The sequence below is a fragment of the Methanolobus sp. WCC1 genome, assembly GCF_045690315.1.
Lineage (GTDB): Archaea > Halobacteriota > Methanosarcinia > Methanosarcinales > Methanosarcinaceae > Methanolobus > Methanolobus tindarius.
Map to the genome: position 1 here is coordinate 173,014 of NZ_CP146979.1, position 228,342 is coordinate 401,355.

Sequence of the window (228,342 nt, forward strand, 5' to 3'; positions counted from 1 at the left end):
TCAAATAGAAAACCTGAGTTATCGGTACCCAAGTGGCACACTGGCCCTTGATTCTATAACTCTGAACATCCGCAAAGGTGAATTTGTAGCCATTGCCGGAAAGAATGGTTGTGGTAAATCAACCCTGTTGAGACATATTAACGGACTTTTACTACCTACCGAAGGTTCCGTGTCAGTAAAAGAAATGGATACTTCAGATAAGTCAAAACTTCAGGATATTCGCAGGATAGCAGCAATGGTATTTCAGGATCCTCAATCCCAATTCATTGGAATGACAGTTGAGGATGATATCGCATTCGGTCCTGAAAACCTTAGTCTTCCATCTTCTGAGATCAAAAGACGTGTATCCACAGCACTTGAATCTGTTGGGATGTCAGCATATAGGCACAAAACTCCCAGGACTCTCAGTGGCGGTCAGAAACAGAAAGTTGCTCTTGCTTCAATTCTTGCAATGGAGCCGGAGGTAATACTTTTTGATGAAGTGACCTCCATGCTTGATTCTAAATCCAAAAAAGACATACTTTTCTTGTTAAAACAGTTGCATGAAGCAGGTTCTACTATAATCTATGTGACTCATCTTGTTGAGGAACTTGTCCTTGCAGACAGGCTGTTGCTAATGGAAAATGGTCACATAATCCAGAATGGAAATCCACGGGAGATTATCGCGAAGATAAGTTCTGGCAGTTTTGGTTTTGATGCTCCTCCAATTATTGAATTATCAAAAAAGCTCCTTGATGCCGGAATAATTCCTCCTTCCTTTTTACCTTTATCTAAAGATGAACTTCGGGAGGCTTTATGTCGATTGAAGTGAAAGATGTCAGTTTTTTCTATAACAAAGGTACATCCCTTGAAAAAAAGGCTCTTGATAAGGTAAGTTTCTCTATTGAAAAGGGTGAGTTTATCCTTATTACCGGAGAGGTAGGTTCAGGAAAATCAACTCTTATCCGTCATTTAAACGGGTTGGTAAAACCACAAGCCGGTTCTGTAAAAATAAACGGGCTTGATTCTACAAATAAAAAGCTGCGTTCAAAAATTGGCCTGTTAATGCAGTATCCACAAAGGCAGCTTTTTGGAAAAACCGTCTTTGAAGATGTTTCTTTCGGACCTTCAAATTTTGGTCTGAAAGGTGATGAGCTTAAAGAACGTGTAAATGAATCTCTCATCCTTGCAGGTCTCAGTCCGGATATCAAAGACCTTTCACCATTTTCCCTTAGTGGTGGCCAAATGCGTCTTGTCGCTCTTGCAGGTGTTCTTTCTATGAGGCCTGAATATCTTGTTCTTGATGAACCTACATCAGGTCTTGATCCTGATAACAGATCATCTCTTTTCTCAACTCTTAAAAAGCTTCATAGTTCAGGAATCTCAGTAATTGTAGTATCGCATCAGGTAGATGATTTTCTGCCATTTGCTGATAAGGTACTTCTTCTAAAGGACGGCTGCGTTGACTTTTGCGGAAGACCTGAGGATTACCTGAAGTCAGTGTCTTTTCCTATTCCTGATATAAGCTCCCTGATGAATGAATTACAGGAATGCGGGTTTGATGTAGCCAATAATATTTATTCTGTAGATGATGCTTTCAATGAGATTACAAGGTTTTTCAAATTAAAAGAGGTGCATGAGAATGAATGATCTTTTTCTCTCTTACGTGCCGGGCAAATCTTTCCTTCATGGGCTTGACCCGAGGACAAAGATCGTAGGACTGATGGCTATTAGTTTTTGTATTCTCAGAGTATCATCCGTTGAAATAATGGCATTACTGGCTGTTATTTTTGTAACAATCATAGTTGCTTGTCAGCTTCCTGTCATTCATTTCGTAAGGTCTGTGCGTCCAATGATTCCTTTTTTCTCATTCATATTTCTCATGCAGGTTCTGTTCACAGAAGGAACACCTGTTTTTGAATTCGGATTGCTGAAAGGCAGTTATGAAGGATTTCTCCATGGAAGCATCCTTTCTTTGAGATTTATTTTCCTGATCCTTTTTGCCGCTCTGGTAACAGCCACTACTTCACCTGCCGGAATTACTGCAGGTGTTGAAAGGCTTCTCAGGTCTTTGCCATTAAAATACATGGGAATATCCTCTCATGACCTTGCAATGATGATGTCACTATCTCTTTATTTTGTACCAATGTTGTTTGATAGTTTCAGGGATCTCAGGGACGCTCAAATCTCACGTGGATTGGATATAAAAAGGGAACCTGTAAAAGCCATCATGTCTCTGACCGTTCCGCTTGTGAAGATGTCTTTAAGGTCTGTTGATGAAGTTACTCTTGCCATGGAAAGCAGATGTTATACCGGTGTTTCACGCAGTTCCATGTATGTTCTGAAATTCAGTTTTATGGATTATGTATTGTTTATTTTCTATCTCGTCCTGTTATTTTTTATTTGTATTTGAAGAAGGGTCACATTGATATATGAACATGTGTTCATGTGTTCATGGACAATTCAGAACATGTTTGTGCAGATTCAACTTGCCTTGACGACAGAGTCAGGCACCTTCCTTCAGAAGATTCCATTTATTCAATGTGCAAAATATTCAATGCACTCCAATGCACAACCCGCCTGAAGATACTTTTTCTTCTGTTGCAGGGTGACCTTTGTGTAAAAGCAATTGAGGATTCTCTGGGACTCACCCAGTCTGCAATATCCCATAGTCTGAAAAACCTGAGGCAGCTTGATCTTGTAAGGGTCAGGAAAGAAGGACGGTTTGCTGTTTATTATCTTGCGGATCAGCATGTTGAATTACTGGTATCCATGTGTCGGGAACACGTTGAGGAGGTTAAAAAATGACGTTTATCGATTCTATTTTCTCTGTTGTGCTGGGAATTCTGTCAGAGTCATGGGGTCTGTTTGAAGAGGCTGCACCGTACCTTTTCTTTGGATTTGTAGTTGCAGGACTACTGCATGCGCTTGTTCCCGATGAGAAAATCCTCAAATATCTTGGTAAATCCGCAGGTAAGTTCAGATCAGCTTTGAATGCTTCCATTATTGGCATTCCACTGCCTCTTTGTTCATGTGGTGTAGTTCCAACCGCACTTTCACTAAAGAACAGGGGTGCAACAAAAGGAGCAACTCTTTCCTTTCTCATATCAACTCCTGAAACAGGTGTTGATTCGATTGCCATTACATACGCTCTTCTTGATCCCATTATGACAGTTTTCCGTCCAATTGCCAGTATGACAACGGCATTGTTTACAGGACTTGCAGAAAACATAATTGGTGAGAAAAGGGAGTCAAAGAAATCTCTCTTGTCATCGGAAAATGGTTCAATTGCTTTGATGCAGGCTCCTGCATGCAGTGATTCATCATGTTCATGCCACTCTGAAACAGATATTGATGAAAATGCTTCCATTCTTATCAAAATAAAAAAAGCTCTAAAATATTCCTTTGTAGAGCTTCTTGGTGATATTTCAGGTTGGCTTATGGTAGGTATCCTGATTGCCGGGATTATATCCTTTGCAATACCGGATGAAATGGTAGGCGATTATCTTGGAGGTGGAGTTTTCTCTATGATTCTCATGCTGGTAATAGGAATTCCACTTTACATTTGTGCAACGGCTTCAACTCCGCTTGCTGCTGCCCTTGTTTCAAAAGGAATGAGTCCAGGCACAGCATTTGTATTCCTGCTGGCTGGTCCGGCAACAAATGCAGCCACAATTACTATGGTAACAAGATTCCTGGGCAAAAGAAGTGCAGCATTGTATCTTTCAATGATTGCAGTATGTTCACTGGCTTTTGGATTGCTGCTTGACATGATTTATTTCAGACTGGGCATTGAAGCTTCATCTATTGTGGGAAATGCAAGTGAAGTGCTGGATCCAATGGTAAAAACAGCGTTTGCACTGTTGCTAATTCCTTTCATAGTCAATGGTATCTATAAACAAAGAAAATTGAAGAAAGGTAAGACTTCATCTTCTACGATGTAATTCTCTGGAGAGGACTTCTGTCATTTTCTCTTTGAATTCATCAATTACGATGTCAGCTTCTTCATCAAAGTTTTGTTTAGTATGCTTAGCTTTAATATCGTCGAAAACTTCCGGCTCTAAATCTTCCTGGGTGGGAATTGCCACAATTTTCCCCAGGGTGTCACCGTTTTTGATCTTGCCGTTCTCCCACGAAAAATCTCCTTTACTTTTCATGATTCCCGTCCCGAGTAAAACAACAAATATCAACAATTTGATTGTTATTCTTGTTTCTAACCAGAATAATATGTGTCTTAAAAGTATATACGGTTTTTGAAAGGTTAAATCTTAAATTTAAACCCTGATGTTCTCTGATTCCTGTTTTTGCTCTTTTCCGATAAGCACTTCCGTTGACTTGATTATTGCAAATACACTGTCTCCTTCTTCTATACCAAGTCTCTCTACAGCTTCGGAAGTTATAATTGAAGTAAGCGCAGATGGATCGATTTCCAGTTTCACTTTGGCAACAAGACCTTCTTTTTCAACACTTACGACCTTTGCAGGAATTTTATTACGAGCTGAAATGGTAAGACCCAGTTTTTCCCAGGACCCTTCATCTTCCATTGTATTGTTGATGAATTTCCTGTTCATCTCATATTCTTTTATAAGTCTGCGGCCTTCGTCTGTAAGAAAAGTTCCCTGGCTTTTTCCACCCCTCACAGTTGTTACTACATCCTTTCCAAGTCTCTCACTTATTTTATTGAGGACATTCCATGCATGCTTGTAGGATATATCCATTTTCATGCAGGCTTTTCGAAGTGATTTTTCTTCATCGATTGTCTTGAGAAGTTCTACTTTTCCACCGCCAATTATTGGTTTTCCATCCTCAGTAAGCCAGACTTTTGTTTTTGCTTCCATAGTTATCTCCAAGGTTATTTGAGATCAGATTCATCAAAGATGAACAGTTCATCTATTGTTGTCTCAAGAGTTATTGCGACTTTATATGCAAGTTTTAGTGAGGGATTATATTTCCCTTTTTCCAGAAAACCGATGGTTTCCCTTCTTACTCCAACTTTGTTTGCAAGGTCTTCCTGGGTAAGGTCATATCTGGCCCGGAGTTCCTTGATCCTTGTCTTCATCTTATCATCCTGCATTTGTGGATTTATTCTATATCTCCTTTCCTGAAAAGATACCATTGGATTCCTTTTGCAGTTACAAGCATTGTTATCATAAGTATTGCCAGTACTTGCTTGACCGTCAATTGTGTAATTTCAAATTCATCTATCCAGAATAGCAGGGATATCAGAACGAATGTTATGAGCCATGAATATGAAAGTCCGTAAGCACCGATTTTGATGGTTCTTTCATCTTTTACAGGGCCGTTGCGATATCTTCTTGCTTTTACGAATGTTATAAAAATAACAATTGTACCTATGTTTACAAGACTGATTCCTGTTTGCTGATACTCTTCAACCATTGCGATTAAAGATATTCCTGCGACAATAAGGACTAAGGCAAGGGCATAGGTTGTCTTTGTGTATTTTTCCAGCTTTTCCATAAATATCACTGTAGTAATTATGTCTAATTCTAACATTATGTTATGTATTACTCTTATTATGAGTACTATATCTAACATTACTTATTTATAACCTTGGTTTCAGTTGAAGCTGCCGAAAATTATTTGTACAGAGTAAATTCCATATTAAGGTTGTAGGTGGGAATAATGAAAATTAATGTTATTTTTTACAGTTTGTACGGGCACAACTACAGGATGGCTCAGGCTGTTGCCGAAGGAGTCAGGGAAGTTGAAGGCGCAGAAGTAGGACTTTTCCAGATTCAGGAAACTTTTACTGCTGAAATTCTCGAAAAAATGGGTGCTACTGAATCCAAAAAGAGCTTTGAGCACCTCCCGGTTGCAACAGTTGATAATCTTTCCGAAGCAGATGCCATCATCTTCGGAACTCCAACAAGATTTGGAATGATGGCCGCACAGATGCGAGCTTTCCTTGACAGGACAGGTGGCATCTGGTCCCAGGGTGCACTTATCGGTAAAGTGGGCAGTGTTTTCACATCCAGCAGCACTCAGCACGGTGGTCAGGAATCTACAATACTGAGTTTCCACACAACGCTGCTGCATCATGGAATGGTTATAGTAGGTGTTCCGTATTCAGAGACAAGACAGTCAACACTTGATGAGATTACAGGCGGAAGTCCTTATGGTGCTTCCACAATTGCAGGCAGCGGTCCCGATACCAGACATCCAAGTGAGAATGAGCTTGGAATTGCGAGGTTTCAGGGCAGGCACGTTGCGGAGATTACGAAGAAGCTGGTTGGTGAATAATACCAGACATTTTTATGGTTCATGTAATCATCAAACAACATCTTAACTATTATATTTTTTATAACTATTATCTGCAAAAGTTCATATTGATTCAAGTGTTTAATATGTTCTATGAAAGAAATGAAGATTAAGTCTATTTTGATCCTCTCTATTTTATTTTCACTGGTGCTGGTAGGCCTGATCTATGCTGGCGACTTCCTTAATGATTCCAATAAGCATGAAGCCAGCGATGATCCTTACTATACCTTTGGAGGATATGGGGAACTTTTTATCTCTGATAACGGGTCGGATGGACTTATTATAGGTTCAAACCCTGAAATGGAGTTCCTTAGCTATGAATATCTCACAGAGAATTCGAATGTGATTCTCATGGGTACTGTAAAAGAGATTCTCCCAAGTAAATGGAATACTGTAGATGGAAAAAGACCTCATGATTCTGTTGATGACTTCGAATGGTATGATATGATTTACACTGATGTTGTGATAACTGCTGATGAATATTTAAAAAACCCATTGCCTGAAGATGAAGTTATAGTTAGGGTTTTTACAGGAACAGTTGGCAATGATGTCAGTACTGCCGATTATGAAGCTTCATTTCAGCCGGATGAAAAGGTTTTTCTCTATTTGATCGAGGATGAGTGGGAGTACACAAAGGACCTTGGACCTGATCACTATTTTACTCTTGGCTCGATTCAAGGGAAATTAACGTTAACTGATGATGGAAACGCCGTAGGTGTACATGGAACTATAAGTCAGAAAGAATTAGTCGAAATGATTTCTTGATAGAAAAATCAGTATGTATGGAATAATTAAAGTGCAGTTAGCAGTATTTTTAGGGGCAGGTTGTTTATGGGAGCTTTTAATAAAACGCTATTTTTGTTCCTTGCTATTTTCCTCATATCATCTATCTATCACGTAACTCCGGTTGAAGTGGAAGGTGTGGTTGAACACAAAGTTATCAATGGATATTATGGAAACACCTGCGAGAGCATATTCAACGCACCACATCCTAGTGAACCATGGATACTTGTAGACAATAAAGACTTTGAACAGTTTTTCACTCAAGATGATAAGGATGTGTATGTAACTGGTTCACTGAAAGAGCTCTTGGTACGGAAATATTCGAATGTTGATTACTGCGTTGGTGTAAGGCTCATCTCTGATGACTCTGCAAATGATGTTTTTGAAGGTGAGGCATACACTTATTTAGTCAGTCTGGAAGATTTCAACAAAGTGAAGATTGGTGATGGAATAAAATACAAAGTATCACGGTATCGTTTTGCTAGAATTGACAAGATCACTGTTCTGTAGATTTAAAATGTGATATCTTTGGCTCTGTAGAAAACCTAATTCCTATTTTATTTTGACGTGATACTTTAAAAAGGATAAATCCCCTTAGCATTATCTGCTACCGAAAACACAAAGGGGATGATTGTGTTTTGTCTAATAAGTACTAAAGTTTGTTGATACAGCGTTAGCTGTATCAGGAAACTCACACCTCCAGATATATAGCTGTAAATATTCTAAAAGAAAATACACTCAGCATCAGCTCTTGACATTGGTTTTGTTGAAAGAGTATCTTGATGAAGATTATCGGGATATCGTAGAAATTGTAGAATTAATGGATAAAGTCAAAGAAAGAATTGGACTAAAACAGATTCCACATTTTACTACTCTCCACAAATTCATTACAAGACTAAAATCTATCTACTTCAGTGGACTATTGCACCAAACACTAAAGCTGTTCTATTCCCATGGAGAACAAATAGAGATCACTGCTATTGATTCAAGCGGATTTACTAGTGGACATTGTAGCTATTATTATTCCTGGAGGACGGGAAAGAAGCGAAGATCTTTCCTGAAAACAAGTATTTCTGTTGATACTGGGAAGTTCATAATTACTGGATTCAGGATATCAGGTAAACCAGTTCATGATGCAAAGCATGCAATGGCATTGCTGCGGCAATGCCATAAAACTCGTAGATCAAAGTACTATGTGATGGATAAAGGATACGATTCTGAAGATATACATTCACTAACAAGAGAACAACTGGAATCCATAGCCATGATTCCTTTGAGACAAAGAAAGAGGAAGAGAATAAAAGGAGGGTACCGCAGAAAAATGGTATGGGAATTTGATAAAGATTTGTATCATAACAGAAATCTGGTTGAAACAATGTTCTCTGTTCTGAAAAGGAAATATGGTGAGGAAATTAGGGCAAAAAGTATTGGAATCAACTGAAAGAAGTAAAATTCAAACTATTAGTGCATAACCTTGACAGATATGTCAAGGTTATACTTATTGTCAAAATAAGGATTTCTACAAAGCCTAAAAAATACTTATTCATATGACTTTTTACCAACTAATCTTTTCAGACAAATACCAGGTTGGTATAATTATTTTGCACACATTCAAAAGTATTATATCTGTTTATGTTTTATTGTCCATGGCACATTGTAAACATCAGATATTTCATTGCAAGGAATAGTAGGAATGTTCAACAAAATAATATCTAATAAATCAAAAATCTCTTTATTGCTGATATCACTTAGTTATTTATCTTTGTGGATTTTAGGATTCCTGTCCTTCTTTATAAGTCCATTAATACGGAATTCATTTATTTCTCCCGAGGCTCCCCGGTACATCTACCTCTCTATTTTTTATATTACGTCATTGTTCCTGCCGGCTGCAGGGCTTGTTTTATTTATTGAAAATATAAGATCAAGCTCTTCCAGATGGTATTTGGAAATACCACTTTTTGTTTCCATATTTTTGATAACTTTTCTAAGGGATAACATGTATATGTCATCAGTCTACAGTGTTTCATTCATACCTGCTTATGATAGCTTACATGTTCTGGATTCAAAGACTGTAATGGTCTTCGTTTCCATATTATTTTCCCTTTCATCTGTGATGTTCACATTGTCAGTGCCAGAAGAAAAAAGACTTCTCATGAAGGTACCACTTATAATTTCTATTGTTATGACCGCTTCTATTAGCATTTACTTCTTAGTGGATACTCTTTCAAAGACATATATATCTGAGAATCAGTTATTCGGTTTTCTGCACATACTGACTGTATTATTTTTTGGATTATCTCTTTTATGGGTGGCTGTCAAATATGAAAATTAAAAATAATGTTTTGTCTTCAAGATTATGAAAAAGATTACTTTAATATATGCTTTGATGCTAGCTGTTCTTCTGGCTGTGGGCATATTGCCGACAACCGCTACGAGTTCTGAAACCACGGAGCTGAACGACTGTGCTGTTAAGTCATATGGGGATATGAAATATGCATGCATCGCGGTAAATTATTCAACATATCTTTCATTGGATGATCTTGATACTATTAGAAATCAAGTGATCAGTGAATATAATACAGAGAAGGGAATTTCAATAATTTCCGCAATCTATTCTGTGCCTGAAATCCCGAAAGGTGGGGAAATCGTGGATTATTGTTTTAAGATTAATGATGATGGAACTACAAGTCAGTATGTGGGTGTTGCAGGAGATAATGAATCTGTTTCTGTAATTCATGAGGAAGCTAAAGAGTGGTATCATGATCAGGTAGTAGGTTTTGATGAAAACAAAAAAGTAAACTATGTAAATCAGGCCAGTGATTATTTGCTTTCTTCTGAAAGCAGAGAAGAATGGAGAAAATCGTTACATTCCTGCTCTTCTTATTACAAGAATCCATATGGAGGACTAACAAACAATTATGAGTTATATGTGCTTATGAATGATAGTAGTAGTACGTCAGATTGGTTTGCCATTGTTCAGGAATTTTCAATGGAACCCGGTTATAAAGCTTGGCCTGGGTCACCATGGAAAAATGATGTTGGCCGTCTTTTCCATAAATGGTCCAGTGGAACCCTTGGAAATGCACAGTTATTCGACTTCTTGCCCAACGGGCCATTCACGAGGAAAACAACAGAAACTAGTATAATCCCTGGAAGATTTCGTGATGTGTTAGCAGCATTCATGAGGGGATATTCTCAACCGGATGTCTCTACTCAGACTGACAGCAGTTCAATTACAGACATTGGTGAGTGGAAACTAACATGCAATAATAATGTTGCTAAAAAGTCTACTGTTGTTATACATTCGAAAAGCACTTGTAGTGCGGATCAGCATGGAAGTGGAACTTATAATATACTGGATGTAACAGCTACAGGTGTATTCAGGGAGAGCTTGTTTTCTTCGAAGGTCTTATCCACGACAAGTTCTCCTCGCATAAGTTATGATAATGACTCTCAAATGACATTATTGCTTAAGCAGTAATGTTTTTCAGTTGGATGGATGGCCATAATTAATTTAAGTAATGATCTAATTTTTATTGTATGATGATGCGAACTATTAGAATTGTTTTCTTTTAACATTGGCATTGATGATTGGAATGAACAAAATAACAAATCACTTGATCTTATGTTTTCTTTTATGCAGCTCACTCTTTTTTTCAGGTTGCATCGCAGATTCAACAGATGGTTACGTCATAGAATCAACCAATAATAAAAGTGCTATCGCAATTGCTGATCTCGATGGTTCTGGTATCACCAACATATCTGTCTTTAATGGGATGAGTGGTGATTCAGGCACAATAGAAGACAGGGCAACAATAGGGAAACTGATTTCTCATCTGGATCAATACTCCTTTGAAAAAATGGACGACCAAACTGACCGAGGTGGCTTCCGTTATTCTATGGATTTTTATGATGACTCCGGTAAGATTGCAGGAATAACTATTGTGGGGGAGGACATGGTTAATATCGATAATGTTTATTATCAGGTCGATGGCACTCCTATCAACATAATTTATGTTCAGGAACTTATTGAATCCGGAATAGTTTCAGATGAAGAAACTGTAAAGAAAACTAATCTCCATGTAAGTTCCCTCATAAATAATTCTTCTGACATTAATAAAATATCAATAAAAAACGGATTTAGTCTGGAATCAAGTGTTATAGAGAATTCAACAAAGATTAAAGATGTAATTTCCTACCTTGATGAATATCCACTAGAAGCCCCTTCAAATGACTTCCTTTTGAATGGATATCAGTACTTTATTTATTTTTATACAGTTAATGGCGATGTTTCCAGGGTTTGCATAGTAGACAATAACACAGTGCAAATTGATAGGGTTCTTTATGAAGTAGATAGTCAATCAATAGATTTAGCTGAGTTTGAAAAATTAATTTCTTCTTCTTCTAATTCTGCATTAACCCCGGGAAATGAAGGTTTGAATGTAGACATTTCGATATCAATGGAAGCTTTAAGCATCGAAGATTTAGTTTCCCAGTCAGACATCATAATTGCAGGAACCGTTACAGGTGCTTATCCCTCAAGATGGAATACGGCTAACGGGCAGAGACCTGACAAATCCAATGATGAATTGGATATTGGAACAGTGGATATGATCTATACTGATATTGGGGTGCATGTTAACAAATATCTTAAAAATCCCTTAGATACTGGAGATTTACAAGTTACAGTAGATGGGGGAACTGTAGATAATGATTTCATCTGGTTCGAAGATAGTCCTTCATTTGAATATGGTGAAAAAGTCCTGCTTTTTTTGAATTGGAAATCCGGAAGGAATGAAATGACCGTTACAAGCGGTTATCAGGGCAAATTCACAATGATAAACGATACAACAGCAGTAAGGGGCGATGGAGTGTCAGTGAGTATTACTGAAATGTATGATCATTGGGAAATAACAGAAATTTAACTTTTATTTTCCAATTTTCAAAATCCACCTGCGTCCCATAACATAACTTCAAACATCTTTGAAGTTTAAGCAAAGTATATACATTCCTATTCCCAAACTCTGTAATAAGAAACATAAGACTCTAAGTCTGGAGTGGTTAAAATTGAACTTAAAAGGGAAAAAAACAGGCTCGTTAATAATTATAGTATCGTTGTTTGCAGTGATAATTTCAGGTTGTGTCGGAAGTGATGATCTTTCTTCCAATATAGCCGGTCAGTGTGGTGGTCAGGTAGCTTCATCAGGTGATGAGTTCCTGATACTTGCACCAAAAATGCTCTTTTCAGGCGGTGAAAGCTCAGTCACCATGGCAGCTTTCTCAGACAATGAACCGGTTGAGCGGTGTGTTGAATATACTCTTACTGATGAGAACAACAACGAGATAAGTCTTGTACAGGCATCAACATCAGAATCTGGAAATGTCGTTGCTTCCTTTGAAGTGCCTGATGTTGAAGAAGGAACTTATACACTTACAGCAAAGCCCACAGGTTATGATACAGAATTTGAGGCAACAGTAACAGTGGTAAATAACAACCCTCTGTTCATCGAAACCGATAAACCGATCTACAAACCGGGGCAGACAATTCACGGAAGAATTGTTTCCCTGAACAACAACCTCGTACCTGTTCAGGAGGATATAACCGTTGAAATAACAGATGCAAAAGGTATCAAGGTCTTCAAGGAAGAATTAAACTCAAATGAGTATGGTGTTGTTTCCTTTGATCTGCCTCTTGCATCAGAATTGAACCTTGGTACGTGGAAAATAACTGCAAAAGCCGGTGACTCTTCTTCCATGGTTGACATCCAGGTGGACAAATATGTACTTCCTAAGTTTGATGTTTCGCTTGAAACTCCGCAGGAATGGTTCCTTGTATCTGATGAAATTACAGGCACCGTTTCAGCCAATTATTTCTTTGGAAAAGTAGTTGAAGGTGATGTTCTTGTGGAGGCTTCACGCTATGTTGGTAAGTGGGAACAATACGCAACTTTTTCCGGCACACTTGAGAACGGCTCAATTGAGTTTGAGCTTCCTGAAGTAGAATACGCAGCCGGGACATACGGTGCAGGTGGACAGGCAAGTCTCATGCTCAATGTGACTGTAACAGACACAGGCAATCACAGTGAATCCACAAACAAGCTTCTGACAATTGCAGAATCTCCGCTTGTTATCCAGCTTATTCCCGAATCAAGTACAATAAAACCCGGAATGCCTCTTCAGGTTCTTATTGTTACAAAAGATCCAGGAGGAAATCCTGTCGATTCTGAAGTAACAGTAGAGACCGGTTTGAGAAATGACACTTATGATTACACAAGTGACGAGTTCACCTTGAACACCGAAGGCGGTGTTTCAATGCTTGAACTGGATATTCCTGAAAATAGTACAAGTCTGGACATTTCAGCACATGCAGACGATGCCTGGGCTAGTGAGTATCTGTATGCCGCTTACTCCCCAAGTGCCAGTTTCATTCACATTACCCAGACAAGTGACGGAGTGCCGGAAGTTGGAGACACGATTTCATTCCATGTCTATTCCACAAATCCGGGAACTGTATTCTATGATGTGTTTGCCAATGGAAGAACAGTTTATTCAGCAACAAGCGATGAAGCTGATATTAGCATTCCAGTAACGCCGCAGATGAGCCCACAGGCAAAGGTTGTTGCTTACATGATAAACCCCAACAGCGAAGTTTCAGTGGATGTGCTTCCATTCGATGTAGAATTCTCTACTCAGGTTGACTTTTCCAGCTCATTCAGCAGTGAATTCGCTGAACCGGGGAATGATGTTACAGTTGATTTCGATACAGGCAGCAAATCAATGATTGGATTCTCCATAGTTGATGAGTCAGTCTATGCTCTCAGCGAAGGCAGGCTCAATCTCAAGCAGGTCTTCGATGAACTCGAAATTCGTTTCATGGAACCTCAGGCAGAATCACATCCAAGGTACATGATAGGTGCTTATGATGCTCTTTACAATGAGGGTGTGGTAGTTATGTCATCGCCGGGAATTGATGTTCCTGAATCTCGAGACGTTTATCAGTTAACTGGCCGCCAGGTTGAAGTCGATGCTGAGAAATTTGCAGGTTTCTTTATGGAAGTTGAAGAAGAAATGGTGATGGCTGATGCAGTTATGGAAGCAGATTCGGCAAAGAGCGTAACAGTGGCAGATAGTGCTGACGATGGCGAACTTGCTGAAGTGCAGCGTGTGCGTCAGTTCTTCCCTGAAACATGGGTTTGGATGCCTGAACTCCTCACCGATGAGGATGGTCTTGCAAGTGTTGACCTGAATGCACCGGACAGCATCACTACATGGAGATTGCATGCAGTTTCAACCGGACCGGAAGGAATTGGTATTTCTGAATCCAGCCTCACGGTTTTCCAGGACTTCTTCGTTGATCCGGATCTTCCATATTCTGTGACAAGGGGAGAAGAATTCCCTGTACAGGTACAGGTCTACAATTATCTTGATACTGAGCAGGATGTCAAGCTCACATTAAGCGGTGCCGACTGGTTCAAAATCATCGGTGATGATGTCCAGACGGTCACCGTGGATGGAAATGGTGTGGGATATATCAGCTTTACAATCAGTCCTACGAAAGTTGGAAAACAGATCGTTGAGATAACAGGCCAGACAACAGAAAGAGCCGATGCGGTGAGAAAGGACATCATTGTTGAAGCTGAAGGTGCAACCCGTGAGATTGTTGATAACGGAGTACTCAGTAATGGTTCTGTGGAGCTTGATACAACACTTCCGGCAGACATTGTTTCAGATTCAGAGAAGATTCTTGTGAGTTTCACTCCAAGTATTGTTGCCCAGAGCATAAGCGGTGTGGACGATCTGCTTGGTATGCCTTATGGGTGTGGTGAACAGAATATGATGCTATTCTCAACTGACGTTGAGGTATTGAGATACCTCAAAGCGACCGGACAGGATAATCCGGAAGTCCGTGCAAAGGCTGAGATGTACATAATAACAGGGTACCAGCGTGAACTTACATACCGCCACAGCGATGGTTCCTTCTCAGCATTCGGTGAAAGTGATGAAAACGGCAGTCTATGGCTAACTTCATTTGTGCTGTCCCAGTTCAGTGCTGCAAGGGATGTTACCACAATTGATGAGAATATTCTTTCTGAGGCTGCAGACTGGATAGAATCCTACCAGCAGGAAGATGGTTCATGGGAGCAGGTCGGTTTTGTGATTCATCAGGACATGATGGGTGGTGTTAGTGGCACTTATGCTCTTACAGCATACACAACCCTTGCACTGGAGGAATATGGTTCAGCAAACCCTGTTGTCATGTCAAAAGCCCAGCAGTACCTTGAAGATAATTTTGCAGGCCAGGATGATCCTTATGCTCTTGCAATCGGAACTCTTGCATTGCAGAAACTTGACAGTTCTATGGCTGATGAAGCTCTTATTGAGCTGCTGGCAATCTCAAAACAGGGTGAAGATGGTATGTACTGGGGATATGGTGACGGTGATGTCAGACTCCCATACGAACACGGTGGCTATGGATTTATAGCTCCTTCAAGCAAGAATGTGGAAACAACTGCATACGCCACCCTTGCCATCATCGAGGCAAATAACCCATCAGCAACATCATCACTGAAATGGATTGCTGCACAGCGTAATTCAAACGGTGGTTTCTCAAGTACCCAGGATACTGTCATGGCATTCAGAGCTTTGATGAGTGCAGCAGCATCTGCTGGGAGGGATATCAATGCAACAGTTCATGTGATTGCTGACGGTACAGAAATAAGTTCAGTTGAAGTGAACCAGCAGAACTTCGATGTTGTCCAGATAATTGAGATTCCTGACGATGTATCAACTGTCACGCTTTCACTTGAAGGCACAGGCGACCTGAACTATCAGCTTGTGAGGCGTTTCAATGTCATTCTCCCGGATATCGTTGAGCAGAATGAGATTGAACTTGATGTCGAATATGATTCAACTGATGTTTCAGTTAATGATATTGTAACAGTGAACGCTCACATCAAGTACAACGGAATCACCGGTATCGATGGCACTACAAGTTCAAGTGGTATGATGATAGTTGACCTTGCTGTCCCGACTGGCTTCAGCCCTGTAACATCAAGCCTTGAAGCAACAAAAGCATCAGAGGAAAAAATTACCAGATATGAGATTGCCGGAAGGAAAGTTATTTTCTACATCGATGACATGCAGGCCGGAGAAGAACTGAACTTCAGCATGCAGGTTCAAGCTCTCTTCCCCGTGAAAGCAGTTGTGTCAGAGAGCAAGGCTTACTCGTATTATAATCCGGAGGTTGTGGCTGAGGTGAAGGGAATGAATGTGACTGTAGTTTGATCGAAGAAAGGAAGGGATTTTTCTCTTCCTCCCATTTCTTTTTATAATTTATAATTGCATATTTATCCAGAGTAATTTCCTTCTAAAAGAGCTGGGTGAAATGGACTTCAGACTAATTTTCATTATTGGATTTGCAGGCTTTGTTGTTATAGTTATCCTGCTGGCAATTGTCATTAAAATTCTTAATGAGAAACGCAGAGCAAAAAACCTGATAAAACAGGCAAAAGAGATGGGACTTGAACCAGCTTCAAAAGAAATTGTTACGTCTCTTGGTTTTGAACAGACTCAGATTGGTAATAAACAAAAGGTGTACAATGTTTTCACAGGTACATTTGATGGCTTGCAGGTGATATTTTTTGATATTACCATAGTTATTGGTTATTTTATAACCGGTTCTGCAAGTTCTCATGGAGGTACTTTTAAGTCATCAGGTATTATTTTTAAGAAAAATGCTCCTGTTTTTGAGTTGCAGCCTCGTTCACCGCTCTCTAAAAATGCTTATAACAAATACTTCTCCTTGGACGGAGATTCTTCTTTTATGGATGAATCTCTGGCAGAGAAAATCGGGCGAAATTATACAATTGAATCCAACGGGACACATGTAATGTTCGTTCCTTCAGGAAAGCGTGTTGAAAATATCAGTGAGGAAGTAAAAGCTACTTACAGAATATTGCAGAATATAGTTTAGAAACATCAATTATTTATTTCTGTCAAACTCTGACCCGTGTCAGAAAAAATCACATTAAATATTTACAACTCAATTCTGTGTTGACCAAGATGAAATTCGATCGGATACCAATTGGAAAATTTTCCCTGATGACGCACCTGACGCAGAAAGCCCTTCGTCTCTATGACAAGAAAGGTCTTCTTGTACCTGAGGCAAAAGATGCATTCACCAATTACCGTTGCTACACCTATGATCAGATAGAAAGAGGAGTAAAGATACGAACTCTTTCCTGGATGGGATTCTCTCTTGATGAGATAGCTACCTTGCTGGATGCAGAGGAAAAAAGTGACAGTGCCACTATCAGTGTACTTATGCAGAAAAGATGCGCACACACAGAGAAGGAAATTCTCAGACTGCAGAGAGTACAACAGGTCTTGCTCAGACAAAAAGACACATTGGAGTTGTATAGTATGTCAGTATCAGAACCAGCAATTAAAGAAGTCCCGCAGATGCGTGTGTTAAGCAAAAAAGAGATTGGAAACTATGAAGTGACAATAGGGAAACTCATAGGAGAATTATTCGGGTTCGTAGAATCACAAAATAATCCCCGAAACAATCTCAGGTTGACAGGACCCTGTATGTTCATCTGCCATGATGAGGAATACAAAGAAACAGAAGCAAATATTGAAGTTGCTCTTCCGGTATCAGGTAGCATTACTACCGATAATTTTGACGTTGAAATGGTAACATTGCCGGCTGCTAATGTTGTATCGGCTATCCATAAGGGACCCTATGAGGAAGTGGGAGTAGCATATACCCGTCTTTTTGAATACATCAAAAATAACGATCTTAAGGCTGCAGGTCCTTCCAGATCATTATACCTGAACGATCCGAATGAAGTTTCCGAAGAGGAATTACTGACTGAGGTCCAGATTCCTGTAAAACCATTGTAATGTAACATTTTGCAGGAAATAGTTCAGAAACAGCAAGTATTTATTTCAGTCAAATCCAGATATTATAAACTATAAGCTGAAAGAGGATTCCAAATGAACAAATATCTCAAAATGGTCCTTTACGGACTGATAGTATGGCTGGTTCCTTTTATCATATCTTTTGCATTCGTGGACAGTCAGGGTAATTTCGTCATAGATGAGACATTCTTCAAATCTATCATGGTGGTAACCGGTGCTTTTATTGGTGTGATTCTTGCAGTGAGGTATTTCAGGGATGTTGAATATGATTATCGGAACGAGGGAATCGTTCTTGGCCTAATCTGGCTGCTTGTCAATCTTGCACTGGATCTCTCAATGGTGTACGGTGGATTTTTCCAGATGACTGTTATGCAGTATTTTACTGATATCGGAATGCGTTATCTTTCCATGCCGATTTACACTATAGGGATGGGATATGTGCTGATGCAGCGGGAAAATTGAAATATCTTCATCCCAACATCCATTTCAGACTTTCTATTCCGTAATAGGATAGAACCGTGACAATAACAGTCCAGACAAAAATACTCAGGGTGATCCACATTGTCACCATATATTTTTTTGATTTGAAACTAAGGGCAACAAATGTGGCAAAATGTGTGCCAACTGTCATAGGGGAAATAAAAGCAAGACCTGGCAAACCGTATTTGTTCCATATCTGAATTGCCTTCATTTTTCTCTTTGTAGGTGGCTTTTTGTTCTCACCTGATTTGCGTTTCTCAAATGCAGATGACAACTGATGATATGCAAAAATCAGTAAATAAACAGTTGTAAGATTTCCTGTGAAAGCAAGTATGGAAACTGCCAGAGGATTTAATCCAAGAGCTATTCCTGCCGGGATTACAACAAGTATTTCTATCCACGGTGTAGCTGCCAGCAAAAATACCAGCGCATAGGCAAACATACCTTCTGCAGAGTATAGTGATTCAATCCCAAACATTAATCCTAATTAATTTTGTAACCTATTATACTTTTGCACGATGTTTCTCTCAATGTTTCTCTTTTATATTATTCATCATATTCACCACATTTATGTGCCATAGAAACAATCATTTTTTCATGTCAGTCCATTATCAGAATGTGGTTCCATGGGGACGTTCTTTTCAGGAATATGTCGACATGTTCAGTCTTAATGATGAAGACCTGAATAAATCCATTCTGGGATGTGGTGATGGCCCTGCCAGTTTTAATTGCGAGATGAACAGGAAAGGTAAATCGGTTGTTTCAGTTGATCCTCTCTATGAGCTGGACAGGGAAACGATTCAAAAAAGGATTGATGAAACTTATTTGGAGGTGCTGGAGCAGACAAGGGCAAACCAGGACAAGTTCATCTGGAAGAACATATCCTCGGTTGAAGAATTGGGTAAAATCCGCATGAGTTCTATGAGCCTCTTCCTTGATGATTTTGAGAAAGGCAAAAAGCAGGGAAGGTATGTTGCTGGCGGGTTGCCTGAACTACCATTAGAAGATGCTTCTTTTGATTTGGTACTTGTATCACATTTGCTGTTCTTATACTCAGAGCAGCTATCTTATGATTTTCATGTAGAGGCAATTAATGAACTTTTAAGGGTTGCCGGAGAAGTCAGGATATTTCCACTGGTTGATTTGAATTCAAGAAAATCCATACATCTGGATGAAATCATAGGGGAACTAGTTTCACAGGGTTATGTTGTCAGTGAGGATAAAGTGGAATATGAGTTCCAGAAGGGCGGGAACACGATGTTGAAAATTCAGACTATCTGATTTCCAATTAGTTACAGAATAGTGTGCTTCCTCTTTCTTTCCTTTAGATATAGAAGAATTAATGCAAACAATGCATAAAATACTCCTATTGCAGCTACATTGTAATCTGGAAAATCTCTGAGAAATACCAGTACCCCATTGAAATATGCAATTCCAAGCAGGAATCCCGATAAGATTCTTAAGCTGTTGCTACTTTTATTGAATCCAAATGCAGTGATTGTCCAGTCAATGAGTGCAAATGCGGGAAGCAAAAATATCATAGAATAAGGCAGGCTTGTTTTCGAGATGTAAATATAATACAAACAATTAGCTGTCAGGCCAATATATATCCCAAGGCACCTGGAACAAAAATAATACGTTTTTTTGCTATACTCTAATTTCAGGCATTTGTAATACTCTTCACATGAGTGATGAGAAAGCAAATACTTTGAAGTTTCATTTAGTCCTTTGATTATTTCATCTTTTAGCAAATTAGTGCCGGACATTTTGAAATACTAGTTATATTTCATATCAAAATCTTCGTCAGACATTGTGAGGTATATTATTCCTTCCACAAGACCAATGATGGCAGGTATCATAGTCCAGCTAAAACATAGATATAGTATTCCCACTCCAACCTGGCCTAAATAGAATTTATGTGCTCCTAATCCTCCAAGAAGTATTCCAAGAACACCTGCCGCAACTTTATTCCTTGAGCCCGGAGTGCTGGATGCAGGTTGTCTGACACCACATTTTGGACAGATTACAGCTTCTTTGTTTATCACTGCACCACATTTAGTACAATATTTTTCGTTATCATCTACTATATTTGATTCCACAACATCACCCTTCTATTGAAAATCATGGAAAGTATTTTACTGAATTATAAATACTTTCTATCTATTCTAAGACTAATTTAGTAGATATATCTATTGTTTTTATTTTTGTGATGCAAAACACAAAAATACTAACAGCCAGATAATTTGCAGCACCAATTTTGTGTGAATCATCATGAGTAAAGTAACCCCTGCCATGCAACAGTATTATGCAGCAAAGGAAGAGCATAAGGACGCCCTCATATTCTTCAGAATGGGGGATTTTTACGAGTCCTTTGGAGAGGATGCTAAAACAATTGCTCAGGAACTTGAGATTACCCTGACAACCCGCGGTAAAAGTAAGGATGGGGAAAAGATGCCACTTGCAGGCATTCCTTATCATGCAATTGACAATTATCTTCCCCGGCTTATCAAAAAAGGCTATAAGGTTGCCATATGCGAGCAGCTTGAAGACCCGAAAAAGGCCAAAGGAGTTGTCAAAAGAGGAGTTGTAAGGGTTGTAACTCCGGGTACTGCTATGGACTCTTCCATGTTCTCGGATTCTTCTAATAACTATCTTGTGGCTCTGTATGCCGATAAAGGCGAATTTGGTTTGTCTTTCCTGGACATTTCTACGGGAGAATTTCTTGCAACCCAGCTTACGGATGAGCATCCATATGACCGCATCATAAGTGAACTTGCACGCATGGGTCCTTCAGAGTGCATTATGCCTCCGTCTCTGCTAAAAGATACTCACCTTAAAGAGAGAATAAAAGACCTGAGGATAATTATTCATGAGTTTGATGAGGATTTATTCGATAGTAAAATTGCTGAAAAAGTTCTCCTTGATCACTTTAAAGTGTCCACTTTAGAGGGCATGGGTTGCAGTGAACTACTGGCAGCAGTTTCATCTGCAGGTGCAGCATTGCGTTATGCGACAGACACCCAGATGAGGGAACTCTCCCAGGTTCAGACACTAAAGACATATTTTGATTCGGAGTTCATGGTTCTGGATGCCATAACCCTGAGGAATCTGGAAATTGTCAGAAATGTCAGGGGAGAAGGAAACGATGCTTCTCTTATCGGTGTTCTTGACGAAACAAAAACCCCGATGGGTAGAAGGCAGTTGCAGAAATGGCTCCTGAAACCACTGATTTCTGTGGATGCTATCAATGACCGTCTGGATGCTGTTTCATGGCTTCATGATAATACACTTGTTAGATTCGACATTCGTGCTCATCTTTCCTATGTAAAGGACATGGAACGTCTTGTTGGAAGGGTCATGTATGGAAACTCCAATGCAAGGGACCTTGTATCCCTGAAGAAATCCCTTGAATCCGTTCCTCTTTTGCTTGATTCTCTTCAGGGATGCAGAGACATAAAATTGCTTGAGAGCACTTCATCAAAGCTTTCATCATTTGCAGAACTTGATGAGCTTGCAAAACTAATTGACAGCGCAATTGTGGAGGAACCTCCTCTTAGCGTAAGGGATGGAGGAATGATAAAACCCGGTTACAATGAGCAGCTTGATGAACTGTTCGATCTTTCAAAGAACGGAAAACAATGGATTGCAAAGTTCCAGCAGAAAGAACGTGACAGGACCGGGATAAAGTCCCTGAAAGTAGGTTATAACAAGGTTTTTGGTTACTATCTTGAGGTTACAAAGGCCAACATCTCACAGGTTCCTGATGATTATATCAGGAAGCAGACAATGACCAATGCCGAGAGGTTCTATACTCCTGAACTGAAGGAACGTGAGAGTGCAATACTATCGGCAGATGAGAAAATGGTAGCTCTTGAATATGAACTTCTCAGCGAGCTAAATACTATAATTGCATCTCATTCCAGACAGTTGCAGGAAACTGCTGCTCTTATTGGCACACTGGACGTGCTTGCAAACCTTGCTGAAGTTGCAGCCAATAACAATTACGTAAGACCTGCTATAACTCCTGATTGCAGGTTGCTTATCCGGGATGGCAGGCATCCGGTTGTGGAGAATGCAGTTCCGGGTGGTTTTGTTCCAAATGATACCGAAATGGATTGCAGTGAAAACCAGTTCCAGCTCATAACCGGACCGAACATGGCCGGAAAATCCACATACATGAGGCAGATTGCTATGATAGTCATCATGGCGCAGTCCGGTTCTTTTGTACCTGCATCACATGCTTCCATCGGAATTGTTGACAGGGTTTTCACAAGGGTCGGTGCTTTTGATGACCTTGCAAGTGGGCAGAGTACCTTCATGGTTGAAATGGTGGAACTTGCCAATATCCTGAACAATGCGACACCTAAAAGCCTTGTACTGCTGGATGAGATCGGCAGGGGTACAAGTACTTACGATGGTTACAGCATCGCAAAGGCCGTTGTTGAGTACATTCACAACAAGGGACGTGTCGGTGTCAGGTCACTTTTCGCAACGCACTACCACCAGCTTACAGAAGTTGCTGCCAGTCTAAAGAGGGTTAAGAATTATCATATTGCCGTAAAGGAAGATGGCGATGACCTTGTTTTCCTTCGTAAAATCGTTCCGGGTGCAACAGACAGGAGCTATGGTATTCATGTAGCAAGGATAGCTGGCGTGCCCCATGCAGTAACTTCTAGGGCAAAGGAAATCCTTGAAGATATAGAGGATGAGTGTATGCTTAGTGAAGAGGACCGCAAGGGCAGTAAAAAGAAACAGCGCAGCAGTTCCAAATATACCCAGGTAATACTGTTTGATCAGGATGCATCATATGGTGAATCTACTCCGGATCCTGTTGTTGAAGAGTTGAAAAAACTGGATATTAATTCAATGACTCCAATTGAGGCTTTGAACAAACTGAATGAATTGAAGGGTAAATTGTCATAGGTGCAATCTGCACCTATCTTTTGATTCAGTTCTATAATCAGGTTCTGTCTGATTTTCAATTTGATTTTTACCTTAGTTTTCAGAACCAATTCCTCTTTTCTGCAAGAGCATCCATGCTGCAAAAACAATTACTCCGCACACAAGGGTGATTGTTCCAAGTATCTGCATGCGTTCCATCCATTCCTGTGATACCAGCCACATACCTACTGCACCCAGAGTGAAATATGTGAATATAAGAAGGGAAGATGCAGCTCCTGCATCCTTGTGTACCTGTTCAAGTACAAGGTGGTTGCTTGGAGGTCGGCTGATTCCTATGGAATAGGTTATGAGTGCCATTGGAAATGCAAATGCCCAGGGTCCATAATGTCCTACGGTGAGGATAAGTACGGCTCCGATTGCTATTCCTGCAAAGCCGGCTGTCATCAGGTGTTTTGGATTTATTCTGTCTGTGAGTTTCAGGCATGACATTGATCCTGCCATGAGTGCAAGGGCATTGAATGCGAAGAAATAACTGAAAGTCTGTTCAGTCATTCCGAATTTGTTGATGTAAAGGGCTGAAGACCCGGCAATAAAACTGTAAAGTGGCAACAGGCTGACGGACATTACAAGTACCATAATTATATAATTTGTATTGAGCAACAGTCCCCAATAAGAGTTCATAACCTTTGATATCGGAACTATTGTTTGCTCTTTTAATGTCTCTGGTGTTCTGATAACACCGAGCAATCCTATAAGTCCCATTGCACCCTGGGCAATGAAAATCCAGTGCCACGTTAGGTATGCCAGAATCCATCCACCGACAATTGGTGCGAACATAGGTGCAAGCGCCATTATGACTGCTATATATGCAAGTATTCTCTGTCTCTCGTTTCCTGCAAAAATGTCTTTTGTCATTGCCATTGACAGGGATGCACTGGCAGCAGCACCGGCAGCCTGCATTATCCTGAATATTATCAATGCGGTTGCACCGTTGGCTGTGGCACAGAGTATGCTGGCAATTATGTACAGAACGATACCTGCAATCAGCGGTTTCTTGCGTCCGTACCTGTCAGATATCGGGCCATAGAAAAGCAGTGAAAATCCATAGGTTACAAAGAAACCGATAAGTATGAGATTAACTACGGAAAGTGGTTTGTTCCAGAGTAGTGCCAGTGACGGTATCGCTGGCAGTATCATATCAGTAGAAAATGCTGGAAATGCTGTCAAAAGAGCTAATAAAGGAACTATATTTTTTAGTTTACCGGAATTGTCCATGTAAAGCCTTCTTAATTGATGTTGCTTTTTGATAGCATAAAACGATATAACTCTGTTGTTCGTTACTCATAATTTTTCATGGCTATTGAATTACGGTAGGAAGTGACCTGTAGTGATTGACTGGAACATTTTCCAATGAAAACACAAAAATACTAACAACAAGATATTTTTGCCTTGATGGGTTGGAGAGCAGAATTTATTGTCTTCATATTGTCTTTATTTATCGTTTAATTGTCTATACTTGCCGTGGACAGGAAGTGGAAAATGACTGAGAAATCGTGTGATATTAAAGGTTCCAGAATACAATTACTGGATGAATCCACCATCAATAAAATAGCAGCAGGAGAAGTAATTGAACGCCCTGCTTCAGTAGTAAAAGAGCTAATTGAAAACTCAATTGATGCACACGCTACCGATGTTCGAGTGGAAATAGGGGGGTATGGCACGAAAAGCATGTTAGTTATTGACAATGGCATAGGTATGAGTCATACGGATGCTTCAATGGCCTTTAAAAAGCATGCTACAAGTAAAATTAACAGAATCGAGGATCTTGATAGTATTCTCACCATGGGATTCAGGGGTGAGGCTCTTGCTTCCATTGCTTCCGTTGCACGTGTGGAACTGGTAACCAGACAGGAAGGGGATATTGAGGGCACCAAAGTTGTGGTTGACACAAGTGGAATCAAGAACATAACTTCAACCGGTGCTCCGGTTGGAACCAGTATACTTGTCAATGATCTCTTCTACAGCACACCTGCACGCAGGAAATATCTCAAGAGTGCCAGAACTGAACTGGCACATATTATTGATGTGGTCTCAAGAAACGCTTTGTCACATCCAGATGTTTCCTTTACTCTTGTTATAGACGGAAAAGTGAACCTGCGTTCTCCATCGTCTGTAAAGATGCTTGACAGCATAGTTCATTTGTATGGTGCTGATGTTGCACGTTCTCTTGTTCCACTGGAATATGAATCAGATCTCCTTACAATCTCCGGATATGTATCAAAACCGGAGTTTACAAGGAGTGGAAAGGATTTTCAGGTATTTTTCATTAATGGAAGGCCCATATATTCAAATCAGCTTAGTAATGCTGTAAGACTTGGTTATTATACGCTGCTTCCAAAAGGTAGGTATCCGGCAGCTTTCCTTAACTTTATTATCAATCCTGTGAACGTTGATGTGAACGTACATCCTGCAAAGAGAGAAGTCAGGCTAAGTCATGAAAAAGAAATTGGTGTCATGATTATAGCTGCTGTAGAGGAAGCACTTGCAAAGGAGTCTCTTGTTCCTGAAGTCCAGCTGGACAAAAAAGATGTTCCTGTCCAGTCACGTTTAAATATTTCAGGAACTAAAACAATTTCGTCTCCTTCTCCTTCTTCAAGTACTCCTGAAGACAAACAAGCAGCATATGGTTCTGTAGAATCCGGAAAACCTTCTGATGGATATGTTTCCTCTTCACAGTCCGCATCAATTTCTTCAGGATCATCAGTTTCATCTTATGATTACCGGGATTCTGATCTTACTCATAAAGAAGAAAAAGCTCCCAAAAAACCAACCTCTGAATTTGAGTCTGAAAGTTCATCTCCAATTATAATTTCAGATGAAGAACCAGTTGGAAAAACAAAAACGAATGTTGTAAAAGAGGAAAAAGAGCCTTATCATTATCCTGCTAAAGATACACATCGCCGTCTGAAAAGAAGCGAGAGGCTACAGACAAGTGTGAGTTCGGAAGGAGCAGCAGAGCTGGAAGAACTGAAAGCTTCATTTAATCCTTCGGGAGTGAAGGTATTCGGTCAGTATGCCGATCTTTATATTCTTACAGAAATGGATGGCAAGCTCGTTCTTATTGACCAGCATGCAGCACATGAACGTATCATGTATGAGCAGGTGTTAAGAATGCAGGATATGGGATGGCAGGAGCTAATAACTCCGATTACTCTTGATTTGAGCCAGAAAGAGATAGCAATTATTGAGGATTTCATTCCGCAGCTTGAGGAAATGGGTTTTTCTATTTCAGAATTCGGTCCGAAGAGTTATGTTGTGACCACAATTCCAAGTATATTTGGAAAGCTTGAGGATACTGATGTGATTCATGATATAATCTCAGACCTTCTTTCAGTCGGAAGGGTAAAGGAAGATACGGAACGCTATGACCTTTTGTGCAGTACCATGGCATGTCGTGCAGCTATCAAGGCAGGTGCCATATGTAACATTAAACAAATGGAAGAACTCATTCGTCAACTCATGAACTGCAACAACCCCTACACCTGTCCGCATGGCCGTCCAACTATGATTTCTTTTACTAAGGATGAACTGGCAAAGCTCTTCAAAAGGACCGGATAGAGTCGGTAGATTTTAAAAGTATTACTTACAATTGACCAGAGATGATTGACCCGGTAAACAAATCCAAGATTCCAGACGAATGGCTGGATCGTTCTAAAATGCCACGTGAAGAGCTTGAAGAAGGTATAAAGAACGGAACTCTTGTAGTTCTGAGCGATGGTTCTGTACTAAAGAGAGGATATACTACCGGAACCACTGCAGCAATGGCTGCAAAGGCAGCTGTTCTTTCCCTGGGTGGCGATGTGAAGCACATTTCAGTTCCAACATCTGTAGGACTAAGGGCAGAAATGGATGTTACAGGAAGCAAGGGACATGCTGTTGCAGTGAAAATGAATAACGATCACGAATCTGATATTACAAGGGGTCTTGAATTCGTTGCTGATGCAAGGGAAGCTGAAGGTATTAATGTCTACGCAGGTGAAGGAATTGGAATTGTTACCCGTAGTGGTCTTGAGTCCAAGAAAGGCCATCCTGCCATAAATCCTGGTCCAATGAAGCAGATTAAAGAATCCATCAAAGAGGCTGTGGATGAGCTTGGGCTTAAAGGTGCTGAAGTAACTATCTATCTTCCAAGAGGCAAGGAAATCGCAAAGCAGACACTGAACAGTCGTATTGGTATTGTTGACGGGATTTCTATTCTTGGCAGTACAGGATTTGTTGAGCCATGGAATGATCACCTTGGTGAGATGAAAGGTGATCTCATCAGATGTTCTGATAAAGTAGTACTCACCACAGGCAGAGTAGGTATTCGTTACTCAACCATGCTTTTCCCGGATCATACTGTTGTGCTTGCAGGAAGTCGAATATCTGAAGCTCTTGATTCAGCACATGGTGATGTGGTAATCTGCGGACTTCCAGGTCTTGTTTTGAAATGGGGAAATCCTGATATGCTCAAAGAAAGCGGCTTTGCCACTGTTGTTGAGATGATAGAACTTGATCCTGAGAATGAGCGCCTTAAACAGGCATTTAACATGGCTGTAGAGAAAGGCAATGGTGCACGTATTGTTGTTGTTGACAGGGACGGTACTGTTTTAATGGACAGCGGGGAATAATCAATGATAGTAGTGGGTGTTGGCGTTGGTCCGAATATGTTGACCCAGGAAGCCATAGAAGTTATCAGCAATGCTCCTGTTGTGTATGGTTCAAAACGTTCAATCGAGCTTGCAGAAGAGTTCATCAAATGTGATTCTCATATTATTAAAGATTATAAGAATCTTCATCTTCTGCCGGAAGATGCGGTTATACTTTCCACCGGTGACCCAATGTTTTCAGGACTTGGGAAATTTGCAACCGAAAAGGACAGGGTTGTTACAGGCGTTTCATCTGTTCAAGCCGCATGTTCACGTTTTCATGTAGATATGTCAACTCTTGCAATAATCACTGCTCATGGAAGGGATCCTGCTCCTGCAAAGGATGCTCTCATCAGGGAGGTTGGTCTTGGAAAAAATATTTTCATGTTACCCGCAGAGAATTTTGGTGTTAAAGAGGTTGGCGCACTACTTCGTGGAATGGGTGTAACCGGTAAGCTCTGTATCTATGAAGATATTGGTTATTCCTATGAACGTGCTGTATGTGGGACTATAGAAAAGCCACCTGAGAATAATTCTGATGTGTATTGCATCATGGTTGTGCAATAACTCTGTCATTGTTTTCTCTATTTTTTTTATATTAAATCAATTAATTCTGTTTTTGCTTAAACCCTAGTTCTGTCATTACATCTGCATTCTTTAACTGGTGGTTTAGATGATATTATTTAGATTGTTTGAGTACTAGTGTTTTTTAAAACCCTATGTTTGTTAGCTAACATGAAAACAGCATTAACCTCAAATGGGAATCGTTATGTTTAAGTACCATAACATATTACACTTTGTATCCAAATCAACTTTAGTTGTTTAATGTATTTGTTTAACATGGTTGATGGGGGTATGGTTCAATAGATCATTATAATTTAAAAATGGAAGGTGACAAATAATGCATATATTCGAGGGTTTCTTACCATCACCTTGGTGGCAGTTATGGTTTGTATTCTCTATTCCGGTAATACTGTATGGTATGTATAAATTGAATAAGCTTGTAAGCGAAAGAAGGGAAGTTGTTCCTCTGCTTGCAGTAGCAGGTGCTTTTATATTCGTTCTCTCATCTCTTAAACTTCCTTCAGTAACAGGAAGTTCTTCACATCCGACAGGCACGGGAATGGCAGCCATCCTCTTTGGTCCTGCAATTACAGCAGTTCTTGGTGTAATAGTTCTTCTTTATCAGGCTATTTTCCTGGCACACGGTGGTATAACCACACTTGGTGCAAACGCTGCATCCATGGCAATAATTGGTCCTTTTGTTGCGTACATATTCTATAAGGCAGCGTCAAAATCAGGTATGAACTTTTATCTGAACGTTTTCCTTGCAACAGCAATAGCGGATTGGGTCACTTATGTTGTGACATCTTTGCAACTGGCAGTAGCATTCCCTTCGGCAGAGGGTGGAATATTGGCATCATTCACAGCATTTGCCACAATATTCGCAGCAACCCAGGTTCCACTTGCGATTATGGAAGGAGCTCTTACAGCACTCATCATGAAGTATGTTGTTCAAATCAAGAGCGATGTTCTTGTTGATCTTAATGTGCTTACAACCTCTGCAGTTACAAAACTTAAGGAGGCAATGGAATGAAACTAGAATATATTGTAGGTTTAATTGTCATTCTTTTTGCTGCACAGTTCTTCTACGGAGCAGCAGCAAATCCGGATTCTGAATTTGGTGGTGCAGATGGTGCAGCAGGAGATTTTGTCGCAGAGAATTTCGGCTATGAACCTTTTACACCATGGTTCCAGAAGTATCTCTTTGAACCACCTGGAGGAGAAACAGAAAGTCTGCTCTTTGCACTTCAGGCTGCATTCGGTGCAATCGTGATAGGTTACACATTCGGATACTATAAGGGCAAAGGACAGAGTAACAAATAATTCTTAACGTGCTTCTTCTGGAAGCACACCATTTTTCTTTTCTTTTTAAAATTGATTTTTTGGAAACAATTTATTTTGATTTAATTTAGTAGTTTTCGATGTATCTTATGTAAATTGATTTATGTATTTCTTTTTTTATGAGTATGATTATTATCTTGGAACTTAATAACGAAATGCTTATGTATAAAGCTCTCTATCGTATTCCATTACACTTGTACAGCTAATATTTACACAATTTGAATTGTTTTATAATTGGTTGGATTTAAAAATGGCACATATACTTGATGACTATGCTGTCCTGAGCCCTCTCAGGTACAGGAACAACTGGCTTAAGATAGCCATTGTTACTTTTGGTCTTCTTGCAGGAGTCTCTTCAAATTCTCCGCTGGTTCCTTTTATAATAGCTATCTGTATGAGTTTTGCAACCATTTATTTTGGGAAGATACCAGCTTCTTTTTATTTAAGGATATTAGCTGCTCCGGCTGGTTTTGTTCTTGTAAGTGCTGTAATTATAGCATTTTTCTTTGGTGAAGGTGCCAAACTGTTTTCATTTGATATTTTCGGACTAACTTTCGGCGTAAGCCGTGCCGGTCTTAATATGGCTTTTCTGGTACTCGCACGTACACTGGGAGGTATGTCATGCCTGTTCTTCCTTTCTCTGACAACACCTATGATCGAATTATTCTCGGTTCTTAAAGCCACAAAACTTCCGGATTCATTCCTTGAGATAGCAATGATGATGTATCGCTACATCTTTGTTTTTTTAGATGTTGCAATAGGTGTAAGGTATGCCCAGTCAGTGAGGCTGGGGTATAAGGACTTCAGGACATCTTTCAGGTCCATGGTCATGCTTGGTACTAACCTTTTCATAAGGTCCTGGGAACAGGGTGAAAAGATATTCGTATCCATGAATTCACGATGTTATGATGGGAAGTTAATATTGCTGGATGAAAAAAGACCCATAAATATAGCAGAGGCCCTGCTAACAGTTATTTATTTTGCAGTTGTTATAGTGGCTTTTTACTTTACAAGGGATGCATCCATTTTTTGAGGTGAAATATTGGTTATATTAGAAACAAAAAATCTGAGTTTTTCCTATCCTGATGGGACTCTTGCTCTGGACAGCATTAGCGTTACCATTGAAAAAGGTAAAAAAATAGCTTTTGTCGGACGTAATGGTTCCGGAAAATCAACATTGTTTCTATCAATGAATGGAACTCACCGTCCAAAAAAGGGTGAAATCCTCTTTCATGGAAAGCCTATGAAATACGATTCAAAATCTCTCAGAGAAATCAGGAAGAATATTGGTATAGTTTTCCAGAATTCAGATGACCAGATATTCGCTCCTACTATTTACCAGGACGTTGCTTTCGGTCCAACAAACCTTGGCTACCCAAAAGATAAGGTAGAAGATATTGTTAATAAAACACTTGAATATGTGGGTCTGACACACCTGAAAGATAAACCACCTCATCATTTAAGTGGTGGCCAGAAAAAGAGGGTTGCAATTGCAGGAATTGTTGCAATGGATCCTGAAGTTATCATTCTGGATGAACCTCTTGCAAATCTGGATCCTGTAGGTGCAGATGAGGTAATGGATTTACTAAATGAATTGAATTATTTCGGGAAAACGATAATCATATCCACTCATGATGTGAATCTGGCATATGGCTGGGCAGACTATGTATTTCTGATGAATGAGCATAAAGTGATCAGTGAAGGTACACCTGAAGCTATTTTTATGCATGATGATAATCTTAAGGCTGCATATCTCAGACGACCTGTGACTCTTGAGATCTATGAAGAGATCAAACGCAGGGGTCTTGTAAAACCGCAATGCTGCCCCCGGGATATTCCAGATCTAGTTCATTCTTTGCGCTCACAGCAATTATTGTGGGCTAAAGTACCATCTGAGGTAAAAGAAGGGGACTACATCAATCTTGGTATATTATATGGTGATTATGCTCCGGATTCTGGCTATGAGGCTGCAAACTGTAAAGTTCTGCACATTCATGAGGATGGTCTTGCAATTGTCGAAATGGAAAGAAGGCCATACAGGGCAGGTTCTATTGGAATATATGATACTTCAAGATATTCAAAAGATGAGCTTTGTGATATAATACTCAGGGATGAAATTGAATGTATTGGGGCAATGGGCAAGAGAAGCAAAGTTCTGGCAGAAAGAGATGAGATTTATCTTCACGTCACTGCAGGTGTTGTGGACCGTTCAATCCTGAATTCTCTGGCAGGTCAGAGGTGTCTGATTCTTACAAATGGTGGTATGGTCTGCCATGCTCTTAAAAGAATAAAGGATTACATGGAAAAAAGCGGAATCAATATTCCTGTTACTGTTGTTAACCCTGATCAAAAAAAGTCAGAATCGGATAACATAAATAACTAATCATTTTTTTATAGAAATGATTTAGTTGGATCTCCTCAACATTGAGTGGGTAATTTAATATTCTGTTCATCCAATCCATATTGGATGGACGATAAACTCTTGATTCAAATGGCTCTGGGAATAACCCCTCCATGGTATGTGAAAGACATTGATCTTAATGTTTCTAAGAAAAGAATGGATATTTATCTAGATTTTACCAAGGGAACGAAGTTCCCTTGCCCAGTTTGCAACAAACTGTGTGATCTCCATGATACCAAAGAAAAAGTATGGAGACACCTTGATTTCTTCCATCATGAAACATACATTCATGCACGAGTTCCCCGAACAAAGTGTGATGGAGATGATGTAAAACTTGTAGAAGTTCCATGGACAAGACAAAATACTGGATTTACATTATTTTTCGAAGCACTAATCGTTGCAATGTCCAAAGAAATGAGTGTTTCTTCAATTGCTGAATTGATCAATATTCATGAAAATTCTGTATGGATAATTCTAGCTCATTATGTTGAAGAAGCCAGAGCAAAGATGGATCTCTCTGAGTTAGATACTATTGGAGTAGATGAAATATCTGTCAAAAAAGGTCACAGCTATGTGACCTTGTTCTATGATCTAAATCAATCAAGAGTAATTCATATTGAAAATGGAAAGAAAAGAAGTGTTTTCAAGAACTTCAGGGAAGTTCTTTCCAGAAAAATAGACCCTGATAATATCAAGTATATTTCAATGGACATGTATCCTGCTTTTAGGGGTGGAGCAAGGGAATATTTCCCAAATGCTAAGATCGTTTACGATAAGTTCCATATTGTCAAAATGATGAATGATGCAATTGATAAGGTTCGAAGAAAGGAGTATCAAACAAATAAAGATCTGGGTAAAACGAGATTCATGTGGTTGAAAAATCCTGAAAATCTATCGGATCGGGAAATAGCTAAGATTCGATCAATCAAAGATTTGGATACTAAAACAGCAAAAGCTTACAGATTTAAGCTTGGACTTCAACGTCTGTGGGATATAAAAAATATAGAGGTAGCGAGGGAATATCTTGACAAATGACATTATTGGGGAACACATAGCAACATCAAGGAAATTATCACATTGGCCAAGATGATTAAAAGAAATTCTCATGGGATATTGGAATCAATCAAACAAGGTATCAGCAACGGTGTTGTTGAAGGATTGAACAACAAAATTAAAACTGCTTTTAAGAGATCATATGGATTGAAGACTGAGAAGTGTAGGAATACAATGATATTCTTGATGGCGGGTAAACTTCGTTTACCCACACGATGTTAAAGAGAACCATTTAGTTTTAGTTTTCCATTATATTATTTATTGCGAATTGTTCAATCTCTTTTTTTTCGAGATTTAATCCTACAAGAAAAGTCCCTACATATAATTCCCTTTCACATGGGATTTTAGATTTGATGTATCCGTCGGTTAACCTCGAAGGTGATGCTATCAAAGCTTCAGATACAAAATTCATCTCTTCTGCTTTATCCCATGTTTTAGCACTGATTACCATCATTGGAGGTTCTGTTGTATTTCTCAGGTCTTTCATTTTATGGAAGTTGACTACAATATTGCCAAATACACAATATTTATTCGAGTTTGTATATTTCTTTATTTCCTCTGCATCGCTGATGTCCTTCCCAATGACTTCTCCCTGGTAGAGTATCTTCAGGTTGTCAGTTGGCCAGTCATAGTCTTGATTTGTAACAAAAGCTATCAGTATGTTTGCTCCCAGGGCTTTTTTGACTCCGATGTTGTGTTTCCTGCCAAGATTCAATGAATTCATTTGTTCATCTTTCTTTTCAAGTTTTATTATAGTCTTAATATCTTCAGCATCAAGGAGAATTGCTTTTTCTATTCCTTTGGTGTTGTGAAGCATTTCTATGGCTTTTTTAGCTATTAATGCATTCAAGATAATTCTCCTGCTGAATATAGTTTCAATACATTTGAATCAGGGAACTGATGGTCAACAGTAGATATTGTTCTATCAATGATCTCATGAATAACCTCAACTTCAGGTTCCACCAGGAATCTGGCTATATCAATTAGTTTGTAATTGAGATCAGTGTCTTTTTTGTAGATGTAAGTTTGCCAGAACAGTCCATTTTTGTGTGTTTCATAAGCCGCATTTTTGTATTTATCGATTTGTGGAGACATCTAAATACCTCTGTATTGTTGCAATGCGAAATAGATAATGTGTACTATCAATAGTACTAATAATAATTAGTTTTAATGTATAAATAGTTGTTCGGTAGACTTTAAATTCTGCCTTAAAAAAAGTGTGCAATGGCACTGTAGGATTATTTATCAGAAAATCAGTCTTCGATTTCAATATTGAGGCGCATTTTTGCAATAGGTTCTAGTTTCTTCCATGTAATTGTTACGTCATCAGATAATGTGCACTTCTGGACAGTCTGGTCACAGAGCTCTCCCTCTTTTTCATAAATGTAAAATCCTTCATCACCATTCACTGCGACCACCTGTTCTATTCCCTTTAGCTTCTTTGTTTCTACAATTGCAACTCTTTTCAGAGCATCAAGCAGACTGGTCCCTTTTTTCACCTTAATTGATTTGGTTGGTGCCAGGATGTCCAGTGAACTGGCAACATCTTTATTATTTATTTCCAGAACGTGGGTTTTTCCATATATGTGTCTTTCAATAAGACTGGCTTCTTCCAGGATGCTTACATGTTTTGAGGCAACGGGTATTGATAGTTCCTGTTCGCGCGCCAGCTCTGAAATATGTTTTTCATTCTTGTGCAGACTCTGTATCATCTTTAGTCTTGTTTTGCTATCAAGTGCATAAAATAATTTTAAGAATTGTGATTCTATGTCATTAGTATCATTATTCTCTTGACTCATGGTAGTTGGTAAATAGAAATACAAGTATATGTATTCTTCTTTTATCCTTCTTCATTTTTGTAAATAATCCTTACAATATATGAAAAATTTAAGCAAAAAAGCTCCTATACGATTAATCTGCATCAAAAAATGGTGTTCAGGGAATGAATGAACACTGTAAAATCTAAGTTAAAACATAGGATGTTTTTGTATTTGTAAAAAAAGTTAAAATTTAACCTTATACTTTTACTGCAACGAGTGAAAGCCCGAGTTCGCTTTCAACCTTCTCAATTGCTTCAAGGTCTGCAGATGTGAGTTCTGCATTCTTGATGTCCTGTCCGGAGAACGCAAGAAGGGTTACGCCCAGCTTCTTTTCAAGTTCTTCGATGGTCTTTACTTTTGCTTCGTCAATTTTTGAATAACTCCATAACATCTTAATTAACTCCTAACTGTTTGAGTACGGACAGACATCTCTTTTTTCGGTATAAAAGGATTACTTTCATTATTCTTTTATGATATGTTACGTTATCAGCATGGGTAATACTACTTCTTGTTTTTTATGGTGTATGTCAAAGCTTATGATAATATCATTAATTTTTTAAAATAAAGAATTCTTAGTTCTCATGATTCATTTTTCGGAATCCATCTTTTTTATGGGTGACTGTGGTGGGTATTTCGCGATGTTAACACCTTCCATTTCTCTATTGTGTGTCAAGAATACTATTATTTAAATCAAATTCAAATTATCCGTTAATATTGTTATAAATCTAATTAATGACTATATAATATTACTTTACTTAATATTCTTATGTTTTATTTATGTTATATTCTTCTAATCCTCTTAATTTGCTGCTTTTATATTTATCTCATTGAAATTGATACTTATTATGCTATATAGTGTCATATTATTCATAGAAAATCCCTCACAAATCCGCAATTGTACTTAGTATTTTGTCTTGTTATTCTGGGTTTTGTAGCTATTTATTTCTTTAAGTATTACTATAATAGGCATTTGTAACATATTTACTCATAATGCATTTATATAGTGATAACAAATTAGTATTACGAATAACAACTAACGTTTATTTGCAATTTAGAAATCAAATCGAAATGGAGTAATCATCATGGATATACTTTCAATTGGAGCAGATGGGCTTACTTCAGGTCTCAGCCTTTTTATAGTCATATCTGCATTCCTGCTCGGTGCACTACATGCACTGGAGCCGGGACACGGAAAATCTATAATGGCAGTTTTTGTAATGGGTACAGATGCAGATATTAAAGATGCACTTCTCCTTGGGATGACTATTGTTGTTTCTCATGTCGTAGTGGTATTGGCATTGGGTGTTGCATCAATATATCTGGTAGAAGCTTTGAATGTGGACATGACTCATGATATCATGAGTGTACTTGGAGGAACAATTCTCATAGCAGTAGGCATCTGGATCTTGAGAAAATTCTTCCATCCTCACGAACATGCAATTGATACTAAAAAAGGTGTAATTGCAATAGGCTTGTCAACAGGACTTATTCCATGTCCGGCTGCACTCGCAGTATTGCTGTTCAGCATTGCAAACAATCAGGTGTATAATGGTTTGATATATGTACTGATATTCAGTGCAGGTCTGGCAATAGCTATCACTTCACTATCAGTCATATTTGTTAAAGGAAAAGGCTTTATTGAGAGCTATGTAAGCAGCACGAAGATAAACAAACTTCCGCTTGTGAGTGGTTCTGTTATTGTAGTAATTGGCATCTTCACATTGCTGCATCCATTCCTAGAGCATGTGGCACCTTCACTTCACATCTAATAATATACGAGGGTCTACAAACCCTCATACGTTCTTTTTAATAACGCCGCATCACCTTCATTGTCAGGACTTTCACATATTAGCAGACCTTTTACCTTAAAGTCTTTAAGGGCACGTGTAAGTTCAGAATACTGCATGTCTGAGTCATCCAGATTCAGGTGATTCCGCTCCCCTTTTTCACCGTATTCAATACCTGAAACATGCATGTGCATATCATCAAGTCCTTCCCTGCCAAGTTCATTCTCAACAAGTTCCAGCGTTGCAGAGAACTCCTCATAGCTGTTCTCAGCACCATTACTCCGTGCATGCAGGTGCGCAAAATCAATACATGGGAGTACATTATCTATTTCTGCTCCAAGTTTCACGTTTTCCTGAAGACTGCCAAACTGTGTTCCTTTTCCTGTGGTTTCAGGCCTGAGTATTACTTCTATGCCTTCGTCATTCAGCCTTGAAACAAGTTGTTCCAGTAATGAAAACACCTTTTTGTAGACTTTTTCAGAACTTTCTTTGTGATAATATGCAGGATGAAACACAATGTTCCTTGCACCGCAGAGGCTGCCGATTCTTGATGATTTATAGATCCTTTCTATACTGGCATCTATTTTTTCAGGTTCCTGTGAATTCAGATTGATATAGTAAGGGCCATGAACGCTCAATGAAATATCTTCATCAAATGATTTCTCCCGGACGTTTGCGGCAGTGGATTCGCCCATTTTAACTCCACGGACAAACTCAAGTTCCATACAGTCAAGTCCGAGTTCCTTCACTCTTTCGATGCCCGATATGCTGTTTCTTTTTTTGGAACTTTTTGGTGTGCCTGCAGTTCCAAAAAGCAGTCTGGAAGGTTTCATTATGCCATTCCAAGCTTTGCTTTGAGTTCCTTCATTTTCTCGGCTGAGAGTTTCTCTTCAACCATTTCGATGAAGGTATCAACATCTTCTTCTTCAAGGGACCTGATGTCCTCTTTACCTTCAATGGCAAGCTGGAAAAGATATTCCATTTCTTCTGAGTCCAGCTTATCCATCCTCGCCCGAAAGTCATCAGCATCTACAGCTATCTTGTGTGATACAGGTCTGAGAATAAACGGATAGTTATGCCCTGCATTTGACATTGTGTTTCCGGCAAGTTCAGGTGCAAGCTTGTTAAAAATCTGATTGTCCATTTCGTTGAATACTCTTCCCATGGACAGTAGTTGTAAAAAAAGGTTTATAAAATTATGTTCTGGAAATCTGCACCTTGCCAATATCTTACTTCAGATGCCCGTGGATATCTATTTCACCGTGGGCTATTCTTGTAGAAGATATGGGTATTTTGTCGTCGGCAAGCACAAAATCAACCCTGACAACCTCAATTTCCTTCATATTCTTCTCACTTCTGAGCTGATTTATTTTCAGTGCAACAGGATGAGTTTCCGGTGAAACTACAATGTAATCATAGTCCACATTTAGTGTTTTCCCAAAAGGTTCATTGAGTTCCAGTATTGTATATTCCTGGCCTTCTGAAATTTCATTGATGTATTTAAGAAGATTCTTCTTCCTTGCATCATAATCCGGAACATGACGTGGACGTCTGTTTGCCATTTCATTGGATGTAAGTCCGATGTCAACAATTCCGCTGTTTCCGGCAAGTTCGAATGCTTTATGGATAAGTTCTTTGTGTCCGTCATGCAGGCATTCAAAAGTCCCGCCTACTACTACTCTGGCCATTGCTCCCTAAATGACACGTTTGAATGATAAGGTTTGTTGTACATTTTCTATAAACACTATAAATAATACTTTCACCCTGCTCTCTTCAGGTATATATACTCAAAAGTCAATTAGTAATCGAATTGTGCACCAGAAGAAAACATGTGCACCCAGGAGTTAAGATAAATGTCAGAAGTGTTATTGGAAGAACTGGACCATGTAGGTCCGGCGACCGCACAGAAATTAAAAGATGCAGGTTTTACAACCGTTGAAGCAATTGCTGTTTCCTCCCCGGCAGAACTCGCAACCGCAGCTGAAATTGGTGAATCCACCGCAGCAAAGATTATTCTTGCTGCCAGGCAGTCAGCTGATATTGGTGGCTTTGAAACGGGAGATATGGTAATGGAACGCAGGAAACTTGTGGGCAAGCTTACCACAGGATGTACTGAATTCGATGAAATGATGGGCGGTGGCATAGACACTCAGGCAATTACTGAACTCTATGGTGAATTTGGTTCCGGTAAAACACAGGTTGCACACCAGCTTGCTGTCAATGTCCAATTACCAAAGGAACAGGGGGGACTTAGTGGCTCCGTAGTTATTATCGATACTGAGAACACCTTCAGGCCTGAAAGAATCAAACAGATGGTTGAAGGTCTTTCTGAAAAATACGGTCAGGAATATGATCCTGAAGAGTTCCTGAAACACATACATGTAGCACGTGCATATAATTCCAATCACCAGATATTGCTTGTAGATTCTGCAATGGAACTTGCAAATGAGCTAAAAGACAGTGATATGCCAGTGAGACTTTTCATTGTGGACTCCCTGACAGCTCATTTCAGGGCGGAATATATCGGAAGGGGAACACTTGCAGACAGGCAGCAGAAACTTAACAAACACCTGCATGGTCTCCAGAAATGTGGTGACCTCTACAACGCATCTGTTATAGTTACAAACCAGGTTATGTCAAAACCAGATGCCTTCTTTGGTGATCCGACCAAGCCAATAGGAGGACACATAGTTGGCCACACGGCAACTTTCAGGCTTTACCTGCGTAAATCCAAGGGTGATAAGAGAATTGTCAAACTCGTAGACTCTCCAAACCTTCCTGACGGTGAAGCTATCATTTCTGTAACTACACCAGGTCTGCGTGATCCATAATATTGGGGTACAATAAATGATTCTCCTTCCTGGAGGATTCTTTCTTTTCCTTTTTTAAAACAAATTTAAAATCAAATATATTTTCTAAAATCAGATTGCATTCATTGTCTGGATTTTTATATCCTGAGAACACATAGTTCGTTTGATGAAAAGAATTTACCCAATTTTGTTGATAGGTCTGCTGTCAATGTTCTTTGCGGAGGTATTTTCAGGAGCTTCTACCATGTGGTTCCTTGATCCATGGGGTATATTTCTTACATTTCCACTTTACCTGTTCCACGTACTTTTTTTCCTGTGGGTAGCATTGGAATATGAAAAAACGAGTATTCAGCAACTATATTTATTTGGTGTAATATTTGCCCTTTATGAAGCATGGATAACTAAAGTTCTTTGGGTAGGTTACATAGATTCGGCAGGTCCGGGTCTTGGAACTTTCTTTGGAATTGCGATAGCCGAATATTCAATTCTCGTCTTTTTCTGGCATCCTGTTATGTCATTTTTAGTTCCGGTTCTTGTATTTCAGGTACTTACCGGAAGAGTGTTTTCCAAACATGCAACAATTCTTCTAAAAAGCCGTAGAAGTTTGATTTTTGTTGCAATAGCTATAGTAGTTCTCAGCAGTTTCATTGCTAATGGTAATTCATTCAATATTGTTACAGCAAATATTTCCGTAATAGGTACTCTGATTTTGATATTTCTTGCACGGAAGGTGTCAGTTAGCAGTGATATAACTTCCCTTCATCTGAAAAAGAAACATTTTTGCATCGTAACTGCTTACCTTCTGATTCTTTATGTTGTGACATTCTTCATTTTACTGCCGGAAAGAATTCCTGTAACCATCGCTCCCTATATTTTAATCATTCTGTCTTATGTTGTGATTGCGGCAATACTGGTGAAATCGAAGCCTTCTTATGATTTTGTAGAACCATTGTCTGAGGGATTTTATTCAGCAAAGGATGTTTTTTATTTCTCAGTATTATTGCTCTTAAGTGTCAACTTTGCATGCTTTCTTCCTTCTGTAAGTACTGCATTGCTTACGATAAGCTATCTTTTCCTGATGGTGTCAGGACCTTTTTTGTTCCTTAAAGTATGCCTGAGTATTATCAGGGAATCACGCCACTGAAAACACTTTTATTTTTCACTGCCTTCATAATGCTTATGAAATTCAAGGCCATTGTAATTGACATCGATGGAACCATTACTCACAGGGATCGTAAGCTCAGTCTGACTGCTGCTGCTAAATTGCGTGCACTTGATATTCCTGTTGTGATTGCCACAGGAAATGTTCTCTGTTATGCAAAAGCAACAGCTAAACTCGTGGGTGTATGCTGCAATATAATAGCAGAGAATGGTGGTGTTATTATCGATGGATTTGATAATGATCCAATAGTTTCTGATGTAATCCATGAGTGTGAGGAAGCCTACGAATTCCTCTCTTCTGAATTTAACATGGAGAAGCTGGACTCGGTTCACAGGAGAACTGAAATTGTCCTAAGAAGTAATTTTGATGTGGAAAAAGCACGTGAAGTCCTGGGAACACATTTCCCCAATGTTGAGATTATAGACACTCATTTTGCCATACACATCAAGAGTAAAAAAATAAACAAGGGAACAGGGCTTTTTAAAATGGCAGAGATGATGGGTCTTGAAACCACGGATTTCGTTGCCATAGGTGACTCTATCAATGATCTGGAAATGCTTCAGGAAGCAGGCTTTGCGGTTGCTGTAGGTAACGCTGATGATTTCCTGAAAGATATAGCAGACTATGTAAGTGAAGCAAGCTATGGTGATGGCACTGTGGAAGCAATAGATTATCTGATATCAAGCGGATTGATTTAATCAATCTTAAGCTAAGTTGAAATTGAAGCTAAAAAAGAAAATGAAAGGGCTGCAAGGCAATCTCTGCAGCCGGTGTGATTATATTTCTACAGGTTCAGGAGTTAAGCCGCGGGCTATATTCTTATCAACAACGATATAGTCCTTTATGGCTCTGACGGACTCAAAAGGCAGCAGTATGTACTGCTCGTCTGTCTTATATTTGGAAGTATCAAGACTCATGTCCGGTTTAACTATGAGGTCAATGAGGTCTCCTGATTTGATATCCATTACAATATTGTATAATATGCCAATTTCTGTTCCATCTGTTGCCATTACCTGTTTGCTCGAAAGGTTCTTTGCAAAGACATTTGCCATTTTCATTCGCCCCTGTATATAATAATTACATCTAAATTTTTCATATATTTATCTGTATCCTATATAAGAACTTGTTTCTTCCTTTTTGATGCCACCCTTGAACTGTGCCTGTATTTTCTCATAGTATTCCACAAGATTTTCGGACAGTGTTGGTCTGACTTTGTTAAGGGCTTCTTTGAAGTATTTCATGCTGACCTTATCAGAGTCAAAGTTTTCTCTCAATGCCAGCATTACAGCTTCTCTGCATACTGCTTCGATGTCAGCTCCGACAAATCCTTCAGTCATGGATGCAAGGTCATCGATTGTTACATCATCTCCAAGAGGAATGTTCTTTGAATGGATCTTGAATATCTGCTTTCTTCCTGAATAGGTAGATTGTCCCACAAGTACCATCCTGTCAAATCTTCCTGATCTTAAAAGTGCAGGGTCAATGATGTCCGGCCTGTTGGTTGCGGCAATAACTACTATTTCCTTCAACGGTTCAAGGCCGTCCAGTTCTGTCAGAAGCTGGTTTACAATTCTCTCTGAAACCTTTGAATCCTCGGATATAGCACTTCTCATAGGTGCAATTGAATCTATTTCATCAAAGAATACAATGCAAGGTGCCACCTGTCTGGCTTTCTTGAAAGTTTCCCGTATGGCTTTTTCAGATTCTCCTACCCATTTGGACAACATCTGTGGTCCTTTAACACTAATGAAATTGGCATTTGATTCATTTGCAACTGCCTGTGCTATCAGTGTTTTACCTGTCCCCGGCGGTCCGAAAAGCAAAACTCCCTTTGGTGGTTTTATTCCCATACTCACAAACCTGTCTGGTCTTGTAAGCGGCCATTCCACAGCTTCCTTGATTTCCTGCTTGGCTTTGTCCAGTCCACCAACGTCATTCCATCTGACATCAGGGACCTCTACAAGCACTTCTCTCATTGCAGAAGGTTCGATTTCCCTCAGTGCATTCTCAAAGTCGTCCTTGCAGACAACAATGCTTTCAAGAATTTCCTGTGGGATATCTTCATCTTCCAGATTAATATCTGGCAATGCTCTCCTTAGAGAGCGCATTGCAGCTTCCTGAACAAGTGCCAGAAGGTCTGCACCCACAAATGCCTGTGTGTGTTTTGCGATATAATCAAGGAATTCTTCGTCAACATCTTCTGCAAGAGGCACGCCACGAGTGTGAATCTGCATTATTTCAAGACGGTCATCGGTGTCAGGGACTCCTATTTCGATTTCCCTGTCAAACCTACCAGGTCTTCTAAGTGCAGGGTCGATTGCATCAACACGGTTTGTAGCACCAATTACAACAACCTGTCCTCTTTCTTCAAGGCCGTCCATCATTGTAAGCAACTGTGCTACAACTCTGCGCTCAACTTCTCCTGTGACGTTCTGTCTTTTTGGTGCAATTGAATCTATTTCATCAATAAATATGATTGAAGGAGCATCATCTTCTGCTTCTTCGAAGATCTTACGGATACGCTCTTCACTTTCTCCATAGTATTTACCCATGATTTCAGGGCCTGCAATATAGAGGAAATTTGCCCTGGATTCATTTGCAACTGCTTTTGCAATCAGTGTTTTTCCAGTTCCGGGTGGTCCGTAGAGGATAATTCCTTTTGGAGGCTCTATATTAAGTCTCTGGAATAGTTCCGGGTGCTTGAGTGGAAGTTCTATCATCTCCCTTACACGCTGTATCTCTGAACCGAGTCCTCCAATATCTTCGTAAGTAACTCCGCGGGTGGCACCGTCATAACCACGAACAGGTTTCTGACGAAGTTCGATTTCAGTGAACTCTCCGATTATGAGGATTTCTTCTTTAGGATCAGTTTCTACGGCAATAAGTGGTATCGCCTGCCCGCCACCTACCTGGCTGGTCATAGGCTGTGTCATTGAACTTATTATAGGGATGATGTCGCCTTCTACCAGTGGTCGCTTCATTATGTTACGTTTGATTATTTCACTGATATGATCTCCATATTCCATGGAAACCCCTTCAGGAGGTGCCAGGACTACTTTTGTAGCAGTAACAACTTCTGCTTTTCTTACAGTGATTCTCTCACCAATTCCTACACCTGCATTCTGCCTGATAAAACCGTCAATCCTGACAATTCCCTGGCCCCAGTCCTGCCTTTCAGCTCTCCATACCTTAGCTGCTGTCTTTCTTTTTCCTTCAATCTCAACTATGTCTCCGGGAGAGAGTTGGAGGCTTAAGAGTGTAGTAGGATCCAGACGTATAATTCCCCTTCCAAAATCATTAGGATGGGCTTTCTCTACTTTTATCTGAACTTCATCCATTGTTTTCATCCCTAAAATTACTCTGAACAAACTGTGAGCTTGTGATTTATAGCTATCTATTTTATTCTAAAGAATAAATAAGATATGGTTTCTACATTGACTCTGTTTTGTACAGAGAAGCTTTAAATATCTGTTATGTGTACTACTCGTTGTAAGATTTGATACAATTCTGAATTCATTGATATTACATTTTTATCGTGGTTTTTTCAGTATGGTTTCTTTTCTTAGTTTGAATTAAAGGACGTGTATTATTTTGTTTAATAACAATGACAGAGAATCAACAGCTCCAGTAGATGTTGGCGAGACATACGAAGTAACAATTGAAGACCTTGCAAGAGAAGGAGACGGCATCGCCAGAGTAGAGGGCTTTGTAATTTTTGTGCCAGACACTCAGGTTGGCGACACTGTAAACATTAAGATCACAAGAGTACTGCGCAAATTCGGATTTGCAGAAAAGGAAGAATAAAACCTATTAAGAATGGTTTTTTACCATTCTTCTTTACTTTTTACCCGGTTATTCCGGTCTTCTATTTTGAATTAATTTTTCATGTTTTTTTAAGAAAGCTATTTATCTACCATACTCACAATTTTCTGTATGGGGTTAAAAGCATTATTTCTGAATTGTACTTTGAAACGTTCTCCTGAAATCTCAAACACAAGGGCTCTTATTGACAAAGCAGTAAAGCTTTTCGAGGAACTTGGTGTTGAAAGTGAAGTTGTCAGGGTTGTAGATTATGACGTAAAGTTTGGTGTATCGTCTGATGAAGGTGAAGGTGATGAGTGGCCACTTATGCTGGACAAAATAAAATCCAGCGATATACTTGTAATCGGCTCTCCCATTTGGATGGGTGTGAGATCTTCTGTTGCACAGCTGGTTGTGGAAAGACTTGATGGGACTTATGCAGACAGTGATCCCGAAACAGGGCAGTTTCCTCTATACGGAAAAGTAGCAGGTGTGGTGATAACCGGCAATGAAGACGGGGCACACGATGTTGCAGCAACTACGTTGTTTAACCTGACTCATCTGGGTTGTACTGTTCCTCCAAACGTTGATAGCTACTGGGTAGGCGATGCAGGTCCGGGTCCAAGTTATATTGCTGCCGGCGGGGAAAGGCATCTCTATACAAACAAGACTGTCCGGTATATGGTGAATAATCTTGCATTCTTTGCAAAATTACTGAAGGACCATCCTATTCCTACGAATATAAACAAGCTTTATGAGGATGCCCTGAAGGAAAGTGACTAAAGTTTTCCTTATTCAAGATTATAAAAAAGTAATTGTTGATGATGGTTTATTCCATCATCAAATTCATGAGACTTTCTCTTGCCTCTTTTATCTCTTCCAGAGATAATTCTGTCTTAGAACCTCCAATCTGGATGCTCAGTTTGTTTCCACCAACAGTACCAATGACTGTACAAGGTACTTCTCCAATCATTTCCATTACAGCATCCGGTTCAGATGTTGTGATCAGCGCTCTGGCATATGATTCAGAGAACAGGATGTCATCAGTTCTAAGACCTTCTGCTACATTGCTAAGGTCAACTTCAGCACCAGTCTTTTCACACATTTCTGCAAGTGCCACGGCAATTCCACCAAGTGATACATCGTGTGAGGCAGTAATCTTCCCACTCTCTGCAAGACTGATAAGTGCATCAACAACAGCAGTTACATTTTCTGGAATCTGTGGTGCTTTACCATCATTCTTCTTTCCAATGATGTTATAGTACTCTGAACCTCCAAGTTCATCGGCTGTACTTCCAACCAGAATTATTGTGTCACCTTCATTTGAGAACACACCAGCTGGAGCTTTTGTCACATCTTTGATATAACCTGCAAGTCCGATTGACGGTGTCGGGACGATTGCCGTCTTAAATTCACCACTTTCATTATACAGGGATACATTTCCACCCACAACAGGTATTGATAAATCTCTTGCAGCATCTCCAAGTCCAAGGATTGCATGTTTGAACTGCCAGTAAATGTCAGGTCTCTCAGGGTTTCCGAAGTTAAGACAATCTACAATTGCTATTCCACGTGCACCTTTTACTGCAAGGTTCATTGCATTTTCAACAACGGTTCCTTTTCCACCTGAATATGGGTCAAGGAGTGTGTGTCTTGGGTTACAGCCACATGAAAGTGCGATTCCCTCATTTCCATCGATTCTAAGTATTCCTGCATCATCACCAGGTTTTGTAACAGTCCTTACCTGTACTTCATGGTCGTACTGCCTGTATATCCATCTCTTTGATGCTACATTGTGTGATGACAACACATCGATAATTGCCTGTTTGAGGTCTGCTGGAAGTTCCGGCTTATCTCCAATGTCACGCTCCTCCGGAGCAGTTGATGGGCGCTCAAATGTTGGTGCGCCTTCTGTCAGGAGTTTGACCGGAATGTCCGCTGCAATTTCTCCCTGGAACTGCACAGTATAATTAAGTTCCTCGGTAAGTTCTCCGATCATGCTTCCGTTGAGGTCGTATTTCTTTGCAATGTCAAGGACTGCATCAACGTTTTCAGGTTCAACTTCAAGGAGCATACGTTCCTGGGATTCTGCGATAAGTATTTCGTAAGGAGTCATACCACTTTCACGAAGAATAACATTGTCTGCAATGATCTTCATTCCAAGGTTACCCTTTGCTGCCATTTCTGAACTTGCACCGGCAAGTCCTGCTGCTCCGAGATCCCTGCACGATTTGACGTATCCTTTTCCAATGGCTTCAAGTGTTGCCTCGATAACAAGTTTCTCTGTAAACGGATCTCCAATCTGGATACTTGGCCTGTCTTCTGCTTCTGAATCTTCAGAAAGGTCTCTTGATGCGAAAGATGCTCCTCCAAGTCCGTCTCTTCCTGTGGTGGAACCCATCAGAACAAGCTTGTTACCTGCTTTCTGTGAGCATGCAGTCACAACATTCTCTTCGCGTGCAAGTCCTACAGCTACCACGTTTACAAGAGGATTTCCACTGTATGATTCGTCAAAGAATGCTTCTCCGCGTACTACAGGCACACCGATACAGTTTCCGTATCCTGCAATTCCTTCAATAATGTGCTCAAAAAGGTAGAGGTTTTTCGGGTTGTTAAGGGGACCGAAATAAAGAGGGTCCATAAGTGCTATTGGTCTTGCTCCCATGGAAATAATATCACGCACAATTCCGCCGACTCCGGTTGCTGCACCGTTGTAGGGGTCAACATATGATGGGTGGTTGTGGCTCTCCATTCCTATTGCAAGAACCCATCCGTTTCCAAAACTGATAATTGCTGCATCGTCACCAGGGCCGATTATGACCTTATCTCCGGTGGTTGTAAATGTTTTAAGCAGGGGTGCGCTTGAGCGATATGAGCAGTGTTCGCTCCACAGATTAAGGAAGCATCCCTGTTCTACAAGATTAGGTTCTCTTCCCATTTTCTCTGTTATGATCTTTAAGTCATCTTCAGGTAACATCTATGTTCCTCGGTAATTGAGTATTAATTATAATATGATGATTCTATCAGGGCTTTAAAGAACCCGGAATGTAATAAACATTTCTTTAAACAGGTTTTAACATCTGTCAGTATTTATATGTTCCATACAGTTATTATTGGTCTACTGACACTGATTCTCAAATTCAAATTTATCTCCCGGTTTAATCTTTAGTTTTTCAGATTTTCCGTGGGATGTTTCTATGATGTATTTTACCTTTCCTTCACAGGAGCAAGTACCAATCCATGCTTTCATACTGGATGTCTTAATGACCCGTTTCTTATCGTCAAGGAAAATAGCATCAATTGGATAATTAACAAATAACATGTGCAACGAAACTCGCTGGGTTTTCTTCATTACAAAGACTAAAGCATAGTTGTCAGGTATCCTCTTACTGAACATAAGTCCCTTGATATGCTTTAGGATGTTGCAGGCAAAATCAACGTCCGTTGCTACTTCTTTACCATTAGATTTTAATATCATCGAAGTTTTACTCTATTCATCTATTTAATTAAATGCATATGGAGTGTTTAAAATAGATAATAATGTCGGAGGAAATACCACAAGATGAGTTCAGAAATGTGTTCAGTCTGCGGATTGCCAAAAGAACTTTGCATTTGCGAAGAAGTGGCAAAAGAGCAGCAAAGAATAATCGTCAAAGTAAACAGAAGAAGATATGGTAAAGAAGTAACAGTTGTAGAGGGTTTTGATGCCCATGAAATTGATCTTCACGAACTATCTACTTACCTGAAATCTAAATTTGCATGCGGTGGAACTGTAAAAGGAAATTCTGTTGAGCTTCAGGGAAATCACCTGACCCGCATGAAAGATGTTCTTATTGCAAAAGGATTTTCTCCGGATCAGATTAAAGACTAAGACTAATAATTATTCTTGCATGTGTGTGCAGACACACACATTTTTTCAGCACTAGGCTGGCTATATTCTTTAGCATACATGCTGAAGGATATTTATTTATTGAAGGCCTTCTCTTCTTATTATGGGTACAATGAAAAGAATCTATATGGATCACAGTGCAACCACTCCGGTTGATCCTCTGGTTGTGGATGCAATGTTGCCTTTTTTTACTGATTTATTTGGTAACGCTTCCAGTCTTCATTCATTTGGAACCGAGGCTGCAGAAGCTCTTTTAAGAGCACGTAAACAGGTTGCAGATGCCATAGGAGCTCTTCCTGAGGAAATAATATTCACATCAGGAGGAACCGAGTCTGATAACCTTGCAATAAGGGGTGTTGTCCCATTTAATGCCGGAAAAAAGCACGTTATAACTTCTGTTATCGAGCATCCGGCAGTACTCAATACATGTGCTTTTCTTGAAAGTCTGGGGCATGAAGTCACATATGTTCCTGTAGATGCTGATGGTGTAGTTGATGTAAAAATACTTGAAAAATCAGTCAGGGAAAACACTGTTCTTATATCGGTAATGCATGCCAATAACGAAGTTGGCACCATCCAGCCCATTGAAAAAATATCCGAAATTGCAAAGAAGTACAATATTTACTTCCACACTGATGCTGTACAGAGCGTTGGAAAAATTCCAGTTAATGTAGACGATCTGGGTGTGGATATGCTCTCAATTTCATCCCATAAGATACACGGTCCAAAAGGAGTCGGAGTTCTTTATGTCCGCAAGGGGACTAATATCAGCCCGATTGTTTTTGGTGGAAACCATGAAATGGGAATGCGTTCCGGAACAGAAAATGTTTCCGGTATTGTGGGATTTGCAAAAGCAATGGAACTTGTAGCTCAACGCCAGGATGCAGATTCTATACACATGACACAGATGCGTGATTCACTTATTTCCAGAGTATTCGATTCGATATCTGATGTTCGCCTGAACGGTCATCCTTCCAGGCGCCTTCCAAATAACGTGAATATGAGTTTTAAATATGCTGAAGGCGAATCCATGCTTATGCTCCTGGATATGCAGGGAGTTGCAGTATCCACGGGTTCGGCATGTTCTTCAAAATCGCTTAAGGCTTCACATGTGCTTAGTGCACTTGAAATTGAGGATGATTTTATACATGGTTCCCTGAGGATAAGTCTTGGAAGGGAGAATACCATGGATGACATTGATTATGTTGTCGGGGCTTTGCAGGAAACAATTGCTAAATTAAGGGCAATGTCTCCGCTTGCTGACAGGTAACTATTGATTATTAAGGAGGAGTGATTTCTGTATTCTAAAAAAGTAATGGAAGAGTTCACTAACCCTGCAAATGTAGGGGTTGTTGAAGATGCCGATGGTGTGGGTGAGATTGGAAGCACAATAGATGGGGATATAATAAATATATCCATAAAGGTTAAAGACAATATACTGGAAGACGTTAAGTTCAAAACCTTCGGTTGTGTTGTAGCTATATCCACATCAAGTGCGGTTGCCAAACTGGCAAAGGGGAAAACAGTGGATGAAGCCATGTCGCTGACTAACGAAGATGTGATTAACTATCTCGATGGTCTTCCAGAAGGCAAGGATAGGTGCTCAGGTTTTGCTCTTGACGCTTTGAAAATGGCAATTGATGATTATATTCATAAAAGTAAATGACCATACTAACTAACAAAAAAGGTGACTTTCTGTGAAAACAACATGTGAGATCATGGTTCAACGTGTATTGCCTGCCATCCGTGCAGAACTTGCGAGATGTATGATATGGGAGCATGGGAAGAACCAGCAGGAAGTTGCAGAGATTCTTGAATTATCGAGGGCTGCAGTGTCTCAGTATTTGAACGATAAAAGAGGTGCTGAGGTAGATTTTTCCGGGGAAGCCCAGGAAGAGATACAGAGATTTGCATCAAGACTAATTGAAGGAATGAATAGCAGAGAACAGGTTGCAGGTATGTGCAATGTCTGTAAGTTCGTTCAGCGCTCAGGCTGGCTGAACAAAAACGAGCCAGACGCCGGATATTGTATCCTTTGCGGAGACGCTGAAGTCATTGACTCCTAATCTTTGCATAAAATGTAAGGGCAAAGGTCTCTGTGGAAGACCATATTGTCCTATTCTTGAAAAATTTAAATCAATTGAATCAGTTGTTCCAAAATCATCAGGAGAAATATCCATATTCGGAGCATCTCCACCATCTGTTTTTGTTGGCAGGTACAACTACCCCAATGTGATGGCAGGACCAATGATACCTCCGCAACTTTGCGGAGACGATGCAATGCAGCTTGAAGATCCTAAAGCATTGCTGAAAATGAACATACAGGATGTCATAGCTTCCCGCTCCCAGCTTGTAAGAGCAAACACCGGAATCAATGTTAAAAGGGCCCGTCTTCCAGATAATCCTCTTATCGAAAAATCCCAGGAACTTGCGCTCTCAAAAAATCCGGTGGATACTGAAGCATGGTTCAATAAACCGATAAGTGCAAAGCTGAAATTTGACAATGTGCTGACTCCCATGGGTCCATCAGGTGACCTTAAGAAGTTTGATATTACTGAGAATCCGAAGGTGCCCAAAAAAGTGGATTCTCTTGTCTATGATGATGATGCGCTGGCAAAGGATGCCATATCCGAACTATGGGATGGCAGTGTCCCTGCCGAACATATTTCCAGGCTGCTGTCAATCGGTCTTTTAGGTCAGGAAAGAAAACTTGTTCCTACACGCTGGTCGATAACTGCGGTTGATGATATGGTTGGAAAAGACCTTCTGGCTGAGATAAGGGATTACCAGCAGTTGAGCGAAGTAACTGTTTTCAGTGGCGGAGTTTTCGGAAACCATTTCGAGATAATCCTTATTCCCCGCATGTTCTCTTTTGAACTGATTGAAGTCTGGATGCCACGGACTGTATGGTCAGGTGGCAGCACATGGATAGAAGCAGATCACGAAGTTTTTGGAGGAAAGAAAAAATACTCCAACCTTGCAGGTGGATATTATGCAGCCCGACTTGGTGCCCTTGAATATTTAAAATCAGTTCGCAGACAGGCCACAGTTTTTATGGTAAGGGAGATCCGACCGGAATATTGGGCCCCGCTTGGAGTATGGGTTGTAAGGGAAGGTGTGCGAGAAGCTTTCAGCAAAGCGCCTGAAAAGTTTGCTTCGGCAGAACAGGCAATAGCAAATATTTCTACTCGTTTGAAAACGGATAAATCAAAGTGGATGGCTCAGGCAGCGATGTTGCCGGATGTCCGTTTCCAGCGAACTCTGGATTCCTTTTTTTAAAATTGCTATATATTCAATATAGCAGTATATAGTATATAGTAGGCACATTTATGTCCATGTTCTTAGTTAGGCCTATAAAATCTATATAGTGGAGAATATTGTCGATGAGTCTTTTTGATCCTCTCGTACTGTTACTGGTTGCAGCAGGTCTGTACATGGCATGGAATATTGGTGCCAATGACCTTGCAAATGCCATGGGAACGTCAGTAGGCAGCGGTGCGTTGTCTATAAAACAGGTAATTATCATCGCAGGTCTTTTTGAGTTCGGAGGCGCTGTACTTTTTGGAAAGCGGGTAACTTCAACCATTGCCAAGGGAATCGTTCCAATTGATTCCATTAGTGCAATAGACCCTCATATTGTGGCTATAGGTATGCTTGCAGCCATTCTTGCTGCAGGTTTCTGGATTACTCTTGCCACATTCTATAATCTGCCCGTCTCCACAACTCACTCAATAGTAGGAGCAGTTCTTGGTTTTGGTCTGATGGCAGGCTACTATGGAATGATAGGCTACAGTGAAATCAACTGGGCAGTTCTTACAAAAATAGTTGGAAGCTGGCTTGTATCCCCTCTTCTTGGTGCTGTAATTGCTTACATCATATTCACTCTTATCAGATATTTCATTCTTCAGAAAACCGATGATCCATACAATATTGAAAAGAAATTTGTCATTCTCCAGACAATGACTGCATGTTACATTGCCTTTGCACATGGTTCCAATGATGTTGCAAATGCAGTAGGCCCAATATATGCAGGACTTAATTCTCTTGAAATGGCAGGAATGACTGTTCCTCTCTGGGTGATGGTAATTGGAGGTATTGGAATGGTTGTCGGACTGGCTACATGGGGATACCGTGTAATTGAGACAATCGGTACACGTATAACAGAACTTACACCAACCCGTGGTTTTTCTGCAGAATTCGCAACAGCTTCAGTAGTTGTTCTTCATAGTTACAGTTCTTTACCAATATCAACCACACATACCCTTGTAGGTTCAGTAATTGGTGTAGGTCTTGCAGGCGGTCTTGCGGCGGTTGATTTAAGTGTAATCGGAAAGATAGTTGTTTCCTGGATAGTTACCGTACCTGTAGCAGCTCTTACGTGCGCACTGATATTTGCGGGACTGTTGGGAGTTGGAATATGATCAAGAAAGAGTATATTCGTTCCGTATTGAATGTATTTGCAAGTTCACCGTTTAAGCCTCTTGTAATGCATGCCAACAAAGGCGGGGATTGTGTAAGAAAGCTCAACGAATCTTTGCAGGCTTACTGTAATGGTGACATGGAAAAAGTCGAAGCCCTGAACAAAGAAATTGATGTAATAGAGCATGAGGCAGATGTCATTAAACAGACTATCCGTTCTGAATTATCTTCTTCTATTATGCTCCCTGTACATGCAAATGACCTGCTTAATTTCCTGAAACCACAGGATTCAATATCAGATGATTCCCAGGAAGTTGCATTCTGGCTTACAGTAAGAAAATTTGAGGCTCCGGATGATATACGTGCAGGTTTCTGCGATCTCATGAAAAAGACTCTTGAAACTGTGGAGCTTTATGAAAATCTTGTAGCAACATTGGGTGAACTTCTGGAGACATCTTTCAGTAAAAGGGATGTTGAAGACACTCTTCTACTTGTGACACAAGTGGAGGAAATGGAGCATCAGGTTGACATCATAGAAAAGGAACTTATCAAGCAGATATTCCGCAACGAGGATGTTATCGGTGCGCTTGGGGTCTATCACCTGGCTCGTCTTGTAAGGGGCATAGGCGACATTGCAGACAAGGCAGAACATGCAGCTGACAGATTAAGAACAATGGTTCTGAGAAGGTAATTACCTTCTCATACATTATTCTCCTTATTTGTGAAGACAGTTATCTTCATTCATCTTTTTCAGCAATTCCACAACAGAATAAGCTGCACGGGTTACACCCATACTTCTTTTATCAGTATCAGTTCCTGCTGCATATAATCCCTTGATAGGTGTTCTTACATCTGCAAAATAACCATTAATTGTGACCGCAGCTTTTTCAGGAATTGTTGTCTGATTATGTGTCATTTCAATATGATCTTCGATTTCCGGAATTGCCTTGTATATAGTATCATACGCCTTTTTGACCTGTGCTTCTTCATTATCATCAGCGTTGAGAATGAATGAGAATCCCACAAGCTGTTTTCCTTTAGGTGCCAGGGATGTATCGTAGTTGCTTATTGGCATTGCCCAGTATGGCGAATCCTTAAACCATATTTCAGAACCGATGTAGTTGAAATCATCCATCATGGAATCCAGTCCGGTCCACACGGTCAGGCTCTTTGTGTGTGCAACTCTCTTTAGATCCTGAATGTAAACATTTGGAAGACTTTCGATCATTTCTGGCAGGTCTGTGACAAATCCTGTGTAGATAACTTTGTCAGCCCTGTACACTTCATCAGCTTCAACACCAACAACTTTCCCTCTTTCAGTGATTATCTTCTTAACTTCACAACCAGTCTTAATCTCCACGGTATTTGGCAGGGAAAATAAAACTGCGTTAAGTATGGATTTTAATCCCTTTCTTGGATAACCCTGTGAATAGTTCACTTTGTTATTTGCCAGTCTTCCAAGTGATGTAAAAGGATTTGATACCTTGTTCAGTTTTGCCTGCAGTGAAGTATGTACATTTGGCGGAAGGAATGTCTTTGGCACCGGTTCAGGACTTATCTTTTCATTATGCTTCATTATGCTTTCAAGCTGCTCTTCCGGGACACTGTCCCTTACAAAACTACTGCCTGTGAGAATTCTCTGGGCAGATGTCTGCTTCATATCCTTTCCTGAAAGGAAATGGCAGATAGTATCAATGAAATCATATGTATCCGCTGTCAGGTTAGTTGGCATAAACTCATATACGGATTCTTTGGACAGGTCAGTTCCAAATGTAGAAAGAGTGAGTGCTTTGGTAATGGCCTGTGTCAGAACAATTCTGTCTTTACGCGGAAGAACATCGAATGTGACAAACTCCTTCACGTTGGAAGGCACTTTCATGAAATTATCTTTTGTTCTCACAAAGTAATTGCCATATTCCTCAAAGACAGGCTGGTAATCAAAATAATTGTCCATAAGCCTTCTAAGAGGACCTACTTCAAGATGTGTAATGGCGTGAGCACCTGTGTCTACCTGGAAACCATCAACCATGTAGCTGTTACAGTTGCCGCCAACAAATTTGCTTTTTTCAAGAACCAGTACTTTATTGCCATGTTTGGATAGGGTAAGTGCGGATAACAGTCCGCTTATACCGGCACCTACAACTATCACATCGTAATTTTCCATCATTTCCCCTCATTACGATATGGTTTTATTCGAATATCTCTGGTACTATACGCTTTGCTACTTCTTCGTATGCTTTTGAAAGGTCTCCCTTGTCAAAGCGGAAAATATCCTTGTCCATTGACTGGCCTGTGCTCTTGTCCCAGAGGCGACATGTATCACATGATATCTCATCTGCAACAACAATCTTGCCATCCACTCTGCCGAACTCAAGTTTGAAGTCAGGGAGCAGGAAGCCTTTCTCATCAAGGTATGTCTTCAGAATTTCATTGATCTTAAGAGCCATTTCTCTTATCTGTGCTATCTCTTCGTAGGTAGCAATCCCCAGTGCAACAGCAATATCCTCGTTTAACATAGGGTCGCCATGTTCGTCACTCTTGTAATCCATGACAAGTACAGGTTTCTTAAAAACAGTTCCTTCTTCGATTGGGTATTTGCGGGTAATGGAACCTGCTGCAATGTTTCTTGGAATGACTTCAATTAGTATTATTTCTACAGCACGGACCAGCATTTCATTGCCGGATTCCATTCCAATGTAGTGTGTTGGAATTCCTTCTTCCTCAAGCATCTCAAAGATTTTCCTGGATATCTGGGCGTTGTAATATCCTTTCTTTGCAGCTTCACTCTTCTTTTTTCCGTCAAATGCTGTAAGGCTGTCCCTGAAGACTGAAATCAGCTTTTCAGGGTCTTCGGTCTTGTAGATGGTCTTTGCTTTTCCAGAGTATAATTCTTCTTTTTTCATCTGCATCATCCTTTACATAGTGTTGTTAATGATTATTGTTATTGAATATTTATTATATACATGTCCTATAATTATTTATGTCTTAATTAATGTATCATTTATGTACTAGAAATGCATACTAAATGTTATTATAGCACTGTATTGATAACTACATTGTTTATTATATTTGATTATTTTATAGGTGAACTATATGGAACAGGAACTTATGCGTATTGGGGTATCGCTTCCCGAAAATCTTCTTACTAAATTTGATTCTATCATTGAACAGAGAGGTTATTCATCCCGTTCAGAAGGTATCAGAGATTCTATCAGGAATTACATTACCCATTATGAATGGATGAGTGACGTTAAAGGAAGACGTGTCGGTACGATAACATTGATCTACGACCATACCAAACGTGGCCTTTCAAGCGCTCTCACCGAGATACAGCATGATTACTCTCATATTATAAAGTCTTCCGTCCACATTCATCTTGACCACGATAACTGTCTTGAGGTCATAATACTTGACGGTGAAGGCGAGGAAGTAAAAGCAGTTGCAGAAAGGACAATGGCACTAAAAGGTGTCAATTATGTCAAACTTAATACAGCACTTCCTGCTGAGAAAATATAATAATTAAAGTACGGAATTTAAGATTTATATTCCTTTTTTGAATGAGGAGTCAATGCTCCTCAATAATTTATCTCCGGTTTCTGTGAGATAGTATATCTGGAAATTCTTGTCTCTTCTTGAATCCACAAGATCTGCTTCCTTCAGGAGTTTCAGGTGGTATGACAATGCCGAATGTTTATAATCTGTAGCTTCAACAAGCACACATACACAAAGTTCGGTTATCTGAAGCGCTTTAAGAATTCGAATTCTGACAGGATCTGACAGTACTTTGAAAACAGACACTAGGTTGTCTACATTCTCTTTCATAACTGAATGGACTTCCATTGAAGTTGCATCCGGGAGAATGTATGGTTCCTGAATTATGTTTATGTCCTGATCAGTCATATCTTGATTAATTACGTTAAAGTAATTAATATGTTTTGACTACGGATAAGCAAAAAAAGCTGAAAAAAGGGTTATTTAACACCTTTTTCTATGAAAAGAGCTGCATATTTCTTGTCAGTTCCCTGTATATGGCCAACAAGCCAGTCTTTGAGGAAGTTCAGGATCTCATAACTGATTCCTGCTTTTTCGTTCTCATAATCATTCTTGAAAGCAAGCACTTTGTCCACAAACTTTTCATGTTCCATTTTGTGCTCTTCATAATCCAGATAGCCAAAGCGTTTCATATATTTTTCTTCGGTTGAGAAATGGAATTTTGTATACTCCGCCATCTTATTTATTATTTCCAGAGAAACTTCCCGGCTCTTTGCATTCTTCATTGCGTCATGAAGATCGTTTATCATACCCACGAGAACTTTATGCTGGTCATCAATTTCCTTGATCTGAATACTGTATTTGTCTGACCATGTAATAAGTGCCATAAACTATCACCACTTAGTAATGGTAACTAAAATATAAATACATTATTATATTTAAATGGGCAAAAGATGAATTCCGGAACATTCATCTAAATTCAAACGATTACCTACTTTTCACCTACTGCTGCAGTCACCAGTTTCAGTCCCTCTGCAAAGAGGAATGTCACAAATGCCACAGCCACTGGCATTATCCATTCAGTTGGTGCTAGAGGAATCAACCCGAATGCAACATTCAGCTTTGGGATATACATGACCGACATTGTTGCAAAGAATGTAGCCGTAACCCCGGCTATCATTAAGCGGTTACTGAAGACTCCTATGCTGAATACTGATTTATCAAGTGACCTGAATGCCAGTGGTATGAACAGTATCATACTCACAACTGTAGCAAATGTCAGTGTCCTTGCCATGGTCGTATCAGCTACCGGATCACTCATTTTAAACACAAGATAAGATGCAATTCCCATTACAAATGCAAGTGTAACCACAAGGAACAGATTACGTTTCTTAAGGAAATTATCATTAGGATCTCTTGGAGGCATCGTCATTATTCCGGGGGTTGCCGGATCAAGTCCCAGGGATACGGCAGGCATTATCTCATTGAACATGTTGATGAAAAGTATCTGCAATGCAAGCAGCGGTATAAGATCAAATCCAAGGAAAGTTATTCCTGCCATAATCAGTATTATGAGCATGAAATTCCTTGAGATTAGATAGGTTATGAATTTCTCAATGTTATTGTAAATGGTCCTGCCGCCGCGGACAGCTTCCACAATGGATGCAAAATTATCATCCTGAAGTATCATGACACTGGATTCTTTCGCAACATCAGTTCCTTTAATTCCCATTGCAATACCAATATCTGCTTTTTTAAGGGCCGGTGCATCGTTCACACCATCTCCTGTCATGGCAACTATATGTCCCTTTTTCTGAAGGGCATTTACGATCCTGAGTTTCTGTTCCGGCATTGTCCTGGCGTAAACGTTTATGTTCTCAACAATAATGTCAAATTCTTCATCGTTGAGTTCTTCAAGTTCATCACCTGTAACCGCACAGTCCTCTGCTATACGACGAAGTTTATCATCTTCATAAACCCCGCAACCATCTTTACCATCAAAGAGGCCAATGTTCCTTCCAATAGCCTTTGCAGTCTCCTGATTGTCTCCGGTTATCATTATTACCTTAATACCGGCTTTCCGACACATTGCAACGGCTTCTTTTGCCTCAGTTCTGGGAGGGTCTATCATTGCCACAAGACCGAGGAATATCATGTCCTTTTCAAACTCATCGGTGTCATCACCGGCAGTCTCTTCCTTGCAGGCAACAGCCAGTACTCTATATGCCGAACTTGCAAATTCCAGATTCTTTTCCAGAATGAGTTCCCTGTCCTTTTCGGTAAGTGGAATGCTTTCTCCGTTCTTCTCAATAGCACTACATTGAGGGAGAACAAATTCAGGAGCACCTTTTGTAAAAGATATAAACCCACTTTCCGTCTTGTGGATAGTTGTCATTATCTTTCTTTCAGAGGTGAACACTATCTCCTCTTTCATCTCATAATCTTTATCCAGTTCATCTTTCCACAGATCAGCTTTTGCAGCGGCAACAGTAAGGGCAATTTCAGTGGGGTCGCCGACAACTTCCCATTTATCCCCTTTCTTTTCAATGGCAGAGTTGTTACAAAGGGTAATTCCCCTGAGAAGCTCAAGTGTAGTTCTGTCGTTAGTTACATCAACCCTGTTCCCACGTTTCAGGAAATCTCCTTTAGGAATGTACCCTGAACCGGTGATATCAACCTCAGTCTCGCTGACAAACAGTTTTTCCACTGTCATCTCATTACGGGTGAGTGTGCCGGTTTTGTCAGTACATATTATTGTGGTTGAACCAAGTGTCTCCACAGCAAGCATTTTTCGGATTATGGCATTGTGTCCAGCCATTTTTTTCATTCCGTATGCAAGGGTTATTGTTAGCGTGAGCGGCAGTCCTTCCGGCACAGCAGCCACAGCCAATGCAAGTGATATAAGGAGCATATCGGCAAACGGTGCTCCAATGTAAATTCCAATTGCAAATGTAATTGCAGAAGCAAGAACAGCGAGGAATGCAAGTGTCAGGGAGAGTTTTGTAATCTTAGCCTGAAGCGGTGTTACTTCGTCCCCGGTCTGGATTAATTTTGCAATTTGCCCTATCTTGGTGTTCATACCGGTTGAAGTTACAAGAGCCTTACATTTTCCATGTACTATTTGAGTTCCGGCAAAAATGTCCTCGTTTTCATTTTTACCAACAGGAACGCTTTCTCCTGTCAGGGAAGATTCATCTATTTTCAGGGCAACCGCTTCAAAGATAAAAGCATCTGCAGGAACTTTATCTCCCGTTTCAAGGACAAGAATGTCTCCGGGAACAACATTGACTGTGAGTATTTTTCTAAGGCGTTTATCTCTAAGCACTGTGGTTTCAGGCTGCACTATGCTTTTCAGGGCTTCCATAGCTTTTTCAGCCCTGTACTCCTGAACAAATCCCAGTATGATGACAACGGCAATAGTGAACATAATAACTGCGAAGTCAATGGTTTCACCAATTGCGAGGGAAATTATGGCCGCAGCAGCAAGCACCCAGACTATCAGGTTAACGAACTGTCCTGCAAAGACTTTAAGTGCCGTTGTTTTCTTCTTTTCAGTAAGTTCGTTCTTTCCGGAACTTACCAGTCTTTCCTGTGCCTCCTGCTCAGAAAGTCCATTTCCAGAACTTTTCATTTCAGTGAATAATTCATCAGGATTTCCATTTTCCTGTCCCACTTGTTTTTCTCCCCTTAAGTCACATAAATAACAAATTATAATCAGTAAATATATTCAGCTCTGTTAGTATATCTTTTTTAGCCTGTCTGCAAATTCAGGTGTTATATAGTTGTCAGCACTCATGCAAACGTGAGATGCAAATTCAATTGCAGTTTCTATAATCTCATCCCACTCAGTTTCAGAAATAGCATAGAGGTCTGTAACTTTCCTTTTGTGCAGCATATATGCGATACCTGCGTTGAAAGTATCTCCTGCCCCAACAGTGCTTACAGTTTCAATTTCAGGGGCAGTGTAGTGTTTAGAATAAGAAGGAGTTTTCAGGTAAACACCATGGGAATTTTTGGTGTAAATAAGAATGTCACATTCTCTTTCACAAACAAAATCATAAGCTTCGTCAGGATTATTGCAATCTCCTATTTTTTTCATATCCTCATTGGAAGCTCTTACTATATCTGCAAATTTTATGTTCTCAGAGATTAGTGGCCTGATATCAGCAAGTGAAGAAGAGAGCGAATCCCTGAAATTAGGATCATAAAACAAGGTTGTGCCATTACTTTTTGCAGTAATGATAATATTTTTAAGTTCTTTTCTGATTTCAGATTTTAAAGCCATAATTGAACCAAATATGAGTATGTCATCCGGTTCAAATTGTGGCATTTCAATATCAAGTCGTTTTTTTGGAAAATCTTCATAGAATTCATATTTTGCATCGTTGCGGTCATTTAGAAATGCAAGAGAAAGAGGCGACTTGCCATTATAAAGAAAAAGATGCTTGGTTGCAACTCCATTTTCACTGAGAAATTTTTTAATTAAACTGCCTACTTTGTCCTGTCCAAACTCGCTTATGAATGATACAGGAATCTTCAGTCTACCCAGGGTGATGGAGCTATTTAGCATGGCTCCGCCGGGACAGGAAGCTATTATGTTTCCTTCCTTAAAGAGGATGTCATAAAAAGTTTCACTGATGGTGTAAACATGGGATATGGTGTCACCGCCAGATTCCGGAATGTCAATTCCCGGTAATGTCAGTTATTATTCCTATTATGTAGGCTATACTTCCACTTTCATCACGTACGAATGTGGATTTATCCTCAACGGTTTTGACATGTTCCTTTTTAGTCTTTGCTCTGTATTTCTGTGATAGTCCGGCAGCACCTTCAAGTGCATTTTCTTTAAGTTCCAGAACTACTCTGTCAAGGTCATCAGGATGAATAAGTTCCTTGAAGTTCACTTTTCCCGATGTAAAATCTTCTGTTTTGTACCCGAATTCCTCAATTGATGAAGATATAAATTCCACTTTCCCATTTTCCTTGCGTATGAATGCTATTATTCCTGAATTATCAAGAAGCATTTCAAGGGCTTTAACACGAAGCTCCATTATCTCAAGAATGTCTTTTTGCTTCAGGGCACACTCCAGATCAGTGTTCTCCTTTTTTTTCATCTCACCCAGTTTGTCTTCTTTTCTGTCATAACTGCTGTAAGCAGCTTTTCCAAAATTTGTATCATTACTGATAACAACCCCTCCTATTATAGTTTCCAATCCCGTAATGAATTGCTGAATAAGTATCTTGTTCAATAATTTAAGTATTTATTGTCAAGTCAATATAGTTCCCACTAAGCAACAATGACTGAAAAGAAACAAAATAAAACAATAAAATAATTTCCTGGAGCAAAGTTGCTCCAGTTATGTTAAATAAATATTTGAAATTTATTTAATGTAAAGTCCGCACTTACATGAACCACGGGTTTCAACATCCCTTGTTCTTGCAGCGCATGGGCAGATGATCTTCTTATCCTGCTCCTTATCTCCGGTTCTCTTCTGGCAGAAGCAGTACCATTCACCAAACTCTTTCTTGTTGTTGGAAATGCCTTTTACAGCAGTTGTGATTACATCCCAGTCGGTGTTGAGCTTGTATCCTGTTGTTTCTGCGTTTTTCTTGGACCTTTCATAAAATTCTGCTTCTAGATCATTTTCGAATTTCATAGTAACACTCTCATATGTTGGAATAAACATTCATCTCCATTAATTTAAGAGTTTGCATTGTCTTTTGCAATTTCGGCAAGCTTATATCCGATTTCTCTGCAAGCTTTCTTATCTTCTTCGTAAGGTCTGAACTTAATTTGCATACTTTCCATGGCAAGCTCAAACTTTGCACTTTCCATCATCTTTTCCATTCCTTTGACTGCACCGCCTCCCCACCCGTATGAGCCGAACAGGAAGTACTTCTTTCCTTTAGGATGCAGTCCTGTAAGGTATGTCAAAAATCCGGCATTGGTGAAAAACATTCCATTATTCATAGTAGGTGAACCTATAGCAACCACCGGCGCATCCATGAGTTCCTTCATGGTCATGCTCCAGTCATTCTTCCTCAGATGCCTCAGGCGCACTTCAACACCTGCAGATCTTGCGCCTTCTACAATTTCCATTGCCATCTTTTCAGTGCTGCCCCACATGGTGTCATAAATAACAAGGACTTTTGGAACAGTTTCACCATGTGCCCATTTCAGGTATTGTGTCATCACCTTTGAAACATTATCTCTCCAGATTATTCCATGTGCAGGAGCTATCATTTCTGGGTGTACTTCCAGTCCTTTGAGCTTCTCAATATATTTGAGAACCTGTCCTCCAAAAGGCAAAAGGATATTAGCGTAGTAGATGCCGGCATCTTCCATTACGTCATCAACTTCATCATCAAAGCGTTTGGATGTAGCGATGTGCTGACCGAATGCATCGTTTGAGAATAGGAGTTTGTCTTCTTTCACATAGGTCTGCATGCTGTCAGGCCAGTGAAGCATTGTTGCTTCAATGAACATCAATGTCCTTTCACCAAGGCTTAACTCATCACCTGTTTTAACAACATTCAGATCCCAGTTATCAAAGCCTTCTTCTTTGTAATACTCTGAAAGACCGGTCTGGCCTTTTGACGATGCAAATACCTTTGCATTCGGTGCAAGTTCCAAAACCCTGGAAATGGAACTGGAGTGATCCATCTCAACGTGGTTTGATATAATGTAATCTATCTTAGAAGGATCGATTATCTGACTGATGCGCTTGATCATCTCTCCGGCAAAAGGAGCTTTTACCGTGTCAATGAGTGCAATTTTCTCATCGATTACGAGGTATGAATTATAACTTCCTCCCTTCGGTGTTTCATATCCGTGGAAGTCACGCAGATTCCAGTCAACCACACCTACCCAGTAGATTCCTTTTGCAATTTCAAGTGGCTTGTAATCGTCCATAATTATGCCTCTTTACTTTAAGTCTGCATCCTGAACTGGGTTGCATCATCAAGCAGCTCATCAATTATCATGTAGTGACCTCTTTCAGCTGCGGCAACCTGTTCAAAGAATACCTTTTGTTCTTCGCTTTCTGCCCTTTTGGCAAGCTCCATATAGAAATATTCACTCTTATGCTCAAATCTTAGGGCAGCAAGCAATATTCCTATTTCTTCAAGCTTTTCATCTGAGAATTCTTCGCTGAAGGATGCTTCAAACTTAGGATATGTGAACTCTACTTCAGGGATATTCTTGCTTTCCCTGTACTTCTGGAGATATCCTGCATGCTTTTTTTCTTCGTCTGCAAGGAACACATACAATTTGCTGGCAGTTGCGTTCTTCATTACCGATGCCTTTTCACTGTAATATGCCATTCCCTCTTCCTCAAGTTCTATTGCAAGAGCAATTGCCTCGTCAAGTGACTTAAGGTGGTCAAGCTCCTCTGCAATTTCCTGTAGTATATCTTTCATTTTAGAATCTCCTTTAGGAACTTATTCGCAAAATACAAGTTTGCCGTTCTCTGTCTGAACAAAAATAAAACCCACTGTATCAATTATTATCTGATTCTGGCTTAATATATCTTTCGAGCTTTATTCATTGTAATGGTGAATTTAGCTATGTTTTATGTGATATGGGCGACCATCCCATGTTTAGAAAACTTTTTATTTGTATCAATACATTAATTTGGTTATATTTCATCTGTTATTCATTTTGAACAAAATCACTTTCATAGAGGTAGATGAATGGACAAAATAAAAATCGCAATTGCGGGTATTGGCAATTGTGCAAGTTCCCTTATTCAGGGTATTGAATACTACAAAAACAAGAATGAGGACGATGCAATAGGTTTAATGCACTGGGATATCGGAGGATATAAGCCATCAGATATTGAAGTGGTAGCTGCTTTTGATATAGACAAGAGAAAAGTTGGTAAAGATGTCTCAGAAGCAATTTTTGCACCACCTAACTGTACAGCGGTTTTCTGTCCGGAAATTCCACCTACAGGCGCCATTGTAAAAATGGGTTCAATTCTTGATGGTGTTTCAGAACACATGGTTGACTATAGCGATAACAGGCGCTTCATTCCTTCTGATGAACAGGAATTATCAAAAGAGCAGGTAGTAAAAGAGCTACAGGATTGCGGAGCAGAGATACTGCTGAACTACATGCCTGTTGGTTCTGAGAATGCAACTCGCTTTTATGCAGAATGCGCTCTTGAGGCAGGAGTTGCATTTATCAACAACATGCCTGTTTTCATAGTAAGCAATCCGGAGTGGGCTGCAAAGTTTGAGGAAAAGGGCATTCCTATGATTGGTGACGACATAAAGGCACAACTTGGTGCAACAATCACCCACAGGATGCTTGCAGACCTTTTCCACAAACGTGGTGTAAAACTGGAAAGAACTTACCAGCTCAACACTGGTGGTAACACCGATTTCCTTAATATGCTCAACAGGAACAGACTTGCTTCCAAGAAAGAGTCTAAGACCGAAGCCGTTCAGTCAGTTGTCGGCCAGAGGATGGATGATGACAATATCCATGTAGGTCCAAGCGACTATGTTCCATGGCAGAACGATAACAAGTTATGCTTCCTGAGGATGGAAGGTAAGCTCTTTGGCGATGTTCCGATGAATATCGAGCTTCGCCTTTCAGTTGAAGATTCCCCTAACTCTGCCGGAGTTGTCATTGATGCGGTCCGGTGCTGTAAACTTGCGCTTGACAGGGGCATTGGCGGAATTCTTTACTCACCATCTTCATACTTCATGAAGCATCCGCCAAAGCAGTTCACTGATGATGAGGCACATGCGATGACGGATGCTTTCATCAAAGGTGAGCGCGACAATTGAGTTAAACTGACCTAAGGTAATATTCATGGACTTTGCCGCCACTGGAAAAAAGCGCCGTATATTCGGTGTTGATTTCAGTGGTGCAAAGGATGCAGGTCGCAAGATATGGATAAGTGAAGGCATCTCCAGTGGCGATAAACTCCATATTCAGAGCTGCTATCCTATTTTTGAAATTGTTTCTGATAAAAGTAAGCAACTTGATGCATGTCTTTCAGCTTTACGTGATCAGATATTGTCAGATAACAATGCTGTTTTTGGGATGGACTTCCCTTTTAGTCTTCCCGATAAACTAATGTCCGGGAAAGACTGGTCTTCTTTTGTATCTGATTTTCCCGACGAATATGAGTCTGCGGATGCCTTCCGTAAAAAAATGCAGTATATGGGTGGTAAGACTGAACTGAAACGCCTTACTGATGTTGAGGTGAAAGCACCATTCAGCATTTACAATCTCTGGGTATACAAGCAGACTTATTTTGGAATTCGTGATGTTCTGCGTCCTCTTGTTACAGAAGAAAGAGCATGTGCTATTCCCATGCAAACACCTGAATCCGGAAAACCCTGGCTTATGGAGATATGTCCGGCTTCAACTCTGAAAAGTGAAGACCTCTATATTGGATATAAAGGAAGGACAGAAAAGGAAGAGAATAAAAGGGAATACATTCTAAGCAAGTTAATTGAAAACGGTATAATCATCTCAGATGATGTTAAAGAAAAAATAATCAAAAACAAAGATGGAGATGCCCTTGACAGTTTCGTGGCTGCCTATGCCACTTATCGTTCCATCTTAAAAATGAATGATATTATCGGGAAACTTCCCGATATATATCTTCGCGAAGGTTATACTTTCTATTAATCCTTGCTCACGCCAACAATGTCGTAGATGTCATCCGGGCTGTTAATTACAGTTATGTTTTCCATTTGGGCGAGTTTCTTTGTATTGGATACGTCTACTTCACGCATTTTGAGTACCATCTCACGTCCTTCCGGGGAATATGTCGTAACAGTTCCCATTTCCCTGTCAACCGGGAGTATGTAAATTGGTGTACTGCCCTTTGCTGTCTGTGATACGACATTTGTGACAAGAGTGTCCCCTATTCCGCATACGATCTTTGCAACGCTGTTGGAAGTCATCGGAGCAATGATAAGTGCGTCATAGTATCCAACCTGAAGCGGTCCTGCGAGAAATGGCGAATTTGGTCCGCCTTCTGTCTTGAAATTAGGGAAATCCCTCTGTATATCATTCCACATGTGGTACCATTTCATAACGGTCTCTCCTTCCTTTGAAAGAAAAACCATTATCTCAAGATCGGTCTTGTTTTTGATATCCACCATTGTTTCATACGTTTCTTTGATAAGGTCGCCTGAACCTGTGATTCCCCATGCTATCCTTTTCATTATATGTGCCTTCTGTTCTTTTTTAGTATCCTATCAGTGATTCCTTGTTGATCTCACTGTCGGGTATTTTCATAGCCTGAAGTAGTTCCACCATTGCGTCAACCATGGGAGGCGGTCCGCATACGTAGAATGTTCTTTCAGAATAATCCGGTAATTCCCTTAGTATAAGATTCTCACAAATGCGCTCCCTGCATCCTGTCCAGTTTTCTGAGGCTCGTGTGAGGGTATTGAAAACCTTGAGGTTTGGGTTTTGCTTTTGCATTTCCCCAAGTTCTTCTGTGAATATCATGTCCTCTTCGGTTTTGTCACTGCATATCAGCATGATATCCGTATCAAGTTTCATATCAGTGCAGTATTTGCAGATACTGATCATTGGTGTGATTCCAATTCCGCCACTAAGAAGTGCAATCTTATCATGTTCACCCTCAAATGTCAGTTTACCAAATGGACCTTTAATAATTGCTTCGTCTCCCGGAACCATAGCATCAAGCATGTTTGAGAATTCATGCCCGGTGAGCTTTTTTGTAAATTCGATATGATCTTTTTCAGTTGGACTGCTGGAAAGTGTAAATGGTTTACCTATTTTTTTCTCTCCGTTGAACAGCTTGATAATCACATATTGTCCTGCTTTGTAATCAAAGTCATCCGGTCTCTTGAACCTGAAACTTTTTACGTTGTAAGTCCGCTTTATAATCTCTGTAACAGGTTCTTCAAATTCCAGATTTACTCCTCCTTGCGCAGGTCTTTTGTTGCTATGGCCGTTTTTATGAGTTTGTTCATTGTCCTGTGAAGGCTTCTGATGCCTTCTGAATCTTCTGCAGCACCTTCAGCACCTCTGTCCTGTGACCAGAAAGTTCCACCAAGGTTTGATCCGAATGATCCGCCTGCAACGGGTATCATTTCACTGATGACATAGAAATTGAGAATATTTTGTATGGCTGGCTCCTGTCCGCCCATCCGGTCTCCGCCAACGGCTGCAGCAGCGCCAACTTTGTTCATAAATGACTTTGGATTGCGTGCAACAACAGCGCGGCATCTGTCCATAATAGTTTTAGTCTGGGCACTTAAAGTACCCTGGTATACCGGAGTGCCGATAATCCATGCGTCTGCCCAGAGCATTTTATCGTAGAGTTCCACAAGATCATCTTTGTGAATACAGCCTTCTTTCTTGCGTACACAATAGTCACAGTGGATGCAGAATTTCATCTCTTTGCCTCTGGCAGAGAAATATTCAATCTCAACATCATACTTTTCCTGTGCAAATCTGAGAGCTTCATTTACAATATAATCTGTGGACTTCTTCCTGGGGCTTCCTGAGATACCCAGCAGGCGAATGCTTCTGTCTTCTGACATGGTGGCACTCCGTATTTGTTTATTCCAGTGTTATTGCTTCCTGTGGGCAGGCATCAACACAGTTTCCACATTCCACACAGTCGTCAGGACGTGCGATGACAGATTTTGGATTTCCATCCGCATCATCCTGTACTTCAATAACATCTGTTGGGCATGCCTGTGCACAGGCTCCTATTCCTTCACATTTATCTAAATCTACTTCTGGTGGCATTTTTGTATTCCTCCATTATTTTCTCTTTAAGACGTACATCGTAAATCCAAGAACCATTGCAGCAGTAACTACACCGAATCCCGGTGTACTTTCTGATTCTGGTTCGGGCTGGGTTCTTTCATTTGCAGGTGTTGACGGGTCATAAATTATTGCAGACATTTCGTTCATGTCAACAACCGGAACTTCTGTTTCTTCACCCAGAAGATGATCGATCATATCCTGTGGGGCTGACCTGTATTTCAGTGTACTTTCCACTGTAATAGGATAAACAGCATTCTCCGGAAGAACAAACGAGTGATGTTCGGTTACAGTTTCCTTTGGAGCTATTCTATTATCCTCAAGAATGCTTTCGGCAAGCCAGAAACTCTTTGTTTCTTCGCCGTTAGTGTCTCCAAGGACATTGTTGTACAGCATCTTTGCATCGATAATATTTCCGTCCGCATCAAGGCTACCTGCATCATATATGCTCTCACCGTTCGCATCTGTAGCTGTGACTTCAAGCCATATTTCCCTGATTTCAGATACCCCGGTAGGGATCTTATGTCCGGCTCCTGAGTTTGTAATGGCTACATCAATAGTGACTTCATCACCTGCTGATGCAATTTCAGGTGTTGTTAATTCAATTGTTGTGGCTTTTTCCAGTCTTTCAACTGCCATTTCAACTACGTTTTCAGCACCGAACATTGGTGGTATCAGGGTATTGGCACCTACAATGTCATGTGATGAGATATGATCTCTTTTCGGGACACTTGAACTGGCACGTCCGGGATTCGCCTTGAACTCAGTTATACCTTCTGTCATATGGCAGTCCTGACATACCACATTTTCTTCGGCATACTGACTTTCTTTCCAGGTGGAATATGTATCATCAATAACAAGTCCGTTCACAGGATTGATCACCTGATGGCACATCCCACAGTATTCTGACTGAGTATAAAGCTCGAGGTATTCAGACTTATGATAGGCATCTCTTGAATCATTGAACGGACCCCATTTCGTATCTCCCGGACTCACTGTGAAAGGAGCATTCCCTGTTCCGTTGCTTCCTGATACCACGTGACAGAAATCACACTGCACACCAAGTCTGGCAATATCGGACATTTCAGAACCGTCAATTGGTGGAATTTCACCGCTGACGACTCCTATGGGTGTGTGGCAACGTGAGCAGAACTCATCCAGCTCGCCATCTGTATCTTCGCTTGCTATCTTGACTTCTTCAAGGTAGAATGGGTCCAGATATGCGTTAAAGTGCATTGTTCCTTCCCAGTCAGCGTAAATTATTGCATGGCATTGTCTGCATCTGCTTTCATAGGCAAAGTCGTCTGAGCTGTATTCTCCAGCCTGGGTTGCAGGTGTTGCATTTGCAAAGTTTCCACTAACCAGTAGCAGAATAAAAATTGCAAAAAACAAACTACCTTTTACCAAAATCCCCCTCATGTCCTCTCCTCTAAGTATTCGATTTTCTATTTGGTGCTGAAGCACCGGTTTTTTCAGACCGGTGCAATGAGCAAAATTAATTCAGAGGAAACAAATCCTCTGCTCTGTTTCTCTGTTTATAATTACTTAAGCTGCTTTAGTGCATCTCTGCATGCAGCAACCGCAGGAGCTCCGGATGTGATGAAAATGACATCCATTACTTCCATGATCTCTTCTTTTGTTGCTCCACTCTTAAGTGCACTCTTCATCTGTGATATGACACAGCGCTCACACTGCTTGGATGCAACGATGGCAAGTGCCATGAGTATTTTTGTCTTTGCCGGAAGTGCACCATCTTTGAGAAGCCTGTGGTTACACATATTGTATTTCTGTAAAAACTCAGGCTCAAGTTCTCCAAGTGTTTCTAATATCTGTGGTGTGAATCCCAGCTTGTCGGACATATCATCAATTATTTCTCTGTGTCCGCCGCATCCTTTACCTCTTTCTCCGCACATTTTCTCTTCTCCTTTATTATCTATTGTCTTATAAAATCGGGGATGTTTCCATCCCGATTAATCGAATCCGTCTTCAATTGTCTGGTCAAAACAGTATTTGCAAAGAATCCTTGGCAGTCCCTTTGGCAGTCTCTGTACGTTAGGTGGCTGTCCAACAGTCACGGGAAGTTCAAGTTCTTTGCAGTGATCGCTACAGAGGCCCTTTCCGCAGGCAATGCAGACGCATGTTGCTTCTGTATCGTTTCCATCTTCCATGCAGTCATAACATTTCATCATGATATCACCTAGTAGTTCTCCTTCAGGGCTTCATGACATGGTATACAGAGCACTTTCTTCCAGTGCTGTACATCCTTGTAGTCACAGGAAATTCCCATTCCACATTTCAGCTTTATACTGTATTCACCTTCCCATACAGGTGTTTCTTCTCTTACAAGGTGGTCCTTGCAAACTCCTCTCCCGCAGATTATGCAGACAGCAACTGTATCACTGTCTTTTCCATTTTTTGCACATTCAAAGCATTTCATGACGATCACTCTGTCAATAAGTTGTTTGTTCGCAAATCTTTCTATTCGTCATTTCTGCAGATGCGAATATGTAGCATGATATTGGTATATACAGATGTAAGCACCGATATCCCCCCGCAGATATGAATAATAATTCTTCTAACGTTTACCGGATATATCTGTAACGGTAAATACTGGTCCTTTTTTTACCAAGTGTTTCTTTCCTGCAGTACTCTGTATGCTTAGTATTTATGAAAAATTATTTTTACTTACAATTAAATATTGCTTCTACTCTTTTGGTTATTTGTCTATACGATTTGTGCGATCAAACCAACAAAGTTTTAAATATGTATGGATACCTGAATAGGAACACACTTTACAGGAGGATTCAAATGACATTTGGAATTGAATTTGTACCAAGCGACCCGGTTTTAAAAATAGCTCACTATGCAAAACTTGCTGAACAGCAGGGCTTTGACAATGTATGGATCACAGACCACTACAACAACCGTGATGTCTATTCTACCTTAACCGTGCTTGCAATGAACACAAACAGTATCAAGCTCGGAACAGGTGTAACAAACCCATACACAAGAAATGCAGCTATCACAGCATCAAGCATCGGTTCACTTAATGAGATCTCAGGCGGCCGTGCAATTCTCGGTCTCGGTCCTGGAGACAAGGCAACCTTTGATGCAATGGGCATCTCATGGGACAAGCCACTCACAACAACAAAGGAAAGCATCGCTGCTATCCGTGGCTTCCTCGCTGGAGAGAAAGTAACCATGGATGGCGACATGATCAAATTCGGCGGCGCAAAGATGGCATTCAAGGCTGGCGATGTACCTATTTACATGGGTGCACAGGGTCCAAAGATGCTCGAGCTCGCAGGAGAGGTATCAGACGGTGTACTTATCAATGCATCACACCCAAAGGACTTCGAAGTAGCTGTTAAGCAGATCGCAGCAGGTGCAAAGAAGGCAGGCCGTGACCCTAAGGAAGTTGACGTAGCAGCATACGCATGCTTCTCAATTGACAAGGACGCAGCAAAGGCAAAGAGCGCAGCACAGATTGTAGTTGCATTTATCGTTGCAGGTTCCCCTGATATGGTACTTGAACGCCATGGAATTGACCCGGCAGCAAAGGCTGACATCGGCGGAGCAATCGCAAAGGGCGACTTCGGCGCACTCATGGGCGGCATGGTCACAGATAGCATGATGGACGCATTCTCTATCTGCGGAACACCAGATGACTGTAAGGCAAGAATCAACGAGCTTCTTGACATCGGTGTAACACAGATTGTTGCTGGTTCCCCAATCGGACCAAACAAAGAGAAGGCTATCAAGCTTATCGGCAAAGAAATCATTGGATAAACAAAAGAAAAGAACGTCGGAGGCAGTTAATGGCCCATCCAAAAATATTAGAGGTCATTGAGCACGACGTCTGCACTTCTTGTGGGGCATGCGTTTCAGCATGTCCTGCAGGTGCTATTGTTATGAACAAGCATGCAGAAGTCCGTGACCCTGATAATTTAGAATACTACGTCAAAGGCGCAGCACCTGATGTATGTGAGCAGTGTCTCACTTGCGGAAGACTCTGTCCTGTTATTGACGGATATGTAGAAGACGAATTTGCAAACGTAAAAGAGTTCTTTGGAGCAAAAAGCACAATACACGGTCAGGATGGCGGTGTAACTTCAATTCTTGCAAAAGCTCTGCTTGAAACCGGTACGGTAGATTGTATTGTTGGTATCGCCAGAGATGGTGCATGGGGTACTGAACTTATTGTTATGACCAAACCGGAAGATGTTGATAGGACAACAGGTACTAAGTACACATACGATTCTGTACTTTCAGCACTCAGGGAACCTTTTGAGAAATACGATAAGATTGGTGTAATTGGCGTACCTTGCCAGGCACACGGCGCACGTCTCCTTTTTGAGAATAACAATGACAAGATCGTTGTGATCCTTGGTCTGTTGTGCATGGAAAGTTTCTACCATGACGTAATGACTGAGAAGATCGTTCCTGAAGTAATGGGACTTAATCTTGAAGACGTTGTTAAGATGGACTTCGGTAAGGGTAAGTTCTGGAACTACACAAAGGACGGCGAAGCTCACAGCGTAAAGATTCCTGAAGTCGCTCACTACGCAAGAAACCCATGCCACAACTGTTGTGACTACACATCAGTATCTGCTGACATATCACTCGGATCTGTTGGTACGCCTGATGGCTGGAACTGTGTGCTAATAAGAACTGATGTAGGCAAGAAGATGTTCGAGCTTATCAAAGATAAGGTCGAGATCATGGAAGATCCAAAGCCAGGAATGGATCTTATCAAGAAACTTGCTAAGATGAAACACGATAACAACTCAGGCCACTACCTTGAAGTCTGTGAGAAATTCTCATTCGACGAATGTGGCATTCACTGATGGTTTATCATATATGCACATGAGAAGAGCGTTCTATATCGGACGCTTTCAACCATTTCATCTTGGACACTACTCTTTAATAAAGGATATTGCCCGGGATGCAGATGAAGTAGTAATTGGTATAGGCAGTGCGCAGAAAAGCCACGAGCCTAAGAATCCATTTACTGCAGGTGAACGCGTAATGATGATCAAGCATGCTCTTGAGGATGCTGGTATAAAACATTACGCGATTCCTCTGGAAGACCTGCAAAGAAATGCTGTGTGGGTCTCTCATATTATTTCTATGACACCACCTTTTGATGTGGTCTATTCTAACAATCCACTTGTTGTGCGTCTTTTTCAGGAATCCGGGATTTTAGTGGAACAACCTCCGATGTACCAGAGAGAAGGTTATTCCGGCAGCGAGATTCGAAAAAGGATGTTAAGGGGAGAGGATTGGAAATCCCTTGTGCCTGCTGCGGTTATTGACGTAATAGATGAAATTGATGGCGTGAACAGGCTCAAAAGTGTGTCAAAATCAGATAAAGACTACAGGGATTAGATCCTTACAGTCAATTACTCTTAATTATTTTTAAATATAATTTTCTCCCATTCAGAAAGGAAGCATAATGACACAAAATGGCAGAGTAGATTATGATCTGGGCGGCGACTCCGAAAGGAAACTGGTACATGTGATATCAGGTCTTGCTTACATACCTCTTGTGTATTTCTTCACAGAAATTTCGCTCTATGTTCTGTTTCTCCTGGAGTTTGTATTCTTTATATCGGTTGTTTCACTTGCATTTTTAAGAAAAGCAAAATATCAGCCTGTTTGTGATATGATCCGCCGCTGGGGTCGCAAAAAGGAAAATTATCTTCCCTTAAAAGCAACTTTGCTTATCAATACGGGAATCTTAATCTCATATTTTTTGTTCCCTGTTAATATTGTATGTGCTGCAATTGCAATAACTGCACTTGGGGATGGCATTGCAACTGTGGCAGGGGGAAGGTTCGGCAAGCATAATTTACCTTACTCCGAAAGAAAAACATATGAAGGCACAATGGCAGGGATAATTGCAGCTTTTGCAAGTACGGTTATTTTTGTATCACCTGTCCAGGCACTTTTTGGAAGTGTCGGTGCATTATTCATTGAGAGTGTAATTGGCAGGGATCTCAGGACAGGCTCATCCATAAATTCCTTTATTAATCTGATTAAAAATGATAATCTGGTACTTCCTATTGCTTCGGGTTTTATCATGCTTGCAATGGGGCAATAATCCTGAATATTTTCAGGTTCAAGAGTACTTTCTTTTTTAGCAGGATTTTATCCGCATTCAACAATGCCTATATACTCACTATCATCTTATATAGAATAAATTAAAAATTAACAATTAATTTTAATTTATTAGTTAAGTGTGGGATGATAAAAATATGGATGCTAAGAAATTTACTCCATTGGCATTTCTGGCTTCACTCGGTGCCGGCGGAATCGCAGTAATGCCATTTGTACTGATGCAATATACACTGGATCACGGTGCCGGCCTGATAACAAGGGCACAGTTATGGTCTATGGATTTATCCTCCTATCAGGTACTCTATTATTACCTGCTGGAGTTTGTAATGATATTGTTCACTTTAATTCACTTTGCTCTGACCATAATATTTACAATCAAGCTTGTAAGGTGGATGAAAACCGATAGTTTCTCATCTCTTATTAAAGATCCATTGAGAAATACTGGAATTCTGGCACCTCTGATATCATATCTCATGTCCATGAACGTTATGATAGGCCCACTGAGGTATTTTTTGCCAGTACTGTCAGGTAATTTTGCAGCACTCTTCTTCCCGGCAATGATATTCTGGTCACTGTTCTTTATTCTGGTGTTGTTTACTGAGATCAGGCTTCTGGAAATCTCTTTCAAGAATGGATTTGATATCAATAAGATTAATTTCGGCTGGCTGCTGCATCCGTTCCTTTTGGGAATGCTTACAGTTGTTGGGACAGGAATTGCCGCAATGGCAAGCGATAATACAATTGCAAATACCGCAGCTTTCATGTCCCTAATATCCGGTTCAATGGGAATGTTCCTGCTGTTTGTAAAAATGGTTATACTTTTCAAGAGCCATTTCCAATCCCCGGGTCTTCCGGAAAAGCACTTTTTGCCAAGCTTCCTGATAGTTATACCCAACATAACGCTCTATGCAATAAGTGGTTTCAGGCTTGGTCATTTCCTTGAAAGAACATATGGATTTGAACTGGGCGCTTATTTCTATTTTGTAGTCGGACTGGCTTTTGCATTTGAAATCTGGTACATGCTCTTTGGTTTCTCCCTTTTGATAGACTACTTCAGGAATAACCATTTCAAAGAGTTCTATGTGACCCAATGGGGACTCATCTGTCCACTGGTAGCATTTGCAGTTCTTGGTTCATTTGCTCACAGGATTGTGTTTAACAACATTGTGCTTTATGGAATTCTGGTAATGTTTATGCTTCTGACAATTCTGGTATACTTTGAGTTGCTAAGCAAACATATCAAATGCAGTCGCTCCAGCCACGCTACATTGAGCTGTGCTGTATGATGTCAGAAAAAACAATTAGTAGATGGATTTTTCAATAAAAACCGGCAAAGCCAGTTTTTTTGAGATTTTCATCTCAGGATTTAAGAATAATTGCTGATTTTTATTATTACAAGCACGCTGTAATGTTATAAGGATCTCCATATCTTGTTTTGTTATTTGTGTATTCATATTTGATGGAAACATTGCACCCGGTTAATGATATATAATGATTTTTTGTAGTAACTTTATTGATTGCATTCACATCCCGATTTCATCAGGCAGGTTGCGTTGATACAATCAAAAGGGGGTTCAATGTTCAAAAATCAGGAGATTATTTCCAAGGCAAAAGAAGCCATTTTGGATTTTGATGACAAAGCAGCCGAAATGATTGCTAAAGAAGCCCTTGAGGCAGGTATTGATCCTTTAGAGCTCATTGAGGGAAGTTTCACAGGGGCTATGGTCGATGTAGGTGAACAATTTGCAGCAGGTAAACTGTTCCTTCCTCATATGCTTGCAGCAGTTGATGCAACACAGGCAGCAATGTCCATACTTTTACCTGAAATTGAAAAGATGGGTTCTAAAATCAATTTTAAGGGTACGGTTGTTATTGGCACAATTGAAGGTGACATTCATTCCGTAGGAAAGGATATTGTCGCAACGGCTCTCATAATTGCAGGATATAATGTAGTTGATCTTGGCAGGGATGTGCCTATAGAGCATTATGTAAAAAAAGCACAGGAAGTAAACGCAGATGTGGTAGCTTCCTCGGCACTCATGACCATTACGATGATCAATCAGATGCGTATAGAAGAGCAGCTCACCGAGGCAGGTCTCAGGAATAGTGTCAAAACAATGGTTGGTGGCGCACCTGTTACTCAGGAGTGGGCTGACAGGATTGGTGCAGATATCTACGCTGAAAATGCAAGAAATGCAGTGGACAAGATCAATGCATTATTAGCATGAAAAATGATCATACCCTTTTCCATCTGACTCCTTCTTTCCCATCCTCTATGACAATGCCTTTTTCTTTTAATTTGTCCCGTATAGAATCTGCTGTTGCCCAATCCCTGTCAATACGTGCTCTTTCCCTGAGTTCTATCATTTCCTTGATATCCTCATCTGAAAGTCCGCTACTTTCCTTTTCAGATGTCTTTTTACTATCATCTTCAAAGATTCCCAGAACTTCATTTATTTCTGAAAAGAAATCAAGTACATTTTCAAGTGAGTTTCTTCCAGGTTTTTCATTTGTTAAAATGGAATTGACTTTGCGGCTGAATACAAAAAGATTACCAATTGCTTCCCGTGTGTTGAAATCATCATCCATTGACTCAACAAATGAAGATCTAGTTTCATCCATGAGTTCTGAGAGGCCGCAATCAGCATTGTTGTCTGTTGCTTCGGATACAGCATGTTTTACGTTTGAGATGGTGTTCAGTAATCTTTGTCTCGCTTTTCCAGCTTCCACAAGCGCATCCTCGCTAAAGTCAATGGTGCTTCTGTAGTGGGTATAAACGATGAAGAACCTGATTGTTCCAGGTGGGAATTTAGCAAGCACCTCTTTTATAGTAAAGAAGTTTCCAAGGGACTTTGACATTTTCTCCTTATCAATGGTCAGAAAACCATTATGCATCCAGTACTTACTGAAAGGATGTTTTCCAGTGCAGCTTTCAGATTGATGTATCTCCGCCTCATGATGCGGAAAAACAAGATCTAGTCCGCCGCCATGGATGTCCAGTTGCTCAGAGCAGTATTTCATGGACATAACAGTACATTCGATATGCCATCCTGGTCTTCCTCTGCCCCAGGGGCTGTCCCAGCCCGGCTCATTCCCTGGAGAATTTTTCCAGAGAACAAAATCGAGCTGATACTTCTTGTCATCTTCTACATCAATTCGGCACCCTGATCCCTCCATTAAACCTTCAACGGTCTGGTGGCTGAGTATGCCTATCCTGTCCGCAGATTTTTGAAGGTCATAGTATACGTTCCCTTTTGAGGTTGAATATGCTGCGCCGTTATCAATTAGAGTTGCAACGGTGTCAATTATGTCTTCGATATGCTCTGTTACTTTAGGACGGGTATCAGGTTCCATCACTCCAAGAGCCTGCATATCCTCTTCAAAAGATTCAGTAAACTTTTTCGAAAGCTCAAAGGCATCCTCCCCGCTTTCCTTAGCCCTGTCTATTACTTTGTCGTCTACATCAGTGATATTGGATACATAATTGACATTGTATCCTCTATACATCAGATAGCGTCTGATTATGTCAAAAGAAACGTAACTTCTGGCATGCCCCAGGTGGCAGTGGTCGTAAACTGTGGGTCCGCAAACATACATATTTACCTTCTTTCCGTTCAAGGGCACAAAATCCTCGTTTTCCCTTGTCAATGTGTTGTAAACTCTTAGCACCACAGTAAACACCTGATAAATAAAATGCCGAGAGAGAGATTCGAACTCCCGGAAAACCGCTCTGCAGGCGGTCACATTAGCCACTCTGTCATCTCGGCAGGATGATATGAGATTTTAAAAATCCTATACAGCATACTCTATTAATCTATTTATGTTTTCGCATCACAATATTTTATCTGATTTTTCTGGAATAGTATTTTAATATAATTCTACTATGAAAAAATTTATTTATGAATATCTCTAATGATTAACCGGGTAAAGTGTGTAAAATGTTTTCTTATTAATGTCTTTTATCAGAATATCAGGAATGAACCCGATTTCTATGGTTGCTTGAGACCTTAGTAATCATTCCGGTATCTTGACAGGATATGAAAACATAACAAAGGAGTGTCAAATATAGATGTCCGGAGGATCTGGAAAGACCTCAGGTACCCTGTCATTGTCAGGACAGGGTTACATAGCGTTGCTGGGTGCAGCTTTAGCTTTTGTTCTGTTAATGTTCGTCTTCTTGCAAGCCAGCGCTTTATATGAAGAAAATCTGATACTTAACAAGAAATCAGAAGTTAACACACAATTATTCTCCAGTGGCAACACACTGGAAAACCATGTCAACAATGTTTTATCTCATCTTGACGGACTCGATGCTTTTATCAGGGCAAATCCTACACAAGAGGCGATGGATAAGCATTTTGAAGCGTTTGCATTCGGTTTATATTCCGGGTCACCAGCCATTCGTTCTATTGAAGTGTATACCAATTTTTCAGGAGCCTATGTTTATCCTCTTCAAGGTAATGAAATTGTAGCCAACCGCACGCTGGATGATCTGATTAACGATGAACGCCCGCAGGTTCGTAATGATGTACTAAAAGCCATTCAAACCCATGATGCTGTTATTACCGGTCCCTACGAAATGCAGCGTGGTGGCTATGGTATAGTAGTCCGGCAGCCGGTTTACATCAAAGATTCCTTGTGGGGCATTGTTACAATGGTCATCGATGTACCATCGTTGCTTCAGGCATCGGGATTAGTAGTTGGGAATGACAATATAGATGTAGCCTTACGTGACGACTCCGATCAGTTGTTATTTGGTTCAGATGACGTGTTCCGGATGGAGCATGAAATCTATTATGTTGTTCTCTCTGAGAGGACCTGGGAACTTGCTGCTGTCCCGATAGGTGGGTGGGATAACTCAGTGGCAGATACTTTACTGGTATTCCAAAAAGGCGGAATCATCATTGTCATCCTCCTGACATTAGTTGTATATCTTCTGCTGAGTTACAGTGTTTCCCTTAAAAAGGAAATTGAGACTCGTACAGCATCCTTGAATGAATCCGAAAACCGATATCGTCAGTTGTTTGACAATAACTCTGACTCGCTTTTCCTCATTGATGAAAATGGCAGGATACTGGATGCCAATAGGGTTGCAGAGGATCTTTACGGGTATAGCAGAAGTCATTTGTTGGGCATGGTTGCCTGGGATTTGTCCCCGGTTCATCTAAGTGATCCTTCCAAATTCCCGATTACAGAAATCATGAGTACTGGATTGCAGTTCCAGTGGACTCATGTACGCAAAGATGGTTCGCAGTTTCCGGTTGATATCAATGCCAGTCCAATTGTTCTGGATGGCCAGAAGTACATTCTTGCCAGTGTAAGGGATATTACTGAAAGTAAGAAAATAGAAAAAGCTCTTGTTGAAAGTGAAAAGAAATATCGCTTACTCACAGATACTGCAAGGGATTTCATAATAGTTCATGATCTGCAGGGCAAGTTACTCTATGCGAATAAAATTGCTGTGGAGTTCAGTGGTTATTCAGAATCCGAATTTCTCTCTAAAAACGTGACTGAATTCGTATCTCCTGATGAACAGAAAAAGATGTATGAGCGCAGAGGTCACCGTGTAAATCTCGATAGGAAAACCTTCCTTTATGAAACAAAATTCGTTGACAAAGATGGAAATGAAATTCCGATAGAGGTAAGTTCTGTTCCTATGGAAGACAAGGATGTCACGCCCAGCATCCTGATTGTTGCCCGTAATATCACTGAACGCAAGATCGCTGAGAAGAAGCTCCATGAAAATGAAGAAAAACTGAAATTGTTCATCGAACATGCTCCTGCCGCATTGACAATGCTGGATCGCGATATGCGACATATAGCAGTTAGCCGTAGATGGATGGAAGAGTATCACCTTGGGGATCAGGATATTATTGGAAAATCCCATTACGAAGTTTTCCCTGAAATAGGTGACAGGTGGAAAGAAGTTCATAAGAAGTGTATGAATGGTGAAGTTATTCGGTGTGAAGAGGATCTTTTCGAAAGGGAGGACGGAACAAAACAATGGTTACGTTGGGAGGTTCGACCCTGGCGAACTAACGATGATAAAATCGGTGGTATTGTAATTTTCTCGGAAGATATCACCGAACGCAAAATGACAGAGTCAGCGCTTATTAAAACCGAGGAAATGTTTGCTACAGTATTCAATACTGTGCCTGATAGCATTATACTCACATCTTTTGATGGTAACATCGTCAATGTCAATAATAGCTTCCTGAAGAATAAAGGATACAGAATAGATGAACTTCTTGGTTTTTCTCTCTGTGATCTTGCAATATGGCCTGACTCCGGCATATGTGATCAGTATATTAATCAGCTTAAGTTCAATGGAACTGTGCGAAATTTGGGAATTGATATTCGTACTAAAGAAGGCGAAAATCTCTCGGTTATAATTTCAGGGGATATTATTTCAACAGATTCTGAAAAGTATATACTTACAGTATTCAGGGACATAACTGATCTTAAAAACACAACAGACGAACTAAAGAGGAATAAATCCCTTTTAGATGAAGTTAGTGAGATAGCAAGTGTTGGTGGCTGGAGCCTGGATGTTTCATCAGGGGAAATAGAATGGACTCCTGAGGTATTCAATATTCATGATATGGACCCTGAGCCGGGAGGCACAGTAAATGTAAGCGAAGGTATGGATTACTATGCACCAGGTTCAAAAGAAATTATCAGCAAAGCTGTTCAGGACGCAATAGAGAAAGTGCAGCCATATGATCTTGAACTTGAGCTGATAACCGCAAAAGGTAATCATAAATGGGTTCGTGCAAGTGGTCGCCCAATTGTTACTGACAACAAGGTTGCAAAATTAATTGGTTCTTTCCAGGATATAACGGATCGTAAACTTTCAGAATTTGAACTTTTTAAACAGGATCGTTTACTCAACGAAATGGGAGATGTTGCAAAAATAGGAGGATGGGAGTTTGATGTTTTGTCCGGCAAATCCACATGGACCCGAGAGGTTGCGCTAATTCATGGGTTTGATCCAGATACCAAAGCAAATGTAGACCTGAGTTTGCAATATTATCCTCCGGATTCACGTGAAATAATTTCAAAAGCTTTCCAGAATGCTATTGAAAACGGAGAACCTTATGATCTTGAGCTCGAATTTATTTCTTCTGAAAATGTGCATAAATGGGTAAGGACAGGTGGGCAACCTGTTTTTGAAAATGGCAAAATTGTTAAAGTTGTTGGATTTTTACAGGACATAACTCATCTTAAAAAAGTCGAATTTGAACTCCAGAAAGAGAGAGTGCTTCTGGATGAAGTTGGTGAAATTGCAAGTATTGGCGGCTGGGAGTTTGATGTAGTCACCGGAGAAGGCACATGGACACCTGAAGTTGCAAGGATTCACGGAGTAGATCCTGACGATCCTACAAATGAAGATATAGGACTGAGTTTCTTCGTATCAGAATCAAAAGAGAGAATTGAGGCTGCCATCCAAAATGCGGTTGATAATGCTGAACCATATGATCTGGAACTTGAACTAATATCTGCAGACGGTGTGAACAAATGGGTACGTACCATTGGACGCCCTGTTTTAAAAGATGGTAAAGTTGTAAAGCTGACCGGCTCCATGCAGGACATAACTGAGCGTAAGATAGCTGCCGACATGTTACAGGAAAGTGAGCTTCGGGTAAGGAATAAGTTGAATGCTATTCTGGAACCGGAGGGGGATCTTGGGGAACTGGAACTTGCTGATATAGTTGATGTCGAGGCTCTGCAAAAATTGATGGATAAATTTTACCAGCTTACCAAAATGGGTGGAATGGCCATACTTGATCTCAAGGGCAATGTTCTGGTAGCTGTCGGGTGGCAGGATATTTGCACAAAATTCCATCGTGTCCATCCGGAGACATGTAAGCATTGTACTGAAAGTGATGTAGAACTGACTACAGGAGTAGAACCAGGTAAATTCAGGTTCTACAAATGCAAGAATAACATGTGGGATATGGTAACTCCCATTGTAATGGGGGGTTTGCATGTTGGAAACCTTTTCATTGGTCAGTTTTTCCTTGATGATGAAGAGATTTCCTATGAAACATTCAGGAATCAGGCAAATCAATATGGTTTTAACGAAAAGGAATACTTAGAAGCACTTGACAGGGTTCCACGCTGGAGCAGGGAAAAAGTGGATTCGCTGATGACTTATTATTCCCTCCTTACTAATCTGATATCCACATTAAGTTATAGTAATGTCAAGCTTGCAAGGACCCTGAACGAACGTGATGAACTGCTCACATCGCTTCATGAAAGTGAAGAACGGTTCCGTGCTACATTTGAACAGGCAGCTGTTGGTGTGTGTCTGGCCAACATGGATGGGTTCTTACTCCAGATGAATCAGCGCTTTTGTGATATTATAGGATATGATAACGAGGAACTTATCCGGATGAATTTTGCCGATATTACCTATCATGAAGACCTTGGTGACGAATTATCTATGGTTGAAGAGCTGGTTTTAGGAAAAAGAAAAGATTATTCCATCGAAAAACGATATGTTCGCAAAGATGGAAACTTGATATGGGTTAATGTCACTGTTGCAATTGTAAATTCCTCTACAGGTGAACCTCTGTATTTCATCGCCATGATAGAGGACATTGATTCCCGAAAGCAGGCTGAAGCGGAGATTAAACTGAAAAGCAATGCTCTGGAATATTCACTGAATGGTTTTGATATTATAAATTCAGAAGGTAAATTTATTTACGCCAACAAAGCATATCTTAAGATGTGGGGGTATGACGATATAAGTGAGATCCTGGGAACTTCTCCTGTCGGCCATTGTAATGACCCCGAAGTTCCGGCAGAGATTATGAGTAATCTAAAGGAAAAAGGCGAATATGCCATTGAATTTACAGCTCTGCGTAAAGATGGTTCCACTTTTGAAGTCCTGATGTATGCCCAGCTTTTTGAGGACATTCAGGGCAATGAAATCTATATGGGTTCTTCTGTTGATATTACAGATCGTAAAAAAGCAGAAGAAGAAATTCTTCGTTATAATGAACGCTTGAATATGCTTCATAATATCGATACGGATATTATTTCCTCAGTATCTTCCGAGGAGATTGCTAATGAAGTGCTTTATCATTTACGTAAACTGGTTCCATGTTCCATTGCAATTATAAGGCTTGTTGATGCCGATACTAACGAAAAAGTTGTTTTTGCAGTAGATTCTGAACACGAATCCCAGTTTGCCACTGGATCACGTTCTCCTCTTGATTCTTTACCCCAACTTGACAGATTAAAGGCCGGGGAAACAGTAATCATTCCTGATTTAAACAAATATAAAACACCGGATTCCGAACTGGGAAAGACATTTTCCGAAGAAGATGTACATTCGGGTTTTGTCGTGCCATTACTTATAGAAGGCGAATTGATGGGTATTTTAAGCCTTGCCTCAGATAAGCCTGATTTTTTTACAAAAGAATATCAGGAAATAGTAACAGAAATTGCAAACCAGCTTGCTATAGCTATACATCATTCAAGCCTGAATGATCAGGTGCGAAAACATGCGGAAGAACTCGAACTACGTGTGGCTGAACGCACATCCCAGCTACAGGAGGCTAATAAAGAACTTGAAGCCTTCACATATTCCGTATCTCACGACCTGCGTGCTCCTTTAAGGGCAATTGATGGTTTTTCAAGAATCATAACTGAGGATTATGAGGAGCTTTTTGATGATGAAGGAAAGCGCCTTTTCAATGTTATAAGGACCAATACACAGAAAATGGACAAACTTATCACAGACCTTCTGGGGCTTTCCAGAGTTGGAAGAAACGAAATGAATTGCGCTCTTATAAGCATGAATTTCATGGTAGAATCAGTCTTCAATGACCTGGCAGCAACTGAAAATAACCATGATATAAAGTTCAGTGTTTCCGAGCTTCCAGACAGTTATGCAGACTCTTCTCTTATAAAGCAAATATGGGTCAATCTGCTCTCTAATGCCATTAAATACAGTTCATCCCGGGAAAAAGGTGTAGTTGAAGTAGGTTCTTACACTGAAGATGCAATGAATGTTTACTATGTAAAGGACAACGGTGTGGGCTTTGATCCTAAATATTCTCATAAGCTCTTTGGAATATTCCAGCGTTTACATAGCGAGAAAGAATTTCCGGGGACAGGTGTAGGACTTGCCATAGTACAACGTATAGCAAGGAGGCATGGGGGAGATGTCTGGGCCGAAGGGGAACTTGATAAAGGAGCTACATTTTACTTTTCATTACCTATAAAAGAGGGAGACAATGTTTGCGGAGAATGAAGTTGAGATAGTACTTGTAGAGGACAATCCCAATGACAGGGAATTGGCTCTCAGGGCATTGAAAAAGAACAAGATAGCTAATAATATTGTTGTTCTTGAAGATGGGGAACAGGCTATTGATTATCTTTATGGCAGGGGAGAATTTGGAGATCGTGATACAAATGTAAATCCCCGTCTTGTTTTACTTGACCTAAAACTTCCAAAAATGGATGGTCTTGATGTTCTAAAAGTAATAAAAAGCGATCCGGATAAAAAAATGATTCCTGTTGTGATGTTAACCTCATCAAAAGAAGAATCTGATGTTGTTGAAAGCTATCGGCTTGGGGTTAACAGTTATATTGTAAAACCAGTAGATTTCGATAATTTCGTGGAAGCAATACGCAATATTGGTTTTTACTGGCTATTGATGAATGAAAGCCCTAACAAGAAGGAGTGATCTATGGAGCAAAATTCTGATTTGCGAATACTGTTCGTAGAGGATGTCCCTTCTGATATGGAGCTGGCAGAGAGGATACTGCGGAAAGATGGATTGATTTTTAGCTCCATAAGAGTAGAGACTGCCGATGAATTCCTGAAACAGTTAGATGAATTCAAACCCCACCTGATTATTTCCGATTACAGCCTTCCTGTTTTTGATGGCATGAGGGCACTCAAATTGCTTCTGGAATATGATAGCAGCATTCCGTTTATAGTTTTCACTGGCTCCCTCAATGAGGAAACAGCAGTAAAATGTATGAAAGAAGGTGCGACGGATTATGTTCTCAAGGATCGTATCAAAAGATTGCCTTATTCAGTAAGGGAAGCTCTTGATAAAAAAGAAGCACGTGTGGCTAAAGAAGTTGCAGAAGATTCCCTCAAGGCAAGTGAGGAACGATTAAAGCTTGCTATGGAAGTTTCAGGTCAGGGTTTCTGGGACTGGGATATGGATACTGATAAAGTATATTTCAGTAAGGGCTGGTATTCCATGTTTGGATATAATCCTGGTGACCTGCCGGAAACATTTGATGCATGGAAATCAATTTTACATCCGGAAGATCAGGATGTTGTCATTTCCAGATTACTTGATAATCTGCGAAACAGGGAGCCATTCCAGATGGATTTCAGGATGTGTTCAAGTGATGGCACATGGATATGGATTACAGGTCATGGGAAACCCTTTGATATTGATAAAAACAATGTTCCTCACAGGTCTATTGGAACCTGTATTAATATAACAGACAGAAAACTTGCCGAGGAGCAGATGCTAAGAGCAAGAATTGCTGCTGAGGAGGCTAACCAGTATAAAAATGAGCTGCTGGCCAACATTACCCACGAACTTAAAACTCCTCTGAGTTCTGTTATCGGCTTTTCCGATGTATTGCTGGAAGGTGTATCCGGCCAACTGAATGAGTCACAGCAGGAGTATATTTCAATAATCAACAAAAGTGGAGCCAGGTTACTTGAGCTTGTTAACAGGATGCTGGATTTATCCATGATAGAATCAGGTCGGATGGATTTGAGCTATGAAAGTTTCAGTCCTGATTATGTTCTTTCTATTGTTCTTAAAAGGTCAAGTTCACTGGCTGCCAAAAAGAATATTTGTGTAAATTCAGCTATCGACCCCGGTCTTGAAGAAATAATAGCTGATGCCGATAAGGTTACCGAGATGCTTTACAATGTCGTGGAAAACTCAATTAAATTTACTCCGGAAGGCGGTAAGATATCAATATCTGTAAAGGAAAATTCTGATTATGTTTATTTTGGAGTTTCTGATACGGGAATTGGAATTGAGAAAAAAAATATGGAAAGAATATTCGAACCTTTTGTACAGTTAGATGGTTCTGTAAGCCGCAAACATGGCGGTGTGGGGCTGGGCCTGATGCTTGTCAGGGAATATGTAAAAATGCATAACGGCGACATTCAGGTCGAAAGTGAATATGGCAAAGGAACTACATTCACGCTTAAACTACCCAGAGTTCCTGAAAACCTGAAACAGAATATGCAGGCAAGTTTTGTTGGGAATTAATTGTTATTCAGTCAAATGGATAGTCAAACCAGTCAACAGATCCCGGCCTGAATTCCTCTTCAAGTTCTTCTGTATTGCCGTTTCGCAGTCCCCGGATTATTCGCATGATAGCCTTCTCTGTATTGTCTGCACTTTCTCCGCTAGTATCAAGTTCAAAGACTTTTTCACACCACTCCACTGATTCTGCAAGGATTATATCAAGAGCCTCAGCTTCGAGATTTTCCTTTACTTTTTCTTCGGAGTAATTCCTTTTTTCAAGTCTTCCTCTTAGTATTGCAGGGTCAGTTCTCAGTACAATAACAATATCAGCAATGTGGTGGGAGAGGTGACTATCAACTATCGTTACAGGATATGACCTGTCATGAAGCTCAAGGACTCTGTCATAAACCCTGTCCATATCAGCAACAACACAGTCTCTTTCCGAATCAACTTCAGAGTAGAGTTTTTCTTCTTTTATCAGTTCATTGAGATGGATTACCTGATAGAACCGCTCCTTTTCAAGCAGTTTTGTCACAGATGTTTTTCCAGTTCCCGGAGTTCCTGTGATACCGATAAGCATAGTTAAGAATAAGTATACTAGTGCTTAATTCTTGTGATGTTCTTTGGTTTGCATTAATAATTTTTCTCCCTTAATTACATATACTAAAATTGCATAATACATAATAGTGGGGAGAGCTTTAAGGTGGATAAACTATGTTATCCTCTTTTCTTTCTGCATTGAACATCGGAGTGGGAAATATAGCATAGCCGGAAATACTGCTGTAGCAATACGATGTATGATGGTGAAAAGTTAAATTAAGATGTTCCTAGCGGATGCTGTATTTCATCAGATTATTTAAACAAAATAAACAAAGGAGAATAAAATGGCGTCTTTAATAGGACTTTCTATAGCATTTCTAGTATTGGCCCTGGTAGCTTACATTTTTGGAGCAAGAGGAATTGCTGGTTTGTCTATGGAAATTGCAAAATGGCTGGTAGTTATCTTTGTGATACTTGCGATCATATCTTTTTTCTTCTAACAAAAACCGGCTATTGATTTGATTTCTTAACAACAGAAAAGTGTAAATTCATCTTTTTTTGCGATGAATTACAAATTTAATTTTTGTTATCAGATGTTTTTCTTATCCTGAAATCCTGATAGGTTCCTTCCAGTAATCTCCGTTTCTTGCAGAATCAACAGACTTTCTTGCTCCAGTCCAGCGTTTTCTCCAGGAAGCTTCCCATGGTCTGTTTTTTGGATTAATGCCATATTTTCCCAAATGAATACTTCCTCCTTTGTCTTTTGTTTTTGTATATGGAAAATTGCAGAGAATTCTCTAAGCAATCTGGAAATGAGTTACAGAGTAAAATCTCTGCAACAATAATTAGCTAGTTCTTTTGCATCTGTTCAGCAATTTTCAGGAAATTCTTGACAATCCACAATCCTTCTTCGGTAAGTATGGATTCCGGATGGAATTGTACACCGTACACTGGATATTCTTTGTGTTCAACTGCCATGATTATATCATCATCTGTCTTTGCAGTGACTTTGAGGTCATCTGCCAGTTTCTCAATGGCAAGTGAATGGTATCTTCCACCCTTAAACTTGTTATCAAGTCCTTCAAAAAGCGGAGATTCCTCATGACTGATATCAGATGTTTTTCCATGAATCGGGCCACCCTTTGCATGTCCGATGGTTCCGCCAAACGCGGTATTTATCGCCTGGTGGCCAAGACAAACTCCGAGTACAGGTTTTTCAGGACCAAATTCCCTGATAACATCAAGGCATGAACCAATATCTTCTGCTTTGTGAGGTGTGCCAGGTCCCGGGGAAATCACGATTGCATCAGGGTTGATTTCCTTTACTTCTTCAAGGGAAATGGTGTTAGGAACGACCATGGTATCAGGTTCGTATATGGACACATAGTCCACAAGATTCCAGACAAAAGAATCCTTGTTGTTTATGAACAATACCTTCATTGTTTTCCTCCTATGGCCTTTATCATTGCAGCCATTTTCCTTTCGGTTTCGTTGTATTCGTATGTCGGGTCCGAGTCAGCTACAATACCGGCTCCTGCCTGTACGTAAGCTGTGTTATTCTTGATAAGAACTGTCCTTATAACAATTGCAAAGTCTGCGTCTCCATTCCATGAATAGTAACCGACGCCGCCGCCATAGATGCCTCTTGACTCAGGTTCAAGGTCATCTATTATTTCCATTGCCCTTATCTTTGGTGCACCGGAAAGTGTTCCGGCAGGGAATATGGCACGTGTAGCATCGAACTGGTCACATTCGTCCCTGAGTTCTCCGCTGACTGTACTTTCGATGTGCTGGAGGTGGGAATACTTAACCACGCTCATAAGGTCGTCAACTTTAACGGTCCCTCCTTTTGAGACCATTCTGACATCATTGCGTCCAAGGTCAACAAGCATCACGTGTTCTGCACGTTCTTTCTTGTCGCTTAGCATCTCCTGTGCAAGTTCTCTGTCCTCTTCATCATTATTTCCACGTGGACAGGTTCCTGCTATTGGGTTTGTGATGACTTTCCTGTCAAAGACTGTCATAAGTGTTTCGGGGCTTGCACCCACGATACCGATATCCTTGAAGTTGAAGATATACATGTAAGGACTCGGATTGATGTTCCTGAGTCTGATGTAGAGTTGCAGTGGTGTCTGCTTCATTTTCACAGTGTATCTGCGTGAAGGGACTACCTGGAAAATATCACCGTCAATGATGTGCTGTTTTGCAATTTTCACAGCTTCTTCATAGGCCGCCTGCTCCATATTGGCTACCGGCTCGTCAGTGTCCGCTGCAGGAATATCCTCACTGATACTAATGACTGAAGCCATCTGAAGTGACCTTTCCATGAGTTGAGCTTCAGATACAGCGTGATTGTAAACGTCCGCAAGGTCACTTGATTCAGTTACAAAGGGTGTGATTACTATGTATGTCTCGTTTGTTATATGGTCGAAGACAAAGGTCTTTGACATGATTGCGAAATGCATGTCAGGTACATCTGCATCAGGTTTCTTGTCCCGGTCTAACCATGAATCGTAAACAAGGTCGTAGCTGTTATAACCGATAGCTCCTCCCAGGAATGTCTGCCTGTCAAAACGTTTCTGGTTTAGCATCTGAGTTCCTGTGCTTGTAGGATATATCTTCCTGAAAGCCGCCAGGGCATCGTCATCTTCGTTTACCTTTACCCTGAACTTGCCACCGATAAGTGACTCTACATCTCCCATTGACTTGAGCTTGTTGTAGATGTGCTTTGTAAGTTCGGAGTTCATCTGGCATTCGATTGTGATATATCTGTCTTTGATGGCTACAACCATCTCAGGCTCGTAACCTACAAATGAATACCTTGCATGCCTTTTTTGCTTTTCAACTGATTCAAGCAGATAGGAATGTCCTGCATTCTGCAGGGTTGCATAGAGTTGTAGCGGGCTGCAAATGCTATCCACTTTTGTCATGAGCTGCACTATGGCAGGCTTCTGTGAATTTTCAACGAGGGTTTTGAAATCCTCGATATTAAGATCAAAATCAACCATTGATACACCTTGCTTCTTTTATAAACCTGCATACCTTTGCAGGGTCTTTCTTTCCATCTGTTTCCACACCTGAAGCTGTATCCACGGCAAAGGGCATTACCTTGTTAACCGCATCCCTGACATTATCAGCTTTCAATCCTCCGGCAAGTATCACCGGGGCTTCTGTGTTCTCTACTATTTTCCTGCTGATTGACCAGTCGTGCACAAGTCCTGTGCCGCCACTTGCTCCTGCCTTACCTGAATCAAGGAGTATGCCGTCTATCAGGTCATTCTCATAGAGGGAATCTATCTCTGCCATCATTTCAGATGGCAGTTCCCTGCATTCCACCGGCACGACAAATGTCCTGATTATCTTCTGGTGTGTTTTGTTACGTATGATCGCTATTTCATCTGCGCTGAGATTGTTATGAATCTGAACTACATCCGGCCTGACTTTCTCAATTAGTTCCAGAGCTTCCTGTCCGTTTTCTGGCATTATCACAAGCACTGAGTCAACAAAGAAAGGCACTTTCTTTACGAGTTCTGAAGCAGTCTGCGCGTCCAGTTTCCTGGGTGTGTTCACAGGAACTTCTGTGATGAAGCCCACAGCGTCGGCTCCGCAGCTTACTGCCAGTTCGATATCCTCAGCAGTTTTCATTCCGCATATCTTAACTCTGGGCAGATGCTTCATCTATGACTCCCTGAATGTTGTCATCATCACTAAATTCTATGAGTTTTGTCAGTGCTTTGCCGCTGTCAAGAATTTCCTCTACCATAGGAATTGCTTCTTTGACAGAGGCTGCCTTGCCGGCAACATAAAGTGCAGCGGCCGAGTTCATTACAATGATGTCTCTCTTCGGTCCCTTCTCACCCTTCAATATTCTTATGATATCTGTTGCATTCTCCTTAGGTGTGCCGCCTGCAATATCCTCCGGAGTTGCTCTGTTTATTCCAAGTTCTTCTGGAGTGAGTGTGTAAGTAGTGATGTTTCCGTCTTTGAGTTCAGCAACGTATGTTTCTGAGAAATTGGATATCTCATCCATGCCGTCACCGTGAACTACCATTGCCCTGTCAACACCGAGCTTTTTCATGACCTGGGCGAAGGGCTCGCAGAGACTTTTGTCAAATACGCCTACAAGCTGCACTTTAGCATTAGCAGGGTTGGTGAGTGGTCCGAGTATGTTGAAAACAGTTCTTACTCCCATTTCCTGTCTGATTGGTCCAACCCTTTTCATGGCAGGATGGAAGATCGGTGCGAACATGAATCCGATTCCGTTCTTTTCTATAGACTGGGTTACTTCTTCAGGTGCTTTGTCCACTTTTATTCCGAGTTCTCTCAGGACATCGGCACTACCGGAAAGTGAGGTTATTGAGCGGTTACCGTGCTTTGCGACAGCCACGCCGGTTGCTGCGGTAACTATTGCAGATGCTGTTGAGATATTGATGGTGTTACGCTTGTCTCCGCCGGTTCCCACTACATCCACAAGTGCACCTTCAACTTTCGGGGCAATTGTGTTTGCAGCTTTTTTCATACCGGTTGCAAAACCTGCAATCTCATCCGGGGTCTCTCCCTTCATTTTAAGAGCAATGAGGAGGCCGCCTATCTGTGCGTCTGTGGCCTCTGTGAATATCTTTGTGATAGCATCCTCCGCTTCTGTAATTGTGAGGTCCTGCTTTTCACTTACTTTCTTGATGTAGTCCTTCATGTTAGCACCTTTCAACGCAATAATGTATATATATGTACAATATTGATTAAAGATGACTAATTATATTTAAGGATTATGGGTTTGGATGCTTTGTGTAGAAAATAGTATTTTTGCTTGACTTTATACCTATAATCCTAATTTCAAAATTTGCTTTTTTCTATTTTCATAAGTAGTTTAGTCTACATCCAGAAATGTCATAATTCAAAAAATATAGTAATTTCAATCATATCTTGTATATACAGTAATTTTTAAGTAATTTGTATACTTTTGAACAGCAAATCTCATTTTATTCAAATATCGGAGACAAATAATGAAAATAAGAGTTGTAAGTTCAAAAGAAGAAATCAATAACATTGGTCCAAATGAGGAAATGATTCATCTTGCCTTCAGGCCATCAAATACAGACATCTTAACACTCATAACAAACTGTCCTGATGTGAAAGCACTTCACATACCAACTTCCTATATAAAAACAATTTCCAAATCCACTCAGATGTTTTTGGATATGAAAGGCGTTGCACTCATAGAAGGTGATGTATGGGGTCATAGAAAGGACATCAATGAGTACTCTGAAGTTTCAGAAACTGTATATGAACGTTTCGAACAGTTCAGGAAAGATGGTCTTTCTGATGATGAAATTGCAGCAAAGATGGAACGAGAACTGCATATGAGCACTGATCTGATTAAGTTCCTGCTTAAAAACAAAAAGTGATGTTATTCAGATAACTGAATACCTTATTCTTTTTACACAACAATATAAAGGGTGATTTCGGTTTACAAATGAAAATACGTCAGAAATTAATAAACAAAACGAAGAGTAAACATAAACATCAGTTTAATGTCTGCTCTCCGCACAAAGCTCTGCCTTTATCGGTCAATTTGTATGATTTCATATTCATGCTTCTGGAAGAAAGTTCAGGGCCTGCGCAGACCCTTGAACAGCCTTTGCAGCCGCCTGAACACTCATGTACTGCTGCATTTTCAATACAGCATTCGATGTCGCCTTTTTTTTCCATGATAGCAAGCAAGTCCTTGAACTCATCCTGCCGCAAGTTAAGCCTGTCAGCAATGGTTCGTGTGGTAAGGTTCTCTCTTGAATCCATCATCTTTGCCATTCTTCTAAGAAAATATCTGTATCCTACTACCATTAAGCTCCCTCCCTGAATACAAGTACTTCATTAAGTGAGAAACTGTCCTTCCAGTGGAATATTCCAAAAAGCGAAAGTATTCCCAGGTAAATTCCAGGTCTGAATGCTTCCATTATGCTCCAGCCTTCGTAATCATCTGGAACTATGAATGAATCCAGCAGGTTGCCACCCATGATAAGCAGGTAAACTGCCGCAAATATCAGTGACATCAGGATTCCCACGTAAACAAAAGAGACTCCTGCATTAATACCCTGAAGCATCTCCCGCAGTCCGTTGAGGAATACTGCACCAATTACTACAAGACAGAGTCCACCAAGGATGTCTCCCGGAATAAACAATAATCCTGCCATTCCCGTATCGATTCCAAGACCCTCTACAATGTGCAGGAGTCCAAAGAAAGCATACAGCACTCCCGCGAGTGCTGCAAATGCCATTTCTTTATTGCCGTAACTTCTTTTCATATCTATTATCTCCCTAATGTTTCAGGTCATAGTATCAGGCCAGCAGCCCCATGCGTGTGCCGACCTGATATATCACAAATGCAAATACCCATGCCAGTGTGGTTCCGTAAGCCAGCTGGAACAATGTCCATTTCCAGGAACCTGTTTCTCTTTTAATCACACCTATGCAGGCGAAACATGGTACGTAAAGGAGGGTAAACACCATGAGTCCAAGTGCTGCAAGAGGTGTCATTGCTCCGGCTGCCAGAATGTTTGAGAGGCTCTCTTCGTCCTCTCCAACTCCGTAAAGCACTCCCATGGAACCTACTACAATTTCTTTTGCCACAACACCGAAGACCAGTGCCACCGCGATCTTCCAGTCAAATCCAAGTGGTGCGACAAGAGGTTCGAGTATCTGCCCTATCATTCCGATTACGGATTCTGTTGTGCCATAAACCTCTTCGGACGCGAATGTTCCACTGCTTCCGGGAGCAGGAATTGATGCCAGTAACCATACACCGACCACACCGATCAGAATGATTGTACCGGCTTTCTTGAGGTATATCTTTCCTCGCTCCCACATGTGGATAAGACTTCCCTTAAGAGTTGGTAACTTATATGACGGGAGTTCCATGATGAAAGGTGTATCTTCTCCCTGCAGGATGGTACTGCGCATGAGTTTTGCACTTAATACGGCGACCAGGATTCCAAGAGCATACAGACCAAAGATGACAACTCCTGCGTCATGCCCGAAGAAAGCACCGGCCAGGAGAACATAAACTGGGAGCCTTGCTCCGCAGGACACAAAAGGAGCTATCAGGATGGTGATGAGCCTGTCTCTGGTGTCTTCGATGGTACGGGTAGCCATAATGGCAGGCACGTTACATCCGAATCCCATTACAAGGGGTATGAAAGATTTGCCGTGAAGCCCGAACTTGCTCATGACTTTATCCATTATGAATGCGGCTCTGGACATGTAACCGCTGTCTTCCATAAGAGAAATCATGAAGAAGAGCAGGAGGATGTTTGGAAGGAAAATGATCACTGACCCTACACCTGCGATCATTCCTTCTCCGATAAGGGATGCCATCCACGGGACAGGAATTACGTTTGTTGCTGTTTCTGCCATCCATCCGAAGAATATATCGATTATATTCATGAATGGGGTTCCAAATGTGAAAGTAACTTCAAAAGCAGCCCACATGAGCGACAGGAAAATCGGTATTCCCAGTACTTTGTTTGTTACTACTCTGTCCACCATGTCAGATCCGGTGAGACGGCATGTATTGATGTTACATACCTGTTTCAGCATTGTCTGTATAGTCTTGTATCTCTGGTCTGCTACCTTTGCTTCAAGAGTTTCAGCATCGGTTTGATTCAGTATTTTTTGTATTTTCGGGTAACTATCACTCTCCCTTGTTTTTTTGATTATGTTCTCGTCGCCCTCAAGCAACTTTAAACTGAACCATCGTGAAGGATAATGTGCAAAATACGGGTCACTGTCAAGAACAACTCCAAGTTTTTCCACATTATCTTCTATCTGGTCATCGTAGGTGAATACATTCTCTGTGACCCTTGTTTTGTGTAATTCATCTGTGACTGCATCAAGAAGACCTTCTATTCCATTTCCTTTGCTTCCTATCGTGGATATAACCGGAACTTCCAGAAATTCCTGCATCTTCTTTTCATCGATATTGTCACCTTTTGTGAGGGCAAGGTCTGTCATATTGAGTGCAATCACAAGTCGGACTCCAAGTTCCATTAACTGGGTCGTGAGGTACATGTTCCTCTCAAGGTTTGTTGCGTCAATGACCTGCACTACAACGTCCGGTTTTTCCTCAATAATGAAATCACGGGCAATAATCTCATCAAGAGAGTATGCCGTGAGACTGTATGTTCCCGGGAGGTCAACAATCTCCATCATCACATCATTGTGCACTTTTTTACCGATCTTGCGTTCCACCGTAACGCCGGGCCAGTTGCCCACGTGCTGTTTTGAACCCGTTATTGCGTTGAATATTGAAGTCTTTCCAACATTCGGGTTCCCGGCAAGTGCAACAGTAATTTTTTCTGTCATTCTACCACCATTGTCTCTATTTCATGCGGCTACTTGACAACCTCTACAAGAACAGTTTCAGCTTCCTTTTTTCGGAGTGAAAGATTGTAACCTTTCAGTTTGAATTCAACAGGATCGCCTAATGGTGCCCTTCTGACGACGTCTACTCTTGTACCGGGAGTGAGTCCCATGTCCAGAATCCTTTTTCTTGAAGACTTCTGGCCTGTTACTTTCAGAACCTTTACGGAGGTTTCAGGCTCTATGAAATCCAGTGTTTTTTCATTCATGTTATGACCTTATGTTTGTTTACTTTTAGTAGGTATGCCTAACATGATTAATTTAGTATATACTCTTTTTGGTTAACTCTTTTTTGTTGCACAATATATTATGTATTGTTAGGCTGATATTATTTTGAAATACCGATGACGTCTAATGATTACATTTTTTGCAGCAGAGCTATCGCTATTTTCAAAAAAGTACTCAGGTAAAACCAAATAAAACCAGAATGATAAAAAAGATTAGTTGAAGACCATTACTGGCCTTCGATAAGTTCGTATATCTTGTCCATGTCAAGGCAGCTTTCAACTACCCGGGCAAGTTCCTCATAAGCTTCATCTTCTGTAGTGACGGTTTCAGGTTGATAATCCACACCTTTCTTTTCAGTAAGATAGATCATGAGTGCATGACGTATGTTTGCATTTTCGAAAAGTCCGTGCAGGTATGTTCCCACTACGGTTCCGCTTTCATCAATACTGCCGTCATCACCGAATACCGTCCTTGGTGTCTTTGTTGCGCCCATGTGGATCTCGTATCCCCATATTTCCTCGCCTTTAATATGGTTGAATATGGGTCCTTCTGCAACAATCTCCTTTTTGACCTGGACTGTTTTCTTTTTGTATTCGCCGAATGCAGTTTCGGTTTCAAGAAGACCCAGGCCTTCATAATCTGCCTCAACTCCATTCTCAATGCCGGAATCATGGATGACTTTTCCAAGCATCTGGTAGCCGCCGCAAATACCAAAGATCACTGCCTTGTCTTTGAGTTTCTTTATCCGGGCATCCATGCCGCTTGACTGCAGGTCAAGGAGATCGCTTACTGTGTTCTTTGTACCTGGTATTATAACACAATCAGGGTTACCCAGTTCATCATCAAGGTCTACGTACCTGACATTTGCAATTCTTTCAAGTGGCTCGAAATCTGTGAAATTCGATATCCTTGGCAGGTGGATTACTGCAATGTCAATATCATTGATTTCCTCAATTTCTTCACGGCCTTTTTTCTTTTTCCTGATTGCCATTGAGTCTTCCGAGGGAATCTTGAGTTTTGAATAAGGCAGAACACCAAGTACCGGTACGTCTGTAAGGTCTTCCAGTTGTTTAAGCCCGGGCTCGAGAATTGCAGGGTCGCCTCTGAATTTGTTGATCACAAATCCTTTGAGATTTTTACTGACATCTTCCGGTAAGAGTTCCTTTGTACCGTAAAGACTTGCAAAGACGCCGCCTGATTCGATATCTCCGACCAGGATTATGGGTGCCTGTGTAATACGTGCTGTGCCGATGTTGACGATATCACGGTCATAAAGGTTTATTTCCGCGGCACCGCCTGCTCCTTCCATAACTATGAGATCATATTCAGACTCCAGTCTTTCAAGGGCACCTCTGAGTACTCCATGCATTTCTTCTATTGAATCATAGTAATTTCCGGCAGATTTGTCTGCATATGGTTCACCGAGTACGATCACCTGTGAGGTCCTGTCTCCTTTTGGTTTGAGAAGCACCGGGTTCATGTCTGCCGTGGGGTCAACTCCGGCGGCTTTAGCCTGGATAGCCTGGGCAATTCCAATTTCCTTCCCATCTTTTGTTATCCATGAATTCAGGCTCATGTTCTGGGCCTTAAATGGTGCAACCTTGTATTTTCTGGAGAGTATTCTGCACAGGCCAGTAACCATTATGCTCTTGCCCACATCTGATGCAGTACCCAATACCAGTAATTTTTTTGCATTTTTCTTGTTTTCCATTGCAACCGCCCTAATAATATTTTTGGATTTTCATACTATTTCGCAATAATGCAACAGTTTTATGAAGGGCAACTTATATCTACTTAACTCCAGTTTATCTTAGTTAGGTGGAACATGACTGAACTTTTGCATGTAAGTGGCGGCCCTACAAAACCAGAAATTATCGCAGTTTCGTTATCTAAACTTGATTTAACCGACGGTTGCAGATTTTTTGATATTGGTTGTGGAACAGGAGCCGTGTCAATAGAAGCTTCAAAAATGGTACGTGACATCAGTATATGCGCTATTGATGCAAGGGAAGAAGCCATTAGTGTGACGAAGAAAAATTTCGAAGCATTTAAGATTAACAATGCACAAGTGTTTTCCGGCGAATCATCTGAAATCCTTGAAAAACAGGAAATTGGTTCAATAGATTGTGCATTCATTGGTGGCACGAAAAATATTTCCCGTGTGCTTGAAGTGCTTGCCGAGAAAAAGGCAAAAAGTATTGTATTGAATGCGGTCAGAATCGAGACTGTCGTAAACGTAATAAACAAGATGAAAGAACTTGACTTATTCGAAGAAGCACTGCATATAATAGTGTCTCGCAGTGCGCCGATTACTGGCGAAACCATGTTCAAGCCGGAGAATCCGATATACATTATCGTCGGCAAGTCCGGTAAAAACTGAATTTGACTTGTAATTTATCTTTAAATTATCTTTATTTAATGGTGATAAAAAATGCTTGTAGGAGTAGGACTTGGTCCGGGAGATCCGGAGCTTCTGACATTGAAAGCTGTAGAAAGCCTGAAAAAGGCATATAAGGTATATGTGCCTGGACGTATGGCAGCTGACCTGGTAGCACCTTATGCAGAATCAGAGATTCTTGATTTCCCAATGCTGACTGATTATGAGGTACTCAATGAGGTCTGGAAAAAGAATGCTGATATGCTTGCTGAGGAATCAAAGGACAATCTTATTGTCTTTGGTCTTATTGGCGACCCTAATTTCTTCTCAACCTTCACACACTTAAAACGTGTGATGAAAAAATTCTATCCTGATGTTGAGACCGCAACAATTCCGGGTATCAGCTCAATTACATCATTCGCTGCACAAACTGGTGCTGAAGTTGACTCCTCTTTTGAGGTAAGCGATGGTTCAGACAGCAAGTACAGGATAAGACTCAAGGCAAGCAGACCACTTGAGATAATCGAATCATATGAAAAGGAAGGATTTAACAAGTTTACTTTCTGTGAGCGCCTTTTCAGCGACAGGGAAGTAATTATCACAGAAAGAGAAAAGATTCCTGAAAAGGGCAACTATTTCAGCATAATCTACGCCCAGAAGGAATAATCACAAGGTGAATCTAATGGTAGATAAGAAAGTATATTTTGTAGGGTCCGGCCCGGGAAATGCAAAATACATAACCGTAATGGGCAAAGAGCTTCTTGAAGGGGCTGACCTTGTAATCTATGCAGGTTCCCTTGTAAATCCTGAAGTTGTCAATTACTGCAAAGGGGAAAAGATCGACAGTTACGGACTTACCCTTGATGAAACTAACAAACTTATAGTTGATAATCTTGAAGCAGGTAAGAAGGTTGTAAGATTACACAGCGGTGACCCATCACTCTATGGTTCTATCGTCGAGCAGATAGAAGAACTGAAGAAATTTGATGTAACGGTTGAAATCATCCCAGGTGTGTCTTCAGTGTTTGCAACGGCGGCAGCACTTCAAACCCAGCTTACACTTAACGAGGTTTCAGAAACCCTTATAATCACACGTCCTGCAGGCAAGACACTTGAAAAAGACCAGATTACAGAGCTTTCAAGACACGGTGCAACCATGGCAGTCTTCCTGGGAACCCAGAAGATCGAGCAGATCATGGAGAAGGTGGAATATCCTGATGACACTCCCGTTGCAGTTGTCTTCCATGCATCATGGCCTGACCAGAAGATCATTAAGGGCACTGTTGCAGACATTGCCAGTAAGGTTAAGGAAGCAGGTATCAAGCGCTCCGCAATGATTCTTATCGGTGGAGTTGTAGAGCCTGTAGAATATGGTAACTTCGGGAGGTCTTACTTATACGGAGTGGCACAAGAACCGCTGTCATAACCTTTGAGAGAAATCTTGAGGTTGCAGAGCGACTGGCAGAACATCTGGATGCAGATATCCTGATGTTCGATAAAACCATTTTCAGGAAGGCATTCGAAGAATATGATGCTATCGTGGCAGTTTTTGCCACCGGCATTGTAGTCCGTGAGATTGCACCGCTTATTGTGGATAAATGGAAGGATCCAGCAGTTGTAGTTGTAGATTCCAACATGAATTTTGCAATTCCACTGCTTGGAGGTCACCACGGTGGCAATGAGGTTGTCAGGAAGATCGCTGAGATCGGACCTGTTCCAGTTGTAACTACTGCTACTGAAGTTCACAACAGGAATTCTGTGGAAGGAATTGCCAAGTCCCTTGGATGTGATATTGTCAACAAGCCATCCACTGTTCAGGTGAACTGCGCTCTGCTTGATGAGGATGTTGAAGTCCTCGAAATTAAAGGTCCGAAGATCGTCATAGTCGGTGACGATGTTTCTGTCTTGAAAAGAGAAGAAAAGGCTGAGGACAAATGATCATAGGTATGGGGGCCCGAAGGGGTATTGACAGTCAGGAAGCCATCGATGCGATAAACAATGCGCTTATGGAGGTAGGCAGGAGCATTGATGATGTGGAAGGACTGGCATCAGCAAAACTTAAAGAGAACGAGACTGGACTGCATGAAGCAGCTAAGTTTTTCGGGCTCACAATAACATTCATAGATCACGACGAATTGAATAACTATGATGCGCCGTCGGCTTCGCAGGCAAAACGCTTCGGGCTTAGGGGTGTGGCAGAACCTGCTGCACTGGCGCTGTCGGAAAAAAAACAATTGATACTAAGGAAGAAGGTATATGGAAGGGTCACAATCGCAATCGCAGAGTAAAGGTAAACTCTACATCATCGGAATAGGTCCGGGTTCAGTCGAACAGCTGACAGTGAAGGCAAGGGACGTAATTATGACATCAGACTACATTGTCGGAAACGGTACCTATCTTGACCAGATGGCAAGCCTGCTGGACAAACAGGAGATAGTCCGCAGTGCCATGGGTAAGGAAGTTGACCGCTCACGCAAGGCAGTGGAGCTTGCACAGGATAACGTTGTATCCATGATAAGCGGTGGAGATGCTAATGTTTACGGCATGGCAGGTCTTGTTCTTGAAGTTGCAGAACATGCAGGTCTTGATGTAGAGGTGGAGGTTCTGCCTGGAGTAACTGCAATCACAGCAGCTGCAAGTGTTGTTGGAGCACCTATTGTCAATGATATGTGTACCGTAAGTCTCAGTGACCTTCTGACACCATGGGAAGTCATCGAGAAAAGACTCGATGCAGCATCATCGGCAGATTTTGTGATGTCGCTCTATAATCCAAAGAGCCGCCAGCGCAAATCCAATTTCTCAAGAGCAATTGACATTATCAGAAAGCACAAGGAAGATTCAGTTCCTGTAGCTCTCGTAAAGAATGCTCTGAGGGAAACAGATCAGGATTATGTTGTTACAACCCTTGGCGAGGTAATGGATTACAATGACTGGGTTGACATGAGTACAACAATTCTTATCACAACAAACGATTCCCGCATATGGGATTCACCTCACGGCAAGAGGATAATCACTCCAAGGGGGTATCATCGGAAATATGACTACTGATTCCAAAAAGACTGACACAAGCATTGAAGAGCTTGTAGAGATGACAACTGAGATCGACCCTGATCTCGTTGCTATCTGCAATGACCTTGGTTCACAGACTGATGAGGCCAAGGCAATCTACATGACAAGCCGCAACATTGCACGCAAACTTGTTGGTGATGAAACCCCTGAAGACCGCGTAAAACAACGCTGTGTAACCTCAACCGGCGACCCTGCTGTTGCAGACCTTATGCGCTTTGTCAATGATCCTATAAACGCAGGTGTTGAGGCAATCAGAAAAGGAGCTCCAATTCTTGTTGATATCAACATGGTCAAATCAGGTATCACAAAGAGAGGCCACAACTGTGAGGTAATCTGTGTACTTGACAAGGATGAGGATGCAGAACTTGCTAAAAAATACGGCATTACAAGAACCGCAGCAGGTTTCCTGAAATGCAAGGATATTCTTGAAGGTTCAATTGTCGCAATAGGCAATGCACCATCTGCTGCATTTGCAGTATGCAGGATGATAGAACACGGTATCAAGCCAGCTATCATCGTAGGCACACCTGTAGGTTTTGTCAACGCAGCAGAATCAAAAGAAGTTGTCAGGGGTGCACCGGTTCCTTCCATCACTTGTGTAGGCACACGTGGCGGAACACCAATGGCAGTTGCCTGTATCAATGAACTTGTTACAATAGCAAACGAAGAGTAATTTTGCTTGAACACGTGTTTTGAGCGTGTTCATTATCTCTATTTTTATTTATGCTCTGTCTTAATATTCAGTAAAACAAGTACTAAATAGGACTTACATCTCATCCATAATTTCTAAGATTTGGTTTTGGGCTTCATCTACTAAGTGATAAGCTTCAACTTCATTGAATATATTTTGTGCATTGTTTGTATATTTCAATGCATTTTCCAAATCGCCTTTATTCTTGTATACTTTACCAATGATTCCCATAGTTTTTCCTTCACTCAATTTGTATCCAATTTTTTGATTAATCTTAAGGGCTTCACAGAAATACCCCAATGCTTTGTCATACTCTCCCTTTTCATTGCATATCATTCCTATGTATCCCAAATCAAATGCTTCTCCAGACTTGAATTCAATCTCTCGATGAATTTTAAGGGCTTCATAATAAAACTCTAAAGCTTTTTTTGTTTCACCTTTGTCAGCGTATACAAGACCAATGTATCCAAGATTATTTGCTTCACCTAACCGGAATCTGAGTGCACGATACATCTTGAGAGATTGTTGGTAATATTCCAATGCTTTTTCATTTTCTTCGTGGTAACTGTATACTAGACCGATATTTGCCAGACCTTTTGCCTCTCCAAACTTATATCCGATTTCTTGATGAATTTCAAGGGACTTATGATAGTATTCCAATGTTTTTTTCTTTTCACCTTTATTATTGTATATCGTACCAATGTTTCCCAGAACATTTGCCTCTCCCAATTTGTATCCAATTTCTTGATAAATACTAAGAGCTTTTTCTAAAAATTCTAACCCCTTCTTTGTTTCGCCTTTGTTACTGTACATCAAACCAAGATTCCCCAAAGAATTTGCTTCTCCTAATTTATATCCAATTTCATGTGCAATTTGAAGAGATTCATGATAACATTCAAATGCTTCCTTTGTTTTACCTTTGTCACGGTATATTGGACCTATATTCCCAAGAGCAATGGCCTGTCCTAATTTATTCCCTATTTCACGATGGATTTCAAGTGAAGATTCTAAGTATCCCAATGCTTTTTCAGGTTTACTTTGGTCACGACATATGAGACCAATATTTCCCATATCATTTGCTTCCCCTAACTTAAATCCAATATCACGATTTATCTTAAGAGCCTGTTCTATGTATTTCAATGCCTTTTCAGGCTTGCCTTTATCATTATATATTGGACCAATACTTCCAAGATCAATTGCTTCTCCTAATTTGTATCCCATCTCATGATCAATCTCAAAAGCTTGCTCTAAATATTTCAATGCTTTATCCAATCTTCCTTTTTCATGGAATACCATACCAATATTCCTTAATGAACCACCTTTTGCCAAAAAATTGTTTGTTTGCTCTGTAATCTTGAGAGCTTTCTTGTACTTACTTATAGCTTCATCATAATCTCCTATTAAAAGACAAATGTTTCCAATATGCATCAAAAGTGCTATACTTTGATCGTCGGTTGGTTGCTGATCTAATAGAAGATTGAATCTCTTTAAAGCCTCATGTGGTTTGTTTTCATATCGAAACTTAATTGCAGTTTCAAAAAGCTTCCTTTTATGCTCATCTGCTAGTATTGGGTAATCTGCATCATAATCAACAATACCAGGTATAGGAGATTTATCGAATGGCTTAGTAGAGATTTTTTCAAGAATCTCATTTTGATTAGAGATTAGTTCAGAATGGTCTTTTTCACTTGACTTTTTTTGTTTTAGGTAAATGTAACCTGCAACTAATATTGCAATAATTCCAATTGCAAGACTAATATTCTCTATAGATAGAATAGTATAATGAGCAGATAAGAAGTCCGCAGTTTCTTTTAAGGCACTATTTATCCATGGGGTGTTACCTGCAGGACTTGTGGAATTATTGGTCATTGAGATAAAATTAGCATAAAGTGATATATGTTTTTTTAAATGAGTAGAATTGTTTCATCTTGATATTCGGTGTGTGACTACAAAGAGAATCAATGCAACCATTATCACGCTAGAAATAGATTCCAGCGTGATTAAAGATTGCATCAACGATGCCTTAATTTTTGACTTCCATAGTTTTTTGGATTTTCTTATTTTCTCCTTCTTAAAATATGCAAACTAGCCACTACTGCAGCCATACCCATCAATCCTGGAAATCCCGGTCCTTCTTCTTCCTGTCCATCCTGCTGAACGTTATTATTGTCAGTGTTGGCATTCTGGAAATTGCCATTAGCTCCGATTGTGAAAACTCCTGTGTCAGGTGCTCTGTCATACAGTGACCTGCCATCGCTATCTGGATTTACATATACTGTTCCGGTCTCTGCTCGCTTTGATTCCGGTATTTTAGTGCCATATGGAACCATGGCTGTTTCGAAGAAAATATCCATATTTCCATCGTCAGGCAAAAACTCTGCAGGAACGCTGACGTACATCTTATTTCCCTGCATGGTAATCAGGTGAGTTGCTTCCCTTACGCTGTACTTTCCATTGTACATTCCAAATATAGTTCCCGAAAGAACCCCATTGTACAGGCCTAAACTGAGCATGTAGTCCGGGCTATTGTCCTGGTTTGTGTCAAAGTAAACGGTGGTGATCGCTCCGTCATCCAGTTCGAGACTGGAATAAGCAATAGTTATCAGCATGATGTTGTCTGTAAAACCAATGTCTGCGGTTACAATATCATCTCCATCATATCCGAAACCGGCAGAATCTGCTGCAGCATCGGTAAGTGTTTTTTTGTCTGTACCGTATGCCAGAAGAGGTTTTATTGAGCCGTCTGCAGTGTTAAGAGCACCCTGTCCGTAATCTGGTACACTCTCTATCTCTCCATTCATCGAACCCTGCAGACTGAATGAATCTGTCGTGATGTACATATTCCCGTCATCGTTTCCAAGCATTGTGAGGGGTATTTCAAGGAAAACTTTATTTCCTGAAACTTTGAAGCTAGCATCGTTATATGGCACTCCGATAGATTTGCTCTTTGTATCTGAGTAACCCAGGCTTGTCATATCTGAATCGGTATCTAACATCTTGATACTGGCATCCGTTCCTGTAAGGGTTCCAACTGCGTATTCGATACGGTAATCCACACCAAACGTTGGAGGCGCCTGTTCGGTATTGGTAAAACCGGTTGCAAGTTTTTGGTCGGTGTCAATAGATATCCAGCCGGTGATATCTTCACCGTAAGAATATTCGCTGGGTTCGATATTCTGGTTGTAGGTTACTTCTATGTTCAGGACACCATTCGTTACGCTTGCATTCATTTCCTGTATGTCTGCGGAACTGCTGTCTCCTGTTTTGTCAGTAACAGTTCCTCCAGCCAGGTTCTGGCCTGTGGTCTCAACACTTCCTGTAGCAGTGTTGAAAACTCCCTGGTCGGGCGCCCGGTCAAAGTCAAGGGCTTTCACCATCTGGTCATGAAGAGCAACAACAACATTCATGTTTCCATCATCATTGCCCAATGTTGAGATGGGCAATGTTATGAAAATTTGATTTCCATCAGCATAAAGTGAATCAATGTATAGTGCATCATCATTCATTGTCGTAGTGACCATTGGGTCAGAATAGATTATGCTCATGTAACTGAACTGGTAAACATAATCTGCACCATTGTCAGCATAACCAGTTAGACCACTCTGGTCTGTATCAACAAAGACCGCTCCGTAAAAGCTGTAATCTGCAACGCTTTCCGTACAGGTTATTGTGATGTAGAGGTTATTTCCGTCACTTGAAACATCAAGTGAGCTTATGTCTTGTGAGTCAAAGTCTCCAACTGTATCGGAAATGGCTGCACACGATATACCTGTCATTCCGATGATTATAGTAAAAACTAATCCAGCCAATATTATTAATTTGGAATCCATTATACCACCAAACAAATCTGTCAACGATGCTCAATTGACATTAATAAAAAAGATGTGGCAAATTTTATTTAACCATTATGAATTTAGTCTGGTATTATTTATGAATCTTACATTAAAGCCCTTAAGTGATTAGTATAAACCATCCACAATCCAACGATTATAAGTACGAAACCTGCTCCTTTTTTTAGTTCAATATCATATTCTGATATTTTACTGAGCTTGTCACCGGATAGTTTTGCAGAATATGCAATTAACAGCATAGGGATTGCAAAACCCATTGAATATATGATCAGAAGTCCTGCACCATAGAGGACGTTTCCTTCAAGTGCTACAAGGGTGAGTATTGATGCCAGTATGGGGCCTACGCATGGGATCCATACAATTCCAAGAGATGCGCCGATGACAAGTCCACCGGCAAGTCCCTTTCCTTCGGCATGGATTTTACCGGTATATTGGGATAAAAATGAAAAAACATCTTTTTGCATGAGCATCGAAATACCCATTAAAATAATAATGAGCTCAGCAATTATCTTGATTTCACCAAGGTATGGCAAAATATGCTCACCAAAAGCCGATGCTGCAATTCCCATTATTGTGAATGAAAACGTAAGCCCGGCAATTATTGCTAGAGGGCGAAGTTTGCTGTTTCCTGTTGAGTATGCAAGTACGATTGGAAGCAAGGGTAATACACAGGGAGAGAGCACGCTCACAATACCTGCAAAAAAAGACGCCAGTGGTGTTAACGTGCCTGCATCGACCATTTAATCAACTTACTTCCTGTATTCAATTGCATTATCAAGCAATTCTGTGAACTTGTTCTTAGTTGTCAGGCCTATGTATCTTGCGTAATTCCTGTCTGTAGTAACCTGACCATCTGTTCCCATGTAAACGTAACCACTCTCATTGTTTTCAACGATGACAAACGAGTCAGGGATTGAGTATATGTTAAAACTGGCAGCAAGTCCGCTTGCCTTATCAGAGTTCAGATACACTACAGTTGCTCTTCCTTCATATTCCAATGATATATCTGCCATAATTGGTTTTTGTGCGCTGCATGCAGGACACCAGTCAGCTCCAATTTCAATTAAAACAGGTCCCTGTGCAACTAAATCATTGAGTTCCTGTGCAGTTGTAACTTCTACTATCGCACTGTTTTCCATTGCTTCTTTATTGTCACCTGTCATTCCCGCGACTATGAAAAGCACTGAAATCAAGACTATTACCGGCAGAATTAGTTTATTCATGGTATCACATTTCTCTGGCTTAGGTTTGTTAGCTTTTAGTTTGGCTTATATTTAAAGTATAATGATTTATACTTTGTGTATGCTTTTGGCAAAGAAGAACAAAACCAATTGACAAAAAAAGAAAATATTACTGATCTGGATTTGCAGGAACTTTCCACTTAAGAAGAACTCCCTCTTCCATTTTCTCAGCATCAATGAGTTCAAGTTTCTGTATGTATTTTTCAGTAAAACCCTCTCCGTCTGTAAAAGTCGGGGCAGTCTTTCCACCAATTATCAGGTTTCCAACAAAAGTATAAATCTCGTCAACAAGCCCGTTTGATATCATTCCCCAGTTAAGTGTTGCCCCGCCTTCAATCATCAGGCGATCAATTCCCTGGGATTTTAGTTCAGACATTGCCTGTTTAAGATCCACGCTTTTCTTGCCAGCAACAACAATTATTGCTTTTTCTTTTAGAAGAGCTACTTTATCTGAAGGTGCAGATTCAGAAACGATTATAATGCGCTTACCTTCACCTTTTTTAAAGATGTCAGCATCAATGGGTGTCCTTGCTTTACTATCGACAATAATTCTTGCAGGATTCTCTTCCTTGCCAGATGCAATTCTCTCCATTTTGAGTTCAGATGATTTCACTGTCAGGCTTGGATCATCGGCAAGTACTGTGCCGATCCCTACCATCACTGCATCAGATCCTGCGCGCAGTTGGTCCATACGGTTGAAATCTATCTGGCCGGAGATCCTTACCTGTTTTCTCTCTTTTGTTGATATCTTACCATCGGCAGACATTGCTGAATTTATAAATGTAAATGGGCGTTCCATTGGAATCACTATTAAAAAAAAGATTGTCTGGGTATTGCTACCCTGAATATTTAGTTATCTACGATGGCCTTCATGAGGTTACGGTCACGCAGAAGTCCCAGGAATCTCTGGTTTGCATTGACAACAGGAATCTGATCTATCTTGTTCCTCTTCATCTTCAATGCACATTCGCTAACTCCTGAAATATATGCAGCCTTTACAAGGTCACTGACCATTACATCTTTTACAGGTATGTCAGGTACTTTTACCCTTGAAACGCTGTAGTAGATGCTCATTGTGTCTCTCATGGATTCCCATGTCCATTCATCGTCATCTGAACCATTGGACATGTCAGACATCTCGACTGAATCCTCAATAACACTAGCACTTATAACATCACGATCTGTAATTATGCCTACAACTTCAAGGTTACTGTCAATTACCGGAGATGCCTTTGCTTTTGCAAGTTCCATTACTCTTGCAGCAACATTAAGTGGTGTGTCAGTCCATATTGGGACTACAGTTGTGTTCATGTATTGTCCAACATGTTCTGTTATGTTAAGTTCTGCAATAGACGCAACGATATCTGCAACGGATATGATACCTACCAGTTTTTCATCTTTCACTACAGGAAGTCTTCTGATGTTGTTCTTTAACAGTATCTTTGCAGCTTCTATGATGCTTTCATCCGGGTCTATAACTAACGGGTTGCGTGTCATTAAAAGAGCAAGCTGCTCTTCTTCCGGATTTTTCAGGAGGTTTGCCCTGCTCACAACACCTACAAGTTTACCATCTTTTAATACAGGCACACCTGACACTCTTTTCTCTTTGAGTAAGGTATGAACTTCATCTCTTGATCCTGGTAGGGTTGCAAATGCAACCTCTGTTCTCATTATATCAGAGATTTTGATGTTTTTTGGCATAGTGAAACTCCTTACTCATCCTTTTCAGATTCCCCTCGTACAACAAGTACAGGAACCTTTGAGTTTCTTGTTACCTTTTCAGCAACACTTCCAAGCAGGAACCTGTCAAATCCGGTTTTTCCGAGAGTTCCCATTATTATTAGGTCGATGTTGTTGTTATCAGCAAATTCGATGATTTCATGACTTGGGTTACCTTCAAGAACCACTGTCTCAACAGTTACGCCTTCTTTCTTTGCCAGATCTTCAACGGATTCAGTAGCTCCGTTTGCTTCCTTTTCCAGAAGTTCATACATCATTTCCCATCCGGCATCCATGGGAATAGATGCAAAAGCCGCAGTATCAACAACGTATCCTGCATATAACTTTGCACCACTCATTTTAGCGAGTTCAACGCTGTGCATAACTGCTTTTTGGTTTTGTTTGGATCCATCGGTCGCAATAAATATATTTTTATACAGAGTGCTTGTCATTGTCCCTCTCCTTCGTGAATATATCCCATCTAAGTTATTATGGATAGTATATCATCGGGTCGCGCCCTTCTCACAATCCCGCTTATTACTTCCCTTGTACCTGCGAGATTGCTTGAATTCCCATTAATGATCATGATTTTGGCTTTATTTCCTTCCAGAATAGAACCTGTATTCTCAAGTCCTAATATCGTTGCACCCATAAGCGTACACATCATAAATACTTGTCTGTCCTCTATGCCAAAAATTTTAGATAAAATTTCCATCTCTGAGAACATGTTGGCTGAGTTTAACATTACATTATCAGTTCCGATTGCCACTTTTATACCCATGTCCAGCATTTTTGCAATGGGTGCCATTCCAACTCCAGTGATAAAATTAGATCGGGGACAAACCACTATGGGCTTATCTTCATCTGCAACTCTTTTCAGGTCACATTCTTCCGCATGTGTCATGTGTATTAATATGTCAGGATCAAGTGATAGTGCCTTGTCTATATCACTTCGGTTGCTTTCACCGGAATGAATAGCAAAAGTTGCTCCATATTTTGCCGCTTGTTCCCTTGCAGTTTCGAGTATACTCATACTCATGTCATTAGCGCCACTCATTCCCAGTCCGTCAGCATTTGCCAGTATTCCATCCAGTTCTGTGCAGAGTTCATCCGCATCTTCAGTTTGAATTGGCCTGGCAAATATCCTTCCTTCTATTTCTGAAGAATTTAGAGCTTCTTTGAGAACATTTATTCCATTTAAGCCGCCTTCTCTGAAGTCCGCAAAAGCATAAGTTCCTGTGTAATTCATATCGCAGATTGAGTTTTTCATAGCTTCAATCATTTCATCACGGGATGTACTGTTCAGTATGCGGTGTTTAAGGCCATCAGGTGGTTTAACAAGCTGGTCAAGTTCCCGTTTTACATAGTGACCAATGTTTTTTCCAAGAACAGGATCCTTACAGACAGAATCTCCTATATGTGTATGTGCATTTACAAAACAGGGAGCAATTATTATTTGTGAATCATTTTTTTTCTCATGCACTTCTTTAATGATGCCATCCTCTACGACAATATAGCCTTCAATGACCTCTGCTTCAGGTCCGTATATTATTTTTCCGGATATTGTTTGTTCCCATGACATAAACATTAATTAATGGCTTTAATCCTTTATAAGGACTTATCAAGTATATGCATTCAGTTTGCTTGTTAATACGCGTTTTTAAACGCTATATTTATATGTCTAAGCTGTAGTAGGTAATCATGCGTATTGTTAGGTCCTTGCATGAGAGCATGGCAGAGCCTATCGGTGATTGTACAGACAACCTCAATACGTAACATACTGGATAGTGCGATAAAGCCTGTCACGAGGGAAACTGGGAAGGACAGCGGACATTCCAATAGGATGATCTCCCGGAGTTAGTGCGTCAGACGACAGCATTATCCTTCTTTTCATACATACATTTGTTTTGTTTATCCGATATTTATCTGGAATCTGGAGAATTGGTACAATGTCTTTTGAGGATGCTTTAAAAGAAGTGGATTCCGGGGTTATTATTGATATTGAAGTTACGCCTGGTTCGAAGGTTCTTTGCGTACCAAGCGGCTATAATCTATGGAGAAAAAGAATTGAAGTGCGCTTGTCCCAGAATGCTCAGAAAGGCAAGGCCAATGAACAGCTTATCTCCGCTCTTGCAGACCTGTTTGGACTTCGCAGTTCTGAAATCTCTTTTGTAAACGGGATGCATAATTCTAAGAAATCTCTTCTTTTGCAGAATGCTGAATATTCTCATATAATTGCAATTTTAAATGACAATCTGCCTGATGATGCTGTTTAATCTTAATATGAAAGTTGTAGTTTTTATTTGCTTGAATACTTTCACCTCGCTTGCCTTTTCTTAATATATGCAGAAAACAATCTAGTGTCTGAGGTGAAATACATGGATGAATATTTCGAAAACCTGGTAGAAAGAGCATACTACTATGAACAGTTTGATCAGTTCGTTCGCTATTACAAGTAAATTTATCATATCCTGTCGCAACGATTCCCTCCCAATCCCAAAATGTTTGCTTTCGATTGCGACAGGTCTTTACTTGTAATAGTTATCTCTTTTTAGAATCTTTTTATTTTGCGTGTTTTACATCTTACATTTTACATGATTTCAAAGGTCATTCTTTAATCAAATGAAAGGCAATTGACAATCCTGTTTGAACACCTATCAGGAACCTACTTTAAAGATATGGATTATTGTCATGCGACCAAGAAAACCCGGCTCTAAAAGATATTTGAAAGCTCCTTTGATAGTATATGAAAAAAGGATGGAACAAATGGACAAATTACTGGGTGAATTACAGGATTTTGTAAATCAGGATTCGATTTTAGTTGTGGAAGGAAAAAGGGATGTAATTGCATTAAAGTCTCTTGGGTTCAATGGTAATTTCAGGTTGGCTACCCATCATTCTCTTGTTAATTTCAGTGAGGATCTCGCAAAGACCGGAAAACAAATAGTTATTCTAACCGACTGGGATCGCAGAGGTAATATTCTTGCTGATAAACTCGTGCAGAATCTGCATGCTCTTGGAATCAATCCGGATATGAGAATAAGGGAACTTATCGTATCCCTGGTGCAAAAAGAGATTAAAGATATTGAAAGCCTTCCCGGTTATGTTGAAAAACTAAGAAAGATAACCTCAGGTACAGATACTAATGATTCACTTTAATTTGTTACACCCTTAGTGGTGTTGGGGTTCAAAACTACGCTCAAATTCTGGATATAGTTCAGATTTGTCCATTAGCTCATCATAGACTTCGTGCCTTGGACTTACTATAACTACATGGGCAGGAGGGTGTATCTTCCTTAACTTGCTTATTGCAGCACCTGCATTGTTGTCAAGTTCTACCAGTGCAGCAGAATTGCACTTTGCTTTTAGTGCTACGCCTGCAACACTTACTAACAGGGTATCTGCATAAACCGGCTCGATACGCTTTGGTTTTGATACAAACCTCATTCTCCCGTAATGCTCAAGGTCATGTAACGCCACATTGACTTTATCGGCATTGTCACCCCGGATTACAGCAAAAGATTTAACTCCAATCCCCATTCCAGAAAATCCCCTTGTGTAATTTTTTCATATGCTTCTCTCATTGTTTGCGTTTTTTTAGGCTCCCGCACCTAATATGCCTGGATTTCCTAGCCTAGATATAATTAAAACTTTTTACAGTAATAAACCTTTCTATTCCAGGAAATACAGTTCTAGAACAATAGTAGAGATTATTATTTTCTGGTATTTATTATTTTCCAAGTTCCTTGGAACGGTTTGATGATTCAATTACAGCCTGCATGAAAGCTGATCTGATACCGTATTCTTCCAGGACTTTAATTCCCCTGATAGTTGTTCCTGCAGGAGATGTAACCATATCCTTAAGTTCGCCAGGATGGGTTTCAGTTTCAAGTGCCATTTTTGCAGCGCCCAGAACCGTCTGAGCTGCAAGTACAAGTGCACTCTTCCTGTCAAGTCCCTCATATACAGCACCATCTGCCATTGCTTCAATAACAGGGAATATATATGCAGGTCCACTGCCGGAAAGGCCAGTCACTGCATCCATGAGATTTTCAGGAACCTGAATAGCGCTTCCTACTGAACCGAATATTGCAAGAGCATCCTCTGCATCTTCTTTTGAAGCGTTACTTCCCTGGGTGATGGCAGAAGCAGCTTCAGCAACAGTAGCTGCGATATTTGGCATAACTCTGATTACTCTTGTTCCTTCATTGAACTCCCTTTCAATGTCTGCAAGTTTGACACCAGCTGCAATGGATATTACAAGCTTGTCGGAGCCAATATCCTCTTTTATACCTGCAATCACTTTCTTAAGGATCTGTGGTTTTACTGCAAGCACGATTATATCTGAATTGATAACTGTAGCTGCATTGTCTGTGGAGACATTTACTCCTGCATTCTGCTTAAGTTCATCAAGAGAGGGTTCGTATAAGTCACTTGCATATACGTCGGATGGGGAAAACAGTCCAGCATTGCATATTCCTTTAATTAATGCACTGCCCATTTTTCCTGTTCCGATAAATCCCAGTTTTTTACCTTCAAGGCTCATTTTATCACTCTGGTAATTTTGATATTTTATTTTCTCTTGATGGTCACAATGTCCCCAAGAGTAGTTCCACGGTTAAGTCTTTCACCACTCCAATCATTCTCTCCGGTTCTTTCGGTGAGCTTGATATCGAGTGCTTTCTCTATCTTCTGACGAACATCGTCCTCAGGTACGATCTCTTCACGCTCTATCTTTTTAATAAGTGTTGATTTTTCTTTAATTTTAGAAGCCAGCTGGTCATGTGACCACTTTTTTCTTTCTCTTGCTTCTTTTATTGCCTGACCGTACTCGTCTACAAGTTCGTCAACTATCATTCCAGGGGCTTTCCTTGGTGGCCTGCTGCTTCTTGTTGCAGGAGCTGGCCGACGGCTTACAGGTGCAACTTTTTTGGACACTGGGTTGCGCTTGCCTGCTGAAGTGCCATATTGTGAGCATCTTCCACAAACTGTAAGTTCACTACCGTCAATATTTACTTTAAAAGAACCGCCTCTGATCTCGGCGCCACATATTTCACACTGCATAGATCTTCAACTCATAAAGTGTCTAATCTCTTCTTTACGAAAGGGCTATATACCCTTTGCACTTAAATAGTATTCGGAGGCACATGAGCGAGACCAGCGACAGTGACTTTGAGCACGGCAGGTATGATTTTACCTCTGTGAACAAAGCCGACTATGACTATGTCGGTACAGATAACGAGGAAGACTTTTCCAAATATCTGTTAGACCGAATGAGACAGTTAGAGTCCAGGAATACTCTCCTGAAGGAACAATGCGACCAAATCGAGTCAGAAAAACGTTTTGTTGAGAGCCAGAAGCTTAAATACGAACGTGAGGTGCGCAGACTGCAGGCGGAAGTTGACCGTCTGAAAACAGTTCCTCTTGTAGTGGCAACAATAATGGATGTCATTTCTGAGGAAAAGGTGCTTGTAAGAAGCTCCACGGGACCGCAGTTTATGGTCAATGTATCCCAGTACCTGAGTGAAGAATCTTTAGTTCCAGGTGCAAAAGTTGCATTGAACCAGCAGACACTTGCGATCGTGGAAGTAATCCCGACAAGTGAAGACCCTGCAGTTTCAGCAATGGAGGTAATAGAGTCACAGGATGTGGACTACGAAGATATAGGTGGACTTGATTCACAGATACAGGAACTGATAGAATCTGTAGAATTACCACTGACAAAACCGGAGGCTTTTCAGCGTATAGGTATCACTCCGCCAAAAGGAGTCTTGCTGTACGGTGAGCCTGGAACCGGTAAGACATTACTGGCAAAGGCCGTTGCACACAGGACTGAAGCCACTTACATCAGGGTGGTAGGTTCTGAACTGATACAAAAATACATTGGTGACGGTTCAAAACTTGTCAGAGAACTCTTTGAAATGGCAAGGAAAAAATCCCCGAGTATCATCTTCATTGATGAACTTGATGCAATTGCTTCAAGACGTCTGAATGACACCAACGGTGCAGATCGTGAAGTCCAGAGAACGCTCATGCAGTTGCTTGCGGAAATGGATGGTTTTGATAACAGGGGTGATGTGAGAATTATCGCAGCTACTAACAGGCTGGATGTTCTTGACCCTGCAATTCTAAGGCCTGGAAGATTTGACAGGATAGTCAATGTACCAATGCCGGATGAAGAAGCACGTGCGAATATCTTCCGGATACACACACGTTTCATGTCCGTTGCAGATGATCTTGACTACAGGAAACTGGCAAAACTCACCGAAAAAGCAAGCGGTGCAGACTTGAATGCTATTGCCATGGAAGCAGGTATGCTTGCTGTAAGACTTGACAAGAAAACAATCACTATGGATGATTTCCTTGAGTCTGTACAGAAAGTCATGTCAAAGAAAGAAACTGAAAAGGAAGTTCTTCCGGAAGGAATGTTCATTTAACATTCCTGCTGGTAAGTTACTTCACTACCTTTTTTCATACTATTTTTTGTGAATAGCACACACCACAATTTTCACATTAAAGATGAGATCCGCATACTTGGTATAGATGATTCTGCACTTATCAGCGATAAGATCACAATAGTCGGAGCCTTCTTTCGTGGTGGAAAATGGCTTGATGGTGTACTTCGCTCAGAGGTTACAAGGGATGGTCTGGACGCAACAGACAGTATAGTTTCAATGGTAAATTGCAGCAAACATTTGCCTCAGATACGCGCTATAATGCTGGATGGTGTCACTTATGGTGGATTCAATCCGGTTGATATAGTTTCTCTTTATGAAAGAACCAATATTCCTGTTATTGTCCTGATGCGCGACCTGCCGAATTTTGAAAGTATAGAAAAAGCTCTTTTATTTCTGCCTGAACCTGAAACAAGGATGGAAATCATAAGAAAGGCTGGCAAGATCAGTAGTGTGGTAACAAAAGATGATGATAATCCTGTTTTCTTTCAGTGTTGCGGACTGGATTATGAAATGGCTGCAAAAATAATAAAAATAACATCAACAAGGAGCAATATCCCTGAGCCACTTCGAGTTGCTCATTTGATTGCTAAGGGAATCGTCCTTGGTGAATCAAGAGGAAAAGCTTGATTTGTTTTGTAAATACAAGCCTATTTCCTGAATGTGAATTTTACTTTGACTTATTCACAAGCTCGACACCCTCATTCATAAGAGCATCTGCTCTTTCCTTTGTCTTTGATTCTGCAAATATTCTGATAATTGGCTCAGTTCCTGATGGTCTTATAAGCACCCATCCATCGTTGTACCAGACTTTTACTCCGTCTGTGGTGTCGACCTCATTATCTCCTGCAAGAACATCCTTTTTGACTTTATCCATAGTTGCAGTTGAGTCCTCGATCTTTATCTTCGTCTTTGAGTTAAAGTACTCAGGAACACTTTGAGCGAGTTCGGAAAGTTTCTGTCCGTTTGCGATAATCTCGAGGAATTTTGCACATGCCATGGCACCGTCACGGCAGTACTGGTGTTCCGGGAAGATAAGTCCTCCATTACCTTCTCCTCCAAAGACTGCATCAATCTCCATCATCTTGCGTGCCACATTGATGGATCCGACGGCTGTCCATGCAAGTTCAACGCCTGCTTCTTTGGCAACATCAAGCATACGTGATGAGGAACTAACCGGTGTGACTATTGGTCCCTTTTTCCTTGCAAGGACATATTTTGCCATCATTGCAAGCTGGATTTCCTCTTCGATGAAGTTACCATTTTCGTCAAAGAATACTGCACGGTCTGCGTCTCCGTCCTGCGCAACTCCCATGTTTGCACCGGACAGCTTCACAATGTCAGCAAGCTCTGTGAGTACGTCTGGTGTTGGTTCCGGGTTTCTCCATGGGAAAGTTCCGTCCACCTGGCCATTGAGTGTGATTACCTCACATCCAAGTTTCTGTAAAAGGAATGGCAATGTTACAGAACCGGCTCCGCATCCGGTATCAACAACGACCTTGAACTTTTTCCCGCGGATAAGTTTGTTGTCAACAGAATTGATAATACCATCAAGGTAGAATTCATTGGCATTACTGTCATGGCGCAGGTCTCCTGTCTTTTCCCATGATGCAGCGCTGAACTCTTTGGAGTAGTATATTTTCTCGATATCACGTTCTCCTTCGCGTGACATTTCACTACCGTCTGCTGCAATGAGTTTTATGCCGTTGTACTCTCTGGGATTGTGGGATGCTGTTACAACAATTCCCGCATCTGCATATTCTTTTACATAATACTGGACAGAAGGGGTCGGGCAAACGCCCACATCAATCACTGTAAGTCCTGCTGAAAGTGCACCTGCAATTGCAGCTGATTTTAACATTTCTCCGGAAGCCCTTGTATCCCTGCCTATTGCAACAACACCTTTAGAACCCATATAGGTTCCAAGACTCCTTGCAACATCAATTGCAAGTTGTGGAGTTATGTATTCGTTTGCTATTCCCCTTACACCATTTGTTCCGAAAAATGCCATCAATTATCACCATTATTAAAAGTATTGCAAGTATATGGCAGAACTTTGTTTTATGCTTTTTGAAGGATATTCACTATTTATTTTTTTCACCTGGTATGTTTCTTAGATCATTTTCAATTAGGATATTCTTAATAATATATTCAACATATAGTAATCAAATGATAAATTCCAAAATAGAATCTCTCAAAAAGGACATAGCTTCTCATGAAAGTGTACTTGTAGCTTTTTCCGGTGGAGTTGACAGTGGAATTCTTGCCTTTCTGGCACATGAAGTACTTGGGGACAAAGCAATTGCTGTAACTGTGAATCTCCATTCTTTCCCGGAAAGAGAACTTAAAGCAGCAAAAAAAATTGCTTCAGATATAGGAATTGAGCACAAGGTTGTGCAAGTGGATGAATTGTCTTTTCCTCAGATAGCAGAGAACAGTCCAAACAGGTGCTACTATTGTAAAAAAGAGATTCTTGCAGCCATGAATAAAGTCAGAAAAAATCATGGACTGAATTTCATACTCGAAGGTAGTAATTCTTCAGATCTTGCTTCCTATCGGCCTGGAAGAAAAGCAATCGAAGAGGCTGGAAACATTGTGTATTCTCCTTTAATGGAACTGGATATAAGCAAGAATGAGGTACGCCAGATAGCAGGCGAACTTGGCCTTTCCGTTGCAGACAAAATGTCGTCTCCATGTCTTGCTTCAAGGTTTCCTTACGGTGAAGCCCTGACAGAAGAAGGCATTAAGAGGGTTGATTCTGCCGAATCTTTCCTTTTTAACAATGGATTACAGGGATTCCGGGTACGTGACCATAAAGGTATTGCACGTATAGAAGTAAGTCCTGATGACATGCTTAAGCTAATAAGCATGAAAGAGGAAATCACTCAATATTTTAAAGACATTGGTTTTAGCTATGTTACTATGGATCTTGAAGGTTTCAGGAGTGGAAGCATGGATGAAGTCCTGTGGAAACAACATGAAATATGAATGTACGACCTGATAAATTGTGCTCAATGCAACAGGTTTAATACTTTTAAGCTATCTGTGTTCAGCCTGGAAATCAAGCTAAAAGGTGATATGCATGCTGACATTAGGTATCGTGAACACATATGATAAGATCAAAGTACTGGATGCTCATTACAGGGCAATAGCTAGGGCTGCACCTATATGTTATGCATACGGTTTTTCTCTTGCACTTTATGATTTTCCTTTTAAGATGAGTGCAGATGAGCTTGTGGAATTTGTTGCTGATAAAACAACAATCGGTGAATCCGGTAAATACCTGAAGTTACTTCATGAGAAAAAACATCTTTTTGTTTTCGACCTTCCAAAGAAAGGTTTTCAGGCGCATTTTGGTTCTGTGGTTGTGACAACTTCAAAGCCTGAGCAGAAATTTGCCATTACTCCGGAAACCTTTGCAGATGAAATAATACATAACAAATCCTTCCTTGTGCTTGTTGGTCTTGGTCGCAAAGGGCTTCCAAAGGATCTTTTCAGTCTTGCCAGGCATCATCTTGACATAACGTCCCAAGGTGTTTCACTTGAAACATGCACAGCAATTGGATGTATTCCTTCTTATGTTATGGGGATTGTTCGTACGAAAACTTCAGTAAAGTAGGCAGGGAACTTTATCTAGTATCAATTGTATACTAGTTTCATGCGTCTGAGCATTTTTTATTCGGGTGAGTTTGGAAAAAAGGTTGTCGGCAATCTTGTAAATTCAGATAGTTTTTGTGTTTCATGTGGTGATCTCTGTGACCATTGCCGAGAACCTAGAATGAGTCTTGCACCTATGATCGTAGGTCTTTTTGAACTTCGAACAGACCTTCCTGATTTTGTTGAGGATACGGATGAATACATTCCATCACATCTTCCAATTGCAGACCTGATTCTAGCCATTGATCTACATCCTGATCTTATGATGTCGGTACCTGATATTGCTCTGTCAAGCAATGCAAAGGCTGTTATTATTCCAGTTGATGATTCTCGTCTGGTTCCGGCCGGTCTCACTGAACAGATAAGAAAAAAACTGGAGTTTGAGGGTATTGAATTTCAAAGCCCAAAACCATTTTGTTCCTTGGAACTGACTGGAAAACCTACAATTGACGAGTTTGTCAATCTTGGATTTGGCCGACCACTGCTTAAAATTGAAGTGGATAATACCAATGGTATTTTTACACACGTTGAAGTTGTCAGGGATGCACCCTGCGGTGCAACATGGTTCGTTGCCAAGAAACTGAAATGGTCGGATGTAAAAGACTATAAGGAAACAATTTCCAGCTCTCATCATTCATATCCCTGTACTGCAAGTATGGAAAAGGACGCACAGATAGGCGATACTATTCTACACGAAGCCGGTTATATTATTAGAAAAAGCGTAGAAGAAGCTATGGATAATTAATTTCAAAAAAGGAAATTTAAAGGTAAAGGAGTAGTTTTACTCCTTTCTGCGCTGCATAAGGAATGCAATTCCGATTATGGCTGCAATTGGTAGAGCAAGTGTTGGGAATTCTGGAACTTCATAATCTCCCGGGCAGTAGTGTGAAAGTGTAAACACATATGTCTCGGTCAGAGTCCCTTCATATTTCACTGTAACTGTCATATCCTCAAGTTCTTCTGGGGTATAATACGGCTCAGTGTAAAAGTGTATCATTTGGTTGTTTACCTTAAACGGACCTTGCCACTCCCCACCATCAACCATGATGTAAGCTTCAGTTACATCACCTGTTCCTGTCAGCACCCAATGTAGCCATCCGTCTGTTCCATTTGGAACATAACCTGTGCAATCTCTGTCAGCATCATACAAGCCATTTTCATTATTCCACTCAATAGTGCTCTCAGCAGCTGCTACCATTGCAAATGGCATCAGAGCCACCGCTATTAGTATTATTAATATTGTTCTTTTCATGATCCCCACCATCTACATAGAGACATGGTCATTTCTATGTTAATAATAACTCTCTTCTTATTGTTATTATACTTTCCGAACAAGACTGATTTATCATTAGCATGATAATAATGAGGAGTCTGAATTGAGGAAATATTGAAAGAAATTAAATAAAGAAACCAGTATCAGTTTCATCAAAAAAAGAAAGTTTAAAGGAGTAATCTTACTCCTTTCTGCGCTGCATTATGAATGCAAGTCCAATAATTGCTGCGATTGGCAGAGCAAGTGTTGGGAATTCTGGTATTTTGTTTTCGGGTTCACAGAAACAAAATGTAATATGGCTTATGGCATTTGGTTCATTTATTTCTCCATAACCAAGTACTGAACCACTTCCTGAATATTGTCCTCCAACGTTATATTCATTATCTCCTGCTCCTGATTTCACATTCATAAAACATACTGGTATATCTGAAGTCCAATCGAATGCCAGTGCTTCATAAACACTACCATCTATTTTTACTGCAGTTATTTCTATGGTAACGTGGCCGACAACAGATTGGTCATCCATTACGTCTACTGTAATATTATCTCCTGCAAAAGTATCCCCAAAGTCAAATTCTGGGCATTCTATTTTTTTTTGAATTGCGTCACTGTCAGGGCAATCTGACTCTGCTACAGCTAGTTGCATAGTTGCAACCAGCAAAATTATTGTTATTATAAATATTTTCTTCATTGTGCACCACCACTTATTGTGAGTTTTCAACTCACGTTTTTAACTCACCATAAATTGATGTGCCACATTTCTTGATCTTTGGTTATATACTTTCCTAATTTGTGTCGCAAGTCATAATCCTAATAATGATGAGGTGTATCTTTTTGTTTACTATTTAATTACTTGAAGCTGTGTACAATCATCCATTCAATACTTATTTCAATTAACTTCCCTAATATAGTTCATAATGGCTGACAAAGTTTCCATTGTAAAATGTGACGATTATTCTCATTCAAAAGAATGCATCATTGAAGCGCTTTCTCTTATTGGTGGCCTGAAGTCCATAATATCCAATGGTGATCGTGTTCTTCTAAAACCAAATGTCCTTGCTGCCCGCAAGCCCGAAGACGCTGTAACAACTCATCCGTCCATAGTTGCCGCAATGTGTGAACTTGTGAAGGATGCAGGTGGTACTCCTGTAATTGGTGACGGTGCAGGAATCACAAGACCTGGCGCAACCGCTCATGCGTTCAGGACATCAGGCATTGAGGATGTAGCAAAATCCCAGAACGTTCAACTTCTAAATTTCCAGACGGAAGGTTACATAGAAGTAGAGGTTCCTGATGCAATGCGTTTTTCAAGTCTTTACATTTCTAAAGCTATCACGGATGCTGATGTAATAATCTCTCTTCCCAAGATGAAAACCCATGAACTGACATATTACACAGGTGCTGTGAAGAATATGTTTGGTGCATTGCCTCTAAAAACCAGAAAAGAAATGCATCTACTGGGTGACAGAAAGCTCTTCGGAGAAGCTGTTATTGATTTGTATTCAATTGCAAAACCTCACCTTGCTGTAATGGACGCGGTTGTAGGTATGGAAGGTAATGGTCCTGCTCATGGAACACCAATTAAAACCGGTGCAATCATGGCCTCATATGATTGTGTATCACTGGATGTGATCGCTTCTGATATAATGGGTGTGGATCCAATACAGGTTCCGACAACAGTTGCAGCTCTTGAACGTGGATATGGGAGTCAAAATCCTGATGTTGTAGGTATTGATCCACAAATAGTCACACAGAAGTACAAACCTTCAAGTGGTGGTATTCTCTTTAATTTGCCACCTTTTGTTATGCGATTCTTCGGTAAGCAATTTGAAATGAAACCAAAGATCAATACTTCAAAATGTGTACTTTGCGGTGCCTGTGCAATGAATTGTTCTGTAAAAGCAATAGATGAAATTGGTGATCATTTAGAGATCAATAAAAACAAATGCATCATGTGCTACTGCTGCCGGGAACTTTGTCCTGCAAACGCAGTTGATATTGACATGTCTTTTGTGGCAAAAATCATAACAACATTCAAAAGATAACTTCAAGCATTGCATTTTTAATATTCAAAATAAAAAAGATAAAAACAGAAGTGTATGTCCAGCTTAAAGCTGACATACTTCACTCTTGCGCAGCCAGTCAATATCAGAGTGATACAACTGGCGTAGATCCTTGAGCCCGAGTTTCAGCATTGCAAGTCTGCTGACTCCAAGTCCCCATGCAAGAACCGGATATTTAATTCCAAGAGGGGCTGTGACTTCTTTTCTGAATACGCCTGCCCCACCAAGCTCAACCCATCCAAGTCCGTCAACATAAACTTCAGGCTCAACACTTGGTTCAGTGTATGGGAAATATCCTGGTCTGAATCTTACATCCTCAAATCCCATCCTGTGATAGAACTCTGAGAGGCATCCAAGAAGGTTTGAGAATGACATGTCCTTGTCCATCACGACACCTTCAAGCTGTTCGAATTCTGGTGTGTGTGTCGGGTCAATTGTCTCTCTGCGGTATGCCCTGTCAATAGAGAACGCCTTTACAGGTGCATCAGGGTTGTCTGCAAGGTATTTGATCGTCAGTGCAGTTGTGTGGGTTCTGAGTACATTTTTGCATGCAATATCTTCACTCCACTTTCCACCCCATCCGGTTGACCCAGTTTCTCCTCCATTCTCATGTGCTGCACAAACCTTGTCCTTATATTCAACAGGAAGGTCTGATGTGCTGGAAAGGTGGAATGTGTCCTGCATTTCTCTTGCAGGGTGATCCTGTGGCTGGAACAGTGAATCGAAGTTCCAGAATGAGCTCTGTACTGCTTCTCCCTTGATCTCAGTGAATCCCATGTCAAGAAAAATACGTCTCATTTCATCAATGAGGCGCTGGTATGGGTGAATCTTTGCTCCGTATACTGGTCTTGGAGCTGTGTGAATGTTATATGGTCTGAACTTCTTGTCTTTCCATTCCTCGCTTTTCAGGAGTTCGGATGTGAGTTGTGCAACCTCTTCTTCAACAGTGATGCCTGCTGCAACAAGTTCCTTACCTTCAGATGTGATGCAGACCTTTCTCTTCTTGTCTTCAGTCTTAGCTACAAGCTTACGTTTGATGAGATCGTTTATGACATTCTTGTCTGCTCCAAGTTCATCGAATGTCTTTGCTTCATCTGCAAATGCTTCCAGGGCCTTTTCATCCTCTCCTTTTTCAGCATTGCCGGTTGGAACTATCATTCCTTTCTCAATTCCTGCCCAGCCCTTACGGCGAAGCCATCCGGTAGCAATACCAGCAACAGCAGGATTGAATTTGTCCTTTAGTTCATCCATCGAGGTTGGGCCTGAAATAGCATCAATTATCTGTCTTTCAGGCAGTCCTTCCTGAGCATACTTCTTTCCTTCGTCAGTAAGCTCAAATATCTCTGTTACTGTTTCTTCTACCTGGGCAAGTCCTTTCTCTTCGAGCAAAAAAGCAGCCTGCATTGAAGTTTCCATTTTCATTTCAGACTTCTCAGCAAGCTCATCCGGGCTTGCATCTTTTAAATTATCCAATGCTATCAATACATTTTTCTCATTGGATGTAAGGTTGTACTGGGAGCTCATTATCACACCTGTTAAATTGAGTTCGTAAATCTGTAATTTGTAATTAATTGTTAAATTATAGTCCGTATTCATCAAGCCTGTCCTTTGCAACTTCACGCAGTTCCTGATGTTCTTTCAGGAACTTTTCTGTTCTTTCTGCTGCAAGGGCTTTACAATGTCCGCACATTCTGGTTCCTTCCCGACATTCAGTGTATATCTGTGCAAGTTCTTCGTCATCATCTACAAGGTGGAACAGGAACATTTCATAAACAGAGCACTTTTCAGGTTCGCCACCAAGTTTTTTCTGTTCCTCAAGGCTTATTCTGCCACCTGTCTTTGCCCTCTTTACCTTCTTTGCAGCACCCTTTGGTTCTTCTGTAAGTGAAATATAACTTTCAGGAACACTGCTTGACATCTTCCCGCCCTGAAGTCCTGACATGAACCTGTGATATGTTGATGAAGGCGGAACAAATGCATAACCTCCAAATTCAAGTTCTACATCCTGCACTACCTTCATGAGACTTTCAAAGTTGTCTGCACTGAAAACATCAACGTGACCTTCAAAGAGCTTTGTTTTGCCGGGAATACGCTGGCTTAGTTCTTTAAGGGCTTCTTCAGGAGCAGCCTTGCTGCGGATGCTGAAATATTTATTTCCATCCTTGTCTTCCCTGCCTTCTATCTTGAACATATTCATCTTATGTCCAAGTCCTCTTGTAAGCCTGATATGTGGATCCTGATCAGAACCTACAGGAATTACAGCTGGTTTTGGTCCGCCGTATTCTTCAAGCTGTGGATGAAGTATGTCTGCACTCTGTGTCACAGCACTCAACATGTGTGCAACATTAGTCTCGCCTGTAAAGCCGTAAATGGCACTAAGTTCTGAGTAGTTTGCCTTTGAACTAAGTTCGAATGCAAGGTCTTTGACCTGTTCGGATTTTGACTGGAAGTAAATATGTCCGTTCGGTTCAAATCCAAGAGCAATCAGGCTGATGATGTATTCGTTAATACCAATGTCACTGCACTTTTCCCATGACATTCCTCTGACAGCATGGCTTTCGCGGTCTGCAATTCCGACGAATGCATCAGCACCCTGCTGCTGGTGCCAGATTATCTCTTCCATTACCATCTTGTGTCCAAGATGGACTTTTCCGGAAGGCATGAAACCGCTCATGACTGAGAACGGCTTGTTGTTGTTCATTGCATCAGTGATGCGGTCATAGTTCCTGTGACCAAAAATTATTTTTCGGCTCATGAACTTATGAGGATTCTCGATTTCCCGGACCATATCATCAAATGGCTGAATACCAAATTCATCGAATAATTTGGAATAATCATCAATGTTCAATGCGCTCCAGGGGTCGATCTTCATGTTCATATGTTGCCTCTTGATCAAATTAAGTTAATATTCATGCCTTTTTTAAATTAATACCTGCACATGAAATTGTTAGTAAAAATACCTAGTGATATGTAAATGTTCTTATCAGGAAAATTGGATGTTTGGTCACTCATCTGTGCAAAATAAATCAAATAAGCATTAAATATTTGTAATATTGCACCGGTCTTTATGGTAGGTATTTGTGATGAATAGAATATTTTTGCTGGCAGCAGTTTTCTTTCTGATAATTGGATTTTACAATCTATACCGTGCACGCAGGGATCATGAAAGTTATCTTCCTGTAATTGTTTCTTTCCTGATCCTCATGTCTCTTACTGCAATGTATTTCAGTCCTCTATTGGGTATTTTATGTCTGATGGTGACATTTCTGTTCGCTATTAGTAAAAGAAAGAATATTCTTCTGTTCCAGGAACAAAGACTGCTGGCTAGCTTTAACAAAAATGACTATTCAAAAGAGCTGAAGCTCAAAGAGGTCCTTGTTGGTAATAAATTGTGGGGGAAACTGGCTCTGGAATATGGTGCAAAAAAAGCAGCCCTAATATACTCATTATGGTTGAGTGGCTCTCTATTTTTTATTCTATATATTGTACATGCAATGGACACTTTCATTAAGCCGGATATGGACTTTATAGTCTTCTTTTCAGGAACCTATCTATTTATGTCGTACTACCAGATGCATGGTTATTTCAGAAAATTCCTGGCAATGCATGAAGAAGCAACTGATCCATCCTGAAAGAACTGATACCATGCAAGGAGATAAGAACTGAGAATTATTGGACCATAGTCACATTAATTATTCTTTATAAATAATCACGCAAGGTAGATAATGAGCATAACAATATACCATTTCACAACAGTTATTTCTGCATTGATGGTCCTATTGAGTTTCTATAATGTAAAAAAACAGGGTGACAGGTATTTACTGTCACTTTTTGTATTCATGTTGTTTTTTTCATTCTCTCTGTTGATGGTAATACCTTTATATGGATCAATTGCTTTTATCCCAACACTATTCTTTGGCTTTAAAAATAGTAAAAAGATATTCAGTGAATATCAGGCCTGAATTTTATCAATATCATAAGGTTTTGATGCATCCTCAGGAATCTTCTCCACAAGCTGAAGATACTCTTTTTCCTGCATCAGGCATGTGCTGCGCTGGCCTCTGAAAGCTTTATCTTTGCGCATCTTTGTCCAGATATCTTTAATAGAGGTCTCCTGTATATTTCCATAATGGAATGGGATATAAGGGCATCCTTTTACAAGACCATCAACACAGACGTGCATCCATCTCTGGCCAGCCATGCATCCGAGCATTTCTCCTTCAAAGTATGTATTAGCAAAGATACGTGGCCCACCTTTAGTTGAGTTAACGCGGTGATACATTTCAAGCACTTTCTGTCTGTCACCGTTTGAGATTATAGGGTCGTCCTTCTTTTTCGGGACAGATTCCCACAGGGAAAACTCATGAACTCCAAGTTCCCTTGCAAACTCATACATTGCAGGCAGTTCATCAATATTCTTAGGGGAAACATGGGTTGCCATTGTAACAAGTAATCCTGCTTCAAGTCCTGTTTTAATAGCATTTGTAGCAATATCAAAAGCACCATCAAGTCTTCTGACAGCATCATGTTTCTCGGCTTCTGTGGAATAGATGCTGACCAGCAGGTTATGCAGTCCTGCTTCCTTAAGCCTGCGTGCATTCTCAGGTGTCATCTCGGTTCCCGGAGTATACATATTGACAATGGCACGTTCCTTGTCCACATAGTCAATAAGCTCATAGATATCTTCACGAAGCATCGGGTCGCCTTCCGTGAATACAATGACCATTGCACCCATGTCAAGAACATCATCTATGGCCTGCTTGATAGTTTCGATGTCAAGGTCTCCTTCTCCACCGCTGACCACGCAGTGCTCACAATTACATTTGCAGTTACGTGTTATCTCAAAAGAAACCGTTTCAGGTATGTATCTGCCAAGTGCTATTTGAGTTTCAGCAACAAGCAGTCGATTGAAAGGTTTACTTGGAATTGGCGGAAGCCACGTTGAAGCTATTACTTTATCTTCATCAACAAAAGCAGGCTTTTCTTCTTTAAGGCGCTGGTTTATCTTCTTTAAAAAAGGTGCACAGGCCTTTTTTAATGGTCCATGCGCTTTAAGCTGAACAAAATCAGCTTTTTTGTCCATTTTGATTGAAAGTCCGGGTATTGAAACCAATGCAATGTCTTTATTATCTGAATTTTTATGATCGGCTTTCATTTACATTATTCCCCAAGAATCGAAGATCTTTGTAGGGAGAACACATCAGCTTCCTTGCCTATAACAGAATCGGACGAATAGACAATAATGCCCTTATCAGTAATCACATATGGGCGAAGCACTTCGTCGTGCTTTACACCTCGCATTTTTAATATCTCAAGGGATCTGATCCTTTCTCCGGCAATCCTGTTGACTTTAAGACAGATAACTCCTTCGGCAAGGTACTCTTCGACACTGAAATGGTCGGGGTTCATGTTTGCTTCACTTGTTATTAGCGTGGTGCAGTCAAAACTTTCTATATTCTTGACAAATTCAAGTATAATATGCCTTACATCTACCGGATCAGGAGATATTTTAAGAGAGGTCAGCGAATCAATGAAAAGTCTTTTAGCATTAATTTCCTTCACACTTGCATAAATCTGTTTCAGCACGGTTTCCAGTGTTGCATTATCATGGTCATGTTTGTCAGGTTCCAGGGTTTTCTTGATGTAACGTCCGTAGGCAATGGGGTCCGCCCTGATAATGCGGAGCTTGTTTTCTTTGATAAGACGTTCCATATCCCAGCCGTATCTCCACATGTTTCTCATTATGCGGGCAGGTGTCTCCTCAAAAGTAACATAAACTCCCGGTTCATTGTACTGAGTAATTCCTGAATACAGGTATTGTGATCCAAAAGTAGATTTACCTGCGCCAGGTCCTCCTGTCAGGAGAATTACATCATTTTCTATGAACCCGCCTTCTATAAGTTCATCAAATCCTGGTATTCCTGTGGGTACTCGTGCCATATCTTTCCTCGATTATTTATTTTCGAGTAATTTAATATATTTACCGCACGAATATTATATAACAATTGCTTTTAAAAAAAGATTTCAAAAAAAGAAGATTATTGATACCTGTGTCCAGGTATCATACTTTCTCAGAAAATGCGAGGGTTCCGCTGATTCTCTTGATTCTTATTTTAAGGGTTTCGCCCTTTGCAGCACCAGGTACGAAGATAGTATATCTGTCAACCTTAGCAATTCCGTCACCTTTTGAACCAACTGCATCGATCCTGACATCATATTCTTTACCTTCTTCAATTGCATCCTGTTTAACAGGCGCGCTGGCACGTCTCTTCTTTACCGGTCTGTGTGCACCACATGCAGCACATTTAAGCACCATTATGCGGTCCATCTTGGTAAGCTGGGTGTCAGGTCTTCCACATTCGGAACACATGACGAATTCTTCAACATATGCTTCAATATTGGATTTTATCTGTTCCTTGGAGAATCTCCCCTGGAACACTGCCCTTTGACCATCTATCTTTCCGGCAGTTCCCATTTCACGTGTGAGATATTTCATCACATGATCCGGGTTTCTGTTAAGGACATCAGCAATATTGTTGAAATTATCAAGGATAGTGGTCTTACCTTCCACCATGATCTTTGGCTCAGGGATTACGAAACGGGCATCCGTAGTCTCCATGTCGGGTAAGTTTGCTATTGCACGATCCAGAAGTGCTTCGTAATCTTCCATCTTTTATCCCTCGTTGTAATTTTATTTACTGTACAAGTTCCATACCCTGATCAACTACAATTCTGACTGGGCTTGGCAGTTTCTGGCCAGCTTTTCTAAGAGCATCCTTTGCTGCTGCAAAGTGTTCTTTGTTAACAGATATTGTGAAGATCTTCTGCTCGGCTGAAACTCTTGCTGCAGTTCCTACGTTCTTTCCGAATGCACCACGCATACCACTGGATACACGGTCTGCACCTGCTCCGGTAGCCTGCTTGTTCTCTCTGAGTACCTCGTGTGGATATACTCTGAGCTTGATGTGGTATCCTGCACGACCTGCTGCGTTTACCATTGCCCTGTTAGCTGTAATACGTGCAGCTTCAAGTGCAGTGTGGCGTAACTGGCATCTTTCTTTAACTACGAGTGTTACCTTTATAGGGAACTCAGCGCTCTTGTTACCCATATCGTAGTGAATGATGTGGCTACCTGGCACACCACCCATGTATTTCCTTCTGGTGTATGAGCGTTGTCTGACGTTCCTGTACATACTTGCTGGTTTTCTTACCATGAATAAAATCTCCTTGAATTAATTATCGTAATAAAGAACGGTACGTAACTATGATAATACCGTTATTTTTGCATCTGGATTTGTACCTTAATTGATATGTATATATTTGTATTTGTTGATGTTGCTCTCAACCTTCAACAATATGGATTAATCTCGATGGCTGTCCTCATACTACCTTGGAGTTTATAAGTCTTATCACAGGTTCAGAGCTCTTTGCCAAGCTGGACTGTAAGAAGTCCGAAAGAGCCTGACAGCATCATGTTTCCATATGGGGATGCAAAAAACAGCTTATCCCATACAATATTGTCCCGCTTCTCTTTATCCATATTCATAAGTATGTTACGTCTGGGTCCGGTTATCATTATTGACCTGATTGCATTAAATCCGGGTGTTTCACGTATGTAGCAACCATGTCCTCCATCATCAAAGATATCCTCAAAACTAAGATTACCGCTGGCAAAATCTATTATGTATTTCTGTAACTTTTCTCCGTCAAGTGCAGAGCTGTGGTGTTCAAACAACGCAACAACACGATTGTCTTTTACAATAGCTGCAAGCGTGTGACCATTTCCAATGTTTACAACTATTGCCGGCTGTAATGCATTTTCATCAAGCAGAGCTCCAAATATTGCAGCAGGTCCGGTATCCATGATAATAGTATCTTTGATAGTGTCATGCCTTCTCAGTGTTCTTGCAACTGCTGCCATGCGAGTGAATTCATCAGGGACATTGTCGGCATTGTAGGCAAACTGTTCAAAGTTTCCACCTTCATCTATAAGTCTCTCAAATATCCTGAAACGATATATGCGATTACTTTCCTGAGGTGAGTTTCCATGATCCTGTACTGCCACAGCAATCATTTCCGGCATACTCACTCCAAAACTACCAAGAGCATTACTGAGTGCATCAACATCAATATCCTGAAGAACTATTTTTTGAGTTGCATCAGCAAGAGTTTCCAGTTCATCTTCTGACACTATATTGATACCCATCGATTTTACTCTCTCGATGTCATCTTTTATTGTAAGGGCAGCTTTTTCAGTTGCATAGACCTTTAACTCCTTTTCCATATGGGCTTTAATGGCTCTGACACAGGGTCCTCCTCCCATCACATCTCCTGTAAGGATAATATTGCGCCCTTCATGAGTTGCCTTTCTAATTCTTTCTGCAACAATAACTGTCGGTGATGGCATAATCATCACAAGACTGTTCTCAATCTCACGTTCAGTATCATAAAGCAGTATATCCTGCGTGCCTGTCCCGACATCAATAGAAAGTATTCTCATGGTCTAATCGAGTGTTTCTTATACTTTTTAAGGTATAAATACTTCGTATGAGCAGTCAGTCCACAAAAGAACATAAAGAAGGCACGTTGAAAGTGTATTCTTTTTATCTGGTCACCATTTCCAGTTCCAGATTCAGTGAATTTGGAGCAGTTTCCTCGCCAGAGGAAGCCAATGATGGTTCCGGGAAACTGATGCAGGAACTTGTGACTTCCAATGGGCACAAAGTTACAAAATATGAATTGGTTCCGGATGATCCTTCATTGATCAAAGGTTCCATACACCGCGCACTTGAATCTGATGCAGATGTTGTAATCACAAGTGGTGGAACCGGACTTGCGTCAAAGGATGTAACTATAGAGTCCGTAGCACCCCTGTTTGACAAGGATATTCCTGGATTTGGTGAACTATTCCGCTTCAAGAGTATAGAACAGATAGGCAGTTCAGTTATTCTCTCGCGTGCAGCAGCAGGCCTTTTAAAAGGAAAAGTTATATTCTGCGTTCCTGGTTCTCCAAATGCCGTGGAACTTGCCTTGAAAGACATTATACTACCTGAAACCGGCCATCTTGTGAAACATGCTCGCCAGTAACCAAAAAAGGTTTATATTGTATATTTTATTTAATTAGAGTGTACCAAAAAGGCACATTTATATACGTTAATATTTATATTTGTAATGGAAGTAAATGATGTAGAATCCCTTTAAAGAGGATTAAAAAAATCTCTAAAGGGCAAATCCTATATACAATCCCAATGAAGAGGGAAACATGTCCGGCTACTCTTTAGGCATCAAGGAACTGGATGAGCTCCTAGGCGACATCCGGGAAGGAACTAATCTAATGATGATAGGTCCACCTATGAGCCGAAAAGATGACCTGCTGGATGCCATTATTTTTAACAGCCAGAGTCCTGCCGGATCGGCTATAATAGTATCTACACGTGAGCCAGGGGAACGTGTTCTCGGGTGGTTCGAAGATTATGGTCTGGACACATCAACAGCAGATATTGGTATTGTCGACTGCGTTACCAAGACACTTGGAATGGGTGCAGCAGATACTGAAAAGATAAAAAGGGCTTCAAGTCCGGTGGATCTGACCGGCATCGGTGTAAAGATCAGCCAGTTCTTTGAAGAAATGCTCATTAAAAAGAAGAAGCAGCAGGTTCATCTTTGTATCAACTCCCTGTCAACTATCCTTATGTATTCAAACATACAGACAGTTTTCAGGTTCCTGCATGTCTTCACAGGACGTGTAAAAGCTGCTAACGGTTTTGGTTTGTATGTGGTCGAAGATGAGATGCACGATGCACAAACAATAGCTACCCTGAAACAGCTCTTTGATGGGATGATCGAAATAAAGGCTGTTGGAGATGCCTATGCCATGAGGGTAGTGGGAATGACTTCAAAGCCTACTCCATGGTTTGAGTATGCAATAGAAGGAACAGATATCGTTCTCAAAAAAACCTAAAACTGCCTTATAGTGGGCAGTCATATTCCTTTTACACTACTTTTTGTGTGTTTTACAATTTTGGAAATATCCAGTGTCAATGGTCAGTTTCAAATACTCAACACCCAACTTGTGACATATAATTCAAAATTTAATACAAATTATCGGAGTATTAATTATGGATAAAGAGAAATTATATCAATTAAAAAACGAAGCAACAAAAATCAAACCTATTATCAACATAGGAAAGAATGGGATCACTGATTCTGTACTGGAAGAAATTAAAAAGCAGGTTAAAGCTAACCGTCTTATTAAAGTCAAGATGCTAAAGACCAGCGCAGAGGGAGAAGACATCAAAACATCTGCTGCAAAACTTGCAGAAGCAACTAAGACAACCCTTATCGATGTAAGGGGCAGCACAGTTGTTCTTTACAGGTGATTAGGGACTTCAGGTCTCTTCACTCTTCTTTAAAGCATTCTCCTGAGACGACTTCCACATCCTGGACTATCATAAGCTCGGTTGGAAGCATGTCCTTTAGTTCAGGAATAATGTTTCTGATATTTTCTTCTTTATCTACGGCCTGAACAATTACCGGCAGGTCAGTTCCAAGTCTAAGGACACTTGCAGTGTGTATCTTGTGATGAACTCCATATCCTTCAATGCAATGATGGACAGTGGCTCCTGCAATACCTTTGTTTTTCAGGAACTCAATAACTGCATGGTGTGCATTTTTTCCTTTGTACTTGTCATTCTCACTCAGATATATTCTTAAAAGTAATGTTCTCATGTTTTCCCCTGGATACTTTGCTTGTTAATGCAAATGAGGTAATGTTACATTTTCTTTCTGGTTCTCATCAATAAATTAGTTTTTCATTCAATATACGGGTTTATGATTCGGGTGCACAATGATGTTTAGTAAACTTTATAGCTTAAATGCTAATACCAATACTTATGGAAAAAAACAACAATACTGTAATTGCAGTTATAGCTGTTTTGATACTTGTGGGGATAGCAGGTGCTTATACGTACCTGGGTTCGGATAGTGTGGATACTGACGTAAGCTCTTTAGAGGCAGTAACTATTGTTGAAAGCAGTCCGATGGCAATTAATTATTCCGAAGAATATTTCCATGTGGAGGAATGGAGGGTCACAAGCACTGACCTGATAGATTCCGTTCCCAACGGTACCGTTGAGGAGAATAATGTCTGGAGAGTCAGGATTATGGAACGCAGCTGTGCATGTTCCGGTGTCAAAGACCTGTACGTTATTGAAGGCTTTGTCTCTTCCAGCACTGGTGAACTTCTGAGCATTGAAACCAAATCCGTTCTGGAAAGCGAGTATGATAAAAAGACCTGTTCATCGACATCCTGTCACTGAACGAAATTACTGCAGGTTTCTGCCTGTATTTTTCTTTTCTCTGATACTTCTGACCGGTTTAGCTCAGGCTGCAGTGTCAGTGGAATATTTCTATGAGGATGGTTGTCTGAAATGCGCAAAGGCATCGCCGGTTATAGATGATGTGATTTCCACTTATCCTGATACTAACTTCACTTCCTATGAGATTAAAGCTGCTTTCAGCCTGGCACAAAGTTATGGTGTTACAACTGTTCCTGCGGTTGTCGTAAACGGAAGCATAGTAATTAGCTACAATGACTATGGAGGTGACACTGAGAAACTCAGTTCAATGCTTTCTGAAGCAATAGAAACAGCTCCGGTAGTGGATTATGATACAGAATCATCAAAAGTTGAATCTTTATCCGCAGAATCATTAGATAATCAAACTCCTGCCGTAATCTTTATTGCAGGTCTTCTGGCAGGCTTCAATCCATGTCTCATTGCTGTCATGGCTTTCCTTGCATCAGCAATTGTCTCTTCCGGAGGTTCCCGCAAGGATATGCTTGTTCTGGTTTCTGGTTTTTGTGCCGGAATATTTGCAACTTATATGGTTGTAGGTTTTGGAATTCTGAACACAATTACTTCATTTCCTGGAATAAGAGATGCCATAATGTCTTTTATGGTATTGCTTGTTGCTATTTTTGGGGTCTGGCATATTTATGATGCATACTACATAAGCAAACATTCAAAATCATCCTTCAAAACCCCTCATTCGTTTGTAGATCTGATGAACCATGCAAGAGGCAAGAATATACTTCTAATCTCTTTTGTTGGCGGAGGAATATTCTCTCTGGTGAAAGCCCCATGTGTGGGCGCTGTTTACCTGATGATCCTCGAAATGCTCCTGTCGGGGGGCAACACTGTAAATGCCGTGTTGTACATGGGTCTTTATAATTTTGCAGTTGTACTGCCAATTCTGATACTTGGTGCTCTTCTTGCTTTTGGCCTGGATCCGGAAAAGGTAAACGAGTTCAGGGAAAAAAGACGTGTAGAAGTCCGTCTGATCACAGGAATAATATTGATTTTGCTGGCTGCATTGTTGCAGTTAAATATCATATGAAAATCATCAGACAATAATGTAAGCTAAATATACCGCAAAAAGGCACGAGGAAAGGTTAAGTCCGATATTCATAAGGAAATGTTTGCTTTCTCCTTCATCAAGAAGCCTGAAGCTCTCGTAGGCGAATGTAGAGAATGTTGTGAAAGAACCAAGCATTCCTACACTTATCATGTAACGCAGGGTTCCTTCCACTGAAGTGAATGTCAGCGCTGCAAGTACAAAGCTGCCAATGGTATTTACAGCAAGTGTTCCGGCAGGAATCTCATTTATTCTGGGAATCGCTCCGGAAACAAGGTATCTGAGGTTAGCACCGATAAAACCTCCGATTCCTACAAGAAGGATTTCAGAAACCAGTCCCTTCCCTCCTTCTCATTATATAGATAACCAATGCCCTGCCAGTGAAAATACCGGCAAGTGTCAGGATTATATTTGCAAGAATGTTGAATGCAGCTTCAACCAGTTGCATCTGGAATGTCTGGACAGTGAATGTAGAAAAAGTAGTTAGTGATCCGCAAAATCCAATTCCGAAAAACATACGTGTTTTAGGAGATACAATCCCAAGATACTCGGAGCTGTACATGAGAATACCTAGCAGTATGCTCCCAAGTACATTTACCACAAAAGTTCCGGATGCAGGGGCAAAGTATCCTGCAATAAGAAATCTTGATATTGCTCCAAAGAATCCTCCCATACCAATTGTGAGAAGTTCTGAGCTCTGGTTTTTCAGATAATCATTATTCAATTAACACTACGTCCACTTCGCTTCTTTCTTCGCAACCTTCCACATTTTCCGGGATTATAACAAAACCATCTGATTTTGCAATGGAACTCAGTATTCCTGCACCAGCTGTCATTAGCGGATGAGCAATGTTGCCTTCGAGTATTACTCTTGCATAGCTGACATATCCTTCTCTGGACAGTATTTTCCCGCTTAATGTGGCTTTTACGGTTGTGTCAGGTATATCAGGTATATTCCCGGATTTTCTAAGTGCAGGTTTGCCAAATGCAAAGAGCGCCACAAGCCCTGCTGCCGGATATCCGGGCATACAGAGTACCGGCACATTTTCAACAATTCCAAGTGCAGTTGGCTTTCCTGGGCTGAGTCCTACTCCATGAACAAGTTTTCTGCCAAGTTTTTCCACTACAGCCGGAACAAAATCCCTGTCTCCTACCGAGGTTCCGCCAGAAACAACAATCATGTCAGTGTCGAGGTTTGCCTTGATGGCTTCCTCGATTAGATTAGCATCTTCAGGAACGATGTCGCAATATCTTGCACTCCCGCCCCATTTCTCTACATACTCTCCTATCATGAGGCTGTTAATGTCAAGTGTTTTTCCCGGTGCAGGTTCTTCGCTTCCCGGAAGAGGTAGAAGGTCATTGCCTGTAGGGATAATTGCAACAACAGGTTTTGAATAGACTTTGACCTCACGAATTCCAAGCGATGCCAGCACTGCAATGTCACAAGGTCTTAGAATGTGGCTTTTGTTGAATATTATTTCATTTTTCCTTACATCCTCGCCGATCTCACCAACGTTCTTTCCGGGATGCACCTGTGCCCTTATCTCAATCATGTCTCCGATGGAAATAGTATCTTCCATCATCAAAACTGCATCTGCATCATCAGGTACGTAATCTCCCGTATTGACCGGGGTACATGTTCCTTCCATTATTTCATCGGATATCTGGAGCATAACAGGGTTTGTTGGAGATGCACCTATAAGATCAACAGATCTTACTGCAAATCCATCCATTGCAGAACGTCTGTAATGCGGAACGTTGCGTGGTGCAAGTATGCTTGCAGAAAGCACTCTTCCAATCGCAGATCTTGAAGGGAGTACTTCCGTTCTGTCAATACTATTGATCCCGGCAAGGAACATTCTCTTTGCTTCGCCAACATCTGTGCGTTCTCTGAATATCATCCAAGTCCCTCTGTTTCAGTTTAACCGCCGGATACCGGTGGAAATATTCCAAGTTCATCGTCATCGCCCAGTACGGTCTCAAGTCCTTCCATATGCTTGATGTTGTTTCCATTCAGGAATACATTGATGTAACCACAAAGTTTTGCATCCGTTCCTGCCTCAAATACGAGTTCTTTAAGAGCAGGATATTGTTCTGTAAGTGAAAGGAGCACCTCTTTAACAGAGTCTCCTGTGAGTGATAGAGAAGAAGTTTGTGCAATCTCTCTGAGATTTGCAAATAGTTTTACTTTAACGTTTGCCATGGGGACATTATTCCCAACAGATATATTATAAAACTAATCCTGTAAGACAAAAAGACCAAGCTAATGGTCACAAAACAATAGTAGGAATATAGTAAAATTTTCACTGGAAAAGTTGTAAATAAGTTCTGGTGGGATAGCGCGGATTTGAACCGCAGTCCAAGCGTCCCAAACGCTCGAGGATGGACCAAGCTACCCTACTATCCCAATCAGATTCAGAAGGGTAGCCCTTACATAGCATATATTGTATAAATAGATTTCGGGGGGCGCTGCTGTGGTTTAAATAGGAATTGATTGATTTGGATTTTAACAACAGGCTAACAGTTCTAATTATGTGTGTTGGTGTTATGAATAGTTATGTCAATTTATCGCATATTGTATTAATTTATAATAATGCAAAATAAATATTCTTATATACTGCTTCTATATTTTTATGCCACTCTCCAGTCTTCTAGGGTATAGAGGAAATTATTGGAGAATAGGATAGTGGAAAAATGGTAAAAAAACAAAAATTAATAATTTCCTTAAGCTTAATAAGTACTCTTCTTCTCATAATGATTGTGTCAAGTGGTTGCGCTGATTATGCTACCCATTTCAACGACGGTTACAAAACTTATGCAAATGATGATTATAAATTCAGCATTGATTATCCAGAAACCTGGGATTATGAAGAGACTCAAAACAGTGTTTTATTTAATGATCCCGAAAACGGATCAATAATTGGAGTAGCTTATGTTGGATCGTCTAGTTCAGTTGATGATTTTCTTGATTATCAATCAACATGGGGCGCTCAATTAGTTCATATGGGTTCATTGGATTTTCGTTTTCGTGGTCGAGGGAAACATACTAGTTTTAATGGATACGCAGCGTATGAAATAGAAAATGTAGTTGACCATAGTTATTCAGGAAAAGTAAAGATGGTGCTCTTCCGTGCTAATGATCGATTATTTATGCTAGCCTATGGGGCTAGGTCGGGATATTACTATTACTATGATCTGGAAACTGCAAATAAGATCATGGAATCTTTGACATTCAATACGGATTGAATGTTCATATATGTACAGAATCTAAACATTGATGATTTGGTTCTGTAGGATTTCGATATTTAGATGTTTATCGATGTAATACATAGATCTAAAAAGCTGTTAAATGACTGGATCAATACCCATTTTAAACCAATTGAGCCAGATTCATTTTTAGTAATGATGGATATTCACTGATCGCCTGCCATGTCAAAAGTCCGGCTTCCAATTGTCACCATGGTAAGTGCAAAACCCGTGATTGCTTAAGGTAGCGAGATAAGCACAGTTCAAGCAGAGTCTTTTACTGGAAAGAGCCATCTCACTCCCAGCGCTTGTAAATATCGTTGTCAATATCCATCAGGTCAAGTGCACGCCCTGCCATAGAATTTACAAGGTCATCAATTGTTTGTGGTCTTGAATAAAATCCGGGGCATGCAGGCAGAATAATTCCGCCGGCTCTCTCAAGTCTCAGCATATTTTCAAGATGAATCTGGTTAAGAGGCGTTTCACGTGGCATCAGCACCAGTTTTCTTCTCTCCTTCAGGCAAACATCAGCGACCCGCCCAAGCAGGTTATCAGACATCCCCCCTGCAATTTCGCCAAGTGTTTTCATGCTGCATGGGGCAATAATCATCCCGTAGAACTTGTGAGAACCGCTTGCAATTGGTGCTGTAAAATCACTCTCATCGTAGACTGCATCTGCCAGGCTTTCGACATAGAATAGCTCGTAATCTGTTTCGATATCAAGTATCTGCTTTGCGGCTTTTGTCATGACAAGATGGGTATAAATATCTGTTTTTGCAAGAATTTCCAGCAACCTGACTCCATAAGCAGAACCTGAAGCCCCGCTGATTCCTATTACTATTTCCATTAGAATCCCTCTCCTACGCCTATAATTACAGCAAGTTCATTGATCATTTCTCCTGATGCGGAAACGATCTCATTAATCTCATCAAGTGTTATATTGTCTAAATGAATGCCAACGATGAATACGGAAGTTGCTTTGCATGCCTTGCTGAATTCCTTTGCACCATTCAGTGCAATTTCAGTTTCCCTGTGTCCCGGTGATGTAATCACAGATGAAGATGCTCTCTTTGATTCTGGGTCATAGAAACCAACGCCAACAGCTCCTACGTGTTCATCGCCTCCTGTAAGGCTGGCAACGTAATCGTCACCTGTCTTTTTCCATTCAAGCACAAGACTGATACCTGCCGCAACTTTCCTGATTTCTTTCATATTATTCCTCGATCTCTGTCAAACGGAACTGTTTTGTTGTTCTTTTAACTTCAAAGAAGTTCTTCGCTGCCTTTCCAACAGCTTCCCTGTATTCGGTTGGGGTATAAACTCCCATTTTCCAGTTATCACGGTGTGCCTGCTCCAGAGTGGCAACAACATGAGATGCTTCATCAAGCCGAAGCATTCTGTTCTTGACTTTCACAAGAGCTTTCATTTCAGCGATTTCCGGATTTCTGGGAATATCAATAAGCACAGATTCAGGCTCAATTCCAACTTCTTCTGCAATCTCAGCTTCCACTCTTTTGATGTTTTTCCGGTGCTTTAGGACTCCCTCGCCAACTTCATCAAATCCAACATAAAGCGCCCTTTTGTAGAGTTTCCTGTTGTCAAGTCTCTGCGCAAGCTCTCCTGCATAACCTTCATCGTTGCGTATCATTTCAAGCAGTCCAGAATCATCCATCTTCCTGAGATCAAAAGGATTGAGTGATTTTTTCTGGATAAGGTCATCAACCGCTCTTGTAAACATAGTTTCAGCAATTCTTGAAACATGGTGATAGTAAACCGATGGATGCATCAGGAATCTGGATACAAGAAGCGATTCTGCCGCCTTGACACCACCTGAATTCACTACAAGATTGTTCTCGTAAAATTTCATCTCATTGATAAGTCTTACATGGTCTACAAGACCAAAAGCAACGCCAGTATAATGAGAATCTCTTACAAGGTAGTCCATTCTGTCAACATCAATCTCACTGTTGAGTATTTTTCCCATGTCCGTTTTTCCCTGGATGTGATCTTCAATAGTTGCAGGATTCAGTCCATTATCACTTAGAATTTCTCCAAGTTCTCCTTTTTTCAGTATCTCACGAACATCCTCATGGTGCTGTCTTGTGTAAAGTTTTGTAAGATTTTCAGTTACATGTGAGTAAGGTCCATGTCCTACATCATGGAGAAGAGCAGCAACCCTGAGTTCCTCTTTTTCATCTTCCGTGACTGTATCTATCTTTCCGGTCAACATAGTGGCAAGATGCATAACTCCCAGGCAGTGCTCAAAACGTGAATGATTAGCTCCTGGATAAACAAGGTTTGACAGCCCAAGCTGACTAAGTCTTCTAAGTCGCTGCATTTGCGGTGAATCGATTATCGATAACGTGAGCGGGTCAAGCTCAATGTATCCATGTATAGGGTCACGGATGACTTTCATACAACCTACATATCCTTCATCTTATAATGATTTTGCACTCGTTTCTATTACTTCTCGCCTGCAAATTACAGTTTTATCAGAAGTACATTCCATAGGAAGAAGATGCTTCTTCAACTGATGTTGCTGCCAGGCCTTTTCCAAAGCCGTATCCAAAAGAGTACAGTGCGTCATTAAGTTTCATTCCAAGGAAGCCGGATGATTTTCCTTCATATTCATACAGGTCAGGTTCGCCGGTAATTCCTGCCATCTCAGCAGTAATGTCAATTGCATCTTCCTCGGTTCCGACCATATCAACAAGTCCTGCTTTCTTTGCCTGGGAACCGCTGTATATCCTGCCGTCTGCAACCTTGTAGGCTTCTTCCAGACTCATATTTCTGTTCTCAGCAACCCAGGAAACAAAGTCATCATAGCTTTCGTTAACAATGGAACCAAGCATTTCCTTTTCCTCTTCTGTCATTGGTCTGGTTGGAGAACCGATATCCTTGTACTCTCCGCTCTTGATGGTTGTGACGTTAATTCCGAGATCATCCATCAGGCCATAGTAATGGATAATTTCCATCCTGACTCCTATATTACCAACAAGTGACTGCTTTTCAGCCACAATATAATCCGTGGACGAAGCCGCCTGATAAGCCGCAGAAGCAGCCATTGATTCAACATATGCCACAACAACTTTCTTTTCAGATGCTTCCTTTATCGCTCTTGCAAGTTTTTCACTGGCAATGGCCTCACCACCAGGTGAATTAATCCTGATGAGAATGGCTTTTGTTCCATCATCTTCCTGCGCATCCTCTATCCATTCTATGTAGTCCTCAACTCCGGGTTGATAGTCACTGAAAAGGTCTTCTTCTGTTCCTCCTGAATAGATAGTTCCGTCAAGGTCTATAACAGCGATCTCTCCCGATGATCCTTCTATTGGAATATTCATGACAGCTACAATAATCCCTGTGAGTGCAAGGATTAAAATGACTATTCCCATAGCACCATAAATTAATATTTTACTTGATTTTTCCAAGATTCCTTCTCCTGTTTCCTCTGAAATAACTAATATTATTTTACGAGGTCTTTACTTATATAGCTTGAACCGTATAACCAAGAAAAACTGGCAAGGAGATGTACTAAAATGATAATTTTTTCAGGTGGAACCGGCACACCTAAATTACTGAACGGCCTTCGTGAAGTTTACCCGGAAGAAAAGATCACTGTTGTGGTTAACACCGCAGAAGATATATGGGTTTCAGGAAACCTGATCACGCCCGATATAGATACTGTACTCTATCTGCTTTCAGGCAGGCTTGACACTTCAAAGTGTTGGGGCGTGAAGGACGACACATATCGAACTCACAATGCCATGAAGGATATGGGTTACGATGAGGTCATGATGCTTGGTGATATTGACCGTGCTACCCATATCATTCGTTCAGACCTTATCAGGAGTGGTCTTACACTTACAGAAGCAATAATCGGTCTTTCAAAGTCATTCGGTGTAAAAGCTAATGTGTTCCCGATGTCCGATGATCCCATTTCCAGTATGATAAACACACCAGAAGGAAAGATGCATTTCCAGGATTTCTGGGTTGGAAAACATGGTGAACCTGAGGTTCTGGAAGTATGCCAGGAAGGAATTGAAAAAGCAACTATCTCCTCGGCTGTTGTGGAGGCACTTGAAAGGGAAGACAATGTTCTGATAGGTCCGAGCAACCCTATAACAAGCATCGGTCCAATAATAGAGCTTCCCGGGATGAGGGATATTCTGAAAGAGAAAAAGGTGATTGCAGTCAGCCCTATAATCGGTACTGAACCTGTAAGCGGACCGGCAGGTAAACTCATGACTGCAAGAGATATTGAAGTTTCCTCATACGGCGTTGCATCATACTATTCTGATTTCCTTGACCATCTGATTATCGATGAGCGTGACCCGATAGAAGATAGTCGGTTTAAAGAAATCGGGTGCAGTGTATCAAGAACTGATACTTTGATGAAGACGGTGGATATAAGCAGGAATCTTGCTGAAACCGTATTAAGACAGTTCTAAATAATGCAGAAACAGTCTGTAGTTCTGCTTACTTCTTTTTTTATTTAACTTTCCAATTCCAGTATTTTAATAAGTATATTTTTATTATTATAATGCATATATTGCGTATCTCCAATTTGAGGGCATACCAACAAAACAGACTCCTAAGGTGAAATTGTGGGTGATGAATGGAAAATCGATTTGAAAATCCCTGACATAGGGATGATGGTCACGCTTATGACAACTGCTCTGTGTTCAATGATAATGGGCGCAGCAGAGATCGCTTACACTATGCTGTGGATCACAGCTTCATATGTAAGACACGGAAAAGACTTTTTTATTGATCTTTTAAACGCCAAGGCATTGACATGGACTGCAGAATATATTCTTGTTGCAGGTTCACTCTTGCTATTTTCAGCTATCCTTTTCCTGCTGAGTTCTACATTCTCTTTATATGAGCTCAATGGACTGGCAAAAAATATGGAAAAGAAAGTGCATACGAAAGTCGTGTTCGGATTTTTCGTAGGAGGGCTGATTCTCCTATTCCTGGCACTTATATCTGCGATCATTCTGAGGTATCTGTAAAGCCGAATGCTGCAAGCAATAAAAAAATCAATAATTAAAAGTCAAAATTACATGCTGGGAAGGCGATAATATGAGTTCAAGTATCACTGGAACAATAACAGAAGTTCCTAAAGTCGTAGAAAATGATTCTCCATCAGAATATCTGGAGGACATTGCCAGACAGGCTACTAAAACAGAAAGAGTACTTTATCCGATTGCCGGAATTGTCGGACAGGAGAAAATGCTCCGTGCACTCATTCTTAACACTATTAATCCATCTATTGGCGGCGTTCTTATACGCGGCCAGAAAGGTACTGCAAAATCAACCGCCGTAAGAGGCGTTACTGAAATATTACCTGAGATCGAAACGGTGGAGGGTTGTAAATTCAATTGTGACCCTAACGATCCTGAAAAGTTCTGCTGGGAATGCCAGGAAAAGAAACGCAAAGGTACACTTTACATTGGCAGGCGGCAGATGAGGGTCGTGGACCTTCCAGTTGGTGCAACAGAGGACAGGGTTGTAGGAAGTCTTGATATTGAGAAAGCTGTGCGCCAGGGTGTACAGGCATTTGATCCGGGAATTCTTGCCCAGGCAAACCGTGGAATTCTTTATGTTGATGAAATAAACCTGCTCGATGATTTTGTAGTTGATGCTCTTCTGGATGCTGCTGCAATGGGTGTGAACACCGTTGAGCGTGAAGGTGTAAGTGTAAGCCATCCTGCAAATTTCATTATTGTGGGAAGTATGAACCCCGAAGAGGGTGAGCTTCGTCCGCAGTTGCTTGACAGGATAGCATTGCAGGTTGAAGTTACCGGTATCTATGATGTAGAGCAGCGTATCGAAATTGTGGAACGGCGTAACAGGTTTAACGATGAGCCTAAACAGTTCATCCGTGAGTTTGAGGCAGAACAGGAAAAACTGCGTTCTAAGATTGTAAAAGCCATGCAGATGCTTCCCCGTGTCACCACAACAAGAGATAACCTGCGCACCATTGCGGAAATTTGTATTGCTTTTAATGTGGACGGACACCGTGCGGATATCATGATAGAGCGTGCCGCCAGGACAAATGCTGCTTATGAGGGCAGGGAACGTATCACTAACGATGATATTATCGAAGCTTCTGAAATGGTGCTTCCGCACAGGATGCGTAAGAAGCCATTTGAGGAAGAGGAATTCAGTGTTGATCAGCTAAGAGCGGTTGTTGACGGCAAGGTTTGAATGAGGTGCGGGTATGGACGATGAACTTGTTCAGCGCCTGCGCAGGAATCTTCCTCGCAATTATGGCATTAAAGTGTTACACTTAGGATATCCTGTGCTTGGGCTACGTATCCCCAGAGCTTCAGTTTCACATTTTTCCAAGCAGGATACGGATATTCTGTACGAAAACCTGTATGCAAATATGGAGCAGATAAGGCCGGGTGAAATTGAGGATGTCTGCATAGTTGCGGATTCCGATCATATTTCAATTGAACCTGAAACATTTTTCAAGCCTCTTATCGGGACATCAGATTCAGCTATCGCAGATGTATTCAGGTATGCTCAAAAGAATATAGCTATCGATGATGCTATAATTTTACCACCTGATACGTCAGAACCTGACAGTTCTCTAGTAGAGGATATCATTCCCAAAGATACCTTCGTTGCTACTGAAAATTCCACTTCTCAGGAAATTGACCCGGAAAGGTCTGTATTTGCCGATATTCTGAAACCTGTTGAAGGTGAGGAAGTTTCTATAAATAAAGTGCCGGATGAGCAGAAAAATCTGGAAGCAAATGATAATCCGGAAGTTCAGGACTCTCTGGAATCTAAGGAAGTCCCAGAAGAAGATTACCCTGTTGAGGAACTATCTTTTGAAGCTCCGTTTTCTCTTCCTGATGAAATTGTCTTTGAAGTAGATCAAAACGAATCCGAAGAAATATGTGTTTATGAACCTGAAGTATGCGTAGAACTCACTCCTAAAGAATACGTTCCTATTCTCAGTTATGATGAACTTGAAGAAGAGTTAGGAGACGAGTCAAGAGTCACAAAATCCGAATCCAGCAAATTGTTTGATGATCTTAAAGAGGACAAGACAGTTGGTAAGATTCTCAATGACTTTGCCCGCAATTCCCAGAAGAAGAGACTTGCAGCAGGCAGGCTGAAATCCGGTAGACGTGCAGAGGTTCTCACCAAGAGCAAGCGTGGAAGGTATGTAAGGTACAGGATGCCCGGAGAGAAAATTACTGACATTGCCATTGCTCCAACCGTAAGGGCGGCAGCTCATCATGCCAAGGATGGCAAGATTGAGATTAAAAAAGGTGACATCAGGGAGAAAGTACGAAGAAGACGTATTTCAAGTCTGATTAACATTGTTTTTGACACATCCGGTTCTATGGATGAGAGCGACAAAGTTCAAATCACCACCAGTGTTGTTCTCGCTTTGCTGAAAGATGCTTACCAGCGCAGGGACAGGGTTTCACTTGTGACATACAGTGGTCGTTCCGGTGAACTGGTACTGCCGTTCACATCGTCTGTGGAAGCTGCAAAAAGGTATCTTGAGAAGGTTCCGTTCGGAGGGACAACTCCAATGGCTTCCGGAATGCTAAGGGGGCTTGACACTCTTATCAGGGAAGTAAAGAAAGAACCGTCTGCCGTTCCTATTATGATACTTGTAACAGATGGCACTGCTAATTCTCCGCTTCATCTTGGTGGGAATATCAGGAGGGAGATCAGGCAGGTCTGCAAGCAGATAGCTGACCACCGAGTCAATATTCTTGTAGTTGATATCAGTGCAACCGGTTCAATGCTTGCAAAGGAGGTTGCAATGAAAAGTAATGGAAGTTACTATCATCCGATGTCACTGAGTAAGGAGGCTCTTTATTCTGCTATTACGCAGGAGAGGGATCAGGTAACGGCTTTCGCTGCTCAATGACCGTGAAGGTTTACTTCAACGGTCTCCTTTTATATACTGGCAGGTAGTAAGGCGATAACTATGCTAAAGATACTACGTGAATCCCTGCTGAATGCGCCAATCGTTCACAGGGGCAAATATCACTATTTTATTCACCCAATATCAGACGGAGTTCCAAGGCTTGAGCCGGAACTTCTGGAAGAGGTCACCGAACATATTCTGGGAATGGTTGACAGGGATTTTAACAAGATTATTGCAATAGAGGCCATGGGAATTCCTCTTGCAACTGCAATTTCAATGAAGACCGGAGTTCCTTTCTGTATCATAAGGAAAAGGCAGTATGGTCTTGAAGGTGAAATAAAACTGTCACAGGAAACCGGTTACTCCAAGGGTGAACTCTACATTAATGATATCTTCGAAGGTGACAGGGTTCTTATTGTGGATGATGTCATCAGCACCGGAGGTACTCTTGTAGCACTCATGAGTGCTCTTGAAGGAGTTGGTGCCACCGTGACAGATGCCATTGTAGTCATTGAACGTGGTGACGGTGTTTCAAGACTAAAGGAAATGGGCATTGATGTGAAGACTCTTGTTCGCATTGATGTGACTGAGAAAGGTGTTTCCATCGAGGATATACATGAGTGACGGCGAAGCTTTTGATTTTCAGCTTGAGTACATAATTTCTGTAATTAATGATACAGGTGCAAAAGTAGTGGGATTGCAGTTTCCGGAAGGTTTTAAGAGACGTTCGCCGGGAATAGCTTCACGTATTGAGGATGAGACAGAGGTTAGTGTTTTTATTTCTGGCAATCCGTGTTTTGGAGCCTGTGACCTTGACGTTGCTCTGATTAATGATGTTGATATTCTCTTCCACTTCGGGCATGCTCATCTTGACGATAACAAACTTTCACAGAAAGTATATTTCATAGAAACCAGATCGGCTGTTGATGTAAAGGATGTTGTTGGACTGGCAGCTTCCAGACTGGAAGGAAAACGTATTGGTCTTATCACAACGGTGCAGCATGTTCATAAGCTGGGTGATGCTGTGAAGATTCTGGAAAAACATGGAAAAGAATGTGTAATTTGTTTCGGTGACAGCAAGATTGCATATCCCGGTCAGGTTCTTGGATGTAATTTCTCTTCTGCACGCAACGCAGATTGTGATGAGTATCTGTTCATTGGAAGCGGACAATTCCATCCTCTTGGTGTTTCACTTGCCATGAAGAAGCGTGTACTTATCGCTGATCCATTTGTCAATGAACTAAGGGAAGCAGATTACTCAAAGGTTCTGAGACAGAGAAGTGCTGTGATTGCAAAATCCCTTGATGCAGAGATTTTTGGAATCATTGTTTCATCGAAACCCGGACAGGAACGCATGGAACTTGCTAAGGAGCTTAAACAGATGGCAAAAGAGCATGGCAAAGATGCACATATTTTTACAATGGACCTTGTAACTCCGGATCAATTATTACAGTTCAAGGTTGATGCATTCGTCAACACTGCATGCCCTCGTCTTGCTATTGATGAGGTTGGAAGGTTCCATGCTCCGATGCTGACTCCGCTGGAGTTTGAGATAGTGCTTGGCGAAAGGGAATGGGAAGACCTTTACTTTGATGAAATAACAGGTGAATAAGATTGAAGCAGCGTAAGCTTGAGATGTTGCTGGAGCAGGTAGAGGGTTTTGATTCTCCAAATGTGAACCTGGAACAATATGCTACTCCTGCATTACTTGCGGCTGAAATTCTTCATTTTGCATATATGCAGGGTGATCTTGAAGGAACAGTTTTTGACCTAGGATGCGGGACAGGTATGCTTGCAATTGGTGCAAAGCTTCTTGGTGCAGAGAAGGTTGTTGGTTTTGATGTTGATAACAAGGCTCTGGAACTTGCCCGGAGAAATGCTGAGAAACTTGGCGTTGATGTTGAGTTTGTCCATGCCGATATTTTTGAGGTGGACGGGCATGCTGATACTGTTGTCATGAACCCGCCGTTCGGTGCTCAGGCCAAAGGTAATGACCGACCGTTTCTTTTAAGTGCGTTGAAAACCAGTGATGTGATATATTCTATTCATAATTGCGGGAGCCATGAGTTTATAAGTAAGTTCATAGGTGATGCCAGAATTACAGACTGGTACTCAACAGCATTTCCAATGAAACGAACATTTAAATTCCATAAAAAAGAAGTAGAAATGGTAAAGGTAGAGATTTATCGGATAGTGCGATAATATTTTAAGAAATGCGGTTCTTACTTGAAGGAATTCATGGATTTGTGCATTTTTATATAATTTCAGATTATAAGAAGGGATTCTAATTAGGATAAGAAATAGACGTAAGACTTCACGCAGGAAGATCAAATCATCTGATTCTGAAGACCAGCAGGTAAGTGAAGAAGAGGTTCTTTCCTCAGAAGTAGTCAAGGAAGCAGCAGAAGCTGTGGAAGAAGCTGTTGAAAAGAAAGGACAGGGCCGTAATAGAAGGTCAGGAAAGAAAGATGATAAGCCCGATGAAGGCTCAACAGAAGATGATGATATGGATGATGAAGAGGAACTTAGTACAGAAGAATCTGTATTTGTAATGCCTGGTGACTTTGTGGGAACTACTGAAGAGTTCAAAGCAGGTTCAGGAACTTATGTCAACGTTGCAGATATTCACTCACTTAACACCGGATATGTAAATGTTGACAGGAAATCAAGAACAATCTCTGTAGTACCTCAGACAAGCATTCCTCCTGAGATCAAAGAAGGCGACATTATTATTGGAAGTGTTGTCAATATGCGTGATTCAGTAGCTCTTGTTGAGATCGGTGCAATCAAAGGAAAAGGAGAGCGCGAGTTCCAGACAAATGGTGCTGCAGCAATTCATGTGTCCAACGTGAAGGATTCCTATGTAAAGAATCTTGGATACGAGTTTTCACTTTCTGATGTTGTCAAAGCAAAGGTCATTAACACCCAGAACATGCGTCTGAGCACCGATGATAAATCCCTTGGTGTCATGAAAGCATACTGCTCAAGGTGTCACAGCCCGATGGTAAAGGACAACAAGAAACTGAAATGTCCTGAATGTGGTCGCACAGAGACAAGAAAGCTCTCTGCAGACTACGGTACCGGAATAGTCTAACCGATTATCGATTGATTATAATTTATAATCATAGTTTAAATTACATAATAATTACACATTACTTATGGTGAGATAAAGATGGAATTGAAGATCATTGACAAAACAGAAGACGAAATGCATCTTGAGATTATTGGGGAAAACCACACTCTTCTCAATATGCTCAAGTCCGCTCTGCTCGATGACAAGAGAGTTCAGATAGCAACATACGATATGAAACACGTTTCAATTAGTGATCCTATACTTTTTGTAAAGACAGATGGTGCAGATCCGATTGAAGTTGTCAAGGATGCTGCTAATGTTATGGTTACCCAGTGTGACGAGTTCCTTGATGTTTTCAAAACTGCTATTGATATTTAATTAATTTTAAGTTGCACTTCTGTGCACTTTTCTTTTCTTTAATCCCAGATTTAAAATTATTTTTTTATGATCTGGAACTTTCTGTTTTCCTGAGTAGGATGGTCTAAATTATTTTGCAACGAACATTTTTAACTAGTATTGGAAAGTTCACTACATTATAATTCACAGATTAACAGGGTAATATTATGGAACTTGATGACTCTATTCTTAACAAATTCGGATTTATCGCACGTGGTCCGAAAGATGCGATAAATATTGATCCGCTTCAGACAGGCGGTAAACTTACTGAAGATGCCCGCAAGGCGTTGCTTGAATGGGGAGACGGATACTCAGTCTGTGATTTCTGTGGTGGTGTTCTTGATCTTATCAAAAAGCCTCCAATAGAGGAGCTAATTCACAATGCTTTGCCTGCATTTCTGGATACTGATGCTGTAAGAATAACCCATGGTGCAAGAGAATCTAAATTTGCAGTCATGCATTCCATGGGTCAGGAAGGTGACTATGTAGTGCTTGACGAGCTTGCTCACTATTCATCATTCGTTGCGGCTCAACGTGCAAGGCTTAATGTAAAGACTGTTCCTCACAGTGGCAGTCCCGAATACAAAACTGATGTTGAAGCTTATGCCACAGCCATTGAAGAAGTCATCAGTGAGACCGGAAAAGCTCCTGCACTGGCTCAGGTCACATATCCGGATGGCAGTTACGGTAACCTTGCAGACGTAAAGAGAATTTCCGATATCTGCCACAGCTATGATGTACCTCTTATGCTCAACGGAGCTTATTCTGTAGGCAGGATGCCTATTCACGCTAAGAAGATGGGCGTTGATTTCGTTGTTGGAAGCGGTCACAAGTCCATGGCTTCATCCGGTCCTATCGGTGTTCTTGGTGTAAAGGAAGACTATGCAGACATAGTTTTCAGAAAATCTCCAACTCATAAAGTAAAAGAATTAGAACTTCTCGGATGTACTGCAAGAGGTGCAACCGTGATGACAATGATAGCATCTTTCCCTGAGGTTGTGCGCAGGACGCAGAACTGGGATAATGAGGTTGCAGATGCACGCTGGTTCTCAGCCAAACTTGAAGATATGGGTATCATACAGATGGGTGATAAACCACACAACCATGACCTTATGTTCTTTGAGGCTCCTGTGTTCTATGAAATATCACAGACTGCAAAGAAAGGCAGGTATTTCCTGTACAAAGAACTCAAAAAAAGAAATATCCATGGAATTAAGTCCGGACTTACCAAGTACTTCAAACTCAGTACTTTCCAGGTTGGCAGGGAGAATCTTTCTTATATTGCTGATTCTTTCCAGGAAATTATTGATACGTACCAGAAGGCAGAGTGAATCGCCTTCAGGTATTATTCATTTATTTAGTTGTTCTCTCTTTTTATGCTTGTTCTATACTAATTGCCATTTGATGCTCCGGGTCATCTATAAAGATAAATGAAGCTTTTTGAGAAGAAGATAGTCCAGCTGAACGTTCCACGCTTACATCCAGTGTGAATGTATCTTTATTATCAAGTGTGTAGACATAGTGATGCAAGCCAAGTTCCTCACTTATTTCAGGTGACTGGATATTCTCTCCAGGATTGAGTGAATAACTTTCATTGAATATGAGATCACCGTATGGGTTGTACACTTCAATCGAAAATTCATGTTCTGTAGTGTCCTCATTATTAATCTCAAATGTGAGGGGATCAACAGGATATTTATCCTCTATTAATCTGGTATCCATAATATCAACGGCAACAATGGTATGAACGATTTCTCCATTGACCATGACATCTGTTGGCATTATATTGTATCCCGTATCATAGGTTGTTATGGATGCGTATACTTCCTTTTCTCTGATGGTAATATCTACACTATAATCAGGATTTCCTTGTGAGAAACCTTTGTACCCGATCCCGTTCTTTCGCTCTCCCGAGCTCTGAATGATGATGTCAATATTTTTGTTCATCAATGTCAGGTTAATATTGCCTTCTTTTGCGGACTTATTCAATTTTTCCGTGTCTATTATGACAGTTTCATTGTAATCCAGGTCTTCAGGTAGTTTAGTGGAAACTGCATCAACGTCAACCTTAGAAACAATTCCTGTGCTTTGTTCTATTTTGGTGTTTACAGCACTTGTTTGATGGGTGATATTTCCCTGTTCGTATGATACATTACTTGGGTTCTGTTCTTTGCTGGTATTTCCATCACTTGTATTATATGTGGTATTTTCGTGATTTTCGAGTGTTCTGGAATGTAAAAATGCACTGGCAGAAATAACCGACAGCAAAATTATTATCAGAACTATGATACCTTTATCTGTGTCTATATTGATCCCCTCGCTTGATAAATCAGATAATACTTTAGTACTGTAAATAAATTATGCTATATTTTAATTATTTCTGTAAAGTAGTATTTCTCATTTCTGATTACATATCTTTTGAATTTATCCGTTTTATAGGCCGATTCTCACAAAAGTCTAAATACAATAGACTACCAATTACAATATACAAACCGACCGTCGGTCTGTAAATTTCCATTAAACTAATAAAACAGGAGCCAATCCAGATGATTACCGTCAAAAATCTTAACTATACATACCCCGGTGCAGAGAATGAAACACTGCACGGTCTGAATTTTGAAATAGATAAAGGTGAGATATTTGGTTTCCTGGGACCGTCGGGTGCGGGGAAATCCACCACGCAGAACCTGATAATCGGACTTCTCAAAGAATACGGAGGTAGCATTGAGGTAATGGGACGTGAGGTCAGCGAATGGGGACAGGACTATTACGAGCATGTAGGTGTCTCATTCGAACTGCCGAACCATTACCTAAAACTCACAGCACTGGAAAATCTGAACTATTTCCGCTCGCTTTATGAGGGAGAAACATCAGAACCTATGGAAGTTCTGGAATGGGTAGGGTTGAAGGACGATGCTAATAAAAAAGTCTCTGAATTCAGTAAAGGTATGAAAGTCCGTCTGAATGTTGCACGGAGTCTTATTCACAGACCGAAAATACTCTTTCTGGATGAACCGACAAGCGGTCTTGATCCGGTTAGTTCCCGTAAGATCAAAGATCTGGTGCTGGAACTACGCAGCCAGGGTACAACAGTTTTTGTAACCACCCATAACATGATGGTGGCGGATGAATTATGCGACAGGGTTGCCTTCATCACATCAGGTAACATCGGTATTATCGACTCACCTTCAGCTCTCAAAAAACAGTACGGAAAACGCAACGTTCGTGTGGAATATCTTGGAGAACAGCCCGAGGTGAACATTGAGACGGAGAATGTCCAGTGTAAGGAATTCCCACTTGATGGTATCGGGGAAGACGATGAATTCATCAATCTGTTAAAATCAGGTAAACACATTGAAACTATTCACACGCAGGAAACCACTTTGGAGAATATCTTTATTCAGGTTACCGGGGAGGCACTCCATACATGAGTCGTCTGGTTTCCACAATGAGGACCGATGTGACCGTACAGCTACGCAACAACCTTTACACTATTGGAATAATCGCAGGAATAGTCGTTGCAGTAGCAGTATCCAGCGTGGCAGGTCCGAGCCAGTTATATTCTGTCGTGCCGGCTTTGATGCTCATGGTTGCAGGTGGTTCCACGTTGCTTTACGTTGCAGGCATGATTATCTTTGAAAAAGACGAAGGCACCCTCAATGCAGTGATCGTTTCACCACTGAGAATATTCGAATATCTCCTTTCCAAGGTGATAAGTCTCACCGCGCTGGCAACGCTGGAATCATTCGTGATGATCGGTGGTGCAATGTTAATCATGAGTTTTTCGGACAAAGTCACTTTCCCGAACATCCCACTCCTGTTGCTGGGCATTGTCGCAATCGGAGTGATCTATACACTCATCGGTATCATTTTGATAGTTCGTTTTGACAGGATTACTGATTTTCTCATACCCATGTCAATGATCGCAGTATTACTTCAACTCCCGTTTCTGTATTTCCTTGGATGGATAGTTCATCCTGTGTTTCTCATAATACCTACAAGCGCACCGGCGATGCTGATGCAGGGTGCATACATTCCACTCATGACATGGGAATGGGGTTATGCGGTTGTTTACACGGCCATACAGATCGGTCTCTTTTCGGTCTGGGCATACCGTGCTTTCAATACACACATCATCATGAAGGTGAACTGAACATGCAGATCACAAAACTGCTGTACAATCTCGGAAGCAATGATGTAAAACTCATTCGAAGGGACAGCTTTCTGATATTCATGTTTCTTTTTGCCGCAATTATTGCAGCCGTGCTACATTATGGACTTCCGTGGCTGAATGTGTATCTGGCAGAGACAGGTCTGCTCCCGATGGAAGGCATTGCAACAAGTCTTGCTGAACTGTATCCAATGCTTGTAGCCTTTTTTGCACTCTTTGATGGGGCATTGCTTGTAGGTGCAGTCTTTGGCTTCGTCCTGCTTGATGAGAAGGATGGGAATACCATCAAAGCCATGCTTGTCACACCTGTTCCCCTGAAGTATTATCTGGTTTACCGCGTAGCTGTGCCTTTTTTTCTGGGTTTTTTTGTTATTGCAGGAATGGTCCTGTTCATTGACCTTGCCCTTTTGCCGTTGTGGCAAATGCTTTTGCTCATAGCCGGAGCCTCGCTGACGGCATCAATTGTGGCACTGTTCTTCGCAACATTTGCCGGGAACAAGGTTGAAGGTTTTGCTTTATCGAAAGTTGGTGGAATAGCCGGGTGGTCTATTCTGCTGGGCTGGTTCTTACCCGAGCCATGGGGCTGGCTTATGGGTCTGTTTCCTCCTTACTGGATCAGCAAAGCTTACTGGATGGCGTATGCAGGTGAAAGTCTGTGGTGGGTAGTATTGATAATAGGCATCATTCTGCAGCTTGTTCTGGTCATAGTGTTGATAAAGCGGTTCAATAAGACGGCCTATCGCTAGATTAATATCTCTCTATTATCTCTTCATCGCTTGTAAAGGAAAGAATATGGAATTGAAAGACAGGATCATCAACTCGGCTCATGAACTATTTTCCGAAAAGGGATACGATAAAACCACAGTTGCGGATATAATCCAGAAGGCAGGCAGTTCCAAAGGTGGCTTTTATCATCACTTCAAATCAAAGGAAGAAGTCATTGAAGCAATTACCCGGAATTACATGCACCAATTCCTGCTTTACTACGATGAGGTACTTGAAAGTGATTCTCCGGTCATAGATTCAATAAACGAAGTCCTGATTAAAATTACCCGGTATAAGCTTAATCAGGTCAAAGACTGGCCGAAACTGAGTCGCATTTATTCATTCAGTGGCAACCATATCATTATCAAAAAGATAGCAGATGACTTTGAAAAAGTCACAACCGAACTCTATGCGCAGTTGATACAGAGAGGAAATAAGGAAGGAATTTTCGATGTTCAATATCCGAATATTCTGGCAGGACTTTGGACAAGAGAGTTGATGAGAGTTCTTGACAGGTCCCGAGAAGCTATTTTTTCAGAAGACAATGCAATTCCACGGGAATACGGAGAACTCCTGGATTTCAGTGAAAAGCTTTTCAACGATACGCTGGGATTAAAGAACAATGAGATTTGCATAAAGGCTCCGATCCTGGCTTACGTGGAAGGTATCAGGAAACAGCTTGGAAGTCAAATCCATACTTCTCAGTGAAAAACCGATAATCATAATGTTTGAAATTAACAGATTAATTACATGAACAGGCAGAAAGTGATGAACAATGTCTAGCAAGGACACAATTGAAACAGAAGACAAGTATTTTGCACCATTCTTCGTGAAACAGCAAATCTCCATTGAAAAAGGAGAGGGAGTTTATGTATGGGACGAAGAAGGAAGAAGATACCTTGACTTCACAGCCGGTTGGGGTGTGACATGTATCGGACATGCCAATCCGGTAATCACTGATGCCTTGATCGAGCAGGGGAAGAAAATAATCCAGAATCCCAATTCAGGACTTACATATTCACCGTCACGTGCACGCCTGCTCTCCCTGATGCAGGAGATTCTTCCATCAAATCTGAGCAGGATTTTCTTTACAAACAGCGGGGCTGAGACAAACGATGCTGCCATAAAACTTGCCCGGAAGGTGACAGGCAGGCCTGAAATAATTTCAACTTTCCAGAGTTTTCACGGGCGTACAATCAGTACGGCTTCAGCCACAGGTCAGGCCAAAAGCAGGGACAGGTATAATCCTTTGATGCCCAATTATCGTTTTGTTCCATACAATGATCTGGAAGCAATGAAAGATGCTCTTGATAAGAGTGTTGCAGCAGTAATACTGGAACCCGTACAGGGAGAGGGTGGAATCCGCATACCTTCACAGGATTACCTGAAAGAGGTTAGTAATCTGTGTAAGAATAATGGCAGTCTGCTCATTGTGGATGAGATTCAGACCGGTTTTTTCAGGACAGGTCCTGCTTTTGTTACAGGTGAATGTGGTGTGGAAGTCGATTTCCTGACCATGGCCAAAGGAATTGCTGGCGGTTTCCCCTTCGGTGCTTTTGCTATGTCGGAAAAAGTGGCAGAAAAAATAGAGATTGGCGACCATGGTGGCACTTACTGTGGCAATCCCCTTGGCTGTGCTGTTTCCTATGCAGTGATTAAGTATCTTCTGGACAATAATATCTCTGAAAATGTGATAAAAATGGGTCAACTGGCCTTAAATCGCATGAAACAATGGCAGAATGAATATAGTGATGCTGTTGTCGGTCTAAGGGGAAAAGGTCTTCTAATTATGATCGATTTCAAGGATCAGGACATCTGCTCAAAAATTAAGGATGAATGCCAGGCAAAAGGTTTGCTCGTAACCCAGACTCAGGGAATTGGCATAAGGATATTCCCGGCTTTGAATATAACTGAGAATGAACTTGAGGAAGGCTTGCAGATAATGGAAGATGCAATTGCAAGTGTTGTGAAGAGTGGCATTTGAGTTTATGTTCTTCATTCATTTTTTATTTTTTACTTCTGGATTGCAGATGATTTTTCACAATTTGCAAAGATGATCTGCTAACCATTTTCTGTAATAGCTGAGCTGGTCTGGTGTATGAAAGTAATGTTCGCCGTTTTTCATTACTTCCAGGTGACAATTGAATTTCCTTGAAAAGGAATTCACAATATCATATTCGCAAATGTTATCCTCTTCTCCATAAAGGATTGCAGTGGGATTATCCCATCGAACAATTGGATTTTCTTTAACATAGCAATAGTAATCCCAGTACAATGTTTGTCCTATTGGCGTGTCAATTTCCCGTTCCTTCTTCAATTGTTCTTCGCTTATGTTGAGCCATTTCATCATGTTGTCAATGATACGTTCCATGTTGACAACAGGAGAAAGGAACAAACATTGCTGTAAGGGAAGTTCTTTAAAAGCAAGCAGGCTGAAATATGCTCCCATGCTACAGGCAAATAAGCTGATATCATTGGCTTTTGTTTGTGCATATTCTATTATCTTACAAAGGTCGCTGATACAGTTCTGAACTTTGCAAGGTGCCGTCTCATTTATTCGGTCCCCGTGCTGTGGCAGGTCAAAGCTAAGTACCTGATAACCTAAAGGAACTGTCTCTTCAGCAAGAATGGAAATGGGAATATCGTTTTTATGGGACATGTTTCCATGAACAGCCACAAACAGTTTTCTGTTGTTCTCTCCCCACAGGACAGCCGGGATGTTATCGATGAGTACTTCGTGTTTTTTCATGCTCTTCTTCCATCGGTTAGTAAAGTTTGCAATACTACTTAATATTTTTATAAGACTTATGAAACTCATTGATTCGGTAAAAATATGAGCAAATTTAGCTATCTGTTTGAAATTATATGTTCACAAATCTCCATTACTGATGTTTATTTTTCAGATGGTTATTCTACTATACCAACCCACATACTTGTACAGCGCAGTGCCGATTAGGTATATCTCTTCTTAATTCCAACTTTATTTCAGATAATCAACCGTCTTTCCGGAAGAAGACGGAAAAAGGAAGTGTCATAACGAAGGTAATAGGAATATCCGGGTCACCGATCCCTGACAGCAATACGGACAGGACGCTTAAAGCTGCTCTGGAAGCAACTGGCATGGAAACCGAATTTATTAAGCTTAGTAATCATACGATCAAACCATGTCTGGCATGTCTGAAATGTGTTGATAACAATGTATGTGTCATAGGTGATGATGGAAACGAGATTGCAGAGAAGATTAAAAATGCTGATGCCCTCATTGTTGCGGGTTATACTCCTTACTCTTCAATAGATTCAAATACCAAATCAATGCTTGAGCGTCTTTATTGCCTGCGTCACAAGAACGGCTACATGAGAGGGAAACCCGGCGGTATTATCATTACTTCAGCTATTCCATGTATTCCCGAGGCTCCACCGGTTGCAGAAACTGCCGTGGGTTCTGTTGCAGCTTACATGCAGGAAGAAGGCATGGAAGTTGTAGGTGATGTTAAGATACTGGGTAATGTCCCATGTGTCAGTTGTGGCTATGGCGATGATTGTGAACTCAGCGGTATCAAGATGATCTACGGGCCCGATGCAACTGTGGATTCTGTTGGTATCAATAGTTTTGAGGACCAGCAAGCTCCTATGGATGGTGCAAAGGAGTTAGGTAAGAAAATTGCCTCTTGCCTCAGTTCAAAGTAATATGAAAGTGCCTTTATGTAAAAATAAAACAAATATGTGAATGCTCACCCATTTAAAGAACCCAGTTCTTCATTGTATGTTTCAATGTAGCCTGAGATTTCTTCCGCTTCCTGGTATCTGGCTATGTGGAACGTAGCGTCTCCTTCATGGACGAGTGGCATATTTGTTTTTCCAATTACTATTCCAAAAACCGAGCTTGTAACTTTTGTTTCGATTTCACCGAGAGGGTCATTTATATAGCCCAGAAGATCTCCTTTCTCAACTGAAGCTCCAAGGGGAACAATCGAACGAAAAATTCCACTGTCATGTGCACGTATCCAGCTCGTTTCCCTTGATATCACAGCATTGTAATTTTTCTTCCTGGTCTTTTGCTTCCTCATTTCCAGGCATGACATCACTCCGAGTACACCCCTTACACCTGCCCTGATGGCGACTTCATCAAAACGGAGAGCTTCTCCTGCTTCGTATAGTAAAACAGGTATGTTTCTTTTCTTTGCAGCTTCACGTAACGAACCGTCACGAAGGTCTGTGTGGATAATAACCGGTACTCCAAATGCACGGGCTAACTTTTCGATTTCTTCATCTTCTTCAAGGAATGCACGTATCTGAGGCAGGTTGTCTTTACCTGTTGCTCCGGTGTGCAGGTCTATTACGTGGCTGCATTTATCCACAATTTCCTCAATCAGGATATTTGCAAGGCGGGCTGCCATTGAACCTTTTTTTGATCCGGGAAATGATCTGTTCAGGTCTCTTCTGTCAGGCAAATAGCGGGACTGGGACACAAAACCAAAAATATTTACAACCGGAATGGCAATAAGAGTGCCTTTGATGTTGTTGATTGTTTTATGTTTCAATAAACGGCGAATTATTTCCACACCGTTAATCTCATCACCATGTATTGCAGCGCAGACCAGCAGGCATGGTCCGGGATTACGTCCGTGTATGACGTGAACAGGCATGGAGGAAGCTGTGTGAGTATAAAAACTGGGAATAGGTAATTCTATGGACTTCCTTGTTCCCGGTTGTATTGTCGTGCCTGCTATGGTGATGGGTGGCTGCATTATCAACCCTGGCCTTTGGTTGCGGTTTTACCAAATTTACTGTTTTTCTCGATGTATTCGATAATCATGGATGCAATATCTTTTCCTGTAGTGTTTTCGATACCTTCCAGGCCTGGGCTGGAATTAACCTCCATTACCACCGGTCCGTGGTTTGAACGCAAAAGGTCAACACCGGCAACATTAAGTCCCATTATTTTTGCAGCCCTCACTGCTGTTGAACGTTCCTCCGGTGTAATTCTGATAGTTGTTGCAGTTCCCCCCCTGTGCATATTTGACCTGAATTCACCTTCCGGTCCCTGTCTTTTCATGGAAGCCACAACTTTTCCACCAATTACAAAACAGCGAATATCTGCTCCATTTGATTCTTTTATATATTCCTGCACCAGGATATTCGCTTTAACTCCCATGAAACCTTCAATGATACTCTCAGCAGCTTTCTGGCTTTCTGCAAGTACTACTCCTATGCCCTGTGTACCTTCAAGGAGTTTGATTACCAGTGGAGCTCCACCGACCATGTTAATCATGTCTTTCACATCACCTGGTTTGCTTGCGTATACGGTTATCGGCAAGCCTATGCCTTTTCTGGACAACAATTGCAAAGAGCGTAGTTTATCTCTTGAACGCGTAATTGCTACCGATTCATTTAGGGGGAAAACACCCATCATTTCAAATTGTCGCAGCACAGCTGCACCATAGGATGTAACTGATGCTCCTATACGGGGAATTACAGCATCGAAGTCTTTGAGTTCTTCTCCTTTGTAATGAATGGAAGGATTGTGTGAGGTGACGTTCATGTAAGCTCTTAGTACATCTATTACATGAACTTCATGTCCTCTCTCTTCGGCTGCTTCAATTAATCTTCTTGTTGAGTAAAGTTTACTGTTTCTTGAAAGTAAAGCAATTTTCATCATTAGCCTCTATTTTAGTCCGTAAACAAGCTTTGCATCTTTTTTTCCACATTTATAAGATGCAGCGGCATTCACAACTGCCCGGTTTTCCAGTGCGGTTCTCCCCAGTAGCATTTTAAAACGCATGGTATCACGGTCAGTAAGTGTTAGTTCAATGGTGTAGGAATATGTGTCAATTTCAATAAGTGTTTCGATGACAAAACGCATCTCTTTATGCCCCCCTGAATCGGTCACCTGACGCTTATCTTTTAGAGGAGCAGTACATTCAATAATAAAATCCTGATTTTTCTGTACCGGATGTACCAGAAAACGGACCATGCCAATACCATTCTCTGTGTATTGCTCAATTTCAAAAGCATGTAATGCCGATGTTCTTGCACCTGTGTCAACTTTAGCTTTTATGGCAGGAATCCCAAGCTCTGGTAAACTAACCCATTCCCTCCATCCAAGCGTGATAAGCTGTTCATTTTCATCCATAAAGATATTCCCACAGACTTTAATTATTTGAAAATCTATTTTTGTTAGCCTTATAGGTTTTGAATGTATTTATAGAGAAATCCCGTTCGTACTGTTTGGGGATGTCAAAACAACTAGTAGATAGATGCAAATTCAATGTTAATTGTTATATTTTTCAATGTGTAACTTTTTTAGTCTATGTTATTTAATAACTTAGATCGAAGTGCGGATAAAGGACATTTCCATCCATTCTTTTCATAAAACCCGATTGCAGGTGGGAAAATATCTCCAATAACCAGATGACAACCTTGTGAAGAGAGAAGTCTTTCTCCCTCCTTTAATAACTCCCTGCCAATTCCTTTATTTTGTTCAGACTCTGCAACAACCAGTTCACTTAAATATGCTCTGAAACCGCAGTCATGAAAAGAAGCAAATCCTATAATTGTGTCGTTTTCTTCTGCAACCAGCACATTACCTTCATTGCTACACAAAACTATCTCAACTACATTATCTCTCCATAGCTCTTGCCAGACTCCAGGAATTCCCTTTATAAGATTTGTAATTTGACTTTCATCTGATAAACTTGCTTTTCTTATGATCATTTTTGTAACACTTTGATATTCCTTAAAATTAAAATATTTTTCGATGAGTATAGAAGGTTTATGTCCTGAATATGAGTGAGCTTTTTAAGTTGGAAAAGGAAAGCGTACAGTTTATCCGGGTGGTTCTTTAATTACAGGTGGCTGGGGTCGGATTCTTGAGGAATCCGGAAAAGAGGAGAGTATTTTTGTCGGGAGAATTGATCTCGATAAAACAAAAGAGATCAAACAAAAGGGTTCAATCTTGCAGGATTTAAGAACTGATATTTACTGAGTTGGTTTTGAAATACACCCACAGGTTTATTTTAGTTATATAACCTAATTACCATAGGAGGAGAATTCCATGCCAAGATATTGTAAGATATGTGGAGCAAAAAGTGGCAGATGTAATCATCTGGTAATTGATTTTGGAGAAAGGGAAGAGGAAAAGAGTAAGAAAGAGGATGATTCTCAAAACTCCGATACGCAAAAATGATTGCAAAACCATTTTTTGAAGCTCTTTTGTAAAACGTGATTCAAATGATCCTTAAATTCAAATCTTTAAGTCCTGATATTTCCGATTCTGCTTTTGTGGCTGAAAATGCAACTGTAATTGGGGATGTTGTTCTGGAAGAAGAATCCAGTGTATGGTTCAGTGCGGTAATTCGTGGAGATATCAGCTCTATTCGCGTTGGAAAAAGATCCAATGTTCAGGACAATGTTGTCATTCACACATCAGAAAAGTATGGTGTTGAGATTGCAGATGATGTGACAATTGGTCATTGTGCTGTGGTTCACGGATGTAAAATTGGCAATAACGTACTCATAGGAATGAACTCAACAGTGTTGGACGGTGCGGAGATTGGAGGGAACTGCATCATAGGAGCAAACGCACTTGTGCCACCGGGAAAGAAGATTCCTGCCGGAAGTATGGTTATGGGAGTTCCTGCAAAAGTTGTCAGGCAGCTTTCAGAAGATGAGATTCTGGGAATAAAAGAGAATGCAGCCGTTTATGTCAAACTGCTGCGAGAATACAAGGGAATGGATTGAATATAACCGTAAATGATGTGCAAATGGCACTTTAGAGGCCAAAGCGCACCATTGCTACAAACATAAGTATTCCGAATATGAAAAGGGCTCCGAATAAAAGGACCATTTTTTTTCTGAGTTCTCTTTCCTTTGGAGTAAGGGGTCTTAACTCATCTTCATGTTTCTTCTCATTTCGGGTTCCCATAATTGTTCCAATTACAAGACCTATCATATATCCCAGGAATATATTGTTCAGAATTAACGCTACAGGAATACCTATTGCAATACCAATAGCAAGCCACTGTCCCATATAGTGGCCTTTGGGGTATTTCCCTGTACGCTTGTATTCTTCCTTCTTGAGCTTGAAAGCAAAATACGACATTACAAGTCCTGCAAGGAGTATTACAAGGATTATGATCAAAAGAATTGAATAATTCATAACTCTGCTTTGTTTCCTTTTACTTAATAGTTAACGGATGGAGCTGTAAAAATGAAATTTCAGGAAATATTAATTTCATTTTACCTTTATTTTACAATCTTCACTGCACATATTTCTGATATACTGCTCCACTGAATCGTAATTTTGCGGAGTGCAGAACACAATACTCTTTTCTGCAAATCCTGCTTTAAGGGCAATTGTTTTAGATTTAGGGTAAAATGTAGCTTTTTTTACCTTTTTCCATTTAATATCCTGGTTCTGATGTGAAGCTGCCAGCAGTCCGGTACCGGCAGCACCTGGGTTTCCTGTAAGCAGTCCGGCAAATATTAACAGGAAGTTAATCTTACTGTTCTTAGCTTTCTGGTTTTCTCTGGTGATGGTGCTTATGCCTTTGCTGTCAAGGTTATAGGTAAGCATGTATTTGTTACCGTAATATGCAATAATAAATAGTGCTGTAAAAAGGAACAATATCCCAATTAAGATCAGTGCATATTTCGCATCCCTGGCATTGCTGCTTGTGGAATACATGCTTCCGCTCAGAAACGATGGAAGCATAATCAGTGCTACAATAGTCGCTGTTATCAGCGTGGTAATTCCAAGTACTTTCAACAATTCGTTGAGTATGAACTTATTAGTCAATATTGAAACATCAATGTCCCATTCAATATTTTTCTCGGAACTCATTTTTCATCCAGCCTTTGATTCTTGTTTCAAAAAGATAAGGTTTATTTCCAGCACACCGGCTGCTTGATTCCCTGCCAGAGCCGTTGGAGTTGCAACCTTTTAGCTTCTTCATACCTTCTCCACAAAAGGTAAAATCCAAATATTGCCACAGAAACCTGGCCGGTAAACACATTAAATACTGTAACAGGGAACAGTGACAGGACATCAGGTAGTCCGTTCCATAATCCGTGGAGGGCAGCCACTGTAATGTATGCTCCGATGACTTTGAGATTAATGTGGAATCTTCGGGGTCCGCTTTCCCTGAACATTGTGCTTACAAGTATTGCTGTCCATGTTCCATGCCCGATTGGTGCGATTACTCCTCTTATCAGTGTTATAAGCACTGTTTGTGAGAGGCTTCCACCGCTGTTGAGAAATGCAGTAAATGCATATCCTGTACTTTCCAGAGCCGCAAACCCCATTCCTGAAGCAGCTCCAAGTATAAGTCCGTCCATTTCAGAATCATGGAAACAGCGTCTGGCAATTATTATTACTCCGATTATTTTGGCAAACTCCTCGATAAGTCCCACTTCAAAAGAGTAAAATAAAGATTTTTGTGACAGGAATATTGGTTCTAGGGTTGCTGCTGCCAGTACTCCCAACAGTCCTCCGTAAAAAAATGCCCATGCAGTTGTTGGCATGTCCAGTTTGCTCAGATGTCTTCTCTGGTAGAAGAAAGCAACATAGGTAATAGGCACAAGGAAATTCCCAAGCATTACAACAGTAGGAAATATGTTAGTATTACGGGTTGCAGCAAGTGCAACAACACCGAACACATAAAGAACCAGTCCACCGGTGAAAACTTTAAGCCATGAAAGTTTTCTTTTGTTTTCAATATTCTCATAAGACGATTGCTGTTCAGCAACTGTGTCATCCGGTAGTTTTTCAGGGTTTGTACTTTCCATTTTATCCCGATACCTTAGTTCTCCGCAATAGCATATTGTATAGTATATCAAAGCTTATTTTTATTTAAAGGTACTTTGGTGTATATCTGCAAGGGGGTTGCAGGTTAACGGCTAACTCTAAGCCGGCAGCGTTAATCTGTATGGATCTATGGAGATATCAATATGTCAGTAAAGGATGATACATTATCAGAATGGGAACGGAAACAGCTTCTTGCAGCCTTACATGCCAGGCTTTTCTGGGTAGGTGAAGAGATTCCATATTCCGTAGAAATTAAAGGCAATAAATGCAAGTTGCATGAACTTGTGTGGCAACTGATAAACAAGGAAAATCTCACTGATGAAGATAGGAATCATATTGATAAATACATTAGCTATCTCAGGGAAAAAGAACAGGAAGATGAAACAAAGCTCAAAACCGAGAAACTAACAAAAAAAGAAGCAAAAGCCCTTTTTAATGAGACCAGCGGCATTTTAAGAGCTATTATGGATCTCAGGGAAATAGAGGATGGAACGGTCAGGGAAAAAGAGAAAGAGTTCCATGATCTCTTTTCCAGAGAAAGAGTAGCTGAAGCACGCAGATGGCTGCGGTTCCTGCATGATTCTGGTAGCCTGGAATGAATTTTCATTTCTAATTTTTTTATATTATGGCATTTTAGTAATCTCAATGCTGGATATACTACCTATAATAATGTCCGGTTCAGTGGCAAAAGCATCAAGCAGACCCTGTGTAAGCAGGTCATTTACATATCGTCTCTGCTTTGTATCCACGACATATCTCAGATGCATCTCTATCCTGTCACTCTCGATGAACAGGAATATCTTTGTATCAACATCATATGATGTAAACATGTATTTTCGTTCCATGCTTGCAAGTTCTTTCTTAGAGTGTTCGACATAATCCTCGATTAGTGAGTTTGTGGTTTGCAGTGCAATGTCTCTTGATTTTTTCCAGTCGCTTTCGGGACTCAATATTATTGTGACCTCGTCCCATATAAAGGAAAAATCACGTGTGTAGTTCTTCACAGTGCTGTCAAGAACAAAACTGTTAGGCATTGTGAGGATCCTGCCTGTATATTGATCCCCATCAACCCATTCTCTGATTTCCATAAGGGTTGTATGGAAATAATTTATATCCAGGACATCTCCATAACAATCGCCCACCTGTATCCGGTCTCCTGCCTGAAATGTCCTGGAAAAAAGGATGACAATACCTCCGGCAAAACTGCGGAAAACATCCTGTAATGTAATGACAACACCCGCGCTTAATATTCCGTAGGCTACGATTAATGTGGTAGTCTCTTTCAGGAAAACTATCATTATGGCTCCGGCAGCCAGCAGAGTGATTATGACAGATACGACCTTACGGAGTGTGTACCTGTTCTTAGTGTCGTGAACCTGTTTTCCTATGATATTTTCAATAAGGGAATTCACCAGGTATGCAAGCATTATTATGACTGATGCCTGTATGAGTTTCAGTAGTGTGTCCCCATAATTAGATGCGATAGCTGTGAAGTAATTTATGTACGAAAGTGCCAGGATGATAAAAGCAAATACGATAATTCCGATGTAGTTTCTCCCACTCACATACTATTCTTGATTTCAATCTTATATGAGTTTAATCTGTAGTTTTTGTTATCACTTGTCTTATGCAGAAACAAAACTACCTCATAATGATGATTATGATTAGATATAATTGTGTAGATATATTTAAATAGTATATTGTGATTGTAGGTAATGCAGTCACAGCCAAAACACAGGCAAGTGACTGGTAAATGTCCCAAAATGGTACGATATGGACATCATCAAACCCGCTAAAAAACGAATTGGATTGCACAGGAATGTGGGATGAAGATATCCCCCTCAATATCTTCTATGTTGCACGCACCCACATTCCATTTGTCAATCAGGAGTATGAGCAAAGGCAGGGAGTAAAACAGCATTCATCAGAATGCGGGGTTATTGTCATTTCATTTACTCAGTGCCTTAATTTTCCTATTATATTCTTTTTGCGCTTTCATACATCCAGTTTGCGTCGTCTTTTCTTCCCATGAGCTCAAGCACATATCCAAGGTTCTCAAGGGTGATTGTCACATATGATTTATATGTCATGTTTTCAGGATTCTGATCCATGATTGATGCGTATGAACGAAGTGCATTTTCATAGCTCTTTTTCGCTTCACCATACATTCCTGCATTCAGGAAAAAGGCTCCCATTCCATCAAGCACACCTGCATGGTCAAGTTCATATTCAATATTGGAAGGATCAGCATTCATAAGGTTCCTGTAGGTTTCAAGAGAAGTGAGGAATCTCTGCTCAGCCTCATTTGCAATTCCGGCACCGACTGCCAGCTCAGCAAGTCTTGTGTTAAGCGCTGCAATCCTTTCAACAGGATACATATTTTCCGGTTCAAGAGCAGCAAGTTCTGAATATGCTTCAAGTGCGTAGTTACACATATAACCGGATTCTTCGGTCTCACCTTTTTCGGACAGCGTATATGCAATTCCATCTATTACCGATGCCTTGTTAAATAATATTTGGATGTTATCCGGGTGTTTTTCTACAAGAACATTGTATTTTGAGAGTAAGAATTTCAGGGTTTCAAGTTTTTTATCAATCTGTTCATTTGAGGCAGACATTTCCATCTTCTCAAGCAGTTTTATGATTTTTGGAATGTACCTGCCTGATTTCTCATTTTCCTGAAGTTGTTCATAAAGGTCAAGTGCTTCTATCAACTGTCCCATTGCAACCATTATATCTGCTTTTTTACCCTGTATCTCTTTAATTCTTCCTGCGTTCTTACCTTCCAGATCAGGCATAATGCCAAGCAGCTCAGTCCTGATTTCAAGAATACGGTCATATTCTTTACTTATAAATTCAACATCGCCGATGTTGTCTGCTTTCTTTTCAAGCTCTAAAAGGATGATATCAACACGATCTGAAATTTCCTTTCCAGTCTCTCCACTTTTTATAAGTTGCATATAGCTTATCAAAGCCTCATCATAGCGCCCAAGATCAAATTGTGCCATTGCTGTGTTCTTCAGAACCTCATTCATCTTTGAATCATCTCCAGTTGCGTGCTTTACGGTTTCATATATGGATAAGGCCTTCTTGAAATTCTCAAGGGCTTCAGGATATTTTTTTTCTTCGGCAAGGATAAGTCCTGTTTCTCTGCATATGTCTGCACTGATGAGTCCAAGCTCAAGGTTATCCTGTCCGGATTTTCCAATTTTATCTCCAAGTTGTCTGTATAGATTAAGTTTTGATTCATTCTCTTCTTCAAGTTCCGCAAGAGACATCAAATCTTCAATAATAGCTACTGCAGCATGGATTGTACTTTCATCATCAATTTCATTTTGAAGGACATTTACAACAATATCTACTGATTCTCCTATATTTCTAATTGCATCTGCTATATTACCGGATTCTTTCAGCAGATTGCCGATGATATCCAGTGAGAAAGCCACATTTAGCTGGTATGATGTGTTTTCAGGTTCAGAGGCAAGTATCTTTCTTGATTCTTCAAGTATAAGTCCATACTTTTCCATCAGTTTTTGGTTTTCTTCTTCTGATTCCAGGAGCCTGTTCATGTCCCTCAGGATGCCAATACTAATCTTTCTGCCGGATTCTGCCTTTTCTTCATTATCAATAAACTTTGAAGCAATTTCCAGTGCCTCTTCCAGTTTAGAGAATGCTGCATCTTTCTGTCCTTCATTTTCAAGCACATGGGCGCTGTTTTGCAGTATGACAGCAACTTTCATGGAGTTTTCTCCTTCATTTTCTGCTTCTTCCATGTACAATTGCAGGAGTTTTTCGTATTTTTCCTTCTCCATTTCGGATGCGTTTTCCAGAGGAATGTTCAGCAAGTTTTCACGAATGGTTTTTTTCTTCTGCAAAATACTGTTTTCATCCTGAGTTTCCCTGTCCATCCCTTCCTGGAGTTTAAGAGCCTCGTCAAAAGCATCAAATGCCCTGTCATATTTTCCGGTTTCAGCAAAAAGGGCACCCATATTATTCAAAGTAGATACCATGTTGGCAATATGAGAATTATTTGATGGGTCTTTCTGTACAAGATCCCGGTAGTTCTGTGCTGCAATGGAATAGCGGTCACCTGCTTCAATTCTCCTTCCTGTATTTTCAAGTGCAAGTGCCATATTACTGAACATATTTGCTCTCTGTTCAGGCAAAAGGAAATCCGGATCATTTTCAACAATATCTGCAGCTTTTATATATCTCTCCAGAGCTTCCTCTTTTTTTCCCTGTGAAAATAACAGGTCTGCATATGTCTGCAACACTGCAACCTCAATTTGTGGTGAATCCGCTTCCTTTGCCTGCTCAGCTGCCTGTTTTAAAATCTCCAGTGCATTTTCATGCTGTCCTTTCTCAATGAGGCTTACTCCTTTGTTGAAGTGCCTGTATGCCATATCTCTTGCTCTTTTGGACATATTGCTCTCGGTTTATTTGGTGATGATAAAGTAAACTAATGAATAATCCTATTTATTTCTCAAGGAAAAATAATATGGAACGATTTAATTGACCCTGCTTTTTAGGTGAAAGTATCTATATAATAGTAACCCTGTTACGGGTTACATTAATAAGCTTTTCCTGAAAAGCCTCTTTTGTCTCCGAATCCACTTCTACTGTAAAAGAAACAACTTCTGTGTAATCTGTTTTGATTATGGATCCATACTGCTCGGCAAGTCTGGATACAGTATCCATGTCAGAATAATCGGATTCGATTTTTACAACTGTTTTGTCAGTAACTTCAATGATACCTGCGTTTTCAATAGCTTCAATAGCAGCTTCCCTGTAAGCTCTGGCAAGTCCACCAAATCCCAGTTTTATGCCTCCGAAATATCGGGTAACTACAACTGCAACATTACTCAGTTCCTTCATCTCAAGTATTTTGAATACTGGCTTGCCTGAACTGCCTGCAGGTTCTCCGTCATCATCATACTTTATTGCAAGCACATTATCCCTGTTAATAAGATAAGCTGAAACATTGTGGTTCGCATCATTATGGCGCTCTTTGATGCCGGTAACAAATGTTTTTGCTTCATTCTCATTCTCCACCGGAGTGGCATAGGCAATGAATATGGAATTCTTTACTTCTTTTTGAGCTTGTCCGGGTTCTTTTAATGTTTTAAAACCTGTCAATGTTCTGTCTCCATTTCATCACATTAATATATGCTCAGCACTATAATAGTCAGTCACCATGAACAATTTAAATTAGATATATGTAAATACTTTCAATTACTATATCAGGTTATAACTATTAGTGTACAACTTCTCTTAGTCAGGTAATGTTATGGATTTAAAAAACTCTGTCCTCGGCATAATACTCCTGTTGGCTTTGGTTTTTCTTTGTCCCTTAGCTGACAGTCTGGGTCAGGAAGCTGTGGAATTTAACTCAATTGCGGTTTCGATGACTGAAAATGGCTCGTATAATGAAGCTATCGTATATTATGATAAAGCGCTTGAAACAGAACCCGGTTACATCCAGGCTCTTGATAATAAGGGGTCCACCCTTTACCTGATGGGTGATTACAGCGCTGCATCAAAAGTATTTGACCGTATTCTTTCAATTTATCCTAATTCACCTGCAGCCCTTTTCAAAAAAGGTCTGGTTCTTTCGAGTCAGGGTCAAAACGAAGAAGCAATTGAATATTACGACAGGTCACTTGTACTTATCGCCAATGAAAGTACATCAGATTATGAGAATGTTTTTGATGTCGGTATTTTTTCATTAATTGATATTTCAGATGCTTCTGCTTCTCCTGAAATTTCATTTGACCCACGGCTTCCAAGTGTCTGGTATCAAAAAGCAGTTTCTCTTGAAGCCCTTGGAAGACATAATGAATCTATATACTACTATGATCAGGTCATTGATATTGCAGATTCCCAGTCATCAGAATTCTCAATGACTGCATCCGGTTTATATGAACTGAATAAGTACAACGATTCAATTGAATATTATAACAGAGCACTGGAAATAGAACCTGACAATTCAAAATACTGGTATGGAAAAGGACTTGCCTATGATGGACTGGGTGACTACCAGGCAGCTCTCTCTGCTTATGATGAAGCAATCTATTATGATTCCGAAAATATCAATGCAATCTATAACAAAGCCGTTGTCCTTGAGAATCTTGGCCAGCCAGACCTTGCGGTACTGCAATACAATGCTTATCTGACACTGGATCCATACGCAGTTGATATCTGGTACAAGATGGGAACTACCTATGAAGAACTTGGAGACTATGATTCTGCACTTAAAGCCTACAACCAGGTGCTTGTATACGAACCTGAAAACGGGGAGGTGTGGACCAGAAAAGGTGATGTTCTTGACATACTCGGAAAATACCAGGAAGCTATAGAGGCCTATGATAAGGCTCTTCTGGTGGGAACTGATAACAAAGCATCAGGTACATATGGTGCAGGAGCCGGACTCTTTGGAGTGCCTGTCGAAGTATCCGACTGCTATTCAGAAACACCGGAGTTTGATTCGGATTCTGCTCTTCTCTGGTACAACAAGGGTCTTGCCTTCTATAAAATGGCTAATTACGAAAGTGCAATAGAGGCATTTGAGAATGCAGCTGCAACAGAACCCAATCATCCTCAATTATGGTACTACATGGCAGTTTCTTATGAGAATCTTGGGATGTATGAGGAAGCTGTAAATTCATACGAAAAAGCGGTGAAGGTGGACAACTCATGTCCGAGAATGTATTACGATCTTGCACTGGATTACGATCGTCTTGGAGAGTTCAGCTCTGCACAAAAGGCTTACACCAGGGCAGTGCAACTGGAACCCAATTTTACGGCAGCATATTATAACAAAGCTCTTGATCTTGATAATCTTGAAAAGTACGATGAATCAGTAGAAGTGTATTCAAAGGTTCTTGAACTTCAGCCTACGTCCATTGATACATTGCTCAGGAAAGGCAATGCATTGAATGAGATTGGTGAATATGAAGAAGCAATTGCCAGTTATGAACAAATACTACAGATTGATCCAACTCACGCCGTAGCAAAATTCCAGCTTGATGTTAACAGGGATATTCTTGAAAGTGCAAACAGGACTTCTTCCTCTTATGCTGTTCCTTCAACACTGTTTGGTGTAATGAGTGATGATGTTTTCAGTTCTGACATCTTTATCTGGTATTCATCAAATCCATTCGAAGATTCTTATTTTACAAGTTTAAATGATGCTGAGATTTTGGGTAATATAGTTACGTATGATGATGTGTGGGTCTCCAGGGGTTCAACCCTTGAGAGGATGTCCATGACAGACCAGGCAGTAGAATCATACACAACAGCTTTACTTTTAAATCCATCATCGGCTGAAGCCTGGGTAAATCTGGCATCATCTTATGATAAACTTGGTGATTATTCAAATGCTATTACCTGCTATGAGCAGGCAGTGTTGCTTAATCCATCTGATCAGGATGCATGGTATAGCAAAGGTCTTTCTCACTATAACAATGGTGATAACCAGTTAGCTGTGGAATCATTCTCAAAAGTACTCCTGCAGGATTCCGGTAACCTTGCTGCTCTCTATTATGAGGCAATGGCTTATGATAATCTGAATATGTACTCTGAATCTCTCAAATCCTACGAGGCTATACTCAAAAATGATGCCCAGAATACAGATGTCTGGTATAAGGCAGGTTCAGCAGCATACAAGCTTGGGCTTTATGAGAAATCTATCGACTCTTTCAACCATGTACTGATGTATGATCCTACTAACATATCCGTTCTTAAGATGCAGAGTAATGCCGCATTGGGTCTTGGTGATGATGAAACAGCACTTGGATATTATGACAGGATACTTGAAGTAACTCCATCTGATTCAATTGCACTTTTTGGAAAGGCATCCATATATGACAGCCTTGGAGAATACGATGAGGCAATTGCAACCTATGATAAGATACTGGAACTTGAGCCCACCAATGTAAAAGCACTGAACAGTAAAGGTTTCACTTATTATCTTATGGGTGATCTCGATGCTGCTACAACTTCCTTTGAAGCAGCAGCGGCAGCAGATCCGACGAGTGCTTCAGCATGGTATCACCTGGGTACAATTTCCTACATGAGAAGCAGTTACAAGGGTTCAATCTATTACTATGAGAAAGCTCTGGAACTTGACCCCACATGCATTACTGCATGGTATAACAAAGGTTTTATCCTGAACGTAATGGGTGATGTATCCGATGCAGTTGAATGTTATGATAAGATACTGGCAATTGATCCGGAATCAGAATCCGCCCTTTACAATAAGCAGTTTGCTCTCTATCGTATTGGTAAATCCGTAACTGCCGATGAGACAAAGGCAAAACTCGATTCAATCGATCCTGGGTTTGCAGCTGCTCTTGATGACAGGGGTACAAAGTTCTTCCTGCCGGACACATATAGCGACACTCTGGATTATGAATTGCCATCCAGATGGTATTCTGATACAATGGACACCACTGAGAACAGCACCGCAGGAGATGGTCCGGTTCTGACAGAATATGAGCATGACTGACCTTGTCACATAAGCTTTATTGTAGATAAGGTCAATTACAGACCATGCTCAGTTCCCTTATTTTTGATATGGATGGCGTGCTTGTGGATTCTATGCCATATCATGCCGAGGCATGGATGCAGGTATCCCGTGAAGTGGGTGCCAATGTAACTTCTGAAGATATATACGAAATTGAAGGTGCCAATCACAGGCTGGGCTTGCAATGGCTTTTTGAGAAAGCAGGTGGAAATATTGATCCGGCTAAGTACGATACTATTTTACAGAGGAAAGTAGAGATCTTTACAAGCATCGCTGATGTTAAACCATTTGATGGAATGGCAGATTGCTTGAAGGCGATGAAAAACAAGTTCCAGCTGGCTGTTGTAACAGGTTCTGAGCGTGTGACAGTTGAGTCTTTCATGGATAAGTTCTTCCCTGGTATTTTTGATGTAATAGTTTCCGGTGAGGATGTCCATTATGGAAAACCATATCCTGAGCCATATCTCAAAGCTGTTGATCTACTTGGAATAGAAAAAGAAGAATGTCTTGTGGTTGAAAATGCCCCAATGGGCGTGGAATCTGCAAAAAGAGCAGGTCTTTATTGTGTGGGCGTACCAACATACGTTTCTCCGGATAAGCTTTCACAGGCGGATATTGTGTTAAAGGACCATTCATCATTAACAGATTATCTGTATCGCCATCTTCCTGACTATTCCCAATAATTTCAGATTATTTTTCATTTACACGTTAATGAATTGTTGAAAAGCTTAGATTAGTAGTTGTTCGTAAGTTTTTAAAATACCATAGTCTATATTATTCAGTATGGAAAATAAAAGCGAACCTGACATGAAAGCTGCATTACAGGATAATCTGCAAAGTCTGAAAGAGAGTTTCATTGAGACTCCGAGCATGGAGTTTCTTCTTCAGATAGTTGCCACCTATCACGGACTTGAGATGACAGAGAGGGGAATTGGCTTTGCAGAAGCAATTCTTATGCAGATAGAGGATGAAAAGGAACGGCTTATTCATACATCAATGGTCTTTGAGATGGTTGATTTCAATGATGATGCGCTCGCTGTTTTAAGTGAAGCCATGGAAAAATATCCTGACGATGTACAGGTAAAGAATCATCATGGTATGCTTTTGAATAAGAGCTCAAAGTTTGAAGACGCACTTTCCATTTATGAAGAATTACTGGAAATCAGTCCAGAATCACTTGAATCACTTTCAGGTAAACTGATAGCTCTTATAGGTCTTGGAAGACATGGTGATGTGCTGAAATTGTATAAAACCTCGATTTCCATAACTCCTTCATCACCTCAGGACTGGCACTTCAAAGGTGTTATTGATGGTCTTCTTCGGGATTATTTTGACCGTGAAAAAGGAAAATCAATTACAGAAGGGCAGGCAGAGAAGTTGTCCAAAAGCTTTGATTCAATAACTCACATTATGGACGGCCTTGGTCCGGAAGTTAGCAATTTCTATATGATGGGCAATTTTGCAGGTAAAGAGATTTATCACGAAATGCTGGATAAATAAAATATGAATTAAAAACTTGAGGGCAAGTTCCTCAAGTTTTTGCAAGGAATCAATATATTAGTTTCCGTTTTGTGCCATGTATTTTTAAATAGTATCCTTTTCCGGAAAACAAATCTCTTTTTAGGGTAACTTTTATAACAGCTTTTTCCTCATTATTTATATGGACAAGTATAGTGTAAAATGCCTGCTGTGTGGCGAAGTTCATGACCATTACTCCCTGAATTGTAAAAACGGGGACCAGTCTCTTCTTCGTGCATATTACACAGCAAAACAGTTAATTCCAACTGACATGCCAGGTATCTGGAAATATTACAACTGGCTTCCTGTTGACGGTATTATTGAGGAAGGCTCCGGCAGGACTGTTACTTACAAAAGTGAAGTCCTGGCTTCTGAACTGGGACTCGATGACCTATGGATAGCTTTCAATGGCTACTGGCCTGAGAAAGAAGCAAATTTAATGACATGTACTTTCAAGGATCTTGAATCATTCCCGACAATGCAGAGAATCAGGGAACAGGAAGAAAAGAGAATAATGGTTGTGGCATCCGCAGGAAACACTGCAAGGGCATTTGCCAATGTTTGCAGCATAACGGGACAGCCACTTCTTCTTGTGGTCCCAAAGGAAAGTGTCCACAGATTATGGACTTTACACGATAATAATCATTCAGTCTGCCTTGTAACAGTTGAAGGCGATTATTTTGATGCGATTTCCCTTGCAGGCAAGATTGCTGCAAGAGATGGATTTGTTAATGAAGGCGGTGCCAAGAACGTAGCCAGACGTGATGGCATGGGTACGGTTATGCTTGATGCAGTACTTACATCCGGTAAGCTCTTTGACCACTATTTCCAGGCGGTTGGAAGCGGGACTGGCGGAATCTCCGCATGGGAAGCTTCACTGAAATTGCTTGATGACGGCAGGTTCGGAGAAACTCTTCCAAAGCTCCATTTAGGTCAGAGTCTCCCATGTGCACCTTTGTATTCTCTATGGAAAGGTGTTGATGCGGTAGACGCTGCATGTCCTGAAGGAATGTATGATGATGTTCTCTTTAACAGGAAGCCACCTTATGCACTGAAGGGCGGTGTGAAAGACGTAATTGAAGCAAGCGGTGGCGATATTTACGCTGTAACCAACGAGGAAGCATCCGCTGCTCAGGAACTTTTTGAGAAGTCAGAGGGAATTGATCTCAATCCTGCTGCTGCGGTTGCAGTTGCAACACTTGTACAGGCGGTTGAATCCGGAGCAGTAAAGCCCAATGAGAAGATAGTCCTGAACATTACCGGTGGCGGTCAAAAACGCCTGATGCAGGATTATGAATTGAAACAATTACCTGTTTCACTCGAGGTATCGGCAAAAGATGAAGATGCCGAAGACAAGGTAGTAAAAAAAGTATCAGAAGTATTTGGAATTTGATGATTGGTGTGAAAAATGAGTGAAATAATCAACCTTACCATTTTAGGCGGTGTCAACAAGGATGGAGCTGACGAGCCTATAAGATCAGTGGAAATTTCCCGTGGTGAAATTGTGGGAATTGTAGGTCCGACAGGTTCCGGAAAAAGTACGCTTATTGATGATATCGAGCAGCTTGCCAAGGGTGACACCCCAACAGGCAGGACAATTCTTGTCAACGGTGAAAAACCTGATGCAAACATACGTGTTGACCCACGCAAGAAACTTGTTGCCCAGCTCTCCCAGAATATGCATTTCCTTGCAGACATGACCGTTGAAGAATTTCTGCAAATGCACGCACGCAGCAGGGGTAAGGACGAAAGCCTTGTCTCAAGGGTTATTGAACTTGCTAACACACTTACAGGTGAGCCAATTGCTCCACACCACCACCTCACAGCTCTTAGCGGTGGGCAGTCCAGGTCACTCATGACAGCAGATATTGCGGTAATAAGTGATTCACCTGTGGTTCTTATTGATGAAGTTGAGAATGCAGGTATTAAGAAACAGGAAGCTCTCCAGTTGCTTGCAGGCGAGGGTAAGATCGTTGTTGTTGTTACACACGATCCTGTACTTGCACTTATGTCCTCACGCAGAATTGTCATAAGGAACGGCGGAATGGTTGATATTATCACCACAAGCCAGGAAGAGCAGGATGTCTGCTGCAAGATTAGCGAAGTTGATAACTGGCTCATGTCCCTGAGGGAAACCATCAGGCGTGGCGATATTGTGGAGCAGGTTGCATGAAACTGGTAGTACTTGCAGGCACACCTGGTTCAGGAAAAACCTCTGTTCTCTTGCACACCATCAAAGCTCTCATGAGGAATGAGAAACGTCCTGCAGTTGTCAAGGTAGACTGTCTCTGGACTGATGATGACCAGCGTTTCAAGAGGCTTGACATCCCTGTGCATGTAGGACTCGCCAAGGACATGTGTCCTGATCATTTTACTATTTATAATACCGAGGAAATGCTCAGGTGGGCAGCAGCAGAAGGTGCTGATGTCCTGTTAAGTGAAACAGCAGGACTTTGCCTGCGCTGTGCTCCATATCCTGATGAATGTCTTGCTGTATGTGTAATTGACGTTACAACAGGTCCTAACACTCCTCTGAAAGTTGGACCATTACTTACAACTGCTGACATAGTTGTCATGACAAAAGGCGACCTTGTTTCACAGGCAGAGCGTGAGGTTTTCAGGGAACGTGTACTTGAGGTAAATCCCGGATGTAACATCGTTGAAGCAAACGGACTGACCGGCAAAGGTGCATTCGAACTTGCAGAACTTATCCGCTCTGGACCCGATGCTGTTGACAATATGCTCCTGCGTTACAACCCGCCACTTGCAATTTGCTCTCTCTGTACCGGTGAAACAAGAGTTGCAAGAAAGCATCACATGGGAGTCCTGAGAAACCTTGATGGTTTCATGGAATACAAGGGGGAATAACCCTTGAGTGAATTTGAAAAACTGCTTCCCGGTTACAACTGTGGAAGCTGTGGTTTCCGTCAGTGCAGGGATTTTGCAGCAGAACTAGCTGAGAGCAAAAATGCTGAAGATCTGAATAAATGTCCATTTCTAGCCCGTGACAATTTCAAGGACAATGTGGATAAGATCCTCGCGCTCCTTGGAAAAGAGATTCCAATGGCTGAAAAGATAGTCGGAATTATCGATGGCTTGGAGGCAGATTTCACACTTGCACCTCTGCGGGATGAATGTTCATGCAGGGAAGATATCCATCCTTTTGACGGTTCTATTGAAATAGAAGTTGGAGACATACTTCGTTACAGGCCACTGGGATGTCCCGTAACTCACTTTGCAAAAGTCATTGACAAAGTACCGGGAATATATACAGTTCACATGGTAGGGCCGCTTCACAGGCTTGGAGATGATGATTTCAAGTTCAAGGATGTTGGTCTATGTATGATACTTGCCTTTGATGGCAAAGTTGCAAAGGGCAATATCCCCAAAGTCGGCCAGACAGTACGTTTCGTACCTGAATACTGCATGATGCAGAAAGTTCACTCCGGCATGGTTGTTGGAGTTGAAGGAAAGAACGTGCGTATTGAAGCTATTGATCTTAAAGTATGGTAAAGTATAGTATAATTTGGTGATGTCATGACAGTTTCCCCAGAAGTTCTCACTCCATCTGAATCTGTATTCAAAGGCATAAAGGGTGCAGGAATTGATTTTATTGTTAGTGTTCCCTGCGCCAATCTCAAGGAACTGATTCCAATGGTTGATGAATCTCCCGGAATTCTCCATCTTCCGGTAACCCGTGAGGAAGAAGGTGTGGGAATCTGTGCAGGAGCTTACATGGGCGGGAAAAAAACCGCAATGCTCATGCAGAATTCCGGACTTGGGAATTCAATCAATGCTCTTGCTTCACTGAATCAGCTTTACAAGATTCCACTTTTGATGATAGTGAGTCATAGGGGCGTTGAAGGCGAACCAATTGCAGCTCAGGTTCCAATGGGCGAACTCACTTCAAAGTTGCTTGATACAATGGAAATCCCATATTTCATGCCGGAGAAAGATGTTGACCCGGCAGACCTAATTGTTAAAGCATGGAATACGGCAGTGGAAATGAAAAAGCCGGTTGCAGTACTTTTACCAATTCCATTCTGGAGGAAACAGGCATGAAGCGCATAGATGCTATCAATGAGATTGCGGTAAAGGTTAAGGAAAGCGGTGCCCTGCTCATAGGCAATATCGGAATCCCATGTAAAGAGCTCCATAATGTTTGTGACATCCCGACAAATTTCTACATGCTCGGTTCCATGGGACTGGCTTCTTCAATAGGTCTCGGTCTTGCACTTGCACGACCTGACAAAAAAGTTGTTGCAATAGATGGTGATGGTTCCATTCTCATGAATATGGGAACTCTCGCAACTATAGCTACACAAAGTCCTGATAATTACCTGCTGGTAATAGTTGATAACGGTGCTTACGGTTCAACAGGAAACCAGCCCACTGCTACGTCTGTTGTAACTGACCTTGCAGCAGTTGCAAGAGGTGCCGGTAACAGGGATGTATTTGAAGTCTCTACTCCTGAAGGACTCAGGGATGTGCTGAAAAGCACAGATAAAGGTATCATTGTTGCAAAAGCAGAGCCTGGAAATACTGATGCACCGGTAATTGAAATGACACCTGAAGTAATAATTAAGAGGTTTATGGAGAAATCGGCTCCTTAAGCTTCATCTGAGTTCAAGTGATTATTCAGGCCAATAAACCATTCTGATGTTGGCATGGATTATACTTATTTTATCCAAAATTTAATCTATTGATGCTGTTTTCAATGGTTTTTGTACCGAACCGTGAACGTCAATTTTGGATAACTATAATCTATTAATTCTATACTTAGTGTACAGTTTAATCAATGGCCATAATTATTAAATATATTTAAAAATAATTTTGCGATGATGCATTGGTATAATATGGATGGGGTCTAAACTAAGTTTTATTTTGTAAATTTTGAGGAAGGATAAAATGAATCTTCAGCTGAATAAATATGTATATATATCATTATTCAGCGCTGCCCTTATTTTCTGTGCAGGCTGCATATCCCTTCAAGACAATAGCACAGAACAAATAGAGTCAAATGGGGCTGAAATAAGCTCAAACACTATCGTAGAAAACAGACTTCCAAATAGTTCTGATGAATATGATATTGCATCTGCGAATAATGAATTTGCATTTGAGATATATACTGACATCAAAAATACGAATAAAAATGTCTTTTTTTCACCATATAGTATTTTCACTGCAATGGCTGTTTGCTACGAAGGTGCCCAAGAATCTACAAAAGAACAAATTGGGAATGCCTTTAATTATCCGTCCAATAACTCCATTCTTGAAACTAGTTCAAAAGAATTAATGGACACAGTAAACTCAGATGAAAGTGATATGAATACAGCAAATGCTCTCTGGGTGCAGGAAGAATTTCCTCTGAATAAACAATTTGTTCTTAATACAAAGACCTATTTTAATGCTAATGTAACAAATCTTGATTTTGATGAATCTGAGAAATCTGTAAGCATCATTAATGAATGGATTAAAGAAAAAACAAATGGTAAAATTGACAATGTGATTGATTCTATAAGCCCAAATACACCAATAATTGTCACAAATACGATTCACTTTAAGGGGGAGTGGGTATATGAATTTGATGAAAAAGATAATGAGGAATATGCATTTTATACTTCAAACGGAGAAAATCCATCTGTAGAAACAATGTACAATTCACAGCATTATAACTATGGCGAAAACCAGAATGCGCAGATAATAGAATTACCTTATCATGGTAATTTATCGATGTACATTATTCTTCCAAAGGAAAAAAAGATGTCCAATTTTGAAACTATTTTTTCAAATGAGGAGTACAATAACCTTAAATCAACAATGGATTCTGAACATCTAGTAAATTTATGGCTACCAAAATTTACATTTGAAACAAAATATGATTTGTCAGAACCACTATTTGACATGGGAATTGTGGATGCATTTGGGCCTTCTGCAAATTTTTCAGGTATATATAATACAAATATATCATCAGGGAATTATTCTCTATTTTTGGGAAAAATAATTCACTTGGCTGTTATTGATGTCGAAGAAAAAAGCACAGAAGCTGCTGCAGCAACAGTTACTTCCTTTACTGGAAGTCCTCCTCCCGGAACAGAACAATCGGAAATTGTAGAGTTCAAGGCTGACCATCCGTTTATGTTCCTGATTGAAGATAATAGAAACAATTGTATTGTATTCATGGGCAAATTGGAAAAACCTACTTCATAATATATTGAATAGTGGGATTTTGCTGTAGCAACTTGGGTGAGACCTTAAATCTCTCCCTTTTTTATTACAAAAGAGGAATGTATGTTATCAAAACCATCTAAAACAATAATTGTGCTGAGTATACTACTTTTATCTTTGTTTACAGTCTTATATTTTAATTTTGACAAAATTAATAACAACATTGAAGATGATTCTGAGAATGATTTTATTGTTGGCCCTACCCCTCCAGAAGTTATGCTCTCCTGGTACATGCCTTCTGATTTAGTAAATAAAGCTGTTAACCAATCGCCATATTTCCCTTCAATCTCCAAATATTCAGGTTCGGTAAACTATACCAGAAGAACTATGATGACAGTATATTACTTTGATGATTATGACGATCTGGAAATTGGGGAACAGGAGTTATACAATTATCTGGAAGAACATGGAAACTTGCAAGATGGAACAGTAGACATTACCGAGACGCTTGAAGAAGTGGGTAATGATAACACTATATATGGTCCAACCGAGCTTAATGTAAGTCTCTATGAAAGTAATGAAACATCAGGCTATTTTGCAGTCATCATTGAGCCATTTATGCCGAATCAAAGTGAGTATTATGTGATATATTATGGCACAAATGGAAAACCGATTGACGAACAAAATGAAAAGATTAAAAGACTTATTTCAAGGGAATACTCAATGATAAATAAAAACGGATATGTCAGAGGCTTGCAGAGCTATAGATAACCTGACATTTCTATTTTACAAAAAGTTTCCAACTGTAATCCGCATTTCCTAATATATCCTCTCAACCATCTCATTGAGCTTGAATTCTCCGCTCAATATCTTTTCTTTTAATTTTTCTGCCAGTTCTTCCGCTCTTTTACGGTCTGACTGTCTCAGAACAATAGGAACATCCTTGTGTTGTCCTTCCAGTTCAAAGTGCAGGGTTCCAAGTTCGGCAGTGAAAACTCCTCCCGGGCAGACAGTTGAGCAGAATCCGCAATTGAAGCACTGGTATCTGTTCAGCATCATCCTGTCGTCTTTGCGCTGAATTGCTTCCATGGGACAGTCTCTGATAGGTTTGCAGACTTCACAATCAAGGCATGCGTCAGGGTTGAAATTTATTGCACGGTCAGTATTCTTCCATGCATCGGCGTAGGTACTGCTACCAATCATCACTCTTTTATCGACATCGTTTACAACCATTGGAATGTCACTGTCTGTCTGCAGGGCAGCATCAAGTACAGACTGGCTAGTGACTGGTATAGCAATTGCCCATGATGCTATGCACTCCGGTCCGGCGGATGTTTTGAATCCTCCCATTAGGGCTGCGTCCATCTTGTGCATATCGGCAACGCCTGTGAGATTTGGTTTTGCAGGGCTGCTGCGTGTTCCTTCGCCGATAACAAAGCCTTCGGCTCCGTTCATGAGTACGCGTGTACCAATTCCAATTGTTTCCATCTTTGGGTCATTCTGAACCGGATTAATCTCTCCACAACCGGAAAGCGTTGCACTGTGCATGTCAGGGCTGAATTGGGTTGCATGGAAAATAGTGTTCACAGGTTTATCGGAACCATTTACAAAAGCTGCATAATTCTTGAATGCATGTCTTGTGGCATAGAGTTTGGCAAAAGGCATATCCACCAGTTTAACCTGGCTTTCGATTGTTTCTTCTTCATTTGTTACCACAGAAACATTAACTTCCTTTCCTTCAACAAGTTCCCTGAAAAGATGGCCTGCCCCGTAATTATGTTTGAGGATTGAATGTGCGGTTCCAAATACTATTGCATCGACGATTCCAAGACTTTCATTCGGGCATGGTCCAACATGGGCAGGAACACCGTTTAAGAGTACTTTTGATGCTCTTTTGAAACATACTGGAGAATTTACAGGGAAGGACAGAACAGCATAAGTTCCGCTCATAATGGCTCTTGTTGCGGTTGTAACAACGTCCACATCCATGCTGGAAACGTCTTCTCCTTTGTCAACAAGTTCGGATATCTCCTGAGCTGTCATCACAACAGCTTCTTTCTTTTCTAATTTCTCCCTGATATCGGCTACAGAACGTTCCAAAAAGTATCCCTCGTTAATTGATTACTGTTATTCGCTTATATAGCAATTCAAGCGTAAGTAAATATGGAGCTAAAAGTAAAAAAAGGTTGCAGCATTTGCTGCATTAATCAACATTAAGGATGCTGGCAAGTTCCAGACCTTCGCTTCCAAGTTCTGCGAGCTGGTCAAATGCCTCTTCCTTAGTTATGTATTTCTCGGTCCTGGTTCCGTCAGATGCTTCAATCTTGATTGTGATCTCATTTTTGACATAACCCTTTTCCAGAGATTCGCTTACAATTTCACCGTACTGCTCAGCAATAAGTTTCAGGCAGTCAAATACCTCATTGTTGCGTACTGCATCCTGTCCGTCAAGAAGTATCTGGGTAAGTTTCTGGTGTTTGATGAAAAGTTCCATGTACTTTTTAACATCGTTTACAACGCCTGAAACGTCGTCGATGTTTAATGACTGTAACAGTTTTTCATCACCAGTTATTTCGAATTCTCCCTGGTATATCTGGTATGCATCACTATCAGAAACAATCTTGAATTTCTGGTCACCTTTCTTGTTCTCAAAACTCAGATCAATGTGTGCGACACCATCAAAGTTCATAGAAGTAATTGTGTAATCAGAAACATCAATCATTTTTACCTTGTTTTCTTTTGAGAAAATACCTGCTTTGGTCCAGGTTGGCAGGGACAAGTCGCCATAGACTTCCCTGACGGAAAGAATATCGTGAGCATAAACAAGGTCGCAGGAATATTCCATTCCTGAAAAAGATGCTTTCAGAGTTCCTTTCAGAGTTCCGTCTTTTGAGGATACTGAGTATGCTTTGTTCGCCCCGTATATGCCGGACTCAAAAAGAGGATTCAGATTGTTCAGCAGGTCCATTTCTATTTTATAGATACCACTTTCGGACTGCCTTTTAATCTGTTCCAGTTTTAGGTTGAGTTCCTTGAGTCCTTTGTCAGCAGTTTCAACGCATGCATCAATAACTGAGTTTCTGCATTCAAGAATTTCTTTTTCCTCTGCACCCTTTGAACGCTCATCCACGTATTGTTGAACGTCCTTGCTAAATTCCTCTATTTCTCTGATCCTTGCTTCAAGAGAGGATATCTCTTCAGTTTCTTCCTCACTGAGCTCAATTGCAGAATTTTCAAGTGGCAGGACCTTTTTTGCCATTTCTATGAAATTGTAAAGGTCCTGAATAAAATCTCGTTGTAAAGGTAATTCGGTAGAGTCCTGAAATGTATATTTCATCCTAATCCCCGTCTTGTTTTTAATCTTATATTCTTGCAGACATAATATATAAATTACCACTCAGGGGATGAAGCGTATTTTAAATTACGCTTCTCACCACTTCAAGTATCATATTCATGTACTTTGTAGCACCGTTTTTGAGATCCATCGGATGAAGCTCACCGGATGCGAAAACTTTCTCCAGTTCCTCATATCCTTTACATACGAGGTTACCGCCAAACTTCTCAGGTCTTTCAAAAACGATCTCTTCATATCTTGGGCATATGTGGTATTTGAAAAGCTCCATTACAGGATTATCCTCAACCTGCTCTGCAGGGCAGAATGCTTTCTTCAGCTTTTTCTTCAAATCAGCTTCAGTATCATCTACGGATATGAAATTGTTATTCGATGAGGACATCTTTTCCCCGTCAAGTCCCAGAATAATTGGTGTGTGGATACACAGCGGTGCTTTAAATCCAAGTCCTGGAAGTCCTTCCCTTCCAAGCATGTGGATCTTTCTCTGATCAATTCCACCAACTGCAACGTCAACATCAAGCATTGCGATGTCAATTGCCTGCATGATTGGATAGACCATCTGGGATACTGCCGGGTCATCCATTTTCCTTCCGACTTCATCCATACTCCTTGTTGCCCGGTTCAGGGTTGTGCTACGGGTGAGTTTCAGAACGTTAAGGATGTATTCCTGTCCGAGCTGGTAGTCTGAACCATAGACGAAGCTTGTGTTCTCTTCGTCAAGTCCAAGTGCAATGAAGCATCTTTTGTTGTAATCTGCAATCTCACGCACCTCTTCAAGTGTTCCCTTTTTGTTGAGGTATGCATGCACATCTGCAAGAAGTACGGTAATCTTAAATCCAGCTTTCTGAAGGTCAAGAAGCTTGTTCACAGTAAGAACGTGTCCCATATGGATCTTACCGCTTGGCTCATATCCGACATAGGCTGTAGGATGTTCCTTTGTTTCCAGAAGCTGTTTAAGTTCGTCCTCAGTCACTATTTCCTGTACATTTCTTTTTATAAGCTCAAGTTTATCCATATGTTCACCTTATAAATCGTGGAATCTATAAACACATCTGCCTTTAAATGCTTTTTCTTCTTTTACTCATCTGTGTTTAGGTAGTATCTCTACTGAGATGAAAATTCAATCTTTTGTGTTCTGTGACTTTTTTAGTTCAGTAAGTCCTTCTTTGCAGAATTTAATGAGTCGTGGATAGTTTATTTCCTTTCCAATTTCGAGCGCTTGTTTATAGTAGTCGATGGCCTTCTGCACATCACCAAGATCTCTGTAAGCAATACCAAGATTACCTAAGAGATCCCCTTCGCCACGCGGGTCACCTATTTCACGAAAAACAACAAGTGCCTGTTTGTAGTAGTCTATAGCTTTCTTTATGTCTCCAAGATCACTGTAAGCAGTACCAAGATTACTTAAGTGATTTCCTTCTCCTCTATGTTCTCCTATTTCGCGGTCGATGACCAGCGCTTGTTCACAGTAATCTATGGCTTTCTTGACATCGCCAAGATTACTGTAAGCCAAACTGAGGTTACCTAAATCAGTACTTTCTCCACGCCAATCGCCTATTTCACGATCAATGGCAAGTGCTTGCTCGTAGTATTCTATGGCTTTCTTGACATCGCCAAGATTATTGTAAGCAATAGCAAGGTTACCTAAATCAGCGCCTTCTCCTTTCCTATCCTCTATTTCACGACTAATGGCAAGTGCCTGTTCATGATAATCTATGGCTTTCTTGACATCACCAAGATTTCTGTAAGCCAAACCGAGGTTACCTAAGTGATTTCCTTCTCCTTTACGGTCTCCTATTTCACGCGAGATAACAAGTGCTTGCTTGCAGCAGTCTATAGCTTTCTTGACATCGCCAAGATCACGGTAAGCCAAACCGAGGTTACCTAAGTGAATTTCTTCTCCGCGCCGATCATTGATTCCACGATCGATAACAAGGGCCTGTTCAAAGTGCTGAATTGCTTCAAAATAATGAGCTCTGAGTAATTCAATTATTCCAAGTTGTGAATTCCAGTAACCAAGTTTGTAAAGGTCTGTTTTTCCCTTTTTTTCATTTTCCGAAATAAGATTTGTGTAATAATACCATCTTTCAGACAGTTCCTCTTCATTCAGGAATTCAAGGTCAGTATCTTCGATACTATGAACCGAAATTATCCTTTCAGCTTTTTCCATGTCAAATTCAAGCACCGTAGTACGCCATGCGAAGAAATCCGGTGCTTCCTTAAGCAAAAGAGAAAAAGAACCTTTATTTAGCTGAATCACTATCGTGTGAGGTATCTGTAAAAAGTTTTCACGCATGATGTTCAGTCTTAACAATGTTTTGGAGTTGCCATCGTTGTTTGTAACTTTGATAGCTTCATCAAGTCCTGTTACGAAAAATGCCACCTTTTTTCCACTATTAATCGAAGTGATATATTCTTCTGACTGCATTGCGTCCTTCAGAAGCTCAAAAAGGTGTTTATGATTTTTGTCCATTCGGACATCGTAGATAAAAACACTGTTATCCAGTCTTTCTTTTATGTTCTCATGAATGACATCGCATAACACCGGTTCATTGCAGCGCAGGAAAGCTATGGTGCAATCATTGGAGATTTTCAGAAGAGTAGCAAGTTTGTCCAGTTTGGAAAGATGTTCCGGTGTCAGTTCCATCGTTAATCCTTAAGATTTATTTTATTGTTAATGGTTTTCTTCCATGATCAGGCGTACGACAGGATTTATATCACACCAGTTTTCATCATTGGCATACTCTAGTACGCTAAGATTGTGCAGGAGCCTGACCAGATTTCCGTCTCTTCTGATGCATCTATTTTTGGCAGTTTCAGCAAGTATTACATAGTCTTCATCACTTAACTGGCTACGATAAGTGTTCTTAAGATCCTTGATAACATCATTTACACAATCCATGTCGATTTTTTCTTTGTCGAATGTTATTGCGTTTAGTGCAGCATCACGGATGATTCTTATGTATTCCCTGAGTACTCCTCCACTCATATCAATAGCGAGCTCAAGGGCTTCTCCTTCTATAAGTTCAAGGTCTCCACGGCGCTCAAAGATATCTTTCATGAAGTCACGGTTCTTCAAAGCTTCTTCTGTCAGGTTTCCTTGCTTATCATGTATCTTGATACTTGGGTACATTATATCGGCACTGAAATTGATGCGTATCTGACTGTACCTGTCGCAACTTCTCAGTGCAATTGGGAAAGTGTATATAATTTTACACATAGGTTGTGTGATCTGGGTGCCGTGTTCTACAAAGATGCTCATTGCATTCTCGTATTCGGTTTTTTCCAGATTATCAATGATTATAAGCACTTGCTTGCCTGTTTTCTCAATCTCAAATACAGTATCGTTTATTATGCTAATCAGTTCTGAGACTCTGGGCTTGATTTCCTCACGGACTTCATATCTGGTTTGGCTTTCACTCTTCATTCTTGCAAAGAGATTAATAAAGTAAAATGGAATATTTACGCCAAATCCTGCACCCATTTCCTCAGTTTCAGTATTAGTTCTTACGAGAGTCCGTCCCCATTTTTCGATTCTTCCTGTCAATTCCTTGCTAAGGCTAATGTTTTCACTTATGGTTTTTTCAGTAAGTTTGGCAAGTGCCGATAACAGTACATCAGTGTATTTTACATCGTTAGGGTCCAGCAGGTCAATAACGTCATAAGATACAATAAAGAAAGCATCATCTAATCCTGATACTAGTTTATTCAATGCAGTTGTTTTTCCCGATCCACGATGTCCCATAAACAACAATTTCATGGGTTCATTGGTTTCAAGACAAAGTTCAAGTCGAGTCCTAAGTCTTGCAATCCTTTTTTCATTCTCCTCAAACCCTACGTAATATTTTTGGAGTTCTTCGCCGTTTAGGGCTTTTTCAGGATTAAAAGCATGAAATATTTGTCTTAGGTTATCAGCCATCTCTAGCATTCCGATTAAAGTTTGATTTATAATATTGAAAAATTACACTATGTAGTAATTGCCTATGTAGCATATAAATAGATATCTAAAATTTATACCTCACGGTTATGGCTTCTTTAGATAGCAAGTAGTTTTTCAAGAAAAGCCTCTCCTTCTTCAGAAGAGAATAACGGAATGTCATATTCAGTAAACACTCTTGTCCGTGTACTGGTAGTTTTGACATTAAGCTGAGGGTTGAATCCTTCAATCTCCGTCTCCTTTTTCATTATCAGAATTCCACGCCTCTGCCACGTAGGAACTTTGGAGATGTTGATCCCTCTTTCAAAAAGCAGCTCATGCATATCAGATGCTCCCTTGTTCTTAAGCATCTTTGCAGCTTCATGTTCTTCCGTACCTTCAGAAATAAGGGTGTAATAAGCGTAGGAATTGATGCAGTTTCTCCAGGCTTCATCCTGTCTCCAGACGAGATATTCACGGACGTCTTCTTCATGCATTGGAATTATTCTTGAATCGAAGGAAACCGGTTCTTCAGGATTAAGTGCCATCGTAAAAGCACTGCTGATGTATGATGGAATTATCGAGTCCAGTTTCTCTATTCTGCCGTCAAAGGCATTGTCCCTGAAAAAGAAACTGATTTCATCAGAAAAAGTATAAGCAAAAACAGGGCTCAATCCGCTTTTCTTAAAAAAGGCTTCAATAGCCTCTACAATTGCGGATGTGAACCTTTTATCATAAGGTTTCTCAAAACCTATGCGTGATAGCGCATTCTTAAAATTCCTGCCATCAATGCGCACGACCACAGGCGGTATGCAACGCAGATCTGAATAGATCTCTCGCCTTTTCATATCAGTCTTCTTCTACCACTTTATTGGCTTTTCTGAACTTGTTTACAACATTTCTCACAAGAACAATATCTCCTGCGGTGATAACCCACCTGTAAGGAATAATAACTCCTCTTGAAGTAACATCGAAAATATCTCTATTGATGTCAGAAACAGCAAGTCCTTTGACAAATCTCTCGTCTACATCTAACACAAGGTCAGCGACTTTACCTACATATGTACCTGTTTCGGTATAAATGTTCAATCCAAAAAGTGAAGTTATGTCTGCACGCATGATATCCCTACCCTCTTTTATTTTACTTATATATGAATATTTGTATGTAAGTCGGAAATTTCGTGTGTTATGTCCTGTTTCTTGAACATTTTTCCTTTTATTTTCCTAAAATTGCCTTATATCCTGATAGTTGCGATTCCTTCTTTAACTGTTTCTGCTGACTTTTGCAGGGCACTTGTTTCCTCATCGGTGAGTTCCAGCTCAATTATCTCTTCAACGCCGTTTCTTCCAAGTTTTACAGGTACACCAAGGCAAATATCATGCTGCCCATATTCACCATTAAGGAATGCAGATGCAGGGACAATTTTCTTCGTATCATTGAGTATAGCTTCCACCATAATTGTGATGGCGGCAGATGGTGCATAGAAAGCACTTCCATTTTTCAGGTGTCCCACAATCTCTGCACCGGCATTGACAGTCCTTTCAACTATTCTGTTAATAGTTTCCCCGTCCATGAGCCTACTCAGTGGAATTCCGGAAACAGTTGAATACTCAGGGAGAGGAACCATTGAGTCTCCATGTCCTCCAAGAACCATGGCATTAACATCCCTCACAGAACAGTTCATTTCCTTTGCAATGAAGGATGCAAAGCGGCTTGAATCCAGCAGACCACTCATTCCAAAAACCCTGTTCCTGTCAAACTGGGTGCAGCGAAGTGCTGCGTAGGTAATAATATCAAGAGGATTTGTCACAGTCATTATAATTGAATCTGGTGCATATTTCTGGATATTTTCACAGACCTGCTGTGTGATTTTAATATTAGTAGCCAGCAGATCACTCCTGTCCATTCCGGGCTTTCGTGCAATTCCTGCTGTAACTACGACTATATCTGCACCTGCAATGTCTGCATAATCATTTGTCCCTGTTACATCCACATCGTAACCCATAAGTGGAGCCGCCTGAAGTATATCTAGTGCTTTTCCCTGTGGCAGTCCTTCAACGATGTCAACCATGACGACATCTGCGATGTTAAGTTCTGCAAGTCTCTGGACTGTGGTGGCACCTACATTGCCTGAACCGATAACTGCAACTTTATTCATGTAAATCTCTTTCTGGGTTTGATTAAATTTGTAGTACAAATAAGGTCTGATTGTGGTATATGTGGTATAAATTATTTCGTCAAATTGGAAATTGAACCTACATATATAATTACGGACTTTATTTTATTTAGCATTTGCATCAGAGAAATATAGTTATCAATACCCTCTGTTATAATGGATAGGGGATATCATGCTTACAAGTACTTACATTCACATGCCGCGGATTGGTGCAACCGTGGAAAAAAAGATATGGGCTAATGGAATCAAAACATGGGATGAATTCATGGATAACCATAATTGCCTTCTGATCCCCCCAGCCAAAAAGGACATGATAAGGACGGGGATCCAGGATTCAAGGGATCACCTTGATGCCAGGAATTTTGAGTTTTTTGCAAAATCGCTGCCAACTTCTGAACACTGGAGGGCTTTCAGGGAGTTTTCAGACAAAGTGGCTTATGTGGATATAGAGACCACAGGTCTTTCTCCGGGAAGCTCATCTATCACAGTTGTAGGGATATATGATGGAAAAGAAGCCAGAACATTTGTAAAAGGAATTGATCTTGATGATATTGTGGATATATTTCCGAAATACGAGTTCCTTGTTACCTTTAACGGAGCAAGGTTTGACCTGCCTTTCATAAAGCGTGAATTCCCCGAAATAGAATTCAACCAGCTTCACGCAGATCTCATGTATCCTCTGCGCCGCATAAAGCTTACAGGTGGCCTGAAAAAAATAGAATGTGAACTTGGTATTTCAAGAGCAGAAGAAACCGTAGGTATCAGTGGTTTTGATGCTGTGCGCCTGTGGCATCAATATGAACGTGGTGATGAAGAATCTCTTGATTTACTACTGAAGTATAACCGTGAGGATATTGTCAATCTTAAGACTATTATTGACATGACACTCCCTCGTTTTATCGAAAACAAATTCTCTCAATAACTATCTCAATGAGCTCAGCATGAAGTTCGATCTGAAAACACTTCCTGCACTTCCCGGTGTGTATCTGATGAAAGATGTTTCCGGGGATGTGATCTATGTAGGCAAGGCCAAATCCCTGGATAAAAGAGTGCGCCAGTATTTCCAGTCAAAGAGGAATCTTTCTCCTAAAAATGTCACTCTTGTAAAACACATAGATGACATTGAGTACATTATTACTGATTCCGAAGTTGATGCCCTCGTACTTGAAGCAAACCTGATAAAAAAGTATAAACCACGTTACAATGTCCGCCTGAAGGATGACAAACGCTATCCCTATGTCAAGGTCACTATCAATTCAGAATTCCCGCGAATATTCCTGACACGAAGGCGGCTTATGGATGGAGCTATTTATTTTGGCCCTTACACAAATGCAAAAGCGATACGAACAACCCTTGAAATAATTTCCCGTATTTTCATGCTCAAGCAATGTAAGAAAAAAATAGAGCCCGGAAAAACAAGACCATGTCTTAATTATCATATCAAACGTTGTATGGCTCCCTGTAAGGAAGGCCTGGATAAGGAAGAGTATCGCAGACGTGTAATGGAAGCTGTCAGGCTCCTTAAAGGAGAAACATCTGGTCTTCTGAAGGATCTGGATAAAAAGATGCGTTTCTTTGCAGAGAATCAGGACTATGAGTCCGCTGCAATTATCAGGGACCAGATTGATTCTGTAAAATCAATATCCGAACAGCAGATAGCAACATCAGGTACCGATGATCGTGATGTTATTGCAGCAGTTTCAGATGAGAAAGCTGTCTACATTCAGGTATTTTATGTACGTCAGGGAAGCATGGTTGGCAAGGCTGATTTTACACTACTGGGTGCCAATACTTCGGAAAGTATCGAGGAGTCTATGGCCCAGTTTGTCAAGCAATATTATCAGGATTCGCCAATCCCTCCGGAGATTCTTGTGCAGTATGAGCTTCCTGACAGTGAAATCATAGTAAAATGGCTCTGTCAACGTTCCGGAAGAGATGTACGTGTTCATGTTCCCCAGCGTGGGGATAAGAAAAAGCTGGTGGAAATGGCTGCAAGAAATGCTGAAATGTCAAAGAGAATGGCTGGACTTAAATCAACTCCTTCTGAATCTTCCATTGGAGCGCTGGAAGCATTGAAAGATGTTCTTCATCTTGAAACACTCCCTCTTCATATTGAAGGTTTCGATATCTCCAATATCTCAGGAACAAATGCTGTGGGTTCAATGGTATATTTTGAAAATGGTCGACCTGCAAGCAGCAAATACAGGCAGCACAATATCAAAACCGTGAAGGGAATTGATGATTTTGCCATGATAGCTGAAGTGGTTCACAGAAGGTATTCACGTTTACTGAAGAATAAAGAACCACTGCCCGATTTGATTCTGATAGACGGAGGTCCGGGGCAGGTTGGTGCTGCAAAATCTTCTCTGGATTCTCTGGGACTTGATATTCCTATGATAGGTCTGGCTAAAAGATTTGAGCATATAATAACCACAAAAAAAGGACCTGATGAGGTTATAATTCTCCCTCATAGTTCGCCTGCACTAAAACTGCTCATGCACATTCGAGATGAAGCTCACAGGTTTGCGGTGAGCTCCCACCGCAGAAGGCGGTCTGCAAGTCTTACGCATTCGGAGCTTGATTCTATTCCCGGAGTCGGTTCTTCAAGAAAAAAGGTCTTGCTTGAGAATTTTGATTCAATCGATAAGATAAGAATGTCATCGGTTGAGGAGCTTTCATCTCTTGATGGAATAAGCAAAAACCTTGCCCGGAAAATACTGCAGCATCTAAACAAATAATTAAATCTAATTAATCTATTTGCGGCAAAAATAAATACTGTGGGCTCCAATATTGATTCTAAGAATTTTGTGCAAATTATAAAGTGTGATTATATGGGAAAAGAACTGGAGTTTTACGGGAAAAGCCATAGTCCTGATATCAGGATGTTGCATGACATGGACGAAGTAGTACATGATCAGCAATGGCTGCGTTCACAGGAAAATATTGAACTTTATTACATGTATCGTGATCTTTCAGCAGATGAAAACGATCACAAAAAGATAGTTGAAAACAGCCTTCGTTATGATGTTACTATAATTCCACCTGCAATGCTTGGTGACGAGTATGTTAAAACAGCAGGTCATTATCATCCGGCTGTGGAAGGTCACAATATATCTTATGCTGAACTATACCAGGTTCTTGAAGGCAAGGCAACTTATCTTCTCCAGAAAGCCGAGAATGGAAAGGTTGTGGATGTGATTGTCTGCGAGGCAACAGCAGGTGATCTTGTTCTTGTGCCGCCGGATTACGGGCATATTACCATCAATGCTTCACAGGAAACATTGAAAATGGCTAACTGGGTGTGTAGGGATTTCTCTTCCTTGTATGAGCCTATTAAGAAACTATCAGGTGGAGCTTACTATCTGCTAAAGGATGGTTTTATAAAGAACCCTGATTATCCGTCGGTGCCTGAGATCAGGTATGAGAAGCCACATGACTATCCGGAAGCCAATTTATTCTGCGGAACTGACATGTACGTTATGGTAAAAGAGATTGAAAAGCTTGACTTCCTCGTGCATCCACAGGATCACCCTGAGATATTCGGGAGAATGACGTCTGTCTGAATCTCTACTCTTTTTTAAACTTATGCGAAACTATAAATGTCTGGCAGTTACTAGTCTTAGAGATAAAACAGTCACAAAACGGTAGAGGTATGTCTTTGCAGAGGAACCAGCGTATTCAGTTCACATCATCTAAAATAGAAGACTTGATGTTCAGAACCACCTTCAATCCTAAAACAATGGAAGGTGATGTTATCGTGAACCTTTCACTTATTGATAAACAGGACTTTGATGATGTTCTCAAGATATTCAGTATGGCCATCAATAGCGGGCTTTCTGTAAGTCCGTTGCTTAAGATTCTCCATGAAGGGGACTCGATAGGTGACAGGAAGATTGGTGAAGATGAGGTTGGTTTTGCAACTGTGTGCAGTATTACTATCGATGGTCTTCTCCTTAAAGCCGGTGTCATGGTAAAACCACGTTTTGGAGGTCTTGTGGAGATTCGCGACGGTGAACCTATTCGTTTCACAAACGTGCTGACATATCAGAGCACTACCATTGATCCTCTTGAGGTTCTCATGTCACAGGAGCTGACTTCCGTAATGAGTATGCTTAAAACCGGTTCCGGAAAGATTCTTGCAAACCTGCGTGAGGCTCCCATGGTTGCCAGGGATATAATCGACAGCACATTGGCTGATATGGTGGATGCCGGAATAAACGGAATTCTTGAGGTTGGAGAGCCGAATACCAGAATACTTGATGTTCCGGTTGAACGCGATCATCTCGGAATCGTGGTAATAGGCGGTACCAACCCGATGGCAATTGTTCAGGAACACGGAATTCCTATCAGGACAAATGCGATGTCCACTCTTATTGATATCAATAAGTTATCCCACATCAATGATCTTGTTTGATGTGGTTTAAAATAGTTTTTTAAGTTTTAAATTGCACTTTCAGCTTAACTGGGCGGCGATTGCCGCATTAAGTTTCTGGATAAACTCTTCTTTTTTACCAAATGGTACTGTAGCTCCGGCAGCAATGTCATGTCCGCCACCAGCTCCTCCTAGTTCCTGGCATACAATACTCAATGCTTCTGCAAGGTTAAGTCCTCTGTTTATGAGTTCCTGGGTTCCCCTTGCTGAAACTTTATAGCCGTCATCTTTGTCTGCAAAGGCTATTATCGGTAATTTGCGGTTACCTGCAGAAGAATGACTCATCCCTGCCACAATTCCTACTATTGTTTCCGGAATTGTGCTTCCTGCATCAAAATACTGCATGTGGGAAAGCTGTGTGATTCCATTATCCTTTACAAAATTAAGTCCGTCAACAAGATTCTTGCGGTGGGTATGAAGCAGATCCTGGGCTCCTATATATGCTTCATCCCGGTCTCCCATGCACACTTGCATTCCAACTTCAGCCTGCATGTATCTTCCGGTCGCGTTAAGTAGTGTTGAATACTCACTTGCATCTCTCATTTCAGTGCCTTCCTGTTCTGAAAGCAGGATGTAGCCTTCTGAGACAAGCCGGCTAATATTGTATGAAGACATGCCGCTCTGCATCGCATGTTGCAGGAGGGATGATGTAACATTTTTCTTTTCCTCCTCGGAAAGATCTATCCATCTTCTCCACTTTTCATCGTTTGCAAACTGCAGACCTACATTTGCCAGAAAATCAATACATACATCTTCGTTACCTGTAAGTTCCGGGATGAAAGGGTCTGATGAAAACTGTAACATTTTGTAAACAGGTCTTGTCTGTTTCCCGAAAAGTGAAATATCTGTAACAGATGCTATTACTTCGGGATTTGCATCCAGTATCATTCTGTTAAGGCTGACAAGTTTACCATATTTCCTGTATTGCATGTCTCCGACACACCCTACGATGGCAAGGTCTGCAAGGTCGCGATTATTCCCAAGCTGGGTTGCAAGTATGAATGTGGTGCCTGATCCGCTTATTTCATAAGAGCCGTTAGCTCCGAAAAGATGGGGATTGAGGTGGAATTTTGTGTTTCCCTGTGGTCTGTGGTGGTCTGAAACAATTGCGTGAACTCCGTAGTTTGTAATGTGTTCCAGTTGACCGCTTCCAAGGTCTGTGAAAATGGTAAGTTCAGGATTGATATCTGCAATCTCTTTTACAATTGTTTCGTCAAGCTGCTTGACAAACATCATATCATATCCTATGCCTGCTCTTTCGAGGGCTTTTGCAATGATGGCTCCTGAAGTAATCCCATCTGCATCGATATGTGATACCAGCTGCACCTCATCGTATTTTCTTATCTCTTCAGCACATTCCCTGGCTCTATCTGCCATCATTACCATTGTTTCAGACATTTTTATCCTCTTATTGTACCAACCTGAGTTTCTTCCATCCTTTTGGGTCTATCAGGTACTTATTGCTCTCTCTTTCAATCCGGGGATATGCCTGAATCTCTTCAACTGTAACTTTTGCAGTGTCTTCATCGTGATATCTGCGGCACAGTTCGGTCCATGGGATCATATATGCTTCCCGTGTACGTCCTACGCCCATTCTAAGTTCCACTGCGAGAAATCCCGTCCTTCCGGATTTTAAAAGGAAATCAGATATTCTATCTATCTGGTGCACACCGTTCTTATCTGTTGTGAAATGCTGTGTGAAATAAAGCGCCTTTGCACCTTTATCTACTGATATGCTTTTGCATTCGATTCCCATGTAGTGGTCAGGGTCAAGCGAATCTACAAGAACGTCCAGAAATTGTGAAGTGAACCTGTGTTGTTTCAGGCGGTAGGCTACACCTTTCATTTTGTTCTCTTCGAAGAATGCGTTAAATGACTTGACAAGTTCCCTTTCAAATTCTGTCATTGGTTGATCACGTTTTTTGAATTATATTATTTTTAATGTTATATTTAAGATTGCACTGTAGGGTGAAAGTATTCGTATCATCTCATTAAACCAACTGAAACTTTCCTGTTGTTCGATAGATTCATGTATATCTTTACTTAATTAGCAATGATGACTAAGAAAAATCTGGAAATCATATCTTCAATAGGTTCAGTAATACTATTGATAATAATGTTTGCTCTTTCACACATGATGAGGGATTCTATCACTCAGGAATACGGATTTATTGTGTCGCTTGTGGTGTTCATACTTGTCATGTCCGTCATTGGTTTAAAACTGAATGAAATGCAGTGAGGCCTGATAATTGGCAGTTTACAGCGCAAGCTTTACTATAGATACAAAAGGAAATGCAGATATTATTGATATAACACCTGAGGTTTCAGACATTGTGAACTCATCAGGTCTGAGCGATGGTATTGTTCTTGTTTATGTTCCTGGCTCGACTTCTGCTATAACTACAATAGAATATGAGCCCGGACTTGTACATGATCTGAAAGCTGCTCTTGAAAGACTTGCTCCTGAAGGAATTGTATATCAGCATAATGAGAAATGGCATGATGGAAATGGACATTCTCACATACGTGCTTCTTTTATCGGGCAGGGCGAGTCATTTCCACTAATAGATGGTAAGCTGCTTCTTGGTACATGGCAGCAGATTATTCTGGTGGATATGGATAACCGGCCACGTTACAGAAAAGTGTTTGTCCAGATTTACGGCGAGAATTCTTACAGCTAAAAGTTAATTGCTGTACGTTTGTTTATTAAAAGTAATAAAGAAAAGAGTTTTCCGGCTTTAGCCGGAAGTGAGTGAGTGTTTATCCCTGTTTTACGAGGAACTTTACAAAATCCGGGCTAAGTCTTGTTTCCCTGATCATCTTGTCTTCTACGTCTTCGTCTGAAAGGCCGTCCTGCTTGTACTGTGCAATACGGTCATACACACTCTGTGAAACTTCAGAGTACTCGTTGATGTCCTTTCTGTGTCCCCATACGTCTCCTTCAAGGAGCTCAATTCCCTGCATCTCAAGGTACATTTTTGCGGAGTTTGAGATGGTTCTCTTATATGAGCTTGGGATGTGGAGTGCCTTTACATTTGGACATTTCATTATAAGTGAAAAGATGTCCGTGTTTGATGGTCTGAATGCGAGGTGAATAATCTCTTCGTTTGGGCCAAGTGAATTGATCTCTTCCTTTGAACTTACAACTCTGATTTTCATGTTTTACCTTCCTTTTTTTTTGCGTTTTTTTGCAATTTTTATTGCTTATAGTTGAGAAATTTACTCTCTAAAAATTAGTGTATATACAAACTTTTATTTAAAGGTTGCTGATATAACGTTATATCGATGGTATAAAGTAGCTTAATAATATAATTACTTAGTTTTTTGACACTGTGCTTTACGTGCAAAACCGTTACTCATAACTTCTTATCTTTTTTATTTGTACTGTATGTGCTTGTTTTTTTAATGGTATTTTTCTATTTTTTTATATTTTACTAAAAAATAGTTTTTTTATATTTTGTGATGAATAGTGGTAATATTAAGTTGCCCGGTAAAAAAATTACTGTTGTCTGTGAACAACTAAGTTTGTGTGTATTTGTACTATATATATACAGTTCATTTGTGATTTCGATGTATATACAACTCTGATTCTTTACTATTTTTTCTGATTGCAAAAAGAAATAGGTAACGGCCTATTTTTAGTTACTCAGTTTTGTTTGGATGTAAAAGCTTATATAAATACGCTTCCATTTTAAGAGACGTGTATCCTAAACTGTTGCCAAAATTAAGGGTAAAAAACGATGTAAAAGTAGTTTATATTGCCTTTGGAATAGTTTTGACTTACTTTTCCATATATATGCCTGACATTATGGAAGTAGCTGGGATAGATGGTGTTCAGATAAGTTCAACTGTTTCTTTTGGTGCATTGAATGGGATGTTATTTGGTCCATTATGGGGTTCTCTCATAACTCTTTCTGGAATCTCTCTATATAAAATAAGTGCTGGAACTTTCTTCTCAATGACTGCATTTTCATTACTCTCATTGATATTTAATGCTATGACTTCAGTAGTTTCAGGTCTTGTGGTTAATAGGGAGCACAAGGCTGCAAAGGTAATTTTCTTTGGACTTATTTGTATATGGTACTTATTTGATGTAGGCAGGACTGCATACTTGTATCCCTGGTATCACCTGCTTGTACTTGGAGCATTTGTGTATTTTGACAGGCTAATTCTTAAAAAAAGCATCACTTCAAGGCTATTTATCTTTGTCTCTTTATTTTTTGCCTCATTGCTCGGGGTTCTCACGGACCACATGGCAGGCAGCATATCGTATCATCTATTATATGATCTTCCGGCAAGTGCTTATAAATCGGTCATATTGGTTTATCCTGTGGAAAGAACCATTCTTGCATTCTTCCCGGCATTTCTCGTATATGTGTTAATAGTTGTTTTCAAGGATATCTTGCTTTCATCAGGGGATATTGAAAGCGATATAAATGACCGTAAATCCCGTGATCTGGATGAATATATCAAGAATGATGTTCTCGATATACTGAAAAATGATGAAAAATAGATGTATTGAAGTAATAATCACTTCATTGCTTCGATCTTTTCTTTAATAGAAAAAATGCTCTTTGAGAACAGATGTTCGGGCTCTGTATGGACAAGGATTTCATCCTTGCTTCGGGTTGCAATCTCACACATACATGGAATTGTTGCAAGAACAGGGACTCCGTATCTTTTAGTATCGATTATGTCGATTATATTACGATGGGACATGTTGTCAATAATGCCACATTTTTTATCAAGAAGGGAATAAACTCCGTTTATAAGCTGTTCTGTACAGCTGGTACAGGCATTGGTATCATTGTGTACTATGATTACCATATCAGATGCTGCCACTGCATTAATTGACTCATATTCCACTCCCGGACTGGTGTCGAATATTATTACATCAAGATCCTTTTCTGAAAGTTCTCTCTTTCCGTTCATTAGAGCTTTAAGGGCACTTGCCTGCCAGTCACGATCTTTACTTACCAGATCTCTTATCTCTCTGATATCCGGGTTTGAAAAACTAAGGTACATATGAGCTTCAGTTCCCATTTCGCCTTTGACATCTGTAAGTGTGTCATTTATATTGCATTTCCCTGAAAGGAAATCATTAATCCAGAAATGGGTTTTAGGCTCAAACATTGAGCAGAGTGACGGTCCTCTAAGATCAAGATCTATAAGACACGTGTTTTTCCCGGTAGATGCAAAAGCAACTGCTAGGTTCATTGCAATACTGGTTTTCCCTGTACCGCCTTTGGAAGAATGGATTGCTAATGTGAGTGTCATGTTAATTCATTGATTAGTTCAATTAGGGTATATCAATATTTCATATATGCAGAAATTAGCATCTATCTCATCATATATTATTTTTTCTTTAAGCTATCGTTGATACGGAAATATACTTTCCTTCCTTCTCTGTATTTCCGTACATGGTTCATTCTGACAAGCTGGTTAAGATAGTTACTTTCAACTGCTCTTTCTTTATTTGTTATTTTTGAGATCTCATCTGCCGTTGCAGGTCCAATCTCAAATAATGTTGTGGCAGTTGTCCTAAGATGGTCGGGAAGGGACAACAATGTGATAACGTCCAGGGAATCAGCCATGATTCTTTCTTTTTCGCTGATCTGTTCGTCCCTGTTATCAACCTGTACTATGAGCTTGTCAAGTTTGGAATTAATGTCTTTTAAATTGGTGACAATCTGTTCAAGGAGTTCAGAGTCCAATATTTTGTCTCCTGCATTTAATCATCGGAATTTTCAACTATTCTATGTTTGTTTGTATATACAATTATCCGTCATAATCACTAATAAAACTTTCTGGTCAAGTTTCACAGCAAGCTTTTTACCATGTATGCTTTTTCAAGTCCATAGCCTACCTTCTTATAGTAACCACGAACACCTATACCACTTATTATGGCAAGTTTATTGTATCCTGCATCTCTTGCAAGCTCTTCTGCATGTGTAATTAACTCTCTGCCATAGCCTCTGTGTTGCCAGTCATTCATGCCGGCTTCTTTACCCACAGCTACGGTTGATCCGTATATGTGTAGTTCTCTTACAAGTGCTGCACCGGAAAGCTCTTCACGGTGTGGTCTTGCCGGGAATCTTAATCTTAAAAATCCTATAAGGATGTCTTTTTCAATGTCTTCAAAGGCAATAAAGTGTTCCTGTCCACCACAACATTCGTATGATTCAACAGTTAGTTCTATGTTCTCAATATCAGGTTCATTTCCTTTTAGCATGTTATGCCCGACTTCACGGCATCTGATACAGCGGCACTTACCTCCATGCTCTTCCAGATGTTCGTGTGCTAGCTGTCGTATGTTACTTTTCCTTACACCTGCAAGTATCTGCGGTGATGGGATATCTCTCTGTATACGTTGTAATCTGACCCATTTAGGGATGAATGATTTAATTTCCGAAAGCATCAGTGTTGCTTCGTCGTCTCCAATAGCTTGGTATTTTCCTTCTTTCCACATTCTGTGAAGCTCAGTACCTTCAGTAACCAGAGTAGGATATATTTTCAGGTAATCAGGTCTGAATCCCGGCTCATCAAAAAGTCGTTTGAAATTCCTGATGTCCATTTCTATGTCTGTTCCAGGAAGTCCTGGCATCATGTGGAATCCTACCTTCAGTGCACTGTCCCTAAGTATCCTGTTAGCTTCAATGCTTTCAGCAACTGTGTGTCCGCGTTTCATTCTCTCAAGTATGAAATCATAAGTACTCTGGACACCAATCTCTACTTTGGTGGCACCAAGTTCAAGCATCTTGTCTATGTGGTGTGTTTTAGCCCAGTCCGGACGTGTCTCAAAGGTAATTCCGGTGTTCTTCACCTCTGCAGTCTCATTTGCTTTCTGCACGTCCTCTATGGTGTAATATGGAATAGTTTTACCAATTGGATTTGCTTCCTGCCTCCATGAATCTCCATAAAAATCATTCATGGCTTCAAGACAGCGTTTTGCGTACCATTCCTGATAATCTATTGGCCTTGCGGAAAATGTACCTCCCATGACTATCAGTTCGGCTTTTTTTACCTCATGTCCTATCTGTTTTAGCTGGGTCAATCTGTTTGTTACAATTTTATACGGGTCGTATTCAAACTGTATGGCTCGCATGGTGGAAGGTTCCCTTCCCATGTAACTCTGTGGTGAATGGAATTCAGAATTAGGTCCTCCGGGACATGGAACGCATATTCCGTGAGGACATGGTGCAGGCGATGTCATCGCAGCAATTACTGCAACGCCTGAAATTGTTCGCACCGGTTTGCGCTGAAGAACAGCCCTGACAATTTCTTGCTCGTTATCATTTCCTGATATAATGATGTCAGCATTTTTTGGAAGGGTGGAAAGGCGAAACTCCTTTGCTATTTTTTTCTTGGAATTATTGAGCTCTTTCTCATCTTTAATAGTGCCATCCAGCACCATGTCAAGTATTTTGCGACATGCTGTTTCAAAATTAGTCTTATCGTTATCAGTCATGAGCCATCAAATCTGATTATAAATTGGCATCCTGCTGACAAAACCCTGCAACAAGGGCTTCTATCTGTATTCTCTCGTTCGCACTCTCAGTAAGATAGATATCAGTGTCAGCTATCTTTGTGACCCATCTGGCAATAATGTCATCAGGTTCGTTTGAGTTTACAGTAGCCTGATGTAGCTGCAAGAGAATTTCCTGTCCTGATAACCCTTCTCCCAGAATCAGTTCATCAATATTCTTTCTGGCTTCAAGAATATTCTTTCCAACCATGGACTCAAAGAGCTTGTTAATATTTTCGGATTGTTCTCCAAGAGCTGCATCATATATTTGCTGCGTATCCATGCTTTCATTTCCAGGTTGAATCGAAGCAACCTGTAAAGTGTTTAAAGCTTTGGCAACATTGCCTTTTGCGTGATATACAAGTGCTGCAATAGCATCAGTACTTATGTTAAGTCCTTCATTTTCCGCAACTTCTGAGATGAACTTTGTCATTTTGTCATCAGATACATGTGTGAAAAATAATTGCAGTCCTCTGGATCTTAAAGGAGTAATAAGTTTAGAAGGCTGTGTGGTAGAGAGTATAAAACGGCAGGTTGTCGTGTATTTCTCCATAATTCTTCTAAGGGCATGCTGTGAATCTGAGTTAAGTGATTCTGCATTGTCAATAAATATGATTTTGTAGTCTGCATCTACGGGTGCCATGCTGGCATATTCATTAATTATTTCTTTGAAAATATGGATTACACTGCCTGATATCTTTTTAGGATCATCAGTGCCTATGATACGCAGGAATCTTTTATCACGCACAAGGTAGCTTTTACCCTGTTCAAAGAAATCAGACGCATTGAAATAAGCAAGATTCCGCTCGTAATCATCTCCATAAAGTTCAAAGGCAAGTGCAAAGGCTGCACTTGACTTGCCTGAGTTTTCCGGGCCGTGGAACACAAGATGAGGAAGGTTATTGGACATGGCCAGTTTCCTGATCATGTCCAGGGATTGTTCGTTACCGATAATCTCATCAAAGGTCTTTGGCCGGTATTTTACAGTCCACAGGTCCTTCATTATATGTCTCCTTACTCCGCTTCAGCTTCTGCACCTTTTGCAAGCACTTCATGGATGACCTTACCATAAACTGGTCTTGCGATCAGTATTCCAATAAGGACACCAACGATTGTTGTGATTGCAAATCCTTTCAGGCTTCCAAATCCCATTATGACAAGTGGTGACATTGCGATAATGGTTGTTGCAGATGCTGCAAATATGATCCCGAATGCTTTTGTAATCCTTGAAAGATAAACTTTTCTTGGCGGGAGTTTTCCTTCATACAGCACTTCATCAGTAATTATAACAAGGTGGTCAATACCTGTTCCTATGGCTGCTATGATACCAGCTATACTTGCAAGGTCAAGTTGCCATCCGATTGCTGCTGCAAAACCAAGGATCATTATTACTTCACTTATTGAAGTGCTGACCATTGGTATCAGAATAGCAGGTTTGTTATATTTCCTGAAAATCACAAACGCAACTGCAAGAAGTGCAATCATTCCTGCAATAACAGCCTGTGTCTTGAATTGCTGTCCAAGGGATGCATCCACATGGCCTGATCCCATAAGTTCGACATTCACAGGTAACGCACCTGCACGCAGGTGAATCTGTAATTCCTCTGCTCTTGTCTTACTTTCTTCGTCAGCGCCGGTTGAAGCCTGCCATGAGTATATTGGTGCTTGTTCCAGCTTGTCTGCTGCAGAGTAACTGAGAGGCGCACTATAAACCTCGTTCTCATCCAGGTACATTACAAGGTTATGTGACATCGGATCCTGAGTTGCACCGGTTTCAATGGCAATTTCCTGAAGTGCCTGGGCACCGGCATCTGTCAGGGTGAAAGGAACATACCATTGTCCCTGGTCTTCATGATATCCTACGATGCTTACGGATTCTATTTCATCACCGTAAAGCACGTGTTTGGATTCATTGCCCTGGGTTACGATTCTTATCTCAAATTTACCAGGTTTCTCTGCGATGTTTTTGGCAGTTGCAAGGTCAATTCCTGCAAAGTCAATAAGAATGTAATCTTCACCGACTGTTTTTACTGGTATGTCTTTAAGTCCGATGGAATTTAGCTTGTCGCTGAGGATTTCTTTTGTAAGGTCTCTGGTTTCGGTTGTAACTCCTTCCTTGTAGACAGGATCTCCGTTGATGTCAGTTACAATGGAACCTCCTACCTTTTCCATCAGGGCTTCAAGTTCTTCCTGTGTAATTGCAGTCCTGATTTCATATTCCACTCCATCAGAAATAAGTGTTGGAATTACTTCTGTTTTCAGCGTGTCTGCAAGGTATGTGCTGATGAGTGTCTCTTTAGTTGAGTGAAGCACTACCTGTGTAACGTTATTGCTTCGTGAAATCGTTGTCTGGCCAACTCCAAGCTGATCCATCTGATTATTGGTAAGTATCGAAGCTGATGTGAAAGTTACTGTTATATCATCTTCCTCTTCATTTACGGATGCAATATTAACGTCTTCTGCAAGGTTGATATTGACGATTTCTTTTACAAGAAGGCCTTCGTCTGCGTCAAGCTGTGCAACAGCACCCTGAAGTTTGAGCTGAAGCCAGGAACCACCTTCAAGATCAAGTCCGTAGTTGAGGTTGGTTGTGAACCCTTCGTCAGAGCTGTAACCTGGATGTATGAATATTATAGAACCAAGTATTGCAATAATAAATACAATGACCCTGATATCTTTGAACAGGCTCTGATTTTCATCGTCCCTCATGCTTTTCTCCTCCTTGTGCCGACACTTGTGACATGCCACCTGAGAATTGATGTGTTAAGCATCCAGGTGTTCATCATATCTGCAACCAGTCCGAAAATGAGGACGATGGATATGTTTGAAAGGAGGGTAATTTGTGAAAATGATGGGCTGAGAACGTAAGAGAATGTTGAAATAATGTACATTGCCACAAGAGCTGCAAGGGTTGTTGTCGTCATTGTTACACCGGTATGCATTGCGTTGCTGATGTTCTCCTGTGGGGTTCCACGTCGTTTCAAAACCCTTGTTGTAAGCAAAATATCGCTGTCTACTGAATAACCGATGAGCATCAAAAGGGCTGCAACTGTACCAAGGGACAGTTCAATTCCTACGATGTTCATGAATGCTGCTGCAATTGCTATGTCTGATATTGCTGAAATGACTACAGCTACGGATGGTACGAATGTTCTGAATATCAAAAAGACCACAATTGCCATTCCTATGAATGATATAATTACTGCTTTTACTGCCTGTTTCTGCAGGCTTGCACCGTATACTGGTCCTACCTGATTAATCTCAACATTCTCGTAGGACTCTATCACATCAGTTGTAAGCTCCTGCTGCAGTTCATCGTTCATTGGCCCAAACTGCATTATTATACGTGATCCGGCCTGTCTGACGTCGGTGATAGGGTAATCTGCATACTTCTGCTGAATGGCTGCCACACTTTCCTGGCTTGCCATTGAGATCATAGTTCCGCCTTCAAAATCCATTCCAAGCTTTACAGGTGATCCGCTGCTTGCAAAAGTAATTGCAAGTATAATTAATGAAATAACAAATACAATAAGCGGTAATGCTGCAAGCTGACGATCGTCATGTTTTCTAACAAAAGAATCTAAACGTTCAGTCAAACCGACTTCCATGTTTCTATGCTCCAGAAATAATAACTACTCAATTTCATCTATATAAGCAATTGAAATTGATGATTACCTCTTACACTACAACTTATATATACCACTTACTGCTTCATTTAAACGATGACTGAAAGGCCAAGTATAGATGAGTATTTTCTTGAGATAGCTACGGTTGTGGCCAAACGCTCCACTTGCTTGCGAAACAGAGTTGGAGCCGTAATTGCCAGGGATAAACGTATACTTTCCACAGGTTATAATGGTGCACCGAGAAATATGGAACATTGTCTTGATATAGGTTGTATAAGACAGCAAAATAATATTGCTTCAGGTACCCGTCATGAAAAATGCCGTGCGGTACATGCTGAACAGAATGCAATTATCCAGGCTGCCCTGCATGGTGTCAGCACAGATGGTGCCACACTTTACTGCACTCACCAGCCATGCATACTCTGCGCAAAAATGATAATCAATTCAAATATCAAAAAAGTTGTTTACATCCAGCCTTACCCGGATGCAGATTCACTTGTTTTCTTTGAGGAATCCGGTGTAGAGGTTGTTAACATCCCGGTATCAGACTTTGCTTAAACAGCGAAGTCCCTTTTTAATTATATCTTCCCGGTCACTACGGTACATTTCCTGGATGGATGACTCTTCTGATCTAAGTTCCAGTCCTCTGATAATTACTACCGGATATCCGCCGTCACCTTCTCCCATGAGCAGGTTTGCAGCTCCTGCAATCTCATCTGCAATTGCTTCTTCTGTAATTTCAAGGGTGTTTCCAAACAGGTCTTTCTGTCCTTTCCAGTTCTTTATCGGATGTATCCTGTAAACACCAATGGCAATTCCAGTCTGTCCTATTTTAAATGCCCTGCCGTTGGTATCTGTGAGTATGACGCTGATTTTCTTTCCGGTAATCTGCTCAATCGCCTCTCCAATCCGGGCTGTACTTTCATCAGGATTAGATGGCAGATCTGCCAGATAGCCTACATCAACATTTGATTCGTCAATTCCTGCTTTAATGCAGACATGTCCGTTATGTGTTTCAACCAAAAATATTGGGTAATCTACCAGCACTTCCTTGCTGCGGTCAAGTACTGCCTGTACAAATCTTGCATCAAGATTATGTTTTGATGCAATAGTCAGTGCTCTTTCTCCAGGTATTATATCTTCCAGCCTGAACATCCTGCCTTCTGCTTTGGCAACGATGGTAGAAGCTATTACAACAATGTCATTATCTTCTATGGTAGTATTTTCACAGATAATCGATGCAATATCGTCTCCCTCTTTTATCAAAGGGATGTTTTCTACAGTAAATGCCTGCATTTTCAATTTAAAAATCTCCAATAGATATGATTATGTTGTTGTGAATAATGCTTTTATGTTAATTAATAATGCTATGTTAAATTCATACAAGGTTAGTTTATATCTGAAACTCACAATAATATATGACGGGAGTGGATTATTGAAGTAAGTACAAGTTTCAATCTACAACTATCAACCAACCACAAAATTGAAGCAAAAATCGTAACTCTATTATTGTACTTACTTCCCTTCCAACTTGTTTTGAATACTGTTTATTCAACACTTAAGAGGGGCTCAGCTTTGCTGAAATAGTGATCAAAAAGTTCCTTTCCCCAGATAATAGCTTCCTGTTCACTGGAGATGAGATATCGCGGGTCATAAATCTCATTAAACGTCAAGAGCTTTAATAGCATAAGATCTGTAGCCATTAGCACAGATGAAAGTTCTATTTTATAGGGGTATATGTAAAAATTGATATTTGGATATTGAATGAGTTCTTCCAGCTTTTGTTTGTCATCTTCGATGAACTTTGCAAGCACATCTTCAGTAATAACAAAGTTGAACTCCGACTCATTCTTTGCATATTTGGTGAATAGGGGTGGATATTCAGAGTGGTATATAGATGTTACACAGAATATCTTTTCAGATTTAAGGCATTTCTCAATTGCAATCTGACTCAAATCCAGAGCTTCATGTAAATCAGGTTCTATAAGTTTACAAGTTTTTAGTTCTCTAATTCGATACAAAAGTTCAGCTGGTACGAAGTCTATATTGTGGCTTAAAAGATAGTCCATCTGTTTTTCAAGCACCTCAAGAGTGCTGAGCAATGGTTCCAGATCTCTGATTATGATTTCCCCGAATTTAGAAAGAAAATATGTGTCATCTTTTTCATTTTTTTTAATTAAATGAGCCTCCTCTAATATTTTCATCTGGGGAAGGAGGGCATTTCTGCTGACATCAAGTGCTTGTAAAATATTTGACATGCTAACTGGTCCGTTTTGCAGGAGCAGTAAAACATCTTTCCTTTTTTCAGATCTACTAATAGTTTCAATTAATGCTCTTCTCATAATCTATCATTCTCTCATGTGGATGGCTGTCATCTACTTAAAACTATTATGACTGTGTTATTCGCTGATTGATGTGACTACACAGATAATTTTGATTTTAATATGAACCAACCACACTTTTAAAACCAATTTTAGAGTCTGGGTTGTTATTATTTAAGCATATTGATATTGTTGGATATATTGAATATTGTAAGCTCATTTACAAGTTTGAAACACCATAATCATCACTTTTCTTCAGAGAAAAGTAATATACTATATTTGCGTTGTACTTTTTTGCGGCGATGATGACAGTTACCCCGACTGAGCAAAGGATGATGATATTTCTAACTGATGCCGCAATATAAAATTATCGAATGACGAATAATATTAGTAGGGGTAATAAAAAAGAAGTCCGAATAATCGGACCTGAAGTAATCTTTATTCGATCATTATCCTGTGCTTTTCTTCTACCTCTGCCTTTGGCATTGTGATAGTAAGCACACCGTTCTCAAGCTTGGCACATGCAGCATCTTCATTTACCATGGATGGAAGGTTGAATGCTCTTGCAAACCGGCTGTAAGTTCTCTCACGCATAAGGTAGCCTTCTTTTTGATCTTCTGACTCCTTGTGCATGTTGGCCTTAATCCAAACTCTGTTGTTACTTATATCTATATCAACATCATCTTTGCTGACACCTGGAAGATCTGTTGTAACAATGATGTTGTTATCTTCTTCCTTGATATCAACCAGAGGGGACAATGTATCAATGTCCATCATATCCGAACTCCGTTCGCTATCTCCAAACAAACGGTTAAGGCGCTCCTGCATCTGCCTCATATCATCAAACGGGTCCCACCTTGAGGCTGTGGATGGTGACCATGGTGTTAGTCCAAACTTCATTTTACCACTCTCTTGTTTATATATGGATGGAACTATCCAAAAAACAGATACTCCCACTATAAATAATATCTAAGTTTTTCTATATATAAATAATGAGTGTTTTTTTTAATTTAAAAAAAGAATGCAAGAGGCATTGTAGAGTGGGTTATTGAGCCCACTCGCCATCAATAAGTTTTCTTACAAGATCCGCTGCGTAAACTGTCCTGAGATTTCCTTTCTTTACAGCTTCCTCGTTAAATGCATCTGCCTCATCTGATACTTTTTCTGAAGTGCAGTAAATAGCTACAGGTATTGGATTGGATGTGTGGGTTCTCAGTGCTATAGGTGTCGGATGGTCAGGAAGTACCATTATGGTTACATCTTCATCCATTTCCTTAGCTGCTTTTAGCACTGTACCTACAACCTTATCATCAAAATCCTCAATGGCCTGAATCTTTGCATTCATATTGCCCATGTGTCCCGCTTCATCAGGAGCTTCCACATGTACAAATACAAAATCATGGTCTTTGAGTGCATTGATTGCATATTCTGCTTTTCCAAGATAATTTGTGTCAAGATATCCTGTTGCACCAGGTACTTCTATCACATCTAGACCTGCATAGATTCCTATTCCTTTCACAAGATCAACTGCTGATATAATAGCTCCTTTGAGACTGTATAGTTCTCCGAAAGGTGTGAATGCAGGTGCATATCCCTGTCCCCAGAGCCATATGGAATTTCCTGGGTTCTTGCCTTGTTCAATTCTTTTAAGGTTGACAGGATGGTCTTTCAGTATATCCATGGATTTTTCGGTCAGCTCACAGATTAGTTCACTGTCTTCACCTTTTGGCATGTGTTCATATCTGTTTTCATCAATAACATCATGTGGTGGTACACATTCGGTATTTGCACCAAGTCCTTTCTTGCCTACCATAAGATGACGGTAACTGATTCCCGGATAAAACCTGACCTTTTCATTTCCAAGTTCTGCATCAATGCTTTCTATCAGTTCCTTAGCTTCCTCATTAGTAATATGTCCGGAACTGTAGTCAGCTATCAGATCATCCTTGATGGTTATCAGGTTGCAGCGGAAAGCCACATCATCTTTTTCAAGTTCCACGCCCATGCTCGCGGCTTCAAGGGGTGACCTGCCTGTATAGTACTTTTTCGGATCGTACCCTACAATTGACATATTGGCCACATCACTTCCCGGATGCATGCCTTCCGGAACTGTCTGTGCAAGTCCTGCCCTGCCGTAAGTTGCAAGGTAATCCATGTTGGATGTGTTGGCTTTCTGAAGAACTGTCATGCCACCAAGTTCCTCAAGAGGCTCATCTGCCATGCCATCTCCGATGAGTACTACATATTTCATATTATCACCTATATTAATAGAAATCAATAAAAACCATAAGACAGTAATAATGCCATGAAAATGGTAGAAGTTCTGTCATTTTATTGGTTTTAAGTGTGAGGTTTCGATGAAATATATACATTTTGTAATTATCTCTGTATGTATCCTTTTGTTATGTGTGTCTCCCGCATCAGGTGTGAGGACAAAGGCAATGATCCATTACTCTGAACCTCAGGTGGCAGTGCAGGATGAGATCTTTCTTGAACAGGGTTACTCCTTCAAAGTACTGGACATGAATAGCAAAAGCGGTGATGTCTGGATTGAACTCTACCTTAACGGGGAAGAAGTAGAATTGGATGACAATTTTGCTAAAGAAGATCAACCATTAGAATACATTCGCTCGATAGTCGAAGACGAGAATGATGACGAAGATGAAGAGATTGATTACTTTATCCTGAAAATTACCACAGAAGGTGATGTGGATGAAGAGGATGGTGTGGTGTATTCCACTCTCTATATTGAACAATATATGGATCTGGTTGAAGATGTTGAAAATTACCTGTTGCTTGACAAAAGTTATTCATTGAAAACAGATTCTGAGCTGGAACTCTCAGGTCTCTATACACTGGAAGCCACAGATGTGGATGATGACGAAGTGACCCTTGAATTAAGACTTAATGGTAAATTGCTCAAAGAGGATGAGGTGGAAGATGATGAATACTTTTACTACACAGTTTATTCGGATGGAAATCCGGAAACCGTCTTCCTTGCCAACGTGAAAGCTTTTTTTGAGACGGATGACGAAGTCACAGTATTCCTGAATCATGTGTCATTGAAACAAATTCAGGTCTCCTCTTCAGATGAACTTCCTGATGGTCTGGATATTGATGTATCTTCGCCTGTGGATGGAGGACTCAAAGCCGGAAGAATTGCAATTGTCAGCTATTCATTGAACGAGTCATATTCGGAAGTACGCATTCTGGTGGATGGTGAAATTCTGGATTCCAGATACAATGCAAGCCCTGGTGTCTACAAGGCCGTAACCGATGAAATGAATTCAGGCATTCACAAAGCAACTCTTGTAGCAATAAATGAGGATGATGATACTTCTTATTATTCGGAAGATTTCTCTGTATCCGTAAATATCAAGGACAATATTACAGAGTCTATTGTAGAGCTTGCAAATACGGCAGCAACTGAAATTTCAAAAACCTATAACATAACTTCCAATATATCTAAATCCGATGATTCTATCAAGGATTCATCATCAGATACTGAAGAATCATCAGACACAAAGGATTCAGTTTCATCTCTTTCATCATGGACTTCATCTACCGGTGTGTCAAATGCTGTATCCCTCATAGTGACAGCAGGTGTTTTCCTGTTATTCTTCACATTCTTTAACAAGTTCAGGTAAGCCTATATTCTTCGATTGATTTTTTTTAGAACATAGGTTTACACATAATCTTTATATTACTCTTTATTGTTTATAGACGCAATTAGCTGACAAACTAAAGGGTTGTATCAATGAGAATCGTAATGAAGTTCGGCGGGACTTCCGTGGAAAACGGCGAAAAGATCCGACATGTTGCAGAACTGTTAAGACAGTTTCACATGGATGGCAATGAACTTGTGGCAGTGACATCTGCGCTTGGTGGCGTTACAGATGGTTTGCTGAACACGGCAAAAGATGTATCTAAAAATGGTAAAGTTAGCCAGGTAAAGGAATTCATCGCAGATCTCAGCAAAAAACATTACGATGCTATAAATGTTGCAATTGATGATGAGGATATCAGGTCAGAATGTGTTGAGGTAATAGACAGCAGGGTCGATGAGCTTGAAAAGGCTTTGATAGGAATCTGCTATCTTGGTGAACTCACCAATCGTTCCATTGATTATATTTCTTCATACGGTGAGCGTCTCGCAGTGCCTATTGTAAGCGGTTCGATTCGTTCACTCGGTACTCCATCAAAGGCATTCACAGGTGGTGAGGCAGGTATAATTACAGATTCCAATTATGGTGATGCCAAACCTCTAGAGGACAGCTATACCAGAGTTAATGAAAGACTGAGTCCATTGCTCACAGATCACATACCTGTTGTGACAGGCTTTATAGCTCAGGATAAACAGGAAATAATCACAACACTTGGAAGGGGCGGCTCCGACTTCTCTGCTTCTATAATCGGTGCTTCAATTGATGCTGATGAAATATGGCTGTGGAAAGAAGTTCATGGAATCCTGACAACCGATCCAAAGATCGTTGCTGAAGCAAGTCCGATTCCACAGATCTCTTATATTGAAGCAATGGAGCTTTCATATTTCGGAGCAAAAGTGCTTCATCCACGGACAATTGAGCCTGCAATCAGGCATAAAATTCCGGTACGTGTGAAGAACACATTTGAGCCGGATTTCCCGGGAACTCTTATTGTTGCCGAACAGCAGTGCAGAGAAGATGTAGTTAAAGCTGTTACACTCATTAACAAAGTTGCTCTTATCAATATAAGTGGTGCAGGCATGGTTGGCACCATAGGAACGGCTGCAAGGGTATTTTCTGCACTTGCAAATGCCGGAGTTAATATTATCATGATCAGTCAGGGCTCATCAGAAGCGAACATGTCACTGGTGGTCAACGAAGATCATCTTGAAGCAGCAGTTGGAGCGGTCAGATCAGAATTCACAACAAATGTTGTGGGTGATGTTGCCTATGACCGCGAAGTATGTGTTGTAGCTGTTGTCGGTGCAGGCATGGATGGCATTCCGGGAGTTGCAGGGAAAGTATTCAATTCACTTGGAAAAGCTGGAATTAATATTATTATGATCAGTCAGGGTTCATCACAGCACAATATTTCTTTTGTGGTAAGTTCCGGGCAGGCATTGGAAGCTGTTAAGACCTTACACGGCGAATTTGAACTTGATAAACAATGCAGGGGATCTCAATGAAAGATAAACACCTTACGTATGCAGAATCTGGGGTAGACATCGAAAAGGAAGAAGTGACCATAAAGGCACTCACAAAGAGTATGGACTATATGCGTGAGGGTCTGGGTGCACCTTTGACCGGTATAGGTCATTATGCAGGACTTGTCGACTTTGGAGAATATGCCCTTGCACTTGCTACCGATGGTGTTGGTTCAAAGGTTCTGATTGCAAATGAGATGAAACGCTGGAATACAGTTGGAATTGACTGCATTGCAATGAATGTAAATGACCTTCTTGCAATAGGTGCAGAGCCAATTTCATTTGTGGATTATCTTGCACTTGAGAAACATGATGAGGATTTTGCCGCACAGATCGGTGAGGGTCTGAGAAAAGGTGCAGAGATTTCCCGTATGTCTATAGTTGGCGGCGAGACTGCAACACTTCCGGATATTATTAACGGCTTTGACCTTGCAGGAACCTGCCTTGGCATGGTCAAAAAAGAAAGTATCATTACAGGAGAAAAAGTTCAGATGGGAGATGCTATTGTAGGTATTCCTGCAAACAGTGTTCACAGTAATGGGTACACTCTTGTGAGAAATATCATGGAACAGTCGTCATACTCTTATCATGACAAGTTCCCATATGATGAATCCACCACCATTGGTGATGAGCTTCTTATTCCTACAAGGATCTATATGGAAGTTCTTGATGTTATCAAAGAATGTGATGTTCACGGACTTGCTCACATAACCGGCAGTGGTTTGTTAAAGCTTAAAAGGGTTACAAGTCTTGGATTTGATTTCTACGATCCGATTGAACCAAATGATATTTTCAAGTTCCTCCAGAAAGAGGGTAATGTCGATGACTTTGAGATGTATAAAACCTTCAACATGGGAATGGGCTTTGTCATAATTTTGCCTCAGGATCAGGCAGAGAAAGCTGCCAGCATGACAGGTGGTAAAATTGTTGGTCGTATCACGGAAAAAGGTATTAAAGTTGGCAATCTTGTAATGGTTGAATAATCGGTAGGTGTTATCATGGCCTGTATTAATGATATTCCATTTGAGATTCTACAGAAAGGAGTTACTCCTGCACAGTCAGAGAAACTTATTCAGGAAAAGTCAGATATGGTTTACCATGTACCTGGTGGTTACAGGCTTCGTGGTGTGGCACTGATGGGTGACAATATTCCTGTAGGTGTAAAAGGGAATGAAGTTTTCTTCCAGTTCATCAAACCATGCTTCGGTATTTTTGTTCTCAAGGTTGCTGATGCTGCAGATATTGCAGAGCAGGTTGAGAAGGATTTTAAAAAGTGAATTGCAATTTTAGTTATAAGTGTAATTATAACTTACAATTTGCTCTTTTTTGCGGTTTCATTTATCCATTTCAGGAATTCTCCTGACGGAAATTCATGGATTGTAGTTGCAATTATTTTTCCTTCTCCAAGTTCCTTTACTACCATTAGGGGGTTGCCTTCATCGCTTCTGAATATGACTTTACCGTCTGTCTTTGAGAAATATCCATCAAATTCCACTTCAGAACATGTATCTTCAACAAGACATTGGGCTTCATCTTCTGTTTCCTTGCAAATATGCGTTACCTGGTATTCCTGTTTATATTCAAGTTCCATTGGCAGCCACTTGTAATCATATTCTGGAACAACCGGACTGAATATTACCAGATTTCCTCCTCTTCTTACAAATTTCTCAAAACTTTTGGCATTTCTCTCAATGCCAGGCAGTATGCTGGTATATGCTTTATTTGCAAATCCTGTGGGTATTACAACACATTTGCACGGGGGAATAAAAGGTGTACCAATGGAGTTAGATACAATTCTCTGGCATTTAATTCCATGTTCAGTGAATAGTTTTTCAAATAACAAAGGATTGTCCCATACAAGCATTACCTCGGTCATGTTTGTTGATAGTATTTGTTTCTTTAATTATTTTCTGCTATAGGGGTATGGTGGAGTGATGTTTTATGTATGTAGAATTACTCATAAATATTATATATCATCATGTGAATATTTGAAATACACAACTCCGAGTGTTGTATGGCCGATGCAGGTTGGGGAGTGGGATCCTATTATACCTACGGCTCTTTACTTTGTTATTTAGATGAAAAAAGAAAGAAAAAAGCTGGTTTATACCAGCTTGTTGATTGGGTGGTTCTCGTCCATGATCTCAAGGCCGAGTTCCTTTGCGGTCTCTGCAAGCATAATGTCAACCATTGCTGTTGCAGGGAATACTTTGTCAGTATTCTCGATAGGACCAAAGAGCTGGAAGTTTGAACCAAGTATCTGTGGTACAAGGTTTGTTCCGATATCAGCTGGCATGTAGATTGCCTGCTTCTCTTCTCTGGTTTCGAACTGCTTTTTGTATGCCTTCATCCAGTCCCATGCAGATGCCATGTTGTGGTATCCACCGCCAACAGGGAGTCCGAGGTGTCCCTTGATTGCAATAACTGCTCTCATGGATGCACCGGAACCTGCTCCGAGTGGGGTTGCTGCTACATCGATAAGTGGCTTTGTGATTCCACATTCCTTTGCAATCTCGAGCATACCTTTTTCCTGGCCGGTTCCACCGTTCTCAAGAATCTCAAGCTTTCCTTTTACGCTTGGGTCTGTTGCGTTGAATGCAAGGACGATAGATGCAGTGATGTCACTTTCTCTGATTGCCTCGATTTCGTCAGCATGAACACTGGCGTTAATGGAGTTGTAGATAGCTCTGTCAGCTACACCGATCTCTGTTACGTACTCTGCTGCTGCTGCACGAACGTCACCAGCGGATGAGTCGATAAGGAATGGTGTCTTGTCATCTACCTCTACGAACCAGTCAATGTACTTCTTGATTGCTTCTGGTGTTTCTCCGACGATCTGGTTTACGATAGGGTTACCTGTAACTTCGCCCATGTCAACCATTCCCTGCCAGAGTTTGTTTGCAGCATCTACATCGAAGACACCCTTGTCTTCATCAGTCACGATCTTGTGCCTGTTGTAGAACATCGTTCCAATAAGCACTGTAGGATACTGTCCTGGCTGGCCACCAAACTTGACGCCGCCGACATCGTATACCTCTTGTTTCTTGTCAAATTTGAACATATGAATAACCTCTTTATTTAAATACCGAGCATAGGTGCAAGGAACAGTACGTAAAGCAGGAACATGATTATTCCAGCAACAGCTCCGTATAGTATTCCTATGTCTCTTCCAACTTTCTTTCCAATACGCTGTGCAACTTCACTGTTTACGAACTCGACCTTCTCATCAATCTTGTTGAGTTTATCAAGTACAGCCTGGAAGTCTTCCGGGTCTGTGACCACACTTGGTACCCTGTCGCTTCTATCTTCGGTCATTTTACATCACCTTCCAAGCGAACATAGGGATGATAACTACCATTACGATTGCAAATATGAATCCTGCAACGAATCCAGCTACGCCTGTTGCGGAAACACCAGAGTCAAGTTTCTGGTTTCTTGCAATGAGCTGGGCTCTGTAACGGATATCCTCGACTACAGCTTCAATGGGTCCCATCTGAGGGGTAATCACCATTGGTACGCCTTTACCATATTCTTCTTCTGCCATATTACTGACCTCCGAACAATAGCATTCCCAGAAGTGACAATGTGATTGCCAGACCGATCATTATACCTTCTACCTTTCCTGCGTGAACACCGGAGTGGAATTTGTTGAGGTTACCGATTGCCATCATTTCCTTGTTGATGCTCAGTATCCTGCTTCTGACGGTTGCAAGTTCAGCTGCCATTGGCTTAAGTCCGCCAGCTTCCTCGGAGTCACCGTCGCCTCCTTCTCCAACCTCAAGTACCATTGGGTCAGCATCGAAAGCTCCAGGGTCCTTTCCTGCCAATTCCTTAATCTTTCCGGTAATTGCACCCATGTCTTCTGTACCGATCAAATCGATACATTCGATCTGTTCCTGGAATCTTGCAATTGCCTCTTCTGAAAGGTTTTCTACATAAGGAATAGCACCTGTTGCACCAACGATCCTGTTGTCTTTGACACCATTCTCGTGGATTTTGATAATTGCTTCACCTGTAATGTGACCCTTTACTTCAGAACCTGTAACAAGGAGGAATCTGATATTAGGGTTTGATATTACGTGAGCAACCACTTTTTCAAGACCAAGGTTTTCGGTCTTACATGGACCTGTCAGACATGCGCCTGCATCCAGTTGTGGGCCTGCTGCAAGGTGTGAACCACATGTTACGACTGCAACACAGTTGTTGACATCGCCAACATCGTATTCTCCTTTAAGGATTGGCCATCCGACTGCTGGTTCTCTTTTATCTGCCATTTCACATCACTCCTAATGCGCTCATGACCAGGAGCATAAGTCCTGCAACAGCAAGACCTACTACTACACCGTAGAATGTGTTACCATAGAAACCAGCACTGTATGAGGTGTGCTCACGTCCTTCGAATGTGTTAAGGAGTGGTTTGCTTGGTGACAGTGAGTTGATGAGGTCATCTGCTATTTTGTCAAGTTCGTCGAGCTGTTCCATTATAGGATCCATTGAATACTGGATTATGTCTTCTCTTTCTTCTGCAAGAAGTGAGGTTAGTGGATCCAGTACAAGATGTGCCTCAGGGGCTGCGTGTACCATACTCATTCCAATTCCTCCTTAGAAGGCAACAGACCTGTTCCGACAACAGCGTATGCGTCTCTCTTTACACGGTCATAATATCCACTGAAACCTATGTACCATAATGCAAGTCCAATAAGAATTGTAAGTGCACCTGATGCACCCTCATTGATTGTTGCTACAATTCCTGCAACGATCATTGCAATTGCACCCTTTTCCAATGCTACAATGAGTGTCCTGTCCTGAGTCTCATCCGGACCAAGACATGCGTTGAATGGGTGAAGAATTGCCAGACCACCTGCAATGAATATTACTGCAATGTATCCGGTACTGATTACCTGACTGAGTACAATAGGGAAATCAAAAGTTCCTGTCATTGCGATTGCAAGTCCGATAATGGTGATTGTACCTGCTGTTGCAATTTCTGTCATAGAAGTTTCCATGATAGGAATTCCCATGCTAAGTACCTTGTTTGCGAGTAAACCGATCATAAGGCCGATGATTGCTGCTACAACCAATGCGATTGCTGGTCCTGCAACACCGCCTACTGCAAGGCCGAATGTTGATGCAAGTACTCCCATACCAAGAGCCAGCATACCGATTGAAGGTACACCAGTACCAAGTCCGTAACTTGCTACTCTTCTAACTGCTGCTGCGCCCCATATCATACCGCATATTGCGCCAAGGGCACCGATGAATGACATATACTGACCGACCATACCTACAAGGAAGTATGCTCCGTATATTCCTACAAGTCCGCCTAATACTCCAAAGGCGATAATATTATTCTGTGGAATTGCCTCTGCGGCTGCTCCACTTCCACCTGCTGACATTTACAGACCTCCTATTGCAAGTACACTGATAAGTGCACAGAAGAATGTTGCTATAAGGGATGCAAGAACTGCCTTTGGGAATCTCTTGAACTTAGGGTCGTGGAAACCTTCGATAGTTCCTCCAATGTTATAGGATGGAATTACTGCGTTCACAAAGAAGATACCTACTGCGAAAACACTGGCCATACCTACAAGGTCTGCTAGTGGGAGTCCGTTCTGAACGCTCATAAGTGCGTAGTATACAACTGAACCACCGACACCACCAAGGGCACCACCGATTACACCACTTACGAATGATACTGTTGGAAGTCCATGACCTTCAGTTCCCTGTGAGACATAAAGATCCTGCCTGTCCTTTGTAATTGGGTCGTACTTTACTTTTGCTGATGCTGGAGGACATCCGACACCATATACGTAAACCCATGTTCCTACGATCATTGTTGCTGACATCATGATCATTGCACCGACTGCACCGGATGCAATTACAAGTGCCGGGCTGTTTGATACCTGCATCATTGCACCAGCTGTAACAAGACCTGTAAGACCTGCACCGGCTGCGAGCTGTACGGTACCTGTACCGATACCGGTTGCCTGTGCCATAGCTGCTGGAGCACCACCTACTGGTACGAAGTGAACACTCCATGAAATAAGTGCTCCACCTAATGTAATTAAAATTACGTAGGTGATGTTTGCCATTAAAATTCCTGCAACATCAATCATGCAGCCACCTCTGCTTCTGCTTCATCTTCTTTGTATGTTCCATATGCAGCGCGGGCAGCAACTTCCATGTTTCTGTTCCACAATATAAGAATAAGTACAATAATTACACCTGCAAGGACTGAAACCCAGCCAATTGCATCTCCTCTGCTTGGATCAAAGACTGCTGTGACCCAACCACTGAGGAATACGGTCATACCAAAAGCAAGACCTGTAACAGGTCCACCGAATTTTGCACAGAACCATGAATTGTCGATACCATTTCTAAGACCGGATTCTGCTTTTCTCACGATGTTACCGGAGTTTGCAGCGTTAAGGCCTGATCCATATTCGACATTCTGGAATTGTCTTTCTGCACCGTAGTGTACATCACCTGTTGATGATCCAATTGCACCAACTGTAATTCCCCAAATGAATGCCAGAAGTGGCAGTGGGAATGGGTGTGCCAGAACGGTTGCCATAAGATAAGATACCACTAAAATACAGAATGTAGTGATGAATGCATATCCCATGATAACTGGCAAGTGACTTCTAATCACATCAAGATAAACTGGTTGTTTGAAACGTTTCTGACTTGCTGATCTGCCCATGTAAGCAGTAGTTGAATAAGTGCCGTGTATTGCTGCAGCCACAATTGCTCCAATAACAAGTGCTAGGGCAGCAGATGCACCAGTGCTGATCAGTACGGATGCGGTTGTTCCACCAACAGCGCATATAAGTGCATTTGATGGTGGTTCACCAGAAACAGCTTTACTGTGTATCCTGTGTGGATACATCATCTGAGGGGCTAACTGTACCTGGGAGTTTGGGTTACTCTGTGACCCAACATCTGATTCAAGGTCTTCAGAGGCTCCTGCAATAGTTGCAGCGGCTCCCATAAGTGCCAGTACGCCCATACCTGTGAGCGGTTCCATTCACATTTCCTCCTTTTTGTATTGTATAAATTAAGCGTAAATCGTGCCAAAATAAAAATATTCTAACTTCGAATATTTTATCATAACTAATATGGCGTAGACTAACGTCAGGTGGTTTGCATTATATTAAATACTTCTTAAACCTTTCGAATGGAACAAGCCAAAATACGGGTCTTTCTATTTTGGCTGCTCAAAAAATAACGGTAGCAACCAACGGTAGAAATATATATTTCAAAAAATACTGAAAAACAGGATTTTATTCCCTGCGTGAGAAGTTAAGTATATATATGTCTGGTCTTGGTTGTTTGCCGGTTCCGCGTGCAAAATCCATGTAGCATCTGTTGCAAAGAACTCTACTGTTAAGGGATGCTACTTCTGCCGTACCAGGCACAAGTCTTGCAAAGAGAAATGATGGTTCAACTTCGAGATTCTCTGAAGTATTTTTCAGGTATTCATTAATGTGTTCCTCGAAAATTTCAAGGTCATCAATTTGAAGCCCTCTTGTGTTTATTGTAGCTCCCTTGCAACCACATGGAAGAGCAAAAGCATCCAGCTCTAATATAAAGACAGGTTTTGCCAGCAGGTTTCTCAGTTTGTTCTCAAGATCACCGCGGTTCTTTGCTAATGTTTCTGTTATTGTCATTATTGCCCTCCATCGCATTTCAGGGGTTTGAGTATATTTTCTCCATTTTCTGTGGAATACACTTTAAGTATCTTTTCGGCAAGTCTCTTACAGTATCCGCATTTACTGCAAACTTTACTGCACTGTTTCCACTGGTTGATGGCGCCGTCCAGTTCTTTGTTTGGTATGTAAAAAAGATCCCTTATGTCTCTTGGACAATCAAGCAGATCCATAAGATTTCCGTCATATGACTCATTTGCATATGCCTGCACATTGTTCAGTATCCAGTTGGGGAAGTGAGTTCTTCCTCCGATCTTGAATGTATCAGTAATATGTTTGTATTCCTTAAGATCCTCTGGCCTAATCCATGGGGATTTGATTAATTGCTGGGGATCTTTAATTCTGAGTGAGAGACACTTATAATAGTAGTAATCATCCAGAACATTCAGTTTTGGCCCCGGTCCGTTTGCATGGGAGAAGAAATTGAAATGAGCATATCTCAGAGGACACTGGTAAAGGCAGCCTTCGTTCACAAGAAGTTTCAGGTCACATGAAACGGAATCCCTGATTGCCTCAAGTTTGTCGAAGTCCCTGTTAACAACAGGATCTATTACTATAGTGTCTGCACCAAGTCCTTCATAGAACTCTGCCTTCTGTGGCGAATCCACAAATGAAAGGACTGAAACCACAACTTCCATATCAAAGTCCCTGGAAAGCATTTCCACAAAATAAGGCTCTGCAACAGTTACTGCATCTACGCCTATATTATGTAGCTGAGTGAAATACCAGTTAATACGGTTGTACCCTTCAGCTGTAAGGTGCTGTCCGCCCATGCATGAACTGTTCAGGACAATTTCCATCTTCACGCCTTTTTCATGGGCATAGGCAGTTTGCTCTGCTATCTCTTCCAGTCCTGGTGAGCTTAAGTTTGTCCTTCCGGTACCAACATAGTCAGGTGTGCCCGCCATATAAATGCCGTAAATATTATTGGAACCGGTAAGCAGTTCCTCCAGTCCTTCAAGGTGTCCCACATGGGGGGCATATAGTTTCATCGCTTTGCTGGTACTCTTTAATTTAGATAAGTATTTTGGTTATTGTATTGCCTAAAAAGCAAAACTCTTATCACTTACTACTATAACAATTCAGGTATGATACTTGGTGCATCTTCTTTTGCAGGCAGTTTTTCTGAAATCGCTTCTGAGTTACAGTCAGTTGAACTCTACATGCCAAAACTTGGTGTGTATAAGGATTCAATACTCCAGAAAGATATTCTTGAATCATTACTTGATGAGCTTTCAGTCTGTGACCTTAAAACCTCTCTTCATGCTCCTTATTTTGCAGACGTCCCAACCTATCCGAAGGATGTAGTAGTTGACATGACGTTAATGGGTGAAAGAGAATTCCGCCTTATACGTGAATCCATTGATCTGGCATCCAGATTGGGTTCCGGCGCAATAGTATTACATCCCGGTAGATTTGGATGTGAGGATGACCGTGAATCATGTTTCAACAAAATGATAGATAACCTGAAAACTCTTGCATCAGACGCGCAAGATTCTGGGGTAATGCTCGGTCTTGAAAATAAGGAAGGAACATCAACCGGAAATTTGTGTTGCAATGCCGAAGAACTGGTACGTGCAGTTGAGGCTGTGAATTCTGACAATCTTGGCGCCACTTTTGACATCGGTCATGCGAATCTTACATGCGGCGGGGACAGTAACAAGCTCAGGGAGTTTGCTAACACTCTGGCTCCATATGTTATTCATGTTCATGTGCACGATAACGGTGGAGTCTGGACTGATGAATATGATGGTGATCAGCATCTGGCTCCCGGGGAAGGTACTATAGATTATACTGTCTTAAAGGAATTGAAAAATGAGAATTATAAAGGAATATTCAATATGGAGGTTTTCTCCATGTATGATGTGCGCACTGGAAAAACTACAATAATGGAAGCTCTGAAGTAATCCTCTAAGAACAACAGCTTACACATTATAGTTAGGTGGTACCACAAGAACAAGTGCGTCAGATGTCTGAAGCACTTTTTCGGTTACTGATCCTACTATTTTTTTAATTCCGCTCTTTCCCTGTGTTCCGATGACTATTCGGTCTACTCTCTCATTTCTGGCAATTTCAACTATTTTTTCAGGTGCGTTTCCATCTTCTATTATAGTCTCGATTCTATTTTCATCACATCCTGCTTCAATGAGGATGTCTGTGATAATGGAAATTACACTGTCAGCTCCTTTATTTTGCCAGGTCTTTCTGGAAAATCCCTTATCAGGGACAACGTGGAGGACTACAAGTTTATAATCATGGTTCAAAGCTATCTCTGCAGCCACCTTCGCGGCATTTGATGAATACACTGAACCGTCAGTTGGGATGAGTAGTTTCATTCAAAAGTTGAATTGTGCAGGTTATAATTAAATATATTGGAGTCCCTATGTAGTACAGTGGCTGCAATACGCATTATTTGTTTGATGCAAATAAGTTTTACATGGGTGAATAGAGATGAATAAGTACCAGAAATTCAAAAAGATGAATAACAAAAGTTATTCCGATGTAACTCGTTTTTTAAAAGAAACAACTCATCTTACAGCACGTGAATGGGTAATCTCCCGAATGTGTGCGGATTTCAAGAATATCTCCAATCACTCGGAAATGACATGGATAGGCGAGAACCTCCCCGAACTTGTTCCTTTCATGGATGAGCAGTATTCCAGGCAGGAAGTCTCAAACGCACGTGCATCATTCAAGAAAAAAGTCCAGCGTAGCGGTACAACATTCTTTTATGCTTATTATGCCGGACTTATAACACAGGAAGAAATGCTGCAGATAATTCATCAGATGGTAAAAGATATCAAAAAGCTAATGGACACCGAAGGCAGTGAAGTTCCGGAGGAACATGCAACTGAAGTTCAGATGCTTGTTGCCGAAGTGCTGAGAAATATCAATGAATCTCTGGATGAAGACTATTATTAAGTTTGCACTAAAAAAGTGAGATTTCAATTATGCAATCTCAGGGTTCAATTCCATTTCTGTCGCAGTAGTTGAGATATCCAAGAAGCATTCTCATTTCTATCTGCCTGATGTACCTTGCCTGTACTTTGGATACGTGCAGGGTATTCTCGCCGATTTTTATTTTTATGTCGGAATCCTTTGGCATACTCATATCAGCAGGGACAATTGCAGGCCCTCCGCAGGTTGTGCAAAGCCTGTAGTCTTTCTTTGCCTTGCGGATAAAATCCTCTACTTCAGTTTCTACTTTTATTTCTCTGGGTGTATCTATCATGGATATTAGGCAGTAGCATAATTATACTTAAGTCTTATCCATTACTTCATTTATAATGGATTACATACTCATTACTCCATTATTTTATTCCAGAACTGAACTTACTATTAAAAAGGTGATAATTTGTCTGAATTTACAGTAAATTCTACAGTTTGTGATTTTGTGCACAAGGTGCGCGGTGTTAAAGATGGAAAAACAATCATTGTTGATATTGAAACTCCGTGTGAAAAAATAAAAAAGATCTCTCATATGGAAGTTCCGATGATGGAAATTCTGGACATAAAAAATAATTATGTAATTGACAGGGCACATGAAGCCGGATGTTCTGCAAATTGTCTTGTTCCCTGTGCAGTAATTAATCTCTGCAGAATGGAAGCAGGTTTCCTTGCAAAATCCCTGGTTAAAAAATCAGGTGGACTTAGCATTGAATTCGATGAGGTTTAAAAAATTGTAATTCCTGCTTTACCTCATGGAATTAATACATGATTTGTAAGGCTGGGGGTAATAGAGTTATTGCAGATTAGCTGATTCCTAAATGTATTTCATTTTAATCCGTGTTAAAGGCAGAAATACATTTCATTCAGCATATTCTCCTTGTAAACTTCACAATCAGGGCATATACAGCCTTTTTTCTCTTCAATACATTTACTCTTTCCAAAAGCGCAGAATAGTCCTTCAATGTGTTCTGCATTTTCTATATCACCTTTTAAAATATTAATGGCACTTTCAGGTATAGCTTTCACTTTGCATGCAAATGAATAACTTGGACATTTTATGCATATGCATTTACTTAAATTATCTTTGCTTTTTTTTACACTCCCCATATCTATCTCCTCTTTTTATTTCGGCTTCATTATTTTAGCAATAGCTCTATCAAGTTTTCAGAATATTATCTGTCTCCCATTTTGCCCACCTTAAAAAATCTGCATTTTTCTTACTTATCATTATTGCTTTTTGTGAACTATTTTCTATTTTGATCTCGACACCCGAGTTTGGCTTCACAGGAATAATCGCTGTCTCATTTTCAGGTCAAATTTAAATCGAATGAGTTGTATTGTAAAACCCATGATGATGAAAGACAGGGGTAAACTGGTCATCTGGCCGGCATACATCGATAAGACTAAATCCAGGAAGGACGGTCGTATTGTTTCCAGAAAGACCTCTGTGGAATCCCCTACAATTACTGAAATAAACCAGGCCGCAGCAAAGCTTGGGATGAATCCTGAAGTTGAAGCAGACAAAGCCTATCCTCGTAGCTGGTGGGAGAATAAGGGCAGGGTACTTATTGATAATACTGCACCCAAAACTCATCACTGTAGAAGAATATGCGCAGCTATCAAGGAAATGCGTTCCTGATAGCAAACTCTATTTTTGATATTTAATTTATACTAATTTGAATTTGTAAAAAAGAATGTAATGTGGCTATATGCCTTTATTTCAGGCAGATTATACTACTGGCCACATTCCAAAGTTTGCATCAAGTATAAGGATAGCAAGACCAACGACAATACCGACAGCAACAACTGTCTTTGGGTCTACATGTATTGCTTTTTTGTCGGCTTCGTAATATCTCATAAGACCGGCAGATGACATCAAGCCATTGCCACTGGATTTCTTTTGTGCCATAATATCTCCATTTAGCGTTAATGAGTGTTTAGTTAGTAATTATAAACTTTATATTAACCATTTATGGTGGTCATTATTAATTTACCTGACCCTTTCATGTCTTTAATGATTTAAAAGATTGTGCATTCATGCCAGGAGTTCATCCAGCAGGAATGGTGGGTAAAATACTCCTTTCTCTGTAATTACCGCAGTGACATTTTCCATAGGAGTTGCATCAAATGCAGGATTGTAAACCTTAACATCTGCTGGTGCTATCTGCACATCTTTAAAGAAGCGGAGTTCGTCTGCATCTCTCTGTTCGATGGTGACAGTGTCTTCCCAGTTGTTCGGGTCAAATGTTGATATCGGTGCTGCAACAAAAAATGGAATCTCATGTTCTCTTGCAAGGACTGAATGCGTATAGGTTCCTATTTTGTTGAACACTGCATCTCCTGTAATCCTGTCAGCTCCAACAATTATTTTGTCTACCATTCCTTTGCTCATAACATGCCCCGACATTGAGTCAGAAATGAGTGTCACGTCAATATTGTCCTGCATGAGTTCCCATGTTGTTATCCTGCCGCCCTGGTTAAGCGGTCTTGTCTCACAGGCAATAACCTTGATATCTTTACCTGCTTCCACAGCAGAGCGAATAACTCCAAGTGCGGTTCCCCAGTCAACACATGCCATCTTTCCGGCGTTGCAGTGTGTCATAACAGTATCGCCATCTTCAAGCAATTTTGCCCCATGCTTTCCGAGTTTCTTGTTGGTTGCAACGTCTTCATCAGCAATGTTCTTAGCTTCTGCCAGTACCACATCTTTGATTCCATTGAGGTCGTATGCATCTGAAATTGCACTTATGGTTCTTTCAACACCCCATGCAAGATTAACTGCTGTGGGTCTTGTTGCTATGATGATTTTTGCAGCAACATTCAGATCTTTTATGAGTGCTTCCATATCACTTGCACTGCTCAGGGTTGCGGCAAGTGCGATACCATAGGCACCGGCAGCTCCAAGTGCAGGAGCTCCTCGCACACGCAGGGACTTTATTGCTTCACAAAGGGAAGCGAGCGTTTTGCATTCAATGACCTTGTACTCCATTGGAAGGAGTGTCTGGTCTATCATTACAATTGAATTAGAGTCATCATTCCAGTCTATGGTTCTCATGCTATCTGCCTCTCTAAATGTCAGAACCGGGATAAAAATGTAAAGGTTGATATTTTTCGTATTTTGTCTTAGTTTTTATCAAAATTAGTTGGGGCACAGTTGTCTAATTTTCTATGTAATAGAGAAATTAAGGAAAGGTAGTCAGCTGCATCATCTTCTCCCTCCCAAAGAATCTTTGGTTCGTGGGCCAATGGGTTTCTGATAGCTCCGAAACAACCTTTTAAAAGCATAGCAAAACCTTTGTGTTCAGATTTTTCTGTTTCTGTTCTTAGAGAATTTATTGCTAAGATTGGTCTTTCAATAGCAAACACTTTGTCAACAAGTGCTGCACCATCCAATTCTATACCTGACATGTCACGAATTCTTTGAGCTAATCCTTTGGTTGCTTCAAAAACAGCATGGAAATAGTTCTCTTGCAATAGCTCTGCCTTGCAATATTTTACAACCTCTGGATGTATCTTCCTTCCTTCAAACTTGCTTTGGATTGTTCTCAGTCTTTTTTCGGCTTCAGTTAATGTATGTGCATTCTTACATTTCCTGAAATTACCGTCTTCTCCGTACTCAAAGCCTGAAAAAATTAGTATATTATTTAGTTTCTCTCTATTTTCTTCGAATTCTTCTTTGCGACCAACAAATCTAACAGGATTCATTAATGATTGAATAAATCGAAATATATGATTTGCACATTTGTATTGTTTCTGTGATTCTGTAAATGCCCAGTAAAGGCGCTTCCACTTAGTACTTTTTTGTGAATTATCTTCAAAGTTTAATTCTTCAAGAATTCTGGTAATGTCGCTCCCTTTGCCATATTCTCCAAGTGATTTTGCAAGTGCTTCCAAATGGCTTTCAGAAAAAGGTGGAATTTGTTCCATTTTATCAGTTCTTTGTTTAAGTGTAGTGCTATTCAACTTTTTAAAGTCCACTATATAATTATTTCTAATTTAGTTAAATCGCAGTTAATTATTTTGCCTTTCATTTATATACTCTCTCTTCATATTATCTGCCAATGCGAAAACCCATGATTATCCATGACCCTGTACACAAGACCATCATACTCGATGAGTTCGAGCAGATGGTGCTGAACACAAAACATGTCCAGAGGCTCAGGAATATTCAGCAGCTTGGACTCGTGGATCATGTATACCCTGGTGCCAATCACACACGTTTTGAACACAGCATCGGCACAATGCACATGGCATCTGTCATCGGTCGTTCTCTTTCACTTGAAGATGAGGATATTCGCAAAATAAGACTTGCAGGTCTTCTGCATGACGTAGGTCATTCTGCATTCTCACATGCTGTGGAGAATGTACTCAAACGCAATCCTCAGTTACAGCCTGTAATTGAAGGGAAGAAATTCATTAAACACGAAGCTTTTTCAAAAGACATTATTTCCCGGATACTGCCGCAGGATACTTATATTGCAGGGTATGTAGGGTCTGAATTTGGAATGGATGCGTTCGACTTTTTTGATGAGATCTCAAAAATTGCAACCGGTGATTCTATTTCTATTTCAAAACCATATCTGGCACAGGTCATTGCAGGTGATGTGGACGCAGACAGAATAGATTTCCTGCTGCGTGACTCATATCATACGGGTGTCTCATTCGGACTTATTGATGTAGATCAGATAATCAGCAGTCTAATAATAAAGGATGAAAATATCGTTCTGGGAAGCACGGATGGTTCAAGTTATGGAAATGATATGGCTTTAACTGCTGCAGAATCCATGCTAATATCCCGTGCTCATCACTATACAGCCATTATCCATAATCCTAAAACCCAGGCTGCAAGGGTAATGCTTCTCTATGCA

General features: G+C 40.6%; 251 protein-coding genes, 2 tRNA genes and 2 pseudogenes (2 of these 255 cut by a window edge). 122 read left to right on the top strand and 133 right to left on the bottom strand.

What is annotated here, in order from left to right:
* The 5 genes in view from V7O61_RS00850 to V7O61_RS00870 are tightly spaced (at most 41 nt apart) and all read left to right on the top strand, a layout consistent with a single transcriptional unit that may run on beyond the window.
* Nucleotides 1-811: the 3' portion of an energy-coupling factor transporter ATPase gene (locus tag V7O61_RS00850; protein WP_023844974.1), read on the top strand. 5 nt of this gene lie to the left of the window's left edge; the window shows 811 of its 816 coding nt (coding positions 6-816); the start codon falls outside the window, past its left edge; its stop codon occupies nt 809-811.
* A complete protein-coding gene (locus V7O61_RS00855) occupies nt 796-1,629 on the top strand; it encodes an ATP-binding cassette domain-containing protein (RefSeq protein WP_407283032.1) in 834 nt (277 codons plus the stop codon). The genes V7O61_RS00850 and V7O61_RS00855 overlap by 16 nt, the downstream gene beginning before the upstream one ends.
* Nucleotides 1,622-2,392 carry an energy-coupling factor transporter transmembrane component T family protein gene (locus V7O61_RS00860; RefSeq protein ID WP_407283031.1) on the top strand — a complete coding sequence of 257 codons (771 nt, stop codon included), beginning with the start codon at nt 1,622-1,624 and terminating at the stop codon, nt 2,390-2,392. Before V7O61_RS00855 ends, V7O61_RS00860 begins: the two co-directional genes overlap by 8 nt.
* A gap of 41 nt (nt 2,393-2,433) precedes the next feature.
* Nucleotides 2,434-2,787, top strand: coding sequence for a helix-turn-helix transcriptional regulator (locus tag V7O61_RS00865; protein WP_156916258.1), 354 nt, complete (start codon nt 2,434-2,436; stop codon nt 2,785-2,787).
* Complete coding sequence (locus V7O61_RS00870; RefSeq protein WP_407283030.1) at nt 2,784-3,923, top strand: SO_0444 family Cu/Zn efflux transporter; 1,140 nt, start codon at nt 2,784-2,786, stop codon at nt 3,921-3,923. Before V7O61_RS00865 ends, V7O61_RS00870 begins: the two co-directional genes overlap by 4 nt.
* Here the strand turns inward: V7O61_RS00870 and V7O61_RS00875 are convergent.
* The 4 genes from V7O61_RS00875 to V7O61_RS00890 form a co-directional block, all read right to left on the bottom strand.
* Nucleotides 3,906-4,136 carry a hypothetical protein gene (locus V7O61_RS00875; RefSeq protein ID WP_023844969.1) on the bottom strand — a complete coding sequence of 77 codons (231 nt, stop codon included), beginning with the start codon at nt 4,134-4,136 and terminating at the stop codon, nt 3,906-3,908. The two genes, V7O61_RS00870 and V7O61_RS00875, sit on opposite strands and share 18 nt — an antisense overlap.
* Before the next feature lie 117 nt (nt 4,137-4,253).
* On the bottom strand, nt 4,254-4,817 hold the full coding sequence (locus V7O61_RS00880) for a TOBE domain-containing protein (RefSeq protein ID WP_407283029.1): 564 nt from the start codon (nt 4,815-4,817) through the stop codon (nt 4,254-4,256).
* A 14-nt stretch (nt 4,818-4,831) separates the two neighbouring features.
* Complete coding sequence (locus V7O61_RS00885) at nt 4,832-5,038, bottom strand: helix-turn-helix transcriptional regulator (RefSeq protein ID WP_048135878.1); 207 nt, start codon at nt 5,036-5,038, stop codon at nt 4,832-4,834.
* A 23-nt stretch (nt 5,039-5,061) separates the two neighbouring features.
* Nucleotides 5,062-5,457 (bottom strand): hypothetical protein, encoded by a 396-nt coding sequence (locus V7O61_RS00890; protein WP_288070458.1) that lies wholly within the window; start codon nt 5,455-5,457, stop codon nt 5,062-5,064.
* Nucleotides 5,458-5,622: 165 nt separating this feature from the next.
* Between V7O61_RS00890 and wrbA the strand changes: the two genes are divergently transcribed.
* From wrbA to V7O61_RS00945, 11 genes and pseudogenes are all read left to right on the top strand, one after another.
* Complete coding sequence (gene wrbA, locus V7O61_RS00895; RefSeq protein ID WP_407283028.1) at nt 5,623-6,240, top strand: NAD(P)H:quinone oxidoreductase; 618 nt, start codon at nt 5,623-5,625, stop codon at nt 6,238-6,240.
* A gap of 111 nt (nt 6,241-6,351) precedes the next feature.
* Nucleotides 6,352-7,023 carry a hypothetical protein gene (locus tag V7O61_RS00900; RefSeq protein ID WP_407283027.1) on the top strand — a complete coding sequence of 224 codons (672 nt, stop codon included), beginning with the start codon at nt 6,352-6,354 and terminating at the stop codon, nt 7,021-7,023.
* A gap of 66 nt (nt 7,024-7,089) precedes the next feature.
* Nucleotides 7,090-7,551, top strand: coding sequence for a hypothetical protein (locus V7O61_RS00905; RefSeq protein ID WP_407283026.1), 462 nt, complete (start codon nt 7,090-7,092; stop codon nt 7,549-7,551).
* A gap of 92 nt (nt 7,552-7,643) precedes the next feature.
* A pseudogene (locus V7O61_RS00910) lies at nt 7,644-8,592 on the top strand (IS5 family transposase).
* Between the two features lie 445 nt (nt 8,593-9,037).
* The gene (locus V7O61_RS00915) at nt 9,038-9,373 is read left to right on the top strand and encodes a hypothetical protein (RefSeq protein ID WP_407283025.1); all 336 of its coding nucleotides are present in this window, start codon (nt 9,038-9,040) and stop codon (nt 9,371-9,373) included.
* A gap of 24 nt (nt 9,374-9,397) precedes the next feature.
* A complete protein-coding gene (locus V7O61_RS00920) occupies nt 9,398-10,522 on the top strand; it encodes a hypothetical protein (protein ID WP_407283024.1) in 1,125 nt (374 codons plus the stop codon).
* 106 nt (nt 10,523-10,628) lie between these two features.
* Nucleotides 10,629-11,966 (top strand): hypothetical protein, encoded by a 1,338-nt coding sequence (locus V7O61_RS00925; RefSeq protein ID WP_407283023.1) that lies wholly within the window; start codon nt 10,629-10,631, stop codon nt 11,964-11,966.
* Between the two features lie 142 nt (nt 11,967-12,108).
* Nucleotides 12,109-16,326, top strand: a complete 4,218-nt coding sequence (locus tag V7O61_RS00930; protein ID WP_407283022.1) for an alpha-2-macroglobulin family protein — start codon at nt 12,109-12,111, stop codon at nt 16,324-16,326.
* A 100-nt stretch (nt 16,327-16,426) separates the two neighbouring features.
* On the top strand, nt 16,427-17,014 hold the full coding sequence (locus V7O61_RS00935) for a hypothetical protein (protein WP_407283021.1): 588 nt from the start codon (nt 16,427-16,429) through the stop codon (nt 17,012-17,014).
* A gap of 89 nt (nt 17,015-17,103) precedes the next feature.
* Nucleotides 17,104-17,946, top strand: a complete 843-nt coding sequence (locus tag V7O61_RS00940; protein ID WP_407283020.1) for a MerR family transcriptional regulator — start codon at nt 17,104-17,106, stop codon at nt 17,944-17,946.
* 93 nt (nt 17,947-18,039) lie between these two features.
* Nucleotides 18,040-18,426: a hypothetical protein gene (locus V7O61_RS00945; protein WP_407283019.1), complete on the top strand. Its 387-nt coding sequence runs from the start codon at nt 18,040-18,042 to the stop codon at nt 18,424-18,426.
* A gap of 7 nt (nt 18,427-18,433) precedes the next feature.
* Here the strand turns inward: V7O61_RS00945 and V7O61_RS00950 are convergent, their stop codons facing one another.
* Nucleotides 18,434-18,922 (bottom strand): small multi-drug export protein, encoded by a 489-nt coding sequence (locus tag V7O61_RS00950; RefSeq protein WP_407283018.1) that lies wholly within the window; start codon nt 18,920-18,922, stop codon nt 18,434-18,436.
* A 119-nt stretch (nt 18,923-19,041) separates the two neighbouring features.
* Here V7O61_RS00950 and V7O61_RS00955 point away from each other — a divergent pair, with 119 nt between their 5' ends.
* Nucleotides 19,042-19,725 (top strand): SAM-dependent methyltransferase, encoded by a 684-nt coding sequence (locus V7O61_RS00955; protein WP_407283017.1) that lies wholly within the window; start codon nt 19,042-19,044, stop codon nt 19,723-19,725.
* A gap of 11 nt (nt 19,726-19,736) precedes the next feature.
* Here the strand turns inward: V7O61_RS00955 and V7O61_RS00960 are convergent, their stop codons facing one another.
* Together V7O61_RS00960 and V7O61_RS00965 are read right to left on the bottom strand one after the other, a co-directional pair.
* Complete coding sequence (locus V7O61_RS00960) at nt 19,737-20,195, bottom strand: DUF2085 domain-containing protein (RefSeq protein ID WP_407283016.1); 459 nt, start codon at nt 20,193-20,195, stop codon at nt 19,737-19,739.
* Between the two features lie 24 nt (nt 20,196-20,219).
* Nucleotides 20,220-20,543 (bottom strand): NINE protein, encoded by a 324-nt coding sequence (locus V7O61_RS00965; protein ID WP_288070721.1) that lies wholly within the window; start codon nt 20,541-20,543, stop codon nt 20,220-20,222.
* Nucleotides 20,544-20,712: 169 nt separating this feature from the next.
* Between V7O61_RS00965 and mutS the strand changes: the two genes are divergently transcribed.
* Entirely contained in the window at nt 20,713-23,367 is a 2,655-nt protein-coding gene (gene mutS, locus V7O61_RS00970) for a DNA mismatch repair protein MutS (protein WP_407283383.1), read from the top strand.
* Nucleotides 23,368-23,439: 72 nt separating this feature from the next.
* Here mutS and V7O61_RS00975 read toward each other — a convergent pair whose 3' ends face one another.
* Nucleotides 23,440-24,573, bottom strand: a complete 1,134-nt coding sequence (locus V7O61_RS00975) for a Bcr/CflA family efflux MFS transporter (RefSeq protein ID WP_407347429.1) — start codon at nt 24,571-24,573, stop codon at nt 23,440-23,442.
* Nucleotides 24,574-24,885: 312 nt separating this feature from the next.
* Between V7O61_RS00975 and mutL the strand changes: the two genes are divergently transcribed.
* From mutL to V7O61_RS01015, 8 genes and pseudogenes are all read left to right on the top strand, one after another.
* On the top strand, nt 24,886-26,964 hold the full coding sequence (gene mutL / locus V7O61_RS00980; protein ID WP_407283014.1) for a DNA mismatch repair endonuclease MutL: 2,079 nt from the start codon (nt 24,886-24,888) through the stop codon (nt 26,962-26,964).
* Nucleotides 26,965-27,005: 41 nt separating this feature from the next.
* Nucleotides 27,006-28,016 carry a cobalt-precorrin-5B (C(1))-methyltransferase gene (locus V7O61_RS00985; protein WP_023844925.1) on the top strand — a complete coding sequence of 337 codons (1,011 nt, stop codon included), beginning with the start codon at nt 27,006-27,008 and terminating at the stop codon, nt 28,014-28,016.
* Nucleotides 28,017-28,019: 3 nt separating this feature from the next.
* Nucleotides 28,020-28,601 carry a precorrin-6y C5,15-methyltransferase (decarboxylating) subunit CbiE gene (gene cbiE / locus V7O61_RS00990; protein WP_407283013.1) on the top strand — a complete coding sequence of 194 codons (582 nt, stop codon included), beginning with the start codon at nt 28,020-28,022 and terminating at the stop codon, nt 28,599-28,601.
* Nucleotides 28,602-28,935: 334 nt separating this feature from the next.
* Nucleotides 28,936-29,631, top strand: coding sequence for an energy-coupling factor ABC transporter permease (locus tag V7O61_RS00995; RefSeq protein WP_023844923.1), 696 nt, complete (start codon nt 28,936-28,938; stop codon nt 29,629-29,631).
* Nucleotides 29,628-29,921 (top strand): energy-coupling factor ABC transporter substrate-binding protein, encoded by a 294-nt coding sequence (locus V7O61_RS01000; protein WP_407283012.1) that lies wholly within the window; start codon nt 29,628-29,630, stop codon nt 29,919-29,921. Before V7O61_RS00995 ends, V7O61_RS01000 begins: the two co-directional genes overlap by 4 nt.
* Before the next feature lie 268 nt (nt 29,922-30,189).
* Nucleotides 30,190-30,972 carry a cobalt ECF transporter T component CbiQ gene (gene cbiQ / locus V7O61_RS01005; protein WP_023844921.1) on the top strand — a complete coding sequence of 261 codons (783 nt, stop codon included), beginning with the start codon at nt 30,190-30,192 and terminating at the stop codon, nt 30,970-30,972.
* Between the two features lie 9 nt (nt 30,973-30,981).
* Nucleotides 30,982-32,322 carry an energy-coupling factor ABC transporter ATP-binding protein gene (locus V7O61_RS01010; RefSeq protein WP_407283011.1) on the top strand — a complete coding sequence of 447 codons (1,341 nt, stop codon included), beginning with the start codon at nt 30,982-30,984 and terminating at the stop codon, nt 32,320-32,322.
* A gap of 84 nt (nt 32,323-32,406) precedes the next feature.
* Nucleotides 32,407-33,615: pseudogene (locus V7O61_RS01015) on the top strand (ISL3 family transposase).
* A gap of 16 nt (nt 33,616-33,631) precedes the next feature.
* Here V7O61_RS01015 and V7O61_RS01020 read toward each other — a convergent pair.
* The 4 genes from V7O61_RS01020 to V7O61_RS01035 all read right to left on the bottom strand — a co-directional run bounded on the left by V7O61_RS01020 (nt 33,632) and on the right by V7O61_RS01035 (nt 35,604).
* Nucleotides 33,632-34,243, bottom strand: coding sequence for a hypothetical protein (locus V7O61_RS01020; protein ID WP_407283010.1), 612 nt, complete (start codon nt 34,241-34,243; stop codon nt 33,632-33,634).
* Nucleotides 34,240-34,488 (bottom strand): hypothetical protein, encoded by a 249-nt coding sequence (locus tag V7O61_RS01025; RefSeq protein ID WP_023844918.1) that lies wholly within the window; start codon nt 34,486-34,488, stop codon nt 34,240-34,242. Before V7O61_RS01025 ends, V7O61_RS01020 begins: the two co-directional genes overlap by 4 nt.
* 158 nt (nt 34,489-34,646) lie before the next feature.
* Nucleotides 34,647-35,192, bottom strand: a complete 546-nt coding sequence (locus tag V7O61_RS01030) for a winged helix-turn-helix domain-containing protein (protein WP_407283009.1) — start codon at nt 35,190-35,192, stop codon at nt 34,647-34,649.
* 217 nt (nt 35,193-35,409) lie between these two features.
* Nucleotides 35,410-35,604, bottom strand: a complete 195-nt coding sequence (locus tag V7O61_RS01035; RefSeq protein WP_023844916.1) for a hypothetical protein — start codon at nt 35,602-35,604, stop codon at nt 35,410-35,412.
* 691 nt (nt 35,605-36,295) lie between these two features.
* Between V7O61_RS01035 and V7O61_RS01040 the strand changes: the two genes are divergently transcribed.
* A complete protein-coding gene (locus V7O61_RS01040) occupies nt 36,296-36,982 on the top strand; it encodes a sulfite exporter TauE/SafE family protein (protein ID WP_407283008.1) in 687 nt (228 codons plus the stop codon).
* A gap of 14 nt (nt 36,983-36,996) precedes the next feature.
* Here V7O61_RS01040 and V7O61_RS01045 read toward each other — a convergent pair whose 3' ends face one another.
* The 3 genes from V7O61_RS01045 to V7O61_RS01055 all read right to left on the bottom strand — a co-directional run bounded on the left by V7O61_RS01045 (nt 36,997) and on the right by V7O61_RS01055 (nt 38,688).
* Nucleotides 36,997-37,833 (bottom strand): TIM barrel protein, encoded by an 837-nt coding sequence (locus V7O61_RS01045; RefSeq protein ID WP_023844914.1) that lies wholly within the window; start codon nt 37,831-37,833, stop codon nt 36,997-36,999.
* Nucleotides 37,833-38,165, bottom strand: coding sequence for a hypothetical protein (locus V7O61_RS01050; RefSeq protein ID WP_023844913.1), 333 nt, complete (start codon nt 38,163-38,165; stop codon nt 37,833-37,835). The genes V7O61_RS01045 and V7O61_RS01050 overlap by 1 nt, the downstream gene beginning before the upstream one ends.
* Nucleotides 38,166-38,229: 64 nt before the next feature.
* Nucleotides 38,230-38,688: a phosphopantetheine adenylyltransferase gene (locus tag V7O61_RS01055; protein WP_288070161.1), complete on the bottom strand. Its 459-nt coding sequence runs from the start codon at nt 38,686-38,688 to the stop codon at nt 38,230-38,232.
* Nucleotides 38,689-38,853: 165 nt separating this feature from the next.
* Between V7O61_RS01055 and radA the strand changes: the two genes are divergently transcribed.
* From radA to V7O61_RS01070, 3 genes are all read left to right on the top strand, one after another.
* Nucleotides 38,854-39,831: a DNA repair and recombination protein RadA gene (gene radA / locus V7O61_RS01060; RefSeq protein WP_023844911.1), complete on the top strand. Its 978-nt coding sequence runs from the start codon at nt 38,854-38,856 to the stop codon at nt 39,829-39,831.
* Nucleotides 39,832-39,976: 145 nt separating this feature from the next.
* On the top strand, nt 39,977-40,954 hold the full coding sequence (locus V7O61_RS01065) for a hypothetical protein (protein ID WP_407283007.1): 978 nt from the start codon (nt 39,977-39,979) through the stop codon (nt 40,952-40,954).
* Between the two features lie 35 nt (nt 40,955-40,989).
* Nucleotides 40,990-41,670, top strand: a complete 681-nt coding sequence (locus V7O61_RS01070) for a phosphoglycolate phosphatase (protein WP_048135864.1) — start codon at nt 40,990-40,992, stop codon at nt 41,668-41,670.
* Nucleotides 41,671-41,748: 78 nt separating this feature from the next.
* On the opposite strand, the gene V7O61_RS01075 is transcribed toward V7O61_RS01070, so the two are convergent.
* Together V7O61_RS01075 and V7O61_RS01080 are read right to left on the bottom strand one after the other, a co-directional pair.
* Nucleotides 41,749-42,024, bottom strand: coding sequence for a PRC-barrel domain-containing protein (locus V7O61_RS01075; RefSeq protein WP_048135204.1), 276 nt, complete (start codon nt 42,022-42,024; stop codon nt 41,749-41,751).
* 48 nt (nt 42,025-42,072) lie between these two features.
* Nucleotides 42,073-44,310, bottom strand: a complete 2,238-nt coding sequence (locus V7O61_RS01080; protein ID WP_023844907.1) for a CDC48 family AAA ATPase — start codon at nt 44,308-44,310, stop codon at nt 42,073-42,075.
* 253 nt (nt 44,311-44,563) lie between these two features.
* On the opposite strand from V7O61_RS01080, the gene V7O61_RS01085 reads away from it, so the two are divergent.
* Complete coding sequence (locus V7O61_RS01085; protein WP_023844906.1) at nt 44,564-44,776, top strand: TRAM domain-containing protein; 213 nt, start codon at nt 44,564-44,566, stop codon at nt 44,774-44,776.
* A gap of 129 nt (nt 44,777-44,905) precedes the next feature.
* Nucleotides 44,906-45,556 (top strand): flavodoxin family protein, encoded by a 651-nt coding sequence (locus tag V7O61_RS01090; protein WP_407283006.1) that lies wholly within the window; start codon nt 44,906-44,908, stop codon nt 45,554-45,556.
* Nucleotides 45,557-45,602: 46 nt separating this feature from the next.
* On the opposite strand, the gene purL is transcribed toward V7O61_RS01090, so the two are convergent.
* The gene (gene purL, locus V7O61_RS01095) at nt 45,603-47,750 is read right to left on the bottom strand and encodes a phosphoribosylformylglycinamidine synthase subunit PurL (protein WP_407283005.1); all 2,148 of its coding nucleotides are present in this window, start codon (nt 47,748-47,750) and stop codon (nt 45,603-45,605) included.
* A gap of 141 nt (nt 47,751-47,891) precedes the next feature.
* The gene (locus V7O61_RS01100; protein ID WP_288070155.1) at nt 47,892-48,251 is read right to left on the bottom strand and encodes a DUF192 domain-containing protein; all 360 of its coding nucleotides are present in this window, start codon (nt 48,249-48,251) and stop codon (nt 47,892-47,894) included.
* A gap of 84 nt (nt 48,252-48,335) precedes the next feature.
* On the opposite strand from V7O61_RS01100, the gene yciH reads away from it, so the two are divergent.
* The 7 genes from yciH (at nt 48,336) to V7O61_RS01135 (ending at nt 53,772) form a co-directional block, all read left to right on the top strand.
* On the top strand, nt 48,336-48,644 hold the full coding sequence (gene yciH / locus V7O61_RS01105; protein ID WP_023844901.1) for a stress response translation initiation inhibitor YciH: 309 nt from the start codon (nt 48,336-48,338) through the stop codon (nt 48,642-48,644).
* Between the two features lie 121 nt (nt 48,645-48,765).
* Nucleotides 48,766-49,932: a cysteine desulfurase NifS gene (gene nifS, locus V7O61_RS01110; RefSeq protein ID WP_407283004.1), complete on the top strand. Its 1,167-nt coding sequence runs from the start codon at nt 48,766-48,768 to the stop codon at nt 49,930-49,932.
* A 45-nt stretch (nt 49,933-49,977) separates the two neighbouring features.
* Entirely contained in the window at nt 49,978-50,328 is a 351-nt protein-coding gene (locus tag V7O61_RS01115) for an iron-sulfur cluster assembly scaffold protein (protein WP_407283003.1), read from the top strand.
* 31 nt (nt 50,329-50,359) lie between these two features.
* Nucleotides 50,360-50,728 (top strand): transcriptional regulator, encoded by a 369-nt coding sequence (locus V7O61_RS01120; RefSeq protein ID WP_023844898.1) that lies wholly within the window; start codon nt 50,360-50,362, stop codon nt 50,726-50,728.
* A complete protein-coding gene (locus V7O61_RS01125) occupies nt 50,718-51,941 on the top strand; it encodes an Nre family DNA repair protein (RefSeq protein ID WP_407283002.1) in 1,224 nt (407 codons plus the stop codon). The genes V7O61_RS01120 and V7O61_RS01125 overlap by 11 nt, the downstream gene beginning before the upstream one ends.
* Before the next feature lie 104 nt (nt 51,942-52,045).
* A complete protein-coding gene (locus V7O61_RS01130) occupies nt 52,046-53,083 on the top strand; it encodes an inorganic phosphate transporter (protein ID WP_023844896.1) in 1,038 nt (345 codons plus the stop codon).
* Nucleotides 53,080-53,772 (top strand): TIGR00153 family protein, encoded by a 693-nt coding sequence (locus V7O61_RS01135; RefSeq protein ID WP_023844895.1) that lies wholly within the window; start codon nt 53,080-53,082, stop codon nt 53,770-53,772. Before V7O61_RS01130 ends, V7O61_RS01135 begins: the two co-directional genes overlap by 4 nt.
* Before the next feature lie 24 nt (nt 53,773-53,796).
* Here V7O61_RS01135 and V7O61_RS01140 read toward each other — a convergent pair whose 3' ends face one another.
* Nucleotides 53,797-55,245 (bottom strand): phytoene desaturase family protein, encoded by a 1,449-nt coding sequence (locus tag V7O61_RS01140; RefSeq protein WP_407283382.1) that lies wholly within the window; start codon nt 55,243-55,245, stop codon nt 53,797-53,799.
* Nucleotides 55,246-55,270: 25 nt separating this feature from the next.
* Complete coding sequence (gene purC / locus V7O61_RS01145; protein WP_023844893.1) at nt 55,271-55,984, bottom strand: phosphoribosylaminoimidazolesuccinocarboxamide synthase; 714 nt, start codon at nt 55,982-55,984, stop codon at nt 55,271-55,273.
* 190 nt (nt 55,985-56,174) lie between these two features.
* Here purC and nikR point away from each other — a divergent pair, with 190 nt between their 5' ends.
* Nucleotides 56,175-56,597 (top strand): nickel-responsive transcriptional regulator NikR, encoded by a 423-nt coding sequence (gene nikR / locus V7O61_RS01150; RefSeq protein ID WP_023844892.1) that lies wholly within the window; start codon nt 56,175-56,177, stop codon nt 56,595-56,597.
* A 24-nt stretch (nt 56,598-56,621) separates the two neighbouring features.
* Here the strand turns inward: nikR and V7O61_RS01155 are convergent, their stop codons facing one another.
* From V7O61_RS01155 to V7O61_RS01190, 8 genes are all read right to left on the bottom strand, one after another.
* A complete protein-coding gene (locus V7O61_RS01155) occupies nt 56,622-56,981 on the bottom strand; it encodes a helix-turn-helix transcriptional regulator (protein WP_023844891.1) in 360 nt (119 codons plus the stop codon).
* A gap of 71 nt (nt 56,982-57,052) precedes the next feature.
* Complete coding sequence (locus V7O61_RS01160; RefSeq protein ID WP_023844890.1) at nt 57,053-57,460, bottom strand: bacteriohemerythrin; 408 nt, start codon at nt 57,458-57,460, stop codon at nt 57,053-57,055.
* Nucleotides 57,461-57,564: 104 nt separating this feature from the next.
* Nucleotides 57,565-60,246, bottom strand: coding sequence for a cation-translocating P-type ATPase (locus tag V7O61_RS01165; protein ID WP_407283001.1), 2,682 nt, complete (start codon nt 60,244-60,246; stop codon nt 57,565-57,567).
* Nucleotides 60,247-60,309: 63 nt separating this feature from the next.
* On the bottom strand, nt 60,310-61,143 hold the full coding sequence (locus tag V7O61_RS01170) for a PfkB family carbohydrate kinase (RefSeq protein WP_407283000.1): 834 nt from the start codon (nt 61,141-61,143) through the stop codon (nt 60,310-60,312).
* 112 nt (nt 61,144-61,255) lie between these two features.
* A complete protein-coding gene (locus tag V7O61_RS01175; protein ID WP_407282999.1) occupies nt 61,256-61,822 on the bottom strand; it encodes a PAS domain-containing protein in 567 nt (188 codons plus the stop codon).
* A gap of 132 nt (nt 61,823-61,954) precedes the next feature.
* A complete protein-coding gene (locus tag V7O61_RS01180) occupies nt 61,955-62,230 on the bottom strand; it encodes a ferredoxin-thioredoxin reductase catalytic domain-containing protein (protein WP_048135859.1) in 276 nt (91 codons plus the stop codon).
* A gap of 44 nt (nt 62,231-62,274) precedes the next feature.
* Nucleotides 62,275-63,486, bottom strand: a complete 1,212-nt coding sequence (locus tag V7O61_RS01185) for an FprA family A-type flavoprotein (protein WP_023844886.1) — start codon at nt 63,484-63,486, stop codon at nt 62,275-62,277.
* Nucleotides 63,487-63,503: 17 nt separating this feature from the next.
* Entirely contained in the window at nt 63,504-63,992 is a 489-nt protein-coding gene (locus V7O61_RS01190; RefSeq protein ID WP_023844885.1) for a ferritin family protein, read from the bottom strand.
* A 273-nt stretch (nt 63,993-64,265) separates the two neighbouring features.
* On the opposite strand from V7O61_RS01190, the gene V7O61_RS01195 reads away from it, so the two are divergent.
* Together V7O61_RS01195 and V7O61_RS01200 are read left to right on the top strand one after the other, a co-directional pair.
* Nucleotides 64,266-65,369 carry an inositol-3-phosphate synthase gene (locus V7O61_RS01195; protein WP_407282998.1) on the top strand — a complete coding sequence of 368 codons (1,104 nt, stop codon included), beginning with the start codon at nt 64,266-64,268 and terminating at the stop codon, nt 65,367-65,369.
* A gap of 25 nt (nt 65,370-65,394) precedes the next feature.
* Nucleotides 65,395-66,222 carry a hypothetical protein gene (locus tag V7O61_RS01200; protein WP_407282997.1) on the top strand — a complete coding sequence of 276 codons (828 nt, stop codon included), beginning with the start codon at nt 65,395-65,397 and terminating at the stop codon, nt 66,220-66,222.
* Here V7O61_RS01200 and afpA read toward each other — a convergent pair.
* The 8 genes from afpA to V7O61_RS01240 form a co-directional block, all read right to left on the bottom strand.
* Nucleotides 66,219-66,764, bottom strand: a complete 546-nt coding sequence (gene afpA, locus V7O61_RS01205; protein WP_023844882.1) for an archaeoflavoprotein AfpA — start codon at nt 66,762-66,764, stop codon at nt 66,219-66,221. The genes V7O61_RS01200 and afpA overlap by 4 nt on opposite strands.
* A gap of 22 nt (nt 66,765-66,786) precedes the next feature.
* Nucleotides 66,787-67,485 carry a ferredoxin--NADP reductase gene (locus V7O61_RS01210; RefSeq protein WP_023844881.1) on the bottom strand — a complete coding sequence of 233 codons (699 nt, stop codon included), beginning with the start codon at nt 67,483-67,485 and terminating at the stop codon, nt 66,787-66,789.
* Between the two features lie 2 nt (nt 67,486-67,487).
* Nucleotides 67,488-68,117, bottom strand: coding sequence for a flavodoxin family protein (locus V7O61_RS01215; protein WP_023844880.1), 630 nt, complete (start codon nt 68,115-68,117; stop codon nt 67,488-67,490).
* Between the two features lie 19 nt (nt 68,118-68,136).
* Nucleotides 68,137-68,328 carry a ferredoxin family protein gene (locus V7O61_RS01220; protein ID WP_023844879.1) on the bottom strand — a complete coding sequence of 64 codons (192 nt, stop codon included), beginning with the start codon at nt 68,326-68,328 and terminating at the stop codon, nt 68,137-68,139.
* Between the two features lie 15 nt (nt 68,329-68,343).
* Nucleotides 68,344-69,765: a multiheme c-type cytochrome gene (locus V7O61_RS01225; protein WP_407282996.1), complete on the bottom strand. Its 1,422-nt coding sequence runs from the start codon at nt 69,763-69,765 to the stop codon at nt 68,344-68,346.
* Between the two features lie 122 nt (nt 69,766-69,887).
* The gene (locus V7O61_RS01230; protein ID WP_023844877.1) at nt 69,888-70,259 is read right to left on the bottom strand and encodes a carboxymuconolactone decarboxylase family protein; all 372 of its coding nucleotides are present in this window, start codon (nt 70,257-70,259) and stop codon (nt 69,888-69,890) included.
* 57 nt (nt 70,260-70,316) lie between these two features.
* Entirely contained in the window at nt 70,317-70,535 is a 219-nt protein-coding gene (locus V7O61_RS01235; RefSeq protein ID WP_023844876.1) for a DUF2180 family protein, read from the bottom strand.
* A gap of 8 nt (nt 70,536-70,543) precedes the next feature.
* Entirely contained in the window at nt 70,544-70,783 is a 240-nt protein-coding gene (locus tag V7O61_RS01240; protein WP_023844875.1) for a DUF2180 family protein, read from the bottom strand.
* Nucleotides 70,784-71,154: 371 nt separating this feature from the next.
* Between V7O61_RS01240 and mer the strand changes: the two genes are divergently transcribed.
* The 6 genes from mer (at nt 71,155) to V7O61_RS01270 (ending at nt 76,694) form a co-directional block, all read left to right on the top strand.
* Nucleotides 71,155-72,135, top strand: coding sequence for a 5,10-methylenetetrahydromethanopterin reductase (gene mer, locus V7O61_RS01245; protein ID WP_023844874.1), 981 nt, complete (start codon nt 71,155-71,157; stop codon nt 72,133-72,135).
* Between the two features lie 29 nt (nt 72,136-72,164).
* The gene (fpoF, locus tag V7O61_RS01250) at nt 72,165-73,193 is read left to right on the top strand and encodes a F420H2 dehydrogenase subunit FpoF (protein WP_023844873.1); all 1,029 of its coding nucleotides are present in this window, start codon (nt 72,165-72,167) and stop codon (nt 73,191-73,193) included.
* Nucleotides 73,194-73,206: 13 nt separating this feature from the next.
* Nucleotides 73,207-73,734, top strand: a complete 528-nt coding sequence (locus V7O61_RS01255) for a nicotinamide-nucleotide adenylyltransferase (protein ID WP_048135196.1) — start codon at nt 73,207-73,209, stop codon at nt 73,732-73,734.
* Nucleotides 73,735-73,801: 67 nt separating this feature from the next.
* On the top strand, nt 73,802-74,449 hold the full coding sequence (locus V7O61_RS01260) for a diacylglycerol/polyprenol kinase family protein (RefSeq protein WP_407282995.1): 648 nt from the start codon (nt 73,802-73,804) through the stop codon (nt 74,447-74,449).
* A 154-nt stretch (nt 74,450-74,603) separates the two neighbouring features.
* Nucleotides 74,604-75,752: a selenoprotein TsoY gene (tsoY, locus tag V7O61_RS01265; RefSeq protein WP_407282994.1), complete on the top strand. Its 1,149-nt coding sequence runs from the start codon at nt 74,604-74,606 to the stop codon at nt 75,750-75,752.
* Nucleotides 75,753-76,043: 291 nt separating this feature from the next.
* Nucleotides 76,044-76,694 carry a B12-binding domain-containing protein gene (locus V7O61_RS01270; RefSeq protein ID WP_023844869.1) on the top strand — a complete coding sequence of 217 codons (651 nt, stop codon included), beginning with the start codon at nt 76,044-76,046 and terminating at the stop codon, nt 76,692-76,694.
* A 7-nt stretch (nt 76,695-76,701) separates the two neighbouring features.
* On the opposite strand, the gene cysS is transcribed toward V7O61_RS01270, so the two are convergent.
* Together cysS and V7O61_RS01280 are read right to left on the bottom strand one after the other, a co-directional pair.
* On the bottom strand, nt 76,702-78,138 hold the full coding sequence (cysS, locus tag V7O61_RS01275) for a cysteine--tRNA ligase (RefSeq protein ID WP_407282993.1): 1,437 nt from the start codon (nt 78,136-78,138) through the stop codon (nt 76,702-76,704).
* Nucleotides 78,139-78,160: 22 nt separating this feature from the next.
* A tRNA-Cys gene (locus tag V7O61_RS01280) sits at nt 78,161-78,233 on the bottom strand.
* Between the two features lie 302 nt (nt 78,234-78,535).
* Here V7O61_RS01280 and V7O61_RS01285 point away from each other — a divergent pair.
* Genes V7O61_RS01285 through V7O61_RS01295 form a run of 3 tightly spaced genes read left to right on the top strand, consistent with a single transcriptional unit; the run spans nt 78,536 to nt 86,735 of the window.
* Nucleotides 78,536-84,730 carry a PAS domain S-box protein gene (locus tag V7O61_RS01285; RefSeq protein WP_407282992.1) on the top strand — a complete coding sequence of 2,065 codons (6,195 nt, stop codon included), beginning with the start codon at nt 78,536-78,538 and terminating at the stop codon, nt 84,728-84,730.
* On the top strand, nt 84,714-85,166 hold the full coding sequence (locus V7O61_RS01290; protein WP_288069642.1) for a response regulator: 453 nt from the start codon (nt 84,714-84,716) through the stop codon (nt 85,164-85,166). The genes V7O61_RS01285 and V7O61_RS01290 overlap by 17 nt, the downstream gene beginning before the upstream one ends.
* A gap of 3 nt (nt 85,167-85,169) precedes the next feature.
* Entirely contained in the window at nt 85,170-86,735 is a 1,566-nt protein-coding gene (locus V7O61_RS01295) for an ATP-binding protein (protein ID WP_407282991.1), read from the top strand.
* A 7-nt stretch (nt 86,736-86,742) separates the two neighbouring features.
* On the opposite strand, the gene V7O61_RS01300 is transcribed toward V7O61_RS01295, so the two are convergent.
* Entirely contained in the window at nt 86,743-87,294 is a 552-nt protein-coding gene (locus V7O61_RS01300) for an adenylate kinase family protein (RefSeq protein WP_023844864.1), read from the bottom strand.
* Nucleotides 87,295-87,598: 304 nt separating this feature from the next.
* Between V7O61_RS01300 and V7O61_RS01305 the strand changes: the two genes are divergently transcribed.
* Nucleotides 87,599-87,754, top strand: a complete 156-nt coding sequence (locus V7O61_RS01305) for a DUF1328 domain-containing protein (protein ID WP_023844863.1) — start codon at nt 87,599-87,601, stop codon at nt 87,752-87,754.
* Between the two features lie 102 nt (nt 87,755-87,856).
* Here V7O61_RS01305 and V7O61_RS01310 read toward each other — a convergent pair whose 3' ends face one another.
* The 5 genes from V7O61_RS01310 to trpD form a co-directional block, all read right to left on the bottom strand.
* The gene (locus V7O61_RS01310) at nt 87,857-87,994 is read right to left on the bottom strand and encodes a hypothetical protein (RefSeq protein WP_156916251.1); all 138 of its coding nucleotides are present in this window, start codon (nt 87,992-87,994) and stop codon (nt 87,857-87,859) included.
* 109 nt (nt 87,995-88,103) lie between these two features.
* Entirely contained in the window at nt 88,104-88,694 is a 591-nt protein-coding gene (locus V7O61_RS01315) for an anthranilate synthase component II (protein ID WP_407282990.1), read from the bottom strand.
* A complete protein-coding gene (gene trpE / locus V7O61_RS01320; RefSeq protein WP_407282989.1) occupies nt 88,691-90,262 on the bottom strand; it encodes an anthranilate synthase component I in 1,572 nt (523 codons plus the stop codon). The genes V7O61_RS01315 and trpE overlap by 4 nt, the downstream gene beginning before the upstream one ends.
* Entirely contained in the window at nt 90,255-90,932 is a 678-nt protein-coding gene (locus V7O61_RS01325; protein WP_407282988.1) for a phosphoribosylanthranilate isomerase, read from the bottom strand. The genes trpE and V7O61_RS01325 overlap by 8 nt, the downstream gene beginning before the upstream one ends.
* Entirely contained in the window at nt 90,910-91,947 is a 1,038-nt protein-coding gene (trpD, locus tag V7O61_RS01330) for an anthranilate phosphoribosyltransferase (protein ID WP_407282987.1), read from the bottom strand. Before trpD ends, V7O61_RS01325 begins: the two co-directional genes overlap by 23 nt.
* Nucleotides 91,948-92,257: 310 nt before the next feature.
* On the opposite strand from trpD, the gene V7O61_RS01335 reads away from it, so the two are divergent.
* Nucleotides 92,258-92,659 carry a DUF1699 family protein gene (locus V7O61_RS01335; protein ID WP_407282986.1) on the top strand — a complete coding sequence of 134 codons (402 nt, stop codon included), beginning with the start codon at nt 92,258-92,260 and terminating at the stop codon, nt 92,657-92,659.
* A gap of 118 nt (nt 92,660-92,777) precedes the next feature.
* Here the strand turns inward: V7O61_RS01335 and V7O61_RS01340 are convergent, their stop codons facing one another.
* The 5 genes from V7O61_RS01340 to V7O61_RS01360 form a co-directional block, all read right to left on the bottom strand.
* Nucleotides 92,778-93,095 (bottom strand): FeoC-like transcriptional regulator, encoded by a 318-nt coding sequence (locus V7O61_RS01340; RefSeq protein ID WP_023844857.1) that lies wholly within the window; start codon nt 93,093-93,095, stop codon nt 92,778-92,780.
* A complete protein-coding gene (locus tag V7O61_RS01345; RefSeq protein ID WP_023844856.1) occupies nt 93,095-93,556 on the bottom strand; it encodes a hypothetical protein in 462 nt (153 codons plus the stop codon). Before V7O61_RS01345 ends, V7O61_RS01340 begins: the two co-directional genes overlap by 1 nt.
* Nucleotides 93,557-93,590: 34 nt before the next feature.
* Nucleotides 93,591-95,612, bottom strand: a complete 2,022-nt coding sequence (gene feoB / locus V7O61_RS01350; protein WP_407282985.1) for a ferrous iron transport protein B — start codon at nt 95,610-95,612, stop codon at nt 93,591-93,593.
* Nucleotides 95,613-95,641: 29 nt separating this feature from the next.
* On the bottom strand, nt 95,642-95,878 hold the full coding sequence (locus V7O61_RS01355; RefSeq protein ID WP_407282984.1) for a ferrous iron transport protein A: 237 nt from the start codon (nt 95,876-95,878) through the stop codon (nt 95,642-95,644).
* 245 nt (nt 95,879-96,123) lie between these two features.
* Entirely contained in the window at nt 96,124-97,608 is a 1,485-nt protein-coding gene (locus tag V7O61_RS01360) for a cobyric acid synthase (protein WP_407282983.1), read from the bottom strand.
* Nucleotides 97,609-97,722: 114 nt separating this feature from the next.
* Here V7O61_RS01360 and cbiT point away from each other — a divergent pair, with 114 nt between their 5' ends.
* The 7 genes from cbiT to V7O61_RS01395 all read left to right on the top strand — a co-directional run bounded on the left by cbiT (nt 97,723) and on the right by V7O61_RS01395 (nt 102,016).
* A complete protein-coding gene (gene cbiT, locus V7O61_RS01365; RefSeq protein WP_407282982.1) occupies nt 97,723-98,277 on the top strand; it encodes a precorrin-6Y C5,15-methyltransferase (decarboxylating) subunit CbiT in 555 nt (184 codons plus the stop codon).
* Between the two features lie 51 nt (nt 98,278-98,328).
* A complete protein-coding gene (locus V7O61_RS01370) occupies nt 98,329-98,940 on the top strand; it encodes a cobalt-factor II C(20)-methyltransferase (protein WP_023844851.1) in 612 nt (203 codons plus the stop codon).
* A gap of 16 nt (nt 98,941-98,956) precedes the next feature.
* Nucleotides 98,957-99,700: a precorrin-4 C(11)-methyltransferase gene (gene cobM, locus V7O61_RS01375; RefSeq protein WP_023844850.1), complete on the top strand. Its 744-nt coding sequence runs from the start codon at nt 98,957-98,959 to the stop codon at nt 99,698-99,700.
* A 62-nt stretch (nt 99,701-99,762) separates the two neighbouring features.
* The gene (locus V7O61_RS01380; protein WP_288070192.1) at nt 99,763-100,212 is read left to right on the top strand and encodes a cobalamin biosynthesis protein CbiG; all 450 of its coding nucleotides are present in this window, start codon (nt 99,763-99,765) and stop codon (nt 100,210-100,212) included.
* Between the two features lie 8 nt (nt 100,213-100,220).
* Nucleotides 100,221-100,562 carry a cobalamin biosynthesis protein gene (locus V7O61_RS01385; protein ID WP_288070191.1) on the top strand — a complete coding sequence of 114 codons (342 nt, stop codon included), beginning with the start codon at nt 100,221-100,223 and terminating at the stop codon, nt 100,560-100,562.
* Nucleotides 100,531-101,322: a precorrin-3B C(17)-methyltransferase gene (gene cobJ, locus V7O61_RS01390; protein WP_023844849.1), complete on the top strand. Its 792-nt coding sequence runs from the start codon at nt 100,531-100,533 to the stop codon at nt 101,320-101,322. The genes V7O61_RS01385 and cobJ overlap by 32 nt, the downstream gene beginning before the upstream one ends.
* Nucleotides 101,312-102,016, top strand: coding sequence for a precorrin-8X methylmutase (locus tag V7O61_RS01395; RefSeq protein WP_023844848.1), 705 nt, complete (start codon nt 101,312-101,314; stop codon nt 102,014-102,016). The genes cobJ and V7O61_RS01395 overlap by 11 nt, the downstream gene beginning before the upstream one ends.
* Nucleotides 102,017-102,109: 93 nt before the next feature.
* On the opposite strand, the gene V7O61_RS01400 is transcribed toward V7O61_RS01395, so the two are convergent.
* The 9 genes from V7O61_RS01400 to V7O61_RS01440 form a co-directional block, all read right to left on the bottom strand.
* Nucleotides 102,110-103,903 carry a tetratricopeptide repeat protein gene (locus tag V7O61_RS01400; protein ID WP_407282981.1) on the bottom strand — a complete coding sequence of 598 codons (1,794 nt, stop codon included), beginning with the start codon at nt 103,901-103,903 and terminating at the stop codon, nt 102,110-102,112.
* Nucleotides 103,904-104,091: 188 nt separating this feature from the next.
* The gene (locus V7O61_RS01405; protein WP_407282980.1) at nt 104,092-105,864 is read right to left on the bottom strand and encodes a hypothetical protein; all 1,773 of its coding nucleotides are present in this window, start codon (nt 105,862-105,864) and stop codon (nt 104,092-104,094) included.
* 107 nt (nt 105,865-105,971) lie between these two features.
* Nucleotides 105,972-106,625: a cytochrome c biogenesis CcdA family protein gene (locus tag V7O61_RS01410; RefSeq protein ID WP_407282979.1), complete on the bottom strand. Its 654-nt coding sequence runs from the start codon at nt 106,623-106,625 to the stop codon at nt 105,972-105,974.
* Between the two features lie 9 nt (nt 106,626-106,634).
* Nucleotides 106,635-107,108, bottom strand: coding sequence for a thioredoxin family protein (locus tag V7O61_RS01415; RefSeq protein ID WP_407282978.1), 474 nt, complete (start codon nt 107,106-107,108; stop codon nt 106,635-106,637).
* 127 nt (nt 107,109-107,235) lie between these two features.
* On the bottom strand, nt 107,236-107,925 hold the full coding sequence (locus tag V7O61_RS01420) for a 2,5-diamino-6-(ribosylamino)-4(3H)-pyrimidinone 5'-phosphate reductase (protein ID WP_407282977.1): 690 nt from the start codon (nt 107,923-107,925) through the stop codon (nt 107,236-107,238).
* Between the two features lie 50 nt (nt 107,926-107,975).
* Complete coding sequence (locus V7O61_RS01425) at nt 107,976-108,827, bottom strand: CBS domain-containing protein (RefSeq protein ID WP_023844842.1); 852 nt, start codon at nt 108,825-108,827, stop codon at nt 107,976-107,978.
* 11 nt (nt 108,828-108,838) lie between these two features.
* Nucleotides 108,839-109,297, bottom strand: a complete 459-nt coding sequence (locus V7O61_RS01430) for a universal stress protein (RefSeq protein ID WP_023844841.1) — start codon at nt 109,295-109,297, stop codon at nt 108,839-108,841.
* A 29-nt stretch (nt 109,298-109,326) separates the two neighbouring features.
* Nucleotides 109,327-110,427 (bottom strand): amidohydrolase family protein, encoded by a 1,101-nt coding sequence (locus V7O61_RS01435; protein ID WP_288070183.1) that lies wholly within the window; start codon nt 110,425-110,427, stop codon nt 109,327-109,329.
* A 183-nt stretch (nt 110,428-110,610) separates the two neighbouring features.
* The gene (locus V7O61_RS01440; protein WP_281170036.1) at nt 110,611-110,739 is read right to left on the bottom strand and encodes a hypothetical protein; all 129 of its coding nucleotides are present in this window, start codon (nt 110,737-110,739) and stop codon (nt 110,611-110,613) included.
* A 46-nt stretch (nt 110,740-110,785) separates the two neighbouring features.
* Between V7O61_RS01440 and V7O61_RS01445 the strand changes: the two genes are divergently transcribed.
* Both V7O61_RS01445 and V7O61_RS01450 read left to right on the top strand, forming a co-directional pair.
* Nucleotides 110,786-111,121 carry a DUF167 domain-containing protein gene (locus V7O61_RS01445; protein WP_288070195.1) on the top strand — a complete coding sequence of 112 codons (336 nt, stop codon included), beginning with the start codon at nt 110,786-110,788 and terminating at the stop codon, nt 111,119-111,121.
* Between the two features lie 490 nt (nt 111,122-111,611).
* Nucleotides 111,612-112,004: a toprim domain-containing protein gene (locus V7O61_RS01450; protein ID WP_407282976.1), complete on the top strand. Its 393-nt coding sequence runs from the start codon at nt 111,612-111,614 to the stop codon at nt 112,002-112,004.
* Nucleotides 112,005-112,016: 12 nt separating this feature from the next.
* Here V7O61_RS01450 and V7O61_RS01455 read toward each other — a convergent pair whose 3' ends face one another.
* From V7O61_RS01455 to V7O61_RS01465, 3 genes are all read right to left on the bottom strand, one after another.
* The gene (locus tag V7O61_RS01455; protein WP_023844837.1) at nt 112,017-112,385 is read right to left on the bottom strand and encodes a DUF356 domain-containing protein; all 369 of its coding nucleotides are present in this window, start codon (nt 112,383-112,385) and stop codon (nt 112,017-112,019) included.
* 190 nt (nt 112,386-112,575) lie between these two features.
* Nucleotides 112,576-113,391, bottom strand: coding sequence for a pyrroline-5-carboxylate reductase (proC, locus tag V7O61_RS01460; protein WP_407282975.1), 816 nt, complete (start codon nt 113,389-113,391; stop codon nt 112,576-112,578).
* Between the two features lie 26 nt (nt 113,392-113,417).
* Nucleotides 113,418-113,909, bottom strand: a complete 492-nt coding sequence (locus tag V7O61_RS01465; RefSeq protein WP_023844835.1) for a multiprotein bridging factor aMBF1 — start codon at nt 113,907-113,909, stop codon at nt 113,418-113,420.
* 83 nt (nt 113,910-113,992) lie between these two features.
* Between V7O61_RS01465 and V7O61_RS01470 the strand changes: the two genes are divergently transcribed.
* Entirely contained in the window at nt 113,993-115,282 is a 1,290-nt protein-coding gene (locus tag V7O61_RS01470) for a proteasome-activating nucleotidase (RefSeq protein WP_023844834.1), read from the top strand.
* Nucleotides 115,283-115,330: 48 nt separating this feature from the next.
* Nucleotides 115,331-115,930 (top strand): DUF99 family protein, encoded by a 600-nt coding sequence (locus V7O61_RS01475; RefSeq protein WP_407282974.1) that lies wholly within the window; start codon nt 115,331-115,333, stop codon nt 115,928-115,930.
* A gap of 40 nt (nt 115,931-115,970) precedes the next feature.
* Here the strand turns inward: V7O61_RS01475 and glmM are convergent, their stop codons facing one another.
* On the bottom strand, nt 115,971-117,311 hold the full coding sequence (glmM, locus tag V7O61_RS01480) for a phosphoglucosamine mutase (RefSeq protein ID WP_407282973.1): 1,341 nt from the start codon (nt 117,309-117,311) through the stop codon (nt 115,971-115,973).
* Nucleotides 117,312-117,469: 158 nt separating this feature from the next.
* Between glmM and larE the strand changes: the two genes are divergently transcribed.
* The 3 genes from larE (at nt 117,470) to V7O61_RS01495 (ending at nt 119,702) form a co-directional block, all read left to right on the top strand.
* A complete protein-coding gene (larE, locus tag V7O61_RS01485; RefSeq protein ID WP_407282972.1) occupies nt 117,470-118,288 on the top strand; it encodes an ATP-dependent sacrificial sulfur transferase LarE in 819 nt (272 codons plus the stop codon).
* Between the two features lie 94 nt (nt 118,289-118,382).
* Nucleotides 118,383-118,919 (top strand): DUF531 domain-containing protein, encoded by a 537-nt coding sequence (locus tag V7O61_RS01490; protein ID WP_023844830.1) that lies wholly within the window; start codon nt 118,383-118,385, stop codon nt 118,917-118,919.
* Between the two features lie 39 nt (nt 118,920-118,958).
* Complete coding sequence (locus tag V7O61_RS01495; RefSeq protein ID WP_407282971.1) at nt 118,959-119,702, top strand: DUF166 domain-containing protein; 744 nt, start codon at nt 118,959-118,961, stop codon at nt 119,700-119,702.
* Nucleotides 119,703-119,738: 36 nt separating this feature from the next.
* Here the strand turns inward: V7O61_RS01495 and V7O61_RS01500 are convergent, their stop codons facing one another.
* Both V7O61_RS01500 and V7O61_RS01505 read right to left on the bottom strand, forming a co-directional pair.
* Nucleotides 119,739-120,209 carry a PEF-CTERM sorting domain-containing protein gene (locus tag V7O61_RS01500; protein ID WP_048135183.1) on the bottom strand — a complete coding sequence of 157 codons (471 nt, stop codon included), beginning with the start codon at nt 120,207-120,209 and terminating at the stop codon, nt 119,739-119,741.
* A gap of 202 nt (nt 120,210-120,411) precedes the next feature.
* Nucleotides 120,412-120,921 carry a PEF-CTERM sorting domain-containing protein gene (locus V7O61_RS01505; protein WP_407282970.1) on the bottom strand — a complete coding sequence of 170 codons (510 nt, stop codon included), beginning with the start codon at nt 120,919-120,921 and terminating at the stop codon, nt 120,412-120,414.
* A 226-nt stretch (nt 120,922-121,147) separates the two neighbouring features.
* Here V7O61_RS01505 and V7O61_RS01510 point away from each other — a divergent pair, with 226 nt between their 5' ends.
* Complete coding sequence (locus V7O61_RS01510) at nt 121,148-122,275, top strand: DUF362 domain-containing protein (RefSeq protein WP_407282969.1); 1,128 nt, start codon at nt 121,148-121,150, stop codon at nt 122,273-122,275.
* 63 nt (nt 122,276-122,338) lie between these two features.
* On the opposite strand, the gene V7O61_RS01515 is transcribed toward V7O61_RS01510, so the two are convergent.
* Together V7O61_RS01515 and V7O61_RS01520 are read right to left on the bottom strand one after the other, a co-directional pair.
* Entirely contained in the window at nt 122,339-123,817 is a 1,479-nt protein-coding gene (locus tag V7O61_RS01515; RefSeq protein WP_407282968.1) for a phenylalanine--tRNA ligase subunit alpha, read from the bottom strand.
* A 55-nt stretch (nt 123,818-123,872) separates the two neighbouring features.
* Nucleotides 123,873-125,171, bottom strand: a complete 1,299-nt coding sequence (locus V7O61_RS01520; protein ID WP_288070179.1) for a tryptophan--tRNA ligase — start codon at nt 125,169-125,171, stop codon at nt 123,873-123,875.
* A 205-nt stretch (nt 125,172-125,376) separates the two neighbouring features.
* Between V7O61_RS01520 and V7O61_RS01525 the strand changes: the two genes are divergently transcribed.
* The gene (locus V7O61_RS01525) at nt 125,377-125,925 is read left to right on the top strand and encodes a hypothetical protein (RefSeq protein ID WP_407282967.1); all 549 of its coding nucleotides are present in this window, start codon (nt 125,377-125,379) and stop codon (nt 125,923-125,925) included.
* A gap of 320 nt (nt 125,926-126,245) precedes the next feature.
* Here the strand turns inward: V7O61_RS01525 and V7O61_RS01530 are convergent, their stop codons facing one another.
* From V7O61_RS01530 to V7O61_RS01550, 5 genes are all read right to left on the bottom strand, one after another.
* Nucleotides 126,246-127,448: a radical SAM/SPASM domain-containing protein gene (locus tag V7O61_RS01530; RefSeq protein WP_023844823.1), complete on the bottom strand. Its 1,203-nt coding sequence runs from the start codon at nt 127,446-127,448 to the stop codon at nt 126,246-126,248.
* Between the two features lie 5 nt (nt 127,449-127,453).
* On the bottom strand, nt 127,454-128,233 hold the full coding sequence (locus V7O61_RS01535) for an ATPase domain-containing protein (RefSeq protein WP_023844822.1): 780 nt from the start codon (nt 128,231-128,233) through the stop codon (nt 127,454-127,456).
* Nucleotides 128,234-128,354: 121 nt separating this feature from the next.
* Nucleotides 128,355-128,963: a translation initiation factor IF-2 subunit beta gene (locus V7O61_RS01540; protein ID WP_023844821.1), complete on the bottom strand. Its 609-nt coding sequence runs from the start codon at nt 128,961-128,963 to the stop codon at nt 128,355-128,357.
* A gap of 25 nt (nt 128,964-128,988) precedes the next feature.
* Nucleotides 128,989-129,507: a 50S ribosomal protein L16 gene (locus V7O61_RS01545; protein WP_023844820.1), complete on the bottom strand. Its 519-nt coding sequence runs from the start codon at nt 129,505-129,507 to the stop codon at nt 128,989-128,991.
* A gap of 203 nt (nt 129,508-129,710) precedes the next feature.
* Nucleotides 129,711-130,793, bottom strand: a complete 1,083-nt coding sequence (locus tag V7O61_RS01550; protein WP_288070817.1) for a DUF1786 domain-containing protein — start codon at nt 130,791-130,793, stop codon at nt 129,711-129,713.
* Nucleotides 130,794-130,840: 47 nt separating this feature from the next.
* On the opposite strand from V7O61_RS01550, the gene V7O61_RS01555 reads away from it, so the two are divergent.
* From V7O61_RS01555 to V7O61_RS01565, 3 genes are all read left to right on the top strand, one after another.
* On the top strand, nt 130,841-131,380 hold the full coding sequence (locus V7O61_RS01555; protein ID WP_288070815.1) for a molybdenum cofactor biosynthesis protein B: 540 nt from the start codon (nt 130,841-130,843) through the stop codon (nt 131,378-131,380).
* A 175-nt stretch (nt 131,381-131,555) separates the two neighbouring features.
* Complete coding sequence (locus V7O61_RS01560) at nt 131,556-132,254, top strand: hypothetical protein (RefSeq protein WP_023844817.1); 699 nt, start codon at nt 131,556-131,558, stop codon at nt 132,252-132,254.
* Between the two features lie 157 nt (nt 132,255-132,411).
* Nucleotides 132,412-132,672, top strand: coding sequence for a YhbY family RNA-binding protein (locus tag V7O61_RS01565; protein WP_407282966.1), 261 nt, complete (start codon nt 132,412-132,414; stop codon nt 132,670-132,672).
* Nucleotides 132,673-132,691: 19 nt separating this feature from the next.
* Here the strand turns inward: V7O61_RS01565 and V7O61_RS01570 are convergent, their stop codons facing one another.
* Nucleotides 132,692-133,021, bottom strand: coding sequence for a DUF190 domain-containing protein (locus V7O61_RS01570; protein WP_407282965.1), 330 nt, complete (start codon nt 133,019-133,021; stop codon nt 132,692-132,694).
* A 164-nt stretch (nt 133,022-133,185) separates the two neighbouring features.
* Here V7O61_RS01570 and V7O61_RS01575 point away from each other — a divergent pair, with 164 nt between their 5' ends.
* Entirely contained in the window at nt 133,186-133,611 is a 426-nt protein-coding gene (locus V7O61_RS01575; RefSeq protein WP_407282964.1) for a hypothetical protein, read from the top strand.
* A complete protein-coding gene (locus V7O61_RS01580; RefSeq protein WP_407282963.1) occupies nt 133,574-134,689 on the top strand; it encodes a cytochrome c biogenesis protein CcdA in 1,116 nt (371 codons plus the stop codon). Before V7O61_RS01575 ends, V7O61_RS01580 begins: the two co-directional genes overlap by 38 nt.
* 6 nt (nt 134,690-134,695) lie before the next feature.
* On the opposite strand, the gene crcB (V7O61_RS01585) is transcribed toward V7O61_RS01580, so the two are convergent.
* The 5 genes from crcB (V7O61_RS01585) to V7O61_RS01605 all read right to left on the bottom strand — a co-directional run bounded on the left by crcB (V7O61_RS01585) (nt 134,696) and on the right by V7O61_RS01605 (nt 137,114).
* Complete coding sequence (gene crcB / locus V7O61_RS01585; RefSeq protein WP_023844812.1) at nt 134,696-135,043, bottom strand: fluoride efflux transporter CrcB; 348 nt, start codon at nt 135,041-135,043, stop codon at nt 134,696-134,698.
* Entirely contained in the window at nt 135,033-135,380 is a 348-nt protein-coding gene (gene crcB, locus V7O61_RS01590) for a fluoride efflux transporter CrcB (protein WP_407283381.1), read from the bottom strand. Before crcB (V7O61_RS01590) ends, crcB (V7O61_RS01585) begins: the two co-directional genes overlap by 11 nt.
* Nucleotides 135,381-135,423: 43 nt before the next feature.
* Complete coding sequence (locus V7O61_RS01595; RefSeq protein WP_407282962.1) at nt 135,424-136,608, bottom strand: molybdopterin molybdotransferase MoeA; 1,185 nt, start codon at nt 136,606-136,608, stop codon at nt 135,424-135,426.
* A 20-nt stretch (nt 136,609-136,628) separates the two neighbouring features.
* Entirely contained in the window at nt 136,629-136,910 is a 282-nt protein-coding gene (locus tag V7O61_RS01600; protein WP_288070814.1) for a ubiquitin-like small modifier protein 1, read from the bottom strand.
* Between the two features lie 126 nt (nt 136,911-137,036).
* Nucleotides 137,037-137,114 (bottom strand) — tRNA-Pro (locus V7O61_RS01605).
* A 287-nt stretch (nt 137,115-137,401) separates the two neighbouring features.
* Here V7O61_RS01605 and V7O61_RS01610 point away from each other — a divergent pair.
* Complete coding sequence (locus V7O61_RS01610; RefSeq protein WP_407282961.1) at nt 137,402-137,953, top strand: hypothetical protein; 552 nt, start codon at nt 137,402-137,404, stop codon at nt 137,951-137,953.
* A 295-nt stretch (nt 137,954-138,248) separates the two neighbouring features.
* Here the strand turns inward: V7O61_RS01610 and V7O61_RS01615 are convergent, their stop codons facing one another.
* The 4 genes from V7O61_RS01615 to sppA all read right to left on the bottom strand — a co-directional run bounded on the left by V7O61_RS01615 (nt 138,249) and on the right by sppA (nt 141,384).
* Nucleotides 138,249-138,800 (bottom strand): UbiX family flavin prenyltransferase, encoded by a 552-nt coding sequence (locus tag V7O61_RS01615; protein ID WP_407282960.1) that lies wholly within the window; start codon nt 138,798-138,800, stop codon nt 138,249-138,251.
* A complete protein-coding gene (locus V7O61_RS01620; RefSeq protein ID WP_023844806.1) occupies nt 138,800-139,165 on the bottom strand; it encodes a hypothetical protein in 366 nt (121 codons plus the stop codon). Before V7O61_RS01620 ends, V7O61_RS01615 begins: the two co-directional genes overlap by 1 nt.
* A 1-nt stretch (nt 139,166) precedes the next feature.
* On the bottom strand, nt 139,167-140,369 hold the full coding sequence (locus V7O61_RS01625) for an HD domain-containing protein (RefSeq protein WP_023844805.1): 1,203 nt from the start codon (nt 140,367-140,369) through the stop codon (nt 139,167-139,169).
* 76 nt (nt 140,370-140,445) lie between these two features.
* Nucleotides 140,446-141,384 carry a signal peptide peptidase SppA gene (gene sppA, locus V7O61_RS01630; protein WP_023844804.1) on the bottom strand — a complete coding sequence of 313 codons (939 nt, stop codon included), beginning with the start codon at nt 141,382-141,384 and terminating at the stop codon, nt 140,446-140,448.
* Between the two features lie 108 nt (nt 141,385-141,492).
* Here sppA and cofD point away from each other — a divergent pair, with 108 nt between their 5' ends.
* The 10 genes from cofD to pscS all read left to right on the top strand — a co-directional run bounded on the left by cofD (nt 141,493) and on the right by pscS (nt 150,659).
* Nucleotides 141,493-142,404 carry a 2-phospho-L-lactate transferase gene (cofD, locus tag V7O61_RS01635; protein WP_407282959.1) on the top strand — a complete coding sequence of 304 codons (912 nt, stop codon included), beginning with the start codon at nt 141,493-141,495 and terminating at the stop codon, nt 142,402-142,404.
* A gap of 156 nt (nt 142,405-142,560) precedes the next feature.
* On the top strand, nt 142,561-142,968 hold the full coding sequence (locus tag V7O61_RS01640; protein WP_407282958.1) for a hypothetical protein: 408 nt from the start codon (nt 142,561-142,563) through the stop codon (nt 142,966-142,968).
* A 70-nt stretch (nt 142,969-143,038) separates the two neighbouring features.
* Nucleotides 143,039-144,166 carry an ATP-binding protein gene (locus V7O61_RS01645; protein WP_023844801.1) on the top strand — a complete coding sequence of 376 codons (1,128 nt, stop codon included), beginning with the start codon at nt 143,039-143,041 and terminating at the stop codon, nt 144,164-144,166.
* Nucleotides 144,167-144,179: 13 nt separating this feature from the next.
* Nucleotides 144,180-145,859 (top strand): VWA domain-containing protein, encoded by a 1,680-nt coding sequence (locus tag V7O61_RS01650; RefSeq protein WP_407282957.1) that lies wholly within the window; start codon nt 144,180-144,182, stop codon nt 145,857-145,859.
* A 60-nt stretch (nt 145,860-145,919) separates the two neighbouring features.
* Complete coding sequence (hpt, locus tag V7O61_RS01655) at nt 145,920-146,483, top strand: hypoxanthine/guanine phosphoribosyltransferase (RefSeq protein WP_407282956.1); 564 nt, start codon at nt 145,920-145,922, stop codon at nt 146,481-146,483.
* Nucleotides 146,476-147,471: a diphthamide biosynthesis enzyme Dph2 gene (gene dph2 / locus V7O61_RS01660; RefSeq protein WP_407282955.1), complete on the top strand. Its 996-nt coding sequence runs from the start codon at nt 146,476-146,478 to the stop codon at nt 147,469-147,471. The genes hpt and dph2 overlap by 8 nt, the downstream gene beginning before the upstream one ends.
* 2 nt (nt 147,472-147,473) lie before the next feature.
* Nucleotides 147,474-148,061, top strand: coding sequence for an METTL5 family protein (locus tag V7O61_RS01665; protein WP_407282954.1), 588 nt, complete (start codon nt 147,474-147,476; stop codon nt 148,059-148,061).
* A 208-nt stretch (nt 148,062-148,269) separates the two neighbouring features.
* Nucleotides 148,270-148,953 (top strand): exosome complex RNA-binding protein Csl4, encoded by a 684-nt coding sequence (locus V7O61_RS01670; RefSeq protein WP_407282953.1) that lies wholly within the window; start codon nt 148,270-148,272, stop codon nt 148,951-148,953.
* Nucleotides 148,954-149,031: 78 nt separating this feature from the next.
* Nucleotides 149,032-149,310 carry a DNA-directed RNA polymerase subunit L gene (locus V7O61_RS01675; protein WP_023844795.1) on the top strand — a complete coding sequence of 93 codons (279 nt, stop codon included), beginning with the start codon at nt 149,032-149,034 and terminating at the stop codon, nt 149,308-149,310.
* 185 nt (nt 149,311-149,495) lie between these two features.
* A complete protein-coding gene (gene pscS, locus V7O61_RS01680) occupies nt 149,496-150,659 on the top strand; it encodes an O-phospho-L-seryl-tRNA:Cys-tRNA synthase (protein ID WP_407282952.1) in 1,164 nt (387 codons plus the stop codon).
* 43 nt (nt 150,660-150,702) lie between these two features.
* Here pscS and V7O61_RS01685 read toward each other — a convergent pair whose 3' ends face one another.
* A complete protein-coding gene (locus tag V7O61_RS01685) occupies nt 150,703-151,596 on the bottom strand; it encodes a hypothetical protein (protein WP_407282951.1) in 894 nt (297 codons plus the stop codon).
* A 278-nt stretch (nt 151,597-151,874) separates the two neighbouring features.
* Between V7O61_RS01685 and V7O61_RS01690 the strand changes: the two genes are divergently transcribed.
* From V7O61_RS01690 to V7O61_RS01710, 5 genes are all read left to right on the top strand, one after another.
* Nucleotides 151,875-152,759: an ATP-binding cassette domain-containing protein gene (locus V7O61_RS01690; RefSeq protein ID WP_407282950.1), complete on the top strand. Its 885-nt coding sequence runs from the start codon at nt 151,875-151,877 to the stop codon at nt 152,757-152,759.
* A complete protein-coding gene (locus tag V7O61_RS01695) occupies nt 152,756-153,481 on the top strand; it encodes an ABC transporter permease (protein ID WP_407282949.1) in 726 nt (241 codons plus the stop codon). The genes V7O61_RS01690 and V7O61_RS01695 overlap by 4 nt, the downstream gene beginning before the upstream one ends.
* Nucleotides 153,482-153,483: 2 nt before the next feature.
* Complete coding sequence (locus tag V7O61_RS01700) at nt 153,484-154,245, top strand: hypothetical protein (RefSeq protein WP_407282948.1); 762 nt, start codon at nt 153,484-153,486, stop codon at nt 154,243-154,245.
* A 46-nt stretch (nt 154,246-154,291) separates the two neighbouring features.
* Nucleotides 154,292-154,972, top strand: coding sequence for a TetR/AcrR family transcriptional regulator (locus tag V7O61_RS01705; RefSeq protein WP_407282947.1), 681 nt, complete (start codon nt 154,292-154,294; stop codon nt 154,970-154,972).
* Between the two features lie 67 nt (nt 154,973-155,039).
* A complete protein-coding gene (locus tag V7O61_RS01710; RefSeq protein WP_407282946.1) occupies nt 155,040-156,248 on the top strand; it encodes an aspartate aminotransferase family protein in 1,209 nt (402 codons plus the stop codon).
* Nucleotides 156,249-156,302: 54 nt separating this feature from the next.
* Here V7O61_RS01710 and V7O61_RS01715 read toward each other — a convergent pair whose 3' ends face one another.
* Both V7O61_RS01715 and V7O61_RS01720 read right to left on the bottom strand, forming a co-directional pair.
* Nucleotides 156,303-157,013: a carboxylesterase gene (locus V7O61_RS01715; RefSeq protein ID WP_023844787.1), complete on the bottom strand. Its 711-nt coding sequence runs from the start codon at nt 157,011-157,013 to the stop codon at nt 156,303-156,305.
* 244 nt (nt 157,014-157,257) lie between these two features.
* Nucleotides 157,258-157,386 (bottom strand): hypothetical protein, encoded by a 129-nt coding sequence (locus V7O61_RS01720; protein WP_281170035.1) that lies wholly within the window; start codon nt 157,384-157,386, stop codon nt 157,258-157,260.
* Here V7O61_RS01720 and V7O61_RS01725 point away from each other — a divergent pair.
* Nucleotides 157,331-157,951 (top strand): flavodoxin family protein, encoded by a 621-nt coding sequence (locus V7O61_RS01725; protein ID WP_407283380.1) that lies wholly within the window; start codon nt 157,331-157,333, stop codon nt 157,949-157,951. The genes V7O61_RS01720 and V7O61_RS01725 overlap by 56 nt on opposite strands.
* 44 nt (nt 157,952-157,995) lie before the next feature.
* Here the strand turns inward: V7O61_RS01725 and V7O61_RS01730 are convergent, their stop codons facing one another.
* The 4 genes from V7O61_RS01730 to V7O61_RS01745 form a co-directional block, all read right to left on the bottom strand.
* Nucleotides 157,996-159,012, bottom strand: coding sequence for a succinylglutamate desuccinylase/aspartoacylase family protein (locus V7O61_RS01730; RefSeq protein ID WP_023844785.1), 1,017 nt, complete (start codon nt 159,010-159,012; stop codon nt 157,996-157,998).
* A gap of 2 nt (nt 159,013-159,014) precedes the next feature.
* Complete coding sequence (rimK, locus tag V7O61_RS01735; RefSeq protein ID WP_023844784.1) at nt 159,015-159,920, bottom strand: 30S ribosomal protein S6--L-glutamate ligase; 906 nt, start codon at nt 159,918-159,920, stop codon at nt 159,015-159,017.
* A gap of 9 nt (nt 159,921-159,929) precedes the next feature.
* Nucleotides 159,930-160,397 (bottom strand): RimK/LysX family protein, encoded by a 468-nt coding sequence (locus tag V7O61_RS01740; RefSeq protein ID WP_023844783.1) that lies wholly within the window; start codon nt 160,395-160,397, stop codon nt 159,930-159,932.
* A gap of 170 nt (nt 160,398-160,567) precedes the next feature.
* Nucleotides 160,568-160,978: a GNAT family N-acetyltransferase gene (locus tag V7O61_RS01745; protein ID WP_023844782.1), complete on the bottom strand. Its 411-nt coding sequence runs from the start codon at nt 160,976-160,978 to the stop codon at nt 160,568-160,570.
* 340 nt (nt 160,979-161,318) lie between these two features.
* Between V7O61_RS01745 and V7O61_RS01750 the strand changes: the two genes are divergently transcribed.
* Both V7O61_RS01750 and V7O61_RS01755 read left to right on the top strand, forming a co-directional pair.
* The gene (locus V7O61_RS01750; protein ID WP_023844781.1) at nt 161,319-161,450 is read left to right on the top strand and encodes a hypothetical protein; all 132 of its coding nucleotides are present in this window, start codon (nt 161,319-161,321) and stop codon (nt 161,448-161,450) included.
* A gap of 44 nt (nt 161,451-161,494) precedes the next feature.
* Complete coding sequence (locus V7O61_RS01755) at nt 161,495-162,004, top strand: gamma carbonic anhydrase family protein (protein ID WP_023844780.1); 510 nt, start codon at nt 161,495-161,497, stop codon at nt 162,002-162,004.
* Nucleotides 162,005-162,035: 31 nt separating this feature from the next.
* Here the strand turns inward: V7O61_RS01755 and V7O61_RS01760 are convergent, their stop codons facing one another.
* From V7O61_RS01760 to V7O61_RS01770, 3 genes are all read right to left on the bottom strand, one after another.
* On the bottom strand, nt 162,036-162,422 hold the full coding sequence (locus V7O61_RS01760; protein WP_023844779.1) for a hypothetical protein: 387 nt from the start codon (nt 162,420-162,422) through the stop codon (nt 162,036-162,038).
* A gap of 75 nt (nt 162,423-162,497) precedes the next feature.
* Nucleotides 162,498-163,106 carry a hypothetical protein gene (locus V7O61_RS01765; protein WP_407282945.1) on the bottom strand — a complete coding sequence of 203 codons (609 nt, stop codon included), beginning with the start codon at nt 163,104-163,106 and terminating at the stop codon, nt 162,498-162,500.
* Between the two features lie 41 nt (nt 163,107-163,147).
* On the bottom strand, nt 163,148-164,050 hold the full coding sequence (locus tag V7O61_RS01770) for a PrsW family intramembrane metalloprotease (RefSeq protein ID WP_288068419.1): 903 nt from the start codon (nt 164,048-164,050) through the stop codon (nt 163,148-163,150).
* 162 nt (nt 164,051-164,212) lie between these two features.
* On the opposite strand from V7O61_RS01770, the gene V7O61_RS01775 reads away from it, so the two are divergent.
* Nucleotides 164,213-164,668, top strand: coding sequence for a DUF5788 family protein (locus V7O61_RS01775; RefSeq protein WP_407282944.1), 456 nt, complete (start codon nt 164,213-164,215; stop codon nt 164,666-164,668).
* Nucleotides 164,669-164,692: 24 nt separating this feature from the next.
* Here V7O61_RS01775 and V7O61_RS01780 read toward each other — a convergent pair whose 3' ends face one another.
* The 3 genes from V7O61_RS01780 to V7O61_RS01790 all read right to left on the bottom strand — a co-directional run bounded on the left by V7O61_RS01780 (nt 164,693) and on the right by V7O61_RS01790 (nt 169,205).
* The gene (locus V7O61_RS01780; RefSeq protein WP_288068424.1) at nt 164,693-165,634 is read right to left on the bottom strand and encodes a mechanosensitive ion channel family protein; all 942 of its coding nucleotides are present in this window, start codon (nt 165,632-165,634) and stop codon (nt 164,693-164,695) included.
* Between the two features lie 411 nt (nt 165,635-166,045).
* A complete protein-coding gene (locus V7O61_RS01785; RefSeq protein WP_407282943.1) occupies nt 166,046-168,493 on the bottom strand; it encodes a tetratricopeptide repeat protein in 2,448 nt (815 codons plus the stop codon).
* 115 nt (nt 168,494-168,608) lie between these two features.
* Nucleotides 168,609-169,205: a YigZ family protein gene (locus V7O61_RS01790; RefSeq protein ID WP_407282942.1), complete on the bottom strand. Its 597-nt coding sequence runs from the start codon at nt 169,203-169,205 to the stop codon at nt 168,609-168,611.
* A gap of 151 nt (nt 169,206-169,356) precedes the next feature.
* Here V7O61_RS01790 and V7O61_RS01795 point away from each other — a divergent pair, with 151 nt between their 5' ends.
* From V7O61_RS01795 to V7O61_RS01845, 11 genes are all read left to right on the top strand, one after another.
* Nucleotides 169,357-172,575, top strand: a complete 3,219-nt coding sequence (locus tag V7O61_RS01795; protein WP_407282941.1) for a tetratricopeptide repeat protein — start codon at nt 169,357-169,359, stop codon at nt 172,573-172,575.
* Between the two features lie 44 nt (nt 172,576-172,619).
* Nucleotides 172,620-173,276 (top strand): HAD family hydrolase, encoded by a 657-nt coding sequence (locus V7O61_RS01800; protein ID WP_407282940.1) that lies wholly within the window; start codon nt 172,620-172,622, stop codon nt 173,274-173,276.
* 100 nt (nt 173,277-173,376) lie between these two features.
* Complete coding sequence (locus tag V7O61_RS01805) at nt 173,377-174,093, top strand: tetratricopeptide repeat protein (RefSeq protein WP_023844770.1); 717 nt, start codon at nt 173,377-173,379, stop codon at nt 174,091-174,093.
* Nucleotides 174,094-174,253: 160 nt separating this feature from the next.
* Nucleotides 174,254-175,504, top strand: a complete 1,251-nt coding sequence (locus tag V7O61_RS01810; RefSeq protein WP_407282939.1) for a cysteate synthase — start codon at nt 174,254-174,256, stop codon at nt 175,502-175,504.
* A 15-nt stretch (nt 175,505-175,519) separates the two neighbouring features.
* The gene (locus tag V7O61_RS01815; protein WP_407282938.1) at nt 175,520-176,284 is read left to right on the top strand and encodes an ATP-binding cassette domain-containing protein; all 765 of its coding nucleotides are present in this window, start codon (nt 175,520-175,522) and stop codon (nt 176,282-176,284) included.
* A complete protein-coding gene (locus V7O61_RS01820; protein WP_407282937.1) occupies nt 176,281-176,979 on the top strand; it encodes a GTP-binding protein in 699 nt (232 codons plus the stop codon). The genes V7O61_RS01815 and V7O61_RS01820 overlap by 4 nt, the downstream gene beginning before the upstream one ends.
* A gap of 3 nt (nt 176,980-176,982) precedes the next feature.
* Nucleotides 176,983-177,624, top strand: coding sequence for a (Fe-S)-binding protein (locus V7O61_RS01825; protein WP_407282936.1), 642 nt, complete (start codon nt 176,983-176,985; stop codon nt 177,622-177,624).
* A gap of 24 nt (nt 177,625-177,648) precedes the next feature.
* Nucleotides 177,649-178,173: a sulfopyruvate decarboxylase subunit alpha gene (gene comD / locus V7O61_RS01830; protein WP_407282935.1), complete on the top strand. Its 525-nt coding sequence runs from the start codon at nt 177,649-177,651 to the stop codon at nt 178,171-178,173.
* On the top strand, nt 178,170-178,724 hold the full coding sequence (gene comE, locus V7O61_RS01835) for a sulfopyruvate decarboxylase subunit beta (protein ID WP_407282934.1): 555 nt from the start codon (nt 178,170-178,172) through the stop codon (nt 178,722-178,724). Before comD ends, comE begins: the two co-directional genes overlap by 4 nt.
* Nucleotides 178,725-179,019: 295 nt before the next feature.
* The gene (locus V7O61_RS01840) at nt 179,020-180,321 is read left to right on the top strand and encodes a serpin family protein (RefSeq protein ID WP_407282933.1); all 1,302 of its coding nucleotides are present in this window, start codon (nt 179,020-179,022) and stop codon (nt 180,319-180,321) included.
* 81 nt (nt 180,322-180,402) lie between these two features.
* On the top strand, nt 180,403-181,050 hold the full coding sequence (locus tag V7O61_RS01845; protein ID WP_407282932.1) for a hypothetical protein: 648 nt from the start codon (nt 180,403-180,405) through the stop codon (nt 181,048-181,050).
* Between the two features lie 48 nt (nt 181,051-181,098).
* On the opposite strand, the gene V7O61_RS01850 is transcribed toward V7O61_RS01845, so the two are convergent.
* The 8 genes from V7O61_RS01850 to mdh all read right to left on the bottom strand — a co-directional run bounded on the left by V7O61_RS01850 (nt 181,099) and on the right by mdh (nt 189,706).
* On the bottom strand, nt 181,099-182,379 hold the full coding sequence (locus tag V7O61_RS01850; protein WP_407282931.1) for a methanogenesis marker 16 metalloprotein: 1,281 nt from the start codon (nt 182,377-182,379) through the stop codon (nt 181,099-181,101).
* A 103-nt stretch (nt 182,380-182,482) separates the two neighbouring features.
* Nucleotides 182,483-183,616: a hypothetical protein gene (locus tag V7O61_RS01855; protein ID WP_407282930.1), complete on the bottom strand. Its 1,134-nt coding sequence runs from the start codon at nt 183,614-183,616 to the stop codon at nt 182,483-182,485.
* Nucleotides 183,617-183,695: 79 nt separating this feature from the next.
* Nucleotides 183,696-184,646 carry a tyrosine--tRNA ligase gene (locus tag V7O61_RS01860; protein ID WP_407282929.1) on the bottom strand — a complete coding sequence of 317 codons (951 nt, stop codon included), beginning with the start codon at nt 184,644-184,646 and terminating at the stop codon, nt 183,696-183,698.
* A gap of 105 nt (nt 184,647-184,751) precedes the next feature.
* The gene (locus V7O61_RS01865; protein ID WP_407282928.1) at nt 184,752-186,278 is read right to left on the bottom strand and encodes a tetratricopeptide repeat protein; all 1,527 of its coding nucleotides are present in this window, start codon (nt 186,276-186,278) and stop codon (nt 184,752-184,754) included.
* 27 nt (nt 186,279-186,305) lie between these two features.
* Nucleotides 186,306-187,550, bottom strand: coding sequence for a P-loop NTPase fold protein (locus tag V7O61_RS01870; RefSeq protein ID WP_407282927.1), 1,245 nt, complete (start codon nt 187,548-187,550; stop codon nt 186,306-186,308).
* Between the two features lie 116 nt (nt 187,551-187,666).
* Complete coding sequence (locus tag V7O61_RS01875; RefSeq protein ID WP_407282926.1) at nt 187,667-188,395, bottom strand: tRNA(His) guanylyltransferase Thg1 family protein; 729 nt, start codon at nt 188,393-188,395, stop codon at nt 187,667-187,669.
* 1 nt (nt 188,396) lies between these two features.
* Nucleotides 188,397-188,666: a PRC-barrel domain-containing protein gene (locus tag V7O61_RS01880; protein ID WP_023844757.1), complete on the bottom strand. Its 270-nt coding sequence runs from the start codon at nt 188,664-188,666 to the stop codon at nt 188,397-188,399.
* 116 nt (nt 188,667-188,782) lie between these two features.
* Nucleotides 188,783-189,706 carry a malate dehydrogenase gene (mdh, locus tag V7O61_RS01885; RefSeq protein ID WP_407282925.1) on the bottom strand — a complete coding sequence of 308 codons (924 nt, stop codon included), beginning with the start codon at nt 189,704-189,706 and terminating at the stop codon, nt 188,783-188,785.
* 190 nt (nt 189,707-189,896) lie between these two features.
* Between mdh and V7O61_RS01890 the strand changes: the two genes are divergently transcribed.
* The 4 genes from V7O61_RS01890 (at nt 189,897) to V7O61_RS01905 (ending at nt 194,138) form a co-directional block, all read left to right on the top strand.
* Nucleotides 189,897-190,646 carry a ribonuclease H-like domain-containing protein gene (locus tag V7O61_RS01890; RefSeq protein ID WP_288070123.1) on the top strand — a complete coding sequence of 250 codons (750 nt, stop codon included), beginning with the start codon at nt 189,897-189,899 and terminating at the stop codon, nt 190,644-190,646.
* Between the two features lie 19 nt (nt 190,647-190,665).
* Nucleotides 190,666-192,462 carry an excinuclease ABC subunit UvrC gene (gene uvrC, locus V7O61_RS01895; RefSeq protein WP_407282924.1) on the top strand — a complete coding sequence of 599 codons (1,797 nt, stop codon included), beginning with the start codon at nt 190,666-190,668 and terminating at the stop codon, nt 192,460-192,462.
* A 93-nt stretch (nt 192,463-192,555) separates the two neighbouring features.
* A complete protein-coding gene (locus V7O61_RS01900; protein WP_023844753.1) occupies nt 192,556-193,287 on the top strand; it encodes a glucose-6-phosphate isomerase family protein in 732 nt (243 codons plus the stop codon).
* A gap of 95 nt (nt 193,288-193,382) precedes the next feature.
* On the top strand, nt 193,383-194,138 hold the full coding sequence (locus tag V7O61_RS01905; protein ID WP_407283379.1) for a DUF128 domain-containing protein: 756 nt from the start codon (nt 193,383-193,385) through the stop codon (nt 194,136-194,138).
* Between the two features lie 39 nt (nt 194,139-194,177).
* On the opposite strand, the gene V7O61_RS01910 is transcribed toward V7O61_RS01905, so the two are convergent.
* Nucleotides 194,178-195,554: a DHHA1 domain-containing protein gene (locus V7O61_RS01910; protein ID WP_407282923.1), complete on the bottom strand. Its 1,377-nt coding sequence runs from the start codon at nt 195,552-195,554 to the stop codon at nt 194,178-194,180.
* A gap of 10 nt (nt 195,555-195,564) precedes the next feature.
* Nucleotides 195,565-196,062: a hypothetical protein gene (locus tag V7O61_RS01915; protein WP_023844750.1), complete on the bottom strand. Its 498-nt coding sequence runs from the start codon at nt 196,060-196,062 to the stop codon at nt 195,565-195,567.
* A gap of 147 nt (nt 196,063-196,209) precedes the next feature.
* Between V7O61_RS01915 and V7O61_RS01920 the strand changes: the two genes are divergently transcribed.
* Nucleotides 196,210-196,395 carry a hypothetical protein gene (locus V7O61_RS01920; protein WP_023844749.1) on the top strand — a complete coding sequence of 62 codons (186 nt, stop codon included), beginning with the start codon at nt 196,210-196,212 and terminating at the stop codon, nt 196,393-196,395.
* A 10-nt stretch (nt 196,396-196,405) separates the two neighbouring features.
* Nucleotides 196,406-196,837: a secondary thiamine-phosphate synthase enzyme YjbQ gene (locus V7O61_RS01925; protein ID WP_407282922.1), complete on the top strand. Its 432-nt coding sequence runs from the start codon at nt 196,406-196,408 to the stop codon at nt 196,835-196,837.
* Between the two features lie 79 nt (nt 196,838-196,916).
* Here the strand turns inward: V7O61_RS01925 and V7O61_RS01930 are convergent, their stop codons facing one another.
* Nucleotides 196,917-197,315: a DUF1699 family protein gene (locus tag V7O61_RS01930; protein ID WP_023844747.1), complete on the bottom strand. Its 399-nt coding sequence runs from the start codon at nt 197,313-197,315 to the stop codon at nt 196,917-196,919.
* 541 nt (nt 197,316-197,856) lie between these two features.
* On the opposite strand from V7O61_RS01930, the gene V7O61_RS01935 reads away from it, so the two are divergent.
* Complete coding sequence (locus V7O61_RS01935; RefSeq protein ID WP_407282921.1) at nt 197,857-198,669, top strand: hypothetical protein; 813 nt, start codon at nt 197,857-197,859, stop codon at nt 198,667-198,669.
* 17 nt (nt 198,670-198,686) lie between these two features.
* Here the strand turns inward: V7O61_RS01935 and V7O61_RS01940 are convergent, their stop codons facing one another.
* From V7O61_RS01940 to V7O61_RS01965, 6 genes are all read right to left on the bottom strand, one after another.
* On the bottom strand, nt 198,687-199,433 hold the full coding sequence (locus V7O61_RS01940; protein WP_023844745.1) for a MinD/ParA family protein: 747 nt from the start codon (nt 199,431-199,433) through the stop codon (nt 198,687-198,689).
* Nucleotides 199,434-199,510: 77 nt separating this feature from the next.
* Entirely contained in the window at nt 199,511-199,870 is a 360-nt protein-coding gene (locus V7O61_RS01945; RefSeq protein WP_023844744.1) for a helix-turn-helix domain-containing protein, read from the bottom strand.
* Between the two features lie 104 nt (nt 199,871-199,974).
* Entirely contained in the window at nt 199,975-201,624 is a 1,650-nt protein-coding gene (locus V7O61_RS01950; protein WP_407282918.1) for a tRNA uridine(34) 5-carboxymethylaminomethyl modification radical SAM/GNAT enzyme Elp3, read from the bottom strand.
* Between the two features lie 16 nt (nt 201,625-201,640).
* The gene (locus V7O61_RS01955; protein WP_407282917.1) at nt 201,641-202,684 is read right to left on the bottom strand and encodes an AAA family ATPase; all 1,044 of its coding nucleotides are present in this window, start codon (nt 202,682-202,684) and stop codon (nt 201,641-201,643) included.
* Between the two features lie 11 nt (nt 202,685-202,695).
* Entirely contained in the window at nt 202,696-204,390 is a 1,695-nt protein-coding gene (locus V7O61_RS01960; protein WP_407282916.1) for a preprotein translocase subunit SecD, read from the bottom strand.
* Nucleotides 204,387-205,289 carry a protein translocase subunit SecF gene (locus V7O61_RS01965; RefSeq protein ID WP_407282915.1) on the bottom strand — a complete coding sequence of 301 codons (903 nt, stop codon included), beginning with the start codon at nt 205,287-205,289 and terminating at the stop codon, nt 204,387-204,389. Before V7O61_RS01965 ends, V7O61_RS01960 begins: the two co-directional genes overlap by 4 nt.
* 114 nt (nt 205,290-205,403) lie before the next feature.
* Here V7O61_RS01965 and V7O61_RS01970 point away from each other — a divergent pair, with 114 nt between their 5' ends.
* Nucleotides 205,404-205,865, top strand: a complete 462-nt coding sequence (locus V7O61_RS01970) for a cytidine/deoxycytidylate deaminase family protein (protein ID WP_023844739.1) — start codon at nt 205,404-205,406, stop codon at nt 205,863-205,865.
* Here V7O61_RS01970 and V7O61_RS01975 read toward each other — a convergent pair.
* The 4 genes from V7O61_RS01975 to V7O61_RS01990 form a co-directional block, all read right to left on the bottom strand.
* On the bottom strand, nt 205,851-206,609 hold the full coding sequence (locus V7O61_RS01975; RefSeq protein WP_407282914.1) for a coenzyme F420-0:L-glutamate ligase: 759 nt from the start codon (nt 206,607-206,609) through the stop codon (nt 205,851-205,853). The genes V7O61_RS01970 and V7O61_RS01975 overlap by 15 nt on opposite strands.
* A 245-nt stretch (nt 206,610-206,854) precedes the next feature.
* Nucleotides 206,855-207,649 (bottom strand): helix-turn-helix transcriptional regulator, encoded by a 795-nt coding sequence (locus tag V7O61_RS01980; RefSeq protein WP_407282913.1) that lies wholly within the window; start codon nt 207,647-207,649, stop codon nt 206,855-206,857.
* A 417-nt stretch (nt 207,650-208,066) separates the two neighbouring features.
* Entirely contained in the window at nt 208,067-208,528 is a 462-nt protein-coding gene (locus V7O61_RS01985; RefSeq protein WP_407282912.1) for an Hsp20/alpha crystallin family protein, read from the bottom strand.
* A gap of 145 nt (nt 208,529-208,673) precedes the next feature.
* The gene (locus V7O61_RS01990) at nt 208,674-209,879 is read right to left on the bottom strand and encodes a cofactor-independent phosphoglycerate mutase (protein ID WP_407282911.1); all 1,206 of its coding nucleotides are present in this window, start codon (nt 209,877-209,879) and stop codon (nt 208,674-208,676) included.
* A 106-nt stretch (nt 209,880-209,985) separates the two neighbouring features.
* On the opposite strand from V7O61_RS01990, the gene V7O61_RS01995 reads away from it, so the two are divergent.
* The 4 genes from V7O61_RS01995 to V7O61_RS02010 all read left to right on the top strand — a co-directional run bounded on the left by V7O61_RS01995 (nt 209,986) and on the right by V7O61_RS02010 (nt 214,093).
* Nucleotides 209,986-211,275, top strand: coding sequence for a hypothetical protein (locus V7O61_RS01995; RefSeq protein ID WP_407282910.1), 1,290 nt, complete (start codon nt 209,986-209,988; stop codon nt 211,273-211,275).
* Nucleotides 211,276-211,385: 110 nt separating this feature from the next.
* Nucleotides 211,386-212,798 (top strand): aspartate kinase, encoded by a 1,413-nt coding sequence (locus V7O61_RS02000; protein ID WP_288069810.1) that lies wholly within the window; start codon nt 211,386-211,388, stop codon nt 212,796-212,798.
* Nucleotides 212,795-213,799 (top strand): phosphoribosylformylglycinamidine cyclo-ligase, encoded by a 1,005-nt coding sequence (gene purM / locus V7O61_RS02005; RefSeq protein ID WP_407282909.1) that lies wholly within the window; start codon nt 212,795-212,797, stop codon nt 213,797-213,799. Before V7O61_RS02000 ends, purM begins: the two co-directional genes overlap by 4 nt.
* 15 nt (nt 213,800-213,814) lie before the next feature.
* Nucleotides 213,815-214,093, top strand: a complete 279-nt coding sequence (locus V7O61_RS02010; protein WP_407282908.1) for a DUF1894 domain-containing protein — start codon at nt 213,815-213,817, stop codon at nt 214,091-214,093.
* 32 nt (nt 214,094-214,125) lie between these two features.
* Here V7O61_RS02010 and V7O61_RS02015 read toward each other — a convergent pair whose 3' ends face one another.
* From V7O61_RS02015 to V7O61_RS02065, 11 genes are all read right to left on the bottom strand, one after another.
* Nucleotides 214,126-214,692, bottom strand: a complete 567-nt coding sequence (locus V7O61_RS02015; protein ID WP_407282907.1) for a hypothetical protein — start codon at nt 214,690-214,692, stop codon at nt 214,126-214,128.
* 228 nt (nt 214,693-214,920) lie between these two features.
* Nucleotides 214,921-215,877 carry a tetrahydromethanopterin S-methyltransferase subunit H gene (gene mtrH / locus V7O61_RS02020; protein WP_023844728.1) on the bottom strand — a complete coding sequence of 319 codons (957 nt, stop codon included), beginning with the start codon at nt 215,875-215,877 and terminating at the stop codon, nt 214,921-214,923.
* Nucleotides 215,878-215,894: 17 nt separating this feature from the next.
* A complete protein-coding gene (gene mtrG / locus V7O61_RS02025; protein ID WP_023844727.1) occupies nt 215,895-216,131 on the bottom strand; it encodes a tetrahydromethanopterin S-methyltransferase subunit MtrG in 237 nt (78 codons plus the stop codon).
* A 1-nt stretch (nt 216,132) separates the two neighbouring features.
* Nucleotides 216,133-216,360, bottom strand: coding sequence for a tetrahydromethanopterin S-methyltransferase subunit F (locus tag V7O61_RS02030; protein WP_023844726.1), 228 nt, complete (start codon nt 216,358-216,360; stop codon nt 216,133-216,135).
* Between the two features lies 1 nt (nt 216,361).
* Complete coding sequence (gene mtrA / locus V7O61_RS02035; protein WP_407282906.1) at nt 216,362-217,090, bottom strand: tetrahydromethanopterin S-methyltransferase subunit A; 729 nt, start codon at nt 217,088-217,090, stop codon at nt 216,362-216,364.
* 1 nt (nt 217,091) lies between these two features.
* Nucleotides 217,092-217,406: a tetrahydromethanopterin S-methyltransferase subunit B gene (locus tag V7O61_RS02040; protein ID WP_023844724.1), complete on the bottom strand. Its 315-nt coding sequence runs from the start codon at nt 217,404-217,406 to the stop codon at nt 217,092-217,094.
* On the bottom strand, nt 217,403-218,212 hold the full coding sequence (gene mtrC / locus V7O61_RS02045) for a tetrahydromethanopterin S-methyltransferase subunit MtrC (RefSeq protein WP_407282905.1): 810 nt from the start codon (nt 218,210-218,212) through the stop codon (nt 217,403-217,405). The genes V7O61_RS02040 and mtrC overlap by 4 nt, the downstream gene beginning before the upstream one ends.
* Nucleotides 218,213-218,932, bottom strand: coding sequence for a tetrahydromethanopterin S-methyltransferase subunit D (gene mtrD, locus V7O61_RS02050; protein WP_288069819.1), 720 nt, complete (start codon nt 218,930-218,932; stop codon nt 218,213-218,215). It lies immediately after the preceding gene.
* Nucleotides 218,929-219,843 carry a tetrahydromethanopterin S-methyltransferase subunit E gene (mtrE, locus tag V7O61_RS02055; RefSeq protein ID WP_023844721.1) on the bottom strand — a complete coding sequence of 305 codons (915 nt, stop codon included), beginning with the start codon at nt 219,841-219,843 and terminating at the stop codon, nt 218,929-218,931. The genes mtrD and mtrE overlap by 4 nt, the downstream gene beginning before the upstream one ends.
* A 256-nt stretch (nt 219,844-220,099) precedes the next feature.
* The gene (locus V7O61_RS02060; RefSeq protein ID WP_288069823.1) at nt 220,100-220,486 is read right to left on the bottom strand and encodes a DUF5402 family protein; all 387 of its coding nucleotides are present in this window, start codon (nt 220,484-220,486) and stop codon (nt 220,100-220,102) included.
* Nucleotides 220,486-221,517 carry a U32 family peptidase gene (locus V7O61_RS02065; RefSeq protein WP_407282904.1) on the bottom strand — a complete coding sequence of 344 codons (1,032 nt, stop codon included), beginning with the start codon at nt 221,515-221,517 and terminating at the stop codon, nt 220,486-220,488. The genes V7O61_RS02060 and V7O61_RS02065 overlap by 1 nt, the downstream gene beginning before the upstream one ends.
* A 96-nt stretch (nt 221,518-221,613) precedes the next feature.
* Between V7O61_RS02065 and V7O61_RS02070 the strand changes: the two genes are divergently transcribed.
* The gene (locus tag V7O61_RS02070) at nt 221,614-222,432 is read left to right on the top strand and encodes a sugar phosphate isomerase/epimerase family protein (protein ID WP_407282903.1); all 819 of its coding nucleotides are present in this window, start codon (nt 221,614-221,616) and stop codon (nt 222,430-222,432) included.
* A gap of 18 nt (nt 222,433-222,450) precedes the next feature.
* On the opposite strand, the gene V7O61_RS02075 is transcribed toward V7O61_RS02070, so the two are convergent.
* The gene (locus V7O61_RS02075; RefSeq protein WP_407282902.1) at nt 222,451-222,861 is read right to left on the bottom strand and encodes a universal stress protein; all 411 of its coding nucleotides are present in this window, start codon (nt 222,859-222,861) and stop codon (nt 222,451-222,453) included.
* A gap of 115 nt (nt 222,862-222,976) precedes the next feature.
* On the opposite strand from V7O61_RS02075, the gene V7O61_RS02080 reads away from it, so the two are divergent.
* Nucleotides 222,977-223,447 carry a DUF5806 family protein gene (locus tag V7O61_RS02080; protein WP_023844716.1) on the top strand — a complete coding sequence of 157 codons (471 nt, stop codon included), beginning with the start codon at nt 222,977-222,979 and terminating at the stop codon, nt 223,445-223,447.
* 37 nt (nt 223,448-223,484) lie between these two features.
* Here the strand turns inward: V7O61_RS02080 and V7O61_RS02085 are convergent, their stop codons facing one another.
* Nucleotides 223,485-223,757, bottom strand: a complete 273-nt coding sequence (locus V7O61_RS02085) for a hypothetical protein (protein ID WP_407282901.1) — start codon at nt 223,755-223,757, stop codon at nt 223,485-223,487.
* A 123-nt stretch (nt 223,758-223,880) separates the two neighbouring features.
* Here V7O61_RS02085 and V7O61_RS02090 point away from each other — a divergent pair, with 123 nt between their 5' ends.
* Complete coding sequence (locus V7O61_RS02090; RefSeq protein WP_023844714.1) at nt 223,881-224,201, top strand: DUF6951 family protein; 321 nt, start codon at nt 223,881-223,883, stop codon at nt 224,199-224,201.
* Nucleotides 224,202-224,314: 113 nt separating this feature from the next.
* Here the strand turns inward: V7O61_RS02090 and V7O61_RS02095 are convergent, their stop codons facing one another.
* Entirely contained in the window at nt 224,315-224,581 is a 267-nt protein-coding gene (locus tag V7O61_RS02095; protein ID WP_023844713.1) for a DUF2769 domain-containing protein, read from the bottom strand.
* A 247-nt stretch (nt 224,582-224,828) separates the two neighbouring features.
* Here V7O61_RS02095 and V7O61_RS02100 point away from each other — a divergent pair, with 247 nt between their 5' ends.
* Complete coding sequence (locus tag V7O61_RS02100; protein ID WP_048135834.1) at nt 224,829-225,113, top strand: signal recognition particle protein Srp19; 285 nt, start codon at nt 224,829-224,831, stop codon at nt 225,111-225,113.
* A gap of 90 nt (nt 225,114-225,203) precedes the next feature.
* Here V7O61_RS02100 and V7O61_RS02105 read toward each other — a convergent pair whose 3' ends face one another.
* From V7O61_RS02105 to V7O61_RS02115, 3 genes are all read right to left on the bottom strand, one after another.
* Nucleotides 225,204-225,383: a preprotein translocase subunit Sec61beta gene (locus V7O61_RS02105; protein ID WP_407282900.1), complete on the bottom strand. Its 180-nt coding sequence runs from the start codon at nt 225,381-225,383 to the stop codon at nt 225,204-225,206.
* A gap of 126 nt (nt 225,384-225,509) precedes the next feature.
* Nucleotides 225,510-226,529, bottom strand: coding sequence for an S-methyl-5-thioribose-1-phosphate isomerase (locus V7O61_RS02110; protein WP_407282899.1), 1,020 nt, complete (start codon nt 226,527-226,529; stop codon nt 225,510-225,512).
* 68 nt (nt 226,530-226,597) lie between these two features.
* Nucleotides 226,598-227,452 carry a TIGR02391 family protein gene (locus V7O61_RS02115; RefSeq protein ID WP_407282898.1) on the bottom strand — a complete coding sequence of 285 codons (855 nt, stop codon included), beginning with the start codon at nt 227,450-227,452 and terminating at the stop codon, nt 226,598-226,600.
* An 83-nt stretch (nt 227,453-227,535) separates the two neighbouring features.
* Here V7O61_RS02115 and V7O61_RS02120 point away from each other — a divergent pair, with 83 nt between their 5' ends.
* Nucleotides 227,536-228,342, top strand: the 5' portion of a protein-coding gene (locus V7O61_RS02120; RefSeq protein WP_407282897.1) for an HD domain-containing protein. Its footprint extends 1,038 nt past the window's final position; 807 of the gene's 1,845 nt are visible here — the first part of the coding sequence; it begins with the start codon at nt 227,536-227,538; its stop codon lies beyond the right edge, outside the window.

Excerpts from the sequence above, each read along its gene's own strand:
- V7O61_RS01535 (WP_023844822.1), bottom strand. The coding sequence starts at position 128,233 with ATGGCACGAGTACCCACAGGAATACCAGGATTTGATGAACTTATAGAA.
- V7O61_RS01560 (WP_023844817.1), top strand. The coding sequence starts at position 131,556 with ATGTCCGGCTACTCTTTAGGCATCAAGGAACTGGATGAGCTCCTAGGC.
- mtrG (WP_023844727.1), bottom strand. The coding sequence starts at position 216,131 with ATGACCGAAGATAGAAGCGACAGGGTACCAAGTGTGGTCACAGACCCG.
- V7O61_RS00950 (WP_407283018.1), bottom strand. The coding sequence starts at position 18,922 with ATGTTTGGGATTGAATCACTATACTCTGCAGAAGGTATGTTTGCCTAT.
- V7O61_RS01575 (WP_407282964.1), top strand. The coding sequence starts at position 133,186 with ATGGAAAAAAACAACAATACTGTAATTGCAGTTATAGCTGTTTTGATA.
- V7O61_RS01570 (WP_407282965.1), bottom strand. The coding sequence starts at position 133,021 with ATGAGAACATTACTTTTAAGAATATATCTGAGTGAGAATGACAAGTAC.
- afpA (WP_023844882.1), bottom strand. The coding sequence starts at position 66,764 with ATGAAAAGGATAGCATGGGGAATCACAGGTTCAGGCGACCTTATCAAA.
- V7O61_RS00940 (WP_407283020.1), top strand. The coding sequence starts at position 17,104 with ATGAAATTCGATCGGATACCAATTGGAAAATTTTCCCTGATGACGCAC.
- hpt (WP_407282956.1), top strand. The coding sequence starts at position 145,920 with ATGCTAAAGATACTACGTGAATCCCTGCTGAATGCGCCAATCGTTCAC.
- V7O61_RS01880 (WP_023844757.1), bottom strand. The coding sequence starts at position 188,666 with ATGCGTGCAGACATAACTTCACTTTTTGGATTGAACATTTATACCGAA.
- mtrH (WP_023844728.1), bottom strand. The coding sequence starts at position 215,877 with ATGTTCAAATTTGACAAGAAACAAGAGGTATACGATGTCGGCGGCGTC.
- V7O61_RS01050 (WP_023844913.1), bottom strand. The coding sequence starts at position 38,165 with ATGGGAAGAGTATTCAACGAAATGGACAATCAGATTTTTAACAAGCTT.
- V7O61_RS01890 (WP_288070123.1), top strand. The coding sequence starts at position 189,897 with ATGCTTACAAGTACTTACATTCACATGCCGCGGATTGGTGCAACCGTG.
- crcB (WP_407283381.1), bottom strand. The coding sequence starts at position 135,380 with ATGGGAGGATTCTTTGGAGCAATATCAAGATTTCTTATTGCAGGATAC.
- yciH (WP_023844901.1), top strand. The coding sequence starts at position 48,336 with ATGAGTTCAGAAATGTGTTCAGTCTGCGGATTGCCAAAAGAACTTTGC.
- V7O61_RS01465 (WP_023844835.1), bottom strand. The coding sequence starts at position 113,909 with ATGCAGTGTGAAATATGTGGCGCCGAGATCAGAGGCGGTTCTTTTAAA.
- V7O61_RS01450 (WP_407282976.1), top strand. The coding sequence starts at position 111,612 with ATGGACAAATTACTGGGTGAATTACAGGATTTTGTAAATCAGGATTCG.
- V7O61_RS02070 (WP_407282903.1), top strand. The coding sequence starts at position 221,614 with ATGATACTTGGTGCATCTTCTTTTGCAGGCAGTTTTTCTGAAATCGCT.
- V7O61_RS01595 (WP_407282962.1), bottom strand. The coding sequence starts at position 136,608 with ATGATATTCAGAGAACGCACAGATGTTGGCGAAGCAAAGAGAATGTTC.
- V7O61_RS01615 (WP_407282960.1), bottom strand. The coding sequence starts at position 138,800 with ATGGAAATAGTAATAGGAATCAGCGGGGCTTCAGGTTCTGCTTATGGA.
- V7O61_RS00985 (WP_023844925.1), top strand. The coding sequence starts at position 27,006 with ATGATTGACCCGGTAAACAAATCCAAGATTCCAGACGAATGGCTGGAT.
- cobJ (WP_023844849.1), top strand. The coding sequence starts at position 100,531 with ATGGAAGGGTCACAATCGCAATCGCAGAGTAAAGGTAAACTCTACATC.
- V7O61_RS01455 (WP_023844837.1), bottom strand. The coding sequence starts at position 112,385 with ATGGGGATTGGAGTTAAATCTTTTGCTGTAATCCGGGGTGACAATGCC.
- purM (WP_407282909.1), top strand. The coding sequence starts at position 212,795 with ATGAAAGATAAACACCTTACGTATGCAGAATCTGGGGTAGACATCGAA.
- V7O61_RS01730 (WP_023844785.1), bottom strand. The coding sequence starts at position 159,012 with ATGCAGCCACCCATCACCATAGCAGGCACGACAATACAACCGGGAACA.
- V7O61_RS01705 (WP_407282947.1), top strand. The coding sequence starts at position 154,292 with ATGGAATTGAAAGACAGGATCATCAACTCGGCTCATGAACTATTTTCC.
- V7O61_RS01505 (WP_407282970.1), bottom strand. The coding sequence starts at position 120,921 with ATGAAGAAAATATTTATAATAACAATAATTTTGCTGGTTGCAACTATG.
- V7O61_RS01980 (WP_407282913.1), bottom strand. The coding sequence starts at position 207,649 with ATGAGAAGAGCATTAATTGAAACTATTAGTAGATCTGAAAAAAGGAAA.
- V7O61_RS01910 (WP_407282923.1), bottom strand. The coding sequence starts at position 195,554 with ATGTCTGAAACAATGGTAATGATGGCAGATAGAGCCAGGGAATGTGCT.
- V7O61_RS01400 (WP_407282981.1), bottom strand. The coding sequence starts at position 103,903 with ATGACCAATAATTCCACAAGTCCTGCAGGTAACACCCCATGGATAAAT.
- V7O61_RS01610 (WP_407282961.1), top strand. The coding sequence starts at position 137,402 with ATGGTAAAAAAACAAAAATTAATAATTTCCTTAAGCTTAATAAGTACT.
- V7O61_RS01865 (WP_407282928.1), bottom strand. The coding sequence starts at position 186,278 with ATGGAACTGACACCGGAACATCTTTCCAAACTGGACAAACTTGCTACT.
- V7O61_RS01740 (WP_023844783.1), bottom strand. The coding sequence starts at position 160,397 with ATGGATGAAAATGAACAGCTTATCACGCTTGGATGGAGGGAATGGGTT.
- V7O61_RS01750 (WP_023844781.1), top strand. The coding sequence starts at position 161,319 with ATGCCAAGATATTGTAAGATATGTGGAGCAAAAAGTGGCAGATGTAAT.
- V7O61_RS01155 (WP_023844891.1), bottom strand. The coding sequence starts at position 56,981 with ATGACTGATCAGGACATAAACATAATTCAGGAACCATACATTCTCCCG.
- V7O61_RS01405 (WP_407282980.1), bottom strand. The coding sequence starts at position 105,864 with ATGGATTCCAAATTAATAATATTGGCTGGATTAGTTTTTACTATAATC.
- V7O61_RS00905 (WP_407283026.1), top strand. The coding sequence starts at position 7,090 with ATGGGAGCTTTTAATAAAACGCTATTTTTGTTCCTTGCTATTTTCCTC.
- V7O61_RS01845 (WP_407282932.1), top strand. The coding sequence starts at position 180,403 with ATGTTATCAAAACCATCTAAAACAATAATTGTGCTGAGTATACTACTT.
- V7O61_RS01385 (WP_288070191.1), top strand. The coding sequence starts at position 100,221 with ATGGGGGCCCGAAGGGGTATTGACAGTCAGGAAGCCATCGATGCGATA.
- V7O61_RS01220 (WP_023844879.1), bottom strand. The coding sequence starts at position 68,328 with ATGCCACCAGAAGTAGATTTAGATAAATGTGAAGGAATAGGAGCCTGT.
- V7O61_RS01565 (WP_407282966.1), top strand. The coding sequence starts at position 132,412 with ATGGATAAAGAGAAATTATATCAATTAAAAAACGAAGCAACAAAAATC.
- V7O61_RS01240 (WP_023844875.1), bottom strand. The coding sequence starts at position 70,783 with ATGAAATGCTTTGAATGTGCAAAAAATGGAAAAGACAGTGATACAGTT.
- V7O61_RS01765 (WP_407282945.1), bottom strand. The coding sequence starts at position 163,106 with ATGAGTTCCGAGAAAAATATTGAATGGGACATTGATGTTTCAATATTG.
- V7O61_RS01070 (WP_048135864.1), top strand. The coding sequence starts at position 40,990 with ATGAAATTCAAGGCCATTGTAATTGACATCGATGGAACCATTACTCAC.
- V7O61_RS01515 (WP_407282968.1), bottom strand. The coding sequence starts at position 123,817 with ATGAGCTCCCAGTACAACCTTACATCCAATGAGAAAAATGTATTGATA.
- V7O61_RS00995 (WP_023844923.1), top strand. The coding sequence starts at position 28,936 with ATGCATATATTCGAGGGTTTCTTACCATCACCTTGGTGGCAGTTATGG.
- V7O61_RS01195 (WP_407282998.1), top strand. The coding sequence starts at position 64,266 with ATGGACAAAATAAAAATCGCAATTGCGGGTATTGGCAATTGTGCAAGT.
- V7O61_RS01620 (WP_023844806.1), bottom strand. The coding sequence starts at position 139,165 with ATGAAAGAAATCAGGAAAGTTGCGGCAGGTATCAGTCTTGTGCTTGAA.
- V7O61_RS01290 (WP_288069642.1), top strand. The coding sequence starts at position 84,714 with ATGTTTGCGGAGAATGAAGTTGAGATAGTACTTGTAGAGGACAATCCC.
- V7O61_RS00855 (WP_407283032.1), top strand. The coding sequence starts at position 796 with ATGTCGATTGAAGTGAAAGATGTCAGTTTTTTCTATAACAAAGGTACA.
- V7O61_RS01270 (WP_023844869.1), top strand. The coding sequence starts at position 76,044 with ATGTTCAAAAATCAGGAGATTATTTCCAAGGCAAAAGAAGCCATTTTG.
- V7O61_RS01055 (WP_288070161.1), bottom strand. The coding sequence starts at position 38,688 with ATGGCCAGAGTAGTAGTAGGCGGGACTTTTGAATGCCTGCATGACGGA.
- V7O61_RS01190 (WP_023844885.1), bottom strand. The coding sequence starts at position 63,992 with ATGAAAGATATACTACAGGAAATTGCAGAGGAGCTTGACCACCTTAAG.
- V7O61_RS01440 (WP_281170036.1), bottom strand. The coding sequence starts at position 110,739 with ATGAAAAGAAGGATAATGCTGTCGTCTGACGCACTAACTCCGGGAGAT.
- purL (WP_407283005.1), bottom strand. The coding sequence starts at position 47,750 with ATGTTACCTGAAGATGACTTAAAGATCATAACAGAGAAAATGGGAAGA.
- V7O61_RS01180 (WP_048135859.1), bottom strand. The coding sequence starts at position 62,230 with ATGAAATTCGAAAATGATCTAGAAGCAGAATTTTATGAAAGGTCCAAG.
- V7O61_RS01650 (WP_407282957.1), top strand. The coding sequence starts at position 144,180 with ATGGACGATGAACTTGTTCAGCGCCTGCGCAGGAATCTTCCTCGCAAT.
- V7O61_RS00860 (WP_407283031.1), top strand. The coding sequence starts at position 1,622 with ATGAATGATCTTTTTCTCTCTTACGTGCCGGGCAAATCTTTCCTTCAT.
- V7O61_RS01380 (WP_288070192.1), top strand. The coding sequence starts at position 99,763 with ATGTTCGATAAAACCATTTTCAGGAAGGCATTCGAAGAATATGATGCT.
- V7O61_RS01775 (WP_407282944.1), top strand. The coding sequence starts at position 164,213 with ATGTCAGTAAAGGATGATACATTATCAGAATGGGAACGGAAACAGCTT.
- V7O61_RS01860 (WP_407282929.1), bottom strand. The coding sequence starts at position 184,646 with ATGGATAAACTTGAGCTTATAAAAAGAAATGTACAGGAAATAGTGACT.
- V7O61_RS01970 (WP_023844739.1), top strand. The coding sequence starts at position 205,404 with ATGACTGAAAGGCCAAGTATAGATGAGTATTTTCTTGAGATAGCTACG.
- V7O61_RS00900 (WP_407283027.1), top strand. The coding sequence starts at position 6,352 with ATGAAAGAAATGAAGATTAAGTCTATTTTGATCCTCTCTATTTTATTT.
- V7O61_RS01355 (WP_407282984.1), bottom strand. The coding sequence starts at position 95,878 with ATGAATGAAAAAACACTGGATTTCATAGAGCCTGAAACCTCCGTAAAG.
- V7O61_RS02000 (WP_288069810.1), top strand. The coding sequence starts at position 211,386 with ATGAGAATCGTAATGAAGTTCGGCGGGACTTCCGTGGAAAACGGCGAA.
- V7O61_RS01690 (WP_407282950.1), top strand. The coding sequence starts at position 151,875 with ATGATTACCGTCAAAAATCTTAACTATACATACCCCGGTGCAGAGAAT.
- V7O61_RS01140 (WP_407283382.1), bottom strand. The coding sequence starts at position 55,245 with ATGGAAAATTACGATGTGATAGTTGTAGGTGCCGGTATAAGCGGACTG.
- V7O61_RS01920 (WP_023844749.1), top strand. The coding sequence starts at position 196,210 with ATGATGACTAAGAAAAATCTGGAAATCATATCTTCAATAGGTTCAGTA.
- proC (WP_407282975.1), bottom strand. The coding sequence starts at position 113,391 with ATGAGCCTTGAAGGTAAAAAACTGGGATTTATCGGAACAGGAAAAATG.
- V7O61_RS01495 (WP_407282971.1), top strand. The coding sequence starts at position 118,959 with ATGCGTCTGAGCATTTTTTATTCGGGTGAGTTTGGAAAAAAGGTTGTC.
- V7O61_RS01255 (WP_048135196.1), top strand. The coding sequence starts at position 73,207 with ATGCACATGAGAAGAGCGTTCTATATCGGACGCTTTCAACCATTTCAT.
- V7O61_RS01675 (WP_023844795.1), top strand. The coding sequence starts at position 149,032 with ATGGAATTGAAGATCATTGACAAAACAGAAGACGAAATGCATCTTGAG.
- V7O61_RS01820 (WP_407282937.1), top strand. The coding sequence starts at position 176,281 with ATGAAACTGGTAGTACTTGCAGGCACACCTGGTTCAGGAAAAACCTCT.
- V7O61_RS01800 (WP_407282940.1), top strand. The coding sequence starts at position 172,620 with ATGCTCAGTTCCCTTATTTTTGATATGGATGGCGTGCTTGTGGATTCT.
- V7O61_RS01295 (WP_407282991.1), top strand. The coding sequence starts at position 85,170 with ATGGAGCAAAATTCTGATTTGCGAATACTGTTCGTAGAGGATGTCCCT.
- V7O61_RS01985 (WP_407282912.1), bottom strand. The coding sequence starts at position 208,528 with ATGAAGTTTGGACTAACACCATGGTCACCATCCACAGCCTCAAGGTGG.
- nifS (WP_407283004.1), top strand. The coding sequence starts at position 48,766 with ATGGGTACAATGAAAAGAATCTATATGGATCACAGTGCAACCACTCCG.
- V7O61_RS01545 (WP_023844820.1), bottom strand. The coding sequence starts at position 129,507 with ATGGTAAGAAAACCAGCAAGTATGTACAGGAACGTCAGACAACGCTCA.
- V7O61_RS02065 (WP_407282904.1), bottom strand. The coding sequence starts at position 221,517 with ATGAAACTATATGCCCCCCATGTGGGACACCTTGAAGGACTGGAGGAA.
- V7O61_RS01395 (WP_023844848.1), top strand. The coding sequence starts at position 101,312 with ATGACTACTGATTCCAAAAAGACTGACACAAGCATTGAAGAGCTTGTA.
- comD (WP_407282935.1), top strand. The coding sequence starts at position 177,649 with ATGACAGTTTCCCCAGAAGTTCTCACTCCATCTGAATCTGTATTCAAA.
- V7O61_RS01710 (WP_407282946.1), top strand. The coding sequence starts at position 155,040 with ATGTCTAGCAAGGACACAATTGAAACAGAAGACAAGTATTTTGCACCA.
- V7O61_RS01370 (WP_023844851.1), top strand. The coding sequence starts at position 98,329 with ATGCTTGTAGGAGTAGGACTTGGTCCGGGAGATCCGGAGCTTCTGACA.
- V7O61_RS01600 (WP_288070814.1), bottom strand. The coding sequence starts at position 136,910 with ATGGCAAACGTTAAAGTAAAACTATTTGCAAATCTCAGAGAGATTGCA.
- V7O61_RS01040 (WP_407283008.1), top strand. The coding sequence starts at position 36,296 with ATGGATATACTTTCAATTGGAGCAGATGGGCTTACTTCAGGTCTCAGC.
- V7O61_RS01325 (WP_407282988.1), bottom strand. The coding sequence starts at position 90,932 with ATGAAGCATCTGCCCAGAGTTAAGATATGCGGAATGAAAACTGCTGAG.
- V7O61_RS01900 (WP_023844753.1), top strand. The coding sequence starts at position 192,556 with ATGGGAAAAGAACTGGAGTTTTACGGGAAAAGCCATAGTCCTGATATC.
- V7O61_RS01700 (WP_407282948.1), top strand. The coding sequence starts at position 153,484 with ATGCAGATCACAAAACTGCTGTACAATCTCGGAAGCAATGATGTAAAA.
- V7O61_RS01075 (WP_048135204.1), bottom strand. The coding sequence starts at position 42,024 with ATGGCAAATGTCTTTGCAAAGAACCTTTCGAGCAAACAGGTAATGGCA.
- V7O61_RS01955 (WP_407282917.1), bottom strand. The coding sequence starts at position 202,684 with ATGAAGGACCTGTGGACTGTAAAATACCGGCCAAAGACCTTTGATGAG.
- glmM (WP_407282973.1), bottom strand. The coding sequence starts at position 117,311 with ATGGCATTTTTCGGAACAAATGGTGTAAGGGGAATAGCAAACGAATAC.
- V7O61_RS01815 (WP_407282938.1), top strand. The coding sequence starts at position 175,520 with ATGAGTGAAATAATCAACCTTACCATTTTAGGCGGTGTCAACAAGGAT.
- cofD (WP_407282959.1), top strand. The coding sequence starts at position 141,493 with ATGATAATTTTTTCAGGTGGAACCGGCACACCTAAATTACTGAACGGC.
- V7O61_RS01360 (WP_407282983.1), bottom strand. The coding sequence starts at position 97,608 with ATGGAAAACAAGAAAAATGCAAAAAAATTACTGGTATTGGGTACTGCA.
- V7O61_RS01810 (WP_407282939.1), top strand. The coding sequence starts at position 174,254 with ATGGACAAGTATAGTGTAAAATGCCTGCTGTGTGGCGAAGTTCATGAC.
- V7O61_RS01045 (WP_023844914.1), bottom strand. The coding sequence starts at position 37,833 with ATGAAACCTTCCAGACTGCTTTTTGGAACTGCAGGCACACCAAAAAGT.
- V7O61_RS01760 (WP_023844779.1), bottom strand. The coding sequence starts at position 162,422 with ATGAATTATTCAATTCTTTTGATCATAATCCTTGTAATACTCCTTGCA.
- V7O61_RS01260 (WP_407282995.1), top strand. The coding sequence starts at position 73,802 with ATGACACAAAATGGCAGAGTAGATTATGATCTGGGCGGCGACTCCGAA.
- V7O61_RS01510 (WP_407282969.1), top strand. The coding sequence starts at position 121,148 with ATGGCTGACAAAGTTTCCATTGTAAAATGTGACGATTATTCTCATTCA.
- V7O61_RS02105 (WP_407282900.1), bottom strand. The coding sequence starts at position 225,383 with ATGGCACAAAAGAAATCCAGTGGCAATGGCTTGATGTCATCTGCCGGT.
- V7O61_RS01080 (WP_023844907.1), bottom strand. The coding sequence starts at position 44,310 with ATGGATGAAGTTCAGATAAAAGTAGAGAAAGCCCATCCTAATGATTTT.
- V7O61_RS01090 (WP_407283006.1), top strand. The coding sequence starts at position 44,906 with ATGGGGTTAAAAGCATTATTTCTGAATTGTACTTTGAAACGTTCTCCT.
- V7O61_RS01470 (WP_023844834.1), top strand. The coding sequence starts at position 113,993 with ATGAGCGAGACCAGCGACAGTGACTTTGAGCACGGCAGGTATGATTTT.
- V7O61_RS01215 (WP_023844880.1), bottom strand. The coding sequence starts at position 68,117 with ATGTCAGAAGACAGAAGCATTCGCCTGCTGGGTATCTCAGGAAGCCCC.
- V7O61_RS01230 (WP_023844877.1), bottom strand. The coding sequence starts at position 70,259 with ATGTGCGGAGAAAGAGGTAAAGGATGCGGCGGACACAGAGAAATAATT.
- V7O61_RS00890 (WP_288070458.1), bottom strand. The coding sequence starts at position 5,457 with ATGGAAAAGCTGGAAAAATACACAAAGACAACCTATGCCCTTGCCTTA.
- V7O61_RS01525 (WP_407282967.1), top strand. The coding sequence starts at position 125,377 with ATGAATAGAATATTTTTGCTGGCAGCAGTTTTCTTTCTGATAATTGGA.
- V7O61_RS02075 (WP_407282902.1), bottom strand. The coding sequence starts at position 222,861 with ATGAAACTACTCATCCCAACTGACGGTTCAGTGTATTCATCAAATGCC.
- V7O61_RS00920 (WP_407283024.1), top strand. The coding sequence starts at position 9,398 with ATGAAAAAGATTACTTTAATATATGCTTTGATGCTAGCTGTTCTTCTG.
- V7O61_RS01025 (WP_023844918.1), bottom strand. The coding sequence starts at position 34,488 with ATGTCTCCACAAATCGATAAATACAAAAATGCGGCTTATGAAACACAC.
- V7O61_RS01715 (WP_023844787.1), bottom strand. The coding sequence starts at position 157,013 with ATGAAAAAACACGAAGTACTCATCGATAACATCCCGGCTGTCCTGTGG.
- V7O61_RS01430 (WP_023844841.1), bottom strand. The coding sequence starts at position 109,297 with ATGACAAGCACTCTGTATAAAAATATATTTATTGCGACCGATGGATCC.
- V7O61_RS00875 (WP_023844969.1), bottom strand. The coding sequence starts at position 4,136 with ATGAAAAGTAAAGGAGATTTTTCGTGGGAGAACGGCAAGATCAAAAAC.
- V7O61_RS01870 (WP_407282927.1), bottom strand. The coding sequence starts at position 187,550 with ATGGCTGATAACCTAAGACAAATATTTCATGCTTTTAATCCTGAAAAA.
- V7O61_RS01915 (WP_023844750.1), bottom strand. The coding sequence starts at position 196,062 with ATGACAGAATTTGAAAGGGAACTTGTCAAGTCATTTAACGCATTCTTC.
- V7O61_RS01235 (WP_023844876.1), bottom strand. The coding sequence starts at position 70,535 with ATGATGAAATGTTATGACTGCATGGAAGATGGAAACGATACAGAAGCA.
- V7O61_RS01135 (WP_023844895.1), top strand. The coding sequence starts at position 53,080 with ATGATCAAGAAAGAGTATATTCGTTCCGTATTGAATGTATTTGCAAGT.
- dph2 (WP_407282955.1), top strand. The coding sequence starts at position 146,476 with ATGAGTGACGGCGAAGCTTTTGATTTTCAGCTTGAGTACATAATTTCT.
- V7O61_RS01995 (WP_407282910.1), top strand. The coding sequence starts at position 209,986 with ATGAAATATATACATTTTGTAATTATCTCTGTATGTATCCTTTTGTTA.
- V7O61_RS01305 (WP_023844863.1), top strand. The coding sequence starts at position 87,599 with ATGGCGTCTTTAATAGGACTTTCTATAGCATTTCTAGTATTGGCCCTG.
- V7O61_RS01340 (WP_023844857.1), bottom strand. The coding sequence starts at position 93,095 with ATGGTAGTAGGATACAGATATTTTCTTAGAAGAATGGCAAAGATGATG.
- V7O61_RS00880 (WP_407283029.1), bottom strand. The coding sequence starts at position 4,817 with ATGGAAGCAAAAACAAAAGTCTGGCTTACTGAGGATGGAAAACCAATA.
- V7O61_RS01130 (WP_023844896.1), top strand. The coding sequence starts at position 52,046 with ATGAGTCTTTTTGATCCTCTCGTACTGTTACTGGTTGCAGCAGGTCTG.
- V7O61_RS02100 (WP_048135834.1), top strand. The coding sequence starts at position 224,829 with ATGAAAGACAGGGGTAAACTGGTCATCTGGCCGGCATACATCGATAAG.
- V7O61_RS01300 (WP_023844864.1), bottom strand. The coding sequence starts at position 87,294 with ATGCTTATCGGTATCACAGGAACTCCGGGAACTGGAAAAACATCTGTG.
- V7O61_RS01000 (WP_407283012.1), top strand. The coding sequence starts at position 29,628 with ATGAAACTAGAATATATTGTAGGTTTAATTGTCATTCTTTTTGCTGCA.
- wrbA (WP_407283028.1), top strand. The coding sequence starts at position 5,623 with ATGAAAATTAATGTTATTTTTTACAGTTTGTACGGGCACAACTACAGG.
- V7O61_RS01030 (WP_407283009.1), bottom strand. The coding sequence starts at position 35,192 with ATGAGTCAAGAGAATAATGATACTAATGACATAGAATCACAATTCTTA.
- V7O61_RS01315 (WP_407282990.1), bottom strand. The coding sequence starts at position 88,694 with ATGAAGGTATTGTTCATAAACAACAAGGATTCTTTTGTCTGGAATCTT.
- mtrD (WP_288069819.1), bottom strand. The coding sequence starts at position 218,932 with ATGATTGATGTTGCAGGAATTTTAATGGCAAACATCACCTACGTAATT.
- V7O61_RS00955 (WP_407283017.1), top strand. The coding sequence starts at position 19,042 with ATGTCAGTCCATTATCAGAATGTGGTTCCATGGGGACGTTCTTTTCAG.
- V7O61_RS01200 (WP_407282997.1), top strand. The coding sequence starts at position 65,395 with ATGGACTTTGCCGCCACTGGAAAAAAGCGCCGTATATTCGGTGTTGAT.
- V7O61_RS01530 (WP_023844823.1), bottom strand. The coding sequence starts at position 127,448 with ATGAAAGCCGATCATAAAAATTCAGATAATAAAGACATTGCATTGGTT.
- radA (WP_023844911.1), top strand. The coding sequence starts at position 38,854 with ATGTCAGAAGTGTTATTGGAAGAACTGGACCATGTAGGTCCGGCGACC.
- V7O61_RS01490 (WP_023844830.1), top strand. The coding sequence starts at position 118,383 with ATGCTGACATTAGGTATCGTGAACACATATGATAAGATCAAAGTACTG.
- V7O61_RS01755 (WP_023844780.1), top strand. The coding sequence starts at position 161,495 with ATGATCCTTAAATTCAAATCTTTAAGTCCTGATATTTCCGATTCTGCT.
- V7O61_RS01805 (WP_023844770.1), top strand. The coding sequence starts at position 173,377 with ATGGAAAATAAAAGCGAACCTGACATGAAAGCTGCATTACAGGATAAT.
- V7O61_RS01425 (WP_023844842.1), bottom strand. The coding sequence starts at position 108,827 with ATGCCAAAAAACATCAAAATCTCTGATATAATGAGAACAGAGGTTGCA.
- V7O61_RS00865 (WP_156916258.1), top strand. The coding sequence starts at position 2,434 with ATGGACAATTCAGAACATGTTTGTGCAGATTCAACTTGCCTTGACGAC.
- rimK (WP_023844784.1), bottom strand. The coding sequence starts at position 159,920 with ATGAAAATTGCTTTACTTTCAAGAAACAGTAAACTTTACTCAACAAGA.
- V7O61_RS01695 (WP_407282949.1), top strand. The coding sequence starts at position 152,756 with ATGAGTCGTCTGGTTTCCACAATGAGGACCGATGTGACCGTACAGCTA.
- V7O61_RS01875 (WP_407282926.1), bottom strand. The coding sequence starts at position 188,395 with ATGAAAAGGCGAGAGATCTATTCAGATCTGCGTTGCATACCGCCTGTG.
- tsoY (WP_407282994.1), top strand. The coding sequence starts at position 74,604 with ATGGATGCTAAGAAATTTACTCCATTGGCATTTCTGGCTTCACTCGGT.
- V7O61_RS02030 (WP_023844726.1), bottom strand. The coding sequence starts at position 216,360 with ATGGCAGAAGAAGAATATGGTAAAGGCGTACCAATGGTGATTACCCCT.
- cbiT (WP_407282982.1), top strand. The coding sequence starts at position 97,723 with ATGACTGAACTTTTGCATGTAAGTGGCGGCCCTACAAAACCAGAAATT.
- V7O61_RS01795 (WP_407282941.1), top strand. The coding sequence starts at position 169,357 with ATGGATTTAAAAAACTCTGTCCTCGGCATAATACTCCTGTTGGCTTTG.
- V7O61_RS00870 (WP_407283030.1), top strand. The coding sequence starts at position 2,784 with ATGACGTTTATCGATTCTATTTTCTCTGTTGTGCTGGGAATTCTGTCA.
- mtrE (WP_023844721.1), bottom strand. The coding sequence starts at position 219,843 with ATGGAACCGCTCACAGGTATGGGCGTACTGGCACTTATGGGAGCCGCT.
- cbiE (WP_407283013.1), top strand. The coding sequence starts at position 28,020 with ATGATAGTAGTGGGTGTTGGCGTTGGTCCGAATATGTTGACCCAGGAA.
- V7O61_RS01170 (WP_407283000.1), bottom strand. The coding sequence starts at position 61,143 with ATGCTAAATAGCTCCATCACCCTGGGTAGACTGAAGATTCCTGTATCA.
- V7O61_RS01415 (WP_407282978.1), bottom strand. The coding sequence starts at position 107,108 with ATGAATAAACTAATTCTGCCGGTAATAGTCTTGATTTCAGTGCTTTTC.
- V7O61_RS01960 (WP_407282916.1), bottom strand. The coding sequence starts at position 204,390 with ATGAGGGACGATGAAAATCAGAGCCTGTTCAAAGATATCAGGGTCATT.
- V7O61_RS01435 (WP_288070183.1), bottom strand. The coding sequence starts at position 110,427 with ATGTCATGGGAACAAACAATATCCGGAAAAATAATATACGGACCTGAA.
- V7O61_RS01410 (WP_407282979.1), bottom strand. The coding sequence starts at position 106,625 with ATGGTCGATGCAGGCACGTTAACACCACTGGCGTCTTTTTTTGCAGGT.
- V7O61_RS01335 (WP_407282986.1), top strand. The coding sequence starts at position 92,258 with ATGAAAATAAGAGTTGTAAGTTCAAAAGAAGAAATCAATAACATTGGT.
- larE (WP_407282972.1), top strand. The coding sequence starts at position 117,470 with ATGATAAATTCCAAAATAGAATCTCTCAAAAAGGACATAGCTTCTCAT.
- mdh (WP_407282925.1), bottom strand. The coding sequence starts at position 189,706 with ATGAATAAAGTTGCAGTTATCGGTTCAGGCAATGTAGGTGCCACCACA.
- V7O61_RS01065 (WP_407283007.1), top strand. The coding sequence starts at position 39,977 with ATGAAAAGAATTTACCCAATTTTGTTGATAGGTCTGCTGTCAATGTTC.
- V7O61_RS01185 (WP_023844886.1), bottom strand. The coding sequence starts at position 63,486 with ATGGACGATTACAAGCCACTTGAAATTGCAAAAGGAATCTACTGGGTA.
- V7O61_RS01855 (WP_407282930.1), bottom strand. The coding sequence starts at position 183,616 with ATGAAATATACATTTCAGGACTCTACCGAATTACCTTTACAACGAGAT.
- V7O61_RS01930 (WP_023844747.1), bottom strand. The coding sequence starts at position 197,315 with ATGAAAATCAGAGTTGTAAGTTCAAAGGAAGAGATCAATTCACTTGGC.
- V7O61_RS01745 (WP_023844782.1), bottom strand. The coding sequence starts at position 160,978 with ATGATCATAAGAAAAGCAAGTTTATCAGATGAAAGTCAAATTACAAAT.
- V7O61_RS02010 (WP_407282908.1), top strand. The coding sequence starts at position 213,815 with ATGGCCTGTATTAATGATATTCCATTTGAGATTCTACAGAAAGGAGTT.
- V7O61_RS01720 (WP_281170035.1), bottom strand. The coding sequence starts at position 157,386 with ATGCCAGTTGCTTCCAGAGCAGCTTTAAGCGTCCTGTCCGTATTGCTG.
- V7O61_RS01420 (WP_407282977.1), bottom strand. The coding sequence starts at position 107,925 with ATGGAACGCCCATTTACATTTATAAATTCAGCAATGTCTGCCGATGGT.
- V7O61_RS01035 (WP_023844916.1), bottom strand. The coding sequence starts at position 35,604 with ATGTTATGGAGTTATTCAAAAATTGACGAAGCAAAAGTAAAGACCATC.
- V7O61_RS00935 (WP_407283021.1), top strand. The coding sequence starts at position 16,427 with ATGGACTTCAGACTAATTTTCATTATTGGATTTGCAGGCTTTGTTGTT.
- V7O61_RS02080 (WP_023844716.1), top strand. The coding sequence starts at position 222,977 with ATGAATAAGTACCAGAAATTCAAAAAGATGAATAACAAAAGTTATTCC.
- purC (WP_023844893.1), bottom strand. The coding sequence starts at position 55,984 with ATGAAAAAAGAAGAATTATACTCTGGAAAAGCAAAGACCATCTACAAG.
- nikR (WP_023844892.1), top strand. The coding sequence starts at position 56,175 with ATGGAACAGGAACTTATGCGTATTGGGGTATCGCTTCCCGAAAATCTT.
- mer (WP_023844874.1), top strand. The coding sequence starts at position 71,155 with ATGACATTTGGAATTGAATTTGTACCAAGCGACCCGGTTTTAAAAATA.
- V7O61_RS00915 (WP_407283025.1), top strand. The coding sequence starts at position 9,038 with ATGTATATGTCATCAGTCTACAGTGTTTCATTCATACCTGCTTATGAT.
- V7O61_RS01950 (WP_407282918.1), bottom strand. The coding sequence starts at position 201,624 with ATGACTGATAACGATAAGACTAATTTTGAAACAGCATGTCGCAAAATA.
- mtrC (WP_407282905.1), bottom strand. The coding sequence starts at position 218,212 with ATGTCAGCAGGTGGAAGTGGAGCAGCCGCAGAGGCAATTCCACAGAAT.
- V7O61_RS01550 (WP_288070817.1), bottom strand. The coding sequence starts at position 130,793 with ATGAGAATACTTTCTATTGATGTCGGGACAGGCACGCAGGATATACTG.
- V7O61_RS01520 (WP_288070179.1), bottom strand. The coding sequence starts at position 125,171 with ATGAACATGAAGATCGACCCCTGGAGCGCATTGAACATTGATGATTAT.
- V7O61_RS00885 (WP_048135878.1), bottom strand. The coding sequence starts at position 5,038 with ATGAAGACAAGGATCAAGGAACTCCGGGCCAGATATGACCTTACCCAG.
- V7O61_RS02015 (WP_407282907.1), bottom strand. The coding sequence starts at position 214,692 with ATGACCGAGGTAATGCTTGTATGGGACAATCCTTTGTTATTTGAAAAA.
- pscS (WP_407282952.1), top strand. The coding sequence starts at position 149,496 with ATGGAACTTGATGACTCTATTCTTAACAAATTCGGATTTATCGCACGT.
- V7O61_RS01500 (WP_048135183.1), bottom strand. The coding sequence starts at position 120,209 with ATGAAAAGAACAATATTAATAATACTAATAGCGGTGGCTCTGATGCCA.
- V7O61_RS01580 (WP_407282963.1), top strand. The coding sequence starts at position 133,574 with ATGATAAAAAGACCTGTTCATCGACATCCTGTCACTGAACGAAATTAC.
- mutL (WP_407283014.1), top strand. The coding sequence starts at position 24,886 with ATGACTGAGAAATCGTGTGATATTAAAGGTTCCAGAATACAATTACTG.
- feoB (WP_407282985.1), bottom strand. The coding sequence starts at position 95,612 with ATGACAGAAAAAATTACTGTTGCACTTGCCGGGAACCCGAATGTTGGA.
- V7O61_RS00925 (WP_407283023.1), top strand. The coding sequence starts at position 10,629 with ATGATTGGAATGAACAAAATAACAAATCACTTGATCTTATGTTTTCTT.
- V7O61_RS01345 (WP_023844856.1), bottom strand. The coding sequence starts at position 93,556 with ATGAAAAGAAGTTACGGCAATAAAGAAATGGCATTTGCAGCACTCGCG.
- V7O61_RS01965 (WP_407282915.1), bottom strand. The coding sequence starts at position 205,289 with ATGGAAGTCGGTTTGACTGAACGTTTAGATTCTTTTGTTAGAAAACAT.
- V7O61_RS01285 (WP_407282992.1), top strand. The coding sequence starts at position 78,536 with ATGTCCGGAGGATCTGGAAAGACCTCAGGTACCCTGTCATTGTCAGGA.
- trpD (WP_407282987.1), bottom strand. The coding sequence starts at position 91,947 with ATGAAGGACTACATCAAGAAAGTAAGTGAAAAGCAGGACCTCACAATT.
- uvrC (WP_407282924.1), top strand. The coding sequence starts at position 190,666 with ATGAAGTTCGATCTGAAAACACTTCCTGCACTTCCCGGTGTGTATCTG.
- V7O61_RS02085 (WP_407282901.1), bottom strand. The coding sequence starts at position 223,757 with ATGATAGATACACCCAGAGAAATAAAAGTAGAAACTGAAGTAGAGGAT.
- V7O61_RS02110 (WP_407282899.1), bottom strand. The coding sequence starts at position 226,529 with ATGAGAACCATAGACTGGAATGATGACTCTAATTCAATTGTAATGATA.
- V7O61_RS01770 (WP_288068419.1), bottom strand. The coding sequence starts at position 164,050 with ATGGAAAGTACAAACCCTGAAAAACTACCGGATGACACAGTTGCTGAA.
- V7O61_RS01785 (WP_407282943.1), bottom strand. The coding sequence starts at position 168,493 with ATGTCCAAAAGAGCAAGAGATATGGCATACAGGCACTTCAACAAAGGA.
- V7O61_RS02040 (WP_023844724.1), bottom strand. The coding sequence starts at position 217,406 with ATGAGTATGGTACACGCAGCCCCTGAGGCACATCTTGTACTGGATCCA.
- mtrA (WP_407282906.1), bottom strand. The coding sequence starts at position 217,090 with ATGGCAGATAAAAGAGAACCAGCAGTCGGATGGCCAATCCTTAAAGGA.
- cbiQ (WP_023844921.1), top strand. The coding sequence starts at position 30,190 with ATGGCACATATACTTGATGACTATGCTGTCCTGAGCCCTCTCAGGTAC.
- V7O61_RS01115 (WP_407283003.1), top strand. The coding sequence starts at position 49,978 with ATGGAAGAGTTCACTAACCCTGCAAATGTAGGGGTTGTTGAAGATGCC.
- V7O61_RS01990 (WP_407282911.1), bottom strand. The coding sequence starts at position 209,879 with ATGAAATATGTAGTACTCATCGGAGATGGCATGGCAGATGAGCCTCTT.
- trpE (WP_407282989.1), bottom strand. The coding sequence starts at position 90,262 with ATGGTTGATTTTGATCTTAATATCGAGGATTTCAAAACCCTCGTTGAA.
- V7O61_RS01625 (WP_023844805.1), bottom strand. The coding sequence starts at position 140,369 with ATGAAAGTCATCCGTGACCCTATACATGGATACATTGAGCTTGACCCG.
- V7O61_RS02060 (WP_288069823.1), bottom strand. The coding sequence starts at position 220,486 with ATGACAATAACAGAAACATTAGCAAAGAACCGCGGTGATCTTGAGAAC.
- fpoF (WP_023844873.1), top strand. The coding sequence starts at position 72,165 with ATGGCCCATCCAAAAATATTAGAGGTCATTGAGCACGACGTCTGCACT.
- cobM (WP_023844850.1), top strand. The coding sequence starts at position 98,957 with ATGGTAGATAAGAAAGTATATTTTGTAGGGTCCGGCCCGGGAAATGCA.
- V7O61_RS01160 (WP_023844890.1), bottom strand. The coding sequence starts at position 57,460 with ATGGCACTTATTACATGGTCAGACAAATACAGTATTCAGATCAAGGAA.
- V7O61_RS01225 (WP_407282996.1), bottom strand. The coding sequence starts at position 69,765 with ATGAGGGGGATTTTGGTAAAAGGTAGTTTGTTTTTTGCAATTTTTATT.
- V7O61_RS02095 (WP_023844713.1), bottom strand. The coding sequence starts at position 224,581 with ATGGGGAGTGTAAAAAAAAGCAAAGATAATTTAAGTAAATGCATATGC.
- comE (WP_407282934.1), top strand. The coding sequence starts at position 178,170 with ATGAAGCGCATAGATGCTATCAATGAGATTGCGGTAAAGGTTAAGGAA.
- V7O61_RS00945 (WP_407283019.1), top strand. The coding sequence starts at position 18,040 with ATGAACAAATATCTCAAAATGGTCCTTTACGGACTGATAGTATGGCTG.
- V7O61_RS01100 (WP_288070155.1), bottom strand. The coding sequence starts at position 48,251 with ATGATATTAAAATCTAATGGTAAAGAAGTAGCAACGGACGTTGATTTT.
- V7O61_RS01555 (WP_288070815.1), top strand. The coding sequence starts at position 130,841 with ATGAGCAGTCAGTCCACAAAAGAACATAAAGAAGGCACGTTGAAAGTG.
- V7O61_RS01840 (WP_407282933.1), top strand. The coding sequence starts at position 179,020 with ATGAATCTTCAGCTGAATAAATATGTATATATATCATTATTCAGCGCT.
- V7O61_RS01540 (WP_023844821.1), bottom strand. The coding sequence starts at position 128,963 with ATGGAAGATTACGAAGCACTTCTGGATCGTGCAATAGCAAACTTACCC.
- V7O61_RS01940 (WP_023844745.1), bottom strand. The coding sequence starts at position 199,433 with ATGACACTCACATTAGCAATCCATTCTTCCAAAGGCGGTACAGGGAAA.
- V7O61_RS01645 (WP_023844801.1), top strand. The coding sequence starts at position 143,039 with ATGAGTTCAAGTATCACTGGAACAATAACAGAAGTTCCTAAAGTCGTA.